This is a genomic window from Lysobacter yangpyeongensis, from assembly GCF_042655745.1.
GTDB classification, from domain to species: domain Bacteria; phylum Pseudomonadota; class Gammaproteobacteria; order Xanthomonadales; family Xanthomonadaceae; genus Agrilutibacter; species Agrilutibacter yangpyeongensis.
The window spans coordinates 56,341-278,722 of sequence record NZ_JBHSNM010000002.1 but is presented as its reverse complement, the minus strand read 5'-3'; the positions used below and the strand labels follow the sequence as shown (position 1 = coordinate 278,722).

Sequence of the window (222,382 nt, the reverse complement as noted above, 5' to 3'; positions counted from 1 at the left end):
GCCGGTGACCGTCGATTCCTGGGTGGATTCCACCGCCGTCGCGTCGCTGCGGGTGGTGTTGTCGGTGCCGGTGGCATCGGCGGCCGCCTGGCGCGCCTTGGCGCTGCGCGACTTCGCCTTCGGTCCGTCTTCCGTGCTCGCGTCGTTGCTGGTGGTCGTCGACGTCGTGGTGCTCGTCGTCGGCGGCGCGGTGGTCTGCTGCGCGGCCTCGGCCTGCGTCTGTGCCTGGGTTTCGGCCGACTGGGTGGCGGTCGTGGCCGGCGGCGCGTCCTGTGCGAAGGCCGGCGCGCTCAGGCAGGCGGCGAAAACGGCGAGGAGTCCTTTGTTCAACAGGGTCTTGTCCACGGCGACCTCCGGTTCGGGGATGACCCGGGGAACCTAGCCCCGCGCATATCAATCCCGCGTAAAACCGCGCTCGCGGGGCTGAACGCCAGGACGTACGCGCGCGCCGGCGTGGAAATCGCGTGAAGGAATCGCTCAGCGCCGTGAAGCAGGCGTTGCGAAAACGGTAATTTCCTCGCGGTCGTGGAACAGCTGCCGCGCGCGCACCTGCAGCGGTTTTTCCGCCTGCTGTTCGAACAGGGCCAGGCACAGCCGCGTTTCTTCCCAGCGCTTCTTCATCGGCAGCTTGAGGTTGAAGATCGCGTGCCGGCACCAGCCTTCGCGCAGCCACGTGGCCATGCGCTCGGCGACGCGGCGCGGCTGCTCGACCATGTCGCACACCATCCAGTCGAGCGGCGCCTTCGGCTGCCAGTGGAAACCGTCCGCGCGCAGGTGATCGACGCGGCCGCTGTCGAGCAGGTGCTGGCGCAGCGGCCCGTTGTCGATCGCGGTGACGTGCAGGCCGTTGCGCACGAGCACCCAGGTCCAGCCTCCCGGCGCCGCGCCCAGGTCGGCGCCGCGCATGCCATCGCGCAACAGGCGTGCGCGCTCGTCGTCGGTCAGCAGCGTGATCAGCGCTTCCTCGAGCTTGAGTGCGGAGCGGCTCGGCGCATCCGGGTGCATGCGCAGGCGCGGGATGCCCTGCGGCCACGGCGCGCTGTCATGCGGTTCGCTGCGCGCGAGCACGACGTGATCGCCGGCGAGGAACACCACGTGCAGGCGCGGCTTGCGCGCATCGTCCTCGCGCGCGAGCCAGCCGGCCTTGCGCAGCACCGGCCGCAGCGCGTTGCCGAAGCTGCGGGCGAGACCGGCGAGCGGCTTGCCTTCGTCCGAATCCGGGTGCTCGACCCACAGCTCCCCGTAGGGCGCGCCCTGGCTCGCGGACGCCTGCGCGTCCAACGCCGCGAGGATCGGCGCAATCCGATCCTTCGCATCGATCCCGCGCAGCTCCGCCAGCCGCAGCAGCTTCTGCCGCGCGAAGATCAGCGACTCGAACGGCAGCGCGCGCGACAGCGCTTCGGCCTCGTCGCTGATGAACTCGACGAAACCGCTGCTGCGTTGCGTGCGTGCATAACCGGCCACGTTCGCGAGCGCGGCGCGCTCGGTGAGTTCGGCGGCGAGTTCGGGCTCGAAGCCCGGCCGGCACCAGCAGAACAGCGCATCGGCCGCGTGCGCCTCAATACCGTTCGCCACCGGCCGCTCCGTAATGGCGCAGCACTTCGCGTGCGTCGTCGCGCAGGAGGTCGCGCGTCACCGCGATGCCGCGACGCTCGAGTTCGCCGGTCCAGTCCGCCGGCAGCGGGCCTTCGTCGAACTCGGTGAGTTCCTCGACATCCTCGCTGCGCGCGCCGATCAGCAGGCGGTCGATGCCCGCCCACACCGTGGCGCCGTAGCACTGGCAGCACGGCTGCGAGGAGGTCGCCAGCGTGATCGGGCCCAGCGGCTGGTCCTGCGCATCGCGGTTGAGGCGCACGCGCTGGGTGCGCTGCTGGGCGAGCATGTAGGCCATCATCTCGGCGTGCGCGACCGAGCATGCATGCGGCAGCACGCGATTGACGCCGACCGCGATCACGCGACCGTCGGGACCGAACACCGCCGCGCCGAACGGGCCGCCGCTGCGTTCCTCGACGTTGATGCGCGACAGCTCGATCGCCAGCGCGACCTTGTCCTCGTCGGTCGCATACGCGCGCGCGGTGTCGACGCTGTCGTGCACCCACGTGGGCAGGGTGAGGTGGATCTGGGCGTAGAGCATCACTGCACGACCTGGCTGGATTCGGCCTCGCAACGGCCCTGTCTGCAGCTGCACGACGCGATCTCGGGGAAGCCGCACACCGAGGCCATGCCGTCCTTCGCGCACTTCGCCTGCACCGCCTGCGGATCGGGCTTGCTGTCGACGTTGACGCAGGCGGGGTAGTAGCCGCAGCAGTTGCCGACGTTCTTCACCGTGCAGTCGGCATCGGTCCTGCAGCTCGCATCGACGTCGCCCGGATCCGCGGCCGGAGTTTCCACGCGCACGGGCGGCATCGGGCCGCCGGTGCGCACCGGGCCCTTGGTGCCCGGCGTGCGGCGCGGCGCTTCGGCGCGGGACTCGGGCGTCGCGGCGGGCGGTGCCGATGCCGGTGCCGCCGCCGTCGCGGGCGTGTCCTGCGCGGCGTCGACACCCGGCGCCGGCGCGGCGCACGCGGCCAGGGCGACGGACACGCAGGCGAACGCTCCGGCACGCAACAACCATCGCAACGGGCGGATCGCTCGCATGACGGACTCCTCAGCCCTTGGTCGACCAGGTGTCGCGCAGCGTGACGCTGCGGTTGAACACCGGCTGCTCGCTGCGATGGTCGTAGCGGTCGGCGACGAAGTAGCCGATGCGCTCGAACTGGAACGACTGCTCGGGCGCGGCCTGCGCCGCGGCCGGTTCGACGTAACCGGTGACGACGCGGCGCGAGTGGGGATTGAGGTAATCCTTGTAGCTCTTGCCGCCTTCGTCGTTGTCCGGATCGGCCACGGTGAACAGGCGGTCGTACAGGCGCACTTCGGCGGCGACGGCGTGCTTCGCGCTCACCCAGTGGATGGTGCCCTTCACCTTGCGGTTCGCGCCTTCCATGCCGGGGCGCGACTGCGGGTCGAGCGTGCAGCGCAGTTCGATCACCTTGCCATCGGCGTCCTTCACCACTTCGTCGCAACGGATGATGCCGGCGCCGCGCAGGCGCACGTCGCCGCCGACGGTGAGGCGCTTGAAGCCCGGCGGCGGCACTTCCTCGAAGTCCTCGCGCTCGATCCACAGCTCGCGCGCGAACGGCACCTGGCGCTCGCCCTGCGTCGCGTCCTTCGGGTGGTTCGAGAACGTCAGCGCTTCCTCGTGCGACTCGGGCAGATTGGTCAGGACCAGCTTCAGCGGATCGATCACCGCCATGCGCCGCGGCGCGTGCGCATCGAGGTCGTCGCGCAGGGCGCCTTCCAGGATCGAGAGGTCGAGCAGCGAGTTCTGCTTGCTGATGCCGACGCGGTCGACCATCAGGCGCAGCGCCGACGGCGTGTAGCCGCGGCGGCGGATGCCCTGCAGCGTCGGCATGCGCGGATCGTCCCAGCCGTCGACCAGGCCTTCGGTGACCAGCGCCATCAGCTTGCGCTTGCTCATCACCAGGTAGTTGAAGTTCAGGCGCGAGAACTCGATCTGGCGCGGCTTGCGCGCCTCGAACGGCAGGCCCTTGTCGGTCAGCGGCTTCACCAGTTCCGGCGAATGCGCCAGGTCGACCTTGTCCACGCACCAGTCGTACAGCGGGCGGTGGTCCTCGAACTCCAGCGTGCACAGCGAATGGGTGATGCCTTCGACCGCGTCGCTGAGCGAATGCGCGAAGTCGTACATCGGATAGATCGGCCAGGCGTTGCCGGTGTTCTGGTGCTCGACGTGCTTGATCCGGTACAGCGCCGGATCGCGCAGGTTGATGTTGCCCGAGGCCATGTCGATCTTCGCGCGCAGGGTGCGGGCGCCGTCGGGGAACTCGCCCGCGCGCATGCGGCGGAACAGGTCGAGGTTCTCTTCGACGGAACGGTCGCGGTACGGCGAATTGCGGCCCGGCTCGGTCAGCGTGCCGCGGTATTCGCGCACCTGTTCGGCGCTGAGGTCGCAGACGAAGGCGTCGCCCTGTTTGATCAGCTTCTCCGCGGCCAGGTACAGGACCTCGAAGTAGTCCGACGCATGACGCAGGTCGTGCCACTGGAAGCCGAGCCAGCGCACGTCGTCCTGGATGGCGCGGACGTACTCGGGGTCTTCCTTGGCCGGGTTGGTGTCGTCCAGGCGCAGGTTGCAGTCGCCGCCGAACTCGGCCGCGACGCCGAAGTCCAGGCAGATCGCCTTGGCGTGGCCGATGTGCAGGTAGCCGTTGGGCTCGGGCGGGAAGCGGGTGCGGATCGCCGTGTGCTTGCCGCTGGCGAGGTCCTCGCGAACGATCTGGCGGATGAAGTCGTTCTTCTCCGGCGTGGCGGGGACGGCGGTGGTGGCAGGCGTGGCGGACATGCAGGACGGCGGAGGCGTGGGAGAACGCGCAGTTTAGCCGGTGGGGACGATGGGGGCCGCAGTGGCGGCCGCCCGGCGCGGGGGCGCCGAAATGTGCGGTCGGCGCGATGGCGGAACGGCCGGGCCGCAGGTCGCCGGTGGCAATGATGGGTGGGCGGCAGTGGCGCGTGCCTGAGCGCCGGGATACTCGTGAGCGGACCGCAACACATCCTGGCGGGGACCTGGAGATGCTCGTGAGTGGACCGCAGTAGGTCCGCGAGTGGACCCGGAGGCGCTCGTGAGTCGAGCGAAGTGCGCCTGTGCGGGTACCGGAGATGCCCGTGAGTGGACCGCAGTACGTCCGTGAGTGGATCCGGCGGTGCTCGCGGATGGTCCGTTGTCGGCTGTACGCGAACCCGGCGATGCCCGCAGGGAGACCGAAGTACGTCCGTGAGTGGACCCGGAGACGCTCGCGGGTGGACCGCGGTCGACCGCAAGCGGAGCCGGCGGCACTCGTGAGTGGACCGCAGTCGGCGGTGCGCCAACCGCAAGATGCTCGTGACTGGGCCGCAGTCGACTGTGCGCGAACCCGGAGCGCGCGCGGGTGGACCGCAGTACGTCCGTGAGTGGACCCGGAGGTGCTCGCCGACCGGATCCGGCGCGGGTGCGCGCGGCGCCGACGCCGTAAGCTCGCGTCATGACCAACCTCAACCTGCTCATCCGCGACGTGCCCGACTTCCCCAAGCCCGGCGTCGTGTTCAAGGACATCGGGCCGCTGCTGGCCGATCCGACCGGCTTCGCCGCCTGCATCACCGCACTGGCGACGCCGTGGCGCGGCACGGCGATCGACGCGGTGTGCGGGATCGAGTCGCGGGGCTTCATCTTCGGCGCGGCGATGGCGCTGGAGCTGAAGACCGGCTTCGTGCCGCTGCGCAAGGTCGGCAAGCTGCCGCCGCCGATCGTCGGCATCGACTACGACCTGGAATACGGCAGCGCGCGGCTGGAGATCGGCGCGCAGGGCCTGCCCAGGGGCGCACGCGTGCTGCTGGTGGACGACGTGCTCGCCACCGGCGGCACCCTGGAAGCGGGCCGGCGCCTGCTCGAGACCATCGGTGCGGAGATCGTGGGCGCGGGCGTGGTGATCGAGATCGACGCGCTGGCGGGGCGCAGACGCTGGCCAGTCGCGGTGCCGTTGCGGGCGTTGCTGCATTGCTGAGGCGGACACGCATCCGGACCCCATAGCCAGGTAGGGCGGGCTCAAGCCCGCCATACCGCGCGACATGGCCACGACATTGCCCCACCGCGCATCGCACAAAGGCGATGGGCCGGGGCCCACCCTGCGCAGCGGCGGCCCACCCGCCGTGGGCGGCGCAGCCCGCATCCTGCCGTCAGGCGTATGCTGACTGCGCGATGCGAACGCCGGAGGTCGCGATGAAAGTCGTCTACGAAGCCGCGAACCTGATCGATGCGCACCTGGTGCGGCACGCGCTGGAAGCGGAGGAAATCCCGGTGTTCCTGCGCGGCGAGCAGCTGCTGGGCGGGATGGGCGAGCTGCCGCTGTTCGGCGTGATCGCGGTGTGCGTCCCCGACGTGGTCTGGCCGCAGGCCCGCGACATCGTGCAGGCGTTGCCGCTGGGTGAGGTTGGCGCGCAGGCCGAAGAAGAGGGCGGCGACGACTTCGGGTGGTTGCCGGCGTAAGGGGTTCAGGGAGCAACTTCCTGGCGAGGGATGAACCGCACGCCGACGCGCCTTTGACTCTCCCTTCTCCCCGCTTGCGGGGAGAAGGTGCCCGAAGAGCCTCCCCCGAATGCTTTTGATCGGGGGCGGATGAGGGGCGCTTTTGCTCTTCGCCCCGCACGCCCCGCCTACGCGACGACTCCGTTCCGCCCCCGGATCGCCACCACCTGCCCCACACGTGACAATGGGCGCCGCCCCTCGCCCGGACCCTGCCATGCCCCTGCTCGTGATCGGCAACAAGAACTACTCCTCGTGGTCGCTGCGCCCGTGGCTGCTGCTGCGGCATTTCGGCGTCGCCTTCGACGAGCTGCGCCTGAAGCTGGACACGCCGGAATTCCACGCCGAAATCGGCAACTGGTCGCCTACGCGCACCGTGCCGGTACTGCACGACGACGGCCTGGTCGTGCCCGACTCGCTGGCGATCTGCGAATACGTCAACGAGCGCTGGCTCGACGGCCGCGGCTGGCCTGTCGACCTGCGCGCGCGAGCGAAGGCGCGCGCGGCGGCGGCGGAAATGCATTCGGGTTTCCGCACGCTGCGCACGCAGATGCCGATGAATTGCCGGCGCCATCCCGACGCCTATCGCGGCGAAGCCGCTGCGCAGGCGGCGCTGCAAGCCGACGTCGACCGCGTGCAGCAGCTGTGGCGCGAACTGCGCGGTGAATTCGCCGGGCAGGGCGACTTCCTGTGCGGCGGCTTCGGCATCGTCGATGCGATGTTCGCGCCGGTGGCGATGCGCTTCGTCGGTTATGGCGTGTCGATGGACGCCAATGCGCGCGACTACGTCGACACCTTGCTCGCGCTGCCGGCGATGCGCGAGTGGCTCGCCGCGGCGGACGCCGAAGTCGAGCGCATCGAGGACACCGACCGGCTGGTGCAGGCATGAGCCACGCCTACACGCGCGGCGCGCTCGCCGCGATGGCGCTGGGCGCGGCCCTGATCAGCACCTCGGCGGTGTTCGTGAAGTGGGTCGGGATCGGTCCGACCGCCTCGGCGTTCTGGCGCATGGGGCTGGCCGCGGTGCTGCTGCTGGCGTGGCTGCTGCGCGGCGAGATGCGCCGGGCGTGGAAACCGGATGCGCGCGTGTTCGGCCTGCTGGTCGTCGCCGCGCTGTTCTTCGCCGCCGATCTGTGGATGTGGCACCGGAGCATCCTCTACGTGGGCGTGGGGCTGGCGACGCTGCTCGGCAACTTCCAGGTGTTCGCGCTCGCCGCCTATGGCAGCTTCGTGCTCGGCGAACGCGGTGGCTGGCGCTTGTGGACCGGGCTGCTGATGGCGCTGGCCGGACTCGCGCTGCTGCTCGCACCGGGCTGGGAAGGCTTCGATGCGCGCTTCCGCATCGGCATCGCCTTCGGGCTGGGTACGGCGGTGGCGTATGGCGGATTCCTGATCGCGTTCCGCGCGGGCCAGGCGCAGCGCGCGCACGTCGCCAACGAGGCGATGCTGTGGTGGCTGTGCCTGCTCACCGCGGCGCTGCTGCTGCCGATGAGCCTGCTCGGTGGCGAGGCGCTGCAACCGCAGGGCGTGCGCGACTGGAGCGCGCTGCTGGCGTACGCGCTGATCGCGCAGGTGTTCGGCTGGCTGGTGATCGGGCGGGTGATGCCGAAGCTGCCCGCCGGCGTGCTCGGCCTGTGCCTGCTGCTGCAGCCGCTGCTGTCCTACGTGTGGGATGCGCTGCTGTTCGGCACGCGGCTGGGCGTGGTGGAGCTGTTCGGCCTGGGCCTGTCGCTGGCGGGCATCTTCCTCGGTCTGGTGCGCGGGCAGACGCGGCGCGAACCGGCCACCGCCACGTCGTAGATGCGTAGGGCGGGCTCGAGCCCGCCGCTCCCGCCGCGAAGCCCTGTGTTCGCGGATTCGCGCGCATCGAAAAAATGCCGGTGGGCCAGGGCCCTCCCTACAGCCGTGTCACCGCGCAGACGTAGATCAGTTCGCACGCGCCGGCGCCGGTGTCTTCGCGACTGGTCGAGCTGCGCCAGTGCCAGCCGTCGGGCGCCTGCGCTTCCACCAGCCAGCCGTCGATGCGCACGCGTTCGCCGGCGTCCACCTTGCGCAGTTCGGCGGCGATTTCCGTGCTGCCGGGTATCAGGTGCATGTTCGCGGCGGAACGGTCGATCTCCGCCTGCGGGATCGGCGGTTCGCCGCCGTAGCGGTAGTGGTACCAGCGCGAAGACTGGGTAATCGTCAGGCGGGCGAGCACGGCGTCGTCGCGCATGCGGCCCCAGCCGAGCGCGAAATCCACCGGCGCGAGTCCGGCTTCGCGATCGGAACGGTAGTCGCGACGCGACAGCACGCGCGCGTCGATGCTGAAGCCGGCCAGCGGCGTCAGCGTGGCGGCGCGCAGGCGGAACGGCGCGAGGTTCGCCGGCACCGGCGTCTGCAACGGCGAATCGAACGGCGCCACGCGCGGCGGCAAGGCGCAGGCGACGGGTGATGCGTCGCGCGCGGCGTCGGCGGTTGCGGATTGCGTCGGCGCGGCGTCGAGGCGCTCGTAACCGTGCGGTTTGCGCGGCGACAGCGGCGAATACCACCAGCCGATCGCGACGGCGAGCAGCAACAGCAGCCAGCCACCGCGTCCCATCACGGTTTGGTGGCGCTCCGGCGCGAGCGCGCCGGCGTCGGTGCCGGCGGCTTGAGCAGGGCCTTGGGCAGGCTGCGCAATTCGTTCGCCAGCTGCTTGAGGAAATCGCCCATCGCCGAACTGCGCCGCCACACCATCGCGATCTCGCGGTGCGGCGCCTCGCCGCGGAACGGCAGCAGGCGGATGTCGGGCGAGGCCGGCACCGGCGGCTGCACCGCGAGCACCGGCAGCAGGGTGATGCCCACGCCGGCGGCGACCATCTGCCGCAGCGTTTCCAGCGAGGTGGCGCGGAAGCCGTCGCGTTCGTCGGCGCCGGCCATGCGGCACACGTCCAGCGCCTGGTCGCGCAGGCAATGGCCTTCCTCGAGCAGGAGCAGGTGCTGGTCGTCGAGGTCGCCGACCGCGAGCGAGGACTGCTTCGCGAACGCATGCTGCTGCGGCACCGCGAGCAGGAAGGGTTCGTCGAACAGCGGCTCGACGTGCAGCTGGTCGTCGTGGATCGGCAGCGCGAGCAGGCCGGCATCGAGGCGGCCGTCGCGCAGGCGCGCGAGGATCTGGTCGGTCTTCTCCTCGACCAGCAGCAGTTCCAGGCGCGGGAAGCGCTTGCGCAGGTTCGGCACCACGTGCGGCAACAGGTACGGACCGAGCGTGGGGAACAGCCCCAGCCGCACCGTGCCCGCTTCGGGGTCCTGGCTGCGGCGCGCGATCTGGGTCATCTGGTCGACGTCGGCGATGACCTTGCGCGCGCGTTCGGCGATCTCGCGCCCGACCGGCGTCAGCATCACCTTGCGCGGCGCGCGTTCGACCAGGGCGACGCCGAGTTCGTCCTCGAGCTTGCGGATCTGCGTGGACAGCGTCGGCTGGCTGACGAAGCTCGCCGCCGCGGCGCGGCCGAAATGCTTGTGGTCGGCGAGGGCGACGAGGTACTTGAGGTCGCGCAGGTTCATGCGGGCGATGGTAGCGACGATTTCCTCTCCCCGCTTGCGGGGAGAGGGTGCCCGGAGGGCGGGTGAGGGGCGCGAGCGCAGCGGGCTGCTGTTGCTGTTGCCGTTGCCGTTGGCGTTGCTTCGGAGGGAAAAGCAGCTCGCTTCGCTCGCTCCCCTCATCTGCCCCTTCGGGGCATCTTCTCCCCGCGAGCGGGGAGAAGAGGGCGCAAAGTCGTCTTCCCTCTCCCCGCTTGCGGGGAGAGGGTGCCCGGAGGGCGGGTGAGGGGCGCGAGCGCAGCGAGCTGCTGTTGCCGTTGCCGTTGCCGTTTGCCGTTGCCGTTGCTGTTGCTGTTGCTGTTGCCGTTGCCGTTGCTGTTGCTGTTGCTTGCTTCGGAGGAAAGCAGCTCGCTTCGCTCGCCCCCCCTCATCTGCCCCTTCGGGGCATCTTCTCCCCGCGAGCGGGGAGAAGAGGACGCAAAGTCGTCTTCCCTCTCCCCGCTTGCGGGGAGAGGGTGCCCGGAGGGCGGGTGAGGGGCGCGAGCGCAGCGAGCTGCTGTTGCCGTTGCCGTTGCCGTTGCCGTTGCCGTTGCTGTTGCTGTTGCTGTTGCTGTTGCCGTTGCCGTTGCTGTTGCTGTTGCTTGCTTCGGAGGAAAGCAGCTCGCTTCGCTCGCCCCCCCTCATCTGCCCCTTCGGGGCATCTTCTCCCCGCGAGCGGGGAGAAGAGGACGCAAAGTCGTCTTCCCTCTCCCCGCTTGCGGGGAGAGGGTGCCCGGAGGGCGGGTGAGGGGCGCGAGCGCAGCGAGCTGCTGTTGCTGTTGCCGTCGCCGTTTGCCGTTGCCGTTGCTGTTGGTGTTGCTTGCTTCGGGGAAAAGCAGCTCGCTTCGCTCGCTCCCCCTCATCTGCCCCTTCGGGGCATCTTCTCCCCGCGAGCGGGGAGAAGAGGACACAAAGTCGTCTTCCCTCTCCCCGCAGGCGGGGAGAAGAGGGAACGACTTCCGCTGACGGGGAGAAGAGCGGGCGACCTTTCGCAAGCGGGAGCGGCTGTGCTTCCGCGGCTGGAATTCCGTCAGGCCGCCTCTTCCATGGGCGCACTCGTCCGGATCAGATGATCGAACGCACTCAACGCCGCCGTCGAGCCCGCGCCCATCGCGATCACGATCTGCTTGTACGGCACCGTGGTGGCATCGCCCGCGGCGAACACGCCCGGCACCGAGGTCGCGCCGCGTTCATCGATCACGATCTCGCCGCGCGGCGTCAGCTCCACCGTGCCCTTGAGCCATTCGGTGTTCGGCAGCAGGCCGATCTGCACGAAGATGCCTTCCAGATCGAGCGTGTGCGAGCTGCCGTTGTTGCGGTCGGTATAGACCAGACCGGTGACCCGGCTGTCGTCGCCGCGCACTTCCGTGGTCTGCGCGCTGACCAGCACGTCCACGTTCGGCAGGCTGCGCAGCTTGCGCTGCAGGACTTCGTCCGCGCGCAGCTTGCCGTCGAACTCGATCAGGGTGACATGGGCGACGATGCCGGCCAGGTCGATTGCGGCTTCCACGCCGGAATTGCCGCCGCCGATCACCGCCACGCGCTTGCCCTTGAACAGCGGGCCGTCGCAGTGCGGGCAGAAGGTCACGCCCTTGTTGCGGTATTCCTGTTCGCCCGGCACGTTCATGTTGCGCCAGCGCGCGCCGGTCGAAAGGATCACCGACTTCGCCTGCAGCGCCGCGCCGTTTTCCAGCTGCACTTCGATCAGACCCCCCGGCGTCTTCGCCGGTACCAGTTTGCTCGCGCGCTGCAGGTTCATCACGTCGACTTCGTAATCGCGCACGTGCTGTTCCAGCGCGGTCGCCAGCTTCGGGCCTTCGGTGTAGGAGACCGAGACGAAGTTCTCGATCGCCATCGTGTCCAGCACCTGGCCGCCGAAACGCTCGGCGGCGATGCCGGTGCGGATGCCCTTGCGCGCGGTGTAGATCGCCGCGGCCGCGCCGGCGGGGCCGCCGCCGACCACGAGCACGTCGAACGGCGCCTTGTTCGCGATCTGTTGCGCCGCGCGTTCGGCCGCGCCGGTGTCGAGGCGCGCGACGATCTGCTCGACGCTCATGCGGCCCTGGTCGAAGGGCTGGCCGTTGAGGAACACGGTCGGCACCGACAGCACCTCGCGCGCCTCGACCTCGTCCTGGAACAGCGCGCCGTCGATGGCGACGTGGCTGATGTTGGGGTTGAGCGCGCTCATCAGGTTGAGCGCCTGCACGGTGTCGGGGCAGCTCTGGCAGTGCAGCGACATGAAGGTCTCGAAGCGGAACTCACCCTGCAGTTCGCGCACCTGGTGGGCGAGGGCTTCCTCGATCTTCGGTGGATGGCCGCCGACCTGCAGCAGCGCCAGCACCAGCGAGGTGAATTCGTGGCCGAGCGGGATGCCGGCGAAGCGCACTTCGATGTCGGTGCCCACGCGGGAGATCGCGAACGACGGCCGGCGCGCGTCGTCGTCGGCGCGGCGATAGCTGATCTTGTCGGACATCGCGGCGATCTCGTGCAGCAGCGCTTCCAGCTCGCGCGAAGCGTCGCCGTCGTCGAGCGAGGCGACCAGTTCGATCGGCTGCTGCACGCGGGTGAGGTAGGCCTGCAGTTGGGTCTTCAGGTCGGCGTCGAGCATGGGAACTCCGGGCGAGGGCGGCGAAACGGGAAGCCGATGGCGTCATCCCCGCAAAAGCGGGAATCCATGGGCGCTGTCTTTCACGAGTGGACGATTGCCAACGTCCATGGAGGCCCGCCTGCGCGGGCACGGCGATGGAAATGCTTGCAGGAGCGGCTGCGCCGGGCCGGGAAAGGAGCGGGGGAGGGAGCTCGCTTTTCCCTGGTGCGCTGCGGCGCGTGGGGATGTCGCCGACGCAGCCGCTGTTGCAAGCATTCCCTGTCGGTCCGCCCTTGCAAGGGCGGACCGCAGGACGTGGATCAGATCTTGCCGACGAGGTCGAGCGACGGCTTCAGGGTCTTCTCGCCCTCGTGCCACTTGGCCGGGCAGACCTCACCCGGATGCGAGGCGACGTACTGCGCGGCCTTGACCTTGCGCAGCAGCTCGGACGCGTCGCGGCCGATACCGTTGTCGTGGATCTCGCACAGCTTGATCTGGCCTTCCGGATTGATCACGAAGGTGCCGCGCAGCGCCAGGCCTTCCTCTTCGATCATCACGTCGAAGTTGCGGGTGATCGTGCCGGTCGGGTCGCCCACCAGCGGGTACTGCACCTTCTTGATCGCCTCGGAGGTGTCGTGCCACGCCTTGTGCGAGAAGTGGGTGTCGGTGGAAACGCCGTAGACCTCGACGCCCAGCTTCTGGAACTCGGCGTAATGGTCGGCCAGGTCCTCGAGTTCGGTCGGGCAGACGAAGGTGAAGTCGGCCGGGTAGAACACCACCACCGACCACTTGCCCTTGAGGCTGGCGTCGGTGACTTCGATGAACTTGCCGTTGTGGTAGGCCTGCGCCTTGAACGGCTTGATTTCGGTGTTGATCAAAGACATTGAATGTCGTCCTTGGTTGAGGGTGGGTGGGAAGACAGGTGGGGATGCTAGGCGCGGCGATCGAATTGATCAATTCGATTGATGCGATTGGTGCGATAGCAATTGTCTATGAATGGGTCCGGCGTCCGCCGGGCGTGACGGTGTACCCCAGGGGCCGTTCCGTGCGTGTATGGGACGGGTTGAAGCGCCGGTTGAAGCGGTGTGTCGAAGCGGCCGGTTGAAACGGCAGGTCGAAGCGGCAGGTCGAAGCGGCGTGTCGAAACGGCGGATCGAAACGGCGTGTCGAAACGGCGGATCGCTACCATGCGCGCCATGACCGCCCCCGCCCCCGCGCCCCGCCTCGACGTCCTGCTGCGCGACGCGCGCACGCGGATCGAGGCCGTCGATGCCGACTTCCTGCTGGCGCATGCACTGGGCCGGCCGCGCAGCTGGTTGCTGGCGCATCGCGAGGATCCTGTGCCTGCCGAGGTCGCGGCCGCGTTCGAGGCGCTGGTGCAGCGTCGCGAACAGGGCGAACCGGTCGCCTACCTCACCGGCCATCGCGGCTTCTGGCGCTTCGACCTGGCGGTGACGCCGGCCACGCTGATCCCGCGCCCGGAAACCGAGCTGCTGGTCGAGCTGGCGCTGGCGCGGCTGCCGGCCGGGCAGTCGCTGCGCATCGCCGACCTCGGCACCGGCAGCGGGGCGATCGCGCTGGCGCTCGCCGGCGAGCGGCCGCAGGCGCGGGTGATCGCCACCGATGCCAGCGCACCGGCGCTCGCGGTCGCGGAAGCCAACGCGCGCACGCTGGGCCTGGCGAACCTGGCCTTCCGCGCAGGGGACTGGTTCGCGCCGCTCGCCGGCGAACGCTTCGACCTGATTGCCAGCAATCCGCCCTACATCGCCCTCGACGATCCGCACCTGGGCGAAGGCGACCTGCGCTTCGAACCGGCGTCGGCGCTGAGCTCGGGCATCGACGGGCTCGATGCGATCCGGCGGATCGTGGCGGACGCGCCGGCGCACCTGGACGCCGGCGGCTGGCTGCTGCTGGAGCACGGCTGGGAGCAGGGCGCGGCGGTACGCGAATTGCTGCTGCGCGCGGGCTTCGTGGACGTGGCCACCGAGCGCGACCTGGAAGGGCGCGACCGGGTGACGCTGGGGCGCAAGCCGGACTAGCCGTCTTCCGACGTCGTGATCAAAGGAAGACGCCACGGGATGCCTGCGCCCCGTACGCTAGAATTTTTTCCCGCCCACGACACACGGACCGGCCGGTATGCGCACGCTTTTCCCCGAGATCCAGCCGTACGACACCGGCACGCTCCAGGTCGACGACCGCCACACGCTGTATTACGAGCAGTGCGGCAACCCGAAGGGCAAGCCGGTGGTGTTGCTGCACGGCGGTCCCGGTGCCGGCTGCAGCGACAAGATGCGGCGTTTCCACGATCCGGCGAAATACCGCATCGTGCTGTTCGACCAGCGCGGCAGCGGCCGATCGACGCCGCACGCGGATCTGGTCGACAACACCACCTGGGACCTGGTCGCCGACATCGAGAAGCTGCGCGAGAAGCTGGCGATCGAGCGCTGGCAGGTGTTCGGCGGGTCGTGGGGCTCGACACTTGCGCTCGCCTACGCGGAAACGCATCCGCAACGCGTGACCGAACTGGTGCTGCGCGGCATCTTCATGCTGCGGCGCTGGGAACTGGAGTGGTTCTACCAGGAAGGCGCCTCGCGCCTGTTCCCGGACGCGTGGGAGCACTACATCGCGGCGATCCCGCCGGTGGAGCGCCACGACCTGATTTCCGCGTTCGGCCGCCGCCTCACCTCCGACGACGAAGCCACGCGCCTGGCCGCGGCGCGCGCGTGGAGCGTGTGGGAAGGCGCGACCAGCTTCCTGCACGTGGACACCGATTTCGTTGCCGGCCACGAAGACGCCGCGTTCGCCCTGGCATTCGCGCGCATCGAGAACCACTACTTCGTCAACGGCGGCTTCTTCGAGGTCGAGGACCAGCTGCTGCGCGACGTGCACCGGATCGGCGACATCCCCGGCGTGATCGTGCACGGCCGCTACGACGTGGTGTGCCCGGCGCAGAACGCGTGGGACCTGCACAAGGCGTGGCCGAAGGCGGACCTGGTGATCACGCCGGCGTCGGGCCACTCCGCGTTCGAAGCGGAGAACATCGATGCGCTCGTGGCGGCGACGGAGCGGTTTGCCTGAGGCGCGCTTTCGTTTGGCATCCCGTTGCGGGCGGGGATCCTTGGGCCGTTGCCTTTCGCTCGGGTGAAGCAACGGCAAAAGCAAAATGGATCCCGGCTTGCGCCGGGATGACGATTCGGTAGTTGGATTCCGGCTTGCGCCGGGCGCTGCGGCGCGCGACGCTCCAGCCCTTGAACGGAGCATCCACAGGAACCGTAGCCCGGGTAAGGCCGAAGGCCGCACCCGGGTGTTCTTGATCGAGGCGAAAGGTCCCGGGTGCGCTGTGCTTACCCGGGCTACGCACTACGCACACGCGCTAGCCCTTGAACGGCGTTCCGTCCGGGTTGCGCTCCAGCATCCACAGGCCGGCCCAGAGCTTGAGATCCAGCTCGTAGCCTTCGGCCTGCTTCTGCATGAGCCAGGCCGGCGCCTGCGCGCGCGGGACTTCGTGCACGGTGATGCCTTCGCCGTCGACGCCGCCGCCTGCACCCACGCGCGTCAGCCGCGAGGCGCGGACGAAGGCGATGCGTTCGTTGCTCATGCCTGCGGACGTGGGGCCGACCAGCAAAACCTCGACCCGGGCCGGTTCCCAGCCGGTCTCCTCGACCAGTTCGCGGTGCGCGGCGGATTCGAGCGTGTCGTTGGCGTGATCGTCGCCGACCAGGCCGGCGGGCATCTCGATCGTGCGCTTGCCCAGCGGCACGCGGAACTGCTCGACGAACAGCACGCGGTCCTCGGGCGTCACCGCAATGATGATGACGGCCATGCCGTTGCCGTGGCTGCGTTCGGCGTATTCCCAATGGCCACGCCGCTTCAGGCGCAGCCATTGGCCGTCGTACAGGGTTTCGGCCGGGTGCGCTTGGGCTTCGTGCTGTTGCTGGCTCATGCCCCGATGCTACCGCGCCGCGATTGCCTACAGTTGCGATAGCACCGCGCCGCGATGACCTCCGGCCGCGATAGCACCGCAACGCGGCGCACCGCGCGGGGAATTCCGCCGTGCCTTGCCTTCAACGCACGGCGCTGCCCCCACCACCCCTACGCCGTCGCAAACTCCAGCCCGGCCGCCGCGTGCAGGCGCCGGCGCGTCATCGGGCCGAAGCGCATGGCCTCGCACAGCAGGGACAGCATCGCCGCGTCGGCGTTGCCGCGCTCGAAATGGCCGGCCTCCAGCGGGGCGTCCAGCGCGATCGTGGTCAGGCGGCGCCACAGCAGGGCCTGTTCGCGGTGTTCGCGCAGTTTCGTCGCGATGCCGGCGGCGCCGCGCACGCGCAGGAACGGCACCTCGTCGATGCGCGCGAGCAGGGCGTCGAGCGAACCGAAATGCGCCAGCAGCACCGCTGCCGTCTTCGGGCCCACCCCGGGCACGCCGGGAATGTTGTCCACGCTGTCGCCGGTAAGGGCGAGGTAGTCGGCGATCTGGTGCGCGTGCACGCCGTGGCGCGCCTTGACGCCGGACGCGCCCCAGCGCTGGTCGCGCGCGTAGTCCCACTGCTCGTCGTGTTCGCCCAGCAGCTGCGACAGGTCCTTGTCGGCCGAGACGATCACGCCGCGGAAACCGTGTGCGCGCTGACGCGCCAGCGCCGAGCCGATCAGATCGTCGGCCTCGTAGTCGTGGTGCGCCAGCACGACGAAGCCGAGCGCGATGCACAGCGCCTTGCAATGCGCGAACTGGCGCTTGAGCTCGTCGGGCGCGGCGTCGCGGTTGGCCTTGTAGGCCGGATACAGTGCATTGCGGAAACACGAATCGAGCGCCTCGTCGAAGGCGATGGCGATGTGCTGCGGGCGCGCGCGGTCGAGCAGTTCCAGCAGGAAGCGCGCGAAACCGTGCACCGCGTTCGTCGGCCAGCCGTCGGCATCGGTGAATTCCGCCGGCATCGAATGCCAGGCGCGGAACACGTACATGCTGGCGTCGACGAGGTAGAGCGCCGGCGGCGTCGGCCGGGTAGCGATTTCAGCGTTCATGGCGTCCATTCGGCGAGCAGGCTGCGCGGGTCGGGCCGCTCGCGTTCCGGTACGTCGAGCTTCGGCGTGCCGATGTGGATGAAGCCCGTGATGCGTTCGTGCGCGGCGAGGCCGAGCCAGTGCGCGACCTCTTCGTCGTAGGCCGGCCAGCCGGTCAGCCACTGCGCGCCGTACCCCGCGGCCTGCGCGGCCTGCAGCAGGGCGAAGCACACGCAGCCGGCGCTGAGCAGCCGCTCCTGTTCGGGGATCTTCTCGTCCGGCCCCAGCTGCGCGATCACCGCGACCACCAGCGGTGCGTGGGAGAAGCGCAGGCGGTCCTTCTCGACCGCGGCCTCGCCGGCCTCGGGATCGCGTACGCGGCCGCGGGCGGCCAGGCGTTCGCCCAGGGCATCGCGCGCGGCACCGCGGATGCTCAGGAACCGCCACGGAGTGCGCTTGCCGTGATCCGGGACCCGTACCGCGGATTGCAGCAGGCGCAGGAGGGTAGCCTCATCCGGCGCCGGATCGGTCAGCTGTCTGGAGGGGACCGAGCGCCGGTCGTCGAGCGTCGCCAACCGGTCGTCAAGAGTGTTGTGGGACATGGGTCACAGATCGGGATTCAGGGTCGCAAGCTGACAAATTCGGACACTATGCTGCGCAAGAACGTCGCAAAGTGCCGCCGGTATCGTCGCCCGGCGGTGGAGTAACCGGGGAAGGTGGCAACAATGTCCGATTATCCTCCTGGCATCGCCAGCACCGCACAAGGCGCTTCCCAGCGAAGCGATCCCGCGCGGGTTCTGGAAGAGATCAAGCGCATTTCGGTCGAGCTGCTGGGCGCGGTGCCGAGCGGCCTGTTCGGACCGGTCGAGTTCGCGCTGCAGGACTCGTCCTCGCGCGGCGTCCTGCGTGCCACCGAAATGCAGGCGCTGATGAAGCTGCGCCAGCAGTCCTCGGCGCTGGTGATGCGCTACCGCCAGCAGATCGGGCAGGGCTTCGACGATTTCCGTTCGCTGCGCATCCGCAACCGCGGTGATCTGCCGTTGTCGCTGGTGGCGGAAAGCCAGCTCGCGTTCCACCTCGCCGGACAACAGCTGGCGCAGGCGATCGAAACCCGCTTCGCCGCCGCGCTGGAAACGATGGGCGCGCGCCTGGACCGCCTCGCCGAAGCGCTGCAGATGCAGCCGGGCTCGAATCCGATCGGTGCCGGTCGCCTCGCCGGCGCCTTCATCGAAACCTTCCGTGACGCGCAGATGCCGCAGGATCTGCAGCCGCTGATGTTCCGCGCCTACGAGCAGGAGCTGACGCGCCTGCTGGGCGACCTCTACACCCGCATCAACCAGCTGCTCGCCTCGTCCGGCTACGGAGCGCCGGTGCAGGGCCCGCGACCGCTGCCGCCGAAGGACGTGCAGGTCGCGCGCCGCGACGAAGAGTTCGAGCTGGTGCAGCAGATCCGGCGCACGCGTCCGGTCGATCCGGCCATCGCCGCGCAGTTCGCGCAACTGCGCTCGGAACTGCACGCCTGGCGCCAGCAATTGCCGGGCCAGGCCCAGGCCGACGCGATGAACGCCTTGCCGCGTCGCGAGTTGCGTACCGAGGAAGTGGTCAGCGTGGTCTCGCTGCTGCAACCCGAATCGCCCGATCTGTTCGTGCGCGCGCTGGCCGGCCAGCCCGGACAGCTCGCCCGCGTCATCCGCGACCAGCTGGTCGATGGTGGACGGCGCCTCGGCCACAGCCCCGAGCACACGCGCATGAGCGCCGAGCAGGACGATGCGATCGACCTGGTCGGCATGCTGTTCGAATCGCTGTTCCAGAGTTACGCACTGCTCGATCATGCGCGTCGCCTGTACGGCCGCCTGGTGATGCCTTACGTCAAGGTGGCGATGAACGACAACGCGCTGTTCGTGCAGCGCGAACACCCCGCGCGCAAGCTGCTCGATGCCATCACCGAAGCCTGCGAGGGCAATGCGGCGGCCACGCCGCAGGATCGCGAACTGATCGAACGCTGCGCGGCGATCTCGCAGCGCATCGTCGCGGACTACAACGAAGACCTCGCGGTGTTCGAGCTGGCCCACGCCGAACTGGAGGCGCTGCTGGAGCAGCACCGCCGCCGCGTCGAACTGCAGGAAGCACGCGCCGCGAAGGCCACCTTCGGCCGCGAACGCCTCAGCGAGGCCCGCACGCAGGCCGACCAGGTGCTGCATCAGCTCTTCGACGAACCGATGACGGGACCGGTCGGCGAGTTCCTCGCGCAGCCGTGGCGCCATCACCTGGTGCAGACCCTGCTGCGCGACGGCGCCGGTTCGCCCAGGCACGGCGAAACACTGGCGCTCGCCAATGCGCTGCTCGAAGCCGATCGCATCGCCCGCCTGGGCAGCGAAGGCCGGCGCCTGGCCGACCGGCTGCTGGTGCTGCAGGACGCGCTCACCCAGTGCCTGGCCAGTTCCGGCCTGGACGAAGAGGCCGCGATGCAGCGCCTCGCCGACCTGATCCGCGCGCTGGCGTTGCCGGACGTGCCGCGCACCGTGCATGCGATGCCCACGCCGGCGGCCGACGAGGATGCGGCGACCGAAGATGCGTCGCTATGGCTCGGCCTGGGACTGGCGGGCGGCACTGATGCGATGCAGCCCGATCCCGAACTGGCCGCACGCATGCGCCGCCTGCTGCCGGGCGAGTGGCTGCGGTTGCTCGACCCGGCGGGCCAGGCGGTGGCGGTCAAGGTCGCCTGGATCAGCCCGATGACCGGACGCTTCCTGCTGGTGAACCGGCGCGGCCTGCGCGTGCTGGTCGCGTCCGCGGCCGAACTCGCTTCGCTGGCCCAGGCCGGCCGCCTGCAGGTCGGCGCCGAACGCGCGCCGACCGACGAGGCGATGCGTCATCTGCGCGACCGCTTGGCGCACGCCGCCTGATCCGCGCGCAATTGATTGCGTACACACCTGTGGAGCGGCTTGCCGCTCCACTTTTTTTGCGCGCCGGGAACGTATCGCACGCGCCCGGCGTGCCGGTCGTCGCACCACCACCGGCGTTTGGTTACGATGCCGCTCACTTTCCGTGTGGGGCGCAGGCATGGCGGCAGGAGCGGAGCAGGGCATCATCGTTGCAGTGGCTCGCGAGACCGCGCCAGGCGAACGCCGCGTCGCCGCTTCGCCCGAAACCTGCAAGAAGCTGACCGCGCTGGGTGCGCGCGTGCGCGTGCAGCGCGGCGCCGGCATGGCCGCAGGGTTCACCGACGACGCCTATGCGGGCGCAGGCGCGCAACTTGCCGACGATACCGTCGCCACGCTGGAAGGCGCCGATGTCGTGCTGTGCGTGCAACCGCCGGCGGCGGCCACGCTCACGACGCTGAAGACCGGCGCGGTCCTGGTCGGAATGCTCGCGCCCGAGGCCGACGCCGCGCGCAGCGATGCGATCGTGTCGCGCGGGCTGGTCGCCTTCCCGCTCGAACGCCTGCCGCGCACCACGCGCGCGCAGGCGATGGACATCCTCAGTTCGCAGGCGGGCATGGCCGGATACAAGGCCACGCTGATCGCCGCGCAGCTGGCGCCGCGCTTCTTCCCGATGCTGACGACCGCCGCCGGCACGATCCGTCCGTCGAAGGTGCTCGTCATCGGCGCGGGCGTGGCGGGCCTGCAGGCGATCGCGACGGCCAGGCGCCTGGGGGCGCAGGTGGAAGGCTTCGACGTGCGCCCGGAAACGCGCGAGCAGATCGAGTCGCTCGGCGGCAAGTTCCTCGACCTGGGCGTCAGCGCCGCGGGCGAGGGCGGTTACGCGCGCCAGCTCACCGACGAGGAGCGCGCGTTGCAGCAGCAACGCCTGGGCGAGCATCTGAAAACGGTCGACGTGATCGTGTGCACCGCCGCGGTGCCGGGAAGGCCGGCGCCGAAGATCGTCACTGCGGCGATGGTCGCCGGCATGAAGCCGGGCAGCGTGATCGTCGATCTCGCCGCGGAAACCGGCGGCAACTGCGAACTCACGCGCGCGGGCGAAACCATCGACAGCGCCAACGGCGTCACCGTCGCCGGACCGATCAACCTCGCCAGCATGGGCGCCGTGCACGCCAGCGAGATGTACGCGCGCAACCTGCTGAACTTCGTCAGTCTGTTTGTGAAGGACGGCGCGATCGCCTTCGACTGGAACGACGAACTGCTGGCGAAGACGGTGTGGCCGACCTCAGTCCAACCAAGTCCTCATGGGGCGTTTGGAAAAGGCGGGTAACGACGGATATGCTGAAGCTGCCCACAAGGTCGTGGGTTTTCAAGGATCTGAAATGAAAAAGGTATTGGGAGTAATTGCCGTGGGTTCCATGGCACTGTCGCTGGCGGCTTGCGAAAGCGTTGGCTGGTCAGTGAAGGCGAGCTGCAAGGGGGGAGCTGGCTGCTCAGCCGAAGGCGAAATTCACGGCCAGATGAAGAAGGAAATGCAGAAGGGGAATCGGAAGCCGCTGCTGCAACAAATGGCTGAATCAGGATCTGCCTTTGATGCAGCCCAGTTCGCCATAGACGTTTCCGAATCGACGGTTTCGATCCCCAACAGTGGACTGGTGTCAATCGCACTTGTGGATTCCAGTACCGGCGCCGTTCAAGCGGCCGCGACCTGGGGATGGACCAAAGTGGGAGCCGAACTGAAGTTGTCGAACCCCGACGCCGTGAATGACTGGGCGATGACTCATGGTGGCACTGCCGACTCGCTCAAATATGCGCTTCTTCCGTTCGAAACGACCGCAGGCACGTTCGCGGTGTCGGTCGAATATGAAGGAGCTGCCTATGCGACCAGTACGGCGTCGTGGAATGGTGGCGGTGGTTGCCGCGAAGTGAGATGTCACCAGCAGTGATTGCCACGCGAGCTGGAAAGGAGGGGCCGGCGCGTTGCGCGCCGGCCCTTCTTTTCGCATTCGTGCTGTTGGTGAGTGCTTGCGCCAGATTGGAGGCCAGGAAGGTGATGCCCCTGTTGTCCGATCGGGGCGCCTATCGGACCTCGGTCGTCAGTTCGCGCGGGCTGCTCAGGTATTCGCTGATGTCGATCCTGCCCGGCCGGCCTGGCGAGCTGAAGTGCAAAACAGTCGAGGATCGACTCGGGCCGACCGAGGGGCTGCATCTGCTGGTCCAGGACTGCGCAGGCCTGGCCTCGGAAACCCTCGCCGAATATGTACGGAGCTTCGGAGTAGCGGAGGTCGCCTTGCGGCACTACTTCGACGGCATGCGGGTCGAGCGTCTTGAATTGATCTTGCTGTCCCCCGGAGTCCAACATCTGGGCATCTCGAAAGGTGTGGGAAAGAGGAATGCCCTCAGGCTCTCCATGAGTTTTCGAGCGATCGACGGCGACGTGAACCTCGTGCGCGATGCGATCCGTTCGTTTGCGCACGAGGTTGCGCACCTGGGATTCAAATCGGCCGGCGACAGGGGGCTTGGCGATGACGAGGAATACGCAGCTGGGGTGGCGGAATCCTGCGTGGAGTACGACACCTTCGGCGACACGCGGGGTTACGTATTCCCGGAGGATATTGCCGAACCGCATACATCTTCCTTCGACTCCAGGCAGCGCAACTCCCTGCTTTCGTCACGAAGGGCCTATGTTGACGTTGCTGGCTTCTTCGATACCGGAAGGGCCCTGGTTCTTGAAGACCGCAGTGGAAACTTCCGGCGCTTCTGCGCAGCACAGCTGATAGGGAAGCGTTAGCAACGTCGTTTACCGCGCCGGCGCCGGATGCGACTTGAGCCAGGCCTGGCGTTCCTCCGGCGTCATCGTCTTCCACTGCGCGCGCAGCTTCTGCCGGTCTTCCGGCGACATCTTGCGCATCTCGCCGAACAGCGCCCGGGCCTGCGCGCGCTGTTCCGGCGACATGTGGCCCCAGCGCTTCACGCCACGATGCATGCGCTGGCGTTCCTCCGGCGTCATGGTCTGCCAGCGTCGGGCGTGTTCCATCATCCGCTCGCGCTGTTCCGGACTGTCGTTCCAGCGTTCGCGTACCGGCGCAACGAGCATGTCGCGCTCGGCGGCGCTCAGCTGCTCCCAGGCGGGATAGGCGCGGGCGGCAGCTGCGGGCGCGGACGCCGGCTTGCCGGCCGGCGCGGCGCCCTGCGCGAAGACCGGCGCGCTGCACAGCAGGGAAAGGACGAGGGCAAGGCGAAGCGGTTTCATCGGTTTACTCCGTAACCAGATTGGCGGTGTCGTTCGAGGCGAGCCAGAGATAGAGCTCGGGGGATTCGTCGAGGGCGGCGTAGACGTCCCCGGGTTCGCTGTCGCTGTAGGCGGGCACGGCGACGGGCGGGGTCGTGCCGGCGGCGATGCCGTCCGGCACGGCGTGCCCGGGATGGCGAAGCAGCAGGCCGCCGGCCACCAGTGCGATCGCGCACGTCGCCGCCAGCGGCCAGGCGTGCAGGCGTGGCCGCGCGGATGCGCGCGCCGCCGTGTGCTGCGCACGCAATTGGAATTGGGTGCGCGGAGATACCCGTTCGACGGCCTGTGCATGCACGGCGCGCAGGCGATCGTCGAAGCCGCGCGCAGCCGCATCGGCGCCGGGCAATTGGTGATTCCGATCATCGTGGCCGATGCTCATCGCAGGTCCTCCAGGTGGTGCTGCAAGGCCTCGCGCGCTCGCGAGAGATGGGTCTTCACCGCGCCCTCGCTGCAGCCCATGACGCGGGCGGTGGTGGCGACGTCGAGGTCTTCGAAGATGCGCAGGCTGAAGGCCTCGCGCTGGCGTCGCGGCAGGCGGCGCAGGCCTTCGACGATGCGGGTCCATGCCTGCCGGTCCTGCTGGCGATGCGAGGGATCGCCGCCGGGGTCGGCCCAGTCGACGGTGTCCTCGCCTTCCGGCTGCGGCGCGAGCCAGCGCAGCCGCAACAGTCCGCGGCGCTGCATGTCGACGATGCGGCTGCGCAGGATGCTCCAGAACAGCGGCGTCCATTCGCCGGCCGGGCGATCGCGATAGGCGAGCATGCGCGTCATCGCGTCCTGCACCGCATCGCGCGCGTCCTCGCGATGGCGCAGTCCGCCTTCGGCGAAGCGCAGCGCGCGCGTGGCGATTCCGGACAGGAATTCGTCCAGCGAGGCCACCTCGGCCGCGGGTGCGGGCGAGGCGACGAGCATGTCCACGGTGGCGGTCATGCGGTCCAGCATGCGCCCGCCTTAATGTCTGCGGTCCCAACGCCGGTCGACACGGTCACCGCGGCGGTCCCAGCGCGCCTCGGCCATTTCGCCGCGGCGATCCAGGCGGCGGTCGATGCGCTCGCCCTTGCGTTCGAGCCGGCGGGCCTTGTGATCGTGGCCCCGCGCGCCCGCAACCGCCGCACGAATCTCGAAGCGGTGTTCGATGCGATCGCCGCGACGATCGAGGCGGTGTTCGATGCGCTCGCCCTTGCGGTCGAGCCGATGGTCGACGCGATCGCCGAAATCGCCCGCGCTGGCGGCGCTGCTCGCGGCCAGCAGGCCCAGACCCAGTACCGCTCCCGGCCACGCGTGGTTGAACCATGCCTTCATGTGGATGCCCTCGGGCAGGCGGGGCGCGGAATGCGCCGGTGGGTGACGGCCTGCACGTGGGGAAACGTGTGACGCGCTCGCCGGTTGACACGGCAGCGGCTGCATTCATGGATCGTTATGATGGGGCGACGGGACCTGGGGACGCATCGCATGACCGACGGGCTGGTAGCGCTGTACATCTTCATGCTGGCGGCGATCGCCGGCCACGTGATCATCTCGCGGGTGCCGGTGATCCTGCACACGCCGTTGATGTCGGGATCCAACTTCATCCACGGCATCGTCCTGATCGGCGCGATGGTGGTGCTCGGCCACGCCGATACGACGCTGGAGAAGGCCATCGGCTTCCTCGCCGTGCTGCTCGGCGCGGGCAATGCGGCCGGCGGCTATGTCGTCACCGAACGCATGCTCGAGATGTTCAAGCCGTCGCAGAAGAAGGACGCGGACGGAGGCAAGGCATGAGCGCCTTCGCGAGCACGTCGGCGTGGATTGCCGCCGGCAGTTACTTCGTCGCCGCGACGCTGTTCCTGCTCGGCCTGCAACGCATGGCCTCGCCGCTCACCGCGCGCAGCGGCATCCGCTGGGCCGGGCTGGGCATGGTGATCGCGACGGTGGCGACCTTCCTGTTGCCCGACCTGCACAACATGGCGCTGATCGTCACCGCATTGGCGCTCGGCACGCTGCTGGCGTGGGTGTCGGGCAAGAAGGTCGCGATCACCGACATGCCGCAGATGGTCGCGTTGTACAACGGCATGGGCGGCGGTTCGGCGGCGGCGATCGGTGCGGTGGAGCTGCTGCGGTTCTCGTCGGAAGGGCGCCCGCCGTCGATGGTGACGCTGGTGCTCGGCGTGGTCGGTGCGCTGATCGGCGCGGTGTCGCTGGCGGGCTCGATCATCGCCTGGGCCAAGCTCGACGGGCGCATGGACAAGCGCTACACGTTCCCGGGCCAGCAGCTGTTCAACGCGGCGGTGGCGATCGCGGCGGTGATCCTCGGCGGCATCGTCATCCATTCGCTGGGCGTGCCGGTGATCATCGCCTTCTTCGTTGCCGCGCTCGCATTGGGCGTGCTGATGACGCTGCCGATCGGCGGCGCGGACATGCCGGTGGTGATCTCGCTGTACAACGCACTGACTGGCCTGGCCGTCGCGTTCGAAGGTTACGTGCTCGACAACCAGGCGCTGATCATCGCCGGCACCATGGTCGGCGCCGCCGGTACGCTGCTGACGCAGCTGATGGCGAAGGCGATGAACCGGCCGATCCGCGGCGTACTGTTCTCCAACTTCGGCGGCGGCGGGCAGATGCAGGAAATCGGCGGCTCGCAGAAGCCGATCGAAGCGGGCGACGTCGCCGCGATGATGGCCTTCGCCGAGCGCGTGGTGATCGTGCCGGGCTACGGCCTCGCCGTCGCGCAGGCGCAGCACAAGGTGTGGGAACTGGCGCAGAAGCTGATCGATCGTGGGGTGAAGGTGAAGTTCGCCATCCACCCGGTCGCCGGCCGCATGCCCGGGCACATGAACGTGCTGCTGGCCGAGGCCGGCGTGCCCTACGACCTGATCGCCGACATGGACGACATCAATCCCGAATTCGCCAACACCGACGTCTCACTGGTGATCGGCGCCAACGACGTGGTCAATCCGGTGGCGAAGACGGATCCGGCCTCGCCGATCTACGGCATGCCCATCCTCGACGTGGTCAATTCGAAGAACACCATCGTGATCAAGCGCGGCAAGGGCACCGGTTTCGCGGGCATCGAGAATGCGCTGTTCTACGCCGACAACACGCGCATGCTGTTCGGCGACGGCGCGAGCATGGTGGCCGCGCTGGTCAGCGAACTGAAGGCGCTGGACGGCGGCGGGCACTGAAACCCGTGGGAAGCGGAGTCGCGCGATGAAGGCGGACGTGCTGCGCACGCTGAGGCTGGTGCTCGCGACGACGCTGCTGTCGGTCTGGGCGTATGCGCAGCTGCTGCGCACGCCGTGGCTCGGCGACACGATGCTGCCGCTGGTCCTCGCGCTGGTGGTGGCGCCGGGTCCGTCCTGGCGCAACCCGCGTGAACTGCGCTTCCTGCTGGCGGCGCTCGTTGGCTTCGTTGTCTTGACCGGGTTGCTGTACTGGGTGGGTACGGATGCCGCCCTGCAGTCGTTCGCCCACAGCCCGTGGTTCGTCGTTCCGGTGTGGCTGCTGGCGTTGTTCGGCCTGGTGCGCAATGCCGTTAGTGCCGAGCGGCTGGCGGCTGCGGCGCGGGCCGCCTCCGCAACCGCGCAGGCACCGGACGCCGGCTGATCGGTCACTGCCCGCGGCCCCCGCCGGAAATGCGCGACCGAAGCCCGCCAAGCGCAAGCTCAGCGTACTTGGTGATCCCTTTGCTGCATCGGCTTTGAGCGATCAATGATCGTCAGCGTGCCCCGTGCGCCCGGCGCGCGAACCACACGCAAATGACGCCGAACAGCAGATGCATGAGCAGATTGGTGATGAAGGCCAGCATCAGCGGCTTGGCGGCGACCTGCGCCCGCGACAGTGGCACCACCACCCAGGTCATCACCACCCACAGCAGCAAGCCGTAGGGCACGCCGTACAGCACCGGGTGTTGCAGCAGCGCGCGATACCGGCCGCTGGCGAGGTAGTACGCCAGCACCATCATCGTCGCGGTGAAGTAGTGGAAGCCGGCGCCCAGCAGCGCCGTGGCGATGCCGCCTTCGAAGGCCGCCTGGCCCAGCGCGCCGGAGGCGATGTACTGCAGCAGGTACACCGGACTGACATGGCGCAGCCACGCCCAGAACGAACACGCGTAGATCAGGTCGAGGGTGGCCAGGGTGAAGCCGCCGGCGATGATCTGCGCAGCGGCGGAGCGCGGCGGTGTGGCTGTGAGCGTGGACATCGGCACTCCCTTTGGCGGGAAACGGTGCCGTTTCGCGCGTTAGCGCCCCGGCAGCGCCCGGCGGGCGGACCAGGCGCAGATCACGCCGAACACGGCGTGCATGATGATGCTGGCCACGATCCAGGGCAGGTAGACGTTTGTTGGCCGCGGCGCGTTGGACAGCGGCACGACGACATGGCTCATCAGCACGTAAAGCAGCAGGCCGTAGGCCAGCCCGTACGCGAGCGGCCGTTGCAGCAGGATCCGCACGCGCGCAGCGACCAGCGTGTAGGCCAGCACCATCGTCGTGGCGATGAAGTAGTGGCAAACCAGGCCCAGCAGCGCGCTGCCGTTGCCGCCTGCGAATGCCGCCTCGCCCTGCACGCCCGCGGCGATCGACTGGAGGATGCGCACCGGCGGCACGTCGCGCAGCACGGCCCAGAACGTGCACGCGAAGATCAGGTCCAGCGTGGCGAGGACGAAGCCGCCCAGCACGACGTGGAACCACACGGGGCGGGGAGCGGCGGCGAGCACTTGGGTCATGGTGGTTCCTGCTGCGGCACGAAGGGAGTAGGGGCGCGGGCGTCGTGCCGCGTCGCTGCGCGGAAGGACGGATGTCGGCGGGGAGGGCGGCGGTGCGGCTAGCGGCGGCGGGTTCGCAAGGCCTGTCCGGCGAAGCCGGCGGCGAGGGTGCCGAACACCGCGAAGGCCGGAAGGCTGAGCAGCATCCAGGCCAGCTGTGGATGCTTCGGTGTGGGCGCCGCCGACAACGGCACCACGATGCCGTTCATCAACAGGTACAGCAGCAGTCCGTAGGCGATGCCGAAGCGGGCGGCGTGCTCGCGCAACAGACGCACATGCATCGCCACCAGGGCGTAGGCGAGCACGAAGCCGCAGCCGATCAGCCACTGGAAACCCGCGCCCAGCAGCGCGGTGGCCGTGCCGCCGTGGAAAGCCGCGCGGCCGAGCGCGCCGGCGGCGATGCCCTGCAGCAGGCGCGCCGGCGGCACGCCCTGCGGCGACCAGTACAGGACGCAGTAGACGAAGTCGGTGAGGGCGATGGCGAGGCCTCCGCACAGCACCAGCGGCCACGCGATGGCGTGCACGCGGTGAAGGCCCGCGGGAGAAAACGAAGCGCTTGCATGCATGGCGATGTCCTCGGCGGATGCGCACGACGGGCAGTTTCCAGCCTGTCGCGGCCATCCTGCCCGGTGCAGGCGGTTGCGCGGCACACCAATTCCCCGCCGGTTCGGGGAAGCCAATTCAGGGCGTCGGCGCGGGCAGGCTCAGCGAGACAGGCTCAGCGAGACAGGCTCAGCGAGACAGGCTCAGCGAGACAGGCTCAGCGAGACAGGCTCAGCGCGAGGCGATCGCGGCCAGCAGCAGCGCCAGGGCCGCCATCGCCAGTTCGAAGCCGCCGTTGGCCAGCTGGACCACCAGCCAGGCATGGCGGAAGCCGAGGCGCAACGCGGAATCGATCGGATCGAAGCCCATCACCTCGCCCATGTGCACTGCGATGATCATCCAGTTCGCCAGCGCGACGATCGCCGCGGTGGCCACGATGCCCACCGCCGCGCGCAGCGGTCCCGGGCGCCAGCCGGACAGGCGCAGGATCCAGGCGACGTCGAGCGCGCCGAACAGCGCCATCCAGCCGCACTGGCTGCCGGTGGACCAGGCCAGCACCACCCAGATCGCGACGAAACCCGCGCACGCGCCCAGCAGCATCAACAGCCGCAGCGGCCATGCGAACCAGGACGATCGGGGGGAGGGGGGAGCGGATGCGGGGGAGGCGGGCATGAGGGGCGCAAGGATAGCCGGTGCGCGGGCGCCGCCGCGCAGGCCGATGGTTGGCCGGTTCATTTCGGCTCGCCGTGCGCGGAACGAAGCGTCGCACGCCCCTCGGGCGCGTTGCGCGGCAGCGCGGCGGCGCAACCCGTAAAATCCGCACTCTTGTGCGCGCCGCGTACGGCCCCGACCTAGTGAACATGTATTCCCGCAGCAGCGAACCCGTCCGATTCGAGCGCGATTGCGCCGCCGTCCTCGTGCCGCAGGGCGAGAAGGTCACGCTGCCGGCCGGAAGCGTCGGCTACATCACCCAGGCGCTGGGGGGCAGCTGGACGGTGTTCGTCGAAGGCAACCTGTTCCGCATCGCCGGCGTGGATGCCGACGCGATCGGCAAGGAACCGCCCGAGCCGCTCGAACTGCCGGCCGATGCCGGCGACGACGCGGTCGAGCAGATGGTGTGGCGTCAGTTGCGCACCTGCTTCGATCCGGAAATCCCGATCAACGTGGTCGACCTCGGACTCGTCTACGAAGCCAGCGTCAAGCCGCACCCGGACCGGCCGGGCGAGCGCCTCGTCGAGATCCGCATGACGTTGACCGCGCCCGCCTGCGGCATGGGCGACATCCTCGTCGCCGACGTGCGCGACAAGCTGGAGATGATTCCGACGGTGACCGAAGCCGACGTCGAACTCGTGTTCGACCCACCGTGGAACCGCAACATGATGTCGGAAGTCGCGCGCCTGGAAACCGGGATGCTGTAGGGCGGGCCTTGGCCCGCCTTCGTGTGCCTTGAGCTTTCGCGCGGCCGTTGCCGCCCACTTTCCTGCCTACCCGCGCTGCCGCGACACGAAACTCGTCTGTGCGGGTGGCGAACCGCTGCAGGTTCGCGGTGGATCCGGTACTGGTTGTGGTGGTCTGTCGCGAACCGGACGACGGGCCAAGGCCCGCCCTACGCCGCTCGGGTGGGGGCGGATGCGTCGGATGCGAGGTGGGCCTTCGCCCCCTTACCGGATCTCGCTTTGGGCGAGGATCTGGGTGTCGACCTTGGCCGGGCCCGTCAGCCAGTCCAGCGTCGCGCCGCGCAGGCCGGTGCGCGCGACCATGCTCGCGCGGCAGCGTTCGTTGCATTCGCCCAGGGTGATGCCGGCGGGGACCAGGCTCTGCAGTTCCATCTGCCCCACCACGTCGCCATGGCGCTGCGCCTCGGCATGGGCGGCGACGATGAGGTCCAGCGCGCGCTTGCCCTCGCCGCGTTGCAGGGCCGCGACCGCGCGGACGACATCCAGCCGGTAACGCACCGTCCACAGGCTCGCACCGCGCAGTTTGCGCGCGACGCTTTCGTGCTGGTCGGCGCTCTTCCAGTCGCCGCGCATCGCCGCGTTCTCGGCGAGCCCGGCTTCGGCCATCGCGCGGATCCATTCGTACCCGGTCCGCACGGCCATGGGCAGCACGCGCTGGTTCATGCGCTCGGCGGTGGCCAGATCGCCGGCGCGGGTCAGCTGCGCGGCGATCCACAGTTCGTTGAGCCAGCGGTCGGGGCCGTCTTCCTGCGATTCCACTTCCTTCTGCGCCTCGTGCAGGCTCCGCAGGCCGCTCGCTCGATCGCCGGCGAGGATGTCGACGGCGGCATTGCCGATCAGCGCCTGCAGGCGCGTCGACGGTTGCTGCAGGGCGTCGCACGCCTTCCATTGCGCGCGTGCGCGGTTCATGTCGCCGCGCGCCAGGCTGAGGTCGGCGCGCATGCAGGCGATGCGCGATGACGCGGTCGATTGCTGCTCGGCCGGATTGACCTTGCGGTCGCGCTCCTCGGCCGCGACGAGGATGGCTTCGGCGCCGCCGTAGTCGCCGCGGTTGGCGGTGAGGATGGCATCGAACTGCGCCACCACGATCGCGCCGTCGCCCTGCAGCCCGGCCTTGCGCAGGCTGGCCAGGCGGCGTTCGGCGTCTTCGTACCGGCCGCGCATGAAGTCTTCGTTCAGCAGGTACAGCTCGAGCACGTGCTGCTCGAAGGTGTCGCCGGCGGTGAGCGCCGTGGCCAGCGCCTGCTCCAGGCGCGCGCGGTACGTGGGCAGCTCGCCCAGGCTGTAGTGGCGGAACGCGTCGAGCCGCAGCATGTCGACTTCGAGGCGGCGGTAGCCGCGTTCGCGCGCCTGCACCAGCAGCGCGTCGAGGTCCGCTTCGTCGGGATGCTCCGGCTTGCTGCTTTCGGACAGGAAGCGCGCGTACAGCGCGGCCATCTCGTCGCCGGCGATTTCGAACTGGCTCGCCGCTTCCTCGTAGCCGGCGAGATCGGCCTTCTCTTCGTACTGATAGCTGTTGGCCTGCGCGATCAGCAGCAGCGCTTCGCCGTTTTCCTGTTCCCAGCCCTTGCCCGCCTCGCGCGCGATGCGCTGCGCGATGAGCGCCTGCTTGCGCGCCTGCACGGCATCGCCGAGCGACAGATAGGCCGACGAGAGATTCAGGCGCTGGCGCAGCTGCGTGCCGACCGACTGGCGGGCCCAGTGCGGCTGGTTGAGCAGCGGAATCGCCTGTTCCGGCTGCGCGGCGTTGACCAGCATGTTGGCCTGGTCTAGCGCGTACACGCTCTTCTCGGGATGCCGCGCCGCTAGCGCGCCGTAGGCCCGGGCCGCTTCGGCCGCCTTTTCCGGATCGCGCGACAACAGCTCCGCGTGCAGGACCGCGGAAACGTCCTCGGGCACCGGTTTGAGCAGTTCGATCGCGGCCGTGGTTTCCTCGATCGCCGGCGAGGCGCGCGACAGTCGCGTCAGCACGTAGCCGTACTGGAAGCGCGCCAGCCCGAACCGCGGCGCGCGCGCGGCGACCTCCTGCAGGATGCGCGCGCTGGTCACCCAGTCGCGCCGTTCCAGCGCGTCCACGCCTTCGGCATAGTGCCGCGCGGTCGCGGTGTCGACGACGAGCGCGGGCCAGCGTTCGCTTGCGCGATCGGGTACCAGCCGCGCCAGCAGTTCCTTCGACAGTTCGTCGGCCATCGCGGGCAGGCGCTCGCGCGGGCCCTTGCGCTCGATGCGCTGTTCGCGGCCGGCATCGTCGTAACGGGCGCGCAGGAATACCTGCCCGGGATCGGTGGCATCGACGCCGGAACTGAGGAACACGATCCGCGGCGAACGCCCTTCCGAATCCGCGGCGAGGTGGGCCTCGGTAAGCAGGGTGACTTCGGGGAGGCTGTCGAGCTTCCACCCCAGCCAGGCATGGAGCAGGGTCACCGGCCAGCGGGATTCGGCCGGGGCCGCCCGGTCCTCCACGTCGATCAGGGCGATCGCCAGGGCTTCGGTGCGGACGGCCGTCGCGGCCTTGCGGGCGTGCAGCCACCAGGCGCCCGAGCCCAGCAGCAGGAAGCCGAGCGCCGCGGCCGCCACCCAGCGCCAGGGGCGCGGGCGAACGGGCGCCGAAGCCGCTTCGGCCGGACGTTCGGCGGTCGAAGCGGGAGGCGCGGACGCCGCTTCGCCGGCGGGTGCCGATTCCTTATTAGTAGCGGGTGCGGCGGGCGGGGCGGTCGTTCCTTCGGCCACCGCTTCCACCGGGCCCGGGGGTTCGAACACGTAGCCGCTCTTGGCGACGGTGCGGATCCAGTGCTTGCGCGCCTCCCCCAGCGCCTTGCGCAGCATCCACACGCTCTGGGACAGGTTCGCGTCCTCGACGATCACGCCCGGCCACACGCGCGCGAACAGCTCGGCGCGGGTGTGCAGGACCTGTGGTTCGGCCAGGAAGACCAGCAGCAGGTCGAACATGCGCTGGGGCAGTTCGGCCTCCTGGTCGGGACGGATCACCCGGCGGTATCGCAGGTCGACCTGGACATCGTGCACCTGCAGGCGCCGCGTTCCTGCGGGCCAGGGGTGCTGTGTGGGATCAGTCAAGACGCGATTCTCGAGCCCGCCGGAGGCCGAATCCTACCGTTGCGGCGCGCGCTCGTTTGTTGCGTTGCAACACCTTTCCGGCCAAGAACTGCAAAAAAACGGTTTCGCAAAAGTTGGCCGTTCGGAATGCCGGAGCGCGTTTTGGCCTTTTTCGTTATGACCTCGTTAAAAAACCGCGTCATTGGTGCTGAATGGGGCGATTTGAGATTTTTTTGAGTCGAAATACGAGGTCTCAACGCCCTCCCGGCCCCTTTCATCGGGGCGTGTCGAACGGAGGCCCACCGATCGGCAACCCCGCCCCCGGACCCTGCGTCCGGGGGCCGGGGGTAGTCCCCGGCCTCCGGCGCCCCGGGCGCACCGGCCATTGAATGCGGCAGCGGGCGTCCGCCTGCGCAGCCGCTCGAGTTCATCCGAAGCGAGGGAAGTACAGGCAGGTCCACATCCCGCGGGCGGTTCCAGCGCCCGGTTTCTCTCGCCCCAGCGGGCGCATTCCGCGCCCGGCAACAGCATCGATTCAGGAGTCCGCAGCGCGGACCGAGGACTGGAAGTCCGGCACGGACGCGCGTCTCAGGACGAGACAACTACCCCGGCGCAAGCCGGGGTCTTCACAGGGGGACGGCCGCTGCGCCCGGCGCGGCGGCCGTGAGCGGTTCCGGTCCGGTGATCGCGGGCATCCATGGCGATGGGGATCGCTGCGGATGGACACACGAAGCGCCGTCGTGGCCGGCACGCAAGGCAGCAGTAGTGGTTGGGCCTCGCCAGGGACGGCGGGGACGCTTCCGGCCCGTGACGCGCCGGAGCGGGATTGCACCTTTGGAGCAACACCGTTGGAGCAATGCTGTCCGGGCAACGCCGTTCGGGCAGAGATCCATCAGTGCCCATCCCGCCCGTGGCGGCCTGGGATCCACAAACCGAGAGGGAATCACCTGATGTCCGCATCCCACCGTCGCATGCGCCTGCATGCGCTCGCTGCCGCCACGGCAGTCGCCGTGTCCACGCTCGCCGTTCCGGCCTTCGCCGCGCCGCGACTCAACCTGTCCGGCCTGGAGTCGGGCGTCCGCTACGACCGCTTCATCGTCAAGTACCGTGACGGCTCCGCCGAGCGCGCCGACACCGGCAAGGCCAAGGCCGCGCTGGTACGCGCCACGAAGGCCGGCATCGCCGGCAAGGCGCTCGCCCTGGGCCACCTGCGCCGCATGGCGCTCGGCGCCGACGTGGTGAAGGCCGGCCGCAAGCTCGATCGCGTCGAGGCCGAAGCCCTGATGCGCCAGATCGCCGCCGATCCCAACGTCGAATACGTCGAGATCGACAAGCTCAACCACGCCTACCTGACCCCGAACGACACCAGCTACAGCCAGCAGTGGGGCTACTCGGGTACCTACGGCATCAAGGCCAACCAGGCCTGGGACGTCACCAACGGCGCCGGCAGCGTCGTCGCGGTGCTCGATACCGGCATCACCAACCACAGCGACCTCAACGCCAACATCCTGCCGGGCTACGACTTCATCGGCGATACCGACGTGTCGGTCGACGGCGACGGCCGCGATGCCGACCCGAGCGACCCGGGCGACTGGTACGACAACGCGCACTGCGGTCCCTCGCCGGTGCCACCGTCGTCGAACTCGAGCTGGCACGGCACGCACGTCGCCGGCACGATCGCCGCGGTCACCAACAACGCCAAGGGCGTGGCCGGCGTCGCCTACGGCGCCAAGATCGTTCCGGCGCGCGTGCTCGGCCGCTGCGGCGGCTACGACTCCGACATCGCCGACGCGATGATCTGGGCCTCGGGCGGCACCGTCGCCGGCGTTCCGGCCAATCCGAATCCGGCCGAAGTGATCAACCTCAGCCTCGGCGGCTCCGGCGCGTGCGGCACCACCACGCAGAATGCGATCAACAGCGCGGTCAGCCGCGGCACCACGCTGGTCATTGCCGCCGGCAACGACAACACCAACGTGTCGAACGCCTCGCCGGCCAACTGCGCCAACGTCATCGCCGTCGCCTCGATCACCAGCACCGGCGCGCGTTCGAGCTTCTCCAACTACGGCACCGGCATCGACATCGCCGCGCCGGGCTCGAACATCCTGTCCACGCTCAACGCCGGCGCCACCACGCCGGGCGCGGAAACCTACGCCTCGTACAACGGCACGTCGATGGCGACGCCGCACGTCGCCGGCGTCGTGGCGCTGATCCAGTCCGTGGCCACCACGCCGAAGACGCCGGCGCAGGTCGAGGCACTGATCAAGGCCAACGTCACCGCATTCCCGTCGACGCCGTCGCAACCGATCGGCCCGGGCATCCTCAACGCCAAGGCCGTCGTCGACGCCGTCAACGGCACCACGCCGCCGCCGTCCAACGTCCTCACCAAGGGCGTGGCCGCGACCGGCCTGGCCGCGTCGACCGGTGGCTACGTGAAGTACACGATGGTGGTGCCGGCCGGCGCGACCAACCTGAGCTTCACGATGTCGGGCGGCACCGGCGACGCCGACATGTACGTGAAGTTCGGCAGCGAGCCGACCGACAGCGTGTACGACTGCCGTCCGTACAAGAGCGGCAACGCGGAGAGCTGCAGCTTCGCCACGCCGTCGGCGGGCACGTACTACATCAACGTGAAGGCGTACTCGACGTTCTCGGGCGTGAGCCTGCTGGGCGACTACAGCACCGGCGGTGGCGGCGGCACGCAGACCTACAGCAACAGCAGCGACTACAGCATCCCCGACAACAACGCGACCGGCATCAGCAGCCCGATCACCGTGTCCGGCCGCAGCGGCAATGCACCGTCGAACGCCTCGATCTCGGTGAATGTCGTGCACACCTACGTCGGCGATCTGAAGCTGGACCTGATCGCGCCGGACGGCAGCGTGTACAACCTGCGCAGCAACACCGGCGGCAGCGCCGACAACATCGTGGAGACCTACACGAAGAACCTGTCGACCGAAGCGCTCAACGGCACCTGGAAGCTGCGGGTGATCGACAACGCGGGTCAGGACACCGGCTACATCAACAGCTGGAGCATCACGTTCTGATCCTCCGCAAGGAGGCGTGAACGACATCACGCAATCGAAAACGCCCCGGCCTGCCGGGGCGTTTTCGTACGGGGCGCGGGTAGGGAGGCCATCCGCCCGCCGCGTCTACCGTTTCCGGGCGAAGCGAAAAGCAGCGTCGTGCGCGTCGCCAGCGAAGCAGCAACGAACCAGGCAACCCCGGGGCCGGGTTGCCGTCGGGTCGGACCGTGCCGCATGGCCTTGCGGCGCGGGTACGCGGTACCGCGCGGAACCGCGAATCCGGCCAGGCGTCCCGCCGCGCCAGCAGTGCTCAACCCATCAATGCACATGGAGTCGTAGCGCATGAAACGTCACGTCATGAGGTTCCTCGTCGCCGCCGGCGCGCTCGCGCTGTCCGGCGCCGCCATTGCCGGCAAACCGCTGTTCACCGGCCAGGCCACACCCAACGCGGCTGCGATGAAGGCAGCGACCGCGCTGTCCGCGCGCCAGGCCACCTACGGCATGCGCGTCGTGCATGCCGATGCCGGCGCCGTCAGCCGGGACAACCGCGAAATCGAACTCGACCTGGGCGGCCGCCGCGTCAACGCGGTGCTGGACCGCGCCCAGGTCACCAGGCTGGGCAGCCTGGTGTGGTCGGGCCACCTGAAGGAAGCCAAGGCCCGTCCGCACACGGTGCGCGAAACCGGTCGCGACGAACTGAATTCTGCGACCTTCGTGCGCCGCGGCAACGGCATCACCGGCGACGTGCGGGTCAATGGCCGCCTGTTCCGCATCCGGCCGCTGCCGGACGGCACGCATGCAGTGATCGAAGTCGATGAAAGCCGGATGCCGCCGGATCATCCGCCGTCGTTCTACCAGCGCCAGTCGGCGCCGCGTCGCGATCTCGTGGCCGGCGGACCGGGAATGCTCGCCACCAGCGCGACCGCGACTGCCGCCGGCGACACCACCATCCGCGTGATGGTCTACGCCACGCCGCAGGCGATCACGGCCTACGGCGGCGACATGCAGGCCCTGGCCGAACTCGCCGTGGCGGAGAGCAACACCGGCTACGCCAATTCGAACGTGGGCATCAACATGGTGCTCGCCGGCTACCACGTGGCGACCGGTTACACCGAGTCGAGCAACTGGGACACCAATGTCTCGCGCTGGGTCGGCAAGACCGACGGCTACCTGGACGGCGCGCATGCGCAGCGCGATGCCGATGCGGCGGACGTCAACGTGCTGCTGTTCAACCAGAGCTCGTATTGCGGCGAGGCCTCGGGCCTGCCCGCGAACGAAGCCACGGCATTCGCCGTCGTGTACTGGGATTGCGCGACCGGCTACTACAGCTTCGCTCACGAAATCGGCCACCTCGAAGGCGCGCGCCACGATCCCGCCAACGATCCGACCAACACGCCCTACGCCTACGGCCATGGTTACCAGTACAAGGGCACCGGCACGTCGTGGCGCACGATCATGGCCTACGACTGCTCGCCCTCGTGCACGCGCCTCAACTACTGGTCGAACCCGAGCGTGACCTACGGCGGCGTGGCGATGGGCACCGCCGACAAGAACGACAACGCCCGCGTGCTGCGCACGACCAAGGCGACGGTGGCAGCGTTCCGTCCGGATCCGGGCGCGAACACGCCGCCGGCGGCGAACTTCAGCTTCAGCACCTCGGGCCTGACCGCGACCTTCACCGACACGTCGACCGACAGCGACGGCAGCATCGCCTCGCGCAGCTGGGACTTCGGTGACGGCACGACGTCGACCTCGACCAATCCCAACAAGACCTACGCCAGCGCCGGGACCTACAACGTCGCGTTGACCGTCACCGACAACGGCGGCGCCACCAACACCATCACGAAGTCGGTGACGGTCACCACCACGACCGGCAACGTGCTCACCAAGGGCGTGGCCGCGACCGGCCTGGCCGCGTCGACCGGTGGCTACGTGAAGTACACGATGGTGGTGCCGGCCGGCGCGACCAACCTGAGCTTCACGATGTCTGGCGGCACCGGCGACGCCGACATGTACGTGAAGTTCGGCAGCGAGCCGACCGACAGCGTGTACGACTGCCGTCCGTACAAGAGCGGCAATGCGGAGAGCTGCAGCTTCGCCACGCCGTCGGCGGGCACGTACTACATCAACGTGAAGGCGTACTCGACGTTCTCGGGCGTGAGCCTGCTGGGCGACTACAGCACCGGCGGTGGCGGCGGCACGCAGACCTACAGCAACAGCAGCGACTACAGCATCCCCGACAACAACGCGACCGGCATCATCAGCCCGATCACCGTGTCCGGCCGCAGTGGCAATGCACCGTCGAACGCGTCGATCTCGGTGAATGTCGTGCACACCTACGTCGGCGATCTGAAGCTGGACCTGATCGCGCCGGACGGCAGCGTGTACAACCTGCGCAGCAATACCGGTGGCAGCGCCGACAACATCGTGGAGACCTACACGAAGAACCTGTCGACCGAAGCGCTCAACGGCACCTGGAAGCTGCGGGTGATCGACAACGCGGGTCAGGACACCGGCTACATCAACAGCTGGAGCATCACCTTCTGATTCGCCGCGCGAACGGATGCGACCCCACGACCCCGGCTTCGGCCGGGGTCTTTTTTTGCACACCGGCTGCTGCGATGCAGCAGGCGGGAAACCGTTTACCCGCGCCACACCGCGTTCGCGCCAACGTGCAAGCGGCCATTTCACGCGACGCGAACTTCGCCGGACCTAGCGTCGCCGGGTCGCTGACGATTGGGCCCGTCGCGATGTCCGTACCGAACACCAGCACACCGGCGTGAACGCCGGCGCGCGTGCGTCGGTCCGGTAGGCAAATGGACGTGCGGCCGCGCCGCGGCCACCTACTCACAGCTCGGGGGTAAATCGTGAACAAGCACTCAGTACGCATGAATGCGTTGGCTGTCGCCACCGTCTTGGTGCTCGCAACCGGTTCGGCCGCGGCCGCCGGCCGCGTGGACGCCAGCGGGTTGCAGTCCGCCGAACGCTTCGACCAGTTCATCGTGAAGTATCGCGAGGGCAGCGGCCCGCGCGCGAACGCCGCGACACTGCAACGCTCGCTCGATACCGCGGCGCGCGGCCTCGGCGGCAACATGGGCCTGGGACTGCGGCATCTGCGCCGGCTCGCCGTGGGCGCCGACGTCGTGCGCGCCGGCAGGAAGCTCGATCGCATCGAAGCCCAGGCGCTGATGCGCCAGCTCGCTGCCGACCCCAACGTCGAATACGTCGAAGTCGACCGCCTGCTACAGGCGGTGCTCACGCCGAACGATCCGCAGTACCCGCAGCAGTGGGGCTACCAGGATGCCGACGCGGGCATCCGCGCCAACGAGGCCTGGGACAGCGCGACCGGCAGCGGCGTGGTGGTCGCCGTGCTCGATACCGGCATCACCAGCCACAGCGAACTCAACGCGAACGTGATCGCGGGCTACGACTTCGTCAGCGACGCCACCGCCGCGCGCGACGGCAACGGCCGCGATTCCAATCCGGCCGACCAGGGCGACTGGTACAGCGCGGGCGAATGCGGTCAGATCAGCGGCGCGAATTCGAGCTGGCACGGCACGCACGTCGCCGGCACCGTCGCGGCCCTGACCAACAACGGCGTCGGCGTCGCCGGCGTGGCCTTCAATGCGAAGGTCCAGCCGGTGCGCGTGCTCGGCAAGTGCGGCGGCAGCATTTCCGACATCGCCGATGCGATCACCTGGGCGTCGGGTGGCACGGTCAGCGGCATTCCGAACAACGCCACGCCGGCGGAAGTGATCAACCTCAGCCTCGGCGGCAGCGGCTCGTGCAGCGCGACGATGCAGTCGGCGATCAACGGCGCGGTGAGCCGCGGCACCACGCTGGCGATCGCGGCGGGCAACAGCAACGCCAACACGGTCAACTTCACCCCGGCCAACTGCAACAACGTGATCGCGGTGGCCTCGGTCACCAGCACCGGGCAGCGTTCGAGCTTCTCCAACTACGGTTCGCTGATCGACATCGCCGCGCCCGGCTCCTCGATCCTGTCCACGCTCAATGCCGGCACCACCACACCCGGCGCGGAGAGCTACGCGACCTACAGCGGCACCTCGATGGCGACGCCGCACGTGGCCGGCGTGATCGCGTTGCTGCAGTCGGTGTCGCCGACGCCGAAGACGCCGGCGGAAGTCGAGAACATCATCAAGACCAACTTCCGCCCGTTCCCGGTGACGCCGACGCAGACCATCGGCCCGGGCATCCTCGATGCGAAGAAGGTGGTCGACGCGGCCGGCGGTGGCGGCGGCAATGCCGCGCCAACGGCGAACTTCAGCTTCACCACCAGCGGCCTGACCGCGAACTTCACCGACAGCTCCACCGACAGCGACGGCAGCATCGTCTCGCGCAGCTGGAACTTTGGCGACGGCGGCACCTCGACGGCGACCAATCCGAGCCACACCTATGCCGCCGCAGGCACCTACACCGTCACGCTGACCGTCACCGACGACGACGGTGCGACCAACACGCGCACGCAGTCGGTCGCGGTGAGTTCGGGCGGCAGCGTGCTGCAGAACGGCGTGCCGGTCTCCGGCATCAGCGGCGCGTCCGGGAGCCAGCAGTTCTGGACGATGAACGTGCCCGCCGGTGCGAGCGGCCTGAAGTTCACCATCGCCGGCGGCACCGGCGATGCGGACCTGTACGTGCGCTTCGGCAGCGCCCCCACCACGTCCACCTACGACTGCCGCCCGTACCTCAACGGCAACAACGAGACCTGCAACATCGCCACCGCGCAGGCCGGCACGTATCACGTGATGCTGCGCGGCTACACCGCGTACTCGGGCGTGACCCTCACCGGCAGCTACACCACCGGCGGCGGGCAGACCTACAGCAACACCACCGACTACACGATCAACGACAACGCGACGGTCGAAAGCCCGATCACGGTGTCCGGGCGCTCGGGCAACGCGCCGGCGAGTACGCCGGTGGCGGTGAACATCGTCCACACCTACATCGGCGACCTGAAGGTGGACCTGGTCGCGCCGGACGGCTCGGTCTACACGCTGCACAACCGCTCCGGCGGCAGCGCGGACAACATCAACCAGACGTACAACGTGAACCTGTCGAGCGAAGCGTTGAACGGCACCTGGAAGCTGCGCGTCAGCGACAACGCCAGTCTGGATACCGGTTACATCAACAGCTGGAGCATCACGTTCTGATGCTGCCGGTCCGGCGATGAAAAAAGACCCCGGCTTCGGCCGGGGTCTTTGATTGGTCATCCCGTCGCAAGCCGGGATCCAGTTTGACTTCGGGGCTACTTCTTGCGCCCTGAAAACCAGGCAACAACAAAATGGATCCCGGCTTGCGCCGGGATGACGAGTCGGGCGGCGCCGGAATGACGAGCCGGGGTGCGACGGAGTGACGAGCCGGGTTCGCGGGAGTTCAGTCGACCGTGTTCGACCTCAGATCGCCTCGAAGCGATTGGCCGCCACGTTCTTGCGCACCTTCGCCGGATCCCACACGCGGCCGTTCATGGCGATGTACACGCCCGGCGGCAGCGACTGCACCGCGCCGACCGCGCAACCGACGTTGAATTCCGCGTCCGAGCCCCGGAAGCGCGCCGGGCTCAGCGCGCCGGTCAGGACGATGGTCTTGTCGGTGAGCGAGGCCAGCACCTTCGCGGTTTCCACCATCGTGTCGGTGCCGTGGGTGACCAGCACGTGCTTCGCCGGCTGCGCGTGGATGGCGGCGCGGATCAGCTCGCGGTCCTCGTCGGTGATGTGCAGCGAGTCCTTGCGGATGATCGGGATCACGTTGAACTGGAATGCCACGCCGAGCTCGCGCAGGATGCTGCCGATCTGCGGCTCGCCGATCTGGTAGTCGGACTTGTCGTCGAAATAGATCTTGTCGATCGTGCCGCCGGTGGTGACGACGCAGAGCTGGTCCATGGTGGTGCGCGTGGGAAGAGGATCGGGGCGGTCATTGTAGGGCGAGTCGGCCCACGGCCGCCCCCCCAGAGTCCGGTCACACGGGGGCACCGATGCGGCTGCCTGGCCCGTTGCCACACGGCCGCGCCATCGCGGCTGCGGGCGGAGCACGCCGCCTCATGAATTTTCGCAATGGTCGAACGCGCCGATTGCGCGCGATGCGGCCGGTCTGGTCCCGTCCGGCGTCAGCCGGAACGCCTGGAAAACCGCGCCCGGATCCCGGGAAGGCTCGCGGCGAAGATCACCACCAGCGCCAGCACGATCTCGAGCCAGGCGAACAGGCGCTCCGGCGCGCGCGTCCACGCCACCATGATCCCGTGGCTGAACCAGCCCAGCGCCAGCACCGCGGCCCAGAAACCCGCCGTCCGCGCACCGCGCAGCGCCGCCATGGCCAGCACCATCGGCGGCAGCGCGAACACCAGCAGCGCGGCCCACGGCGAGGGCAGGGCGCCGAACCACAGCAGGTAGACGCCGGTAAGCACGATCAGCGCGCTGATCAGCACGCGGCGCGACAGACGACCGGAGAAGACGCTCATGCCAGTTTCCTCGCGATGGTGGCGAGACGACGGCCGAGTGCGCGCGCGAGCAGGGCCTCTTCCTCGCTGGGTTGCGGATCGTCCTGCAGGCCGGCGACGTGGCTGGCGCCGTAGGGCGTGCCGCCGCTGCGCGTGGTGTTGAGCGCGGGCTCGGTGTAGGGAATGCCGACCAGCACGCAGCCGTGGTGCAGCAGCGGGATCTGCATCGACAGCAGCGTCGCCTCGTTGCCGCCATGCATGGTCGAAGTCGAGGTAAACACCGCCGCCGCCTTGCCGACCAGCGTGCCGCTGGCCCATTCGCTGCCGAGGCCGTCGATGAAGTGCTTCATCGGCGCGGCCATGTTGCCGAAGCGCGTGGGGCTGCCGATCGCCAGGCCGATGCAGTCGACGAGGTCCTGCCGGTCCACGTACGGCGCGCCTTCATCGGGTACCGGCGGCGCAGCCTGCTGGGTGATTGCGGCGACGGGCGGCACCGAGCGCAGGCGCGCGCGCATGCCTTCCACCTCCTCGATGCCGCGCGCGACCAGCCGCGCGAGCCGCGCGACCGAACCGCCGCGGCTGTAGTAGAGGACCAGGATCTCGGGCATCGCGTTGTCCGTGTCGGAACTGCGCAAAGGGTACGCGATTCGCGCAGGCGCATCGCAGGCTCATGCGGCCTCGCCATGGCATCGGTTACCCTGCCGCCGATGGAACCCCTCGATTCCCTCAACCGCTGGACGGACCGCATGCGCGATCGCGCGCGGATCAAGGCGTTCTTCCGTTTCCTCGCCCGGCGCTTCCTCGACGACCGCCTGTTCCAGGCGGCCGGTGCGCTGTCGTACACGACCGTGTTCGCGCTGGTGCCGCTGTCGATGGTGGTGTTCGGCGTGCTGTCGGCGTTCCCCGTCTTCAGCGTGTGGAGCGACCAGCTCAGCGACTACATCTTCGCCAACTTCGTGCCCTCGGCGGCCAAGTCGGTCGAGGGCTACCTGAAGGGATTCTCGGAGAAGGCGGGCGAGTTGACCGCGACCGGCGTGATCGCGCTGATCGCGTCGCTGCTGATCACGCTCAACGGCATCGAGAGCGCCTTCAACCGCATCTGGCGCGTCAAGGCGCCGCGGCCGAAGGTGGGCCGCTTCCTGGTCTATTGGACGGTGTTCACGCTCGGCGCGCTGATGGCGGCGGGCAGCCTGGCGCTCTCGGCGCGCATCTTCGCCATGTCGGTGTTCCAGACGCAGGCCGGCAGCATGCTGCAGGCATTCCTGTTGCGCATCGCGCCGATGGCGATCGAACTGTTCGCGATCTCGGCCATCTACAAGGTGGTGCCGCACCGCACGGTGCAGTGGCGCCACGCCATCGCCGGTGCGCTGCTGGCGACCATCGCGTTCGAGACGGTGAAGTGGGGCCTGGGCATCTACCTGGGCAGCTTCGGTTCGTATTCGAAGATCTACGGCGCGCTCGCCGCCGCGCCGATCCTGCTGCTGTGGATCTACCTGAGCTGGGTGTCGGTGCTGCTGGGCGCGTCGCTGGCCTCGTCGATCTCCGCGTTCCGCTACCAGCCCGCCGCGATGCGGCTGCCGGTGGGTTACGAGATCTACGGCCTGATCCGCCTGCTCGCGCGCTTCAACGAAGCACGCAAGCGCGGCCGCGGTTTGCACAGCGACGAGATCCAGCGCCTGGAGCCGATGCTGACGGACACGCTGATCCAGCAGATGGTCGCGCAGCTGTGCGAGATCAACGTCGTGCGCCGCGCCGAGGACGGCGAATGGCTGCTAGCGCGCGACCTCGACGAACTCGCCATGGCCGAACTGTACGAAGCCTGCCAGCTGCGCATCCCGATCGCCGAAGCGCACCTGCCGTGCCGCGACGATTCGCTCGGCCATGCGGCGGTGGCGGCGATCGACGAACTGCGCATGCCGCTGCGCGACCTGCTCAAGCGGCGCGTATCCACCATTCATGCCGACCACGAGGATTGAGCGATGCGTTTGTCCCTGCCCGTACTGTTGACGGCGGCATTGCTGCTGGCGGCGTGCAAGCCCGGCCCGCAGGCGCCCGCGCGCGAAGGCGCGCAGGAATCCTCGCAGGAGCCCGCGCCGCCGGCGCCGGCCGCGCAGGAAAGCGCATCCGCGCCATCAGCGCCCGCGACCGCCGCCGGCGAGGCGGCCGATGCCGAATTCCCCACGCTGCAACTGGCCACCCTCGACGGCGCGCAGTACGACCTGGCGGCGCATCGCGGCAAGTGGGTGGTGGTGAATTTCTGGGCGACCTGGTGCAAGCCTTGCGTCAAGGAGATGCCGGAACTGTCCGCGCTCGACGCGATGCGCGGGCACATCGAGGTGATCGGCCTGGCGTACGATGATTCCGAGCCGCGCGACATCCGGGCCTTCCTCGACCAGCATCCCGTGTCCTACCCGATCGCGATCGTGGACATGTTCGATCCGCCCAAGTCCTTCGCCTCGCCACGGGGACTGCCGACGACGTACCTGATCGCGCCCGATGGGCGGGTGGCGAAGAAGTTCATGGGGCCGATCACGGCGGCGGAGATCGAGGGCGCCATCGCGGCCGCAGGCGGCCCGAAGCCGGGCGCCGGATAGGCCCGGCGGGGCCGGGAGGCGACGATGAAAACGGTGCGGTTCCTCGTGGGCGGCAAGGTGCAGGGCGTGTGGTTCCGCGCGAGCACGCGCGACCGTGCGGTCGGACTGCAGTTGCGCGGCTTTGCCCGCAACCTCGCCGACGGTCGCGTCGAAGTGCTGGCGAGCGGCGAGGACGACGCCGTCGAGACACTGGCGCAATGGCTGCACTACGGGCCGCCGCAGGCGCGCGTGGACGAACTCGAACGCATCGAGGCAGACGAGGATCCGGGCCTCGACGGCTTCGAGATCCGCTGAGGAAGCCGCCGTGGCCGTACGCATCGTCCGCCTCGGAACACCGCGCGCCCGCAACGAAGGCTTGCGCATCGGCACGGTGCGGCGTCCGCCGCGCGGCGTGCCCAAGACGAAGTTCGCGTCGGACGACTGGTACGACGTGTGGTTCCCGAACCTGGCGCCCAGCCTGGAAACGATGAAGCTGGGCCTGACGGCGGAAACGCCGGCGCAGTGGCAGGCCTTCACGCGCAAGTACCGCGCGGAGATGGCGGCGCCGGAGCACGCGCATGCCATCGCGCTGCTGGCGGCGCTGTCGCAGCACAGCAACTTCTCCGTAGGTTGCTACTGCGAGGACGAATCGCGGTGCCACCGTTCGATCCTGCGCGAATTGCTGGCAGCGCAGGGCGCGACGTTCGCCTAGTCGGGCGTAGTCGTCGCGGCGGCGGGCACGCGTCCGCGCGCCTCCAGCAGCGCGTAGGCGGCCACCGCCGCAAGCAGCGGCACCAGGTAATAGATCGCGCGATACACCAGCAGTGCCGCGAGGATCGCCGCCACCGGCATGCGGTGCGCGAACGCGGCGACGAACACGGCTTCGAGCACGCCGACGCCACCGGGCACGTGGACCATCGCCGCGGCGATCGCGGAGAACAGCAGCGTGCCCAGCACGGTCGGGTAGTCGGCTGACGCCGGCAGCAGCACCCAGACGATGGCCGCCATCAGCGACCAGTTCACCATCGACAGCACGTATTGCCCCAGCGCCTGCGGCAACGACGGCAGGCGGAAGTGATGGTGGCGCCAGTGGAACGTGCGGCCGTGCAACCGCCGGCAGGCCAGCAGGTACAGCGCCGAGGCGACCAGCATCGCCACGCCGAGCCACGGCAGCGCCTGCGCGGCGGACGCGAAGCGCGGCGGCAACACCGTGCTTCCGCTCGCGAACAGCGCGCCGGCCAGCAGCACGTAGCCGAGCCAGTTCGCGCTGGCACTGAAGGCGACGATGCGCACGATCGTGGCCACGCCCAGGCCGGCATGCGAGTACAGGCGCAGGCGCGAGCCGGTGCCGCCGATCAGCGCGCCGATGTTGAGGCCGAACGCATAGGCGATACCCGCGATCAGCATCACCCGTCGTGTCGACAACGCGTGGTGCGCGTAGCGCCGCGCGGCGACGTCGTAGGCGCCATAGACCAGGTAACTGGCCACCGTCAGCAGGGCGGCGATTGCGAGATGCGTGGCGTCGTAACCGGCCATGGCGCCGAGCACGTGCGTCCAGTCGATCGCGCGCGCCGCGCGCGCCAGCAGCACCAGGATCGCCAGCGGGGACAGCCACCAGGCGATGCGCCACAGGCGCCGCAGCAGCGGATGGCGTGGCTTCACGGCGGCGCGTCCTGGGGCGCGGCGGCTTCGGGCGGCTTCGCCAGCGCGACCTTCGGCGTGTGCGCCGGCAGCCAGCCCGCCCACGCGGGAAAGCGGCGCAGGACATGGAACAGCACCGGCCGCGTCAGCGCGTGCCAGAAGTGCCCGCGCGGCACCGTGGTCTCGTCCACGGCCTGGCAATGCTCCTGCAGCAGCGTGTCCAGCCGGCGACGCAGCTCGGCCGAGAAGGCCGGATCGCGGATGAAGACATTCGCTTCGAGGTTCAACGACAGGCTCAGCGGATCCAGGTTGCTCGAACCCACCGTCGCCCAGTCGTCGTCCACCAGCGCGACCTTGCCGTGGAAGGGGCGCTGGCAGTACTCGTGGATGCACACGCCGGCATCGAGCAGATGCCGGTACAGCGAGCGCGCCGCGGCGAGCGCGACCTGCATGTCCGGCTCGCCCTGGAAGATCAGCGACACCTTCACGCCGCGTCGCGCGGCTTCGCGCAGATCGCGCAGGAATCCCCAGCCGGGGAAGAAATACGCGTTGGCGAGCAGGATCTCGTTGCGCGCGGCGCGGAACGCGCGCCGGTATTCGCGCTCGATGCTGTCGCGGCGGTGACGGTTGTCGCGCGGCACGAACATGACATCGGCCGTTCCCGTTTCAGCTTCCGCGCTGGCATCCGCGGCCGGACGCCAGCCATCGCCCGTGCCGTCCGCCGCCAGCGCCTGACGCAGGAATCCGTGGATGTCGGCGACGACCGGGCCTTCGAGTTCGACTGCATAGTCCTGCTTCGCCTCCGGTCCGAAGTCGAGCAGATGATCGGCGGAGAAGTTGATGCCGCCGACCAGCGCGATGCGCGCATCGGCCACCAGCAGCTTGCGGTGCATGCGCCGGAACAGGTGCAGGCGCATGCCGAGCCAGCTCGGATGCGGATCGAACACCCGCAGCTTCACGCCCGCATCGGCGAAGGCGACGAGGAATTCCGGCGAGAAACGCGGCGAGCCGAAGCCGTCCACGGTGAGCTCCACGCGCACGCCGCGGTGCGCGGCGTCGACGAGGTGGCGTTGCAGTTCCAGCCCGACCTTGTCCTCGAAAAGGATGAAGGTCTCGAGCAGGATTTCGCGTTGCGCGGCGTCGATCGCGGCGAAGGCGCGCGCGAAGAAGCCCTCGCCGTTCTCCAGCAGCTGCACGCGGTTGCCGCGGCGCCAGGGAAACTCGCGGCGGCCGGTGCCTCTCACCACTCGATCCTCGCCAGCAGCGGCGCGTGGTCGGACAGGTGCGACCACGGGCGCGCGGCCAGCACGCGCGGCTCGACGCCGCGCACGCCACGCACGTAGATGCGATCCACCGGCAGCAGCGGCCAGCGCGCCGGGAAGGTCCGGGCCACGGCGCCGCGGTGCTGCTCGAACACTTCCTGCAGGCCGCAACGCGCCAGCAGGGCGTGGCCTTTGCGGCGCCAGTCGTTGAAGTCGCCGGCGACGACGAGCGGCGCGTGCGCGGGCACTTCCCGTTCGATGATCTCGCACAGCAGCGACAGCTGCTGTTGCCGGTGCGACTCGAGCAGGCCCAGGTGCACGCAGATCGTGTGCACCTCCTCCGCCGCGCCGGGCACGTCGAGCACGCAATGCAGCAGACCGCGTTCCTCGCTGCCGTGGATGGAGATGTCGCGGTTGTCGTGGCGCACGATCGGGAACTTCGACAGCAGCGCATTGCCGTGGTGCCCATGCGGATACACCGCATTGCGTCCGTAGGCGAACTGTGGCCACAGCGTGTCGGCGAGGAATTCGTACTGCGGCCCTTCCGGCCAGTTGAGGTGCTTTCGGGCGTAATGCGCGTGCTCGCCCAGCACTTCCTGCAGGAAGACCACGTCGGCCGACACCGAACGGATCGCCTCGCGCAACTCGGGCAACACGAAGCGGCGGTTGAGCAGGTTGAAGCCCATGTGGGCGTTCAGGGTCAGGACGTTGAACGCGGGCATGGGGCGGATTGTGCAAGGGCGGGGGAATGGGCAGGTGAATGTTGCCCGGTGGCGGCGCGGGGATGTGTGAGTGAGCCGCTTTTTCGGTCTTCTTCTCCACGCAAGCGGGGAGAGGGATCTTCGAGTGATCTCGCCTGCTGTCATCTTCTCCCCGCTCGCGGGGAGAAGATGACCGAATGGCAGAGCGGGGCGGCGAGCGTAGCGAGCCTTTCCTGCCCGACCGATGATCAGCCGCGCACCGGCCTCAGCACTCCGAAACGCTCCTTCTTCGGTTTGCCCGACAGTGGCTCGAAAGCGATCTTCGCCGGCGGCACGTTGGTATCGGGCACCCGCTCGAGTAGGTCTGCAATCAAGGCGAGGCGGCCGCGCTTCTGGTCGTTGAAATCCACCAGCGTCCACGGCGCATGCGCGGTGTGCGTGGCCTTGAGCATCGCCTCGCGCGCGCGGGTGTAGTCGTCGTAATGCCGGCGCGCTTCGACGTCGATCGGCGACAGCTTCCAGCGCTTGAGCGGATCCTTCAGTCGTTCGGCGAAGCGCTCCTCCTGCTTTTCCTGGTCGCAGCACAGCCAGTACTTGAACAGCAGCACGCCGTCGTCGACGAGCAGCTTCTCGAACGCCGGCGCCTGCTTCAGGAACGCCTTCACCTGCGCGTCGCTGGCGAACCCCATCACCTTCTCGACGCCCGCGCGGTTGTACCAGCTGCGATCGAACAGCACGATCTCCCCGGCCGCGGGCAGGTGCGCGACGTAGCGCTGGAAGTACCACTGCGACGCCTCGCGTTCGGTCGGCTTTGGCAACGCGACGACGCGGCACTGGCGTGGATTCATGTGGTCGGCGATGGCGTTGATCACACCGCCCTTGCCGGCGGTGTCGCGCCCTTCGAACAGCACCACGATGCGCTTGCCGGTCGCCTGCAGCCAGCGGGCCATGGCGACGAGTTCGTGCTGCAGCGGCTCCAGTTGCCGCTCGTAGTCCTTGCGCCGGAGCTTGGCCATCACTTCTTCCTGCGCGTGGCGGCCTTCGCTGGCGCGGGATGCATGCTGCGCGCGACTTCGAGCAGCGCACCCTGCTGTTTCGTGTTGAGGCCGCGGTAGGCCGCGAGCAGTTCGTGTTCGCCGCGGGTGCGCGCGGGGTCGAGCGTGCTCGCCAGCTCGGACAGCAATGCACCGGCGGGCACGCCGAAGGTGCGCGCCAGCGCGACGAGTTGTTCCTGGCCCGGCAGCTTTTCACCCTGCAGCCAGGCGCTGACGGTGGCCGCGCCCGCGCGCGGAATGGCGGTGGCGATGTCGGCGGCGCTCAGGCCGCGCGCTTTGGCGAGCAGGCGCAACGTGGTGGCCAGGGGCATGTCGATCACTCCCTACTCCTTCAGGCGCGGACGCAAGGTGGCGAGATTGCACGGGCGCGTGCGGGCATCGAGCTGGGCGCGGATGATCTTTTCCCACGCCGTGCGGCAGGCCGAGGTCGAACCCGGCAGCGCGAACAGGAAGGTGCCGTTGGCGAGTCCCGCAAACGCGCGCGATTGCAGCGTGCTGGTGCCGATCTCCTCGAAGCTCAGCGCGCGGAACAGTTCGCCGAAGCCGGGCATCTCCTTGTCCAGCAGCGGCAGCAGCGCCTCGGGGGTGGAATCGCGGCCGGTGAAGCCGGTGCCGCCGGTGACGAGGATGCCGTCGATCCTCTCGTCGGCGATCCACTGCGACACCTTGGCGCGCAACTGGTAACGGTCGTCGCGGAGCAGGGCGCGGTCGGCGAGGGCGTGGCCGGCGTCGGCCAGCGCGGCGGCGAGGTAATCGCCGGAGGTGTCTTCGGCCAGCGTGCGCGTATCGGACACGGTGAGCACGCACAGCCGGAGCGGAATGAAGTCGCGTTCTGCGGTCATGGGCGGAGTGTAGGGCGGGCGCGCCGCGATAACACCTGGCTGCCGCATCCGGACGCGCCGCAGCGCGCCAGGAGATAGGGCGCTCAGCGCTGCCTTCAGTCTTCGACCATCACGCGCACCGCCGCCACGAAATCGCGGGCGAAGCCGGCCATGTCGAACAATCCGCTGTCTTTTCGCCTGGCGGCCAGTTCGGTGCGCAGCGTCCGCAACGCCTGTGGATCGCGAGCCAGCACCACCGCGCGCGCGACGAAGGCCGCGTCGCTGTCGACGTTCATCGCCGCCATGCCGAGGTGATGGTTGAGGCTGCCCGCCACGCGCGCGGCGAAGGTTTCGCCCGGCCGCGTCAGCACCGGGCAACCGGCCCACAGCGCATCGGAGGCGGTGGTGTGCGCGTTGTACGGCCCGGTATCGAGGAAGAGGTCAGCGTGCTGCAGGCGTGCGAGGTACTCCGCGTGCGGCTGCTTGGGCATGAACACCAGCCGCTGCGGATCGACGTCCTGCGAGCGCGCGACCTCGCGCAGGCGTTCGTCGGCGCGACCCGGTCCGGACAGCAGCCACAGCACGCTGCCTGGCACCTCGCGCAACACCGACAGCGCCCGCGACACGCTCGCGGGATTGAGCTTGTAGCTGTTGTTGAAGCAGCAGAACACGATGCCGTCGTCGGGCAATCCGCACGCGGCGCGCGGTGGTGCGGGCGGAATCGCGCGCGCGGTGTCGCTGGGCTGGAAGCAGCGCGGCAGGCGCACCACGCGTTCGCTGAAGTGCGGCGCGAGCGCGTCGGGCAGCACGAACGCATCCGCCAGCACATGGTCGATCCACGGCGCGCCCGACGTGCCCGGATACGCGAGCCAGTTCACCTGCACACGCGCGGGCCGCATCGCCAGGACTTCGGGCACGCCGCCGCCGCCCCAGCCGCGCAGGTCGAAGAGGACGTCGATGCCGGCCTCGCGGATCCGGCGCGCGACGTCCGCATGCGCCAGGCCGGCGACGTCATGCAGTTGCGCCGCCGCTTCCAGACGCCTGCGGACCTGGCTGCCGTCGTCGCGGTTCAGCGCGAACAGGTGCGTGTCGAGCGTGGCGTCGGCCTGCAGCGCTTCGAACAGCGCGACGGTGAGCAATCCGGTCGGATGCGCGCCGAAGCCGTTGGACAGGAAGCCGACCCGCAGGCGCGCGCCGCCGGCACGCGCGGGCGCCGGCGCCGGCGGCAGCGGCCGCACCGCGCGCGCGATCGCGGAGGCGCGCTGTCGTGCGCAGTGCAGTTGTTCGGCCGCGCTGGAATCCTCGCTGAGGAAGGCGAAGGGTTCGACCATCGCAGCACCGCGCATCACCGCCTCGCGCACCTGCCGCGCCAGTGCGTCGAGATCGCGCCAGTCGCACAGTTTGCGGCGCCAGGCGAGCAGGTACGCGGCGATCTGCGGCTCCTCCGGCGCCAGGGCGTGCGCGCGTGCGTAGGCATCGGCGGCTTCTTCCGCGGCGCCGATGTCTTCGAGCACATGCCCCAGCCAGACGGCGATGCCGGGATGCCGTGGCGCGTTCGCGGCGGCGGCGCGCAGGCTGTCGGCGGCTTCGCGACGCTGGTCCTGCATCCACTGCGCGCGACCGAGCCGGGCCAGCGCCTCCGGGTGTCCGGGCTGCAGCGCCAGCGCGCGTCGCGCCGCGGCTTCGCCCGCGCGTGCGTCGCCGGCATCGAGCTCGGTTTCGCTCAGCACGATCCAGGCCAGCGCGTTGTGCGGCTCGCGCTGCACCAGCGCGCGGGCGCGGTCGCGTTCGCTCATTGCGGACCGGCGCCATGCGTGGCCAGCGCGAGGCTGTACCACTGCGATTCGTCCTCGTTCCATCCCGCCGCGCGATACAGCGCGCGCGCCGGGGCGTTGTCGCGCGAGGTCTCCAGCATCAGGCCGGCCGCGCCCTGTTCGCGGGCGAATTCCGCGGCGGCATCGAGCAGGGCGCGGGCGACGCCGTGGCGGCGCGCGTGCTCGTCGACGTAAAGGTCGTTGAGGATCCACAGGCGCGCGGTGCGCACCGAGGAAAACATCGGATAAAGCTGGGTGAAGCCGACCGTGCGATCGTCGAGCTGCGCCAGCAGGATTGCGGACTCGCCGTGTTGCAGGCGCTCCTGCAGGAAGGCGCGGGCGCGCGGCAGGTCGCCCGGTTGCGCGTAGAAGCGGCGATACGCATCGAACAGCGGGGCGACGAGGTCGAGATCGTGGGACGTGGCGCGGCGGATGGTGACGGGCATGAACGGCTCGCGTGCGTCGGGGACGGACATCGTACCGGCAGCGCGACTGGCATCGCTTGCCGGTTGGGCCGGCAGACGTTCGATGCTGCTGCATGCAAGGCGCTGGCAGGGTGAGCTCCAGCCCACCGGCTCTTCGATCCGCGTCCGGAACGGTGGGCTGGAGCCCACCCTGCGAGCTTCGTTCCTCGACCGGTGCGCTGGAGCCCGCCCCTACGTCAGGCGCTTTGCGTCAGGCGCGCCAGTTCATCGGCCTGGTGTTCCTGCTGCAGGCGGTCGATCAGCGCATCCAGCTGCCCTTCGATCACGTTGGGCAGGTCGTACAGCGTGAGGCCTTCGACGCGGTGGTCGGTGATGCGGCCCTGCGGGAAGTTGTAGGTGCGGATGCGCTGGCTGCGATCGCCGCTGCCGACCTGCAGCTTGCGCGTTTCCGCCTGCGCGGCGGCGGCCTTCGCGGCCTGCGCCTCGGCGATGATCGCGGACAGGCGCTTCATCGCCTTGTCGCGGTTGGCGTGCTGGCTGCGTTCGGTCTGGCTCTCCACCACGATTCCCGTCGGCACGTGAGTGATGCGGATCGCCGATTCGGTCTTGTTGACGTGCTGGCCGCCGGCGCCGCTGGACCGGAACGTGTCGACCTTGAGGTCCGCGGGATTGATCTCGACGGGCTCGCCTTCGCTTTCCACCGGAATGATTGCGACCGTCGCCGCGGAGGTGTGGATGCGCCCCTGCGATTCGGTTTCCGGCACGCGCTGGACGCGGTGCGTGCCCGATTCGAACTTCAGTTTCGAATAGGCACCGCGACCTTCCACGCGCGCGATGACTTCCTTGTAGCCGCCGTGCTCGCCGGGACTGGCCGATTCGACCTCGACCCGCCAGCCCTGCCGCTCGGCGTAGCGCGAATACATGCGGAACAGGTCGCCGGCGAAGATCGCCGCCTCGTCGCCGCCGGTGCCGGCGCGCACTTCGAGATAGATGTCGCCTTCGTCGCGCGGATCCTTCGGGATCAGGTGTGCGAGCAGTTCGGCGTCGAGTTCCTCCAGGCGCCGCGAGGCGGCGGCGATTTCCTCTTCGGCCAGTTCGCGCAGTTCCGGATCGTTGCGCATCGCCTCGGCCGAGGCGAGGTCGCGGCGTGCCTGTGCTTCGGCCTGCAGCGCGTTGGCGACCGGTTCGAGCTGGGCGAATTCGCGCGACAGCCTGCGGAACTGGTTGGCGTCGCCGATCACGCCGGGGTCGGCGAGCAGGTGTTCGAGTTCCTCGCGGCGTTCGGCGAGGGCTTCGAGTTTGCGGCGCAGGGTGGGGGTCATGGGGGCTCGGGGTTGGGGTTTCGCGCGATGCTCTTGCTTCGTCACTCCCGCGGCTTTCAACGGACGAATGTCCGGTCAGGCGGGAGTCCAGCGACTTTGCCTCGGGTGGATAGCACGCCTCGAGTGGTTTGCACGCACGAAGGCACTGGATTCCCGCCCTCGCGGGAACGACAAATCAGGGGAAGCGTCGCTAACGATGCTGGCGCTTGGGATCGGCGGCTGCGTCCTCATCGCTGCCGGTACCGGCGCCGGTGGCATTGGCTTCGAGCGCCGGAAACAATTTGTCCGCCGCGCGCGCCAACTCCGCGTTGCCGCTGATCGCCGCTTCGCGCAATGCCACCGTCGGTGCATGCAGCAGCTTGTTGGTCAGCGCATGCGCGAGGAAGTCGAGCACCGTCTGCGGATCGCCGCCGGCGGCGAGTTGCTGCCTCGCCTTCGCCAACGCCTCAGCCTTCGCGGCTTCGCCGTGCGCGCGCAGGCGCTTGAGCGGTTCGGTGCGCGTGCTCGCGCCCAGGGTCTCGATGTAGCGGGCGACCTGCAGTTCGACGATGGCTTCGGCCTCGTCCGCGGCTTCGCGACGGCTGCGGCGGTTGTCCTCGATCGCGCGTTCCAGATCGTCGACGGTGTACAGGAAGATGTCCTTGAGCTCGGCCACGTCGCCGGCGATATCGCGCGGCACGGCGAGGTCGATCAGCAGCATCGGCCGATGCCGGCGCGAGGCCAGCGCGGCGGCGACCTGCGGCTTGTGCAGGATCGGATCGCGCGCGGCAGTCGCGGAGATCACGATGTCGGCTTCGGCCAGATGCCGGTCGAGTTCGCCCAGCGCCAGCGCGTAGCCGCCGTGGCGGGTGGCGAGGTCCTGCGCGTGGGCCAGGGTGCGGTTGGCGATCAGCAGCCGGCGCGTCTTCGCCTGCACGAGGTGGCGCGCGCACAGTTCGATGGTTTCGCCGGCGCCGATCAGCAGGACGGTCGACTCCTCGAGGCGGGCGAACGATTCCTGCGCGAGGCGCACGGCGGTGGAGGCCACCGAGACCGGGTTCGCGCCGATGCGCGTGTCGGTGCGCGCGCGCTTGGCGGTGGCGAAGGCGTGCTGGAACAGGCGATCGAGCTGGTTGCCCAGGCTGCCCGCGGCGCGTGCGGTCGCCCAGGCATCCTTCACCTGGCCGAGGATCTGCGGCTCGCCCAGCACCAGCGAGTCCAGCCCGGTCGCGACGCGGAACAGGTGGCGCACGGCATCGGCATCGGCGTGGCGGTACAGGTAGGCATGCAGGTCGCCGACTTCGTCGGGATGCGTGGCGAGCCAGTCCGCCAGGCTGTCGCCGTTGTCGTCCGTGACCGCATACAACTCGGTGCGGTTGCAGGTCGACAGCAGGGCGACCTCGCGCACCGCCGGCAGTGCGCGCAGGGCATCGAGCGCCGCGGGGATCGCGTCGCCGGAAAAGGCCACCCGTTCGCGCAGACTGACCGGCGCGGTCTGATGGTTGATGCCGAGTACGTGGATGCTCATGGAGCGGGGGCCGCGGTGCACGGGGCCGTTCAGGGGCTTGCGTTAAGCTGGCTCGCGAAGGCCGCCATTCTACCGGCCGCAGCCTGCACAGGTTTTCCCTTGGCCAATCCAACGCGTTCCGTTCATGCGCTCGTGTGCGCCGCACTGCTGGCAGCCGGGGCGTCCGCGCCGGCCTGGGCCGGGCGTTCCGGCGTCGTCGCCGACGACACGGTACGCGCGCTGGAACCCGCGCTGGCCGGCGAATTCGCGCTGCAGGCCGGCAAGCTGGACGAGGCGGCCAAGGCCTATCTCGACGCGGCGCGCGCCAGCAACGATGCCGTGCTCGCCGAACGCGCGACGCGCATCGCCCTGCTGGCCAAGGACGACCGGCGCGCGGGCGAGTCGCTCGCGCTGTGGCGCAAGCTCGGCGGCGACGGGCTTGCGCAGTCGGCGGCCGACGCGACCCTGTCCCTGCGCCGCGGCGACGAACGCGCGGCGCGGCGGCAGTTGAACGCGATGCTGGAGTCGGGACAGGAAGGCGCCTGGCAGCAGGTGATCGGCGTGCTCAGCGTGGGCGCGCGCGATCCCGAGCAGGCCGCGCGGATGCTGGGGCGGCTGCTCGACGACGACCGGCTGCCCGATCAGTTGCAGGCATGGCTCGCCTTCGGCGGCCTGGCGCAGAAGCTCGATCAGGACGCGTTGTCCCAGCGCATCGTCGACGAAGTAGTGCGGCGCTTCCCTGGCGAGCCGCGCGTGGCGCTGCTGCGTGCCAGCCAGCTGCGCGAATCCGGCAAGACCGACGAAGCCCGCGGCGTGCTCGCGGCGCTCGATCCGGCGCTGCTGCTGGTGCCGGAATTCCGCATGGCCGTGGCGGCCGAGTACGACGCGCTGGGCGACTTCCAGGCCGCCTCGGCGACGCTGGCGCGCGGGCCGCAGGACGACCAGACCTATGCGCTGCGCGCCTCGCTGCTGGCGCGCGCCGAAGACAAGACCGCGCTGACCGCGCTATACGAGGAGCTGCGCCGCGGCGGCAGCAAGCCTGACCCCGCGCGCCGGCTGCTGCTGGGCCGGATCGCCGAATTCCTCAAGCGTCATCAGGAAGCCCTCGACTGGTACCGCGGCGTGCCCGGCGGCGAACCGCGCTGGCCGGCGAAGCTGCGAGCGGCCAATGTCCTGCACGAACTCGATCGCGATGCCGAGGCGTACCAGGCGCTGCATGACCTGCAGGCCGACGCCGCGGCGCCCGAAGACGCGCGCCGCGACGCGTACATCCTCGAAGCGGACCTGCACAACCGCGACAAGGACGGCGATGCCGAGCTGGACGCCTTCGCGCGCGGCCTGGCGGCGTTTCCGGACGATCCCGACATCCTCTATGCGCGCGCACTGGGCTGGGAACGCCGCGACGACATCGCGCGCGCCGAAGCCGACTTCCGCAAGATCCTCGTCGCCGATCCCGACAGCACCGCAGCCCTGAATGCACTGGGCTACACGCTCGCCGACCGCACCACCCGCTACCAGGAAGCCCTGGAACTGATCGATCGCGCGCGCGCGGCCGAGCCCGACAATGCCGCGATCATCGACAGCTACGGCTGGGTGCTCTACCGGATCGGGCGCAAGCAAGAAGCGCTGACCGAACTGCGGCGCGCGTTCTCGCTGCAGAAGGATCCCGAGATCGCCTCGCACGTGGGCGAGGTGCTGTGGGTGCTGGGTCGCAAGGACGAAGCGCGGCGCTACTTCGAGGAGGCGCGCAAGCTCGATCCGGACAACCGCGCGCTGAAACGGGCGCTGGAGAAGACCGGCGAATGAGCGGGCACCTGTTTCGTCGCGCGCTGTGGGCGGTCGTCGCGCTCTGCGCGCTTGCGGGCTGCGCTACGCGGCCGGTGGCGCCGGCCTTGCCGGACCTGACCGGCGCCGCGCGCGCGCAGGCCGAGGCGGCCCAACGGGTACGCGAGCAGGCGCTGGCAGGACACCCGCAGTGGTCGTTCAGCGGCCGGATCGCGGTGTCGGTCGGGTCGAAGGGCGGCAGCGGCCGCATCGACTGGACTCAGGACGGCACTGGTTACGAAGCGGCACTCAGTGCGCCGGTGACGCGCCAGAGCTGGCGCCTGATCGGCGACACGCATCATGAAGCCGCGCGACTGGAGGGTCTGGAAGGTGGACCGCGCGAAGGCGAATTCGCCGAGGACCTGCTGGAAGAAGCGACGGGCTGGCGGATTCCGGTCAACCAGATGCCGGACTGGGTGCGCGGCATCGCGATGCCGCTGTCCGGCGCGCCGCCGCAGACCGCGTATGGCGCGGATGGCCGCCTCCGCAGCCTGGAGCAGCTCGGGTGGAAGGTCGAGTATCAGGAGTGGATACCGGCGGCGGGCGCGCGGCCGGAATTGCCCCGGCGCATCGTCGCTCGCAGTGGGCAGGCGACCGTCCGCCTGATCATCGACGAGTGGGATCTGGCGGCGCAGTAATCCAGGCGGCTGCATCTCCCGGACTCGGGCAGGCGCGTCCTCGATCCCTTACCCTTTCCGGCCCCCCAACTGCGTACGGCCGATGACTGCGTCCGAAGTACCGTCCGGCTGGACCCGCTGGCCCGCGCCGGCCAAGCTCAACCTGTTCCTGCGCATCACCGGCCGGCGTCCCGACGGGTACCACGAACTGCAGACGGTGTTCCGGTTGCTGGACTGGGGCGACACGCTGAGGCTGCGGGTTCGGGCCGACGGCCTCGTCGTCCGCCACGGCGCCTCCGTGGCGGGGGTGGCCGAAGCCGACGATCTCACGGTGCGCGCGGCAAAATTGCTGCAATCGGCGGCCAATTGCACCCAAGGCGCGGACATCCTCATCGAAAAGCGCATTCCGGCCGGGGGCGGGTTCGGTGGCGGCTCGTCCGACGCGGCGACGGTCCTGGTGGCGCTGGACGCCCTCTGGGGTTTGCGGCTCGGTAACGGGCGCCTGGCCGAACTGGGTCTCAAGCTCGGCGCGGATGTTCCGGTATTCGTCCGCGGCCACAATGCCTGGGCCGAGGGCGTGGGCGAGCGCCTGGAGCCGATCGATCTGCCGCCTGCCTGGTATGTGCTGGCCGATCCCGGCGTCCACGCCCCGACCGCGACGCTGTTCCAAGCTCCTGATTTGACGCGGAATGCACCGCCCGCGAAAATATCCGACTTCGTTTCGGGAACTGGGCTCGGGAACGCATTCGAGCCGGTCCTGCGCGCGCGCGAACCGGCCGTGGAGGCGGTGTTCGCAGCGCTGGCGCAGATCGGCACGCCGCGATTGACCGGGTCGGGCAGCGGTTGCTTCGTCGAATTCGCCACGCGCGAATCCGCCGAGGCGGCGCTGGCAGCGTTGCCGCCGGGCATCAAGGCCTGGTTGGCGGCGGGAGCGGCAAGGTCGCCGCTGCTGGATGCGCTCGAGGCGAGGGTGGGTGGAGAGAAGTGAGAAGTGAGTAAAGGCAAGGCGTTTGCTCTCTCTCTTACTCCTCACTTCTGATCACTCACTCCTGATTTTAGGGGCGTCGCCAAGTGGTTAAGGCACCGGGTTTTGATCCCGGCATTCGTAGGTTCGAATCCTTCCGCCCCTGCCATTTCCGAAGTTGCAATCGATGTAGCGCCACACGCCCGCAGCAGTATCGCGGCTTGTCCCACCACCGCCACTTCATCCCGCTTGAAGGCCTGAGCGAAGCGGAGAGATCCACGTGCAGAACGATCGCAACCTGCTGGTTTTCAGCGGCAACGCCAACCGCCCGCTCGCCGAGGCGGTGTGCAAGGAGCTCGGCATCCGCATGGGCAAGGCCCTGGTCAGCCGTTTTTCCGACGGCGAGGTCCAGGTCGAGATCGAGGAGAACGTGCGCCGGCAGGAAGTGTTCGTCATCCAGCCGACGAACGCGCCCAGCGCCGAGAACCTGGTGGAGCTGCTGGTCCTGATCGACGCGCTCAAGCGCGCATCGGTGTCCAGCATCACCGCGGTGGTGCCGTACTTCGGTTACGCGCGCCAGGATCGTCGTCCGCGCTCGGCGCGCGTGCCGATCACGGCGAAGGTGGTGGCGAAGATGTTCGGTTCAGTCGGTGCCGACCGCGTGCTGACGGTCGACCTGCACGCCGACCAGATCCAGGGCTTCTTCGACATCCCGGTCGACAACGTGTACGCCTCGCCGCTGCTGCTCGCCGACATCTGGCGCGCGCACGGCACGGACAACCTGATCGTGGTTTCGCCGGACGTCGGCGGCGTGGTGCGCGCCCGTGCGATCGCCAAGCGCCTGGACGACGCGGATCTCGCGATCATCGACAAGCGCCGTCCGCGCGCCAACGTCGCCACGGTGATGAACATCATCGGCGACGTCGCCGGCAAGGTCTGCGTGCTGGTCGACGACATCGTCGATACCGCCGGCACCCTGTGCGCCGCCGCTGCCGCCCTCAAGGCGCAGGGCGCGCTCAAGGTCGTCGCCTACTGCACCCACCCGGTGCTTTCGGGCGCAGCGATCGACAACATCACGAAGTCGCAGCTCGACGAGCTGGTGGTGACCGACACCATCCCGCTCACCGCCGCGGCGAAGGCCTGCGGCCGTATCCGCCAGCTCAGCGTCGCCGAGCTGTTGGCGGAGACGATCCGGCGCATCGCGTTTGGCGAGTCGGTCAGTTCGTTGTACGTGGATTGAGTAACAAAGGCGGGAGTAGGGATAAGGGAATGGGGAACGACGATGTGTCGTTGCTGTTTCGGCCCGGCTCTTGCTGTTGCAAAGAGGTGGTAGTGCGGTAAGGGCAAGGTCGCGGGCATCTCCCGTTCCCTCTTCCCCATTCCCTGCTCCCGCCTTTCACCGGCTCTTCTGGTCGCGGAAGAGTCTCCAAAATCGCCGCAAGGCGATCCAACGCAATAAAAGTGAGTAACGAAAATGTCTGAACACAAGATCTCGGCCACTGGCCGCGAAGCCGCAGGGAAGGGTGCGAGCCGCCGCCTGCGTCGCGCCGCCAGCATCCCGGCCATCCTCTACGGCGGCAGCGCCGCTCCGCAGAGCATCCAGCTCGACCACGAGAAGACCTGGCTCGCCAGCCAGAACGAGTGGTTCTACTCCTCGATCCTGAGCCTCGACCTCGACGGCAAGGTGCAGAAGGTCCTGCTGCGCGACATCCAGCGCCATCCGTACAAGCAGATCATCATGCACCTGGACTTCCAGCGCGTGGACGAGAACCAGGCGCTGCGCGCCAAGGTGCCGCTGCACTTCCTCAACCAGGAGAAGTCGCCGGCCGGCAAGACCGCTGGCGTCGTGGTCACCCACGAGCTCAACGAAGTCGAAGTCAGCTGCCTGCCGAAGGACCTGCCGGAGTTCATCGAAATCGACCTGGGCGACCTGGCCGTCGGCGGCATCGTCCACCTGTCGGAACTGAAGCTGCCCAAGGGCGTGGAAATTCCGGAACTGAAGCTGGGCAAGGAACACGACGTCGCCGTCGTGATCGCCAAGCACGGCAAGGAAGAAGCGGTCGAAGCCGAGGCGCCGGAATCGGCCGAAGTGCCGGCTGCCAAGGTCGCCAAGAAGGAAGAGAAGTAATCGCGGCTGCCCGGCGCGCTTCGCGGCGCGCCGGTGCAGTGCGACTTACTCGCTTCATCGATGGCAGGCTTGCGCCTCATCGTCGGGCTGGGCAATCCCGGACCCGAACACTCCCGGACCCGGCACAACGCCGGGTTCTGGTTTGTGGACGCCCTCGCGGAGAAATTCGGCGGGCGTTTCGGCCTGGAGTCGAAGCTGTTCGGCGAGACTGCCAAGGTGGAAATCGCCGGCCAGAACGTGTGGCTGCTCAAGCCCGCCACCTTCATGAACCTCTCCGGCAAGTCGGTCACGGCCGCGCTGCGTTACTGGAAGATCGAGCCGGAAGAGGCGCTGGTCGCGCACGACGAACTCGACCTGCCCGCGGGCACGCCGCGGCTCAAGTTCGACGGCGGCGCCGGCGGCCAGAACGGCATCCGCGACATCATGCGTCTGCTGGGTCACGGCAAGTTCGCGCGGCTGCGCATCGGCATCGGCCACCCGGGCCACAAGGACCGCGTGACGCCGTGGGTGCTGGGCAAGCCCGGTCGCGACGACGAGGCGGCGATCCTGCGCGCCATCGACGATGCGATCGATGTGCTGCCGCTGGCGGTCAGCGGCGATTTCAACGAAGCGATGAAGCGGCTCAATACCGCCAAGTAGAGCGGGAATGGGGAATAGGGAATGGGGAACGCATGTTCCGCATGTCCGTCCGTTCCGCTCCGACGAGCGAAGCACGCAGCAGTCCAGTTGCTTCAGTCCGTCGTTCCCTGTTCCCCATTCCCGCTTTCATTTCCCGCTTTACGGAGTACCCCATGGGCATCAAATGCGGCATCGTCGGCCTGCCCAACGTCGGCAAGTCGACCCTGTTCAACGCGCTCACCAAGGCGGGCATCGCCGCGGCCAATTTCCCCTTCTGCACGATCGAACCGAACGTTGGCGTCGTGCCGGTGCCGGATCCGCGACTCAACGCGCTGGCCGAGATCGTCAAGCCGCAGAAGGTGTATCCGACCGCGGTGGAGTTCGTCGACATCGCCGGCCTCGTTGCCGGTGCGGCGAGCGGCGAAGGCCTGGGCAACAAATTCCTCGCGCACATCCGCGAAGTCGATGCGATCACGCACGTGGTGCGGTGCTTCGAGCATCCGGACGTCATCCACGTCGCCAACAAGGTCGATCCGATCGCCGACATCGAGACGATCGATACCGAGCTCGCGCTGGCCGATCTCGAATCGGTGGAGAAGGCGCTGCAGCGCGCCGAGCGTTCGGCGAAGACCGGCGACAAGGAGGCGAAGGCGCGCGTGGAAGTGCTGGGCCGTATCCGCACCGGGCTGGACACCGGCAAGCCGGCGCGTGCGCTGGGCCTGTCCGACGACGACCGCGCGATGGTGCGCGACCTGTTCCTGCTGACGCTCAAGCCGGTGATGTACGTGGCGAACGTGCTGGAGGACGGTTTCGAAGGCAATCCGCATCTCGACGCGGTGCGCGCACGCGCGGTGGGCGAGGGCGCCGAGGTGGTGCCGGTCTCCGCCGCGATCGAGGAAGAGCTGAGCCAGCTCGACGACGCGGACCGCGACGCCTTCCTGCACGACCTCGGCCTCGACGAGCCCGGTCTTAACCGCGTGATCCGCGCCGCCTACATGCTGCTCGGCCTGCAGACCTATTTCACCGCCGGCGTGAAGGAAGTGCGCGCATGGACGGTGAAGGCCGGTTCCACCGCGCCGCAGGCCGCCGGCGTGATCCACAGCGACTTCGAGAAGGGCTTCATCCGCGCCGAGACCATCGCGTACGACGACTTCATCAAGTACCGGGGCGAAGCCGGTGCCCGCGACGCCGGCCGCCTGCGCCTGGAAGGCAAGGAGTACCGCGTCCAGGAAGGCGACGTGCTGCATTTCCGCTTCAACGTCTGACGCCGGACTGCGTCGACCGGCCGCGTCCGCCTCGCGTCCTGACCGGGGCGCCGCGGCGGACAACGTCCGGCATTCGCGGCAGCAAGGCAGCCGGAAGTCGTCCCGCCGCGACCGCGTGAAATTTGTTGCGTGAATGCGTTGACTTCCTCCGGGCGCGTCACCAAAATAGCGGGCTCTTTGGAGGGATACCCAAGCGGCCAACGGGGGCAGACTGTAAATCTGCTGGCTTACGCCTTCGGTGGTTCGAATCCACCTCCCTCCACCATCTTCCGGTCCATCGGGAGGCGGTAGAAGTAGAATCGCAACACCCGGTCGCCTTACCAGCGCCCGGCGCTCCACAGGCGGTACGTTCCAACCCAGGTTTGCGCCAGTACGGGCATCCGGCGCGGGAGTAGTTCAATGGTAGAACTGTAGCCTTCCAAGCTACTAGCGCGGGTTCGATTCCCGTCTCCCGCTCCATTGGAACAGCTCGGTTCGTATCGCCCGCACAACCTGCTCACGTAGCTCAGTCGGTAGAGCACCTCCTTGGTAAGGAGGAGGTCGATGGTTCGATTCCATTCGTGAGCACCATCTTTTCGGGTCCGGCCTTGCGCCGGATCCTCTCCGGACCCCGCCATGCGGGGTTTTGTCACGTCCCCATCCAGCAGCACAACGAGAAGCGACAGCCATGGCAAAGGGTAAGTTCGAGCGCACCAAGCCCCACGTAAACGTCGGCACGATCGGCCACGTGGACCACGGCAAGACCACGCTGACGGCAGCGCTGACGAAGGTGGGCGCGGAACGTTTCGGCGGCGAGTTCAAGGCCTATGACGCGATCGACGCGGCGCCGGAAGAGAAGGCGCGCGGGATCACGATCTCGACGGCGCACGTCGAGTACGAAAGCCCGACCCGTCACTACGCGCACGTGGACTGCCCGGGCCACGCCGACTACGTGAAGAACATGATCACGGGTGCGGCGCAGATGGACGGCGCGATCCTGGTGTGCTCGGCCGCGGACGGCCCGATGCCGCAGACGCGCGAACACATCCTGCTGTCGCGCCAGGTGGGCGTGCCGTACATCGTCGTGTACCTGAACAAGGCCGACATGGTGGACGACGCCGAGCTGCTGGAACTGGTGGAGATGGAAGTGCGTGAACTTCTGTCGAAGTACGAGTTCCCGGGCGACGACACCCCGATCATCAAGGGCTCGGCCCGTCTGGCGCTGGAAGGCGACCAGTCGGAAATCGGCGTGCCCTCGATCATCAAGCTGGTCGAAGCGCTGGACACGTTCATTCCGGAGCCGGAGCGCGCGATCGACAAGCCGTTCCTGATGCCGGTGGAAGACGTGTTCTCGATCTCGGGCCGCGGCACCGTGGTGACCGGCCGCATCGAGCGCGGCATCATCAAGGTCGGTGACGAAATCGAAATCGTGGGCATCCGCCCGACGCAGAAGACGACGGTCACCGGCGTGGAAATGTTCCGCAAGCTGCTGGACCAGGGCCAGGCGGGCGACAACGCGGGCCTGCTGCTGCGCGGCACCAAGCGTGACGACGTGGAGCGCGGCCAGGTGCTGGCCAAGCCGGGTTCGATCACCCCGCACACCGAGTTCGAGGGCGAGGTGTACGTGCTGTCGAAGGACGAAGGCGGCCGTCACACCCCGTTCTTCAAGGGCTACCGCCCGCAGTTCTACTTCCGCACGACCGACATCACCGGTGCGGTGGAGCTGCCGGAAGGCGTGGAGATGGTCATGCCGGGCGACAACATCAAGATGAAGGTCACCCTGATCAACCCGGTGGCGATGGACGAAGGCCTGCGCTTCGCGATCCGCGAAGGCGGCCGTACGGTCGGCGCCGGCGTGGTGTCGAAGATCCTGAAGTGATGAATCGGCCCGGGGTCGCGCAAGCGGCCCCGGCTTCGCCGATTCGTCATCCCCGCGCAGGCGGGGATCCAGCGACCTGGCGTTTTGCCGTCTAGTCGCTCCCCGCGAAAGCGGGGGCGAGCAATACAGGGATTCACCCGGACCAGTCCCCAAACGACTGGTTCGAAAAGCGGTAAAAGCCCTGGCGGCGCGAGCCGCCGTTGCTTTTTCGGGCGCAGCCCAAAGACAATGTTCCAAGCCACACGCCAGTAGCTCAATTGGCAGAGCAGCGGTCTCCAAAACCGCAGGTTGGGGGTTCGAGTCCCTCCTGGCGTGCCACTCCACATCGCGGACCTCCGCGACAGCCGGCCCAGAACCGGCATCCGACAGATGACGCGGCCCCGGTCGCGCAATGGACCGAATGAACAGCAAGGTCGAACAACCCGGCTCGTCGGCTTCCGGCGGCGACATCATGAAATACGCGCTGGCGGTGCTTCTCGTCGCCGCGGGCGTGTTCGCGTTCTACTGGTTCAGCGACTGGGCGACGGTGCTGCGTGCCCTGGTGGTGTGTGCGGGCCTGATCGCCGGCGCCGTCGTATTCCTCACCACCCGCAAGGGCGCGCAGACGCGCGAATTCCTCTCGGAGTCCCGCTTCGAGCTGCGCAAGGTCGTCTGGCCGACCCGCCAGGAAGCGATGCGCACGACCTGGGTCGTGATCGTCGCTGTGGTCATCCTCAGCCTGATCCTGGCCGGCTTCGACGTCGTGATCCAGTGGGCAGTCAAGTTCCTGCTCGAGCGCTAAGGAGAGAAGTCGGTGTCCGAGAGCAACAACAAGCGCTGGTACGTCGTCCACGCCTATTCCGGCTTCGAGAAGTCGGTGGCGCAGGCGCTGCGCGATCGCATCGTCCGTCAGGAGATGCAGGACCGCTTCGGCGAAGTGCTGGTTCCGACCGAAGAGGTCGTGGAAATGCGCTCCGGCCAGAAGCGCCGTTCCGAGCGCAAGTTCTTCCCGGGCTACGTGCTGGTGCAGATCGCCACGCACGATGAGAACGGGATCCCGCGCATCGACAACGAGAGCTGGCACCTGATCAAGGAGACTCCGAAGGTCATGGGCTTCATCGGCGGCACCGCCGACCGCCCGTTGCCGATCAAGGACTCCGAAGCCGACGCCATCCTCCAGCGCGTTCAGGAAGGCGTGGAGAAGCCCAAGCCCAAGGTCCTGTTCGAGCCGGGTGAAATGGTCCGCGTCACCGACGGTCCGTTCGTCGACTTCAACGGCGTGGTCGAAGAGATCAACTACGAAAAGAGCCGCCTGCGCGTGGCCGTGCTGATCTTCGGCCGCTCGACCCCGGTCGAACTCGAGTTCGGCCAGGTCGAAAAGGCCAAGTAAGCCGGACAGGTGCCTGCGGCAGGCCGGGTATCCGGCGCCGGGTGGGGCTGTTCGGCCCCGGCAGCCTGAAAACCCTGCTATACTCGCCGGCTCGCTGCCACAGGCGCGAGCCACCCGGGAACCACAGCCGCCCCTCAAGGCGGCTGTCGGCGTCTGGAAACCATGCAACAACGTGAAGCCGGGACACGCGATCTTCCCGGTCCGATGGGGAGCCTGAGAACCAGGCGCTAGCACCCGGAGAGAAGAAAATGGCTAAGAAAGTAGTTGGCTACATCAAGCTTCAGGTCAAGGCCGGCCAGGCCAACCCGTCGCCGCCGGTGGGTCCCGCCCTCGGCCAGCGCGGCCTGAACATCATGGAGTTCTGCAAGGCGTTCAACGCAGCGACCTCCAAGCTCGAGCCGGGTCTGCCGACCCCGGTCATCATCACCGCGTACTCCGACCGTACGTTCACCTTCGTCACCAAGTCGACCCCGGCTTCGGTGCTGCTGAAGAAGGCCGCTGGCATCCAGTCCGGCTCCAAGCGCCCGAACACCGAGAAGGTCGGCAAGGTCACCCGCAAGCAGCTCGAAGACATCGCCAAGGCGAAGGAAGCCGACCTGACCGCGGCCGACCTGGACGCGGCGGTGAAGACGATTGCGGGTTCGGCCCGCTCGATGGGTCTGGTGGTGGAGGGCTAAGCACATGGCAATGAACAAGCGACAGAAGGCCATCCTGGCCGCCGTGGTTCCGGGCAAGGCCTACGCCTTCGACGAAGCCGTCAAGATCATCAAGACCGCCACCAAGGCGAAGTTCGTCGAGTCCGTCGACGTCGCCGTGCGCCTGGGCGTGGACGCGAAGAAGTCCGACCAGCAGGTCCGTGGCTCGACCGTGCTGCCGGCCGGCACCGGCAAGACCGTGCGCGTGGCCGTGTTCGCCCCGGCCGGTGCCAAGGCCGACGAAGCCCTGGCCGCTGGCGCCGACATCGTCGGCATGGACGACCTGGCCGAGAAGATGACGGCCGGCGACCTGAATTACGACGTGGTCATCGCCACCCCGGACGCCATGCGCGTCGTCGGCAAGCTGGGTCAGGTCCTGGGTCCGCGCGGTCTGATGCCGAACCCGAAGGTCGGTACCGTTTCGCCGAACCCGGCCGAAGCCGTGAAGAACGCGAAGGGCGGCCAGGTCCGTTACCGCACCGACAAGGCCGGCATCATCCACTGCACCATCGGCAAGTCGTCGTTCAACGACGCCGACCTGAAGGGCAACCTCGAAGCGCTGCTGCACGACCTGATCAAGGCCAAGCCGGCGACCTCGAAGGGCCAGTACCTGCAGAAGATCTCGATCAGCTCGACCATGGGCCCCGGCGTGACCGTGGACCAGGCGAGTCTGGCGCTGAAGTAACAGTGAAGAGTGGAGAGGAGTGAGAAACGAGTGGGAGCCACTCCTTCTTCCCTCTCCGCTGGTTTGAAGAATCTGGTGGGTGTGGTCGGGTTGTAGTGCAGCAAATAGAGAGCTCGGTTCCGCCTTCTCTCTTTTCTCACTCCTCTCCACTCCCCACTACCGTTTTTGAGGGCGCCGCCGAGGACTCGATCCGAAGCGAGCCGTCAAAGACCGCAGGCGCGGTCAGCGCGTGACGACGACGGGCAGGGAGGCTCGTACTGGCAGGGAATCGCCGTCGCCACCAGCGGGTCCGCTTAATCCTCGCGAGAGGCAAGCCTGCGTAGATGGTGCAGCCCCCTCTGGAAATTCCGGAAGGGCCACCACCGGGATGCGCAAGCATCCCCGGCGTCACGGATGGCGCCGCCCAGGACCGCGAGCGGCAGGAGCCGTGAGCGGAATTCAATTGGAGGAGTGCAATGGCTCTCAATCTGTCCCAGAAGCAAGATGTAGTCGCAGAGGTGGCCGAAATCGCCGCCAAGGCGCACTCCTTGGTCGCAGCCGAGTACGCGGGCACCACGGTCAGCCAGATGACCGCGATGCGCAAGAAGGCCCGCGAAACCGGCGTGTACTTGAAGGTTGTCAAGAACACGCTGGCATCGCGCGCCGTCGCCGGCACCGAGTTCGAGGTCGTCAAGGACGCCCTGACCGGTCCGCTGCTGTACGCGTTCTCGCTGGAAGAACCCGGCGCCGCCGGTCGTCTGATCAAGGAAGCCGCCAAGGGCAACGACAAGCTCAAGGCCAAGATCGTGTCGGTGGAAGGCAAGCTGCTGCCTGCCGCGCACGTCGAAGTCCTGGCCTCGCTGCCGACCCGCGAACAGGCGCTGTCCATGCTGGCCCGCGTCCTCGCCGAACCCGCAAGCATGTTTGCCCGCGTCGTCAAGGCCGTGGCGGACAAGCAGGGCGGTGGCGAAGCGGCCCCGGCCGAAGCTGCGGCCGAAGCCTGAGTTCGCTGAAGCGACTTTCTAACCGATTCGCAAGATCCCAAATTTTCCAGAGGTAAACACAATGTCCCTGTCCAACGAGCAGATCGTCGACGCCATCGCCGCCAAGTCGCTGATGGAAGTGATGGACCTGGTTAAGGCCATCGAAGAGAAGTTCGGCGTCACCGCCGCTGCCCCGGTCATGATGGCCGCCGGCCCGGCCGCCGCCGCTGCCCCGGCCGAAGAGCAGACCGAGTTCACCGTCGTGCTGAAGAGCGCCGGCGACAAGAAGGTCGACGTGATCAAGGCCGTCCGCGCCATCACCGGCCTGGGCCTGAAGGAAGCCAAGGACCTCACCGAGGCCGGTGGCGTCCTGAAGGAAGCCGTGTCGAAGGACGACGCCGCCAAGTTCAAGAAGGAACTGGAAGCCGCCGGCGCGACCGTCGAGGTCAAGTGACGCAACCGCGCGCTCGCGCGTCGCGCGAGCGCCTTTGCGGTTGCGTCATCCCCGCATGCTCCAAGCGGGGATCCAGCGCCTCCCGCAATTGCGTCATCCCCGCGAAAGCGGGGATCCAGTGACTTTGCTTTTGCCGGTGCACATGCATTCAAGACAAACCACAGGATTTCCGCCATCGCAGGCATGACAGGCTGGGACCGCAAGGTCCCGGCCTTTGGCCGTTATTGACGTAGCGCAAAACTGAATGCAGTACAGGCCCCGGCGACAGTGCCGGTGCCGGAAACAAGCACCACCGGAGTCCGCTTCGCTCCTCCGTTGGCCCGAGTTCCACGAGCAAGGCAGAAATCCAACCTGAGTTGGTAGTTGGAAGCAGCAGCAGAGGGCGTGCGGGTGCCGGCAATACCCGCGGCTTCCAACTGACAGTTCAATCCTTTTCACGGGATTCGAGATTAGAGATTCGGGATTCGTAAAGGCAAAAGCTGTGCTCTTGCTCGCGGATCACGAATCACCAATCACCAATCCCGGCTCTTAACAGAGGCGGCAGCTCCCCATGACGACAGCTTCCAAAACGAATTATTCGTTCACCGAAAAGAAGCGCATCCGCAAGAACTTCGGCAAGCGCCGGTCGATTCTCGAAGTTCCGTTCCTGCTCGCGATCCAGGTCGATTCCTATCGCGAATTCCTCCAGGAGCATGCCGATCCCGCCAAGCGCGAGGACAAGGGCCTGCATGCGGCGCTGAAGTCGGTGTTCCCGATCGTCAGCTACAGCGGCAACGCCGCGCTGGAATACGTCGGCTACAAGCTCGGCGAGCCGCCGTTCGACGAGCGCGAGTGCCGTAATCGCGGCCTGTCCTACGGCGCGCCGCTGCGCGTGACCGTGCGCCTGGTGATCTACGACCGCGAGTCGTCGACCAAGGCGATCAAGTACGTGAAGGAGCAGGAAGTCTACATGGGCGAAATCCCGCTCATGACCGGCAACGGCACCTTCATCGTCAACGGCACCGAGCGCGTCATCGTCTCGCAACTGCACCGCTCGCCGGGCGTGTTCTTCGATCACGATCGCGGCAAGACGCACAGCTCGGGCAAGCTGCTGTACAGCGCCCGCATCATTCCTTACCGCGGCTCCTGGCTGGACTTCGAGTTCGACCCGAAGGACGCGCTGTTCACCCGTATCGACCGTCGCCGCAAGCTGCCGGTGACCGTGCTGCTGCGCGCCCTCGGCTACAACAACGAGGAAATGCTGCGCGAGTTCTTCGAGATCAACACCTTCCACATCGATCCGAAGGAAGGTGTCCAGCTCGAACTGGTCCCGGAACGCCTGCGCGGCGAAACCCTCGACTTCGACCTCGCCGATGGCGACAAGGTCATCGTCGAAGCCGGCCGCCGCATCACCGCGCGCCACGTCAAGCAGCTCGAACAGTCGGGCATCGCCGCGCTGTCCGTGCCGGACAGCTACCTCGTCGGCCGCATCCTCGCGCATGACGTGGTCGATCCGAACACCGGCGAACTGCTTGCCCTGGCCAACGACGAGATCAACGACGACCACCTGGCCAAGTTCCGCAAGGCCGGCGTGGTCGCCGTCGGCACGCTGTGGGTCAACGACCTCGACCGCGGCGCGTACATCTCGAATACCCTGCGCATCGATGCGAGCAAGACCCAGCTCGAAGCGCTGGTCGAGATCTACCGCATGATGCGTCCGGGCGAACCGCCGACCAAGGATGCGGCGCAGAACCTGTTCCACAACCTGTTCTTCACCTTCGAGCGCTACGACCTGTCGGGCGTGGGCCGGATGAAGTTCAACCGCCGCCTGGGCCGCAAGGAAGTCACCGGCGCATCGGTGCTGTACGACGCGAAGTACTTCGCCGATCGCAAGGACGAAGAGTCCGTGCGTCTGCGCGAAGCGTGTGGCGGCATGTCCGACATCCTCGACGCGATCCGCGTGCTTACCGAGATCCGCAACGGTCGCGGCGTGGTCGACGATATCGACCACCTGGGCAACCGTCGCGTGCGTTCCGTCGGCGAAATGGCCGAGAACGTGTTCCGCGTCGGTCTGGTCCGCGTCGAGCGCGCCGTGAAGGAGCGCCTGTCGATGGCCGAGTCCGAAGGCCTGACGCCGCAGGAGCTGATCAACGCTAAGCCGGTGGCCGCCGCGATCAAGGAATTCTTCGGTTCCTCGCAGCTGTCGCAGTTCATGGACCAGAACAACCCGCTGTCGGAAGTGACGCACAAGCGTCGCGTCTCCGCGCTGGGCCCGGGCGGCCTGACCCGCGAGCGCGCCGGCTTCGAAGTGCGCGACGTGCATCCGACCCACTACGGCCGCGTCTGCACCATCGAAACGCCGGAAGGTCCGAACATCGGCCTGATCAACTCGCTGGCCGTGTTCGCCCGCACCAACCGCTACGGCTTCCTCGAGACGCCGTACCGCAAGGTCGTGGACGGCCGCGTCACCGACGACGTCGAGTACCTGTCGGCGATCGAGGAGAACGAGTACGTCATCGCCCAGGCCAACGCGCCGCGCGACGAGAAGGGCAACATCACCGCCCAGTTCGTCGACTGCCGCTACCAGGGCGAGTCGCTGCTGAAGCCGCCGGCCGAGATCCACTTCATGGACGTCTCGCCGATGCAGACCGTGTCGGTCGCGGCCGCGCTGGTGCCGTTCCTCGAGCACGACGACGCCAACCGCGCGCTGATGGGCGCGAACATGCAGCGCCAGGCCGTGCCGACGCTGAAGGCGCAGAAGCCGCTGGTCGGTACCGGCATCGAGCGCGCCGTGGCGCGCGACTCGGGCGTGACCGTGAATGCCCTGCGCGGCGGCGTGATCGAGCAGATCGACGCGGCCCGCATCGTGGTCAAGGTCAACGAGAGCGAGATCTCCGGCGAGCATGATGCCGGCGTCGACATCTACAACCTGATCAAGTACACGCGTTCGAACCAGAACACCTGCATCAACCAGTCGCCGCTGGTGAAGGTGGGCGACGTGGTCGCGCGCGGCGACGTGCTGGCCGACGGTCCCTCGACCGACATCGGTGAGCTTGCGCTCGGCCAGAACATGCTGGTCGCGTTCATGCCGTGGAACGGCTACAACTTCGAGGACTCGATCCTGCTCTCCGAGCGCGTGGTCGAGGAGGATCGCTACACCACGATCCACATCGAAGAACTCACCGTCCAGGCGCGTGACACCAAGCTGGGTCCGGAGGAAATCTCCGCCGACATCCCGAACGTCTCCGAGCAGGCGCTGAACCGCCTCGACGAGTCGGGCGTGGTGTACATCGGTGCGGAAGTGCGTGCCGGCGACATCCTGGTCGGCAAGGTCACGCCGAAGGGCGAGAGCCAGCTGACGCCGGAAGAGAAGCTGCTGCGCGCGATCTTCGGCGAGAAGGCGTCCGACGTGAAGGACAGCTCGCTGCGCGTGCCGCCGGGCATGGACGGCGTCGTCATCGACGTGCAGGTCTTCACCCGCGACGGCATCGAGAAGGACAAGCGTGCCCGCCAGATCGAAGAGTCCGAAATCAAGCGCGTCAAGAAGGACTTCGACGACCAGTTCCGCATCCTCGAAGCGGCCATCTACGATCGCCTGCGTTCGCAGCTGATCGGCAAGGTCGCCAATGGCGGCGCCGGCCTGAAGAAGGGCGACACGGTCACTTCGCTGGTGCTCGACAGCCTGCCGAAGAAGGACTGGTTCACCCTGCGCATGAAGGACGACGAGGCCGTCGAAGCCATCGAGCGCGCGCAGAAGCAGATCGAAGCGCACGAGAAGGAATTCGAGCGCCGCTTCGCCGACAAGCGCGCCAAGATCACCCAGGGTGACGACCTCGCTCCGGGCGTGCTGAAGATGGTCAAGGTGTTCCTGGCCGTGAAGCGCCGCATCCAGCCGGGCGACAAGATGGCCGGCCGCCACGGCAACAAGGGTGTCGTGTCGACGATCGTGCCGGTCGAAGACATGCCGTACATGGCGAACGGCGAGACCGTCGACATCGTGCTGAACCCGCTGGGCGTGCCGTCGCGTATGAACATCGGCCAGGTGCTGGAAGTGCACCTGGGCTGGGCCGCGAAGGGACTGGGCAAGAAGATCGACCAGATGCTGCAGGCGCAGGCCAGGGTGGCCGACCTGCGCAAGTTCCTGGACGAGATCTACAACCACGACCGCACCACGCACGAGCAACGCGTCGACCTCACGCAGTTCTCCGACCAGGAGCTGCTGACGCTGGCGAAGAACCTCGTCGACGGCGTGCCGATGGCGACCCCGGTGTTCGACGGCGCGGCCGAGACCGAGATCAAGAAGATGCTCGAGCTCGCCGACCTGCCGCTGAGCGGCCAGACCACGCTGTTCGACGGTCGCACCGGCGAGGCGTTCGAGCGTCCGGTCACGGTCGGCTACATGCACATGCTGAAGCTGAACCACCTGGTCGACGACAAGATGCACGCGCGTTCGACCGGTCCGTACTCGCTCGTCACCCAGCAGCCGCTGGGCGGCAAGGCACAGTTCGGCGGCCAGCGTTTCGGCGAAATGGAAGTCTGGGCGCTGGAAGCCTACGGCGCGGCCTACACCCTGCAGGAGATGCTGACGGTGAAGTCCGACGACGTGCAGGGCCGCAACCAGATGTACAAGAACATCGTCGACGGCGAGTACGAGATGGTCGCCGGCATGCCGGAGTCCTTCAACGTGCTGGTGAAGGAAATCCGCAGCCTGGCCATCAACATGGAGTTGGAAGAGAACTGAGGCGGGAAAAGGGAATAGGGAAGAGGGAACGAGAGTGCATCGCGACCGCGCGAACCATCGTTCCCCATTCCCCCTTCCCGCTCCTCATTCCCGCTTTTCTTCCACCCGAATTCCTCCTTCCGGAGAAAACAAATGAAAGACCTGCTCAACCTCTTCAACCAGCAGCGCACGACGATCGACTTCGATGCGATCAAGATCGCGCTGGCTTCGCCGGACCTGATCCGTTCGTGGTCCTACGGCGAAGTGAAGAAGCCGGAAACCATCAACTACCGCACCTTCAAGCCGGAACGCGACGGCCTGTTCTGCGCCGCCATCTTCGGCCCGATCAAGGACTACGAGTGCCTGTGCGGCAAGTACAAGCGCATGAAGCACCGCGGCGTGGTCTGCGAGAAGTGCGGCACCGAAGTGACGCTGGCCAAGGTGCGCCGCGAGCGCATGGGCCACATCGACCTGGCCTCGCCGGTCGCGCACATCTGGTTCCTCAAGTCGCTGCCGTCGCGCATCGGCCTGATGCTGGACATGACCCTGCGCGACATCGAGCGCATCCTGTACTTCGAAGCCTACGTGGTGACGGAGCCGGGCCTGACCCCGATGGAACGCGGCATGCTGCTCAATGAAGAGCAGTACATGCAGGCGCGCCAGGAACACGGCGACGACTTCGAGGCCGCGATGGGCGCAGAGGCCGTCTACGACCTGCTGCGCACGATCGACCTGCAGGCCGAGATGCTGCAGCTCAAGGAAGACATCGCTTCCACCGGCTCGGAAACCAAGCTCAAGCGCCTCACCAAGCGCATCAAGCTGGTCGAAGCCTTCCTCGAGTCCGGCAACCGTCCGGAGTGGATGGTCATGACCGTGCTGCCGGTGCTGCCGCCGGATCTGCGCCCGCTGGTGCCGCTGGACGGCGGCCGCTTCGCGACGTCGGACCTCAACGACCTGTACCGCCGCGTCATCAACCGCAACAACCGCCTGCGCCGCCTGCTCGAACTCAACGCGCCCGACATCATCGTGCGCAACGAGAAGCGCATGCTGCAGGAATCGGTCGACGCGCTGATGGACAACGGCCGCCGCGGCCGCGCCATCACCGGCACCAACAAGCGCCCGCTCAAGTCGCTCGCCGACATGATCAAGGGCAAGCAGGGCCGCTTCCGCCAGAACCTGCTCGGCAAGCGCGTCGACTACTCCGGCCGTTCGGTCATCGTGGTCGGGCCGTACCTCAAGCTGCACCAGTGCGGCCTGCCGAAGAAGATGGCGCTCGAGCTGTTCAAGCCCTTCATCTTCGCCAAGCTGCAGCGCCGTGGCCTGGCCACGACGATCAAGGCTGCCAAGAAGCTGGTCGAGCGCGAAGAGCCGATGGTGTGGGACATCCTCGAAGAGGTGATCCGCGAACATCCGGTTCTGCTCAACCGCGCCCCGACCCTGCACCGCCTCGGCATCCAGGCGTTCGAACCGGTCCTCATCGAAGGCAAGGCGATCCAGCTGCATCCGCTCGTGTGTACCGCGTTCAACGCGGACTTCGACGGTGACCAGATGGCCGTGCACGTGCCGCTGTCGCTGGAAGCCCAGCTGGAAGCGCGCGCCCTGATGATGTCGTCGAACAACATCCTGTCGCCGGCCAACGGCGAGCCGATCATCGTGCCGTCGCAGGACGTCGTGCTCGGCCTGTACTACATGAGCCGCGCCCTGGAGAACAAGAAGGGCGAAGGCATGGCGTTCGCGAACGTCGCCGAAGTCAAGCGCGCGTACGACAACCGCCAGGTCGAACTGCACGCCAAGTGCAAGGTTCGCATCACCGAGACCGTGGTCGCCGAAGATGGCTCGCGCTCGCAGAAGACCTCGATCGTCGACACGACCGTGGGTCGCGCCCTGCTGCGCGAGATCCTGCCGGAAGGCCTGCCGTTTGCGCTGGCCAACGTCGAGCTGACCAAGAAGAACATCAGCCGCCTGATCAACTCGTGCTACCGCATGCTGGGCCTGAAGGACACCGTGGTGTTCGCCGACCAGCTGATGTACACCGGCTTCAGCTACGCCACCCGCGCGGGCGTGTCGATCGGCATCGACGACATGAAGATCCCGGCCGAGAAGAAGGGCATCCTGGACGAGGCCGAGCAGGAAGTCCTGGACATCCAGCAGCAGTACCAGTCGGGCCTGGTCACCGCCGGCGAGCGCTACAACAAGGTCGTCGACATCTGGTCGCGCACCAACGAGCGCGTGGCCAAGGCGATGATGGACACGATCGGCACCGACTCGGTGACCAACGCCAAGGGCGAGCAGGTCCCGCAGAAGTCGATGAACTCGATCTACATCATGGCCGACTCGGGCGCGCGTGGTTCGCAGGCGCAGATCCGTCAGCTCGCCGGTATGCGCGGCCTGATGGCCAAGCCGGACGGTTCGATCATCGAAACGCCGATCACCGCGAACTTCCGCGAAGGCCTGAACGTTCTGCAGTACTTCATCTCGACCCACGGTGCCCGTAAGGGCCTGGCGGATACCGCGTTGAAGACGGCGAACTCGGGTTACCTGACCCGTCGCCTGGTCGACGTGGCGCAGGACGTGGTGATCACGGAAACCGATTGCGGCACGCTCGACGGCCTGACCATGACGCCGATCGTGGAAGGCGGCGACGTCGTCGAACCGCTGCGCGACCGCGTGCTGGGTCGCGTCGTGGCCGAGGACGTGTTCCTGCCGGGCAACGACGAGGATCCGATCGTCACCCGCAACACGCTGCTCGACGAGCAGTGGGTGGCCCGCCTCGAAGACGCCGGCGTGCAGTCGATCAAGGTCCGCTCGACCATCACCTGCGAAAGCTCGTTCGGCGTGTGCTCGCACTGCTACGGTCGCGACCTCGGCCGCGGCCACCTGGTCAACCACGGCGAAGCGGTCGGCGTCGTTGCCGCGCAGTCGATCGGCGAGCCGGGTACGCAGCTGACCATGCGTACGTTCCACATCGGTGGTGCGGCGTCGCGTGCGGCGGCCATCGACAACGTGACGGTCAAGACCACCGGTACGCTGAAGTACAACAACCTCAAGTTCGTCGAGCACAGCCAGGGTCATCGCGTGGCCGTGTCGCGTTCGGGCGAACTGTCGGTCCTCGACAGCCACGGCCGCGAGCGCGAGCGCTACAAGCTGCCGTACGGCGCGACGATCTCGGTCAAGGACGGCGCGGAAATCAAGGCCGGCCAGCAGGTCGCGAACTGGGATCCGCACAACCACCCGATCGTGTCGGAAGTGGCTGGCTTCATCCGCTTCATCGACTTCGTCGACGGCGTCACCGTCATCGAGAAGACCGACGAACTGACCGGCCTGGCTTCGCGCGAGATCACCGATCCGAAGCGCCGCGGCTCGCAGGGCAAGGACCTGCGCCCGATCGTCCGCATCGTCGACAAGAACGGCAAGGACCTGTCGATCCCGGGTACCGACCTGCCGGCGCAGTACCTGCTGCCGCCGCGCTCGATCGTGAACCTGCAGGACGGCGCGCCGGTCGGCGTGGGCGACGTGGTTGCGAAGATTCCGCAGGAAGCGTCCAAGACCCGCGACATCACCGGCGGTCTGCCGCGCGTGGCCGACCTGTTCGAAGCGCGCAAGCCGAAGGATCCGGCGATCCTGGCCGAGCGTTCGGGCATCGTCTCGTTCGGCAAGGACACCAAGGGCAAGCAGCGCCTGATCATCAAGGACACCGACGGCAACGAGCACGAAGAGCTGATTCCGAAGTACCGCCAGATCATCGTGTTCGAGGGCGAACACGTGGAGAAGGGCGAGACCGTGGTGGACGGCGAGCCCAGCCCGCAGGACATCCTGCGCCTGCTCGGCGTCGAGCCGCTGGCCGTGTACCTGACCAAGGAAATCCAGGACGTCTACCGCCTGCAGGGCGTGAAGATCAACGACAAGCACATCGAGGTGATCGTTCGCCAGATGCTGCGCAAGGTCGAGATCACCGACGCCGGCGACAGCAAGTTCCTCAATGGCGAGCAGGTCGAGCGCCAGCGTTTCGTCGAGGAAAATGCCCGCCTGCAGGCCAAGGGCGAAATCCTGGCCAAGGCCGATCCGGTCCTGCTGGGTATCACCAAGGCTTCGCTGGCGACCGAGTCGTTCATCTCGGCGGCGTCGTTCCAGGAAACCACCCGCGTCCTCACCGAGGCGGCGGTCCGCGGTACCCGCGACGGCCTGCGCGGCCTGAAGGAGAACGTGATCGTCGGTCGCCTGATCCCGGCCGGTACCGGCCTGGCCTACCACACGGCGCGTCGCCGTTCGGCCACGGGCCTGACCGAGTCCGAGCTGGAGACCCTGGCCGGTGGTCCGTCCGTCGAGGCTTCGGCCCTGGCGGAAGGCGCCGAAACCGAGGCTTCGACCGAGGAATAAGCGGCACCGCATCCCCTGCCGCTCAGGCAGGGGGCGCTTCGCCCGCCCGGTTTGTCGGGGCGGGCAAAGGTGGCCGGGTGGCCAAGGCGGCCCCCGGCTACAAATCCGGAAAGAAGCACGCTATACTTGCGCGCTTTCCGACGGGCAGTCCGCCTTCATTGGCGGGGCTGGTGCCGTCCAGATCACCAAAAGAGGCGCACGGAGCGCCTCGTGTTGGGCCCAGGGCAGGGCGGGATCGCTGAGTTTCCCGGGCGCGTGCGCGTTCGGGCGGATAGTCCGCGCTGGCGACGAAACGCCAGGCGCGGGCTATGTGTTTTCGTCTCGGCGGTCCGGAGCATTCCGGGCTGCCGATCGTTTTTTCAGAAGTTTTATCCCAGGCTCCGGCCTTCACTCAAAGAGTCACAGATGGCGACGATCAATCAGCTGGTGCGCAAGCCGCGCAGCCCTGAAACCTACAAGAGCGCCTCGCCGGCGCTGGCGAACTGCCCGCAGCGTCGTGGCGTTTGCACCCGCGTCTACACCACCACCCCGAAGAAGCCGAACTCGGCGCTTCGCAAGGTAGCCAAGGTGCGCCTGACCAATGGTTACGAAGTCATTTCGTACATCGGCGGCGAAGGCCACAACCTGCAGGAACACTCGGTCGTGCTGATCCGCGGCGGCCGCGTCAAGGACCTGCCGGGCGTGCGCTACCACACCGTGCGCGGCTCGCTCGACGCCGCCGGCGTGACCAAGCGTCGCCAGAGCCGTTCGAAGTACGGCGCCAAGCGTCCGAAGTCCTGATCCCGGGCCCGAAAGATTTCGCACCGTTGCTCCGCAGCGGTTTCGTCAAAAGATTTAGCTAAAGGTACGCACCATGTCGCGTAAAGGTTCCACCCCGCAGCGTTCGGTCCTGCCCGATCCCAAGCACGGCAGCGAGACGATCGCGCGCTTCATCAACATGGTCATGCAGAGCGGCAAGAAGTCGATCGCCGAAAAAATCGTCTATGGCGCCATGGACGTGATCGGCGAGAAGAATCCCAATGCCCTCGAACTGATCGAGAAGGCCCTCGGCAACGTCGCTCCGGCGGTCGAGGTCAAGTCCCGCCGCGTCGGCGGTGCGACCTACCAGGTCCCGGTCGAAGTGCGCGCTTCGCGCCGCATAGCGCTGGCGATGCGCTGGCTGATCGATTCGGCCCGCAAGCGCGGCGAAAACAGCATGCCGCGCAAGCTGGCCGCCGAGCTCCTCGACGCTTCCGAAAACCGCGGTGGCGCGATCAAGAAGCGCGAAGAAACCCACCGCATGGCGGAAGCGAACAAGGCGTTCGCGCACTACCGCTGGTAATCCCGCGGCCGCGTCAGCGGCCCGTCCGGAACCAGCGTTGCAGCCGCGGCGACGGCATCGTCGCCCGGCAAACCGGAGGCCGCCGCTGGGCGGCGTCCGGCCATCTGCAGATCACCGGCCCTGGTCGGCGCGTCTCAGCAACCAGATCGCAAACAAAGAGAGTGTCCCGTGGCTCGCACCACTCCCCTCGAGCGTTACCGCAACTTCGGCATCATGGCCCACATCGATGCCGGCAAGACCACCACGTCTGAACGCATCCTGTTCTACACCGGCGTCAGCCACAAGATCGGCGAAGTGCACGAAGGTGCCGCGACGATGGACTGGATGGAGCAGGAGCAGGAGCGCGGCATCACCATCACGTCCGCCGCGACGACCGCGTTCTGGAAGGGCATGGACAAGACCCTGCCGGAACATCGCTTCAACATCATCGACACCCCCGGCCACGTCGACTTCACCATCGAAGTCGAGCGTTCGCTGCGCGTGCTCGACGGCGCGGTGTTCGTGCTGTGCGCCGTGGGCGGCGTGCAGCCGCAGTCCGAGACCGTGTGGCGCCAGGCCAACAAGTACTCGGTGCCGCGCATGGCGTTCGTCAACAAGATGGACCGCACCGGCGCCAATTTCGACAAGGTCGTCGAGCAGCTGAAGTCGCGCCTGGGCGCCTACGCCGTGCCGATGCAGGTGCCGATCGGCGCCGAAGACGGCTTCGAGGGCGTGGTCGATCTGCTCAAGATGAAGGCCATCCACTGGGATGTCGCCTCGCAGGGCACCAAGTTCGAATACCGCGACATTCCGGCCGACCTCCAGGCCAAGGCCGAGGAAGCGCGCAGCTTCATGATCGAAGCGGCTGCCGAAGCGTCCGAAGAGCTGATGGAAAAGTACCTCGGCGGCGAAGAGCTGACCGAAGCCGAAATCATCGAAGGCCTGCGCGCGCGCACGCTGAAGGTCGAGATCGTGCCCGTCTTCTGCGGCTCCGCGTTCAAGAACAAGGGCGTGCAGGCCATGCTCGACGGCGTGATCAACCTGCTGCCGTCGCCGGCCGATCGTCCGCCGGTGCAGGGCATCAACGAAGACGACAAGGAAGACAGCCGCAAGGCGTCGGATTCCGAGCCGTTCTCAGCGCTCGCGTTCAAGATCATGACCGACCCGTTCGTCGGCGCGCTGACGTTCTTCCGCGTCTATTCGGGTGTGCTGAATTCGGGCGACCAGGTGTACAACCCGGTCAAGTCGAAGAAGGAACGCATCGGCCGCATCCTGCAGATGCACGCCAATCAGCGCGACGAAATCAAGGAAGTCCGCGCGGGCGACATCGCTGCCGCCGTGGGCCTGAAGGACGTGACCACCGGCGACACGCTGTGCTCGCAGGATCACATCATCACGCTCGAGCGCATGACCTTCCCGGAGCCCGTCATCTCGATGGCGGTCGAGCCGAAGACCAAGTCGGACCAGGAAAAGATGGGCATGGCCCTGTCGCGTCTCGCGCAGGAAGATCCTTCGTTCCGCGTTCGCACGGACGAGGAATCGGGCCAGACCATCATCGCCGGCATGGGCGAGCTGCACCTGGACATCATCGTCGACCGCATGCGTCGCGAGTTCAACGTGGAAGCCAACGTCGGCAAGCCGCAGGTGGCCTACCGCGAGACGATCCGCAAGTCGGACGTGAAGTCGGACTACAAGCACGCCAAGCAGTCGGGCGGTAAGGGCCAGTACGGCCACGTCGTGATCGAACTGTCGCCGATGACCGAGGCCGACAAGGCCAATCCGGACGTCGAGAACGATTTCCTGTTCATCAACGACATCACCGGCGGCGTGATTCCGAAGGAATTCATCCCGGCGGTGGAGAAGGGCCTGCGCGAGACCATCACCAGCGGTCCGCTGGCCGGCTTCCCGGTCGTGGGCGTCAAGGTCAAGCTCGTGTTCGGCTCGTACCACGACGTCGACTCGTCGGAAATGGCGTTCAAGCTCGCCGCGTCGATGGCGTTCAAGGAAGGCTTCCGCAAGGCCGATCCGGTCCTGCTCGAGCCGATGATGAAGGTCGAAGTGGTGACGCCGGAAGACTATGTCGGCGACGTCATGGGCGACGTGAGCCGTCGTCGCGGTCTGCTGTCCGGCCAGGACGACAGTCCGTCGGGCAAGATCATCAACGCGATGGTGCCGCTGGGCGAAATGTTCGGCTACGCCACCACGCTGCGTTCGATGTCGCAGGGTCGTGCGACCTTCACGATGGAATTCGATCACTACGCCGAAGCGCCGGCCAACATCGCCGACGCGGTAATGAAGAAATCGTGATTCGTGATTCGGGATTCGAGAGAAACGCGAATCCCGCTTCATGCGAATCACAAATCACCACTCACGAATCACGTAACAAGAAGAGAGACATACCATGGCTAAGGGTAAGTTCGAGCGCACCAAGCCCCACGTAAACGTCGGCACGATCGGCCACGTGGACCACGGCAAGACCACGCTGACGGCAGCGCTGACGAAGGTGGGCGCGGAACGTTTCGGCGGCGAGTTCAAGGCCTATGACGCGATCGACGCGGCGCCGGAAGAGAAGGCGCGCGGGATCACGATCTCGACGGCGCACGTCGAGTACGAAAGCCCGACCCGTCACTACGCGCACGTGGACTGCCCGGGCCACGCCGACTACGTGAAGAACATGATCACGGGTGCGGCGCAGATGGACGGCGCGATCCTGGTGTGCTCGGCCGCGGACGGCCCGATGCCGCAGACGCGCGAGCACATCCTGCTGTCGCGCCAGGTGGGCGTGCCGTACATCGTCGTGTACCTGAACAAGGCCGACATGGTGGACGACGCCGAGCTGCTGGAACTGGTGGAGATGGAAGTGCGTGAACTTCTGTCGAAGTACGAGTTCCCGGGCGACGACACCCCGATCATCAAGGGCTCGGCCCGTCTGGCGCTGGAAGGCGACCAGTCGGAAATCGGCGTGCCCTCGATCATCAAGCTGGTCGAAGCGCTGGACACGTTCATTCCGGAGCCGGAGCGCGCGATCGACAAGCCGTTCCTGATGCCGGTGGAAGACGTGTTCTCGATCTCGGGCCGCGGCACCGTGGTGACCGGCCGCATCGAGCGCGGCATCATCAAGGTCGGTGACGAAATCGAAATCGTCGGCATCCGCCCGACGCAGAAGACGACGGTCACCGGCGTGGAAATGTTCCGCAAGCTGCTGGACCAGGGCCAGGCGGGCGACAACGCGGGCCTGCTGCTGCGCGGCACCAAGCGTGACGACGTGGAGCGCGGCCAGGTGCTGGCCAAGCCGGGTTCGATCACCCCGCACACCGAGTTCGAGGGCGAGGTGTACGTGCTGTCGAAGGACGAAGGCGGCCGTCACACCCCGTTCTTCAAGGGCTACCGCCCGCAGTTCTACTTCCGCACGACCGACATCACCGGTGCGGTGGAGCTGCCGGAAGGCGTGGAGATGGTCATGCCGGGCGACAACATCAAGATGAAGGTCACCCTGATCAACCCGGTGGCGATGGACGAAGGCCTGCGCTTCGCGATCCGCGAAGGCGGCCGTACGGTCGGCGCCGGCGTGGTGTCGAAGATCCTGAAGTGATGAATCGGCCGGGGTCGCGCAAGCGGCCCCGGCTTCGCCAATTCGTCATCCCCGCGTAGGCGGGGATCCAGCGACCTGGCCTTTGTCACCGGCTGCAACCCAGCCTCTGGAGCCATTCCGGGCTTGCAAAGCCCCGTGGATACCCTCTAGAATGCAAGACCCTCGCGGCCGCCCGTCCAACGGTGGCCGCGAACCAGCGAAATGAGGTGCAGGAAGCGCTTCGTTTTCGCCAGACATGGAAATGTCGCGCGGCAGCGCTCCGTCCGTCCCGAAAAATAGTTCGGGGCACCAGTGACGGGGCCGTTCGCGCGTTCATGACTTCCAGTCTGGGCGGATCGGGCAACCGGTCTGCCTTTGTTTTTGAGGATTTCCCGGGGTGTGGTGCGGTTCCGGGGAGTAGAAGCACCGAAATCCAGGGGTCCGGTACACCCAGTTATCGGACCTGTCGCTCTTTAACGAAGGAGTTTCCGCCATGGCGGACCAAAAGATCCGGATCCGGCTCAAAGCGTACGATCATCGCCTGATCGATCGCTCGGCCAGCGAGATCGTCGAGACGGCCAAGCGCACCGGCGCCCAGGTCAAGGGCCCGATCCCGCTGCCCACCAAGATCGAACGCTACACCGTGCTGGTGTCGCCGCACGTCGACAAGGACGCGCGCGACCAGTACGAAACCCGCACGCACAAGCGCGTGCTCGACATCGTCGACCCCAACGACAAGACCGTGGACGCGCTGATGAAGCTCGAGCTCGCGGCTGGCGTCGACGTGCAGATCAAGCTGACCTGAGGACGACCGAGATGAGCGCGAAGAAGTATTCGCTCGGCATCGTCGGTCGCAAGGCCGGCATGAGCCGTTTCTTCACCGCCGACGGCAAGTCGGTTCCGGTGACCCTGATCGAAGCCACCCCGAACCGCATCACCCAGATCAAGACGGTCGAAACCGACGGCTACAGCGCCGTGCAGGTGACCGCTGGCGTGAAGCGCGCCTCGCTGCTGACCAAGCCCGAAGCCGGCCACCTGGCCAAGGCCAAGGTCGAAGCCGGTCGCGGCCTGTGGGAGCTGCGCGTCGAAGCCGACCAGATCGGTGGCTTCGAAGTCGGCGGCGAGATCAAGGCCGACATTTTCGAAGCCGGCCAGATCGTCGACGTCCAGGGCGTCACGAAGGGCAAGGGCTTCCAGGGCACCATCAAGCGCTGGAACTTCACCATGGGTGACGCCACCCACGGTAACTCGCTGTCGCACCGCTCGCCGGGCTCCATCGGTCAGCGCCAGACGCCGGGTCGCGTGTTCCCGGGCAAGAAGATGTCCGGCCACATGGGTGACGTGCAGCAGACGACGCAGGGCCTGGAAGTGGTCAAGGTCGACGCCGAGCGCGGCCTGATCGCGATCAAGGGCGCGGTTCCGGGTGCTCCGGGCGGCGACGTGATCGTGCGTCCGTCGAGCAAGGGAGTCTGATGATGGAACTCACCATTACCAATAGCAGCAAGACGCTCTCGGTCTCCGACGCGATCTTCGGCCGCGAATTCAGCGAAGACCTGGTCCACCAAGTGATCGTTGCCTATCGCAACGCCGGTCGCGCCGGCACCAAGGCGCAGAAGACCCGCGCCGAAGTCAACGGCACGACCAAGAAGTCGAAGAAGCAGAAGGGTGGCGGTGCCCGTCACGGCGCCCTGACCGCTCCGATCTTCGTCGGCGGTGGCGTGACCTTCGCGGCCAAGCCGCGCAGCTTCGCGCAGAAGGTCAACCGCAAGATGTACCGCGCCGCGATCGCCGCGATCCTGTCGGAGCTGAACCGTCAGGGCCGCATCAAGGTCGTCGAGTCGTTCGACATCGAAGCGCCGAAGACCTCGGGCCTCGTCGCCAAGCTCAAGGGCCTGGAAGTCGGCAAGCGTCCGCTGATCGTTACCGAAGACGCCACCGAGAACCTGTACCTCTCGGCGCGCAACCTGCCGTACGTCGAAGTGCGTGACGTCCAGGGCCTGGATCCGGTTGCCCTCGTCGGCGCCGACTCGGTCGTGGTCACCGCCGACGCGGTCAAGAAGATCGAGGAGTGGCTGGCATGAACGACGCCAAGCTCTACAGCATCATCCGTGCGCCGCGCGTGTCCGAAAAGACCGCGCGCCTGCAGGAAGTTTCGAACCAGTACGTCTTCGAAGTCGCGAACGACGCTACCAAGGCCGACATCAAGGTCGCCGTGGAAAAGCTGTTCGCCGTCAAGGTCGAAGCGGTCAACGTCGTGAACGTGAAGGGCAAGAACAAGGCCTTCAAGTTCCGCATGGGCCGTCGCGGCGATTGGCGCAAGGCGTACGTGACGCTGGCCGAAGGCCAGTCGATCGACGTGATGGCCACGGCCTGAGGACAGATTCATGGCATTGATGACTTTCAAGCCCACCTCCGCCGGTCGCCGCAGCGCGGTCCGCGTGGTGACGCCGGGCCTGCACAAGGGCGCGCCGCACGCGGCGCTGGTCGAGAAGCAGGGCAAGACCGGTGGCCGTAACCACCACGGCCGCATCACCACCCGCCACATCGGCGGTGGCCACAAGCAGCACTACCGCATCATCGACTTCAAGCGCGACAAGGTCGGCATTCCCGCCCGCGTCGAGCGCATCGAGTACGACCCCAACCGCACCGCGCACATCGCGCTGCTGTGCTATGTCGACGGCGAGCGTCGCTACATCATTGCGCCCAAGGGCCTGAAGGATGGCGACCAGGTGATCTCGGGCCGCGAAGCCCCGATCCGCGTCGGCAACACGCTGCCGCTGAGCAACATCCCGGTCGGCACCACCGTGTGCTGCGTCGAGATGAAGCCGGGCAAGGGCGCCCAGCTGGCCCGCGCGGCCGGCGCCAGCGTCTACCTGGTCGCGCGCGAACAGGGTTACGCCACGCTGCGTCTCCGCTCCGGCGAGATGCGCAAGGTGCCGGTCGATTGCGCCGCCACCATCGGTGAAGTCGGCAACGACGAACACAACCTCGAGAAGCTCGGCAAGGCCGGCGCCAAGCGTTGGCGCGGTATCAAGCCGACCGTCCGCGGTGCGGCCATGAACCCGGTCGACCACCCGCACGGCGGTGGTGAAGCCAAGGCCGGCCAGGGTAATCCGCATCCGGTCACCCCGTGGGGTGTTCCGACCAAGGGTTACAAGACCCGCAAGAACAAGCGCACCACGCAGTTCATCGTGCGCGATCGTAGGAGCTAATCGGCCATGGCACGTTCACTGAAGAAGGGCCCGTTCGTCGACCATCACCTGATCAAGAAGGTGGAGACCGCGGGCAACAACAAGAAGCCGATCAAGACCTGGTCGCGTCGTTCGACGGTCCTGCCGGAGTTCGTGGGTTTCACCATTGCCGTGCACAACGGCAAGAACCACATCCCGGTGCTGGTCAACGAGCAGATGGTTGGCCACAAGCTCGGCGAGTTCGCCCTGACCCGTACGTTCAAGGGTCATGGCGGCGACAAGAAGGCCGGGAAGTAAGGAGATGACCATGGAAGCGAAAGCCATCCTGCGCACTGCGCGCATCTCCCCGCAGAAGGCCCGCCTGGTCGCCGACCAGGTGCGTGGCCTGCCCGTCGCCCGTGCGCTGGACCTGCTGAAGTTCTCCGACAAGAAGGCCGCCGGCATGATCTACAAGATCGTGTATTCGGCTGCCTCCAACGCCGAAAACAACTTCGGCGCCGACGCGGACGAACTGAAGGTCAAGACCATCATGGTTGACGAAGGTCCCGCACTGAAGCGCTTCATGGCGCGTGCGAAGGGCCGCGGCACCCGCATCCTCAAGCGCACCAGCCACATCACTGTGGTCGTGGGCGCGGGCAAGTAAGGCGGAGCATAGATATGGGTCACAAAGTACATCCGACCGGCATCCGCCTGGGCATCTCCAAGGACTGGACGTCGAAGTGGTTCGCCAACAAGAAGCAGTACGCCGGTTTCCTGGCGGCTGACCTCAAGGTTCGCGAGATGCTGCGCAAGAAGCTTGCACAGGCCGGTATCTCCAAGATCCTGATCGAGCGTCCGGCCAACAACGCGCGCGTCACGATCCACACCGCCCGTCCGGGCGTGGTGATCGGCAAGCGCGGCGAGGACATCGAGAAGCTGCGCAAGGACGTCAGTGACGTGATGGGCGTCCCGGCGCACATCAACGTCACCGAAGTCCGCAAGCCCGAACTGGACGCGCAGCTGGTCGCCGAGTCGATCGCGCAACAGCTGGAGCGCCGCATCATGTTCCGCCGCGCGATGAAGCGTGCGGTCGGTAACGCGATGCGCCTGGGCGCGCTGGGCATCAAGGTGAACGTCGCCGGCCGTCTCAACGGCGCCGAAATCGCGCGTTCGGAGTGGTACCGCGAAGGTCGCGTGCCGCTGCACACGCTGCGTGCCGACATCGACTACGGCTTCGCTGAAGCCAAGACGACCTACGGCATCATCGGCATCAAGGTATGGGTCTACAAGGGCGAGATCTTCGATTTCTCCCAGGTCGGCCAGGAAAAGCAGGACGATTCCGCGGCTCCGCGCGCCGAGCGTGGTGACCGTCCGGACCGTGGCGACCGCAAGGATCGCAACGACCGTCCCGGCCGTGGCCGTCCGGCCCGCGAAGCGAGGTAATTGACCATGTTGCAACCCAAGCGAACCAAGTATCGCAAGATGCACAAGGGCCGCAACGATGGCCTGAGCTGGAGCGCCAACGCTGTCAGCTTCGGCGAGTACGGCCTGAAGGCGACGGCGACCGGTCAGCTGACCGCGCGCCAGATCGAGGCCGCGCGTCGTTCCATCAGCCGCTACGTCAAGCGCGGCGGCAAGATGTGGATCCGCGTGTTCCCCGACAAGCCGATCACCAAGAAGCCGATCGAAGTCCGAATGGGCTCCGGTAAGGGCAACGTGGAGTACTGGGTCGCCCAGATCCAGCCCGGCCGCATGATCTACGAGATCGAAGGCGTTGACGAAGCCACGGCGCGCGAAGCGTTCCGTCTGGCGGCTGCCAAGCTCTCGGTCACCACCCAATTCGTGACCCGTACGGTGCGCTAATGGAACTGAAAGAACTCCGCGCGAAGTCGGCCGACGAGCTGAAGGCCCATCTGGCCGAGCTGCAGAAGGAGACGTTCGCGCTCCGCATGCAGAAGGCTACCGGCCAGCTCGCCAAGACCCACGAAGCCCGCCGCGTGCGCCGCGAGATCGCTCGCGTCAACACGCTGCTCGGGCAGAAGAAGTAAGGACCCGCAACCATGACCGACAACAAAACAGAGAAGGCGCTGCGCACGGTTGAAGGCCGGGTCGTGAGCAACAAGATGGACAAGACCGTGACGGTCCTGGTCGAACGCCAGGTCAAGCACGCTCTGTACGGCAAGTACATCCGTCGCTCGACCAAGCTGCACGCCCACGACGCCGACAACGCCTGCAACGAGGGCGACATCGTCCGCGTGGCCGAGTGCGCGCCGCTGTCCAAGACCAAGAACTGGCGCGTGGTGACGATCGTTACCCGTGCGGCCGAATAAGAGGAGGGCTGAATCATGATCCAGATGCAGAGCTACCTCGACGTGGCTGACAACTCCGGTGCCAAGGAAGTGATGTGCATCAAGGTGCTGGGCGGCTCCAAGCGCCGTTACGCCGGCATCGGCGACATCATCAAGGTCACCGTGAAGGACGCGATCCCGCGCGGCAAGGTCAAGAAGGGCGACGTCTACGACGCCGTCGTCGTGCGCACCCGCAAGGGCGTGCGTCGTCCGGACGGTTCGCTGATCCGCTTCGACGGCAACGCGGCCGTGCTCCTGAACAACAAGCAGGAACCGATCGGTACCCGCATCTTCGGGCCAGTGACCCGCGAGCTGCGCACCGAGAAGTTCATGAAGATCGTCTCGCTGGCACCTGAAGTGCTCTGAGCGGAGGAATTGAGATGAACCGTATCCGCAAGGGCGACCAGGTTGTCGTCATCGCCGGCAAGGACAAGGGCAAGAAGGGCGACGTGATCCGCGTGGCCGGCGACAAGGTCGTCGTGTCCAACATCAACGTCATCAAGCGCCACACCAAGCCGAACCCGCAGGCCGGCCAGCCCGGCGGCGTGATCGAGCGTGAGGCGCCGATCCACATTTCCAACGTGATGCTGTTCAACCCGGCCACCGGCAAGGGCGAACGCGTTGCTTTCAAGGTCCTGGAGGATGGACGCAAATTGCGTGTGTTCCGCTCCAGCGGCGAGGCTATCTGACATGACCACCCGTCTCGAAAAGTTCTACAAGGACGAAGTCGTCCCGGCCCTGACCAAGAAGTTCGGTTACACGAACCCGATGGAAGTGCCGCGCCTGACGAAGATCACGATCAACATGGGCGTGGGCGAAGCCGCCACGAACAAGAAGATCCTGGAAAACGCCGTTGCCGACCTGACCAAGATCGCCGGCCAGAAGCCGATCGTGACGAAGAGCCGCGTGTCGGTCGCGTCGTTCAAGATCCGTGACGGCTGGCCGATCGGCTGCAAGGTCACGCTGCGCCGCGCGCACATGTTCGAGTTCCTCGATCGCCTGATCAACGTCTCGCTGCCGCGCGTCCGCGACTTCCGCGGCGTGTCGGGCCGTTCGTTCGACGGTCGTGGCAACTACAACATGGGCGTGAAGGAACAGATCATCTTCCCGGAAATCGACTTCGACGCCGTCGACGCTATCCGCGGCATGGACATCGCCATCACGACCACCGCCAAGACCGACGCCGAAGCCAAGGCGCTGCTCGAAGCGTTCCGCTTCCCGTTCCGCAACTGATTCCAGGACACAGATCATGGCAAAGACCTCGATGATCAACCGCGAAATCAAGCGGAAGAAGCTCAACAAGCAGCACGGCGCCAAGCGCGACGCGCTCAAGAAGATCATCTCCAGCACGACCGCGTCGTACGAGGAGAAGATGGAAGCGGCGGTCAAGCTGCAGAAGCTGCCGCGCGATTCGTCGGCCAGCCGTCAGCGCAACCGCTGCGAGCTGTCGGGTCGCTCGCGCGGCGTCTACCGCAAGTTCGGCCTCGGCCGCAACATGCTGCGCAAGGCGACGATGAACGGCGACGTCCCGGGCCTGCGCAAGGCGTCCTGGTAAGCATCAAGGCCGGCAAGTCTGCTAGACTTGCCGGCTGCTTTACCCGCCGGATCGGCTCCCGCCGCGCTCCGGCGGCACAACTGAAGAACACTGCTGAAAACCGCAATCCCGCGGATATCGGTGCTACTCATAGGTGACTTTTCATGAGCATGACTGATCCCATCGCCGACATGCTGGTCCGCATCAAGAATGCGGCGGCTGTCCGGAAGCCGACGGTGAAGATGCCGTCGTCCAAGATCAAGACCGCGATCGCCGGCGTCCTGAAGGACGAGGGCTACATCGCTGATTTTCGCGTGACCCAGAACGGCGCCAAGGCCGAGCTGGAAGTCGTGCTGAAGTACTACGAAGGCAAGCCGGTGATCGAGCGCCTCGAGCGCTATTCGCGTTCGGGCCTGCGCCAGTACCGCGGCAAGGACGCGCTGCCGAAGGTCCTCGGTGGCCTGGGCGTCGCCATCATCTCCACCTCCAAGGGCATCATGACCGATGCGCAGGCGCGCCAGCAGGGCGTCGGCGGTGAAGTCCTGTGCTTCGTGGCCTAAGCGAGGAGCCTAGAACCATGTCCCGTGTAGCCAAGAAGCCGATCGCCCTGCCGAAGGGCGTCGATATCAACGTCGCCAACGACACCATCACCGCCAAGGGCCCGAAGGGCACCCTGAGCGTGGCCAAGCCGGCCGGCATCGAACTGAAGGTCGACGGCGGCAACGCCGTGTTTTCGACCGAAAGCGCCGAGCAGATCGCCCTGACCGGCACCCTGCGCGCCATCCTCGCCAACATGGTGAAGGGCGTGTCCGAAGGCTTCGAGCGCAAGCTCGAGCTGGTCGGCGTCGGTTACCGCGCCGCCATGCAGGGCAAGGACCTGAACCTGTCGCTGGGTTACTCGCATCCGATCCTGTTCAAGGCGCCGGAAGGCATCACCATCGCCACGCCGACCCAGACCGAAGTCGTGGTCTCGGGCGCGGACAAGCAGCGCGTCGGTGAAGTCGCCGCCAAGATCCGCGGTTTCCGTCCGCCGGAGCCGTACAAGGGCAAGGGCGTGAAGTACGCCGGCGAAGTCATCATCCGTAAGGAAGCGAAGAAGGCCTAACCGGGTCTTCGGCTTCGAGGAATCAGATCATGAGCATCAAGAACAACGCCCGCCTGCGTCGCGCCAAGTCGACCCGCGCGCATATCCGCGAACTCGGCGTGCCGCGCCTGACCGTGCTGCGCACGGGCCAGCACCTGTACGCCCAGGTCTTCACCGCCGACGGCTCGAAGGTCCTGGCTGCCGCCTCGACCACCCAGGCCGAGGTCAAGGCTGGCCTGTCGAGCGGCAAGAACGTTGAAGCCGCCGCCAAGGTCGGTCGCGCCATCGCCGAGAAGGCCAAGGCCGCCGGTGTCGAGAAGGTCGCGTTCGACCGTTCGGGCTACCGCTTCCACGGCCGCATCAAGGCCCTGGCCGACGCAGCGCGCGAAGGCGGCCTGCAGTTCTGATCCACGCGGCGGAGCAATCCGCCCGAACCGCACGAAAGGCGAGACGGACCGAGGTCCGTCTTCGCTTGAAAGCCTGGAGGTTCGCCTCCACGCAGTGCCAACCCGCCGGCGTGGGCTACGTCGGGCACGGAGTCGGGTTCCCGTCTTCGCGAAACACCCGCAGCAGCCAACAACGATAAGCGGCCACGCCGCAAATCCCTCAACTACAGAGCTATCGAAATGGCAGAAGAACAACGTGCACCTCGTGGCCGCGACCGTGATCGCGCGCCCCGCGAGGAAAAGATCGATGACGGCATGATCGAGAAGCTGATTGCGGTCAACCGCGTCAGCAAGACCGTCAAGGGCGGCCGCCAGTTCACCTTCACCGCGCTGACGGTGGTGGGCGACGGCAACGGCAAGGTCGGTTTCGGTTACGGCAAGGCGCGCGAAGTGCCGGTCGCCATCCAGAAGTCGATGGAATACGCCCGCAAGAGCTTCGTGAATGTCGACCTGAACAACGGCACCCTGTGGCACTCGGTGAAGTCCGGCCACGGCGCGGCGCGCGTGTTCATGCAGCCGGCTTCGGAAGGTACCGGCGTGATCGCCGGCGGCGCGATGCGCGCCGTGCTCGAAGCGGTCGGCGTGAAGAACGTGCTGGCCAAGGCCACCGGTTCGCGCAACCCCATCAACCTGGTCCGCGCCACCATGAAGGGCCTGGAAGAAATGCATTCGCCGGCCAAGATCGCGGCCAAGCGCGGCAAGAAGGTGGAGGACCTGCTCAATGGCTAAGAAGGAAACCACCGGCGGCACCGTCAAGGTGCGCCTGGTCAAGGGTCTTCGTGGCACCCAGGCCCGTCACCGTCTGTCGGTGAAGGCGCTGGGCCTGAACAAGCTCAACGATGTGCGTGAACTGAAGGACAGTCCGTCTGTGCGCGGTCTGATCAATCAGCTCCACTACCTCGTTCGCGTCGAGGAGTAATCAACATGCGTCTCAATACTCTGCAGCCCGCCGACGGCGCCCGTACCGAACGCAAGCGCGTCGGTCGCGGTATCGGTTCCGGCCTGGGCAAGACTGCCGGTCGCGGCCACAAGGGTTCGTTCGCTCGCGCCGGCAAGGGCAAGATCAAGGCGGGCTTCGAAGGCGGCCAGATGCCGATGCAGCGTCGTCTGCCGAAGATCGGCTTCCGTTCGCTGATCAAGAAGGACACCGCCGAGGTCCTGCTGTACGCGCTGGACAAGCTCGACGCCGGTGATATCGACCTGGCCGCCCTCAAGGCTGCCAAGCTGGTGCCGCCGAACGCCAAGCAGGCCAAGATCGTGAAGAAGGGCGAGCTGACCAAGAAGTTCGCGCTGAAGGGCGTGATGGCCACGGCCGGTGCCAAGGCCGCCATCGAAGCGGCTGGCGGCTCGGTTGCCTAAGCAGTAAAAAGCCGCTCGCCGGCAACGGCGAGCGGCGATTTCGTTTGCAGGAAGGGATGCCTCGCGCATCCAGCAAGATTCGCAACGCACTGATCATTCGGAGCAGGCTCAAGATGGCGAAAAGCAGCAACGCAATGGCCGGCATCGGCGGCGGACTCGGTAAATTCACCGAGCTGCGGCAGCGCCTGCTGTTCGTCGTCGGTGCACTGATCGTCTACCGCATCGGCTGCTACATCCCGGTGCCGGGCGTGAACCCGGACGCGATGCTCGAGCTGATGAAGACCCAGCAGGGCACCATCGTGGACATGTTCAACATGTTCTCGGGTGGCGCGCTGCATCGCTTCAGCCTGTTTGCCCTGAACGTGATGCCGTACATCTCGGCGTCGATCATCGTGCAGTTGCTCACGCAGATCGTGCCGAGCCTGAAGGCCATCCAGAAGGAAGGCGAATCGGGTCGTCGCAAGATCAACCAGTGGTCGCGCATGGGCGCGATCCCGCTGGCGGTATTCCAGGCCTGGGGCATTGCGACGGCGCTGCAGAGCGGTGGCGCGGCCCAGGGCATCCCGGTCGTGTACAACCCCGGCCCGGGCTTCATCCTGACGGCCGTGATCGCGCTGACCGCCGGCACCATGTTCCTGATGTGGCTGGGCGAACAGGTGACCGAGCGCGGCATCGGCAACGGCGTTTCGCTGATCATCTTCTCGGGCATCGTCGCCGGTTTGCCGGCTGCGGTGATCGGCATGTTCGAGCAGATCCGCAACGGCGACATGAATGCCATCGCGGCGATCGTCATCGTCGCGCTCGTGCTCGGCTTCACCTATCTCGTTGTGTTCGTCGAGCGGGGCCAGCGGCGGATCACGGTGAATTACGCGCGGCGCCAGGGTGGCCGCAGCGCGTACATGAACCAGTCCTCGTTCCTGCCGCTGAAGCTCAACATGTCCGGCGTGATCCCGCCGATCTTTGCCTCGAGCATCGTGATGTTCCCGGCGACCGCGGCTGCGTGGTTCAGCCAGGGCAGTTCGGCGACGTGGCTGCAGAAGCTGGCGCAGATGCTCAACTCCGGCCAGCCGCTGCACATGATCCTGTATGCATCGCTGATCATCGGCTTCGCGTTCTTCTACACCGCGCTGGTGTTCAACTCGCAGGAAACCGCCGACAACCTGAAGAAGTCGGGCGCGCTGATCCCGGGCATCCGTCCCGGCAAGGCCACCGCCGACTACGTCGACGGCGTGCTGACCCGACTGACCGCGGCCGGTGCGATCTACCTGGTGGTCGTCTGCCTGCTGCCGGAAATCATGCGCACGCAGCTGAATACCTCATTCTACTTCGGCGGCACCTCGCTGCTGATCGTGGTGGTGGTGGTGATGGACTTCATCGCGCAGATCCAGGCGCACCTGATGTCCCACCAGTACGAAAGCCTGTTGAAGAAGGCGAACCTCAAGGGACGCGGCGGCGCGCGCTGAGCGCGGCCGGACTGCGTCGCTGAACGCCCGGGCAGGAGCCCGGGCCAGGCTCTCCGGAGCCTGCAAATTGCGCCAGGGAATGGCGACGAATACCACGCCGGCTCCGACATCCAGCTCGGAGCGGCAAGTAGGGCGACCCGGGCGGCGTCTCGCGCACGGGTGGTTCAGGGCCTTTCGCGCACCAGAGTAGTGCGCGGGGCCGGGCAGGGCAGGTCTCCCGCGAGGAGGCCAAGCCGGCTCCGGCCAGTCCGGATCCGTCGCCGGAGCATGGGCACACTCCCCATGCCGGGTATTGGGACCTCGGTCCCGATGCTTCCAAGTAACCCGAGACGCTGTTAAAATCTCTTGTTCACTCCGCCGGGTTCACAGCCCGGCTGTCAAACCAGTTGGAGAATCGCGTCATGGCGCGTATTGCTGGCGTCAACCTGCCTGCCCAGAAGCACGTCTGGGTCGGGCTGCAAAGCATCTACGGCATCGGCCGTACCCGTTCGAAGCAGGTCTGCGACGCCGCCGGCGTCACCCGGACCACCAAGATCCGCGACCTGTCGGAACCGGAAGTCGAGAAGCTTCGCGCCGAGATCGCCAAGTTCGTGGTCGAGGGCGATCTGCGCCGCGAGATCGGCATCTCGATCAAGCGTCTGATGGACCTGGGCTGCTACCGCGGCCTGCGTCACCGCCGCGGCCTGCCGCTGCGTGGTCAGCGCACCCGTACCAATGCTCGTACCCGCAAGGGTCCGCGCAAGGCCATCAAGAAGTAAGGGGTAGACAACCATGGCCAAGCCGGCTGCTGCTGCCAAGACCAAGAAGAAGATCAAGCGCGTCGTCACCGACGGCATCGCGCATGTCCACGCTTCTTTCAACAACACCATCATCACGATCACCGACCGCCAGGGCAACGCGCTGTCGTGGGCGACTTCGGGCGGCGCGGGTTTCCGCGGTTCGCGCAAGTCGACCCCGTTCGCAGCCCAGGTCGCCGCCGAAAAGGCCGGCCGTGCTGCGCTCGACTACGGCGTCAAGTCGCTGGAAGTGCGCATCAAGGGCCCGGGCCCGGGTCGCGAATCCGCCGTTCGTTCGCTGAACAACGTCGGCTACAAGATCGTCAACATCATCGACGTCACGCCGATCCCGCACAACGGCTGCCGTCCGCCCAAAAAGCGTCGCGTCTGAGGAGCTGAAGACACATGGCTCGTTATATTGGTCCCAAGTGCAAGCTCTCCCGTCGTGAAGGCGCCGACCTCTCGCTGAAGTCGCCCGTCCGCGCGCTCGACAGCAAGTGCAAGCTCGAACAGAAGCCCGGCCAGCACGGCCCGACCGCCCGCAAGGGCAAGCTGTCGGACTACGCGACCCAGCTGCGCGAGAAGCAGAAGGTCAAGCGCATCTACGGTCTGCTGGAGCGTCAGTTCCGCAACTACTACAAGAAGGCCTCGAACAAGAAGGGCAACACGGGTGAAAACCTGCTGCAGCTCCTCGAGACCCGTCTTGACAACGTCATCTACCGCATGGGCTTCGCCGTGACCCGTCCGGCCGCTCGCCAGCTGGTCTCGCACCGCGGCGTCACGGTCAACGGCAAGTCGGTCAACCTGCCGTCGTACCAGGTCAAGGCCGGCGACGCGATCGCCCTGTCCGAACGCGCCCAGAAGCAGCTGCGCGTGCAGGAATCGCTGGGCGTCGCCGCCCAGATGGACCTGTCGCCGTCGTGGGTCGAAGTGGATGCGAAGAAGTTCGCTGGTGTGTTCAAGGCTGTGCCGGATCGTTCCGACCTGCCGAGCGACATCAACGAAGCGCTGATCGTCGAGTTGTACTCGAAGTAAGGACGAGCGCGGCCTGAAAAGGCCGCCTTCGCCAAAACCCCAGGCTGGTGTGCCCCGCGCGCACCGGCCTCTCCCTCGAAGAGAGGGAGCTCCAAAAGCCTCAGCCTGTCGTCGTTACCCCCACAACGCACGAAGGCACTGCAGGAGAACGCAACAACATGACGGTTACCGCCAACCAGGTACTGCGCCCCCGTGGTCCCCAGATCGAACGCATCTCCGGCCATCGCGCCAAGGTCGTGATCGAGCCGCTGGAGCGCGGCTACGGCCACACCCTCGGCAATGCGCTGCGTCGCGTGCTGCTGTCCTCGATCCCCGGCTTCGCGATCACCGAAGTCGACATCGATGGCGTGCTGCACGAGTACACCACGGTCGAAGGCCTCGAAGAGGACGTGCTGGAAGTCCTGCTGAACCTCAAGGACGTCGCCATCCGCATGCACACCGGCGACAGCTCGATGCTCTCGCTGAGCAAGCAGGGCCCGGGCATCGTCACTGCGGCCGACATCAAGACCGACCACAACGTGGAGATCCTCAACCCGGACCACGTGATCGCGCACCTGACCAAGGACACTGCGCTGAACATGCGTCTGAAGATCGAGCGCGGCTTCGGCTACCAGCCGGCTGCTGCCCGTCGTCGTCCGGATGAAGAAACCCGCGCGATCGGCCGCCTGATGCTGGACGCCTCGTTCTCGCCGGTCCGCCGCGTCGCCTACGCCGTGGAAGCCGCGCGCGTCGAGCAGCGCACCGACCTCGACAAGCTGGTCCTGGACATCGAAACCAACGGCACGATCGACGCCGAGGAAGCCGTGCGCACCGCCGCCGACATCCTCAGCGACCAGCTGTCGGTGTTCGGCGACTTCACCCACCGCGACCGCGGCGCTGCCAAGCCGCAGACCGGCGGCGTGGATCCGATCCTGCTGCGTCCGATCGACGACCTCGAACTGACCGTGCGTTCGGCCAACTGCCTCAAGGCCGAGAGCATCTACTACGTCGGCGATCTGATCCAGAAGACCGAAGTCGAGCTGCTCAAGACGCCGAACCTCGGCAAGAAGTCGCTCACCGAGATCAAGGAAGTCCTAGCCCAGCGCGGTCTTTCGCTCGGCATGAAGCTGGAAAACTGGCCGCCGGCGGGCATCGCCTCGCACGGGATGATGGGGTGAGCCCAGGCCGCCTGCGCGGCACTGCCGCGCGCTCGGGCGAACGCCCGGCGCGCTGCGCCGGGCAGGGGCAAACGTAGGGCGGGTCTCGACCCGCCTTAGGTGTGGAACGGCGGGTCGAGCCCCGCCCTACGACAAACCGATACTTGCGATCAGCGATGTCGGGAGACGCAACACCCAGTCGACGGACCCAAGTCCGCGACACGCCGACCAGGGAACGGGTCGGTCCGGACCATCCGCAGTCCATGTTTCAACGCCACGAAGGCGACAGCGAAATCCAATAGTTCCAACATTCATCAGGAATCCAGACCATGCGCCACCAGAAATCCGGTCGTGCCCTCAGCCGCACCACCGCGCATCGCGAAGCGATGTTCAGCAACATGGCCGCCTCGCTGATCAAGCACGGCCTCATCCGCACCACCCTGCCGAAGGCCAAGGAGCTGCGTCGCGTCGCCGAGCCGCTCATCACCCTGGCCAAGAAGGATGGCGTCGCCAACCGTCGTCTCGCCTTCTCGCGTCTGCGCGACAAGGAAGCCGTGGGCACGCTGTTCACCACCCTCGGCCCGCGCTACGCGAACCGTCCGGGCGGCTACCTGCGCATCCTCAAGTGCGGTTTCCGCGCTGGCGACAACGCGCCGATGGCGTACGTCGAACTGGTCGACCGTCCAGAAGCCGCGCAGTAAGCGCTCGCTCCGAACGCACCAGCTTCATCCGAAAGCCCTGGCCCTGGCCGGGGCTTTCGCTTTTCCGCGGCAGGCATCGCCGCTGGCTTGCGCGCATGCACCGTTCGTACGGCCGGGCGGAACCCGCTTCCCCCCGCCCTTGTCTTTGCACGCATCCGGCCAGCCGTTAAGGTAACGACATGATCAATCCCTTCCGTGCCTCGTTCCGCATCCAGTTCCTGCTCGGCTTCCTCGCCTGCGCGGCATTGCTGGGCTATGCGTTCCACACGCAGTTCCGCGATGTGAACCCGCTGGAGCCGTGCCCGCTGTGCATTTTCCAGCGGATCGCGTTCTTCGCGCTGGGCATCGTGTTCCTGTTGGGCGCGCTGCACGGGCCGGTGAAGGCCGGCTGGCGCCGTGTGTACGGCGTGCTCGCGCTGATCGCCGGAGGTGCCGGCATCGCGGTGGCGTCGCGCCATGTCTGGATCACGCTGCAACCGCCGGGCTCGGTGCCCAGCTGCGGTGCGCCGTTCGAATTCATGCGCCAGACCATGGGTCCGCTGAAGCTGATCCAGAAGGTCATGACGGGGTCGGGCGAATGCGCGAAGGTCGACTGGACCTTCCTCGGCATGTCGATGCCGGCATGGAGCCTGGTCTGCCTGGTCCTTCTCACGGTCTGGGGCGCGTACGCCGCCTTTCGCAGGCGCTGATTTCACATCGGGTTGCCACGCGCACCCGTATTCCAAAGCGCCATCAGCGGTTGCCGCTGCAACCGTTGCAGCGCCCGCGGTTCCGGCGGATGATGGAAATTCGCTGCATCGCAGCATCTTCTTCCGAACGACCATGCCTGCATCCGATCGCAACCTGCGCGCCGTCCACATGCCCACCGAATGGACTCCGGCGAGCTGGCGCGGGTATCCGGCGCTGCAGATGCCGGCCTATCCCGACGCGGGCGCGCTCGAAGGCGTGCTGCAGGAAATGCATGCGCTGCCGCCGCTGGTGACGTCGTGGGAGATCCTGACGCTGCAGAAGCAGATTGCCGAGGCGCAGGAGGGCAGGCGTTTCCTGCTGCAGGGCGGCGATTGCGCGGAGGTATTCGAAGGCTGCACGCCGGAAGTGATCTCCAACCGGCTCAAGGTGCTGCTGCAGATGAGCCTGGTGCTCGTGCACGGACTGCGACTGCCGGTGGTGCGCGTGGGCCGCTTCGCCGGGCAGTACGCGAAGCCGCGTTCGGCCGATACCGAAACGCGCGACGGCGTGACCTTGCCGAGCTACCGCGGCGACATCATCAACGGCCCGGATTTCACCGAGGAGGCGCGCATCCCCGATCCGCGCCGCATGGTCAAGGCGCATGCGCGTTCGGCGATGACGATGAACTTCATCCGTTCGCTGATCGATGGCGGTTTCGCCGACCTGCATCACCCCGAATACTGGAACCTCAGCTGGGTCGGCCATTCGCCGCTGGCCGACGAATACCAGCGCATGGTCGATGGCGTCGGCGATGCAGTGCGCTTCATGGAGACGCTGTCCGGCAGCGAAGTCCATAACCTCAATCGCGTCGACTTCTACACCTCGCACGAAGCGCTGCTGCTGCCGTACGAAGAGTCGCAGACGCGGCAGGTGCCGCGGCAGTGGGGCTGGTTCAACCTCAGCACGCACTTCCCGTGGATCGGCATGCGCACCGCGCAGCTGGATGGCGCGCACGTCGAGTACTTCCGCGGGATCCGCAATCCGATCGGCCTCAAGGTCGGTCCGTCGGCGACGCCGGACCAGCTGTTGCGCGTCATCGACGTGCTCAACCCGAACGAGGAGCCCGGTCGCCTCACCCTCATCCATCGCATGGGCGCGACGCAGGTCGCGGAAAAGCTGCCGCCGCTGCTGGACGCGGTGAAGCGCGAGGGCCGTCGCGTGCTGTGGATCTGCGATCCGATGCACGGCAATACCGAGAGCACCACCAACGGCTACAAGACGCGTCGCTTCCGCAACATCCGCAGCGAACTCGAACTCGCGTTCGAATTGCACGCGGCCGCCGGAACGCGGCTCGGCGGCGTGCACCTCGAATTGACCGGCGAAGACGTCACCGAATGCCTGGGCGGCGCGCGCGAACTCACCGAGAGCGACCTCGAGCGCGCCTATCGCTCCACCGTCGACCCGCGGCTGAATTACGAGCAGGCGCTGGAAATCGCCATGCTCATCGTGCGCAAGCAGGCGCAGCTCGCGCGACCGGAATAGTTCGCGACTACGTCGCTACTTTGCGGCGCTGGCCTGCGTCCCTGCATCGGGAAGCGATGCCAGGAATTGCGGGGCCTTGCGCGCCCGGGTCGCCTGCTCGAAGGCATAGCCCAGTTCGAGCAGGCGCGGCTCGCTCCACGCGGTGCCCATGAACACCAGTCCCAGCGGCAGTCCGCGCGCGTCGCCCATCGGCACGGTGAGGCTGGGATAACCCGCCACCGCCGCCGCGCCGTAGCCCGCGGGCACGTGGGGATCGCCGTTGGTCATGTCGGCTTTCCATGCCGCGCGGGTCGTCGGTGCGATCAGCGCATCCAGATGCTGAGCCTGCAGTGCCGCATCGATGCCTTCGGTACCCGCGAGCCGACGGATGAGGCTGCGCGTGTCCAGGTAGGCGGGATCGTTCAACGGGCCCTTCGCATCGGCCTGTTCCAGCAGGTCCTGGCCGAAGTAGCTCAGTTCCTCGCCCGCGCGCCGGCGGTTGAATTCGATCAGCTGCGCAAGCGTGCGCACGGGCGCATGGCGACTCTGCAGGTAATGCTCCAGCCCGGCCTTGAATTCCCAGGTGAGCACGTCGAGCTCGCCGGATTCCCACTGACCCTCGGTGGGAATCTGCGCGTCGACCACGGTCGCGCCGGCGCGCCGCATCGCCGCGATCGAGGCTTCCATCGCGGCATCGACATCCGCATCCACGCCCATCTTGCTGCGCAGCACGCCGATGCGCGCACCGCGCAATCCATCGGCCTTCAGGCGCAGCGGATAGTCGAATACCGCGCGGCCGACGCTGTTGGCGGTGACCGCGTCGTTCTCGTCGCGACCCACCATCGCGGCGAGCAGGTAGGCCGCATCGGCGACGCTGCGCGCCATCGGGCCGGCCGTGTCCTGGCTGCTGGAAATCGGAATGATGCCGTTGCGGCTGACGAGGCCCACGGTCGGCTTCAGGCCCACGAGGCCGGTGACCGAGGCGGGACACAGGATGCTGCCGTCGGTTTCGGTGCCCACGCCGACCACGGCCAGATCGGCGGCGATCGCGCTGGCCGTGCCCGAACTCGAGCCGCAGGCGCTGCGATCGAGCACGTAAGGATTGCGGGTCAGGCCGCCGCGTGCGCTCCAGCCGGACGTCGAATGGACCGAGCGGAAATTGGCCCATTCGCTGAGGTTGGTCTTGCCGAGGATCACCGCGCCGGCGGCGCGCAGGCGCTCGACGACAAACGCATCGCGCGCGGGCCGGTGGTCGGCGAGTGCCAGCGAGCCGGCGGAATTCACCATCGGCGTCGCGTCGATGTTGTCCTTGAGCAGCACCGGAATGCCGTGGAGCGGACTGCGCACGCGACCGGCGCGGCGTTCGGCGTCGCGCGCATCCGCTTCGGCCAGCGCCTGGGGATTGAGCTCGATCACCGCATTGAGCGTGGGGCCGGCATCGTCGATCGCGGCGATGCGGCCGAGGTAGGCCTGCGTGAGGGTGTGGCTGTCCAGTTCGCCCCGCGCCATGCGCGCGGACAGCTCGCCGACACCGAGGCCGGCGTACGCGAAGTGGTCTGCGGTCGCCCTGGCCGCTTCCTGAGGCGCGGAATCCGGGTTGCGGTTGCGCTCGCACGCGACCAGCGCGGTGGCGACGGCCATGGCCAGCAAGGTTGCGGGCACAACGCGCCCGCCGCGGATCCGGCTCAGCACAGACATGCATTCCCCCTTGGTCGCGGCGTGGCGCGAACCCGTTCAGCATCCCAAGCGGATGCGCGCGGGACAAGGGCGGGGAGGGGGCAAAGACGTGCCGCCGGTCACGTTGCCGGCATGGCGGACGACGCGCGCCGGTGATGGAGCGCTTGGAAGTCTTGAATGTGTGGTCGGGAGCGGGACTGCGACCGGCTGTATCAGTGCCGGCGCTTGAACAAGTCGCGTGCGAGCACCCAGACCACGACCAGGTTGACCAGGAAGACGGACAACGACAACCAGCCCGGATGCTGGAACAACTCGTTGATCTCGAGCGGCAGATACACCGCCGCGCCGATGCAGCCCAACCACGAGGCCCAGCTGCGCACCTGCCACAGGCCCCAGGCCTCGACGAAACGCAGCAGCGCATAGGCCAGCCCGATCGCGGCCGCCAGATGCACCGAGCCCGGATTGATCGTGCTCGAGATCCATGCGATCGCACCGTGGTGCGGATCGAGCTGGAACCGGTTGATCAGCTCGTGCAGCCAGCGCTGCAGCGGCACGGGGCCGAGGATTTCGAGCCCGCTGGCGGCGATGAGCGCCAGCAGGCCCTTGGCCGCCTCGAAGATCGCGATGACATGCAGGCCCGGATGCGCGTGCGGATCCGGGTTGTAGTGGTGTTCCTCGTGAGAGACACCCGGCACCGTCTCGCGAAGGCCGTTATCCACGTAGCCGCCGTCGTCCAATGCGGCGATCAGGCGGCGCGCGAGGCGCGCTTGCGGTCGCTTTCGGTCAGGAACTTCTTGCGCAGGCGGATTTCCTTCGGCGTGACTTCCACCAGTTCATCGTCCTCGATGAAGTCCAGCGCCTGTTCCAGCGTGTACTTGATCGCGGGCGTCAGCTTGATCGCGTCGTCCTTGCCCGAAGCGCGCATGTTGGTCAGCGGCTTGGTCTTGATCGCGTTGACGGTGAGGTCGTTGTCCTTCGAATGGATGCCGATCAGCTGGCCTTCGTACACCTGGTCGCCTTCGGCGGCGAACAGGCGGCCGCGCTCTTCCAGCGGGCCCAGCGCGTAGGCGGGCGTGGCGCCGGCGGCGTTGGCGATCATCACGCCGTTGGGGCGCTTGGCGATCGTGCCGGTTTCCTTCGGACCGTAATGGTCGAACACGTGGAACAGCAGGCCCGAGCCCTGGGTGAGGGTGCGGAACTCGTTCTGGAAGCCGATCAGGCCACGCGCCGGGATCATGTAGTCCAGGCGCACGCGACCCTTGCCGTCGGGCTCCATGTTCTTGAGCTGGGCCTTGCGGATGCCGAGCTTTTCCATCACGCCGCCCTGGTGCTGCTCCTCGATGTCGACGACGAGCTGCTCGATCGGCTCCATCAGCTGGCCGTCGATTTCCTTGATGATCACTTCGGGGCGCGACACGGCCAGCTCGAAGCCCTCGCGACGCATGTTCTCGATCAGCACCGACAGGTGCAGTTCGCCGCGACCGGAGACCAGGAACTTGTCGGGGTCGGAACCTTCCTCGACCTTCAGCGCGACGTTGTGCAGCGTCTCGCGCTCCAGGCGCTCGCGCAGCTGGCGGCTGGTGAGGAACTTGCCGCCGCTGTATTCCTTGTGGCCGGCGAACGGCGAGTTGTTCACCTGGAAGGTCATGCTGATGGTGGGCTCGTCCACGGTCAGCGCGGGCAGGGCTTCGGGGAAATCCAGCGCGCAGACGGTGTCGGAGATCGACAGGTCGGTGACGCCCGCGATCGCGACGATGTCGCCGGCACCGGCTTCCTCGGTCTCGATGCGCTCCAGGCCCATGAAGCCCAGCACCTGCACGATCTTGCCCTGGCGTTTCCTGCCTTCGCGGTCGATCACGCTGACCGGCATGTTCTTCTTCACCTTGCCGCGCTGGATGCGGCCGATGCCGATCAGGCCGACGAAGTTGCTGTAGTCCAGCTGGCTGATGCGCATCTGGAACGGGCCTTCCTCGTCGACCTGCGGCGGCGCGACGTGCTTCATGATCGCTTCGTACAGCGGGGTCATGTCGCCGTCGCGCGCGGCGTCGTCGAGGCTGGCGTAGCCGTGCAGCGCCGAGGCGTACACGATCGGGAAGTCGAGCTGCTCGTTGGTGGCGCCGAGCTTGTCGAACAGGTCGAACACCTGGTCGATGACCCAGTCCGGACGCGCGCCCGGACGGTCGATCTTGTTGACCACGACGATCGGCTTGAAGCCCATCGCGAAGGCCTTCTGCGTCACGAAGCGCGTCTGCGGCATCGGGCCGTCCATCGCGTCGACCAGGATCAGCACCGAGTCGACCATCGACAGCACGCGCTCGACCTCGCCGCCGAAGTCGGCGTGGCCGGGGGTGTCGACGATGTTGATGCGGTTGCCCTGCCAGGTGATGGCGGTGTTCTTGGCCAGGATCGTGATGCCACGTTCCTTTTCCTGATCGTTGCTGTCCATCGCGCGTTCGGCCAGCACCGTGCGTTCGGACAGGGTGCCCGACTGCTTGAGCAGGCAGTCGACGAGGGTGGTCTTGCCGTGGTCGACGTGGGCGACGATGGCGATGTTGCGCAGGCGTTCGATGGACATGCGAAGGGGGCGCCGGTGCGGCGCCAGAGCAGCGGAAGGAAGCCGGAAATTATAGCCCGGCTTGCGAGCCCGCGTCCTGTTCAGGCTCGATGCCTGGGCTATTCTTGTGGGTCCCGCCGACGGACCCCATATCCCGGGGCCTGTTCCCACTTCAAGACCCCTCCAGGAGCCGCCCCATGAGCCTGACCGCCAATTTCGACACCGACCGCGGCACCATCCGCATCGAACTGGCCGCCGACAAGGCCCCGCTGACCGTCGCCAATTTCGTGAACCTGGCCCAGCGCGGCTTCTACGACGGTCTCAAGTTCCACCGCGTCATCAACGACTTCATGGTCCAGGGCGGCTGCCCGCTCGGTACCGGCACCGGCGGCCCGGGCTACAAGTTCGAGGACGAGGCCAACAACGGCCTGCGCCACGAGCGCGGCGTGCTGTCGATGGCCAACGCCGGCCCGAACACCAACGGCAGCCAGTTCTTCATCACCCACGTGCCCTGCGGCTGGCTGGACGGCAAGCACACCGTCTTCGGCAAGGTGCTCGAGGGGCAGGACGTGGTCGATGCGATCAAGCAGGGCGACCTGATCAAGTCGGTGAAGATCGAAGGCGATGCCGCGGCGGCATTGGCGGCCAAGGCCGATCGCGTCGCCGAGTGGAACCGGATCCTCGCCGCCTGATCGGCGGGGGCCTGCGGGACGGGGATGCACACAGCGTCCCCGCTTCGTTTTCGGGTCTGGAAAACTGCGTGGCTGCGACGCAACAACAGCGTGGCTACAATATGCAGCTTCCTCCCCACAGGTCCCGCCCCATGCCCCAGCTTGCCCGGCGCATCGGTCGCGCCAAGCCCAGCGCGATCATGCAGGTGGCCGAAAAGGCCAAGCGCCTCAAGGCCGAAGGTCGCGACATCATCAGCTTCTCGATCGGTGTCCCCAACTTCCTTCCCGCCGAGCATGTCTATGCCGCCGCGCGCAACGCGCTGGACAAGGACAGCGGACAGTACGGCAGCAATCGCGGTTCCGATGCGCTGCTGGATGCATTCCTGGCGCACATCCACAAGATCGGCCTGGACGGCTATGGCAAGGTCAACGTCGCCACCGGCATCGGTGCCAAGCACGTGATCTACAACCTGGCCGAGGCGCTGCTCGACGAAGGCGACACCATCGCGTTCCCCACGCCCTACTGGACCAGCTATCTCGACATCGCCGAGATCGTCGACGCGAAGATCGACCTGCTGCCGTGCCCGCCTTCGCAGGATTACAAGGTCACGCCCGCGCAGCTCGACGCGGCGCTGGCGAAGAAGCCGAAGGTGTTCCTGTTCAACAATCCTTCGAATCCGACCGGCATGGTCTACACGAAGGAAGAAATCAGCGCGCTCGCCGACGTCGTCGCGAAGTATCCGGACACCTGGATCATCACCGACGACATCTACAACCGCATGGTGTTCGACGGCGTGGGCTACCACAACTTCGTGCACGCGCGCCCCGAGCTGCGCGATCGCGTGATCTTCATCGACTCGCTGTCGAAGACCTACGGCATGCCGGGCTGGCGCGTCGGCTTCATGGCCGGTCCCGAAGTGGTCGCGCAGGCGGTGGTGACGATGAACTCCAACCACATCACCAACCTGCCGGAAGTCACCACGGCGGCCGCCGTCGCCGCGCTGACCGGCCCGCAGGAAGTGCCGGCACAGAAGTGCGCCGAATTCCAGGCCAAGCGCGACCAGGTGATGGCCGTGATGAACTCGCTGCCCGGCGTGGTGTGCCCGCGTCCGCAGGGTGCGTTCTATGTATTCCCGGACATCAGCGTCGCCTTCGGCAGGACGCATGCTCCCAGCGGCAGGAAGATCGAGAACGATGTCGACTTCTGCAACGCACTGCTCGACGCCAAGGGTGTCGCGTGCGTGCCGGGTTCCGCCTTTGGCGAGCCGCGCGCGCTGCGCATCAGCTACACCTGCCCGACGCCGCAACTGGCGCCGGGGCTGCAGCGTTTCGCCGAGTTTTTCAACGAGTTGAGTTAAGGCGGGAATCGAGAGGCGGGAATAGGGAAGAGGGAACGAAGCGCATGCAGCGCTTGACGTGCCCGGAGCTCCCGACGCCATAGACCTTCGTTCCCTACTCCCTGTTCCCCATTCCCGCATTTTTTGGAGTTTCACCCCATGAAGACCCCCGTCCGCGTTGCCGTCACCGGTGCTGCCGGCCAGATCGGTTATGCCCTGCTGTTCCGCATCGCTTCCGGCGAAATGCTCGGCAAGGACCAGCCCGTCATCCTGCAGATGCTGGAACTGCCGATGGAAAAGGCACAGGCCGCGCTGAAGGGCGTGATGATGGAGCTCGAGGACTGCGCGTTCCCACTGCTCGCCGGCATGGTCGGCACCGATGATCCGAAGGTCGCGTTCAAGGACGCCGACTACGCCCTGCTGGTCGGCGCGATGCCGCGCGGCCCTGGCATGGAGCGCAAGGACCTGCTGCTGAAGAACGCCGAGATCTTCACCGTGCAGGGCAAGGCGCTGAACGACGTCGCTTCGCGCAACGTGAAGGTGCTCGTGGTCGGCAACCCGGCCAACACCAACGCCTACATCGCCATGAAGTCGGCGCCCGACCTGCCGGCGAAGAACTTCACCGCGATGCTGCGCCTCGACCACAACCGCGCGCTGTCGCAGCTGGCCAACAAGGCCGGCGTCGCCGTGAAGGACATCAAGAAGATGGTGGTGTGGGGCAACCACAGCCCGACCATGTACCCGGACTACCGCTTCGCGACCGTCAACGGCGAATCGCTGAAGGACCGGATCAACGACGCCGACTGGAACGCCAACACCTTCATCCCGGTCGTGGGCAAGCGCGGCGCGGCGATCATCGAAGCGCGCGGTCTGTCGTCGGCCGCATCTGCCGCCAACGCCGCCATCGACCACATGCGCGACTGGGCACTGGGCACCAACGGCGAATGGGTCACGATGGGCGTGCCGTCCGACGGCAGCTACGGAATTCCCGAAGGCGTGATGTACGGCGTGCCGGTGACCTGCGCCAATGGCGAATACACCCGCGTCGAAGGCCTGCCGATCGACGACTTCAGCCGCGCGGCGATGGACAAGACCCTCGCCGAGCTCGAGGAAGAACGCGCCGGCGTGGCGCATCTGCTGTAAGCAACAGATACGAAGGCGACTCCGGTCGCCTTCGTCGCTTTGGTTCATCGAGGTATGCAAATGTCGCAACTTTCCGCCGGAGCGCGCTTCCGCGCCGCCGTCAAAGAAGAATCCCCACTGCAGGTCATGGGCGCGATCACCGCCTACGCCGGCCTGATGGCCAAGCGCGTCGGTTACAAGGCGCTGTACCTGTCCGGTGGTGGCGTCGCCGCGAATTCGCTCGGCATGCCGGACCTGGGCATCAGCACGATGGAAGACGTGCTGACCGACGCGCGCCGCATTGTCGATGCCACGCAGATGCCGCTGCTGGTCGACATCGATACAGGCTGGGGCGGGGCTTTCAACATCGCGCGCACCATCCGCTCCTTCATCAACGTCGGCGTCGCCGCGGTGCACATGGAAGACCAGGTCGGCCAGAAGCGTTGCGGCCACCGCCCCGGCAAGGAAGTGGTGAGCAGGGAAGAGATGGTCGATCGCGTCAAGGCCGCCGTCGATGCGCGCACCGACGACAGCTTCGTGATCATGGCGCGCACCGATGCGGCGGCGACCGAAGGCATCGAGTCGGCGATCGAACGCGCAGTCGCCTACGTCGAGGCCGGCGCGGACATGATCTTCCCGGAAGCGATGAAGTCGCTCGACGATTACCGCCGCTTCAAGGCGGCGGTGAACGTGCCGATCCTCGCCAACCTCACCGAGTTCGGCAGCACCCCGTTCTTCACCACCGACGAGTTGCGCGACGCCAACGTCGACATCGCGCTGTATTGCTGCGGCGCGTATCGGGCCATGAACAAGGCGGCGCTCAATTTCTACGAGACGGTGCGCCGGGAAGGTACGCAGAAGAACATCATCGACACGCTGCAGACGCGTGCCGAACTGTACGACTTCCTCGGTTATCACGCGTACGAAGACAAGCTCGACGCGTTGTTCGCGCGCGGGAAGTGAACCGCGGTCGGCCGACGGGGTGGAACCGGTTCACGCCGTGCGTGCCCCCCGTAACCACCCCCGCCGGCGCGTTCGTTCCGCCCGGCGACCGCGACGAGCGCGATAGTGGCTCGCCACGGTCGTTCGCGACATGCCAGTCGCATTAGAGCGTCAACCGCATTTGCCTTGTACAACGTTCCGCCCCGGCACGATCGGACACAGTTCGCAGAATCGATCGCGGCCCTACCAGGAGAGAAAACCCATGACAGACCCCGCCCAGGTTCTTCCCAAGGCCAAGAAATCGGTAGCCCTGAGCGGCACGGCTGCCGGTAATACCGCGCTTTGCACCGTTGGTCGCAGCGGCAACGACCTGCATTACCGCGGCTACGACATCCACGACCTCGCCACGAAGTCGACCTTCGAGGAAGTCGCGCACCTGCTCGTGCATGGCGTGCTGCCGACCGCCTCGCAGCTGAAGGCCTACAAGGCCAAGCTCAAGCGCCTGCGCGGGCTGCCGGCGATCGTCCAGGAAGCGCTCGAACTCGTTCCCGCCAACGCGCATCCGATGGATGTGCTGCGTACCGGCTGCTCGGTTCTCGGAACCGTCCTGCCCGAACGCGAGGCGCATCCGGCGTCCGAAGCGCGCGACATAGCCGACAAGCTGATCGCCAGCTTCGGTTCGATGCTGCTGTACTGGTGGCATTTCACCCGCAACGGCCGTCGCATCGACGTCGAAACCGACGACGACAGCGTCGCCGCGCATTTCCTGCACCTGCTGCATGGCGAAGAGCCGTCGCAGCTGCATGCCGATTCGCTCGACAAGTCCCTGATCCTGTACGCCGAGCACGAGTTCAACGCCTCGACTTTCACCGCGCGCGTGATCGCGGGCACCGCTTCGGACCTGCATTCGTGCATCACCGGCGCGATCGGTGCACTGCGTGGTCCCAAGCACGGCGGCGCCAACGAAGTGGCGATGGACATCATCAGCCGTTACGGCTCGGCGGACGAAGCGGAAGCCGACATCCGCGCGCGCATGGAGCGCAAGGAAATCATCATCGGCTTCGGCCACCCGGTCTACACGATCGGCGATCCGCGCAATCCGATCATCAAGGGACTCTCGCGCAAGCTGTGCAGGGACGGCGGCAACCAGACGCTTTTCGACGTGTCCGAGCGCATCGAGAACCTGATGATGGACACCAAGAAGATGTTCCCGAACCTCGACTGGTACAGCGCGAGCGCGTACCACATGATGGGCATCCCGACGCCGATGTTCACCCCGCTGTTCGTGATCGCGCGCACCACCGGCTGGAGCGCGCACGTGATCGAGCAGCGCGAGGACGGCAAGATCATCCGCCCGAGCGCGAACTACATCGGTCCGGAAGATCGCGAATACGTGCCGATCGAAAAGCGCTGATAGCGCGCATCGGATCCAAAAACGAAGGCCGCGCATTGCGCGGCCTTCGTCATTTCGAAGCGGTGATTCGGTCAACCCAGACCTTCCGCCCGCAACGCCGCCTGCACGCCGGGATCCGCATCCATGCGCTGTTTGAACGATGCGAGGTTGTCGAGGCCGGTCAGGTCGATGCCGCAGCTATCCGCCCAGCGCAGGGTGATGTAGAGGTACGGGTCCGCATAGCTGCGAAAACCCGCGAGCCACTGCCGGCCTTCCAGTTGCGCGTTCGCCCGTTCGAACTGCACGCGCACGTTCTTTCGCGCCTGTGCCTTCACCGCATCGTGGTGGATCTCGTCGGCGAGATAACGCGCAGGACCGAAGATCGGCTTGAACGCCGGATGCAGGTCCGAATTGACGAAGGCGAGCCAGCGATTGGCCTCGGCCCGCTCGCGCGCGCTGCCGTCGCCGGCCAGTCGCGCCTGCGGCCACGTATCGGCGATGTAGCCGAGGATCGCGGCGTTCTGGGTGAGGACATAGTCGCCATGGCGCAATGCCGGCACGGCACCGGCCGGATTGATCGCCAGGTACTCGGGCGACTGGCGCCGCTCGCGCGATACGAGTTCGACTTCGAACTCGCCGCCCGTCCACTGCAGCACGATGTGGTCCGCCGTCGAGCATGCGCCAGGCGAGGAATAAAGCTTCATGGTGCCCCTGCGGGTCTGGAAAGAAGCGGCGACTATCGCCCGTGGCGACGTCGGGCCTCAATCGCGCCCGCGCAACATTGCGTTACGTGCGGGCAAAAAAAGATCCGCGCGAGGCGGATCCGGAAGGCGAAGCGGGCTTCGCTCTTCGAAACTTCAGGAATCGTGCCTGCGCGGCTCGAGCGACTGCACCTTATAGAAGGTGTGGTCGCCGATCGTCGCGACCTGGTAGGCGTTGCGCCAGGACGGACTGGCGATGCCCAGGGCGGCGAAATGGCTCGCGCCCGGCACGATTTCCTTGCGCTGGCCGGCGGGCAGGGCCCAGTTGTTCTCGGCTTCCAGCGCCACCGTCACCGCGCGGGCCCAGGCCTCGGGGTTGGCGACCCGGGTGGAAGGCGGGACGAGGCTCGGCGCGAACTGCTTGTTCGCGGTCACCACGTCGCAGAGGGTGTCGCCCCACAGGCCGCTGTCGCGGCGGCGCAGGGCGACCTCGGCGACCGCCTGCTGGCCCCGGACCGACTGGTCGCGGGCTTCCAAGTACACGGTGGTGCTGAGGCACAGCGAATCGGCGGATTGCGGCGGCAGCACGGAGGCCAACCACAGGATCCAGGCGAGTTTCATGTCGTACTCCTTGCTCCGTTGGCCGGGCCGCACTTCGGCGTCGTCTCCTTGCGGAGGCGGGCGCCTGGGGCGAAATCCGGTATGGCGTTCTAGGGAGGGCGGCGCGCTCTCTGGCGTGCTTTGCCCGGGCATCGGGACCACGCAATTGGCGTGGGCGCTGCGACGGTGCCGCCGGGGGCGGCTGAAAAGTTGGCGCAAGGTAGCGGCGGGTTTCCTAACGGCGGCTGAATAGGAGACCCCGGTCACGGATTGTGCGCCGGGCCCCTTCGGTGCTAGGCGGAGGCCGTCTCCGGTGCCCGTTCAGCCGAATGCAAACGCGTCGAGCGCCAGTGTTCCGAGCTCATGCGAACGGTGCAGGACCCGCACCTCGGTCGGCCCACCGGCGGCGCCGAGTGCCACGAACAGCGGCATCAGATGCTCGGTAGTGGGGTGGGCGCGACCCGCGTGGGGCGCCAGTTCGCGCCACTCGAGCAGGGCGGCCAGGTCGCCGGCGGCGAGCCGTTCGTGCATCCAGCCAGAAAATTCGCCGGCCCACGGCGCCAGGGGCGCGTCCCGGTGCCGCCAGTCGAGATCGCCCAGGTTATGGACGAAGCCGCCGGACCCGATCACCAGCACGCCTTCCTCGCGCAGTCCGGCCAGCGCGCGCCCGAGCGCGTAGTGCCAGGCGGCGTCCGCCGTCGGATTCACCGACAGCGGTACCACCGGGATATCCGCCAGCGGGTACATCCGCCGAAGCGGAACCCAGACGCCGTGATCGAGACCGTGTCCCGGGCGAATCTGTCCCGAGAGCCCCGACTGCGCCAGGCGCGCGACGACGGTTTCGGCCAGTTCGGGTTGCCCGGGGGCGGGGTAGCGGATCGCGTACAGCGGTTCGGGAAAACCGCCGAAGTCATGCACGGTGTGCGGCCGGTCGTGGCCGCCCGCCGTCGGACGGTCCGCCGTGAAGTGCGCCGAGGCGACCAGGATGGCGCGCGGCCGCGGCAGCGTCGTGCCCAGCCTGTCCAGGAAGCGTCCCGCCGGGGAATCCTCGACCGCGAGCATCGGCGAGCCATGGGAGAGGAAGAGGGCGGGCAACCGGGTCGTGACGTTCATGCCGTCAACATGGCGTGCCGGCGCAGGGATTCCAATTGCCGGCCTGCGCAGATGTGTTCCCGCCTGGCGACAATCGCCCATCGGATCCGCGCCGCCCACGCCAGCCACCACGGAGCAGGCCATGAGTACCCGCGATCTTCGCTCCAGTGTCCGCCCGCCGCCGGATCCGCCGATGGTCGCCGTCGCCGACTACGTGATCGACTACCGCATCACGTCGGAAGAAGCATTCGATACCGCGCGCTACGTGCTGCTCGATTCGCTGGCGTGCGCGGCATTGGCGATGGATCACGCCGCATGCGTGAAGCACCTCGGGCCGCTCGTTCCGGGTGCCGACATGCGCGACGGCGCGCGCGTCCCGTTCACGCGCCATGCGCTGGATCCCGCGCAGGCCGCCTACAACATCGGGACGCAGATCCGCTGGCTGGATTTCAACGACACCTGGCTGGCCGCCGAGTGGGGGCATCCGTCGGACAACCTCGGCGCGATCCTCGCCGTCGCCGACTATCTCGGCCGAAAGGCCGGTGCGAATGGCGCAAACGGACCGACCGTGCGCGACGTGCTCGGGTACGCGATCAAGGCGCACGAAATCCAGGGCTGCTACGCATTGAAGAACGCGTTCAATCGCGTCGGCCTGGACCACGTGATCCTGGTACGTCTCGCGTCCGCCGCGGTGGTCACGCGGATGCTGGGCGGCGGCCGGGACGAAGTGATCGCTGCGGTGTCGCACAGCTGGATGGACAACGGCGCGCTGCGCACGTATCGGCATGCGCCGAACACCGGGCCGCGCAAGAGCTGGGCGGCGGGCGATGCCTGCCGGCGAGCGGTGGTCCTCGCCCTGAATGCGCGGAAAGGCGCGGACACGTGCCCGGGTGCACTGAGTACGCCGGTCTGGGGCTTCTACGACGTCGCGTTCGAGGGCAAGCCCTTCGAGTTCGAGCGCCCCTTCGGCAGCTACGTCATGGAGAACGTCCTGTTCAAGATCGCCTTCCCCGCCGAATTCCATGCGCAGACCGCGGTGGAATGCGCGCTGCGACTGCATCCCGAGGCAGTTGGCCGGCTCGATGCCATCGAGCGGATCGTCCTGGAAACGCAGGAAGCGGCCCTGCGCATCATCGACAAGACCGGACCGCTCGCGAATCCGGCCGATCGCGATCACTGCCTCCAGTACATGGTCGCCGTGCCGCTCATCTTCGGACGCCTCACCGCCGACGATTACGACGATGCCGTCGCTGCCGACCCGCGCATCGATGCGCTGCGGATAAAGATGGTGGTCGCGGAAAACCCCGCCTTCACCCGGGATTACCACGATCCGGACAAGCGCAGCATCGGCAACTCGATGCAGGTGATCTTCAAGGACGGGACATCGACCGAGCGGATTTCCATCGATTACCCACTGGGTCATCGCCGTCGGCGGACCGAGGCGGTGCCGCTGCTGATGGCCAAGTTCGAAGCCGCCATGCGGGCACGACTCGCGCCGGCGCAGGTCGACGACCTGCTTGAACTGGTGGCGACGCCGGCGACGCTGGATGCGCTTCCGCTCACCGGATTCATGGCCCGATTGACACGCGTGTGACGGTGCGCGGAAGCCGCTGCCGATCCTCGCGAAAGGCAAGCAATTTGCGGTTTTTTTAACGTGGTCTTCACTGCGGCGCCCATAGCCTGCGCCGTGGTGGCGTTGCCGTTCAGCAACCCGTCGAATTCAGGATCCGCCCGCTCGTGGTTCCCCATATTCAAGGAGCAGAAAAATGAAAAAGAATCTTCTCTGCGCCGCCCTGCTGGGTGGTTTGAGCGTTGCCCACATCGCGCATGCCCAGGACTTCGACGATCGCTGGTACCTGACGGGCTCGGTTGGCTTCAACATCCAGGACAACGACCGCGACACCCGAAACGCGCCCTTCGGCGCGATCGGCTTCGGAAAGTTCCTCTCGCCCAACTGGTCGCTGGACGGTGAACTCAACTACCAGAAGCCGGTGTGGGATTCGAACCAGGACCTCAACTGGAGCCAGTACGGCATTTCCTTCGACCTGCGTCGTCACTTCATCGCCGAAGGCCGCAACTGGAATCCCTACATCGTGATGGGGCTGGGCTATCAGCGCGAGGAAATCGAATCGGACAACTTCCCGAATCCCGATTCGCCGTTCGAGGAAGAAGAGGGCGCCGTCGCCGGCAAGTTCGGTATCGGCATGCAGGGCGACATGGGGCGTTATGGCATCCGCGCCGAACTGGCGTATCGCGCCGTCGCGATCAACGACACCCGCGCGCAACTGCTGCTCGATGATCCGCCGCCGGAGCGCAACGACGGCGAAGACTGGTATGGCGATGTGCTGGCGTCGATCGGCATCGTCGTGCCGCTCGGCCCCGAGCCCGCCCCGGCCGCGCCGCCGCCGCCGCCGGCTCCGAGCTGCGCCGACGGCGACGACGACGGCGACGGCGTGAACAACTGCGACGACAAGTGCCCGGGTTCGCAGGCGGGCCAGACGATCGGTCCGGACGGCTGCCCGGTGCCGGTGTCGATCGACCTGAAGGGCGTGAACTTCGACTTCGACAAGTCGACGCTGCGTCCGGATGCGGTGCAGATCCTCAACGAGGCCGTCGAGATCTTCAAGCGCTATCCGGAGCTGAAGGCGGAAGTGGCCGGCCACACCGACCAGTGCGGTACCGACGCGTACAACCAGTCGCTGTCGGAGCGTCGTTCGCGCGCCGTGTACGACTACCTGACCAGCAACGGCATCGACGCTGCGCGTCTGACCGGTCCGAACGGCTACGGCGAGAGCCGTCCGCTGGAAGACATGGGCCAGACCATGCCGGGCTGCAAGAGCGAGCGTAACCGCCGCACCGAGCTGAACGTCCAGAACTGAGCGGACGCCAGCGGGACACCGAAGCCCGGCCTCGTGCCGGGCTTCGTTTTGGGGCGTGGGAAGCTGAACGGAGGGTTACGTCAGGTCCTTCAAGCACAACGTTAAGCGATGTTAACAATCGCGCCCGAAGGTGTATGATCCGCCGGCCAGAGATCGTGAATGGGGGTCACGCTTGCTGGGCCGATCCCGGTCACAGTTTCAGTGCCGTGAGTTGTTTCCCGACATTTCTAAGGAGTCAGAAATATGAAGATCCGCTTGTTGAGCACAGCGCTGCTCGCTGGCCTGGCGTTTGCGCAGACCGCCAACGCGCAGGATTTCGATGATCGCTGGTACCTGACGGGTTCCGCCGGCATCAACGTTCAGGACAACGACCGCGGTACGCGCAATGCCCCGTTCGTGGGCCTGGGCGTCGGCAAGTTCATCAGCGACAACTGGTCGCTGGACGGCGAGCTGAACTACCAGAATCCGCACAACGACGCGAACCAGGACCTCAACTGGAGCCAGTACGGCATCTCGCTGGATCTGCGTCGCCACTTCATCGCCGAAGGCCGCAACTGGAATCCCTACGTGCTGATGGGCCTGGGCTACCAGCGTTCGGAAGAAGAGTTCGATGCCTTCCCGAACCCGGACTCGCCGGGCGAGCGTGAAGACGGCAACCTGGCCGCCAAGGTCGGTATCGGCATGCAGGGCGACATGGGCAGCTACGGCATCCGTACCGAGCTGGCCTACCGCGCCGACTTCGACGACCAGAGCGTTGGCGGTGCCGCCGATGAAGACTGGTTCGGCGACGTGCTGGCTTCGGTCGGCGTGATCGTGCCGCTGGGCGCTGCCCCGGCTCCGGCCCCGGCTCCGGCTCCGGCCGCCCCGAGCTGCTCGGACGGCGACGACGACGGCGACGGCGTGAACAACTGCGACGACAAGTGCCCGGGTTCGCAGGCGGGCCAGACGATCGGTCCGGACGGCTGCCCGGTGCCGGTGTCGATCGACCTGAAGGGCGTGAACTTCGACTTCGACAAGTCGACGCTGCGTCCGGATGCGGTGCAGATCCTCAACGAGGCCGTCGAGATCTTCAAGCGCTATCCGGAGCTGAAGGCGGAAGTGGCCGGCCACACCGACCAGTGCGGTACCGACGCGTACAACCAGTCGCTGTCGGAGCGTCGTTCGCGCGCCGTGTACGACTACCTGACCAGCAACGGCATCGACGCTGCGCGTCTGACCGGTCCGAACGGCTACGGCGAGAGCCGCCCGCTGGAAGACATGGGCCAGACCATGCCGGGCTGCAAGAGCGAGCGTAACCGCCGCACCGAGCTGAACGTCCAGAACTGAGCGGACGCCAGCGGAAACACCGAAGCCCGGCCTCGTGCCGGGCTTCGTTTTTTGCGGGCCAAAAGCTGCCGGCGAGCCTCATCGACCTGGCTGCGTTTCCGCGGATCGAAATTCGCTGCAGCCGAAGCAAATTGCCGAGCTGCGATGCGTTCGCCTGCACGCGCCTGCACGCGCCTGCACGGAGCATCGCATCCGTCCGCGCTACACTCCCGGCACGACGACTCGCGGAGACGATACCGATGCAACGCCTACTGACCGGTTTGTTCTGCTTCGGGCTCGCGGGCGTCGTCCAGGCACAGGCCGGCGCGTCCTGCGTTGCGTCGGCGGGTTCCGGATTGCCGGTGCAACCCACGCTGGTCGCGCCGCTGTCGCCGGAGCTGACTGCGCCGACGCACCAGCTCGGCGCGCCTACCGGCGTGCTGGCCCAGGCATTCGACGAGACCTTGTCCGTCGATAACGTCCTGCTCCGCCTGCGACTGGAAAGCTGTCTCGCGGTCGCCAAGGCCACTCCGGCCACGGCGCCGGCGTTGCCGCCATCATCCAGCCCGGCCGCGTACCAGCCCAAGACGCAGTACGACAACACGCCGTGGCGCTTCGACATGAGCCAGAACGGCAAGCGCATGACGGCCGAGGAGTTCGATGCGTGGATGAAGGCGCGCGGGGTGCGCGTGGCGAAGGGCGCGCCTCCGGCCGCCGTGCCCGCGGAAGCGCCGAAGCCATCCGAAAAGAACGAAAAGAAGAAGTAAGCCGGATATCCGCATGGCCATGAGGCAGGACGCACCGCGCCACGGCCTGGCCCGGGTGTTGTCCAAGCGCGGCATCTGCTCGCGCAGCGAAGCCGAACGCTGGGTCGCCGCCGGCCGTGTCAGCGTGGACGGACGGATCGTCCGCGATCCGCAATTCCCGATCGCCGGCGACGGACGTCAGCGCATCGCAGTGGATGGACAGCCGCTCGATGCAATCCGCCCGCTTTACGTGATGCTCAACAAGCCGCGCGGCCTGGTCACGACGGCGCGCGACGAGCGTGGCCGCGACACGGTCTACCGCTGCTTCGAAGGCGCACAGGTCGACGGGCGTCCGTTGCCCTGGCTGGCGCCCGTCGGTCGTCTCGATCAGGCGAGCGAGGGCCTGCTGCTGTTCTGCAACGACCCGGCATGGGCGGCGCGCATCACCGATCCGCAGACCGGGCCCGACAAGACCTATCACGTCCAGGTGAACGCGATTCCCGATGCGTCGCTGCTCGAAGCGTTCACGCAGGGCACCGTCGACGACGGCGAAATGCTTCGCGCGAAGTCGGCGCGCCTGCTGCGCGCGGGCGAGCGCAATGCCTGGCTCGAAGTGAGCCTCGACGAAGGCCGCAACCGGCACATCCGCCGTCTGCTTGCCGCGTTCGACATCGAGGTGCTGCGCCTGGTGCGCGTCGCGATCGGCCCGCTCGAGCTGGGCGATCTCGCCAAGGGGCAGTGGCGCATGCTGGAAGCGCCGGAAGTCGCCGCCCTCTCCTGAATGCGTACTGCGCCGTTCCCGGCGCAACGCAAATGTGCCACGCCGCACGCTATCCGCAGCGGGCCTGCCCTGCGTCGCGGCCGCTTTCGTGAAACTGTGGCTGTTCGCACCCTTTTTTTCCGGGCGGGCGTGGTTTCTTACGCACCGCACCCGGCGAACGGGGATTTTGGGGAACTCCACATGCGCAAGATTCTGGTGGCACTGCCGTGCCTGCTTTTCAGCGGAACCCTCCTGGCCAGCCAGGCGCCCGCGTTCGACACCCACCGCGGCGCCGACAGCATCCTCATGGCGACGGCGCTCGATGCCAGCCACGCCGGGAATGCGCCGGTCATCCGCATGGACGGCACGCTCGAAGCGGCCAAGGGCAAGAAGAAGACTGCCAAGGCAGCGTCGAAGCCTGCCGCCGCTCCGGCCACGCTGGCGCCCGACAGCAAGCGCTTCAACATGACGCAGGACGGGAAGAAGATGACTGCCGACGACTTCGATGCGTGGATGAAGAAGAACGGCTACCGCGTCGCCACCGGCGCCCCGGCGACGCCGAAGGAAGAAGAGCCGAAGAAGGGCTCGAAGTAACCTCTCCAAGCGGAACGCCTCGCACCGGCCCTGGGGGGGAGCCGGTCGAGGCGTTTTTGTTTGCGCTGTCGCTGGAGTCCTGCATCAGGAATCCGCGACGCAGGCGACTCGCGCAGCGCACCGCTGCGCGAACCGAAAATCAACCCTTGATGACGCCCAGCTCGCGGCCGATCTTCACGAAGGCGGCGATTGCGCGATCCAGGTGATCGCGCGTGTGCGCCGCCGACATCTGCGTGCGGATGCGCGCCTGGCCCTGCGGCACGACGGGGAAGAAGAAGCCGATCGCGTAGATCCCTTCCTCCAGCAGGCGCGCCGCGAACTTCTGCGCCAGCGGCGCGTCGTACAGCATCACCGGCGAGATCGGATGCACGCCCGGCTTCACGTCGAAGCCGGCAGCGGTCATCTGCTCGCGGAAGTAGGCGGTGTTCTCCGCCAGCTTCTCGCGCAGGTCGCCCGCGGCGGCCAGCATTTCGAACGCCTTGATCCCCGCGGCCACCACGTGCGGCGGCAGCGAGTTGGAGAATAGGTAGGGACGCGAGCGCTGACGCAGCAGTTCGATCACTTCGCGCTTCGCCGTGGTGAAGCCGCCCAGGGCGCCGCCCATCGCCTTGCCCAGCGTGCCGGTGAAGATGTCGATCTTGTCCATCACGCCCTTCACTTCGGCGGAACCGCGACCGGTCTTGCCGAGGAAGCCGGTGGCGTGGCATTCGTCGATGTGCACGAGGGCGCCGTACTTCTTCGCCAGCGCGGTGATTTCGTCCAGCGGCGCGATGAAGCCGTCCATCGAGAACACGCCGTCGCTGGTGATCATGATCGTGCGCGCGCCGTCGGCCTTGGCCTGCTGCAGTTGTTTCTCCAGATCCGCCATGTCGCAGTTGGCGTAACGGTAGCGCCTGGCCTTGCACAGGCGCACGCCGTCGATGATCGAGGCGTGGTTGAGCGCGTCGGAGATGATCGCGTCCTTCTCGTCCAGCAGCGGCTCGAACAGGCCGCCGTTGGCGTCGAAGCAGGCGGCGTAGAGGATGGTGTCCTCGGTGCCGAAGAAGTCCGCGATCGTCTGCTCCAGCTGCTTGTGCAGATCCTGCGTACCGCAGATGAAGCGCACCGAGGCCATGCCGAAGCCGTGCGTGTCGAGCGCTTCCTTCGCCGCCGCGATCACGTCGGGATGATCGGCCAGGCCGAGGTAGTTGTTGGCGCAGAAGTTCAGCACCGTGCGGCCGTCTTCGAGCGTGATCTCGGCGGACTGCGGCGAGGTGATGATGCGCTCGGACTTGAACAGGCCGGCGGCGCGGATTTCGTCGAGGGTGTCGGCGTAGCGTTGGGTGAGAGTCATAGGGGAGAGTGAAGAGGAGTCAGGAAAGAGTGGGGGAAACGCGATTGGGGGTTCGGGGGAGTGACTTCTACTCGTTTCTCACTCCTCACCACTCTCCACTCGCCTTCAGTTCCAGCTCAGCACGACCTTGCCGGCCTTGCCCGATTCCATCAGTTCGAAACCCTGCTGGAACTCGTCGATCGGCAGCTGGTGCGTCAGCACCTTGCCGAGGGGGAAACCGCCCTGCACGAGCTGCGTCATCTTGTACCAGGTCTCGTACATGCGACGGCCGTAGATGCCCTGCAGGGTGAGGCCCTTGAAGATCACCTTGTCCCAGTCGGCGCCGGCGCCCTTGGGCATGATGCCGAGCATCGCGATCTTGCCGCCGTGGTACATGCAGTCGAGCATGTCGTTGAAGGCGCGCGGATTGCCGCTCATTTCCAGGCCCACGTCGAAGCCTTCCATGTGCAGGTCCTTCATCACGTCCTTCAGCGACGTGTTGGTGACGTTGACCACGCGCGTGGCGCCCATGTCGGCGGCGAGCTTGAGGCGGTAGTCGTTGACGTCGGTGACCACCACGTTGCGCGCGCCGATGTGCTTGCAGATGCCCGCGGCGATGATGCCGATCGGGCCGGCGCCGGTGATCAGCACGTCCTCGCCGACGACGTCGAATTCCAGCGCGCAGTGCGCGGCGTTGCCGTAGGGATCGAAGAACGCCGCCAGCTCGCTCGGGATCTGATCGGGGATCGGCCACAGGTTCGAGGCCGGCATCACGATGTATTCGGCGAACGCGCCGTCGCGGGTCACGCCGATGCCGACGGTGTTCGGGCACAGGTGCTGGCGACCGGCGCGGCAGTTGCGGCAGTGGCCGCAGACGATGTGGCCTTCGGCCGACACGCGCTGGTTGATCTTGTAGCCGGTGACGCCGGGGCCCATGTCGACGATGCGGCCGACGAATTCATGGCCGATCACCAGGCCGGGCTTGATCGTGCGCTGGCTCCACTCGTCCCACAGGTAGATGTGCAGGTCGGTGCCGCAGATCGCGGTCTTCTCCAGCTTGATCAGCACTTCGTTCGGGCCGGGCGCCGGCACCGGCACCTGTTCCATCCAGATGCCCTTGGTGGCTTCGCGCTTGACCAGCGCCTTCATCGTTTGCGACATGGGGTTGCCTTGCGTGGGAGCCGCGCGGGGCACGGCGAGAGGAGCGAAATTATACGCCCGGCCCGCGTCGCGGCCGGGCGAGCGCTTTGCCGGACGTGCCGTCGCAGCGGATTTGCGGGAGATTGCTGCCGGATGGTTTGCCGCATGCGCCAGGCTTCGCCTATCGTCGCCCGCTCCTCATGCCGCCGCGATCTCGAATGACCACCATGCGCCGCCGTTTGTTGCCTCTGGCCCTGTCGTTGCTCCTGGCCAACGCCGCCCATGCCGACGAGGGCATGTGGATGCCGTCGCAACTGCCCGGCATCGCCCAGCAGATGAAGGCGGCGGGGTTCAAGGGCAATCCGCGCGAACTCTCCGAACTCGCCAGGGCGCCGATGAACGCCATCGTGAAGGTCGGCGGCGCCAGCGGCGCGTTCGTCTCCGACCAGGGCCTGGTGCTGACCAACCACCATGTCGCTTTCGGGGTCATCCAGTACAACAGCAAGCCCGGGCGCGACCTGATCCGCGACGGCTACATCGCCGCCGATCGCAGCGCGGAGCTGCCGGCGAATCCCGATTACCGCGTGCTCGTCACCACCGGCTTCGACCGCGTGACCGACCGCATCCTCGCCGATGCGAAGGGCAAGCGGGGGCGCGCGTACTACGACGCCGTGGACGGCGCGACCAAGGCCGTCGTCGCCGAATGCGAACGCGAGGCCGGCTATCGCTGCAGCGTCGCCAACATGTACTACGGCACCGACTTCTACCTGGTGCGTCAGCTCGAGCTGCGCGACGTGCGCCTGGTCTACGCGCCGCCGAACGCGATCGGCAACTACGGCGGCGAAGTCGACAACTTCATGTGGCCGCGCCACGCCGGCGACTTCACCCTGCTGCGCGCCTACGTCGGCAAGGACGGCAAGCCCGCGGACTATTCGCCGGACAACGTGCCGTTCGTGCCGCCCTCGCACCTGCAGGTGTCGACGCAGGACTTCAGGGAAGGCGACTACGCGATGCTCGCCGGCTATCCGGGCGTCACCTTCCGTCATCGCATGGCCTCGGAATTTGCCAACCAGGTGGAATGGCAGCTGCCGTCGCGCGTCGCGTTGTACCATCGGATGATCGACACGATCGAAGGCACGGCGGCGAAGGACGAAGCCGCGCGCGTCGCCTACGCTTCGCAGCTGCGCAGCCTGAAGAACAGTCTCAAGCGTGCGCAGGGCGAACTCGACGGCCTGCGGCGCAGCGATGCGGTGCGCGTGCGTCGCGAGGACGAGCAGGCGATGTATGCGTGGCTCGACCAGCAACCCGATGCCGCCACGACGCGCGCCGATATCTCCGCAGCACAGGCCGTGCTCGACCGCGCCACGGCGGTGCGCGAACGCGACCAGCTGCTGGGCGCGATCGTCGCGCAGACGCAGCTGCTGAAGTCGGCGGTGACCCTGCAGCGCCTGGCCCACGAGCGCAGCAGGCCCGACGCGGAACGCGAACGCGGCTACCAGCAGCGCGATGAAACGCTGATTGCCGGCCAGCTGCGGCAGGTGCAGCGCCGCTACGCGCCGCACGTCGAAAAGGCGCTGCTGGCCGAGCTGGTCGGCCAATACCAGGCCCTGCCGGCGCCGCAACACGTGGCGGAATTCGATGCGGTGTTCGGCGCGGCGTCGCAGCTGCAGCAGAAGCTGGATGCGTTGTACGCCGGTACGAAACTCGACGCCGAAAGCGAGCGACTGAACGCGATGCAGGCCGACCGCGCGACGCTGGCGGCGTCGGGCGATACGCTGCTGCAGGCCGCGGCGACGCTGTTGCCGGCGATCCTGCGTCTGGAAGACGAGAACAAGGCCAGCAGTGGCGAACTGCTGCGCCTGCGCCCCGCCTACATGCGTGCGTTGATCGGCTTCCGCAAGTCGCAGGGGCGTGCGGTCTATCCGGATGCGAATTCGACCCTGCGCGTGAGCTACGGCCGCGTGAGCGCGCTGGATCCCCGCGATGGCGTGCACTACACGCCGCTGACCACCGTGCAGGGCATCGTCGAGAAGCACACCGGCACCGATCCATTCGATGCACCGCAGACGCTGCGCGACGCGATCGCGAAGAGCGATTTCGGCAACACCGCCGAGCCCAGCCTGGGCACGCAGACCGTGGACTTCCTCACCAACCTGGACACGACCGGCGGAAACTCCGGTTCGGCGGTGATGGACGCGCGCGGCCGCCTGATCGGCCTGAACTTCGACAGCAACTGGGAAGCGGTGAGCGCGAGCTGGATGTTCGATCCGCGCTACAAGCGCGCGATCCATGTCGACCTGCGTTACCTGCGCTGGCTGCTTGCCAAGGTGTACCCGGCGCCGCACCTGCTGAAGGAAATGAATCTGCCGGCGGAGTGAATCCGTCAGCGAATAGGGTGTCTCCGGAGGAACGATCTGGCGTCCCTCTCCCCGCTTGCGGGGAGAGGGGGCCCAACGGGCGGGTGAGGGGAGCGAGCGCAGCGAGCTGCTGTTGCTGTTGCATATCGAAATCAACAGCAACTCGCTACGCTCGCTCCCCCTCATCTGCCCCCCGATTAAAGCATTCGGGGGCAGGCTCTTCGGGCATCTTCTCCCCGCAGGCGGGGGGAAGAAAATTCTTCAGGTAACGCGCCTCAATCGATCGCGTAATCGAACGTATAGAAGTGCGCGCCGTCCTGCGCGATATCGATCTGCATGCGCCCATGCAGTCCGGTCAGTTCATCCGTGCCCGAATCGGGCACCACCGTGAGCGTCAGCGAAGCCTCCCCGCGATTCATCACGCCGTTGTGCTGCATCATGAAGCGGCCCTTGCGGCCCTGCAGCGTGCCGACGAGATGTTCGACCGCCACGTAGCCGGCGGAGCCCGTCGCGGGATTGCCCGCGCTGAGCATCTCCACCACGCTGGTCGCGTCCAGGTCGCCGTGGAAGCGCTTCTCGAAGCGGATGCGGCCGAAGCTGGCATCGCCGCCGGCATCGACGGTCTCCATGGCGGTGCGCTTCACGTCGAAGCTGCCCTTCACCTGTTGGGTCGTCACCTGCTGGTTCATGCGTCGCGTCCTCGAGCGGGGGAGGGCGCATCGTACGCGCCTGCTGCATGCGATTTCATAAGCAACGGTTGCGAATCCGCCCCGGACCTCTGCTAGGCTGTGCCCGTCGCGGATTCCCATGCCAGCCGGCCCCGTCTCCCGACCCGTGAGTAACACCGCGTCCACGCCCCGTGCGACGCATGCGTTCCGCAACCGCTGCATCCGTTGCCCGACGCCACAGGTCCACGCAGTGCCGGCTACGCAGGCTTTCCGCGCTCCCCTCACTACAGGAGCTTGCGATGAAAGTACTGGCCTGCGATGGCATCCACGAAGACGGTCTGGCCCTGTTCCGCGATGCGGGCTGGGACGTCCTCGTCGCCAACGAACCGATCAAGGACCCCCAAGTCCTCGCCCTGGCGCTCGCCGACGTCGATGCGGTGCTGGTGCGCTCGGCCACCAAGGTGCCCGCCGAAGCGCTGGTTAACGTGCCCAACCTCAAGGTGATCGGCCGCGCCGGTGCCGGCGTCGACACCATCGATGTCGAAGCCGCCACGGCCAAGGGCATCGCGGTCATGAATGCGCCCGACGGCAACACGCTCGCGGCGGCCGAACACGCGATCTCGCTACTGTTCGCACTGGCCCGCCACATTCCGCGCGCCGACGCGGGCATGAAGGCCGGCGAATGGCCCAAGGCCGGCCTCACCGGCTTCGAACTGGAAGGCAAGAAGCTCGGCGTGATCGGTCTGGGCCGCATCGGCGGCACCGTCGCGCGCAAGGCACAGGGCATCGGCATGGAAGTGGCCGCATACGATCCGTTCCTGCCGGCCGCCGCGGCGGGCAAGGGCAGCGTGCCGCTGAAGACGCTCGACGAACTGCTCGCATGGGCTGACATCGTCACCCTGCACATCCCGCGCACCAGGGACACGACCAACCTGCTGTCGGAAGAGCGCATGCGCGCGATGAAGCAGGGCGCGTACATCATCAACGCCGCACGCGGCGGCCTGGTCGACGAAGCCGCGCTGCTGCGTCTGCTCGACGAAGGCCAGATCGCCGGCGCCGCACTCGACACCTTCGCCACGGAACCGCTGCAGGCCGAATCGCCGTTGCGCAAGCATCCCAAGCTGATCCTTACCCCGCACCTGGGCGCGTCGACGAGCGAGGCGCAGCAGGCGGTGAGTACGATCCTTGCGCGTCAGATCATTGATTTCGTCGCCACCGGAGCCGTTGCCGGCTGCGTCAACCTGCCGCCGCTCACCGCCGAAGCCGCGCGCGAAGTCGGTCCGTGGATGCCGCTGATGACCGCGCTGGGCAAGCTCGCCGCGCGCCTGGTCGACGCACCGACGAAGCTCACCATCACCTATGCCGGCCGCACCGAGGCGCTCGACACGCGTCCGCTGACGCGGCTGCTGGTGGCGGCGTTGCTCGGCACGCATTCGGGCCGCGTCACGCCCGTCAATGCGTTGCAGGAAGCCGCGGGCCGTGGCCTGGTCGTCGCCGAAACCGTGGGCGGCGACGGCGACGGTTTCGATCGCCTGCTGCGTATCCGCGTCGAAGGCGGCAAGAAACCGCGCGAGATCGAGGCGACACTGCATCGCGGCCCGCGCGTGGTGCGTCTGGACGGCGTGGAGATCGAATTCGATCCGCAGGCCAGCGTGCTGCTCATGCGCAACGAGGACCGGCCCGGCATGATCGGCACGGTGGGTTCGCTGCTGGGTTCGGCGGGCATCAACATCGTCAACTTCGCGCTCGGCGCGGCCGGCGATGGCCAGGCGCGCGCGGCGATCACCGTCGACCAGCCGCTGAGCGACCAGCAGCTCGACACCTTGCGCGCGACGCCGGGCGTGCTGTCGTTGCAGCAGGTCTGAGGGCGAGGGGAGAGGGGAGAGGAGTGAGAAACGAGTAAAGGCGAGTTCAGCCGTTTCTTCACTCACTTCTACCTTCGGTTTCCCCTCGGTTCCTGCGACGAAGAAAATCAGTGCCTGTTCTTCGCGTGCAGTTCCCCTCCCGCTTTCCCTGCTTCTTGATGTCACTCGTTTCTCACTCCTCTCCACTCTCTTCTCGCTCCTGCCATGAAAATCCTCCTCGCCCGCCACGGCGAAACCCCCTGGAACGCCGAAGGCCGCTACCAGGGCCAGGAAGACATCCCGCTCTCGCCGATCGGCGAAGTGCAGGCGCGCGCGCTGGGCGAACGCCTCGCCGACGTGCGCATCGACCGCGCCGTCGCTTCGCCCCTGGTACGCGCGGCACGCACCGCGCAGCTCGCCTTGGGCGACGAACGCGCGGCGATGCTCACGCTCGATGCGGGGCTGAAGGAAATCGCGCACGGCACCTGGGAAGGATTGTTGGCGGAGGAAATCCGCCAGCGCGATCCCGAGCTGATGCACGCGTGGCGGCATGCACCGCATGAAGTACTGATGCCGCAGGGCGAATCGCTGCAGCACGTGCTCGATCGCGCCTGGCCCGCCTTCGCTCACGCATGCGCCGGCATGGGCGCGCACGAGACGCTGCTGGTGGTCGCGCACGATGCGGTCAACCGCGTGTTGCTGTGCCGCATCCTCGGCATGCCCTTGTCGAAGCTGTGGTCGTTCCGGCAGGCGCCGACGACGCTCAACCTGCTCGAAGGTCCCGATGTGGATCACCTCGACGTGGTGCGGTTGAACGATTGCAGCCACCACACGGCGTTGTTCGGGGAGGCGGTGCATCGGGCGTTGTAGGCTCGACTTTTCCAGTCGACGCGCCACGTCCTCTCACCCTGCGTTGATTCGCAATGCTGTCCCTCGCTCTGCCCCGGCCCTTGCGCGTAGCGCAAGGGCGTTCAGTCGGACATGCGCCCGTGGCGCATAAGCGTCCGCCTTCACCCCGCAAGCGGGAAGAGGGGCGTGTAAAGCAGGCGAAAAACTTTCCCTTCTCGCCGCAAAGCGGGGAGAAGATGCCCCGAAGGGGCGGATGACGGGCGCTTTTGGCGTTGAGCGTTGCACGCGAAACCCCCAAGGCGGGCCAGGGCCCGCCCTACAATTTCCCCATGCCGCAAACGCTCGCCGACTGGCTCGATTACATCGAGCGCCAACACCCAAAATCCATCGACATGGGCCTGGAGCGCGTGCGCGAAGTCGTAGCGCGCATGCAGTTGCCGAAACCGGCGAAGAAGGTCATCACCGTCGCCGGCACCAACGGCAAGGGCTCGACCGTCGCCTTCATCGAGGCCATCGCGCGCGCCGCGGGCTGGAAGGTCGGCGCCTATACCTCGCCTCATCTGCTCGCCTACAACGAGCGCGTCCGCATCGGCGGCGCCGATGCCGCCGACGCGGACCTGGTCGCCGCCTTCGCAGCCGTCGAAGCCGCGCGCCTGAGCCCCGCGCCCTCCGGCGCAGCGCTTTCAAGCCCCTCTTCCCCCGGGAGAGGGGTTGGGGTGAGGGTCCGGCGAAGCGACGCTGCTTCAGACACCCTTCGCACCTCCCACCCCTCATCCGCCGCTGCGCGCCACCTTCCCCCTGTCATGGAAGGGAAGGGCGAGATCCCACTCACCTACTTCGAATACGGCACGCTCGCCGCGCTCTGGCTGTTCGCGCGCAGCGGCCTGGACCTGGCCATCCTCGAAGTCGGCCTCGGCGGCCGCCTGGACGCTACCAACCTCGTCGACGCTGACGTCGCCGTAATCACCACGGTCGACCTCGACCACCAGGACTACCTCGGCGACGACCGCGAAGCGATCGGTTTCGAGAAGGCCGGCATCGCCCGTGCGTGGAAGCCGCTGGTGCTGGGCGAGGACGATCCGCCGGCGAGCGTGCTGCGCCACGCCTACGCGATCGGCGCCAACACGCTGCGCGCCGGTTGCGACTTCTTCTTCGTCGGGCCGCAGGGGCAGGGCAACCGCTTCATGCCCACCGACATGACGCTGCCCGCCGCGGACCACTGGACCTGGCGCGAGACCCGCCGCGCGCTGGACAACCTGCCGCTGCCGCAACTGGCCGCACCGGCGCAACTGCGCAATGCCGCGGCGGCCATCGCGGCCCTGCACGCGCTCGGCAAAAAGCTGCCGGCTGCGGCGGTCGCCCAGGGCGTGGCGCAGGCCCAGGTGCGTGGGCGGCTGCAACGCTTCGCCTGCGATGGTGTGGAGGTCGTCGTCGACGTCGCGCACAACCCGCAGGCCGCGCGCGAGCTGGCCGACTGGCTTGGCCTGGATCCACCGGTCGGGCGGACGCAGGCGGTGTTCGCCGCGCTCGGCGACAAGGACGTGCGCGGCGTGGTGGAAGCGCTGGCCGACCGCATCGACACCTGGCACCTGGCCGGGCTGGCCGACAGCGGCCCGCGCGGGCTGGACGTGGCGGCCTTCGCCGCGCGGCTGGACGGCACGGCCGCGGACGGCGGCATGCGTCACGCCGACGTGGCCACGGCGCTGGAAGCGGCCGTCACCCAGGCGGGCCCGGGCGATCGCGTCCTCGTCTTCGGCTCGTTCCATACCGTCGGTGCCGCATTGCGCTGGCTGGAGATGCGCGCGTAGGCCCGTCGCGCAACCATCTCCCCACCGCCGCGTGCCGTGGCCTCCCTTCAGGCCCGACTCCGGCGGCACGGCTATAATTCGCGCGCCCCAACCCCCGAGGCCCCCGATTCGATGGAACCCGCCCTGAAGCAGCGAGTGGTCGGTGCAGTTGTGCTGGTGGCGTTGGCGGTGATCTTCCTGCCGATGCTGGTCAAGGGACCGGCGCCGGAAAGCGGCGTTTCCGACGTGCCGCTCAAACTCCCCGACGCGCCGCCCGGCGACGGGACGATGCAGACCCGCGAGTTGCCGCTGGTCACGCCCGGCGCGGCGCCGACCACCGGCGTCGTCGGGATGGACGCCACCCAGGCCGACGACACCGACGCTGCGGCCTCGACGACGATGCTGCCGGCCGCCACCGCGGGCGGCGATTACGCCGTGACCTTCGGTCGCTATGCGACGGCCGCCGACGCCGACAAGGTCGTCGCCGCCCTGAAGAATTCGCAGTTGCCGGGTTACCAGGAAACGACGACCGACAACGGCCGCACGCTCTACAGCGTCCGCATCGGCCCTTACGCCACGCAGGCCGACGCGGAAGCCGCCCGCCTGCGCGCCGCGCATGTGCGCGACGACGTGGGCGCACGCGTCATCACGCTGAATGCGGACGCGGCAGCGGCGACGGAAACGGCCGCGACCGCGACCGCGACGGCACCGTCCGCTGCGCCAACGGCCCCCGCCGCCAGCACGACGAGCGCGAAACCCGAACCGGCCCCTGAAACGCGGGCGGCCGCAACGAAGCCCGCCGAACCCGCACCCAAACCGGCGACGCCGAAATCCCCGGCGCCCAAGCCCGCCGAACCGGTGGCCACCGCCACCAGGCCTGCGGCGCCCGCGGCCGCCGATACCGGATTCGCGGTGCAGTTGGGTGCCTTCGCGAGCGCCGAGGAGGCCAACAAGCTGCGCGACCGTGCGCGCGCCGCCGGTCTGCGCGCCTTCGTCGAATCGGTGCGCACCGACAAGGGCGTGCTCAGCCGCGTCCGCGTCGGACCGGTGCTGACGCGCGCGGAAGCCGACCAGCTCAAGGCGCAGGTCGCGCTGAAGCTCGGCATCGGCGACGCGATCGTCAAACCGCATCCATGAGGTTGCGGTGCTCCCCATCCCTTGCCCCGCTGGCGGAGCGAGGGACCGCTTCGCGGAGCGAAGCAGGGTGAGGGGCCATGACGTGCAGGCAGACAGGAGCAACACGCCATGACGGCGCTGGACTGGGTACTGCTGCTGATCGTCGGCGTGTCGGGCCTGCTCGGCCTGCTGCGCGGGATGATCGGCGTGGTGATGTCGCTGGTGGCCTGGCTGCTGGCCGGACTGGCCGCGTATGTCTTCGGCGGCGACGTGGGTCGCAGCCTGGTGACGGACGGACAGCTGGGCTGGGGCGAGTACCTCGGCGGTTACGCGCTGAGCTTTGCCGCCGTGTGGATCGCGGTGGCGCTGGTCGGACTGGTCGTGCGGCGCATCGCGCACGAAGCGGGACTGTCGGGCGTGGACCGCCTGTTCGGCTTCGGTCTCGGCGTGGTGCGCGGGCTGTTCTTCGCCTGCGTGCTGGTGCTGCTGCTCGGGCTGACCAGCGTTCCCGGCACGCGCGCGTGGCATGCCTCCAACGGCGTCGCGCTGCTGCTGCCGGTGGCGCAGTGGATGCGCGCCGCGATGCCGCCCTGGATGGCGCAACGCGTGGATCTGGAAGGCCGCGGCACCTCGCTGCAGGCGCAGGTCCAGGCCCAGGCCAGACAACTCGAGCGGGCCATGCCGGAAGGACTGCCCGCGTCGCTTCCCGAGGCGCTGACGAGTGGCGCGCTGCCGGAAGCGATTCCTGAAATCCTCCCGTCGGTGACACCTGGCAAGCAGGCGCCACCGGCGGATCCGAAACTGGTCACCCCGGATCCGCCCGCGCCCGGTTCAGCACCGGACGAAAAGCGGGTCCACTGAAGAAAGAAGGTTCACTGCTATGTGCGGCATTCTCGGAATCGTCGGCCACACGGATGTCGCCGCCCAGCTCTACGACGGCCTGACGGTGCTGCAGCACCGCGGCCAGGACGCGGCGGGCATCGCCACCGCCGACGGCGGCAAGCTGCGCGTGCACAAGGGCAACGGCCTGGTCAGCGACGTCTTCGACGAGGACTCGATGCAGCTGCTGCAGGGCAAGTTCGGCATCGCCCACTGCCGCTACCCGACCGCGGGTTCGGAAGGCTCCGACGAGGCGCAGCCGTTCTACGTCAACTCGCCCTACGGCATCGCGCTGGCGCACAACGGCAACCTGATCAACACCGAGAAGCTCCGTCGCGAGGTCTTCGAGCAGGATCGCCGCAACGTCAACACCGAGTCGGATTCGGAAGTGCTGCTCAACGTGTTCGCGCACGAACTCGACACGCAGAAGGCGCTGACGCCCGAGGCCGTGTTCCGCGCCATCGAAGGCGTGAACCGCCGCTGCGTCGGCGGCTACGCCGTGGTCGTGTCGGTGCTGGGCCTGGGCCTGGTCGCGTTCCGCGATCCGCACGGCATCCGCCCGCTGGTGCTGGGCAAGCGCACCGGCAAGGGCGGCGACGAATACGCGGTGGCTTCCGAATCGGTCGCCCTGGACCTGCTCGGCTTCGAGCGCCTGCGCGACGTCGCCCCGGGCGAGTGCGTGGTGATCACCGCGCGCGGCGAGCTGTTCACGAAGCAGACCGCGCCCGCGCAGGAGCACACGCCGTGCATCTTCGAGTACGTGTACTTCGCCCGCCCCGACTCGATGATGGACAACATCTCGGTGCACAAGGCGCGCATGCGCATGGGCCAGAAGCTCGGCGAGAAGATCCTGCGCCTGATGCCAGACCACGACATCGACACCGTGATCCCGATCCCGGACACCTCGCGCGACGCGGCGCTGGAAATCGCCAACGTGCTGGGCGTGAAGTACCGCGAGGGCTTCATCAAAAACCGCTACGTCGGCCGCACCTTCATCATGCCGGGGCAGGGGCAGCGCTCGAAATCGGTGCGCCGCAAGCTCAACCCGATCCCGCTGGAATTCCGCAACCGAGTGGTGCTGCTGGTCGACGACTCGATCGTGCGCGGCACCACCTCGCAGCAGATCGTGCAGATGGCGCGCGACGCCGGCGCGCGCAAGGTGTATCTCGCCTCCGCCGCGCCGCCGGTGCGCTATCCGAACATCTATGGCATCGACATGCCGTCGGCCGAGGAACTCGTCGCGCACGGTCGCAGCGAGGAAGACGTGCAGAAGCTGCTCGGCTGCGACTGGCTGATCTACCAGGACCTCAGCGACCTCGAGGACGCCGTGTCCGGGCCGAAGCAGCACCTGGAGCACTTCGATTCGTCGTGCTTCAACGGCCACTACGTGACCGGCATCGAGGAAGGCTATTTCGAGCGCATCAAGCAGCTGCGTTCGGACGAGGCCAAGAAGACAAGGCGGGCTTCGTAGGCGCGCGTTGTTATGCCGTCGCTCGTATGTATCCGCGAAGGTGAGTGCTTCAGCTCGTCATCCTGCACCAGTGATGCCCCAGTTGGTGTGGGGTTTTAGTCGTCATTCCCGCGAAAGCGGGAATCCAGTGACTTTGCCTTTACCGACTGCATCACTGCCGCGGAATTACCGACATTGGCCGCCGCGCGACGGCGAAAGACACTGGATTCCCGCTTTCGCGGGAATGACGAGCTGAAGCATGACCGACCTCTTCACCGCCGCCCGCACCTGCCTCGAGGCTTCCACGCCCGAGGAAAAGCTCGCGCGCACCTTCGAGGCGGCCGAAGCCTTCGCGTGCGGCGAACTGGCGATTCCCGCGGACGCCCCCGCGCCCGAACCGATCCGCATGCCCGGGCGTCCCGCCCGCCCGAAGCTCGTGCATCCGCGCGAACTGCCGCGCCGCGGTTTCGGCACGAAGGAAGGCCTCGCCGCCTTCATCCACGCCGTCGCCCACATCGAGTTCAACGCGATCGACCTCGCCTGGGATGCCGCGTACCGCTTCCGCGACCTGCCGGCGGATTTCTACGGCGATTGGGTGCGTGTCGCGCATGACGAGGCGCGCCATTTCGCCATGCTGCGCGAACGACTGCAGCAGCTGGGCCACGACTACGGCGACTTCGACGCGCACAACGGCCTGTGGGAAATGGCGGAGAAGACCGCGCACGACGGTCTCGCGCGCATGGCGCTGGTGCCGCGCGTGCTGGAGGCGCGCGGGCTGGACGTGACGCCGGGGATGATCGTGAAGCTGCGCTCGCTCGGCGATGCAGCGACCGCGGACATCCTGGAGGTGATCCTGCGCGAGGAAGTTGCTCACGTCGCCGCCGGATCGCGCTGGTACCGCTGGTACTGCGAGCGCGCCGGCGTCGAGCCGCGCGCTGGCTTCCGCGAGCTGCTGCGCGAGTACGCCAGCGGCGTGTTGCATGGACCGTTCAACATCGAGGCGCGGCTGGCGGCGGGATTCGACGCGGACGAGCTCGGCAGCCTGCAGGCCGAAGCGGCGGCGAGCCTCACTGCCCGCTAACATCGGCGCGACTAGCGTGCGCGTCCCGCGCATCCCGATGGAGCTCCGCATGCGTACGTGGTCCCCGATCCTGTTGTTGCCGCTCGTGCTGGCGCTGGCGGGATGCCCGCGCGACACGTCGCCGGTTGCGGCGAACGACCCTTCCGCAGCAGAGGCACCTGCCATGCACGATCCCGATCCTGCCGCGCCCGCCCCCGACGATGCGCCCAAAGGCAAGCGTGCCCCGGGCCAGGAAAATGAGCCGCTGATGGCGTGGCGCGCCTTCGGCACCGAGCCGTTCTGGCAGGCGCGCGTGGATGGCGACGACCTGTACTTCTCGACGCCGGAAGACCAGGACGGCCGGCTGATGCACGGCCGTCGCGTGCCGTCGCTGGTTGGCTTCGTCTATATCGGCAAGGACGGCGACACCGACTTCCACCTCGACATCAGTCCGGGCGAATGCAGCGACGGCATGTCGGACAACCGCTACGAGTTTCGCGCGACGTTCATCTACGGCGAGACGACGTACAAGGGTTGCGGCGAGGCGGCGAAGTAGGCGGTGCCCTCGGTAGGGTGGGCTCAAGCCCGCCTGAGGCTGATGTCGTCGCGGGCGCAGCTCGCTGCGCTCGCTTCCCCTCCTCCGGCGCTGCGCGCCACCTTCTCCCCGCAGGCGGGGAGAAGGGAATGCATGACGCGCTTCATCCGCGCGGGCAGGAAATGCACGATCGCGCTTCGCCAGCGCGAGAACCGGATTGCGCGTTGTTCCTTCAGCGGTGGAGACAAGACACGTGCTCGCCATCAGCCGAGGATTCATGCGGGGACGAGCGATCGCTGTCCCTCTTCCCGCCTGCGGGGAGAGGGTCGAAGCGGCGTCAGCCGCTGAGGGAAGGGCGGGTGAGGGGCGGCGAGCGAAGCGAGTTGCTCTTGCTGTTCCAGAGGAAAGCCAGCCCGCAGCATCCCCACAACGCTTCCAGCTTCACGCTGCCAGCCTTGACGCGCAGCACTGAGCCTTGGTCGCACAGCGCTCAACGCGCCAGCGCGCGGAGAAGCCTGGACTACAACGTTTCCAGCTTCACGTCGCCGGGGCTTACCCGCAGCACGGACCCCTGGTCGTACCAATCCCCCAGCACGATCCGCTGACACGCACGCTCACCGATCTCGAGCTCATGGATCGCCGGCCGATGCGTATGCCCATGGATCATCCGCGTGATGCCGAAACGCAGGAGCGTTGCTTCCACCGTGGCGGGCGCCACATCGGTGATGCTTTCCATCGCGCCCTTGTCCTGCAGCCCCGCCTGGTGCGCCTTGCTCGCCGCGCGCGCCTGTTGCGCGAACGCGACGCGTGCCGCCAGCGGCTGCGACAGGAACTGCTGCTGCCAGGCCGGATTGCGCACCTGCGCGCGGAACTGCTGGTAGGCGACGTCGTCCGTGCACAGCGTGTCGCCGTGCAGGATCAGCGTCGGCTCGCCGTAGAGCATGACCACCGCCGGATCGGGCAGGATCGTCATGCCGGCCCGGCGCGCGAAGGCGTCGCCAACGAGGAAATCGCGGTTGCCGCGGATGAAATGCACCGGCACGCCGGCATCGGCCAGCGTGCGCAATTCGCGCGCGACGAAGGCACCGGTGTCGGAGGGATCGTCGTCGCCCACCCAGGCTTCGAACAGGTCGCCGAGGATGTACAGCGCGTCGGCGCCGCGGGCTTCTTCACGCAGGAAACGGCCGAACAGGGCGGTGACCTGCGGACGCTCGGCATCGAGGTGCAGGTCGGAGATGAAGAGGGTGGTCATGGGGGAATTGTACGGCGTGGCTCAAGCCCCTCTCCCCGCGGGAGAGGGGGTGAGGAGGAGCGATTGCGCGCCACTGGCGCGCGCTCCGACGAACGCCCGTCGGCTATGCCGATGGGCCTGGGTAAGGGTCGGCGAAGCGGTGGACTGCCGCCAAGAGTGCTGACTGATGTCGATGCTTCGATCTGGTGCTCCATCCCTCCGTCGCCCCTCATCCGGCGCTGCGCGCCACCTTCTCCCGGAGGGAGAAGGAAACATCGGGCGAGCGTCACGACTGATCAGTCGATGCTTCGATTGGGCACTTTCCCCTCCGCCGCCCCTCATCCGGCGCTGCGCGCCACCTTCTCCCGGAGGGAGAAGGAAACATCGGGCGAGCGTGACGACTGATCAGTCGATGCTCCGATTGGGCACTTTCCCCTTCCGCCGCACCCTCATCCGGCGCTGCGCGCCACCTTCTCCCGGAGGGAGAAGGGAGATCAGCCCCGGCGTGCCGCGCCGCCTGCCTGTGTAGGAAAGGGAACACCCGCGTCCGGTAAAATTCCCGCTTTCCGCCGTACCTCGAGCCCCACGATGACCCGCACCCGCTTCGCCCCCAGTCCCACCGGCTACCTGCATATCGGCGGCGCGCGCACCGCGCTGTACTGCTGGCTGGAGGCGCGCCGACACGGCGGGCAGTTCATCCTGCGCATCGAGGACACCGACCAGGAACGCAGCACGCAGGCGGCGATCGACGCGATCCTCGATGCGATGCAGTGGCTGGGCCTCGATTACGACGAAGGTCCGATCTACCAGACCCACCGCCTCGAGCGTTATCGCGAGGTCGCCGAGCAGCTCGTCGCCTCCGGCAACGCGTACTACGCCTACGAGACCAAGGAAGAGCTCGAAGCCATGCGCGAAGCGGCGATGGCGAAGAACGAGAAGCCCCGCTACAACGGCGCCTATCGCGACCGGAACGCTGGCTTCCGCGACGATCCCAACCGCGTCATCCGCTTCCGCAATCCGCTCGACGGGGTGGTCGCGTGGGATGACAAGGTCAAGGGCCGCATCGAGATCAGCAACACCGAGCTCGACGACCTAGTGATCTTCCGCAGCGACGGTTACCCGACCTACAACTTCGCCGTCGTCGTCGACGACATCGACATGCGCATCACCGACGTGGTGCGCGGCGACGACCACGTCAACAACACGCCGCGCCAGATCAACATCTACCAGGCGCTGGGCGCGCCGGTGCCGCATTTCGCGCACCTGCCGATGATCCTCGACGAGCACGGCGCCAAGCTGTCCAAGCGCACCGGCGCGGCCGACGTGATGCAGTATCGCGATGCCGGCTACCTGCCGCACGCGCTGCTGAACTACCTGGTGCGGCTGGGCTGGTCGCACGGCGACCAGGAAATCTTCTCGATCGCGGAGATGACTTCGCTGTTCGACCTGAAGGACGTCAACGCGAAGGCCTCGCGCCTGGATCCGGCCAAGCTCGGCTGGCTCAACCAGCAGTACCTCAAGAGCGACGATCCCGACGCCGTGGCGAAGCATCTGGAATGGCACCTGCGCCACCACGGCTATGACCTGGCGAAGGGCCCCAGGCCCGCCGACATCGTGATCGCCCTGCGCGATCGCGTGCAGACGCTGAAGGACATGGCCGAACGCGCCGCGGTGTGGTTCCGGCCGCTCACGCAGTACGACGATGCCGCGGTCGCCAAACACCTCACCGCCGCCGCGCGCGCGCCGCTGGCCGATGCGCGCGAGCGTCTGGCGAAGCTGGCGTCGTGGACGGCGGAATCGGTGTCCGCCGCGCTGCACGAGACCGCCGAGGCGCTGGGCATCGGCATGGGCAAGGTCGCCCAGCCCATGCGCGTGGCGATCACCGGCACCCAGGTCAGCCCCGATATCTCGCACACCGTCTATCTGGCGGGGCAGGGCGAGGCGGTGAAGCGCATCGACGCGGCCCTGGAGCGGATTTCCGCCCACGGAGCGTAGGGCGGGTCTCGCCCCGCCATCGACACCGCAAGTTGCCCGCGGCGGGTCACGACCCGCCCTACGCTGCCTTGTGTTGGCGACTCGCCGGCACCATCCTTTGTCCATGGCCCATTCGCACGCCTGCACTGACCCCAAGCACCACGTCCACGACGGCGATGCCTTCGTGCGCGAGGTCGAGCGTGCGTGCGAGGAGCGCGGCCTGCGGCTGACGCCGATCCGCGCCAATGCGCTGCGGCTGATCGCCGACGCCGGCCGCCCGATCAAGGCCTACGACCTGCTCGACCAGATGAAGGCCACGCACGACGCCGCCGCGCCGCCGACGGTGTATCGCGCGCTGGACTTCCTGCTCGAGCACGGCTTCGTCCACAAGCTCGCGTCGATCAATGCCTACGTCGGTTGCCATCATCCCGGCGGCGAATCGCATGCGGTGCCGTTTCTGATCTGCGACGGCTGCCAGTCGGCGACGGAACTGGAAGACGCGGAGATCGTCGATTCGCTCGACGCCAGCGCGCGTTCGCTCGGCTTCGTGCCGCAGGCGCAGACGCTGGAAGTGCACGGCCTGTGCGCCGCCTGCGCGAAACAGGCCGCGGCGGAAGGCTGAGCGTAAACCCTGGCGTCTGCGACGCCGCGATCGCAAACCCGTGAGCTGCTTATGCATCGTTCTCGCTTATGCGCGTTGCTGATCGACTGCAATACGCCCGACATCGACGCGGCCGCCGACTTCTGGGCGCAGGCATTGGGCCGTGCGGTGGATCCGGATCATCCCGGCACACGCGGCAACTACCGCATGCTCGAAACGCCGCCGGACGAGCCCATCGTGCAGATCCAGCGGGTCGCACACGAAAGCCGCGTGCACATCGACATCGAAACCGATGACATTCCCGCCGAGGTGGCGCGACTGGAAGGACTCGGCGCCACGGTCGTCGACCCCTGGAACGCTGGGTGGTCATGCAGGCCCCCAGCGGACAGCGGTTCTGCATCGTGCGGGTGCAACGGCCGGGATTTCCGAAGAACGCGAATCAGTGGCCCTGATCGGGAAGTCGCGCGCGCCGTAGCGATGTCGCGCGTGCGGCGGACTCAGGCCGGGGCGGCCTGCAGCGCCGGGCGGGTTTCGCGGATCGGCAGGTTCGCGGCGGCGGCCAGCAGGGCCAGCACGATGTCGGCGTACCACATCCACGTGTAACCGCCGAAACGTTCGACCACCAACCCGCCGACCCACGCGCCGAGGAAGCCGCCGATCTGGTGCGACAGCAGCGTCAGGCCGAACAGCGTGCCCAGGTAGCGCGGACCGAACAGCTTGCCGACCAGTCCGGCGGTGGGCGGTACCGTGGCGAGCCAGGTGAGTCCGAGGCCGGCGGCGAACAGGAAGAACGTCATCGGCGTCGGCGGCGAAACCAGGTAGACCGCGATCAACGCGGCTCGGCTCGCGTACATCAGCGCTAGCAGCGATTTCATGCGGTAGCGCTGCCCCAGCCAGCCGATGCCCAGACTGCCGCCGATGTTGAACAGCCCGATCAGCGCGAGGCTGATCGCCGACACCTGCGGCGACAGGCCACACATCGCAATCTCGGTCGGCAGATGAGTGACGAGGAAGGCGATGTGCACGCCGCAGGTGAAGAAGCCGACGTGCAGCATCCAGTAGCTGCGATCGCGCAGTGCGATGCGCAGTTGCCCGCGCAGTGTCATCCCGCCGTGCATCGCGGAACCTGCCGCGGTCGCGGCGTGGGCCGACGCGCGCCGGCGCAACGGAAATGCCAGCGGCAACGTCGACAACGCGGCGATCGCCAGCGTCCACATCGCCGCCGCCCAGCCGAATGCGCTGATCACGGCCTGGGTGAAGGGCGCGAACACGAATTGCCCGAGCGAACCGCCGGCGTTGATGACGCCGCCGCTCATCGAGCGTTTCGTCGCCGGCACGTGCTGCGCGGTCGCGCCGATCAGCACCGAGAAACTGCCGGCGCCAGCACCGGCCGCGGTCAGCACGCCCAGGGTCAGCATCAGCCCCCATTGCGAATCGAAGAAGGGCACCAGCGCCGTCCCGGCAACGAGCAGCAATCCGCCCAGCACGAGGACGCGTCCCGGACCCTTCTGGTCTGCCACCGCACCGAACACCGGCTGCACCACGCCCCACACGAACTGACCGATCGCCAGCGCGAAACTGATCTGCGCGATGCCCAGCCCCGTCGCCTTGCCGATAGGACTGACGAACAGGCCCATCGACTGGCGGATGCCCATCGTCACCATCAGCGTCGCCGTCGCGGCGAGCACCAGCGGCCAATAGTGCAGGGAAGACGCGGCGTTCGATCGGATCGTGGTCATGGGAGCGGCTGCCGTGGGCTGCATGGCGGGTGCGGTGGCGGCGCCCGGGGCGCGTGGCCACCGGTCGACGACGCCGAAGCGTCCTGCGCCGCAGCGAGGCGGCAGTATCGATCCGGGCGAAACCGGCAGCGGCGACGTGGGTGCAACGCAGGCGTTGCGTCGGTGGCGTCTTGCCGGGAGCAGCCAGCCGACGAAGTTGCCGTCCGTTCGGGCGCGGCCGAGTCCCGCGGCCCGGTTTGCCCGATCGGGCGAACCGCCAGGCGCCCGCCCGGCATGACCGCTGTCCTATTGACCGTTGGATTCGAGTGTTATGTTATTACATCCGACAATCGACCCGACCCAGAAGAGTCCCCGGACCCATGCGGAAATCCCTGCTGACCCTGTGCATCGCGAGTGTTCTCGGCGCCTCTCCGGCCTTCGCCGCCGATGCCGCCACCGACCGCCGGATCGAGGCGCTCGAAGCCCAGGTCAAGGCCCTGCAGGCGGAACTGCAGGCGCTGAAATCCCAGTCCACGGCCACCGCGACCCCGCCGCCCACTCCGGCCAGCAGCGAGGAAGCAGAAATCGACGCCCTCGCCGCCACGCCGGAAGCAACGCCCGACGTCGCGGCCCCGGCCGATGCGACCGCCGGGGTTCAGGCCACCGCGGGCGCGCCCAGCGCCAGCGGCGCCAACGGCAACGCATTCAACCCGGCGATCAGCATCATCCTCAACGGCAGCTACTCGCATCATTCGCTCGATCCCGACCGTTACGCGCGCGCGGGCTTCCCGCTGGCGGGCGAGGGCGGTCCCAGCGCGAATGGCTTCTCGCTCGGCGAGAGCGAGGTGTCCTTCGCCGCCAACATCGACGACAAGTTCTACGGCCAGCTCACCGTCGCCATGGAGAGCGAGGACGGCCAGGACGAGCTCGGCGTCGAGGAGGCCTACATCGACACCACGGCCTTGCCCGCGGGTTTCAACCTGCGCCTGGGCCGCTTCTTCTCCAACATCGGCTACCTCAACAGCCACCACGCGCACACCGACGCGTTCTTCGATCGTCCGCTGGCGTACCAGGCCTTCCTCGGCGGCCAATACGGGGACGACGGCGTGCAGCTGCGCTGGGTCGCGCCGACCAGTCTGCTGTTCGAAGTCGGCGGCGAAGTGCTGCGCGGCCAGAACTATCCCAGCGGCGGCGCGCAGGACGGCGGCCTCGGCACGCGCACGCTCTTCGCGCATCTCGGCGGCGATGTCGGCGCCGAGAACGAATGGCTCGCCGGCGTGTCGATGCTGCGGACGAAGACCGAAGGCGGCGAGGACGGTTTCAACGGCGACGCGAAGGTCTATGTCGCCGACGCGACATGGAAGTGGGCGCCGCAGGGCAACTTCAAGGACGGCGGGATCACCCTGCGCGGCGAGTATTTCCTCGACGACCGCGATGGCGTGTTCGTCGATCCCGCCGACGACACCATTACCGCCGCGTGGAATGGCCAGCGTCGCGGCGGCTATGTCGAGGCGCTGTACCGCCTCAACCGCGTGTGGGATGTCGGCTACCGCTACGACCGGCTGTGGGCGGATGCGGACGGCCCGTTCGCGAGCGACTTCGATCCGTATCGCCACACCGCCGAACTCACCTGGCGCAACAGCGAATTCAGCCTGTTCCGCCTGCAGCTGAGCCGCGACAAGCCCAACGCCGACGACAGCGACAACGCGGTCACCCTGCAGTACCAGACCAGTCTCGGCGCGCACGGCGCCCACAAGTTCTAGGTTCGAGGACATCCATCGATGAAGGCATTTGCTCTCCCCGTGGTGCTGCTTGCCGCGCTGGCATCGGCGCCGGCGCAGGCCAAATTGAAAGTGTTCGCCTGCGAACCCGAATGGGCCTCGCTGGTGCAGGAACTGGCCGGCGACAAGGTCGACGTCGACGTCGCCACCTCCGCGCTACAGGATGTGCACCAGATCGAAGCCAAGCCCAGCCTCATCGCCAAGGTCCGCAGCGCCGACCTGCTGGTGTGCACGGGCGCGGAACTCGAAGTGGGTTGGCTGCCGCAGCTCATCCGCCAGTCGGGCAATGCGAAGGTCGCCTCGGGCGCGGGCAACTTCATGGCGGCCATGCAGGTGAAGACGCTGGAGAAGCCGACCGCGCTCGATCGCGCCTACGGCGACGTGCATCCCGACGGCAATCCGCACGTGCAGATGGATCCGCGCCGCGTGCTGGTGATCGCGCGCGCGCTCGATGCGCGGCTGGTGCAGCTGGATCCCGCCAACGCCACGACCTACCAGCAACGCCTGGCCGACTTCAGCCAGCGCTGGCTCGCGGCGATGGTGAAGTGGAAAGCGCAGGCCGCGCCGCTCAAGGGCCGCAATGTCGTCGTCCATCACATCAGCTGGGTGTACCTGTGGGACTGGCTGGGCATGAACCAGATCGGCGCGCTCGAACCCAAGCCCGGCGTGCCGCCGACCAGCGCGCACCTGGCGAGCCTGATCGCGACGACGAAGAACGGCCACACCCTCGCGATCGTGCGCGCCGCCTACCAGGACGGGAAGCCGTCGGAATGGCTGTCCGATCGCACCGGCGTGCCGGCGGTGTCGCTGCCGTTCACCGTCGGCGGTGATGCGCAGTCGAAGGATCTGTTCGGCCTGTTCGACTCCACTCTTGCCAAGCTGCTCGGAGCTGCGAAATGACGCTCAACTGGGAAGGCCTCGACATGAGCATCCTGGGCCCGGCCTGTGTCGCCGGCCTGGTGGTGCTGTCCACGCACGTGCCGCTGGGCAAGCAGGTGTTGTCGCGCGGCATCATCTTCATCGACCTGGCGATCGCGCAGATCGCCGGCCTCGGCGTGATCCTCGCGCAGTACCTGGGCATCGACGAGCACGGCCTCGGCGTGCAGGCCGCCGCCGCCGCCGCGGCGCTGGCCGGCGCTGGCCTGCTGTCGTGGACCGACCGGCGCTGGCCGGAATACCAGGAGCCCCTGATCGGCACGCTGTTTGCGCTGGCCGCGACCGGCGGCCTGCTCCTGCTCGCGGACAACCCGCAGGGCGGGGAACACCTCAAGGACCTGCTGGTAGGGCAGATCCTGTGGGTGAGTTATTCGCAGCTGATTCCGGCGGCGGTGCTGTCGGTGGTCCTGCTGGCCTTCATGTGGCTGCGCGGCGGCAAGTTGGCCGGGCTGCTGTTCTATGCGCTGTTCGCGCTGGCGATCACCGCCTCGGTGCAGCTGGTCGGCGTGTACCTGGTCTTCGCCAGCCTGATCGTGCCGGCGCTGGCGACGGCGGGCATGAAGGGCCGCGGCCGGCTCGTCGCGGCCTACGTGATCGGTGCGCTGGGCTACGTTCTCGGGCTCGGCCTGTCCGCGGTTTTCGACCTGCCCAGCGGCGCCATGATCGTGTGGACCCTGGCCGGCTGCGCGCTGCTGGCCCAGCTGGTGCCCGCGGTCCGGCGTTCGCATCCCGCGCATGCAACGCAACAGGCCGTTTTCGACGCCGCGTCGTGACGGTGCATTGGCGTGCGACTGTTACAATGTAACGAGATGAGCGGCTTTCCCTTCCGTCCCCGCACGCACCTCCTGGACCGCCTCGGCGCGGCCGGTTCGCTGCTGTGCGCGATGCACTGCGCGCTGCTGCCGCTGCTGATCGCGGTGTTGCCTTCGCTGGGCGTGGCGGCGTGGCTTGGAGATGACTTCGAGCGCGGTTTCGTCGTGTTCGCCACGCTGCTCGGCCTGTTCAGCATGGTCTGGGGCTACCGCCGCCATGGCGCGGTCCGGGCGCTGGGCCTGTTGCTGCCGGGCCTGGCCATCCTCTGGATCGGCGTCCTCTACGACCCGTTGCACCATGCCCTGGTGCCGCACGCCCTGGCGATGACCTTCGGCGGCACCCTGGTGGGTCTGGCGCACCTGGCCAACCTGCGGCTCGGCCACATTCACGACGCTTCCTGCGTGCATTGAATCGGGGCTTCGCGCTGGTTGATGCCAGGGCTTGGTCCACAAACCGTCGACGCCGCTGCGCGCCTGCCTCTCCCGTCACTTCGTTGCGCCCTTGCCAAAGGCCTCCGCTTCGGCGGATTCCCGGCGCCAGGGGGGCCGGCCCGGCGTGCTAGACTTCGCGGCCTCGCGCGCGACGCGATTTCTCGTAACCCCCGCACTGCGTGCGGATTTTTGACAGCTTCAGGAGCACGAACATGGGCAAGGGCGACCGCAAGACCGCCAAGGGCAAGCGCTACAACTCCAGCTACGGCAACGCCCGCAGCGCCAAGGCCGTGACCAGGGCCGCCGGCACCGCTACCGCGCCGGTGGCGAAGAAGGCCGCGACCAAGAGCGTTGCCAAGGCGCCGGCCAAGAAGGCCGTGGCGAAGAAGTCCGCCGCCTGAGGCGACTGACCCGGAAACGAAAAAGCCCCGCATCGCGGGGCTTTTTTCTTGCGCGCGCGAATGGTTCAGGGCGTCGCGGCGCGCTCGGCGGCCGTCCACACGCGCAGGAGATTGCCGCCGAGGATCTTGCGGATATCGCCATCGCTGTAGCCGCGTTGCTGCAGGCCGGCGACCAGTACCGGATAGTCGGCGACCGAATGCAGTTCGGCGGCGAGGTGACCGCTGACGCCATCGAAGTCCGAACCGATGCCGACGTGATCGATGCCGGCGAGTTTCACCACGCGGTCGATGTTGTCGAGCACGGCGGCGAGCGCGGTGGGCTGCAGCGTCGGCATTTGCGGTTCCGTGCCGGTAGCAGTTTTTCCCGCGGCAATCGCCGCCTGCTGGGCCATGCGGAACGCCTCGCGCTCGCGCAGGTACGTCGAATAGGTCTGCGCCGCGCCGGCATCGATGAAGATGCTGCCGAACGGCACCTGCACCACGCCGCCCTTGGCCGCGATGGCCTTGACGTTCGCGTCGCTGATGTTGCGCTGGAAGTCGGGTGTGAAATGGCGCAGCGCCGAATGGCTGGCAATGACCGGCACGCTGCTGGCTTCCACCGCTTGCCGGATCGCGTCTTCGGACAGATGCGAGACGTCGACCATGATGCCGAGGCGGTTCATCTCCTTCACCACCTCGCGGCCGAACGGGCTCAACCCGTGCCAGCGCGGCGCGGTATCCGTCGCCGAATCGCTGATGCGGTTGTTGCGGCCGTGCGCGAGGGTGATGTAGCGCACGCCACGCGCATGGAATGCCGCCAGCTGCTTCAGGTCGTCGCCGATCGGCGCGCCGTTCTCCATGCCCAGCGCCAGCAGCACCTTGCCGCCCTTCTGCAGCCGGGCAAGGTCGCGCGGCGAACGCAGCAGCGCGAACCGGTCCGGATGGCGCTGCACCAGTGCTTCCACCGCATCGATCTGCGTGTGGGCCGATTGCCAGGCCGTGCCCGCGTCGTCCTCTTCGGCCGAGGTGTAGATCGACATGAAGGCGACGTCCAGGCCGCCTTCGCGCGCCCTGGGATAGTCGAATTCGCGCGACGGCGTGGCTTCGCCGAGGTCGTACCAGTGATCGATCAACTCGCTGGGTGCGTCGATATGCGTATCGACCACGATCGCGTCATGCGCGAGGCGACGCGCGGCGTCGGTGGCCTGCGCGTGGGCGAGGGACAGCGGCAGCGATACGAGCAAGGCGGCAACGACGAGTCTCATGCGTTCTCCCCAATGGGCCGCGAAGCGCGCGGCGGCGACGAAAATCAGAGCGTGCGTCCTCCGGCAACCACCTGCCGCGCGAGCCGCCCGTCGAGCCAGTAGCACAGTTCGGAGGGGTGGCGGATATCCCAGTGCACGAAATCGGCGCGCATGCCGACGCGCAGTACGCCGCGATCGCGCAATCCCAGCGCGCGCGCCGCGTGCACGGTCGTGCCGCGCAGGGCTTCCTCCGGCGTCAGGCGGAAATGCGTGCTGGCCAGCTGCATCGCCTGGCGCAGCGACAGCAGCGGCGAGGTGCCTGGATTGCAGTCGGTCGCCACGGCCATCGGCACGCCGTGTTCGCGGAAGGCCTGCAGCGGCGGCAGCTTCGTCTCGCGCAGGACGTGGAAGGCGCCCGGCAACAGCACCGCAACCGTGCCGTGCTGCGCCATCGCGCGCACGCCGTCGTCCGAGGTGTGCTCGACATGGTCGGCGGACAGGCCGTCGAATTCGGCCGCAAGCGCGGCGCTGCCGAGATCGCTGAGCTGGTCCGCGTGCAGCTTCACCGGCAATCCGAGTGCGCGCGCCGTCTCGAATACACGCCGCGTCTGCGCCGGGCTGAAGCCGATGCCTTCGCAGAACGCGTCGACCGCATCGACGAGGCCTTCCCGGTGCAGCGGCGGCAGCCATTCGCACACCGCAGCGATGTAGTCGTCGGCGCGATCCCTGAACTCGGGCGGCAGCGCGTGCGCCGCCAGATACGTCGTTCGCACGGTGATACCCAGCGCTTCGCCGAGCTGCCGCGCGACACGCAGCATCTTGCGTTCGTTGGCGAAGTCCAGGCCGTAACCGGACTTGATCTCCAGCGTGGTCGCGCCATCGGCGAGCAGGGCGCGCGCGCGCGGCAGCGATTGCCGCAGCAGTTCGGTCTCGTCGGCCTCGCGGGTGGCGCGCACGGTGGAGACGATGCCACCGCCGGCGCGCGCGATCTCCTCGTACGTCGCGCCCTGCAGCCGCAGTTCGAATTCGCGCGCGCGGTCGCCGGCGAACACCAGGTGCGTGTGGCAGTCGACGAGGCCCGGTGTGATCCAGCCGTCCGCATCGATGACTTCGCGCGCCAGCGCACGGGCGTCATCCGGCAACTGCGAACGCGGGCCGACGAAGGCCAGCACGCCATCGCGCCAGGCCAGTGCCCCGTCGTTGACTTCGCCGTAACCGCTGGCCGCATCGAGCGTGGCCAGGCTGGCGCCGAGGATGAGTCCGTCGAAGGGGGCGGTGGCTGCGCTCATGGTCGGCGATTCTAAACGCCTGTCCGAACACGGGCCGAATGCGGGCCGGGAAGTTGCCGGAAACCCACATGCGCGCGCGCTTGCAGGCGATGGGGGAGAATGGCGTCCATGAAGACTCTCGACGCCGCCATGCTATGGACCCCGGCCGGATGGCAGGCCGATGCGGGATTCGACCTCGATGCGCGCGGCCGCGTCGCGCGCCGCCGCAGTGCCGAACCCAGCGCAAGCGACGGCTGGATCGTGCCCGGCATCGCCAACCTGCATTCGCATGCGTTCCAGCGCGCCATGGCCGGCATGGCCGAACGCCAGACCAATCCCAGCGATTCGTTCTGGACCTGGCGCGAGACGATGTACCGCTTCGCCGCGCGCTTCGACCCGGAATCGCTGCATGCCGTTGCCGCCCAGCTGTACGCGGAAATGCTCGAAGCCGGCTACACCACCGTCTGCGAATTCCATTACCTGCACCACGCCCCCGACGGCCGTCCGTATGACGATCCCGCGGCGATGTCGCGCGCGCTGGTGGCCGCCGCGCGCGACACCGGCATCCGCCTGACCCTGCTGCCGGTGCTGTACATGACCGGCGGCTTCGACGGGCGCGCGCTCGGCGAGCGGCAACGACGCTTCGGCCATGATGTCGAAGCCTACCTGCGTCTGCTCGATACGCTGCGCAGTGACGAAGGCGATTCGCTGCGCATCGGCTGCGCGCTGCACAGTCTGCGTGCGGTGCCGGTTGACGCGATGCGCGACGTGCTGGCGGCGCTGCCGTCCGACAGCCGCGTCCATATCCACATCGCCGAACAGATCGGCGAGGTGCAGGATTGCCTGGCGCTGCGTGGCGCGCGTCCGGTGGAGTGGCTGCTGGCGAATGTCGACGTCGACGCGCGATGGACGCTGGTCCACGCGACCCATCTCACCGAAGCCGAAACGCGTGGCATCGCGGGCAGCGGTGCCACGGTGGCGATCTGCACCACGACCGAAGGCAACCTCGGCGACGGCCTGTTCCCGCTGCGCGCGTATCTCGATGCCGGCGGCGCCTGGGGCGTGGGCTCGGATTCGCACATCTCGGTGTCGCCCATCGAGGAACTGCGCTGGCTCGAATACGGCCAGCGCCTGGTGACGCGCCACCGCAACATCGCGGTGCGGCCGGATTCCCCCAGCGTCGGCGAGACGCTGCTGTGCGGCGCGATGGCGAGCGCGACGCGATCGAGCGGTCACGCCATCGGCATGCTGGCCGAGGACGAGCACGCGGACTTCATCGTGCTCGATACCGATGCGCCGCAGTTCGCCGGCGTGCAGCAGGGCGATGCGATCGACCGCTGGATCTTCAGCGGCAACCGCAACCTTGTGCGCGATGTGTACGTGGGCGGGCAGCGCGTGGTGGCGAATGGCGCGCATCGCGATCGCGACGCGACCGCGGTGCGCTACGGACAGGCAATGCGGAAGCTGCTCGCGGATTGATCGCACCCCCACCGCGACGTCCTGCGCAGGAGCGCCCCATGGGCGCGAACGGCTTCGATACCACCGGCAACCGACATGGGGCGGCGATCGCGAGTGCATCGCGTCTACGCACCTCACGGCGATAGCGCCCATGGGGCGCTCCTACGCGAACAGATCGATTTCCCGCGGCAGCGCGCCTTCCAGCTGCAACAGATACTGCTTGGTGGGCAGTCCGCCGCCGAAGCCGGTGAGGCTGCCGTCCGCGCCGATCACGCGATGACACGGCAGCACGATCGGGAGCGGATTGCGGCCGTTGGCCGCGCCCACCGCGCGCGTCGCGCTCGGCTTGCCGAGGCGCTGGGCGAGCTCGGCATAGCTGATCGTGCCGCCGAACGGGATGTTGGCCAGCTCCCACCACACCTGCCGCTGGAACTCCGTGCCCTGTGGCGCGAGCGGCAGGTCGAAGCGGCGACGTCGGCCGGTGAAATATTCCGCCAGTTGCCCTTGCGCGTCGCGCAACACGGCGTGATCGCCTTCGCGCCAGTCCGCGCCGCGCGCGACCGGATGCCGCGGGGCATGGAATTCGATCGCGCGCAGGCCGGTATCGTCGCCGGCGATCAGCAGCGGTCCGACCGGACTGTCGATGCGGCGGTAGATCACGTTCATGCCGCGGCCTTCGCCTTGGGCAGGTTCATCGAATCCTTCCACAGCTGGATCACCGAATACGCGCGCCACGGCCGCCACGCTTCCGAACGCGCGCTCAGCGCCTTCGCGCTCATGCGCGATCCGTCGGCGGGCACCGCGCGTTGCAGCACCAGGTCGTCGGCGGGAAACGCATCGGGATGGCCGAGCGCGCGCAGGGCGATGTAGTGCGCGGTCCACGGGCCGATGCCCGGCAACGCGATCCAGCGCGCGGTGAAGTCGTCGAGCGTGCGTTCGGGTTTGAAGTCGACGCGTCCGTCGAGCAAGGCACGCGCCACGGTCCGCACGGTATCGGCGCGGGCGCGGGTCAGGCCGATCGCGCCGAGGTCCGCATCGGCGAGCGCTTCGGGCGTGGGGAACAGGTGGTCGAGCCCCGTCGCGAACGATGCAGGCAACGCTTGTCCGAAGCGCTGCGACAGCCGTGCCGCCAAGGTGCGCGCGCCGGCCACGCTGATCTGCTGGCCGATGATCGCGCGCACCGCGATTTCGAAACCGTCCCAGCCGCTGGGCACGCGCAGGCCAGGGCGACGTTTCAGCAGCGGACGCAGTCGCGCGTCCTGCGAGAGCGCTGCGCCGATCGCGTGCGGGTCCGCGTCGAGATCGAACATGCGCCGCAGCCGGTTCACGATCTCCAGCATCTGCGAAGGCCGCGCGCCGTGCAGTTCCAGCTTCAGCGCGTGCTCGTCCGTATGCCGGCTCACGGTCGGCCATTGCGACACGCGCAGCCAGCCGGGTGCGTCGATCGGCCCGATCACCCGTGAGTAGCTGTCGGCATCGACGACTTCCACGCCGGGCAGCGCGCGCCCGCGCAGGAAGTCGAGCATCGCCGCGAAGTCGTACGGCGGGCGATAACCGAGGCGCAAGGTCAGCGTTTCGCCGGGCGCCTCCACGCGCTGCTTGCGCAGGTCGCGTGGCGCCATGCGATAGGCCTCGAGGAACGCGGCATTGAAGCGGCGCAGGCTGCCGAAACCGGCGGCGAGTGCGACTTCGGTGATCGGCAACGCCGTTTCGGTCAGCAACTGCTTGGCGAACAGCAGGCGTCGCGTGCCCTGCACGCCGATCGGCGGCACGCCCAGACGCTCGACGAACAGGCGGCGCAACTGGCGTTCGCCGATATCGACGCGCGCGGCGAGCGCCGACAGCGGCGCTTCGTCGAGCACGCCCTGGTCGATCAGCTTCAAGGCACGCGCCACGACCGCATCGCCGCGTCGCCAGGCGCCATCGCCGGGCGAAAGCTCGGGCCGGCACCGCAGGCAGGGACGGTAGCCCGCGGCTTCCGCGGCGGCCGCGCTGGCGTAATAGACGACCCGCTTGGCCATCGGCGCGGGGCACACCGGCCGGCAATAGATCTTGGTGCTCAGCACCGCGGTGAAGAACAGGCCGTCGAACCGCGGGTCGCGGCTGCGCCGGGCCTGCTCGCAGGTCTGCGGATCGGGAATGGCGGTAGCGGCGACGGGGTTCGGCATGGGCGCAGGCTAGCACCGTCCCGTGGCCGGGACTGGCCGGATTCGGACATCGATGTGGGGGAACAACAACAGCCTGTTCGGCTGCGTGTTCACGCGTGCTGCGGCGCGTTGGACTTACTGCGCGTCGCAGTGGCTCGCGGCGCATTTCAATGCCGGCAGCAACGGCGCGATGTCGCCGTCATTGGGGCGTGGCGCGATGCCGAGCAGTTTCGCCAGCAGCGGATAGACATCGACGTTGTCGAACGGAGCCAGTTCCACGCCGGACCGGAACGCCGGCCCCTGCGCGATGAACAGCGCGCGCATGGTCGGATCGGCCGGATCGAATCCGTGCGCGCCGCGCGTGCTGCCGGGCTTGCGCCGCGCCAGGCGCGTCGGCGTTTCCGCGTCCCAGCCGACATCCATCTGGCAGACGATCGGCGGGATCCGCGCATGCGTGCCGTAATGCCAGCGCGCGGGCAGTTCACCCTTGCGCCAGCATTCGTGATGCGGATGGCGGCCGAGCAGCTGCTGTTCCGCGGCGGCTTCGTGTCCCGGTCGCGGAACGAAGCCGAGCACTTCGCCATACGTCACGTACGTCGCATCGCGCGGATCCACCAGCGTTTCGATGCCGAGCGCCTGCGAGGCCGGCACCGCCGCCATGCCGTGGTCGGACACCACGACGATGTTGACGCGATCGCGCAGGCCGCGTTTGCGCAGGCCGTCGAGCAGGCGGCCGATCGCGGCATCGACCCGCGCGATCGTCGCATCGGTCTGCGGCGCATCCGGCCCGAAGTCGTGCGCGGTGTGGTCGAGCGCGCCGAAATACAGCGTCGTCAGCCGCGGTCGCTGCTCCTGCGGTCGCGACAGCCAGCCGAGCACGATGTCGACGCGCCGCGCCATCGGCAGTTCGTCGTCGTACGCCAGCCATTGCGTCGGCCAGGTGCCGTTGATCGGCGCTTCGCTGCCGGGCCAGAACAGCGTCGCGGTGCGCAGTCCGTCCTTCTCGGCCGTCACCCACAAGGGTTCGCCGCCCCACCACGCCGGATTGCGCACCGCGGCTTCGTTCGAATTGCTGAAATCGCCCAGCGCCGCATCGCGCATCGTGTTGTGCACGATCCCGTGGTGGTCGGGCCGCAGCCCGGTCACCAGCGTGTAATGGTTGGGAAAAGTCAGCGACGGGTAGGACGGATTCATCCAGCGCGCGCGCACGCCTTGCTGCGCCAGCCGTGACAGATTGGGGGTGAGGCCGCGATCCAGATAATCCGGACGGAAGCTGTCGATCGAGACCAGCACCACCGGTGCGGGGGCGTCCGCAGGAGGCGTCGAGGCGCAGGCGGCGAGGGCGAGCAGGGCGGCAAGGGCCGCGAAGCGGATCGGGCGCATGCCCGCGATGATAGCCAGCGACCCACGCGACAAGTATTGCAGGACGGGAACCTTGCCGATGCTGGCAAGATGCGCGGGCTTCCTACCCCGTGTCCGGATTGCCATGCGCCTGATCGTCCCCGCCTGCCTGTGCCTCCTGTTCGCCCCGGTCGCGGCGCTCGCCGCCGATGCCGTGCCTGCGCCCGCGGCCGCGCCCACGCTTCCCGAGCTCAGCGCGGAGGAATGCGCGGTATGGCAACGCGAACTGAGCTTCGCCCGTTCCGTTGCCGAACACGATGCGGTGGCATTCGCCAGCCATGTCGGCGAGCGCGCCGCGTTCGGTGCCAGCCGGCGCGAACCCACGCGTGGCCGTGACGCCATCTCGCAGCGCTGGGCGGGCCTGATCGAAGGCAGACGGATGGCGCTGCTGTGGTATCCCACGCGCGTGACCATGGTGCCCGGCATCGCCGATACGGCCTGGTCCAGCGGGCCGAGCCTGCTCGAAGTGCTAGAGCCCGCGGCGGCCGGCGAGGGCGCGACGCCCGAGGAACGCTTCCACATCGGCGCCTTCCATTCGGTGTGGCACCGGGACGCCGACGGCGTGTGGCGGGTGCTCTTCGACGACGGCGTGGAACCGCGACCGGCGACCGAAGCGGAGGTCGCGGCGTTCAGGGCGGGCCGCATGGAGTGCAACCCGAACCGCAGCTGACGCGACGCGCTGCCGCCATGTCCGGCACAGGCCGGGGGGCGTATGGTGACCCGGCGAACACCACGACGGAGTTCCCTCATGAAAACCCTGACGATCTCCCTGGGCGCATTGCTGGTCGCGGCCTCAGCGCAGGCCGCACCACCGCAGCCGGCGCCTGCTCCCCAGCCCGCCGCCGAAACAGCCACTCAGCAGGACGAGGCGCGCAAGCAGGACATCAACGATCATCTGTGCCTGCGCCACACCGGCACGCGCATCAGCCAGCGCAGCGACACGCGCAAGCAGCGCACCTGTAGCAACGGTGCCATCGGCCGTGCCTACACCCGCGAGGACATGCAGCGCACGGGCGAAGTCGATATCGCCGACGCGCTGCGCAAGCTGGATCCTTCGATCCACTGATTGGGCGAGCGGCCCATACGAAAACGCCCGGCAATGCCGGGCGTTTTTTCGTTGCGTCGCTCCAGGCGTCAGTCGAGGTACGCGGGCGCCTTGGGCAGCGCTTCGAAGTCGCGCGGATCGTGCTGGATCACCAGTCGTCCGCCGTTGCGGGCGAGGATGCGGCGGATGCGGTCCATCGAACCCAGCGTTTCGCCACGCGCGTAGTTGAAGACCGGCATGCGGTTGAGCTCGTAGTTCTCGCGCGTGTGCACCGCATCGCCCGACAGGATCACGACGCCGGCGTGCGGCAGTTTCAGTTGCAGCACCTGGTGCCCGGCGGTGTGGCCGTTGGCGCGCAGGATCTTCACCGTGCCGTCGCCGAACACATCGCGGTCGAGGTCGATCAGCTCGACCTTCGCCTGCTTGCGGCCGCTCAGGTCGTCGGGATTGACGTTGACCGGCGTGGGCGTTCCTTCGAGCGCTTCCACTTCGCGCCGGCTGAGCAGCCAGGTCGAGTGCACGAACACGTTGGCATTGCCGGTGTGGTCGCGATGGAAGTGGGAGAAGGACAGGTATTCGATGTCGGCGGGCGCGACGCCTATCGCCTGCAGCTGCTTCAGCAGTGGCGTATCGACGATGTAGCGCACGCCGGGCCGCACTTCCACGCCGCCGGGCGTGGCCGCGAAACGATCGCCCAGGCCGGTGTCCCAGAGCAGGTCGCCTTTCGGATGGCGGATCAGGAAGCACGGTTCGGACAGCGTACCCGCGACGCCGTCGTACTCACCGGTGTCGGAAAAGATGCCCAGGTCCTTGAATTCGAGGCGACCGCAATCGAACGCATAGACACGCACGGATTCGACCGGCGCGGCGGCATGAACCGTGGGCAGCCATAGTGCGAGGACGACTGCGGCGAGAATGGCGAAACGACGCATGGAACACTCCTTGTGGTTCGTTGTGAGGTTTCGCTGCGTTGGCCACCGCGAGCGATGCGCAATTATCGTGAGTTGCCGGCGGCGCGCCGCGGAAACTGAATCCAGCCGCTGGGACAATCGCAGGCCGGCGCTGTCAGGCCATCAGTCCGTGCAGCAGGCGCTGCAGCGAAGCCTCGTAGAAGCGCCGGAACTGCGCCTCGTCGTAACTGAAGCGACCCGCGCGATACAGCGCGACCAGTCCGTGCGTGTGCGCCCACAGCGTCATCGCGACGTCCCATTCGTCGTCGCCGCGCAGCAACCCCGCCTGCATGGCTTCGGCGACCGCTTCGGCAGCCACGGTGAGCGTCGGCGAACGTCCGGCGCGGAAGTCCTCCGGGTACTGTCGGGCACCGGCGCGCCGTGCGGAAAACGCGTGGTCGAACAGGTGCGGATGCGACAGCGCGTAGTCCAGGTAGATGCGTTGCAGGCCGATCACCCGCGCCAGCACGTCGCCGCCGCGGTTGCGTGCGATCCAGTGCCGTGCGATCTCGTCGAAGCTGTCGTCGCTGATGCGGCGGAGCAGCGCTTCGCGATTGGGAAAGTGGCGGTAGATCGCCATCGGCGTCAGCCCGACCGCATCGGCGACCCGGCGCATGCTCACCGCCTGCGCGCCGCCACGCTCGAACAGGACGCGGGCGGCGCGCAGGATGCGTTCGGACGTCGGGAGCGGGGCGGTCATGTATACAGCGTATACAAAAACCGCTGCGAGGCCGGAAATCGGGTGGTTTCCGGCATGTCCCGGACGATTGCGGCGCTGCCCGCCGTGGAGGCTGCCGGGCACGCGGCGCGATAATTTTCCCGGAGAGCACAGGCAGTCGTCGTCTGAGCAAGCCGATGACGCTGCCGGGCTCGACGTCCATGGCTACCCGCGTTCGCGGGAATGACAACAACCAGGAACCGACCATGTCCACCCGTCGCGACACTTCCCGCCAGATCCGCGCGCCGCGCGGCAACACGCTCACCTGCAAGTCGTGGCTCACCGAAGCCCCGTACCGCATGCTGCAGAACAACCTCGACGCGGAAGTGGCGGAGAACCCCGCCGAACTCGTGGTGTACGGCGGCATCGGCCGCGCCGCGCGCGACTGGGAATCCTTCGACGCGATCCTCAAGTCGCTGCGCGAACTCAACGACGACGAGACGCTGCTGGTGCAGTCGGGCAAGCCGGTCGGCATCTTCCCCACGCATCCGGACGCGCCGCGCGTGCTGCTGGCCAACTCCAACCTGGTGCCGCACTGGGCGACGTGGGAGCACTTCAACGAGCTCGATAAGAAAGGCCTGATGATGTACGGCCAGATGACGGCCGGCTCGTGGATTTACATCGGCTCGCAGGGCATCGTGCAGGGCACGTACGAGACCTTCGTCGAAATGGGTCGCCAGCATTACGGCGGCAGCCTCAAGGGCAAGTGGATCCTCACCGCCGGCCTGGGCGGCATGGGCGGCGCGCAGCCGCTGGCCGCGTCGCTCGCGGGCGCGTCCTCGCTCACCATCGAATGCCGCCAGAGCAGCATCGACTTCCGCCTGCGCACGCGCTACGTCGACGAACAGGCGCACGACCTCGACGACGCGCTCGCCCGCATCGCGAAGTACACCGCGGCCGGCGAGGCCAAGTCGATCGCGCTGCTCGGCAACGCCGCCGAGATCCTGCCGGAACTGGTGAAGCGCGGCGTGCGCCCGGACTGCGTCACCGACCAGACCTCCGCGCACGATCCGGTGCACGGCTATCTGCCGATCGGCTGGAGCGTCGAGCAGTGGCTGGACGAACAGAAGGCGAATCCGACCAAGGTGCGCGACGCCGCCAAGAAGTCGATGCGCGTGCACGTCGAAGCGATGCTCGCCTTCCACGCGCAGGGCATCCCGACCGTCGACTACGGCAACAACATCCGCCAGATGGCGAAGGACGAGGGCTGCACGAATGCCTTCGACTTCCCCGGTTTCGTGCCGGCCTACGTGCGCCCGCTGTTCTGCCGCGGCGTCGGCCCGTTCCGCTGGGTCGCGCTCTCGGGTGATCCCGAAGACATCTACAAGACCGATGCGAAGGTGAAGGAAATCATCGCGGACGATCCGCACCTGCACCGGTGGCTCGACATGGCCAAGGAGCGCATCAGCTTCCAGGGCCTGCCGGCGCGCATCTGCTGGGTCGGCCTGGGCCTGCGCCACAAGCTCGGGCTCGCCTTCAACGAGATGGTGCGCAAGGGCGAACTCAAGGCGCCGGTCGTGATCGGTCGCGATCACCTCGACAGCGGCTCGGTCGCTTCGCCCAACCGCGAAACCGAAGCGATGCGCGACGGTTCCGACGCGGTTTCGGACTGGCCGCTGCTCAACGCCATGCTCAACGTGGCGGGCGGCGCGACGTGGGTGTCGCTGCACCACGGCGGCGGTGTCGGCATGGGCTACTCGCAGCATTCGGGCGTCGTGATCGTCTGCGACGGCAGCGAAGCCGCCGACCGGCGCATCGCTCGCGTGCTGTGGAACGACCCGGGCACCGGCGTGATGCGCCATGCCGATGCCGGCTACGACATCGCCAAGCAGTGCGCGAAGGAGCAGGGCCTCAAGCTGCCGATGGTGCAGGGATGAGCGCCTCGGCCGCGCCGGTGGCACTGCGCATCGACTTCGTCTCGGATGTCGTCTGCCCCTGGTGCGCGATCGGACTGGCCTCGCTCGAGCAGGCGCTCGCGCGAGTGGCCGGGGAGGTACGGGCGGAAATCCATTTCCGCCCGTTCGAACTGAACCCGCAGATGGGACCGGAAGGCGAAGACATCGCCGAACACCTGCAGACGAAGTACGGCATGTCGGCGGAGCAACTGGCGCAGAGCCAGGAAGCGATCCGCCAGCGCGGTGCGGCGCTGGGCTTCCGCTTCGACATGGAACGGCGCACGCGCACGTACAACACCTTCGACGCGCACCGCCTGCTGCACTGGGCTGCGCTCGAGGGCAAACAGGCGGCGCTCAAGCACGCCCTGCTGCGCGCCTACTTCAGCGAAGGGCAGAACGTGTCGGATCACGCGACGCTGGTGCGCATCGCAGCCGGCGTCGGCCTGCCGGCGGAGCGCGCGCAGGCGATCCTCGCCGGCGACGAATACGCCGATGCCGTGCGGATCGAAGAGCGGTTCTTCCTCGAGCGCGGCATCCAGGCCGTGCCGGCCATCATCATCGAGCAGCGGTACCTGATCTCCGGCGGACAGCCGGTCGAGGTGTTCGAGCAGGCGCTGCGGCAGATCGCGGCCGCGAAGCAGCGCTGAGCCGGCAGCTCCTGCACCGCACGCAGGCATGCGGCCAAGATTGTGAAGCCGCAATTGCGTAGCCTGTCCGCTCCTCATGCCGGGAGCACGCGATGAAGGGCTGGATGCTGGCACTGCTGTTTGTCCTCCCCGCGATGGCAGCGCAAGCCCGCGACGCCGCGCAGGACGAACGCGAGATCCGGCGCGTCGAAGCGGCCATCTGCCATGCCTTCGAAGTGGGCGACACCGCGTACCTGCGCACCGCGCTGGACCCGCGCTTCACGCTGGTGGATTCGCGTGGCGCGGTGACCGACCTCGCGCAGAACCTCGCCGAAGTGACCGCGCGCGAACCGCGTTATCAGGAATTCCGCAACCACGACCAGTCCGTCCGCCTGTACGGCGACGCGGCGATCGTCACCGGCATCACCAGCATCAAGGGCACGGCGGGAGGTGAAGCCTTCGCGGCGGATTTCCGCTTCACCGATACCTGGCTGTATCGCGAGGGACGCTGGCTCCTGGCCGCGAGCCACGCCTCGCGGCTGCCGGCACGCTGAGGGGCAACAGCAAATGGATCCCAGCTTGCGCCGGGATGACGAGCGACCGCCGGGATGATGCGTGACCGCCGGGATGACGAGCGACCACCGGCATGACGACCGACGACGTCGACGCCTGTCGATTCCGCGTCATCTGATTCGTCGTCTTCCTGAACCGGTACGCCAGGCCTGCCTGACCTACCATGCCCTTGATCCGGAAGCGATGGACTCCGAATGAATAGCGAACCGCAATCCGTGCTCGACGCTGAATCCGACACGCCTTCGACGGGCGAGCACCGCCCGCTCTGGTCCGAACTGCGCGAAGCCATCCGCGGCACCGGTGCCGATTACACGAAGATTCCCTTGCGCCGGGCGGTATTCCTGCTCGCCGTGCCGATGGTGCTCGAGCTGGTGCTGGAGTCGACCTTCGCCGTGGTCGACATCTTCTTCGTCGCCAAGCTCGGGCCCTCGGCCGTGGCGACGGTGGGGCTGACCGAAAGCTACCTGTTCCTGCTGTACGCGCTCGCGATGGGCCTGGCGATGGCGGTGACCGCCGTGGTCGCGCGGCGCGTCGGCGAAGGCAAGCGCGAGGAAGCGGCGATCACGGCAGTGCAGGCGATCTTCATCGCGCTGCTGGTATCGATACCGTCGGCCGTGGCCGGGATCCTGTTCGCGCCGGACCTGCTGCGCCTGATGGGCGGCGATGCGTGGACGATCGAACATGGCTACCGCTATACGCAATGGATGCTCGGCGGCAATGCGGTGATCATGCTGCTGTTCGTGATCAATGCGATCTACCGCGGCGCGGGTGACGCGGCGATCGCGATGCGCGTGCTGTGGCTGTCCAACGGCCTGAACATCCTGCTGTGCCCGCTGCTGATCTTCGGCCTGGGGCCGGTGCCGGCGCTGGGCATCGAAGGCGCGGGCCTGGCCACCAATATCGGCCGCGGCGTGGGTGTGCTGTTCCAGCTGTGGGTGCTGTTCCATGGCGGCAAGCACATCCGCGTGGCGGCATCGCAGCTGTCCGTGCATGGCGCGATCCTCTGGAACATCGTGCGCACCTCGCTGGGCGGGATCGGCCAGATGATCGTGGCGATGACGTCGTGGATCTTCCTGATGCGCATCCTCGCCAGCATCGGCAGCGAAGCCGTCGCCGGCGCGACGATCGCGATCCGCATCATGATGTTCACGCTGATGCCGGCGTGGGGCATGTCGAACGCGGCGGCCACGCTGGTCGGGCAGAACCTCGGTGCGCAGCAGGCCGAACGCGCCGAAGCGTCGGTGTGGCGCATCGGCTGGTACAACATGGCCTTCACGCTGGCGATCTCGGTGCTGTTCTACCTGCTGCCGACGCAGCTGATCGCGATCTTCACTGCCGATCCCCAGGTCATCGCGATCGGCGGCGAATGGCTGAAGATCCTCTCCTATTCTTACTTCATCTACGGCTGGTGGATGGTGTCGGTGCAGGCCTTCAACGGTGCCGGCGACACGATGACGCCGACCCGCATCAACATCGTGTTCTTCTGGCTGATCCAGATCCCGCTCGCGTACTGGCTCGCCGTGCATCTGGACTGGCGGCACACCGGCGTGTTCTGGGCGGTGTTCTTCTCGGAAACCTCGGTGGGCCTGTTCACCCTGTGGCTGTTCTCGCGGGGGCGTTGGAAGACAGTCCACGTATAACGCGGAGCCGGTCACGCTTTACGTGCCAGGCGGGATGGCGCAAGCTTTCCCGCGGGTAGCGATGCCCGGGGAAAGGCACAGATCCGCCATGCGATTTCAGGCGATCGCCGCGTCGCACGCATGGCGCCAACTGCGGTTCAAAGGGGAACAACCATGAAACGTTTCAACAGGCTCGTGGCGCTGCTGCTGGTCGCTGCCTTCGCGTCCGGCTTCAGCACGGGCGCTTTTGCCCAGGCCACACGCACTTGGGTCTCGGGCGTTGGCGACGACGCCAATCCGTGCAGCCGCACGGCACCTTGCAAGACGTTCGCCGGTGCCATTTCCAAGACGGCCGCCGGCGGCATGATCAACGTCCTGGACCCGGGTGGGTTCGGCGCCGTCACGATCACCAAGGCAATCACCATCGATGGCGGCGGTGTCGATCACGGTGGCGTCCTGGCGGCTGGAACGAATGGCATCATCGTCAATGCCGGCGCAGCGGACACCGTCGTGATCCGTAATCTCTCCATCGATGGCGTGAAGAGCGGCCTGAACGGCATTCGCTTCCTCGCCGGGCGCAGCCTCCATGTCGAGAATGTCGAGATCAGCGGCTTCACGTCGCGCGGCATCGATTTCGAGCCGAGCGGCGCCAGCCAGCTGTTCGTGAGCAACAGCGACATCCACAACAATGACAGTGCTTCGTCCGGAACCGGCGGCATCTACGTGTCGCCTACCGGAACGGGTATCGCGACCGTCTCCGTATCCAGCACGCGCCTGCACGAAAACGGCTTCGGCCTTCGCGCGAACAATCGCAGCATCGTTGCCGTCAGCGACTCCGTCGCCTCGGGCAACGTCAACTTCGGCATCGCATCGGTCAGCAGCGGCGATTTCTCCGATATCACGGTGCAGAATTGCCAGATCGCCAACAACGGTTACGGCCCGTCCGTGGGAGCCGGTCTGCTGGCAGATGGCGCGGCCGCGAACCTGCGCATCTCGGACAACGTGGTAACCAACAATGACAATGGATTGCGCGCCATCAACGGGGGCAACATCCGTTCTTTCGGCAACAACCGCGTGACCGACAACGTCTCCGACGGCAGTCCCACGGCGACGATCCTCCAGAAGTAGGACCGATGCGGCGGCGCGCTGTCCTCCGGGCAGCGCGCCCTGGCCGGGATGACCGATCGCGGAATGGTGTATAGGCTTGTCCATGACGCTGCTCGACCGGCTCGGCATTTCCATACCGATCATCCAGGCGCCGATGGCGGGCGTGCAGCATCACGCGCTTGCCGCGGCCGTGAGCAGTGCCGGAGGCCTGGGTTCGCTGCCTTGCGCCATGCTTGGCGCCGATGCACTACGCGCAGAACTGGCGGCTCTCCGCTCCGCCACTGGCGCCCCGTTCAACGTCAACTTCTTCTGCCACGTTCCGCCGGTACCGGATCCGGAAGGTAATGCACGCTGGCGCGCGCTGCTGGCGCCGTACTACGAGGAACTGGGCATCGATGCGGAGGTGGTATCTACCGCGCCGGCCCGACAACCTTTCGATGATGCGGCGGCCGACGTGCTGGAGGAATTCCGGCCATCCGTCGTGAGCTTCCATTTCGGACTGCCCGCGCCCCGGTTGCTGGCGAGGGTACGTGGCTGGGGTGCGGTCATGCTCGCAACGGCGACGTCCATCGAGGAGGCGCGGTGGCTGGAAGCGCGCGGCGTCGATGCGATCGTTGCGCAGGGCGTGGAGGCAGGCGGCCACCGCGGCTGGTTCCTGACGCCTTCGCTGGAGCGCGCGGCCGACACCCTGTCGCTGGTGCGGCAATTGACGCAGGTGATGAGCGTGCCCGTCATTGCGGCAGGCGGCATCGCCGATCGATGCCAGGTAGAAAATGCGATCGCGCACGGCGCGGCCGCCGTGCAGGTTGGCACCGCATACCTGCTGTGCGACGAGGCGACGACGGGTCCGGTACATCGCGCTGCCCTGCAGGGCGATGGGGCCGGCAATACCGCCTTCACCAATCTGTTCAGCGGACGGATCGCGCGCGGGATCGTCAATCGCGTGATGCGCGAACTCGGGCCCATCCATCCGCGCGCCCCGGAATTTCCCCTCGCCGCCGCCGCGATGGCGCCGCTACGCGCGGCCGCGGAACGCCAGGGCCGCAGTGATTTCTCGCCCTTGTGGGCGGGCGAGAGTGCACGCGCGTGCCGGGCCGTTCCCGCCGCCCGCCTCACCCGCGAACTGGGCGGACGATCGCAGTGACGCAGGGCCTGAGCGGCCGCCGCCGGTCAAGTGATGCAGGCGGGCGGCCGAGGAACGCAGCAAGTTCGCCGGCTGCGTGAAGCAGCGCAGTAGCGACGGGACGTCAGTGCGACCGCAGCTCCACCACCGGCGCGAACCCGCCGTAGATCAGCCGCTTGCCGTCGAACGGCATCGGATTGTTTTCGGGACTCACGCGCGGATCCTTCATCACCTTCTCCATGCCGGCGTCGCGCGTGGCCTTGTCGGGCCATTCGATCCACGAAAAGACCACGGTTTCGTCGTCCTTCGCCTGCACGGCACGACGGAAATCGGTGAGCTTGCCGTCCGGGACGTCGTCGCCCCAGCACTCCAGAACGCGGGTGGCGCCGTTCTCCATGAAGACGGAATCGCCGCTGTTGGCGTGCCGGATGAACTGGTCCTTGTTGGCCGTCGGAACGGCCATCACGAAGCCATCGATGTAGGACATGGGACCTCCTCGGAGCGGAAGGGGAGAGGGCGTTGTAGCGCCTCATCCGTTACGACGATTCGAAGGGCTGCGGATCGACTGCCGCGGCGGCAATCCCGCGACTCGAGGCCCGATTTTTGCGTTTGCCCTCGCTCCGTCGGCCCGGTCCCCAGTCCTGTGCACGCACACGCCGGGCCTTCACGACCCCGAAGCGGCCGCAGGAGGACGCTCTCCCGCGTCACGGAAACGGGAGGCGTCCGATGGCCAGGTCCGCACCAGTACATCCGCTGGCCGCATCGTTGCTGGCGATGACGCTCGCTGCCTGCGGCGGGGGCGGTGGGGGAGGCCGCGTGCCGCCGCCATTGAACCGCGCACCGGTATTCACCTCGACGGCGTCGGTCACGGTCGCGGAGAACACGGCGGACGCGTTCCATACCGTGACCGCCACCGACGCCGACGGCGATGCGCTGACGTTCTCGATCAGCGGGGGCGTCGACGGCGATCGCTTCCGCATCACTTCCGCCGGCGCGCTGTCGTTCGTCTCTCCGCCGGATTTCGAAGCTCCGGGCGACAACAACGGCGACAACGTCTATCAACTCGAACTGACCGTCAGCGACGGGCACGCGAACGTCGCCCGCTCCATGTCGGTCACCGTGACCGACGTGGCCGAGGCGCCCGCCTACCAGGTGCGTCGCGTGGTGGCGGGGTTGAACGAGTCGGCCTTCCTGGCGCCGGTGCCCGACGGCAGCGGACGGGTGTTCGTGACCGAACTGGGCGGCCGCATCCTGGTTCTGTCGCCCGATACCGGCGCGATCGCACCGACGCCGTTCCTCGATCTGACGGGACAACTATCGACCGATGGCGAACGCGGTCTGCTGGGGTTCGCCACCGCGCCCGATTTCATGACGAGCGGGACGTTCTACGTGTTCGTGACGGTGCCCGACGGCACCATCGAGGTCCGCCGCTACGGCACGATGGCGGGCAATCGCGAGCAGGCCGATCCCGCGAGCGGCGACGCGATCCTGCGCGTGCCTCACCCGCGCAGCAACCACAACGGCGGCTGGATCGGATTCGGACCCGACGACTTCCTCTACATCGCGATCGGCGACGGCGGCGGCTCGGGCGATCCCGACAACAACGGCCAGAATCCGGCCACGCTGCTGGGCAAGATCCTGCGCATCGATCCCGGCCGCGACGGATTCCCGGCCGATGACGCGCGCGATTACGCGATACCGGCGGACAATCCGTTCGCGAACGGCGGCGGCGCGCCGGAAGTGTTCGCATACGGACTGCGTAATCCGTTCCGCAACAGCTTCGATCCCGCCACCGGCAACCTGTGGATCGGCGATGTCGGACAGAACGCGGTGGAGGAAGTCGACCTGCTGCGGCCCGGCGACGGCGGCGCGAACTTCGGCTGGCCGATCATGGAAGGCACCTCGCCATACCGTGGCGGGTCGACGGCGGGACTCACGCCGCCGGTTGCCGAATACGTGCACGGCGCAGGAACGCGCCAGGGCAACACCGTCATCGGCGGTTACGTGTACCGGGGCAACGTGCAGTCCCTGCAGGGCCTGTACGTGTTCGCCGATTTCATCCGGCCCAACGTCTGGACGTTACCGGTGTCGAGCGTGTCGGTGGGCATGACGTTGCCGTCCAGCGAGTTCACCGTGCGCAATGCGGACTTCGCGCCGAATGCCGGCGCCATCACCAACATCGCCAGCTTCGGCGTGGACGAGGACGGAAACCTGTATCTGGTCGATCTCGATGGCGAGATCTTCGTGATCGAGCCCCTGGCTTCCCCCATGCCCGGCACGCGGATGCGTGCGCAGACGCCGCGGTGGCGCGAGCGCTGGCCGGACCGCTAGCGGGAATGCCGCGACGGTTGCCAGCAACGCGGTCATCGAACGAACATGCCTGCGCAGGCGGATGGCCGCCTGGCAGGCAATCGCGATGACCGAACACGATCTCGACAATCCCTTCTGGAATTCGCTGTGCACGCGGCATCGCGCGATCGCGCTGCGCAACGGCGATGCCGCGTGCTATCCCGCACCGTTCGCTCCCTTTCTCGGCGTCGCCCACGCCGGGGTCGATGTCGACGATACCGTCGCGCCCCTGGTCGCGCCGGGCGAGAGCGTCTACCTCATCGGTGTCGTGCCCTCGGTTCCCGCGGGCTGGAAGCTGGAGGCCTATCGCCCGCTGGCGCAGATGATCAGCCATGACCCGCTCGAGGTGATCGACGGCCCGGAGATCATCCCGCTGTCGGAGGCGCATCGCGCCGACGTGCTCGCGCTCACCGCGCTGGTGTATCCGCATTACTTCCGCGAACGCACGATGGAGATGGGGCGCTACTTCGGCATCTACCAGGAGGAGCGGCTCGCCGCCATCATCGGCGAGCGTCTGGGCACCGATGCGTACACGGAGATGAGTGCGATCTGCACGCATCCGGATTTCCTCGGCCGTGGCTACGCGCGCCGGCTCACGGCGATGCTCACGAACGACACACTGGAACGCGGACGGATTCCCTTCCTCCACGTCAGCCACGAGAACACGCGCGCCAAGCAGCTGTACGAGCAGATCGGCTTCCGCCATCGCCGCGATGTCGGCTTCTGGTCGCTGACGCGGCTGGCAGGCTGAGCCGCACGACGACCAGAACTTCCGTTGCGCGGCGTGTGTGCGCCCGCACTCAGGCGTGGCCGCTCCACGCGCGGATGAACGGCGCCAGTTGCGGCAGGAGGTCGACCATGCCGTGCAGCGGGACGATCAGCCACAGCGAGCGCGTGCGTGCCCACAGCACGCCGAAGGCGATGCCGGCGGGCGCGATCATCACGATGGAATAGGCGATCGCCCACGCCGGCGTGGCGTGCGCCACGCCTTCCATCAGATGCCCGCCGCGCAGCCATAGCCCCGGCGCGTGCGCCAGGCCGAACAGCAGCGAGGCCCACGCCACCGCGGCGACCTGCGAGCCGCCGGCGATCGCGAGCTTCTCCTGCAGCACGCGGCGGAACAGCACTTCCTCGCACAGGCCGGCTTCGATCGTCTGCCACCCGAAACACGCGGGGATCGCCCACGCCAGGGTCGCGGCCGACGGCGCGAGTTCGCGCAGCGTCACCAGGCCGCGCCCGAACACCGACTGCATCGCCAGGTAGGCCAGCGACATCACCACGAAGGTCAGCAGCAGGCGTTGCCACGGCAGCGTCGGTTTCGCGCCGAACTTCCAGCCGAGGAACAGCACCGCCGGCAGCAGCACCATCGTCACCAGCTTCACCACCAGTTGCACGATCGACTGCGCCGGCTCGTCGGGGAAATGCGCGTTGATCGACGAGAAGCCCCAGCCCAGCACTACCAGCGCGAATGCGGCCAGGTACAGCACTACGCGCGGCAGTTGCCGCGGCTCCGGCAGCGGTGTGGCCGGTCGTTGGGGTTTCAGCGTGCACAGCCAGGCCAGGAGCGGGAACACCACGCCGAGCATCGCGAACAGGAACAGCGGTTCGACGATGCCGAAATCCGGATCGCGGGCCAGCACGGACAGCGCGATCGCGTACGCAGTCGCGGCGACGACGAGGGCCAGCGCGGCGGCGCGGCCAGGACTTGGGGAGCGGAAGGTCGGCATGGGGCCAGCATGCCCGGCCGGCGCGGGGGCCGCCTTGCCCGTTGGTCGCCCAACGATCGGCACAGGCGAGGCCACTCCGTTGGTTCGTGCCGTTCCATACGCCCCGGTGTGGACGTCGTCGGGCGCAGCGGGCAGACTCGCCCGGCCCGCCACGACCCGACCACGGAAGGCCCGCGATGGAGAAATGGATATTGCTCGGCATGGCGCCGGTGTTCCTGGCGCTGATCGCCCTGGAGGCCTGGTACTGGCGCCGGCGCCGGCCCGGGATGTACAGCCTGGTCGATACCCTCTCCAACGCCGCGCTGGCGTTGATGCACCAGGCCGCCGATGCGGTCGCGTGGCTGCTGGTGATAGGCCTGTACTACGCCGTTTACGCGCATCGCCTGTTCGACCTGCCGGCCTCGGCGTGGACGATCGCGGCATTGTTCGTGGCCCAGGACTTCTTCTATTACTGGTTCCACCGCGCGAGCCACCGCATCCGCTGGCTGTGGGCGTCGCACGTCACGCACCACTCGTCCGAACGCCTCAACCTGTCCACCGCGTTCCGCCAGAGCCTCACGTATCCGGTCTCGGGGATGTGGCTGTTCTGGCTGCCGCTGGCGTGGCTGGGTTTCGAGCCCGCGCATATCGTTGCGGTCGTCGCGATCAACCTGGGCTTCCAGTTCTTCGTGCACACGCAGGCCGTCGGCCGGCTGGGCTGGCTCGAACACGTGTTCAACACGCCTTCGCACCACCGCGTGCATCACGCGCGCAACGCGAAGTACATCGACCGCAATTACGCGGGCGTGCTGATCGTGTGGGACAAGCTGTTCGGCAGCTTCGTCGAAGAGGATCCGGCCGTGCCGTGCGAATACGGCATCGTCGGGCAGATCCACAGCCACAACCCGGTCCGCCTGACCTTCCACGAGTGGATCGCGATGTTCCGCGATGCGGCGCGCGCACGCGGCTGGCGCGGCACGATCGGACAACTGCTGGGGCCGCCGGAACGCGCGCTGGCGCATCGCCAGGCGTTGTCCGGCGACTGATCCTCAGCGTCGCTTCGGCTTGCCGGGCACGGGCGGGACGGTGCGCAGGTAGGCCCACACGGCGCGCAATTCGGTGTCGTCCATGCGGTCGTAGGCCGGCCACGGCATCAACGGATCCACCGCCGTGCCATCCGGGCGGCGCCCGGTGTGCATCAGGCGGAGGAAGTCGGCTTCCTGCCAGGCCGCCAGGCCATCGGCGTGCGGGGTGAGGTTCGCCGACTTCGGCTTGCCGGGGATCACGACGGTGTTGCCGGCCAGGCCTGGGCCATGGCAACCCGTGCACGATTGCGCGACGTAGCGGCCGTATTCGGGCGTGATTGCCGCGACGGGCGCCTGTCGCGCGCGTGGCGCATGGTCGATGCGTTCGGCGGAAAACAGCGGCAGCTTGCCGAGCGTGTACAGCACGCGACCCACCGGACGCACGGAGCTGGTTCCCGGGGCGTTGTCGCTGGCGGGCAGCGAGCGCATGTAGGCGACGAGCGCGGCGACGTCGCGATCCTCGAAGTCGGCGAATTCGCCCGACGGCATGATCAGCAACGGGGTTCCGTCGGGACGGATCCCGTGGCGGATCGCGGCGCCCAGGGCATCGTCGGTGTACGCCGGATCGCGAACGCTGCGGCTGAGGTTGGAGGGAACGATGCGACCAAGCACCGGATCGTCGATCAGCACGCGTCCGGCGCCCTGTGGTCCGTGGCAATCGCCGCAACCGCGCGTGTCGAACAGGTGGCGGCCGCGCGCCAGCGCCTCGGCCGTCGTTTCCACGCGCAACGGCGGATCGCTGACCGCATACGTGCGGGACATCGCCTTGCCGGTGACCGCCCAGGACACCGCAAACAGCGCCGTCACGCCCAGCAACACGATCGCCAGCCCGATCGCCGACCACTTCGCCACACGCCGCATCACACCCGCTCCACGCGAATACCTTGCCCGTCATACGCGGGAAGGACACGCGACAGGACAGGCACGGAGCGATCGGTGGCGCCGGGCGATTCGCGGGCCCGGCTGAAAGGCCTGCCTCACGCGGCTGCGAATGGGTGACGGCAGCGACCTGGCTGCCTGAATGCGCGAACCGGCGCGTCAGCCGCCGGCGACCTTGATCTCGACCTCGCCGAGCGTCACCCGCTGGCCCGCGTGGATCTTGCAGGTCTTGCGCAGTTCGACCGCGCCGTCCACGCGCACCGCGCCGCTGGCGACCAGCTGCTTGCCGGCACCGCCGCTGTCGCACAGGCCGGTTAGCTTGAGGAGCTGGTTGAGCTCGACGTAATCCCGGTCGAGCTCGAAAACGATGCGCTGCATGTGCGGAACCTGTCCTGCCGTCTGTCGGAAGCTGGCGGCAGCGTCGCAGCCGTGCGGCCCTCGCGCAAGCGGAATGTGACCGCGCGCGCACTCGTAGCGAGACCATACGCCAGCGTCGTTTGCGGTGGTGCCGGCGGGACCGGACAATGGCGCGCCTTCCGGGAGAATGCCTTGAACACCGCTGTATCGCACGCCGCGCCTGCCGCCTCCACCGTTTCATCCCCCAACCTGCGCAAGCTCTGCGCGCAATTCGCCACGCCCCATCTCGGCCGCGCCGTGTGGCAGCTGATCAACACGCTGGTGCCGTTCGCGGTGCTGTGGGCATTGATGGCCTGGAGCGTGGTAGGCCAGTGGGGTTACGGCTGGACGCTGCTGCTGTCGATTCCCGCCGCCGGCCTGTACGTGCGCACCTTCATCATCCAGCACGACTGCGGGCACGGTTCCTTCTTCGCCAATGCGCGTGCCAACGACACGGTCGGTCGCGTGCTCGGCGTGGTCACGCTGTTCCCTTACGGCTACTGGAAGAAGACGCATGCGATCCACCACGGCACCTCGGGCAACCTCGATCGCCGCGAGATGGGCGACATCGAAACCCTGACCGTCGCCGAATACCGCGCGCGCTCGTGGTTCGGCCGCCTGAGCTACCGCTTCTACCGCAGCACGCCGGTGCTGCTGGGCGTCGGGCCGCTGTACCAGTTCGTGCTGAAGCACCGCTTCCCGTTCGACCTGCCCTTCACCTGGAAGAAGGAGTGGGCGAGCGTGCTGCTCAACAACCTCGTGCTGCTCGTCGCCGGCGGAGCGCTGGCGTGGGTGCTGGGCTGGCAGACCGTGCTGATGGTGCACCTGCCGATCGTGCTGATCGCCGGCGCCGCGGGCGTGTGGCTGTTCTACGTGCAGCACACCTTCGAGGACGCGTACTGGACGCGCAAGGACGAGTGGGATTCGAGCCAGGCGGCGATCGCCGGCAGTTCCTACTACGACCTGCCGCGCGTGGTGCACTGGTTCACCGGCAACATCGGATACCACCACATCCACCACCTCGCCAGCCGTATTCCCAACTACCGCCTGCGCGAAGCCTTCGAATCCAGCCCGCTGCTGCAGGCCGCGCCGCGCATCACCCTGTGGACGAGCCTGAAGAGCGCGCGCCTGAAGCTGTGGTGCGAGGAAACGCGGCGGATGGTCGGATTCCCGCGCCACGCGGCGGCGTGATGGCCGCGTTGAAGCGATGAAGAAAGCGGGCCTGGTGCCCGCTTTTTTTTGGCCTCATTCGCGCTCGAAGCGCAGCAGCTCGTCCAGCTGTGCCTGGGCGCGGCGCAGGCTGGCGCCGGTGAGGGCATCGTCGAGTGCGCGTGCCAGGTGCGGACGCGCGGGATTGCGCGACCAGCGATGCACGCCCCACATGGCGAGCAGTCCGAGCACGCCCACGCCCAGCCCGCTCCACACCATGAGCGGCGACGTCGCCGGCAGGTCGATGCCGGCCAGGCCTGCCAGCACCACCAGAACCACGAACCAGAGGAACCACCACGGCAGTCCGGCGACCATGCCGCTGCGGATGTACAGCGTGCGAACGCGCGCCAGCTGCTTCTGGATCGCGATCACCGGTGCCGCTGGATCGATCCGGCCCATCTGGCTCAGCACGACGGCGGCGGCAATGATCGTCGCCACGCCGTAGACGTGCACCAGCACGCCGGCCGCGATCACCGCGCCGCCATGCGGCTGCGAGGCCCAGAGCGACATGGCCAGCGCGATGAACAGCAGGCCAAACGCGATCTGCGCGATCTGGCCCCAGAACAGCGGACGCAGGCCGGCCTTCAGGCGATCGAGCCGGTCCTGGCGGAAGACGTGCAGGTCCAGCTCGTGCTGCTGCTGCAATTGCCGGTCCAGGCGCTGCCAGGCGGCCTTGAGTTCGTCGAGTTCCATGGTGCCTCCTTCAGGCGAATTCGTTGCGGAGCCGCTGCTTGAGGCGGCTGATCTTCGTGGCGACGTTGGCCTCGCTGATGCCGAGGACGTCGGCGATTTCGCGGTGGCTGCGCTCGTCGAGGTAGAGCAGCAGCAGGGCGCGGTGGAGCGGATCCTGTCGCGCGATGAAGTCGTGCAGCAGCCGCAGGTGCTCGTCGCCCTCGTGATCGTCGCCGTCGCCGGCGAGCAGGGCCTCATCGTCCAGCGGCACCGAATGCCGGCCGCGCAGGCTGCTGCTGCGCACGTGCGAGATCGCCACGTTCAGCGCGATGCGGTACATCCACGTGGAGAAGCTGGCGCGTGCGGCGTCGTAACCGGGGAACGCGCGCCACAGCTGAGCCGCGATGTCCTGTGCGAGGTCGGCGCGATCGTCCGGATGCCGGCAGTACGAATGGGCGACCTTGAGCACGATGCCGCGATGGCGTTCAAGCAGTCCGGCGAAACGCTGTCGCGCGTTGTCCTGCATGGCGGCGGCGATTTCCATGGTGTCCCGCTGGATTCTAGGTGGAGTCACGGTGCCCCGCCGGCGTCGGCGGCGCGGTTGTCGGGGAAGTGATTCGCCGCGGTGGCCGATTCCTTACAGCGCCGCTGCATGCGTCGTTGACGCGGCCTGGGGCAGGGTGGGGGCCACCGTCCATCGGGAGGCCTGCCGTGCGCCGCAAGACATTGAGGTTCGGCAAGGGATTCCGCGTGGCCTTCGACGTGCGCAGGGCGCAGGCGGCGGAAATGGTGATCGCGCCCGGCGACAGCGAAGGCGGGCCGGACAACCGCCATCGCGGTGCGGACCAGTGGTTGTTCGTGGTCTCGGGCTCCGGTATGGCGACGGTGGAGGGCCGCCGCGTGCCGCTCAAAGCCGGGACGCTGCTGGTGATCGAGAAGGGCGAGCGGCATGAAGTGCGCAACACCGGCCGCACGCTGCTGAAGACGCTCAACTTCTACTATCCGCCCGCGTTCGATGCGGACGGCGATCCGATCGGTCCCGGGCGCGACTGAAACTTCGCGAAGCGATCCGCGCAAGCGGGTTGCGTCAACGGATCGGCAGGCGGATCTTCCGGCCGCGCCACTCCAGCAGCACGCTGTCGGGCTGGATCGCTTCCACCATCGCATCGCCGATGCGATCGCCTTCGTTGGCGCGGGCGCCGTCGATGATGACGAAGCGGTGCGCGGCGTCGGGCGCCCACATGTGCATGCTGAGTTTCAGCGGCGGCAACTGCCGGCGTTCTTCCGAAGACAGGTCGGACAGTCGCAGCGGCAACTGGGGGCTGGTGAAGGCGATCGGCGGTGGCGCCGGCTCGGCGGCCGCGGACGACGGCAACGATGGTGCCGTGGGTGGCGAACTGCTTTCCGTCGCGGGGCGCGTCGTTGCAGCCGCGACGGTTGCGGGCGATGCCGTTGACGCTGCGGTCGACGGTTTGTCGTCTGGTGACGGGGCCACCGGACGCGGCGACGGCGGCGTCGCGATCCGCGGCGAAGCGGGCGGCTGCAGACTCCGCGGAGGCGGTTGCAGCGAGGGTGTCGTCACGGTCGCCATGTCACCGGCTTCATCCGCCGCTTCGCGGGTGTCGATGCGCGCTGCGCCGGCCTCGGTGGGCACGGGCGCCGGCGCGCGCATCCAGGCGATGGCGAGCGCGGCCACGATCAAGGCCGCCGCTGCCGCGCTGCCCGCAACGCGCCAATCGCGTGCGCGCGTCGGCGTCGTCGGGAACACGGGCACGGTTTCGGTAAGCAGGTCGGGCGTCTGGCCGCGGCGACGCTCGGCTTCGGACTTGCGCAGGGCTTCGAGGATCAACGACATGGTTATTCCAGCCCTCTGAGCAGGCGTGGGCCGGTTTCTCCCCGAGCGGCCAGCGCCATCAGCGTTTCCGGACCGATCACGCCGTCGCTGACCAGTCCGCTGTCGTCCTGGAAGCGGCGCACGGCTGCCTGCATGTCGGCATCGAGCTGCGCGACCGCATCGATCGGCAGGTAATGCGGTGTGAGTCGGTCGCGCACCCACCTGAGCGTCGGCGTGCCGTTCGTCACCGGCCACGCGATGCCGGAGGGGCCGCGCCACAGGGCGGCGTAGTCGCCGTTCCAGTAGCGCGCCAGGGCAATGCGGTCGATGTCGAAGGTCTTGCCGTCGAGCGACAGGCGCGCGCGACGCGCGTCGGCGCCTAGCAATACCGCCCAGGCTTCGTGTCCCGCATCGGCGAGATGCAGCAGCACGGGACGATCCTGCGTGGCGATGCGGTCGAGCGCGCCGCGCGCGTGCAGGCAGTAGGCATCGGTGGAAATCGCGAAGGGACAACTCGCCGCGATACCGATGCTGAGATCGTCCGAGGGCAGCTGCCACAGCTGCAGCAATTGCTTCCACGCCAGCGGCGAGGCGGGCGCGGCACCGGCGATGCGCGCGGCCAGACCCTCGGCGTCGATCGCCGGAACGGCGGGCTTGTTCGGCGCGGCCTGCGTCGTGGCTGGCGCTGTCGCGGTACGTGCAGGCACGACAACGGAGGCGGGCGTAGGCCTCGTCGGCACGCGCCACGCATACACGCCCGCGATGAGCGCGAGCGCCGCCACGCCGAGCCCGGCCGGCACCAGCCAGCGCGGAATGCGTCCCGCCGCACGCGGCGCCAGCGTTTCCCGCGCGGCCCGGTCGACGGTGCGCGCATCGATGCGGGTGTCGTCGTGCGCGTAACCGCCAAGCAGGGCGCGTTCGGCGATCACGTTGATCAGGCGCGGCACGCCGCCCGAATGCGCGTGGATGCGCCGGATCGCCGCCGCATCGAAGGGCAGGTGCAGGCCGCCGGCAACGCGGTAACGGTGGCGCAGGTAGGCCGTGGTTTCGTTCGCGTCGAGTGGCGTGAGGTGATAACGCGCGGTGATGCGCTGCGCGAGCTGGCGCAACTCGGGACGCGCCAGCATGTCGCGCAGTTCCGGCTGGCCGAGCAGGATGATCTGCAGCAACTTCTGCGTATCGGTCTCGAGATTGGTAAGCAGCCGCACCTGTTCGAGCGCTTCGACCGACAGGTTCTGCGCCTCGTCGATGACCAGCACCACGCGCAGTCCCTGCGCGTAGGCTTCCAGCAGGTAGGCATTGAGCGTGTCGGTGAGCGCCTTGGCGCTGCCGCGACGGCCCTCGATGTCGAGACGGAGCTCTTCGCAGATCGTCTCCAGCAACTCGGCCGGCGACAGGCGCGGATTCAGCACCAGCGCGACGCGCGTGGGCACGCTGTTTTCGAGTTGCGGGATCTGTTCGAGCAGGAGCCGGCTGAGCGTGGTCTTGCCGGTGCCGACCTCGCCGGTCAGCTGCACGAAGCCGCCCCCGCCCCCCTGGCCGATGCCGAACAGCAGGTGCGCGAGCGCGTCCCGGTGGCGCTCGCTGAGGAACACGAAACGCGGATCGGGCGTGATCGAGAACGGCGGTTCTTTCAGGCCGTAGTGCTCGAGGTACATGCGGTGTCGATCGGCGGGGACTCGGACCCGTCATTAGCTGCCAGCGGGGGGGATGGGTCAAGTCTGGTCGCTGCGCTTGCCCCCCTCATCTGCCCCTCCGGGGCATCTTCTCCCCGCGAGCGGGGAGAAGGGGGTGATCGGTGCTGTTGCCGTTGTCGTTGTCGTTGTCGTTGTCGTTGCCGCTGCCCTGCCGCTGCCAAAAGCAACTCGCTGCGCTCGTTCCCTTTGCGGGAAAGAGGGGCATGGAATCCCTCTCCCCGCCTGCGGGGAGAGGGTGCCCGCAGGGCGGGTGAGGGGAGGCGAGCGCAGCGAGCTGCTGTTGCTTTTGCTGCTACTGAAAGAAGAGCAACTCGCTGCGCTCGCTCCCCTCATCTGCCCCTCCGGGGCATCTTCTCCGCAAGCCGGGAGAAGAGGTTGATGCTGCGGCGGATCGAATACCGCTACGCCTTCGCCATCGTCTTCAAAAACGCCTGCGCTGCATTGCGCCCGCACGCACCGCTGATGCCGCCGCCGCCGTGCCCGCCGCTGCCGCACAGGTGCAGGCCGTCCACCGGCGTGCGGTGGTCGGACCAGCCCGGCAGCGGGCGCATGAAGAACATCTGGTCGAGGATCAGCTGCCCGTGGTTGGGATCGCCTTCGGTCAGGCCGAACATCTTTTCCAGATCGACCGGCATCAACGAACGCGTCTGCTGGATCGACGCCTTCAACTTGGGGAAGTGCGCGGCCAGCGTGTCGATCGCACGCTGTTCGACCATCGCGCGCGCACTGGTCCAGTCCTGTTGCCGCAGCGCGTACGGCGCAGACTGGAAATGGATGGAGACCACCGTGCCCGCGCTCGTGACCTCCAGGTACGGCTGCGTGGAAATCTCGCCATACTTGGCGGCGTCGAAGGCGCGTTCGAGGTACTTGAGCGTGGGCGCCACGGCGAGCGTGCCCGACGGAAGGCCATGCGTGCCATCGGTCAGCAGATGCACCTTGGCGATCGCGCCACGCATCTTGATCGACTGCACCTGCCAGACGAATTCCGGCGGCAGTTCCGGTGCGCCGACGAGATCGAGCAGGGTGTGGCGCGGATCGGCCGCGGAGAACACCGCGCGCGCGGCGATCGTCTCGCCGGTATCGAGCACCACGCCCGTCGCGCGCTGCTGGTCGACGACGATGCGCTGCACGTTGGCGTTCGCGCGCATTTCGCCGCCGTGCGCGGTGAGCGCCGCCACCAGCGCGTCGGCGATGCGCACGCTGCCGCCGGCGACCGGACGCTGCGCGAGGCCACCGCGGTTGAGCCAGTTGTGCATCAGCGTGTAGCCGGTGCCCGCGGACATCGAGCCCAGTGTGTGGCCATGGATGCCGACCGCCGCGATCGCCGCCTTGAGCTCTTCGGACTCGAACCATTCCTCGGTGAATTCCACCGTCGACATCGACAGCGAGCGGATCACCCGGAACATGTCGCGGCCGCCGAGGCGGCGCAGTGTCCACGCGAGTTTCGCCAGCGGCCAGCCTTCGCTGAAGCCGACGTGCAGCAGGCGCGGCATCGGCGTGCGATACGCGGCATCGAGGAAGGCCGCCGCGCGATCCATGAAGGCGACGAACTCGGGCCACTTCGCGGCATCGGCCGGCGAGAACTGGCGGATCGATTCGAGTGTCGCCTTGTCGCCTGCCGTGGTGGACAGCTGCAGACGGCGACCATCCGGCAACAGCGAGATGTACGCCAGCGCAGGCCCGTTCGCAGCGGTCAGGCCATGTCGTGCCAGTGCCAGATCGCTCACGATGTCCGGTCGCAGCTGCGCACCCGCATGCAGCGGATCGAAGCGGATGCCTTCGTCGAACGCGCGCTGGGCGAGTTGTCCGCCTGCGCGTTCCAGCCGATCCAGCACCAGCACCTGCTTCCCGGCCTTCGCCAGGTAGGTCGCCGCGACCAGGCCGTTGTGGCCGGCGCCGACGACGATGACGTCGTATTTCGATTTGTTCATGGCTTCCTGGTTTCGCTTAGATCGTCATCCCAGCTTCCGCTGGAATGACGGAATGGGGCCGGGCAGCACCCAGCACTCACTTCCAATCCTTCAACACTTCCTGCGCCGCCAGCTTGCCCGCCGCCCCCATCACGCCGCCGCCCGGATGCGCGCCGGACGCGCCGAAGTAGTAGCCCGGCAACGGCGTGCGGAAGTCGGCCCATTGCGGCGCGGGCCGCAGGAAGAACAGCTGGTGCAGCAGCAGTTCGCCGTGGAAGATGTTGCCCCCCGTGATCCCGGCGATGTTCTCGATGTCCTTCGGCGTGATCACCTGCTTGCCGACGATCGCGCGGCGGATGTTCGGTGCGTAGCGTTCGATCGTGGAGATCACGGTCTCGCCGAACGCGTCGCGCTTGGCGTCGTCCCAGCCGCCCTCGATGTCGTAGGGCGCGTACTGCACGAAGCACGACATCACGTGGTGGCCCGGCGGCGCCATGTCGCGGTCGATCATCGAGGGGATGATCATGTCGATGTACGGGTTCCTGGCGAACTGGCCGTACTTGGCCTCGTCGTAGGCGCGCTCGATGTACTCCATGCTCGGGCTGATCGAGATCGCGCCGCGGTGCATCGGGCCTTCGCCCGGCAGGCAGGTGAAGTCGGGCAGTTCGCTCAGCGCGATGTTCACCTTGCCCGACGAACCGCGCACGCGGAAGTTGCGGATCTGCTGCACGAACTCGCCGGGCAGGTGCTTCTCCTCGACGAACTGCAGGAAGCTGCGCTTGGGATCGGCCGCGGAGATCACCACCTTCGCCTGCAGCTCGTCGCCGTTCTGCAGGGCCACGCCCGCGGCGCGGCCGCCCTTGACGATCACCTGCTGCACGGCGGCGTTGGTGCGGATGTCGACGCCGAGCGCGCGCGCGGAACTGGCGATCGCCTGGGTCACGCCACCGTTGCCGTTCTTGCAGAAGCCCCAGGCGCGGAAGGCGCCGTCGATCTCGCCCATGTAGTGGTGCAGCAGCACGTACGCGGTGCCGGGCGAATGCGGGCCAAGGAAGGTGCCGATGATGCCGCTGGCCGACTTGGTGCCCTTGAGCGGGTCGAATTCGAACCAGTCGTTGAGCAGGTCCGCCGCCGACTGCGTGAGCAGCTTGGCGATCTGGTACAGCTCCTTCTCCGACAGGCTCTTCGCGTACTGGCCGACCTTCAGCAGGCCGAGCATGTCGCGCAGGCTCAGCGAGGAGGGATCGGGCGGCACCAGGCCGAGGATCGGCTTGATCGCCTTGGCCGCGCGGGCCATCACCCGGCCGTATTCGTCGGAGGCCTCCGCATCGCGCGGCGAATGCCGGTACAGCTCCTTGCGGGTGAGGTCGTGGTCGTCCCACGCGGCGAGGTAGTCGCCGTTGTCGAGCGGCGTGACGGTGCTGGGCAGCGGCAGGATCTTGAGGCCGTGCTTCGGCAATTCCAGGTCGCGGATGATCTCCGGGCGCAGCAGGCTCACCACGTAGGAGAACTGGCTGAAGCGGTAGCCGGGGAACGGCTCGGACGTGACGGCGGCGCCGCCGACGACGTCGCGGCGTTCGAGCACGGCGACCTTCTTGCCGGCGCGCGCGAGGTACGCCGCGGCGATCAGGCCGTTGTGGCCGGCGCCGATGACGACGGCGTCGTATTGGTTTGAGGTCATAGGGTTCTGCTCTTGCTCGTCATCCCGGCGCAAGCCGGGATCCATGTTGCTGTTGTTCTGGTTTGCGAAGACGAAAGGCGAAATCAAGATGGATCCCAGCTTGCGCCGGGATGACGACTGAGGGGCTTGCGACTGACGGAACGACCGACGGGACGACTGACGGTTCGGGAAGCGACGGGTCTCATTTCTTCTTCCACTCCGGCTCGTAGAACGGCAGCTTCACCACCTTGCCCGGCGCATGCAGCCGCTTGTGTTCGACCGTGACCTCCAGCGACAGCCGCGTGCCCGGTGCGTAATACGGCCGCTGCACATGCACCAGCGCGATGTACTTCTTCAGCACCGGCGACCAGGTGCTCGTGGACGCGTAGCCGACCTGCTTGCCCTCGTGCATCAGCGGCAGGCTGCCGCGCACCGCCATCGCCGGTACCTGCGGCGGCAGGCCGACGGGCGCGAACAGCGCCTCCATCCCTTCCCAGTCGACTTCGAAGCCCATCAGCTTCCACGCCGAGCCTTCGCGGTGCTCGCGCTCGAGCGCGCGGCGGCCGACGAAGTAGCCGGGCTTGTCGAGCGCGACCGCCCAGTCCAGGCCCATCTCCAGCGGCGAGGACTTCTGCCCCTCGATCCAGGCGTGGTTGGCGGCGGTGTAATCGACGTCGATCATGAACAGGCCGGCTTCCACGCGCGCCATGTCCATCGCGAGGATGCCGCAGGGCACGATGCCGTAATCGTGGCCCGCCGCCATCAGTGCGTCCCACACGTGCAGCGCATCGCCGGCGTCCATCCAGATCTCGTAACCGAGGTCGCCGGTGTAACCGGTGCGCGAGATCGTCACCGGCTTGCCGGCCAGCTTGTTCTGCATCACGCGGAAGTACTTGAGCTTGTCCAGCGTCTTGTCGCACACCAGGTTCAGCACCGTGCGCGACTTCGGCCCCTGCAGGCTCAGCGCCGCGACCTGTTCGGTGACTTCGGTGATCGTCACGTCCATGCCGACCGCGTTCATCGACAGCCAGCGCAGCGAGGGTTCGGCGGACGTGAGGCGGAACAGGTTTTCGCCAAGACGCGAAATCGTGCCGTCGTCGAGCAGCTTGCCCTCGTCGTCGCACCAGCCGGTGTAGCCGACCTGGCCCACGGCCATTTTTTTCACGTCGCGCGGCGTCATCTTGTGCAGCAGGCGCGCGGCGTCGGGGCCCGCGATCATGTACTTCATCAGCGGCGACACGTCGATCATCGCGACGCCGTCGCGGATCGCCCAGTACTCGCGGTCCAGATGCAGGTCGTAGGAGCCGAGCACGATGTGCCCGGCCCAGCGGCGCCAGTTCTGCGGCACGCTCAGTTTCGAGGTGCGCTCGTGGAAGGGGGTGTGTTTGAGTTTGAACATGGGGCGTTGGGAGGCGGGAATAGGGAAGAGGGAATGGGGAACGGGAGAATTGAGGAGACTTCAGGTGTGTGGGGCGAGTCAGGAACAGGAAGCCACGGCTTCCTTCCGTTCCCTATTCCCCATTCCCCGTTCCCGCCTTTTCGACCTTTCCAACCATCTCGCACGAACTTACCCGATGCGCCCGCACCGTCGGCGGCACGACGCTGAAGTCGCCCGCGAGCGCGTGCAGGTACCAGTCGAGGAAGCGCTTGGGCGTGTCCTCGAATTCCGGATGCTGCGGGCCCGGCTCGAAGAACTGCGAATTCACCCCGGCGGCATTGAGCGTCATGATCCGCTTGTCCTCCAGCGTGGTGACGTGCCACAGCCAGATGAGTTCCTCGCGGTCGTAGTCGACGCCTTCGCGCGCATCGCCGGCGACGAACCAGACGATCTCCATGTCCGTCCGGTCGATGCCGCGCGGCACGTAGCGGAACAGGATGCAGTGGTCCGGGTAGTTGAGCATGTAGGTCAGCGGACCGAACTGGTAGTCGCCCGCGCCGCCGTCGTAGCCCTTGAAGTCGCCCATCAGTGGCGCCAGCGGCGCGCCGTCGCGGCTGCCGGTCTTGCAGCCGTCGAAGAGCGCGTAGCGGCTGGTGTAGACGCAGGCGCCGAAGCCGGGTGCTTCGCGGAACATGCGGTACAGCGCCTTCTCGATGTCGGGGATGCCGGTTTCGCGCTCCGCCCGCGCCCACATCGCGCGGTTGAGCGGCGCGGCGACGTGCTCGCGTTCCTTGAACGTGTGGATCTTCGAGTACGCGCGGTGCGCGGTGTCGCAGTGGTAGCACTCCAGGTAATTGCCCAGCGCGATCTTCCAGTTGGCGTCGACCGGATAGGTCTCGCGGTGCGCGATCTTCGCCTGGTCGAGGTGATAGGGCGCCATCTGCGCATCGACCTGCTTGAGGCTCTCGTTGAAGTCGTAAGCGTCGGGATCGAAGTTGATGAAGATCAGGCCGAAGCGCACGGCCACGCGCGCCTGCTTCAGGCCGTGATCCTCGCGGCGGAATTCCGGCATCGCCTCCATGTGGCGCGCGGCGCGCAGGCTGCCGTCGGCGTTGTAGACCCAGCCGTGGTACGGGCAGACGAAGGTGCGGCAATGGCCGGAGCTTGCTTCGCAGACGCGCGAGCCGCGGTGCCGGCAGGAATTGATCAGCGCGCGGACGGTGTCGTCCTCGCCGCGCACGACGATCACCGATTCCTCGGCGATCTCGTAGAGGAAATAGTCGCCCTTGTCGGGGATCTGGCTGACATGGCCGGCGTACAGCCAGCTCCTGAAGAAGACGTTGTTCAGTTCCTGCTGGTAGGTCACCTCCGACCGGTAGAAATAGCGCGGCAGCCCCGCATCGGGCTGCTGCAGCTGCGCCGACACGGCGCGCTGCAACTGCTGCTGGCTGTCTTCCACGTCGGGAACGAAGGCGGTCATGCAATCACGTCCGGCTGGCTGGCGGGGCGCGCGTCCATGCGCCGAATGCGGCAAATCCCGATCTTAGTCGGTCAGGCCCGTCCCGCGGCGAACGACCGCCAGCGCATCAGCGCATACAGCGGCACGCCGGCGACGGCGAGCAGCAGTCCCAGCTGGAACGGCTCGCGGCCCAGGCCGACGAAGGCGAACAGCACGTACGCCGCCCCCAGCAATCCGACCGCCAGCATCCCGCGTGCGGCGCTGCGGCCGCCGCGATGCCACAGCACCGCCAGCGCCAGCGAGCAGCACAGGTACAGCGGCAGGTTCGCCGCGGTCACCACCTTGCTGAGGAAGGTGAAGCCGTCGACCAGCGACTTGCTGTAGCTCATCAGCACCATGGCGGAGGCGAACACGCCGGTGACCAGCAGCGCCAGCGCCGGCGCGCCGCGGCGGTTGTTGCGCGCCAGCGCCGCGGGCATCACGCCGTTGAGTGCCATCGTGCGGGTGAGTTCGCCCACGAGTAGCGTCCAGCCGTTGAGCGCGCCCAGGCCGCTGACCACGACGAACAGCGCCAGCCAGCGGCCGAATCCGGCGCCGGCGTGGCGGTCCATCAGCGTGGCGAACGGCGCGCTCGCGCTGGCCAGTTCCTGCTGCGGGATCAGCAGCATCGGCACGGTGGACACGATGATGTAGACGATCGCGGTCAGGATCGTGCCGGCCATGGTCGCGCGCGGGATGGTGCGCGAGGGATCCTCGACGCGGCCCGCGGGCACCGTCGCCGATTCCAGGCCGAGCATCGCGAACAGCGCGATGGTGGAAGCCGCCATCACGTCGCCCAGTTTCAGCGGCGAGGTCGGCGGGTGTTCGGTGTACGTCGCTGGCGAGGTGAGCAGCAGCCATGCGCCCAGCACGGCCACGGCGATCATCGGCACCAGCTTCAATGCGGTGGTCGCGACCTGCACGCGTCCGCCGGTACGCACGCCGAGCATGTTGACGATCGCGAACAGCCACAGCAGGCCCAGCGCCAGCACCGCCGGCTGGACGCCCGACAGGGCGGGGAATACCGCGTCGAGGTAGCCGACGACGCCGGTGGCGAGCGCGGCGTTGGTGATCCATAGCGAGACCCAGTAGCACCAGATCGACAGGAAGGCGGGAATGTCGCCGAGCGTCTCGCGGATGTAACCGTAGGGGCCGTCGGCCTGCGGCAGTTCGCGTGGCAGGCGCGCGAACACGCGGGCGAGGGCGAGGCAACCCAGCACCGTAACCAGCCAGCCCAGCGTCGCGTTGAAGCCGTACGGCGCCAGCGAGGCCGGCAGCAGGAAGATGCCCATGCCGATGGTGTTGCCGACCACCAGCGCGGTGCACATCCAGAAACCGAGCTTGCGTTGCGAGTCGTGTCCGCCTTGCCCTTGCTGCATGTCGCGCCCCTGTTGGTGCCGCTGCCAGCGGCCAGCCTGCCACAGCCATTGCATTCCGCCGACCCGCGAACGGGGCGGCGGAATGCCGTCGTTATCGCCCATCATTGCCGCACTGGGCAATGTCCGCGCATACCACCGTCCCGTTCCTGATCACGGCCTGCACGCGACGGAGTACCTCGATGTCGGCCAGCGGATCGCCGGCCACGGCGATCAGGTCGGCCGCCATGCCCGGCGCCACGGAGCCGAGCTTGTCTTCACGCCCGAGGAGGCGTGCGGAGTTGATCGTCGCCGCCTGGATCGCCTGCATCGGCGTCAGGCCGTAGCGGACCATGTAGGCGAACTGACGCGCGTTGTCGCCGTGCGGGTAGACGCCGCTGTCGGTGCCGTAGGCGATGTTCAGGCCGGCCTTCACCGCCTTGCGAAAGCCCTGTCGCTGCACGTCGGTGGTTTCCAGGTTCTTGCGCAGCTTCTCGGCCGACCAGTGCTCCTCGCGGCCGACGGTGTCGATGTAGTCGCCGTTGTAGATGTCCGCGACCAGCCAGGTGCCGTGCTGCTTCATCAGCGCGATGCCTTCGTCGTCGAGATACGAGGCGTGCTCGATCGAACGCACGCCCGCGCGCACCGCGCGCTTGATGCCTTCCGCGCCATGCGCGTGCGCGGCGACGAAGCTGTGGTGTTTGCCGGCTTCCTCCACCGCGGCGCGGATCTCCGCCTCGCTGTATTCGGACTCGCCAGGCTCGGTGCCGTCGGTGAGCACCGCGCCGGTCGCGATCACCTTGATGAAATCGGCGCCGTGGGCGAAGAGATCGTTGACCTTCTGCCGCACTTCGGCCTCGCCCTTCGACACGCCGCGGCGGAATTCCTCCGGCACCACGGTGCCCGCCGGCAGTCCGGTGATCTCGCCGCCACCGCCCGGCACCGTGATGTAGGCCCCGGCCACGAACATGCGCGGGCCCGGCACGTAGCCGGCGTTGATCGCATCGCGCAGCGCCACGTCGGCGAAGCCGCGGTAGACGCCGACGTCGCGCACGGTGGTGAAGCCCGCATACAGCGTGGCGCGCGCGTTCATCGCGCCGATGAAGGCATCGCGCACGGCGGTGCTCTTGAGCGGGCCCGCCGGGTCGGCCTCCTGGCCCTCGTCGGCGAGATGCGTGTGCATGTCCATCAGGCCGGGGAGCACGGTGTAACGCGACCAGTCGACGAGCGTCGCGCCGTTCGCCGCATCGGCGGACCACGGCGCCACCGCGACGATGGTGTCGTTCTCGATGCGTACGGCCTGGTCGGCGAGCACGGTGCCCTGGTCGACGTCGATCAGGTGGCCGGCGTGGACGACGACAGTGCCGGCGTGGGAAGTCCCTGCGAAACAGGCCAGGGCGAGCGCGAGCGGGGCGAGTCGGGTCATGGGGATCCTGTGGCAACGAGTATGGAAAACAGTACCTGCACGTTCTTCATGCTGGCGGACTCCTTCTGCATGTCGAGCAGAGGACTCTTCTTCTCCCCGCTTGCGGGGAGAAGATGCCCGGAGAGCCTGCCCTCGAATGCTTTAATCGGGGGGCAGATGAGGGGAAGCGAGCGCAGCGAGCTGCCTTTGCTCTTCGACGTAAAGCAACTGCAAAAGCAAAAGCAGCTCGCTGCGCTCGCGCCCCTCACCCGCCTTCGGCACCCTCTCCCCGCAAGCGGGGAGAGGGAGAGTGCCATTACTTTCCACGCGGTCGATAGCGGTTGTAGCGCTTGAGCAACCGCACCAGCGCCGCATGATCGATCGCCTTCGCATACCGCCCGCCTTCACCGGTCATGTCGCGCGCGGCGACCATCGCGTTGACGATGGCTTCCTCCGTGGCCTGCACGGTCGCTTCGAACAGCCCGTCGAGATGATCGTTGCCGACGAAGTCCGCCTGACCCAGCGGCGCGCCAGCGGCGGCACCGGCGTTCGCAGTCGAGAAGGCGATGAAGATGTCGCCCGAGCCATTGCCGGCGTAGCTGCCCATGCGCGCCAGGCCCATGCCCGCGCGCTTGGCCACGCGCTTGAGCTGGTGCGGCAGCAGCGGCGCATCGGTGGCGATCACGACGATGATCGAGCCGGTGTCGCCGGTGATCGCCGCGCCGGTGTACACGCGATCGTTGCGCAGGTGCTGGCCAACCGGCACGCCGGCGATGCGCAGGGTGTCGCGCACGCCGTAGTTCGCCTGCACCAGCGCGCCGACCGTGTAGTCGTGCCCGTCCTGCGCGATGCGTCGCGACGCCGTGCCGATGCCGCACTTGAACTCGTGGCAGACCATGCCGGTGCCGCCGCCGACGTTGCCTTCTTCGACGGCGCCGCCTTGCGCCTCGCGCAGCGCCTGCGCGACGTGTTCCGGCTTCACGTGGAAGCCGTTGATGTCGTTGAGGTGGCCGTCCCAGGTCTCGGCCACGATGGGCAGCGACCACCAGTAGCCGCTGGCATCGGCGCCGCCGGCCTGGATGCGCTCAGCGATCACCGCATCGCGCACGACGCCGACGCTGTGCGTGTTGGTCAGCATCACCGGACCTTCGAGCTGGCCCGATTCGTCGAGCCAGGCGGTGCCGGTCATCTCGCCGTTGCCATTGAGCGCGAACCAGCCGCCGAACACCCATTTGTCCAGGCTGTCGCGGCCGCGCGGCAGGATCGCGGTGACACCGGTGCGGACCTTGTGGCCGTCGGGTTTGTCTTCGATCAGCGTGACCTGCCCGACGGTGACGCCGGCGACGTCGGTGATCGCATCGAGCGGGCCGGGCGTGCCGTCGAAGGGGATGCCCAGGTCGCGTGCGCGTGGCTCCGCGGCATGCACGACGCCCGCCACGGCGAGCAGCAGCGCAGCGACGTAGCCCGGGTAAGCGAAGCGCATCCGGAGGAATGCGGGACGTTCCAAAAGCTCGCGGGTGCGGCCTGCGGCCTTACCCGGGCTACGGTCAGGCAAATTCACGGCGCCTCCTTCAGGTAACGGTCGTACCAGCGCAGGTTGCGCTGCATCCGGTCGCGCAGGTAGCTGGGCACGCTGAGCTGGTGGTTCTCGCCCGGATACAGCACCAGCTGCGTGGGCACGTCGCGCGCCCGCAGCGCCTGGTACATCTGCTCGGCGCCGAGGCATGGCACGTTGAAGTCTTCCTGCGCGCACTGGAACAGCGTCGGCGTCGTGATGCGATCGGCATGCAGGAACGGCCAGCTGGCGCGGTCGTACTGCTCGCGATCGCTCCAGGGCGCTCCCAGTTCGAGCGTGTATTCGCGCACGTACTGGTCGTGGCCGTACATCGCGTACATGTTCGAGGCGCCGGCGCCGCTGATCGCGGCCTTGAAGCGCGCATCGCGCGCGATCACCGCGTTGGTCAGGATCGCGCCGTAGCTCCAGCCGCCGATGCCCAGGCGCTGCGGATCGGCAATGCCGTTCGTCACCACGAAGTCGACGCCGGCCAGCACGTCCTGCGCGTCCAGGTGGCCCCAGTCGGCGTAGATCGCCTTCGCGAAGTCGAAGCCGCGCCCGGAACTGCCGCGCGGATTCACCGCCAGCACCGCGTAGCCGTTGGCCGCGTAGACCTGCCAGTCCAGCATGAATTCGTGACTGAACTGGTACACCGGGCCGCCGTGCACGCGCAGGATCGTCGGATAGCGCTTGCCCGGTTGGTAATCGACGGGCTTCACCAGCAGCCCTTCGATCGGCGTGCCGTCGGCGCTGCGGAAGGCGATGTCCTCGGCCGGCACGAGCGTGCGGTCGGCGAGGAATTCGTTGTGGTCGGCGAGCACGCGTAGCCCGCCGTCTTCCACGGCCGCGATGCGGTACGGATGCCGGTCGCCTTCGCCGAGCACGACGACGCGGTCGGGCGCACCTGGCGGATGCGCGACGGCGAGGTCGTAGTCGAAGCGGTTGCCGTGGGTGAGTTCGGTCACCCGGCCGTCGATGAGGTCGATGCGCGACAGATGAGTGACGCGGCTCTGCTCGATCAATGCATAGACGCTGCGGCCGTCGGCCGACCAGCGCGGCTTGTAGAAGCAGCGGTCGATCGGCGCCGGAACGGTTTCCTGCCCGGTGGCGATATCGACGATGGCGAGCTGCCACGGCGCGTAGTAGATCCACTTGTCCTCGCCGCTGCGCAGGTAGGCGATGCGTGTGCTGTCGGGACTCCACGCCGGTCGCGTTTCCCAGTACGGATCGAGGTCGGAGCCGGCGAATGTCGTCAGCTGGCGTTCGGTCGCGCCCGCGCGCGGCTCGACCAGGTAGATGTCGTAATTGAGGTGGCGATCGGGATCGTCGCCGCGCTTGGTGACGTAGGCGATGTGCTTGCCATCCGGCGACCACGCCGGCAGCAGTTCGTCGTGCGCACCGGAGGTGATCTGCTCGGTCTTGCCGCTCGCGATGTCGACCACGTAGAGATGCGTGCGGCGTGCGTCGAGATAGCCGGTGCCGTCTTCCTTGAACTGGTAGCGCGTGGTGACGATCGGCGGCGGGTTCTTCGGCTTCGGTGCCCCGGCCGGGCGTTCGGGATCGCGCACGATCACCGCGATGCGCTGGCCGTCGGGCGCCCAGACGAAATCGTCGACGCCGCTGGCAAAGGCGGTGATGCGCCGCGCGCTGCCGCCCTGCGCCGGCATCAGCCAGACCTGGCTGGTCGCGTCGTCGTCGTCCTCGTCGCCGCCCTTGCCGGGTGCCGCTTTTTCCGGTGCCGGCCCGTCGGACAGGAACGCGATCGCATGACCGTCCGGCGACCACTGCGGCCGCGATTCGCCGTGCTTCGGCGTGTGCGTGAGTTGCACGCGCTCACTGCCGTCGTAGCCGACACGCCACAGGTCGGTCTGCGCGAGGTCTTCCTCGGTGTTGACCGTGCTGACGCTGTAGACCAGCGCGCTGCCGTCGGGCGAGAGGTCGGGTTCGGCGAGATCGGCCAGGCGTGCCATGTCGTCGATGCCGAAGCGGGCCGGTGCCGCGTACGCGGGGGCCAGGAGCAGCAGCGTGGTGATCGCCGCGAGACAGTGTATTGCCGACGGTCGCATCGCTCAGTTCCCCTCCGCCTTGCCCTGGTAGATCGTGCGCGCCGCGCGCAGGTAGTCGAGCGTGTCGCGCTTTTCCTGCGCGGTGTTGTAGTCGTCGCGCGCATCGGCCGCGGCGATCAGCCGGTCCAGCCAGGCCACGAAGTACGCCGCATCGTCGCGCGCCGGTCGCGTTGCGCCCGGCAGTTCGATCCATACCGGATTGGTCGTCGCGTACGGGTACAGATCCAGCAGTTGCGGATCGGCGCCGTCGTTCCACGCGCGCAGCAGGATCCAGCCGCCTTCGCTGAGGTCGAGTCCGCCCTGCGCATCGAACGTGCGGCGATCGCCGGCCAGGTCGAAGCTGCGCAGCACGCGGCCGTTCTGCACGAGTTCGAGATGATCGACCGCGACCGGCGAGCGCAAGGCGATGCGATAGGACTGCCGGCCGGCCGATGACAGCGCCAGCGTATCGCCAGGCCTGCGTCCGCCGATCAGCAGGCCCAGCAGCGGGCCGTTGCTGACAAACGCGTGACCGCCTTTCAGCGGAGCGAGGATATTCGTCGGATCGGGCGTGTCCACCGCGGCATCTCCCAGATCGACGAACACGCGGTTCATCCCGACCGGTCCGCGCAGCGACGCGTAGTTCGCCATCGCATCGGTCCCGGCGCCGGCGGCGAGGCGATAGCCAAGGTTGAGCAGGCGATACCACACCGCCGCCGTGGCCTTGTGATCGGCGAAGCCGACGACTTCCAGATAATCGACCTTGGCGTGCGCCACGTCGGCCGGCAGCTGGTGCGTGAGCACCGCGTCCTGCGCCGGATCGGGCACGGTGTCGAACGGATGCACGTAGCCGACCACGCCGCCCTGCGCGTGCGCGAGATCGGCGATCACGCCGTTGTGCGGCCACGGACTGGCCAGCGCGGTGTGGCGGTAGGCGGCGAAATCGGGCGTGACCAGGTGGTCATGCAGGCCCAGCAGGCCCAGATGGCCCCAGTAGCTGGTGTGGAATTCCTGCGTGTGCGCGATGTTGCGCGGTGCGCCGGGGGCGCGGTCCGCGCCGAAGTACGCGATGTCGGGAACGCGTTCTTCCTTGTTGACGATCAGGTTCTCGACCACGTCGAGATCTTCTGCGCGCGCCTGCCAGGCGAGGTGTTCCGGCGTGTTGCGATAATGGCCGCCGTAGTTCATGTGCACGTGCAGGTCGGCGCTGGCGAAGCGGCCGAATTCCGGCGGCAATGCCTGCGACTGCAGGGCGACACGGACAGGTTGCGTCGCGCCCGGCTTCGCCTGCACGTCCTGCTGCCAGATCGCGTGGGCGAAGCCGTGCTGCACGGTGATCGTCGTGGTCCCGGCCGGTACATCCAGCGCGCAGCGGGCCTCGCAGTGGAAGTAATGCGTCTCCGTCGCCTGCTTCGCGCGATCGAAGCCGTCGTCGGCGTGCATCCAGGCGGACGCCGGGGCGTAGGCACGGTGATCGCTGCCTTGCACCGTCACGCGCGCCGGAACGGGCTGGCCGGTGCCGTCGGTGATCGTCAGTTCGATGCGCGTTGTCGGGTCGAGCGTGCGCCTTTGCTTTGCAACCACGAAACGACGTGCGCCGCCGATCACCTCGATCACTTCCAGCGCGGTGTTGCCGTCCGCGCCACCGTTGCCGATGTAGGCGATGCGTTGCCCGTCGGGCGACCAGCGCGCATTGCGGCGCTCGCTGTCGCCGAAGGTGAGCGGCAACGGCGCGGCGCCATCCAGCGTGGTGAGCCACAGCTGGTGCGCCTGCCGGCCGTGGTAGCTGGAAAACAGCACGCGCCTGCCGTCCGGCGCGAGTTCGGGACGCGCGCTCCAGCTGGTTTCCTCGCTGTGGATCCTGCGGCGCTGCATCGGGTCGCGCAGCGACACGCTCCAGATATCGCCGCTGCCCCAGGCCGTTTCCGGGTTGCCGACGAAGAGCAGGCGCTGCCCGTCGGGCGACCACGAGGGATTGATCGCGTGATCGACGGCCGAGTAGTAGTAGCGGTCCAGCGTGCTCCGACGCTCGCCGAGCACCGGGCGCGCGTTGTGCAGGCCGCTGGCGTCGATATCGGCGACGAACAGGTTGAAGTGGCCGGCCTTGATGCCGTGCGCTTCCTGCGTCGAGACCCAGGCGATGCGCTTTCCATCGGGTGACAGTCGTGGCTCGACGTTGACCGCGCCGTTCGCGGTGAGTTGTGTCGCGCGGCCGTCGGCGAGATCGAGCCACCACAGTTCCATCGCGTTGCCGTCGTAGCGGGTGAACACCACGCTGCGGCCGTCGCGCGCGACGTCGGGCTGGTAGTCGTATGCGCCCTTCGGGTGGGTCAGCTCAACCGCCTCGTCGTCGTCGATGCGCTGCCGCCACAGCGAGCCGGCCATGCTGTACACGAGCGATTCGCCATCCGGCAGGAAGCTCGCCGACGACGGTCCGGTGGTGAGCTGCGGCAGGTACAGCTCGCGCCAGTAGTAGCTGTGCGGCAGATCGACCTGCTTGAGCACGGGTTCGCGGCCGGCGGCGTGCGCAGTCGCTGCGCCCAGGCAGAACGCGAACACGCACGCGGCATGACGCAGCCCGGACAAGGCCGCAGGCCGCATCCGGGGATTTGCGCGGTCAGCGTTCATTTGCTTCTCCGCATGGTGTAGTTCAACGCGCGCTGCGGCGCGATGTGCGCCATTGTCGTGCCTACCTGGTCGCGGCGCGGTGCGCTTCGCTTACCCGGGCTACGACACCGGCGAGCGCTTCGTCGAGGCTGAGCCGCAGCAGTGCGACGCCTTCGTCGATCTCGTCGCGGGTGACGTTGAGCGGCGTCATGAAGCGCAGCGTGCTGGCCCCGCACGGCAACAGCAGCAGGCCGTTGTGGAACGCGCGGGTGATCACGCGGTCGCACAGCTCGCGGGCCGGCGTGCGTGCGGCGTCGGCTTCGACCAGTTCCATGCCGATCATCAGGCCCTTGCCGCGCACCTCGCCGATGCAGCCGTAGTCGCGGGCGAGTTCCTGCAGGCGCGCGACGAAGTGCGCACCGACCGCGGCGGCATTCGCGGCCATGCCGCCTTCGACCAGCTCCAGCGTCGCGTTGGCCGCCGCGCAGGCCAGCGGATTGCCGCCGTAGGTGTTGCCGTGCGCGCCGCGCTTCCACTGCGCCATCAGGCGGCGCTTCGCGACCATCGCGCCGATGGGCAGGCCCGAGCCCAGGCCTTTGGCAAGCGTCATGATGTCCGGGTGCACGCCCCAGTGCTCGCTGGCGAACAGGCGGCCGGTGCGGCCCACGCCCGATTGCACCTCGTCGAAGATCAGCAGGATGCCGTGCTCGTCGCACAGCGCGCGCAGCCCGGCAAGGAAGCCGTCGGGCGGCACCACGTAACCGCCTTCGCCCTGGATCGGTTCCACCAGGATCGCGGCAACCTCCGACGCGGGCACGTTGCGCTCGAACAGCATGCGGATGTAGTCGAGCACGGCCTCGCCCTGGTCCGCACCGGCGAACAGCGGCCGGTACGGATTGGGATAGGGCACGTGGGTCACGCCCGGCATCGTCGCGAAGAAGCCCTGCTGCTGCGTGTACTTGCTCGAGGTGAAGGCGAGCGAGCCCATCGTGCGGCCGTGGAAACCGCCGAGGAAGCCGATGAAGCGCGGGCGCCCGGTGACGTGGCGCGCGAGCTTGAGCGCGGCTTCCACCGCCTCGGTGCCGGACTGGCAGAAGAAGCTCATCGCCGGCTCGCCCATCGGCGCCAGCCGTGCGAGGCGCTCGCCGAGTGCGGTCATCTCCTCGTGCCAGTAGTCGCTGGAGATATGCAGGAAGCGGTCGGCCGCGTCCTTCACCGCCTGCACCACGCGCGGATGCGCATGACCGGTGCTGCACACGGCGATGCCGGCGGCGAAATCGAGGAAGCGGTTGCCGTCGACGTCCCACACTTGCGTGCCGCGGCCGTGCGACATCACGAACGGGTAGTCGCGCGGGTACGAGGGCGAGATCACGTCGGCATCGCGCGCGAGCATGGCGCGCGCCCTGGGGCCGGGCAGTTCGGTACGGATATGCGTGCGGGGCGAGACGGCGGCCATCAGGAGCGCTCGGTGGCGAGGTCGGTAACGGGTGTCCAGGCGGGCAGGCGGACCGGACGGGCATGGGCCTCGCGCGTGCGCGCCTTGAGCGCGCGCAGCGTGTCCAGTTCGAGCGCGGTCGGCGCGGCCAGGAGGTCGATGTCGTCGGCGAGCCGCAACGGCCAGCCGATGGCGGCGCGCGCTTCGTCGGCCGACGCGTCGGCGAACAGTGCGCTCAGCTGCAACTCCTCGGTGTCCGGATGCGGCGTGAGCACGCCAAAGTCGGTGATCACGGCGCGCGGCCCTGTACCGCGCAAACCGCTGCGCGCTCGCGCGCCGTGACCCTCGACGAAACCGGTGGTGGTGCGGAAATCCAGGCGCTCGACGCAACTGCGCGGCGAGGCCTTGAGCATGACGAAGGTCTGCTTCGCATGCGCGGCGATCTCGGGCGCGCCGCCCGCGCCGGGCAGGCGTGTCATCGGCAGTTCGTACGGGCCGATGACGGTGCTGTTGAGATTGCCGAAACGATCGATCTGCGCCGCGCCGAGGAAACCGACATCGACGCGTCCGGCCTGCAGGTAATACGCGAATACGTCCGGCAGCGACACGACGCAGGCGGCGGTATCGGCCAGTTCGCCGTCGCCGATCGACAGCGGCAGCACGTCGGGGCGCGTGCCGATCGTGCCCGACTCGTAGACCAGGACGATGTCCGGCGCGTGCGTCAGCCGCGCCAGGTTGCAGGCGGCGCTGGGCAGGCCGATGCCGACGAAGCAGACGCAGCGGTTCCACAGCATGCGTGCCGCGGTCACGGTCATCCATTCGTCGCGCGTGGCCACCGTGGCGAAGGCGCTGCTCATGCGGCCTTCTCCTGCAGGCTGGCGAGGAATCCGCGGTGGTCGGCGGTCTGCAGCACGTGCCGGTCCATCCAGGCGAGGAAGCCGGCGCGGTCGCGCGAGATCGCATCCCAGGCGCGATAGAAGGCGTTGTCGCGCGTGTAATGCCCGTGCGCGTACGAGGGATACGCGCCGCCGGGGCAGTGCGATACCGCGGTCACGATCCAGTGCGGCAGCACGATCGCATTCATCATCGGCGGCAGCCGGTCGACGATCTCCTCGACGGTCACCAGCAGCGTGCGCGCGGCGAGCGCGGCTTCGCGCTGCGCGCCGACGATGCCGTGCAGGGCGACGTTGCCTTCGCGGTCGGCGCGCTGCGCGTGCAGGATTGTCACATCGGGCCGCAGCGCGGGCACCGCGGCGAGCGTTTCGCCGGTGAACGGGCACGTCACCGTGCGGATGCGCGGATTCGCCTTCGCCAGGTCGTTGCCGAGATAGCCGCGCAGCGTGCCGAACGGCAGGTTGGCCGCGCCGGCGCAGTAGGCCGCGGCGATGCCGGCGTGGCTGTGTTCGTCCAGTTCCAGGGGCTGCGGCCACTGCTGCTCGACCGCATCGCGCAGGCGGTGCAGCGATCCGACGCCGGGATTGCCGCCCCACGAGAATGTCAGCTTGCGCGCGCAACCCATGCCGATCAGCTGGTCGTAGACCAGGTCGGGCGTGAGCCGGATCAGGTGCAGCTCGCGGCGATGCTGGCGGATCAGTTCATGGCCCGCTGCGAAGGGAATCAGGTGCGTGAAGCCTTCCAGCGCGACGCTCGCGCCGTCGGGGACGTGCGTCCGGATCGCCTCCGCGAGCGGCAGGAACTGCATCCTTACTCCACCACCGTGCGCGATTGCTCGCGCAGGTACTGCTGCAGGTAATAGAACGACGCGATCGCCTTGCCCGTCGAACCCGATCCCTTCCAGCCGCCGAAGGGCTGGTAACCCGGCCACGCGCCGGTGGTCGCGCCCTGCGGACGGTTGGCGTAGGTGACGCCCGCTTCGATGTGGTCCTGGAACCACGGCACTTCGTCCGGTGCGCCGTAGAAGCCGGCGGTGAGGCCCATGTCGGTGTCGTTGGCCCAGCGCATCGCCTCGCCGCGGTCGCGGTAACGGTGCAGCATCACGATCGGCAGGAACATCTCGTGCTTCCACAGCGGATGATCCAGGTCCGCTTCGGCCAGCACGGGCTCGACGTAGTAGCCGCGCGCGGCGTCGCCTTCGCGCAACTGTTTGCCGCCGCGCAGGAGTTTCGCCCCGCCGGCATTGAGGTTGGTCACGTAGCGCGCGTAGTTGTCGTAGGCCGCGGCGTTCACCACCGGACCGAGCCAGTGCTCGCGGCGGCGCGCGTCGCCGATGTTGATCGCGTCGATCTGTGCGTTGAGTTTTTCGATCAGCGCGTCGGCGACGGCTTCGTGCACGTACAGCCGCGACAGCGCCGAACACTTCTGCCCGCCCATGCCGAAGGCCGAGCGCGCGATGCCGGCGGCGGCGCGATCGAGGTCGGCGTGCTCGGTGACGATGCACGGATTCTTGCCGCCCATCTCGGCTATGCACGGACGCGGATAGGCACCGCCCGCCATCTGCTGCAGCAGGTTGCGGCCGACCGGCACCGAGCCGGTGAAGGTGATGCCGGCGGTGAGCGGGTGCCTGGCCAGCGCTTCGCCGGCTTCGCGGCCCGCGCCGGAGAGGTAGTTGAACGTGCCTCTCGGGAAGCCCGCATCGCGCAGCACCTCGGCGAGCAGACGCCCCGACCACGGCGTGTCGGTCGCCGACTTGAACACCACGGTGTTGCCGGTGACCAGCGCTGCGGCGACGGGGCCGCCGGCGAGCGCGAACGGGAAGTTGAACGGCGCGATCACCACCCACGCGCCGTAGGGACGCATCACGCTGCGATTGCGCGAGACCACACCGTCGATCGGATCGTTCGGCAGCGGGTGGTCGAAGCCATGGTGCTGCTCGAAGTCGTCGGCGTAGTGGTGGAAGAAGTCGACCGTTTCCTGCGCCTCGCCCAGCGCTTCCATCCGGTTCTTGCCGACTTCCAGGGTCAGCGCCGCGGCGATTTCGTACACGCGCTGCTGCATCAGGTCGCCGGCCTTGCGCAGCAGCGCCGCGCGTTCGGCGACGGGCATGGCGCGCCAGGCGGGAAATGCGGCGTGTGCGGCGCGCATCGCGGCGTCGACGTCCTGCGCATCGGCGAGCGGGAATTCGCCGAGCACGAGATCCGTATCGATCGGAGTGCGCTTTTCGCCCCACGCGGCGGGTTCGCGATCGGCGCCGTCGACGAACAGCGGATGGCGCTGGCCGAACGTCGCCTCGAGCTTCGCCAGCGCCGCCTCGAACTGCGTGTGCATCTCCGGCGGCGGGTTGAACATCGTGGCGTAGGTCAGGCGGAAGGTCATCGCATGCCTCCATTCATCGCGGTGGGTTCATTCGGAAAGAAGCGGGTCAGCAGCCGGTCGAGCAGGGCGAGCGCGTCGGACAGTTCGCGCTCGCCGATCACCAGCGGCGGCGCCAGCAGGATCAGGTTGCCGCGCACGGCCAGCGACACGCCTTCGGCCATCGCCGCGTCGACCAGCGCGCGCAGCGGCGCCGGCGTCTGCGGCCAGGGCGCGTGCGCGGCGCGCGTCACGGGATCGGCGACCAGTTCGAGCACGGCGAACAGGCCGTGGCCGCCGCGCACGTCGCCGAGCACCCGATGGCGTTGCTGCAGTTGCAGGAGCTGCGCGTGCAGCGCGGAACCAAGCGCACGCGAGCGCTCGATCAGGTTTTCGTCGGCATACGCCTGCAACGCCGCCACGCCCGCCGCGCAGGCGAGCGGATGGCCGCAGTAGGTCAGGCCGGCGTAGAGCATTTCGTGCTCGATGCGTTCGGCGACGTCGCGGCTCAGCACCACGGCGCCGAGCGGGACTGCGGCGCCGGTCAGGCCCTTCGCCAGCGTCATCAGGTCGGGACGACCGGCCTCGCCGTGGCGCTGCCACGCGAACCATTCGCCGCAGCGGCCGAACGCGCTCATCACCTCGTCCGCGATCAGCCACACGCCGCGGTCGGCGGTGTGGCGGCGCAGCGCCGGCCAGTAGCTGTCCGGCGGGACGATGCCGTTGGTACCGGCGTTGGGTTCCATCAACACCGCGGCGACGTTGTCCGCGCCGAGGCGGTCGATGTGGTCGGACACCGCATCGGCGGCGCGCCTGCCGCATTCGTCCGCATCGCGGCTGCCGAACGGGCAGCGGTACGCGTACGGCGGCGGGACGTGATGGACGCCGAACGCGGCCGGATCCACCTGCGCGCGCGTGCGGGTGTCGCCCGACAGCGCCATCGCCAGGTGCGTGGCGCCGTGGTACGAGCGATCGCGCGCGATGATCGCGCCGTGCGGCTTGCCCGCGGCCTGGCGCGCGATCTTCACCGCATTCTCGCTGGCGTCGGCGCCGCCCGTGGTGAAGAACACGCGCCCGCCTTCGAAGCCGGAGCGTTCCAGCAGCCGCTGGGCGAGGTCCGCGCGCGGCTGCGCGCCCCAGGCATTGGTGACGAAGCAAAGCTGCTCCGCCTGTGCGCGGATCGCGGCGACCAGACGCGGATGCTGGTGACCGAGGTTGCTGCACTCGGCGAGGCTGCTCAGATCGAGGATGCGGCGGCCATCGGCCAGGTGCAGCCACGCGCCTTCGCCGCCGGTCACGGTGGGGGCATTCCAGTCGGCCTGGACCGACCAGCTGTGCAGGACGCCATCGCGTTCCGACAGCGGCGCCTCCGTCGCCAGCATGACCGTGTCCCCCGATCGTCCCATGGCTGCTCCCTGTGCCTGGTTCCTGCGAACCGGCGGCTCGGCTACCGAAATGTGCGCATTGCGCACATCGTGTGCGTATTGCGCACCATGCTATGAACGCCTACTCTCGCCGTCAACTCGCATCGCCGTGCGTTCCCGCTGCACGCGCCGATGCCATCGGGGAACAACAGAAACGGCAGCAGACCGGCACGCATGGCAAAGAGATCAGCGGACAGCGCACGCTTCGAAGACAGCCGCGACTACGTGCAATCCATGGCGCGGGGCCTGGCGGTGCTGACCGCCTTCGATCGCGACCACGTCCGCCTCACCCTGGGCGAGATCGCCAGCCGCGCGAACCTGTCGCGGGCCGCGGCGCGCCGGCTGATCCTCACGCTGCAGCACCTGGGCTACGTGCGCGAAGCCGGGCGCAGCTACGTGCTGGGCCCGCGCGTGCTCGAACTCGGCTTCGGCTATCTCGGCTCGCTGAACCTCACCGACCTCGCGCAGCCGCTGATGGAAGACCTCGCGCGGCAGGTGCGGCAGAGCAGTTCGATGGCGGTGCTCGACGGCCAGTCGATCGTCTACGTGCTGCGCGTGCCCGGGCAGCGGGTGATGAGCGTGACGCTCGGCGTGGGTGCGCGGTTGCCGGCGTTCTGCGCGGCGATGGGGCGCGTGCTGCTGTCGGGGCTGACCCCGGCGGAATTCGACACCTGGCTCGGGGCCTGCGAGCCCCGGCGCCTGACGCCGCATACGGTGACCGAACCGGAACGCTTGCGCCGCATCGTCGACGACGTGCGCAACCAGGGTTACGCCTACGTGGAACAGGAGCTGGAACTGGGCCTGTGCTCGATCGCCGTGCCGATCCGCAACGCCGAAGGCCGGGTCGCCACCGCGATCAACGTCAGCATGCCGTACCAGCCGGATGTCGCGCGGCATGCGCTGGGCACGATCCTGCCGCCGCTGCAGCAGACCGCGGCGGCGATCGAGAGCTGCCTGCCGACCGGACGACTGGTGCCGGTCACCGCATGAACCACGGCGCCCGGCCGGTGTATCTCTGCGACGGGATACGCACGCCGTTCGGGCGCTATCGCGGTGGGCTGGCGGAGGTGCGGACGGACGATCTGGCCGCGCTGCCGTTGCGTCGCCTGCTCGAACGCAATCCGCAACTCGATCCAGGCGCCGTCGACGAAGCGATCCTCGGCTGCGCCAACCAGGCCGGCGAGGACAACCGCAATGTCGCGCGCATGGCCGTGCTGCTCGCCGGATTGCCGGTGTCGGTGCCCGCGCTGACCGTGAACCGCCTGTGCGCGTCGGGACTGGAAGCGGTCGGGCAGGGCGCGCGCGCGATCGCGCTGGGGGAAGCCGACGTCGTGCTCGCCGGCGGCGTGGAGAGCATGTCGCGTGCACCGTACGTGATGGGCAAGGCGGCGACGCCGTTCGATCGCGCGCAACAACTCGAAGACACCACGCTGGGCTGGCGCTTCGTCAATCCGCGCCTGCAGGCGGAGTACGGTGTGGATTCGATGAGTCAGACCGCGGAGCACCTCGCCTGCGAGCACGGCATCGCGCGCGCCGACCAGGATGCGTTCGCGCTGCGTTCGCAGCAGCGCGCCGCCGCGGCTATCGCCAGCGGGCGCTTCGCCACCGAGATCATGCCCGCGGGCACGCTCACCGCCGACGAGCAGCCGCGCGGCGATACCACCGCGCAGAAGCTGGCCGCGCTGCAACCGATCCTCGGCGAGGGCACCAGCATCACCGCGGGCAACGCGTCCGGACTCAACGACGGCGCCTGCGCGCTGCTGCTCGCCAGCGAGGACGCCATCGCGCGCTGGCGACTGACCCCGCGTGCGCGCGTGCTCGGTCTGGCCGCGGCCGGCGTGCCGCCGCGCACCATGGGCATCGGCCCGGTGCCCGCGATCGGCCTGCTGCTCGCGCGCCTGCAGCTCGCGCTGGACGACTTCGACGCGATCGAGATCAACGAGGCCTTCGCCGCGCAGGTGCTCGCCGTGACGCGCAGCCTCGGCCTTGCTGACGATGCCCGGCATGTCAACCGCAACGGCGGCGCGATCGCGCTGGGGCATCCGCTCGGCGCCAGCGGCGCGCGGCTCGCGTTGACGGCGATGCACGAGCTCGCTGCCGGCGCGAAGCAGCGCGCGCTGCTCGCGATGTGCGTGGGCGTCGGCCAGGGCGCGGCGCTGGCGCTGGAGGCGGTCCGGTGACGCGCGCGCTCCCGCCGCGGACGCCCGGCGAACGGCGCTGGCGGGGCTGCGCCGGATTTGGGATGCTTCGGGACAGATTCGGCAAACTGCGCTGGCGCAGCCCGTCTCGGTCCTGAGCCAGGAGGTTGGATGTCGACGAGCCCGCAGCCCCAGCCGAGTGCGTCCCTCGAAGAGGCGCTGGCGCACGCGTCGCGGCTGCTGGAGGTCGACCCCGCGCTCGCGGCACGGCAGGCGGAGGAGATCCTGCGCGCGGTCCCCGGACATACGATCGCCCAGCTGCTGCTGGCCACCGCGCACAACGCGCAGGGCAACCCGCGCGAAGCGGCCGACATCCTGCAGACGCTGGCCGTGGCGCAGCCCGGATCGGCGCGCACGCAGCTCGAACTCGGCATCGCGCTGGGCCGGCTCGCCCGCGGCGATGAGGCCCTGGCCGCGCTGCGACGTGCGGTCGCGCTGAAGCCGGACCTGCACACCGCCTGGCTTGCGCTCGGCGATCACCTCACCGCCATCGGCGACACGGAAGGCGCCGATGCGGCGTACGCGAACCACGTGCGGCATTCGGTGCGCGATCCGGCGCTGCTGCAGGCGGCGTCCGCACTGGCCGGCGGTCGCCTTCCCGAAGCCGAGCACCTGCTGCGCGAGCACCTGAAGAAGTTGCCGACCGACGTGGCGGCGATCCGCATGTTCGCCGAACTCGCCGCGCGCCTCGGGCGCAACGAGGATGCCGAGGCGCTGCTGGCCCGTTGCCTGGAACTGGCGCCGGGTTTCCATGCCGCGCGACAGAACTACGCACTGGTGCTGCAGCGGGCCAACAAGCCCGAAGCCGCGCTCGCGGAGATCGAGCGGCTGCTGGCGATCGACGCCGCCCATCCCGGCTACCGCAATCTCAAGGCGGTGATCCTGTGCCGCATCGGCGACTACGCCACGGCGATCGACCTCTACCAGGAATTGCTGGCGCAATACCCGCGAAGCCCCCGGGTGTGGATGAGCTTCGGCCACGCGCTCAAGACCGCGGGCCGCACCGCGGAAGCCATCGCGGCCTACCGCCGTTGCACGGACGTGGATCCGGCGCTGGGCGAAGCCTGGTGGAGCCTGGCCAACCTCAAGACCTTCCGCTTCAGCGCCGCCGACGTCGAGGCGATGCAGCGGCAGCTCACCCGTACGGACCTGGCGGACGAACACCGGCTGCATCTCGAATTCGCGCTCGGCAAGGCGCGGGAGGATGCCGGCGAGTACGCGGCCTCGTTCGGTCATTACGAACGCGGCAACGCGCTCCGCCGTGGCCAGCTGCGCTACAGCGCCGACGAGATGTCGGCGCGGGTCCGGCATATCCGCGGGCAGTACACGCGTGAGTTCTTCGCGCAACGCGCGGGCGCCGGCACGGCGGAACGCGATCCGATCTTCATCGTCGGCCTGCCGCGATCGGGTTCGACCCTGCTCGAGCAGATCCTGTCGAGCCACAGCCAGGTCGAAGGCACGATGGAACTGCCCGAGATCATCTCGATCACGCGCGCGCTGCGCGCGCAGGGCGGCGACGGCGCGATGCCGTATCACGATGCCGTGGCCTCGCTCGACCGCGACGGCCTGAAGGCCCTGGGCGAGCAGTACCTCGCGCATACGCGGATCCAGCGCAAGAGCGATGCGCCGTTGTTCATCGACAAGATGCCCAATAACTTCATGCACGTCGGCCTGATCCAGCTGATGCTGCCCAACGCGCGGATCATCGATGCACGGCGGCATCCGCTGGCGTGCTGCTTCTCCGGCTTCAAGCAGCACTTCGCGCGCGGCCAGGCCTTCAGCTACAGCCTGGACGACATCGGGCGCTACTACCGCGACTACGTGCAGCTGATGGCGCATTTCGACGACGTCCTGCCGGGCCGGATCCATCGCGTGATCTACGAACGCATGGTCGAGGACACCGAAGGCGAAGTGCGCCGCCTGCTCGACTATTGCGGCCTGCCGTTCGAGGCGCAGTGCCTGCGCTTCTTCGAGAACGCTCGGCCCGTGCGCACCGCCAGTTCGGAGCAGGTGCGACAACCGATCTATCGGGACGGCGTCGACCACTGGCGCCATTTCGAACCCTGGCTGGAGCCGCTCAGGCGCGCGCTCGGGCCGGTGCTCGATGCGTATCCGGACGTACCGGCGTTTGCAGTGCCCGGAATCGGAATGCCGGAGGTTGCTGTCCATTCGCAGTGAAATCGCAGTTCGAACTCATAACCAGAACGGGGAGGGATGTCGATGTACCGATCGAGAAAACCCGGAGCGCCGGGAACGCGCCGCGCCTTGAGCCGCCTGCCGTTGGCCGCGGCGATCTGCCTGGCGGTCAGTGGCGTGGCCTACGCGCAGGACGCCGCACCGCCGGCGACTGCCGACCAGCAACCCGAACCGGCCCAGCAGGCGGCGCCGCCCGCACCGGGCAAGACCGCGACGCTCGAGACGATCACGGTCACCGCGCAGAAGCGCTCGGAAAACCTGCAGAAGGTGCCGATCAGCCTGGAGGTGCTGGGCGAGGAAAAGCTGGACGAACTGAACGTCACCAGGTTCGACGACTATGTGAAGTTCCTGCCCAGCGTCTCGTACCAGACTTTCGGTCCGGGTTTTGCGCAGATCTACATGCGCGGCGTTGCCAGCGGCGGCGACGGCAACCACTCCGGTTCGCTGCCCAGCGTGGGCGTGTACCTGGACGAGCAGCCGGTCACGACGATCCAGGGGCCGCTCGACCTGCACATCTACGACGTCGCTCGCGTGGAGTCGCTGTCCGGTCCGCAGGGCACGCTGTACGGCGCCAGCGCGCAGGCCGGTGCCTTGCGCATCATCACCAACAAGCCTGATTCGAGCGGATTCGCGGCCGGCTACGCGGTCGAAGTGAACAGCGTCAGCCACGGCGGCATCGGCCACGTGGAAGAGGGCTTCGTCAACCTGCCGATGGGCGAATCGGCCGCGATCCGCCTGGTCGGCTGGAACCAGCACGACGCCGGCTACATCGACAACAAGCCGGGCGATCGCCAGTTCCCGGTGCGTATCGCCGACGGCGGCACGCCGGCCGACCCGAGCGATGACGTTCCCGACAGCTGGGGCGGCGTCCTCACCAACCGCAAGTGCACCTCCACCGACCAGCTGGTCTGCACCGGCCGCGCCAAGGACGACTACAACGACGTCGATACCACCGGCGCGCGCCTGGCGTTGCGGGTGAACCTCAACGACAACTGGACCATCACGCCGACGATCATGGGCCAGCACGCGATCGCCAACGGCAACTTCGCTTTCGACGAGGAAGTCGGCGATCTCGCCATCAACCACTTCTACAAGGAACGCTCGGAAGACAACTGGTGGCAGGCCGCGCTGACCGTGGAAGGCAAGATCGGCAACTTCGATCTCACCTATGCGTATGCGCACCTCAAGCGCGACGACGACGTCGAATCCGACTACAACGACTACGGTTTCTGGTACGACACGCTCTATTACTACAACGCCTACAACGACAACGACGAGTTCATCAATCCGTCGCAGTACATCCAGGGCAAGGACCGCTACAAGAAGGACAGCCACGAGTTGCGGCTGAGCACGCCCGCCGAGAACCGGCTGCGCCTGGTCGCCGGCTTGTTCTGGCAGGACCAGAAGCACGACATCCAGCAGCGCTACAAGATCGACGGTTTCGGCGCGCAGTACTCCATCCACAACTGGCCCGACACCATCTGGCTCACCAAGCAGGAGCGCGAGGACCACGACGAAGCCGTCTTCGGCGAACTGTCCTACGACTTCATCCCCGACGTGCTCACCGGCACCATCGGCGGACGCCACTTCCGTTCGGACAACAGCCTGAAGGGCTTCTTCGGCTTCAGTCTCGGCTGGTTCCCGGGGTCGAGCTACGGCGAGCAGGTGTGCGCCGACCAGTACGGCGACGATCCGGCGAACTGGGTGCCGTTCAACGGCGCGCCCTGCGAGGTGTTCGACAAGAACGTCAAGGAGAGCGGCAACCTCGGCAAGGCCAACCTGACCTGGCAGATCACGCCGAACAAGATGGTCTATGCCACCTGGTCGGAAGGCTACCGTCCCGGCGGCATCAACCGTCGCGGCACGCTGCCGCCGTACCTGTCGGATTACCTGACCAACTACGAGTTCGGCTGGAAGACCAGCTGGGGCGAGAACCGCTTCACCTTCAACGGTTCGGTGTTCCACCAGGAGTGGAAGGACTTCCAGTTCAGCATCCTGGGCGCGAACGGCCTCACCGAGATCAAGAACGCCAACCAGGCCAGCATCGACGGCCTGGAGCTGGACGTGAACTGGGCCGCCACCTACAACCTGCAGATCGGCGCCGGCGCCGCGTTCTACGACGCCAAGCTGACCGACAACTTCTGCGGCTGGACCGACGAGAACGGCAAGTCGGTCACCGTCTGCCCGGCCGGCACGATCAATCCGAACGGCACCTTCGACGATCCCACGGACGACTTCGCCGTGGATGGTCCGGAAGCGCCCGACGGCACGCAGCTGCCGGTCACGCCGAAGTTCAAGGGCAACCTGATCGCGCGCTACAACTTCCAGCTGGGCAGCCTGGATGCGTTCGTGCAGGGCGCAGCCGTGTACGTCGGCAAGCGCACCTCGGACCTGCGCCTGCTCGAGCGCGACATCCTCGGGGACCTGGATGCCTACTCGACCATGGACCTGTCCGCGGGCGTGAGCAGGAACAACTGGACCGTCAGCGTGTATGTCAACAACGTGTTCGACGAACGTGCGGAGATCTCGCGGTTCACCAACTGCGCCGAATCGGTCTGCGGTGCCTCGGGCGTGGTGCCCGAGTACCCGAACGGTCAGGTGTACACGGTCACCAACCAGCCGCGCACGTTCGGTATCCGCTTCTCGCAGGAGTTCTGATCGACCCGGCGACGGCCCGCTGGGTCGTCGACCTTGTGCAAGGGGCCGGCTACTCGCCGGCCCCTTTGTTTTCCGCGGTACCGAGCAATTCGGGTTGCAGCGCATGCGGCTGGCCCAGCAGCGGATGGATGAAGACCGCGGCCAGGATGATCGCGACACCGAGGTAGAACTGCGTCGTGAGTTCGCGCTGTTCGCCCAGCAGCAGCACGGCGAGCACGATGGCGTAGACCGGCTCCAGGTTCACCGCCAGCTGCTGCGCGAACGCGCTCATGTGGCGCAGCGCGACGAGCGAGAGGCTGAAGGGCAGCAGCGTGCAGGCCAGCGACAGGGCCAGCAGGAGCAGGACGTCGCGCGTGCCGGGAACGACCAGCAGATCGCCGGCGAACGCCGGAAACAGCAGGGGCATGACCGGCGCCAGCACGGTCAGCACGATCGCGCCGGCGCCGAGTTCGAGCGCGGTGACGGTGAGCGGATCGCCGTGTTCGACCAGCCGCTTGTTGAGCGAGCCGAAGATCGCGACCAGGAACGCCGACAGCGCGCCCACCGCGATGCCCGCGCGCATGCCGTGCGGCACGCCGCCCACGACCAGCACCACGCCGGGCAGCACGAGCACGCCGAGGGCGAGTTCGCGCTTGGAGAAACGGGTGCCGGTGAGCCACGGCTCGATCATCGCGACGAACACGGTCCCCAGCGCGATGCAGGTCGCGCCGACGGAGGCGTTGGACAGCTTGATCGCGCCGTAGAAGGTGAGCCAGTGCAGCGCGACGAGTGCCCCGATGCCGGCGTAGGCGAGCATCAGCCGCGGCCGCATCGCGCGCAGCCCGCGCCAGACCCGCGGCACCAGCGCCAGCGCGGCGACCACGATGAGCAGGCGCCACCACACCAGCGGCAGCGCGGGCAGGGAGATCATCTTGCCGAGGATCGCGGTGAAGCCCCACAGCGCCACGCAGAAATGGATCTGCAGGAAGGCCTTGCGGGTATCGGACATCGCCATGGGTTGCAGGAGGGGAATGCGGAGGAATGCGCTAGTTTTGCAGAGTCGTGGGGCGCGCGGCAGCACGGCAGCGGTGGCAGGAGCGGGCCATGCCCGCGAAGCGTGCGGTGGCGGATCGGTCGTGCCCGTGGGGCGCTCCTGCGAGCGGACGGTGCAGGAGGGGGCCATGCCCGCGCTGTACCTGCGGGTGCAGGAGCGGGAAGATGCCGCCATCCGCGAATGCCTGCCGCCTGGTTCGCGCGGCCGTGACGGAGCTGCCATGACCTCGTCCATCCAGCAACGCGGTGCCCCACTACGATGAGCGAAGCCCTGATCGAACACCTGCGCGACCTGTTCGAACCGCTGGGGAAGATCTCCGCGCGGGCGATGTTCGGCGGCTATGGCGTCTATCTCGACGGAATCATCATCGGCGTGATCCTCGACGAGGCCCTGTATCTCAAGACCGACGAACAGACCCGCGCGGACTTCAAAGCGGCGGGCTGCGCGCCGGCCGTCTACGAGATGCGCGGCAAGCCGCTGCCGATGAGCTACTGGTCGGTGCCCGAGGAAGCGATGGACTCGCCGCAGGCGATGCGGCCGTGGGCGGAGCGCGCCATCGCCGCCGCGCGGCGCAAACCGGCAGCGAAGCCGCGCGGCAAGCGCGCGAAGTAGGCGCGGCGCGCGCTCACGCGTCGTCCTGCGGCAGCCCCAGCAGCCAGTCGACGAAGGCGCGCGCCGCGGGCTTCAGGCGTTTGTGCGCGGGGTAGACGATGTAATAGCCCCAGCGCGCCTTCAGCGCGGGGCCCGGCAGCCGGATCAACACACCGCCGGCGAGATACGGCGCCACGATCTTGTCGCGCGCAAGCGTCGCGCCCAGGCCATGCACGGCGGCATTGAGCGCGGCGGTGCTGTCGCTGAAACGGTAGTGTTCCTCCACCGCGGCGCCGTGCACGTCGGCGGCGCGCAGCCAGTCGTGCCAGCCCTGGCGCGCGAGATCGGACACCAGCGGCAGGCGGGTGATGTCGGCCGGCGTGCGTACGGCATCGAGGCCCGGCAGGGTGGGCGAGGCGACCGGGAACAGATGGTCGTCCATCAGATGGTGCGCAGTGAGACCCGGCCAGTGGCCGGCGCCGTGGCGGATGCCCAGATCCGGCCCGCCCTCGTCGAAGCGGGTGAGCGCGACTTCGGTGTCCACCGTCAGCCTCACGTTCGGATGCAGCGCCGCGAATTGTGGCAACCGCGGCTGCAGCCAGGTGTAGGTGAGCGAATGCAGCGTGGTGATGTGCACGCGGTCCTGTTCGGTGCGCGCGATGCGCAGGCTGCGCACGACGCTCTCCATGTCGGCCATCGCGCTGCCCGCGGCGTCGGCGAGCTGGCGGCCTTCGGCGGTGAGCGAGACACCGCGCGCGTGGCGCTGGAAGAGCGTGACGCCAAGGCGCGATTCCAGTTTGCGCACGTGATGGCTGACCGCGCTCGCGGTGAGGTGCAGCTCCTCCGCGGCGTGGGCGAAGTTCTGGTGACGGGCGGCGGATTCGAACGCCGCCAGGGCAGGGAGCAGGTCCGCGCGCAGGGCCATTTCGAGCCTCAAATCTGGCTTGTGTCTGTCGGCGAAAGTATGCGCTTGTGCGGCTTCCGCGTCTCCCCAAAATGGATCGCAGCCGACAGCCTGGCTCAAGACGGCAGCGCGTCGTGCTTCCTCCCCCACGGGCGCTGCGCGCCCATCGCAACGGAACTGATTCCATGGGCCGACTCGATGCGATTTCCGTTTCCACCATGCAGGCTTCGCTGATCGACGACGTGCCGGCGATCCGCATCGGCGCCGGCTGCACGCGCCGCGACCTGTCCTCCGACGGCAGCGTGCGTGTGTGGGTGGTCGACATGGAGCCGGGCAGCACCTGGCCCTACGTCGACGACCACGACACCGGCGAGCATTACTACGTGATCGAAGGCGAAGTCATCGAAGGTCGCACGCGCTTCGGCGCCGGCACCTACGTGCGTTTCCTGCCGGGCACCAGCCACCGCCCGCGCACCGAAAGCGGCGTACGCCTGATCGGCTTCAACCTCGATCCGGCGGCGATGACCGCGGCGCGCGAGGCGGCCAGCCGCGCCCACCGCTTCAACTACAGCCAGGGTTGAGCGTCGCGTCACCGCGACGCCCACTTCCCTCAAGGAACCGAAGTACCGATGAACACGATCGCATCCAATCCGCCGTTGTCCGGCCTGCGCTCGGGCGCCTGGCTCACGCCCGTCGAACTGGGATTGCTCGGCGCCATCTGGGGCGCCTCGTTCCTGTTCATGCGCGTGGCCGCCAACGACTTCGGCCCGTTGCCCCTGGTCGAAGTGCGCCTGGCCCTGGGTTCGCTGGTGCTGCTGCCGTTCCTGTGGCGCGCCCGTTCGCAGTTCGCATCGAAGCAGCTGTGGGGCAAGCTCGCGCTGATCGGTGCGATCAATTCCGCCGTTCCCTTCATGCTGTTCGCCTGGGCCGCGCAGCGCGCACCGGCGGGCGTGGGCGCGATCGCCAACGCGATGACGGTGCTGTTCACCGCGCTGGTCGGCTTCCTGTTCTTCGGCGAGAAGATCGGCGCCAAACGCGCGGTCGCGCTGTTCACCGGGTTCGCCGGCGTCGTGGTGCTCGCCAGCGGCAAGGTGGCGGGCGCGAGCATCGGCTGGGCGGTAGTTGCAGGCGCGACGGCGTCGTTCCTGTACGGCATCGGCATCAACCTGGTACGTCGCCACCTCACCGGATTGCCGCCCGCGGCGGTCGCCTCGGCGACGCTGGGTACCTCGGCACTGCTGACCCTGCCGTTCGCCATTGCCAGCTGGCCGCAGCACGCGATCCCGCTGAAGTCGTGGCTGTCGGCGGGCATGCTGGGCGTGCTGTGCACCGGCATCGCCTTCGTCATGTATTACCGGCTGATCGCGCGCATCGGCGCCAGCCGCGCCTCGACCGTGACCTACCTGATCCCGGTGTTCGGCGTGGCCTGGGCCTGGCTGCTGCTTGGCGAGGCCTTAACCTGGACGATGGCAATCTCGGCCGCGCTCATCCTCGGCAGCGTGGCCATGAGCCAGCAACCGTCGCGCTGATCCGCGACCGCCTACGGAAGCAACGGCCATGATCGCCCGACTCTGGCACGGCACCACCCGTCTCGATCGCGCCGACGCGTATGCGGCGTTCCTCGGCGACCGCGCGATGCCCGACTACCGCGGCACGCCCGGCAATCTCGGCGCGCAGGTCCTGCGTCGCGACGAGGGCGAGGTCGCGCACTTCGTCACGGTGAGCTACTGGGAAGACGAAAACGCGATCCGCGCCTTCGCCGGCGACGACCTGCTGAAGGCGAAGTACTACCCGGAAGACGAAGGCTTCCTGCTCGAGTTCGAGCCGCAGGTGGTGCATTACGAGGTGCGCTCGGCCGGGTGACGCGCGGCCGTTGCAGGTTGCGCTGAAGGAGCGCGCTCGCGCTCGGAGTGTCTCAGCGACCGGTGTCGACGCGCCTGACCTTGGCGCCGACGCTGATGCCTTCGATGCGCAGGTACCAGCTGCTGAGTGCGCCGGGGCGTACCGTCGCCTTCGGATGCGCCAGCGGCGTGGACGAGAAATACTCGCCGTCGACGACGCGCCAGCGCTGTCCGTTGTCCAGTTCGAACACGGTGCCCTTTTCCCAGCCGCGCACGTCGCCGCGAATCGCGCTTTCGATGGGGCCTTCGGGCTCATGTGCGCTCGCGGCCACCGCGGCGTCCTGTTCTTCCTGCAGCAGGCGGTTGAGCAGGGCGAGCTGTTCGCGGCTCAACTGGTCCAGGCCGGTCGCGTGCAGCTGATCGGAGCTCAGCCGTTGCTCGATGGCGACGTACGCGCGCCCGGCGGCAGCTGGCCCGCACGCGAGCGTGGCGACGAGGGCGATCGCGAGAGTGGTCGCTCGCATGTTCACTTCACCCTCCGCACGCTGGCGCGCGTGTTGTAGCCCTCGACCTGCATGTACCAGTTGTTGCCGACCAGGCTGGGCGTGATCTTCACCTGCGGATCGGTCTTGCGCACGCCGGCGAGCGAGGCGGCGTCCATCTGCTCCCACACCTGGCCGTTGTCGAGCGTCCAGCTGCGGCCGCGGGCGAAGCCGCGGAATTCGCCGGTGATCCGGGCGACGATCGGATCGCTCTTGCCGAAGCTGAGGAAGCCGCGGTTCTCCGATTCCACCTTGTCCTTGGCCAGCTTCGCCGCCCTGGTGGTTTCCACTTCCAGCGTGTTGTTGAGCCAGGCGTTGAGGTTGGCCAGTTCCTGTGGCGAGAGTTTGTCCAGGCCCGCGGCCTTGAACTGCTCGGGCGTCATCTGCTGCTCGATCGGCGGCTGCGCATGCGCGGCGGGCACGAGCGCCAGCAGGGCCAGCAGCATGAGCGCATTCCAGAACGGATGCAGACGGATCGTGGGCATGGCTGTTCCTCCGGGCAGTTGGGGGCTAGTGTAGACCGCCGCCACGTTTCGACCGCAATGCGCGCCATGTCTTCCGTTTCCCTGCGCCTCGACGAGCTGCTATCGCTGCCTGAGACCTCCCAGGCGGCCGGCGCGATCGCGCCGCCGCTGCGCGATGCGCTGCGTTCGGCATACGGCGAAGGCGCGCTGGCCTTGCGCGATGCGCCGGCGATCGTCGCCACCACGCTGGACCTGCTGGCGAAGCTCGGCGCCGATGGGGAAACCATCGCGGCCGCGGTTTTGCACGATGCGCCGCCGGCCGCGGGCGCATCGCAGCTGGACAAGGCCTTTCCCGCCGTCGCGGCGCTGATCGACGGCCAGAATGCCGCCGCGCAGGTGTGGTCGCTGCATGCCGAGCGTGGATCGCATGCGAGCAACGAGGGCCTGCGCCGCTTGCTGCTGGCCATCGTCCGCGATTTGCGCGTGGTGCCGATCCTGCTCGCACGGCAGCTCGCGCGCCTGCGCAGCGCGGCGACGCTGCCGCCCGAACAGCAACGCGCGCTCGCCGAGCTCACCCGCGACATCCACGCGCCGCTGGCCAACCGGCTGGGCATCTGGCAGCTGAAGTGGGAACTGGAAGACCTCGCATTCCGTTATCTCGAACCCGACACCTACCGGCAGATCGCGCGCCTGCTCGACGAGAAGCGCGGCGATCGCGAGCGCTACATCGAGTCGGTCAAGCGCACGCTGCAGCAGGCGATGGAAGCGCAGGGCATCCGCGCCGACGTCGCCGGCCGGCCCAAGCACATCTACAGCATCTGGAAGAAGATGCGGCGCAAGGACGTGCCGATCAGCGAGCTGTACGACCTGCGCGCGGTACGCGTGCTCGTCGACGACATCGCCGCGTGCTACGGCGCGCTGGGCGTCGTGCACTCGACCTGGGTGCCGATCCCGAGCGAGTTCGACGACTACATCGCGCGTCCCAAGCGCAACGACTACCGCTCGCTGCACACCGCGGTGATCGGCCCGGAAGGCAAGACCCTGGAAGTGCAGATCCGCACCTTCGAGATGCATCGCCAGGCCGAGCTGGGCGTCGCGGCGCACTGGAAATACAAGGAAGTCGGCAGCCACAGCGCCGACGCCGCGTTCGACCGCAAGATCGCCTGGATGCGCAAGCTGCTGGAAGCGCACGGCGAAGGCGAGGGCGCGCTCAGCGGTGAACTCGACAGCGAACTGGTCGAGGACCGCGTCTACGTCCTCACCCCCAAGGGCGAGGTGATGGACCTACCTGCCGGCGCGACCCCGCTGGACTTCGCCTACCACGTGCACACGCAGGTCGGTCACCGCTGCCGTGGCGCCAAAGTCGACGGGCGCATCGTGCCGCTCGACTACAAGCTCCGCACCGGCGACCGCGTGGAGATCCTCACCGGAAAGACCGAGGCGCCGCGGCGCGACTGGCTGGTGCCGTCGAACGGTTTCCTCGCCAGCGGCCGCTCGCGCGAAAAGGTGCGCACCTGGTTCCACAAGCTCGATCGCGCGCGCAACGAGCAGGAAGGCAAGGAACTGCTGGACAAGGAGCTGCGCCGGCTCGGGCTGCTCGGCGCCGATCTCGCGCCCGTGCACACGCGCTTCAACGTCGACAGCGACGGCGACCTGCACGTGCTGGTCGCGCTGGGCGACGTCGGGCCGCACCAGGTCGCGCGCGCGCTGATGGAACTGGAGCGCGCGGCGACGTCCGAGGAAGCCGCGCCGGCGGTGTCGCCATCGCGGGCGCCGCGGAAACCGCCCCGGCAGTCGACGGAATTCACCGTGGAGGGCGTCGGCAACCTGCTGGTGCAACTGGCGCGTTGCTGCCAGCCGGTGGCCGGGGAACCGATCGTCGGCTACCTCACCCGCGGGCGCGGCGTCACCGTGCACCGGCCCGACTGCCCCGCGTACCTGCGCCTGGCGGCCGCGCAGCCGCAACGCGTGCTGCCGGTGGAATGGGGGCGCAAGGGCGGCGGTTACGAAGTCGACGTCGAGGTGCTGGCGCTCGACCGACGCTGGCTGCTGAAGGAAGTCAGCAACGTCATCGCCCAGGCCAATGCGCACGTGCTCAGCATCAGCAGCCAGCTGGAGCGCAGCGGCGCGCAGGTGCGGCTGCGGGCGCGCTTGCGCGTGAACGACTACGGCCAGTTGTCGGCCCTGCTGGGCAAGCTGTCGTCGCTGCCCGGCGTCGAGCACGCACAGCGCGGCTGAGGCCCGCCGCGTTGCACGCAGCCGCGCACGGCCCGGTCATCGGGCAGGCGCTATCCTCCCGCGGATGACAGCGCACGATCCCGGTCCGGAACCGAACGGCGGCAGGCGCGAGCCTCCGCTGGGACGTTTCGACGAATTGCAGTTCCGCCCGCCGCGCGCACGCGTTCGGCTGACGCGGACGCGCGCGTTCGCCGAACGCGTCAGCGCTTGGGACTGGCGCTGGATCCTGGCGCTGGTCCTGTTCGTGGTGGCGCTGCTGTTCGTGCTGCGGCAACCGCTCGCGGACTGGCTGTGGCCGCAGACGCGCGCCCAGCGTCTGCATGAGCGCGCCGAACAGGCGCTCGCCGCAGGCCGGCTCACGTCTCCAGATGGCACCGGCGCGCGCGAACTCTATGCCGCCGCGCTCGCGCTCGATCCGGACCGCGCCGACGCGCGCGTGGGACTCGACCGCGTCGGCAAGGCCGCGCTGGCGCAGGCGCGCGCGGCGATCGCGCGGCGACAGTTCGCGCAGGCGCACGACGCGCTCGACCTCGCCGAGGCATTGTCCGTTCCGCGCGCGGAAACGACGGCATTGCGCGAACAGCTCCGGCGCAACGAAGCCGCTTCGGTCGGCATCGACGAACTGCTGCAACAGGCCGCCGCTGCGCGTGCGGCCGGGCAGCTGGACGGCAAGGGCGGCGCGCTGCCCCTGTACCAGCGCGTACTCGAACTCGCGCCGGACCGCACCGAGGCGCTGGAAGGCCGCGAAGACACCCTGTCCGACCTGTTGCAGCAGGCGCGCGCGAACCTGCAGGAAGGCAACCTGGTGGCCGCCACCGTCATCGTGCGCGGCGTGCAGGCGGCCGATGCAGGGCATGTGGAATTGCCCGACATGCTGGCCGAACTCACCCGCGCCTCCGAACAGAAACGTCGTCAGGCCGCGCGCGAATTGCGCTCGGGCGACCTGGAACACGCGTTGCAGGACTACGGCGCCGCGCTGCTGGTGAATCCCGAGGATGCCGAGGCGATGCGCGGCGTGCAGGCGGTGGCGTCGGCGCATGCGCGCCGCAGCGACCGCCTGGCCGCGGACTACCGTTTCGACGAAGCGGAGGCCGAACTGCAGCAGGCGCAGACCGTCGCCGGCACGGGTGCCGCGCAGAATCCCGCGATCGCCGAAGCCCGCCAGCATCTCGCGCGTGCGCGACAGGCGCAGCGGCAGGCCACGCGGACGGCGCCGACGGCGGCGCAGCGGCGTCGCGTCACCCAGTTGCTCGCCGAAGCGGCGCAGGCGCAGGCGCGCGGCGACCTGCTCACGCCGCCCGGCGACAGCGCCTTCGACAAGCTGCGCGCGGCGCAGGCGCTGGCGCCGCAGGACGCGCAGGTGAAGGCCGCGTCCGCGCGCCTGCTGCCGGCGGCGGTGGCGTGCTTCAACGATGCGCTGCGCGAAAACCGCCTGGTTCGCGCCGGGGGCTGCCTGGATGCGCGGCGCGCGCTCGAAGGCGAATCCGCCGGCGTGCTCGCAGGCCGCAGCGAACTGGCGCAGCGCTGGATCGCACTCGGCGACCAGCGACTCAGTGCCGGCGAGATCGGTGGCGCGCAGTCCGCACTGGACGCGGCGCGCGCGCTGGATCCCGGTGCGGAAGGGCTGGCGGCGCTAGCCCAGCGCCTGCGCACCGCGGCACCGGAGCGGCGCTAGCGGGCGCGGCTTCAGGCCAGCAGCACCCGGCGCACCACGTCGCGACCCGCATCCAGCGAGAAGTGACGTTCGACGTTGGCAAGGCCATTGGCGGCCAGGCGCGCCCACAGCACCGGATCGGTGTACGCGCGCACGACGGCATCGGCGAAACCCGCCGCATCGTCCGCCACCAGCACGTCCTCGCCCGCGCGTAGGTGCATGCCTTCCACCGCGCACGCGGTCGCGACCACCGGTTGTCCGTGCGCCATGCTCAGGTTGACCTTGCCCTTGACGCCCGCGCCGTAGCGCAGCGGCGCGACGGCAAGCCGCGCACCGTCCATGTACGGCGCGATGTCGGCCACGTAGCCGTGCACGGTGACACCGGCCCGCGAGGCCAGCGCGGCGATCGCGTCGGGAACGTCGCCGCCGATGCAATGGAAGCGCACGTCCGGCAGGCGTTCGCGGACCCGCGGGAATACCGCGTCGACGAACCACGTCACCGCATCGACATTGGGCGGATGGCGGAAACCGCCGACGAAGACCAGGTCGTGCCGCGCCGCGAACGGCAGGCCCGGGCCGGCGACATCGTGCAGGTTCGACAGGATCTCGACCTGCGCTCCCGGCGCGTCGGTGGCGAGCAGGTCGCGTTCCGCTGCACTCACGACCAGGGTCACGTCGCTGCGCGCGATCACCTCGAGTTCGCGCGCGCGGGTGCGTTCGGCGGCACGCAGCAGGGCGGCGTTGCCGTCCACTTCGGCGCCGCGCCGTTCGCGCAGGTAGTGCAGGTCGACCGTGTCGAAGACGATCTTCGCCCGTGGTGCGTGGCGTCGCAGCAGCGGCAACAGTTCGCGCGCGACGTAATGGCGCGACACCACCACCGTGTCGAAGCGATGGCCGTTCCGACGCAGCCAGTCGGGCGAATTCTTCGACCACGGGCGGTGCCAGGCTTCGACGCCCAGTTGCTGCAGATCGCGCGTGTAGCGGCCTTCGTAACCGTGATCGGCGGGCAGGAAGACGACGTGCGCGCCTTCGTCGCGGAGCAGGCGCATCAGGTTGAACAGGCGCAGCGATCCCGAATCGCGATCGGGTTGCGGCGTCAGCGCATCGACGACCAGAACGGTCCTGCGGTAATGGCGATCGCCGCTCGACACCGGATCGTCGGAATGACGCGGATGCGTGCCCAGCACCGCCTGCCAGCGTTCGGCGAAGCGCTGCCGGTTGCGCGGCTGGTGCGCCTTCACGCCGCGGCGTTCGTCGGTGCCGGTGGTCACGCCTTCCAGATGCACGACCCACGACGCCGGCTGCACCAGCACGTGCAGCCCCCTGGCGCGCACGCGCATCGCGAGGTCGGTGTCCTCGTAGAAGGCGGGCGCATATGCGGGATCGAATCCGCCCATTTCGACGCACAGCGCGCGCGGCATCGCGAGCGCCGCGCCGGACACGTAGTCGACGCGGCGGACGTGATTGAACGCCGGTTCGTCGGCCGCATGCAGACGGGCGAGCTTGTCGGCCGAGCCGTCGTTCCAGACGATGCCGCCCGATTCCTGCAGGCGCCCGTCCGGATACAGCAGCTGCGCACCGACGATGCCCGTGCCGGGGTGCTCCGCAAACGTGCGCAGCAACACGTCGAGCCATCCCGGCTGCGGCACGGTGTCGTTGTTGAGGAACACCACGTAGTCGCCGCGTGCCAGCGCCAGACCGTCGTTGCAGGCGGCGATGAAGCCACCGTTCGCGGCGCGGCGGCGGTAGCGCAGTCCTTCGATCTGCGGCAGCACCGTCTGCGTCCCGTCGGAGGAGCCGTCGTCGACGACGATGATCTCGACCGCGACGCCCGGCGGATGCGCGGCCAGTGCGCGCAGGCATACCAGCGTGTGCGCGAGATGGTTGAACACGGGGATGACGATGCTGGCCGCGGGCATCGCCGCGGCCGCCGTCGACGGCACCGCGAACGGGGCGAAGGCGGCGGGTTCGAGGAGGTACAGCGCGGGACGCTGCGCCTCGGGGACGCGGCGGAACTGCTTCTTCACCCGTCGCCAGGTGGACGCGAGTCCGCGCGTCCGCAGGCTGCCCAGCCCGCGCGCGAGCAGGCCGGTGACGCGATCCACGCGGAACCGCAAATCGGTCCAGTTCATGCCGAAGGTGCCTGTTGCATTCGCCGTTCTCGTTCTTGCCCAATCCAGCGTGAATCGGCCACAGGAATCCCGGTCCGCCTGACCCGCCTGCGCTAGACTCGCCCGGTTCGGGCGCGCAGCCCCTCTATTCTGGCATCCAGTGGCGATCGATTACGACGAAGACGAAGACGGCGGACAGGACGGAGGCAGCGGCAGCGGGCAGTGGAAGCGACGTGTGGTCACCTGGACGCTGGCCGCGATCGCCCTGGGCCTGGGCTTCCTGATCCCCTACACGCTCTACCTCAACCACCAGGTCACCGAACGCTTCGGTCGCCTGAAGTGGCAGATCCCCACGCGCGTATATGCGCGCCCGCTCGAACTGCGGCCCGGCCTGGCGCTGGATACGCGCACCCTGAAGACGGAACTGGACGCGGCCGGCTATCACGAAGGCGACGGCCTCCGCGCGGGCAGCTACGCGCAGGACGGCGGGCACTGGAAGATTTCCAGCCGCGGCTTCAACGATGTCGACGGCGTCGTGCCGGCGCGGCGCATCGAGGTCGTCGTGTCCGGCGGACACGTTGCGAGCGTGCGCGAGGCCAAGGCACCGATCAAGGTCGCGCGGCTGGATCCGGCGCGCATCGCCACGCTGTACGGGCAGAAGCAGGAAGAACGCCGCCTGGTGCGCATCGAGGAAGTCCCCGAACTGCTGGTCACCGGCCTGCAGGCGGTCGAGGACCGCGACTTCAACCACCACATCGGCATCGACTTCAGCGGCATGCTGCGCGCCGCGTTCAAGACCGCGACCGGCCGCAAGCAGGGCGCGAGCACGCTGACCCAGCAGCTCGCGCGCAGCGGCCTGCTCGGCATCGGCAAGGAACAGACCTGGACCCGCAAGGGCAAGGAAATCCTCTACGCGCTGATCATCGATGCGCGTTATGAGAAACGCGACATCCTCGAGGCCTACCTCAACCAGGTCTACCTCGGGCAGCGCGGATCGCAGGCCATCCACGGCGTCGCGGCCGCTTCCGAATTCTGGTTCGGCCGCGACCTGCGCGACCTGAGCACGGAGCAGATCGCGCTGCTGGTGGGCATCGTGCGCGGCCCGTCGTGGTACGACCCGCGGCGCAATCCGCAACGCGCGCTGGAACGGCGCAACTTCGCGCTCGGCGAATTCCGCGAAACCAACCTCATCGACGAGAAGGAATACCAGCGCGCGCTGAAGGCGCCGCTCGGCGTCACGCCGACCGCGGGCACGATGGCGCCGAACCGTTTCCCCGCCTACGTCGACCTCGTCCGCCGCCAGCTCGCGCGCGATTACCCGGCCGACCAGCTCGCCGGCGCCGGCCTGAGCGTGATGACCGGCATGTCGCCTTCTGCGCAGGCCTTCGCCGAAGGCGCAGTGACGCGCACGCTGAAGAGTCTGGAAAGCAAGCGACGTCCGCCGCTGCAGGCCGGCCTCGTCGTGACCGACGTGCACAGCGGCCAGGTGCTCGCCGTGGTCGGCAGCCGCGAACACACCGAGCACGGCTTCAACCGCGCAGTGGAAGCGCAGCGGCCGGTGGGCTCGCTGCTCAAGCCGTTCGTGTACCTGCTCGCGCTGGCGACGCCGGACCAGTACTCGCTCGCGAGCTGGGTCGACGACTCACCGGTAACCGTCGACCTGGGCCGCGGCAAGCAGTGGACGCCGGGCAATTCCGACGGCCGCAGCCACGGCACCGTGCGCCTGCTCGATGCGCTGGCGATGTCGTACAACCAGGCCACCGTGCGGGTCGGCATGAAGGTCGCACCGGAACGCATCGCCGACCTGATCCGCACGCTCGCCGGCATCCATGCCGAGCCACGTCCGTCGCTGATCCTCGGCGCGATGGACCAGAGTCCGTATGCGATGGCGCAGCTGTACCAGTTCCTCGCCAGCGGTGGGCAGATCCAGCCGCTGCATGCGGTGCGCGGCGTGCTCGACGCGAACGGGCGCGCGCTCAAGCGTTACGACACCAAGCCGGCGCCGGCGCAGGAAGGCGACGCGATCGCCGCGCGCCTGATCACCATCGCCGGGCAGCACACCGTTACCAGCGGCACCGCCGCGCAACTGGTCCGCGACGGCCTCGGCCGCCTCAATGCCGCGGGCAAGACCGGTACCAGCAACGACGGCCGCGACAGCTGGTTCGCGGGCTGGACCGGCGATCACCTCGCGGTGATCTGGGTCGGCAACGACCAGAACAAGGAAACGGGCCTGTACGGCGCCACCGGCGCGATGCGCGTGTGGTCGGCGATCTTCTCGCGCCTGCCGAGCGCGCCGCTGCAGGTGGGCAGCAAGGGCATCGACTGGCAGTGGGTGATCGGCAGCAACACCACCGATGCCGATTGCGCCGGCGCTCGCCGCTTCGCCTTCGTCGCCGGATTCGCGCCGCAGTACGCGCCGTGCCCGATGCCGGAACCGATCGAAGAGGAAAGCGAAGGCGGTGGCTGGCGCGAATGGTTCGGCCTGGGGCGGCGCGACAAGGACGAACAGGAAGCGCGCGAGGTCCCGCCTCTGCCCGACCAGCAGCAATGAGCAGGATGCACGGAATGGGTAAGCACGGGATGGGCGCGTCGAGGATCTGCGCAGGCGTCGGCGCGCTGCTGCTCGCGGCCTGCGCCACGCAGGCGCCGCCGGCGCCGGCGTACGACGCGGCGGCGATCGTGCGGGCGATCCGCGCGGCCGGCGCGGCGAGCGGCAGCGAACTCGAAGTCCAGCCCCTGCGCGATCCGCAGCTGGAAGACCTGCGCCAGGAAGCGGCGCAACTCGAGGAAAAACACATGTACCGCGGCGCCGCCGAGCGGCTCGATCGCGCGCTGGCGCTCAATGCCGGCGATCCCGCGCTGCTGCAGGAGCGCGCCGAACTCGCCTTCCTGCTGCGCGAGCCGGATCAGGCGCAGGAATTCGCGAAGCAGGCGATCGACCTGGGCTCCACCACCGGCCCGCTGTGCCGGCGCCACTGGGAAACCCGGCTGCAGGCCGCCCTGTTGCGTGCCAACGACCGCGTGATCCGCCGCGACGAAAGCGAAACGCAGGCAACCGCGCGCGTGCAGGCCGCCGCGGCCGAGGTGCGCGCCGCGCGCACGCAACGCGACGCGTGCACCGTCGCCGCGCCCAACCGCTACTGATGTCGGGACGTCTCGCCGAAGCCAGCCGCGCGGCATTGAGCGAAGGCGGTGAACTCGCGTCGAAGATCGATGCGTTCGCGCCGCGCGCCGCGCAGCAGGATCTTTCCGCCGCGATTGCCGATGCGTTCGAAACGCGCGGCACGCTGATCGCCGAAGCCGGCACCGGCACCGGCAAGACCTTCGCCTACCTGGTGCCCGCGCTGCTGTCGGGCATGAAGACGATCGTCTCCACCGGCACGCGCGCACTGCAGGACCAGCTCTACCACCGCGATCTGCCGCGCGTGCGCGATGCGCTCGGAAAGGGACTGAAGACCGCGTTGCTCAAGGGCCGCGCGAACTACCTGTGCCTGTACCGGCTCAACCAGGCCAAGGGCGAGCCGAAATTCTCCAACCGCGAACAGGTCGCGCAGTTCCAGCGCATCGTCGCCTGGAGCGGCCGCACGCGCATGGGCGATCTGGCCGAGCTGGAGGCGCTGCCCGAGGATTCGCCGCTGCTGCCGAAGGTGACGTCGACCGCGGACAACTGCCTGGGCAGCGAATGCCCCTTCTTCGGCGACTGTTTCGTCGTGCAGGCGCGCCAGCGCGCGCAGGCGGCGGACGTCGTGGTGGTCAACCACCACCTGCTGCTCGCCGACCTTGCCCTGAAACAGGAAGGCTTCGGCGAAATCCTGCCCGGTGCGCAGGCCTTCGTCGTCGACGAGGCGCACCAGTTGCCGGATCTCGCCTCGCAGTTCTTCGGCGAAGCGCTGAGCGCGCGGCCGCTGGTCGAACTGGCCCGCGACGCGATCGCCGAGTGCAAGGACGTGCCCGGTTCGCTGGCGACGGTGCAGGGACCGGCGCGCGAGCTCGACCACGCGGTGCGTGCATTGCGCGCGGCCATGGACGAGTTGCCCGTGCGCGGCACGCGGCGGCGGGCGGGCGAATTGCCGGCAGTCGAGCAGGCCTTCGATGCGCTCGCTGCCGCGCTCGACCACATGCATGCGGTGCTGGAGCCGCTGCGCCAGTCCGCGCCGGGTTTCGATGGTTGCGCGGCGCGGGCGCGGGAATTCCTCGCGCGGCTGCGGCGCTGGCGCGGCGAACCCGCCGCGGACGCGGAACCCGCGGACGAATTCGAGGCCATCCCGTTCGACGAGGCCGCAGCGCCGGGTGACGATGAGGCCGGCGCGCGCGCGGACCAGCGCGAAGGCGGCGGCGTCCACTGGTACGAACTGACCGCGCGCGGCTTCCGCATCAGCCGTACGCCGCTCGACGTGGCCGGTCCGCTCGCGCAGCACCGCGAGCGCTCGCACGCGGCCTGGGTCTTCACTTCGGCCACGCTCGCCGTCGGTGGCCGCTTCGATCACTACGCCGCGAAGCTCGGCCTGGACGATCCGCGCACGCTGCTCGCGCCCAGCCCGTTCGACTGGCCGCGGCAGGCGCTGTGTTACCTGCCCACCGGCTTGCCCGATCCGGTCGTGCGCCACTACAGCGACAGCCTGGTCGACAAGCTGCGCCCCGTGCTCGAAGCCTCGCGCGGCCGTGCGTTCGTGCTGTTCGCCTCGCATCGCGCACTGCGCGAAGCGGCGGAACTCCTGCGCGACGGACCGTGGCCGCTGTTCGTGCAGGGCGAGGCGCCCCGGCCGGTGCTGCTGGAACGCTTCCGCGCCTCGGGCAACGGCGTGCTGCTGGGCGCGGCGAGTTTCCGCGAAGGCGTCGACGTCGCCGGTGAAGCGCTCAGCGTGGTGGTCATCGACAAGCTGCCGTTCGCCGCGCCCGACGATCCGGTGTTCGAAGCGCGGCTCGAAGCGATCCGCCGCAGCGGCGGCAATCCGTTCCGCGACGAGCAGCTGCCGCAGGCGGTGATCGCGCTGAAGCAGGGCGCGGGCCGCCTGATCCGCAGCGAGAGCGACCGCGGCGTGCTGGTGCTGTGCGATCCGCGCATCACCTCGAAGACCTACGGCAAGGTGTTCCTCGATTCGCTGCCGCCCCTGCCGCGGACGCGGCTGATCGAGGATGTCGCGGCGTTTTTTGCGCCAGAATCCGTGGCCGCCGATACCGCAACCGATCCCTCGTGAAACTGCTCGCTCTGGAAACCGCCACCGAAGCCTGTTCCGTCGCCCTCTGGCTCGATGGCGAGGTGCACGAACGTTTCGAACTCGCGCCACGCCGCCACGCCGAACTCACCCTGCCGTGGGCGGAGCAGTTGCTGGTCGAGGCCGGCGTGGTGAAGTCGCAACTCGATGCGATCGCGATCGGGCGCGGTCCGGGCGCGTTCACCGGCGTGCGGCTGGCGATCGCGATCGGGCAGGGCATCGCCCTCGCGCTCGATCGCCCCGTGGTTCCGGTTTCGACCCTGGCCGCATTGGCCTTGCAGGGGCCTGGTCCGCACGTGCTCGCCGCGATCGACGCCCGCATGGGCGAGGTGTATGCCGCGGCATTCGCCCTGCGCGACGGCGATGCGATCGCCCTCGATGCCGAGCGCGTGACGGCGCCGGACGCCGTCGCGCTGCCAACCGGCGACGAGCGCTGGCATGGCCGTGGCACCGGATTCGGCGCACAGGAAGGCGCACTCGCACGGCGGCTGGCACCCCGGCTCGCCAGCGTGGATGCGACCGCGCTGCCGCATGCCGCCGATGTCGCGCGCCTGGCGGCGCTGGCCTTCGCCCGCGGCGAAGCGGTGGCGCCGGAATTCGCCGAGCCCGCCTACCTGCGCGACAACGTCGCCCTGACCATCGCGGAGCAGCAGGCGCTGCGCGATTCGCGCTAGGGAACCGCGGACGGTGGCGCGGGTCAGTACTCCAGTTCCAGGAGGAAAGCACATGACCGAACACGCGAAACCCCCCAGCCGACGCAGCCGCATCATCGGCGAGGCCAGGTCCATTGCCCTGATGCTGGCGCTGCTGGCGGTGGCGCGGACCTCGTTCGCCAACCACTACACGGTGCCGAGCGGTTCGATGGAGAACACGCTGAAGCCGGGCGACCACGTCATCGTCGACATGTCGGCCTACGGGCTGCGCGTGCCGTTCACCGACATCGTCCTGGTGGAGCGCGGCCATCCGCAGCGCGGCGACATCGCCGTTTTCCGCTCGCCGGTGGACGGCACCCGGCTGATCAAGCGCGTGGTGGCCGTGGGCGGCGACCGGGTGAGCGTGACCGCGGGGCACCTGCGCATCAACGGCACGCCCATGGCATCGATGGCGGCTCCCGATGTCGAGCGCTTCGGCGAGCACCGCGCGGACCTCAACCTCGATCGCGGCGGCGGGCCGGACGTGGTGGCCGCGACCATTCCCGTCGGCCAGGTGCTGGTGATGGGCGACCACCGCGGCGACAGCTTCGATGGCCGCTATTTCGGCCTGGTGCCGGCCCGTTCGCTCTACGCCAAGGCGCGCTACGTGTACTGGCGCAGCGGGGAAGGACCGGTCTGGAAGCCGCTCTGAGCGCGCCAGGGCTGCATCGGCGGCTCAGTCGTCGATCAGCTCGCCGCCGGGCATGAACAGCCACGTGCGGGTGACATGCAGGATGTCCGGGTCTTCCTCCGTCTTGGGCAACGGCGCGTACGGCTCGGCGAGCTGCGCGATCCGCAGGGCGGAGGAATCCAGCAGCGGAATCCCGCTCGACTGGATCACCTGCGCCCGTTCGACCGTGCCGTTGCGGCGGATCGCGACCGTGATGACGACCTTGCCGGCCAGGTGGCGGCGACGGGCTTCATCGGGATAGTTGAGGTTGCCCACGCGCTCGACGCGCTTGACCCATTCGCTCAGGTAGGTCGCCCAGGCGTATTCGGTGGTGCTGGCCGACACGAACTTGCGCTTGGGGCGCTTGGCGTAGCGCTCCGAGCGCAGGTGGATCTCGGCGGCCAGCCGGGCCATGGCGATGTCGCGCGCGATCTTCTCGCGGCCGCGCGGCAGCACCTGCTCGTCCGGCGGCGGCGTGGCCTGGGCCTTGGCGATCTCGGCTTCGCCATGCAGGCTGCTGACCACCCGGTCCTGCGGCGCCGGCTGCGGTGCCGGCGACTGCGCCCGCAGGGGACGCGGGGCGATGCCGGGCTCGGGTTGCGGCGCCAGGCCGGACTGGGTTTCGCGCGGGCGGGTGGTCTTGTCGTGCTCGCCGCCGCCCTGGTTGCTGGCCTGGGCCAGGAAGTCGGCCTGCTTCTGCGTCAGCGGCGAGGTCGTCTCGGTCAGGATCACGTCCAGCGTGGGCATCACCGGCGCCGCGCTTTCGACCGCCCAGCCCACGCCCAGCAGCAGGATGGCGTGGACCAGGACCGACAGCACCATGGTGGCGCTGATGCGGCGGTTCTCGCCCACGGCGTACTCGCCGGGGTGCGGCGGGACTCGGGCGGCGACCGTGCTCATGCGGACAGTTTCTGCTCGATGCAGTCGAAGAGCGTGCCGGCGATGTTCAGGCCGAACTGCGCATCCAGCTCCCGGATGCAGGTCGGGCTGGTGACGTTGACCTCGGTCAGGTAGTCCCCGATCACGTCCAGGCCGACGAAGATCATGCCGCGGCGGCGCAGTTCCGGGCCGACCCGGGTGGCGATCCAGCGGTCGCGTTCGCTGAGCGGCTGGCCGCGGCCCTTGCCGCCCGCGGCAAGATTGCCGCGGAACTCGTCGCCCTGCGGGATCCGCGCCAGGCAGTAGTCGATGGGCACGCCATCGACCAGCAGGATCCGCTTGTCGCCCTCGGTGATCTCCGGCAGGTAGCGCTGGGCCATCGCCAGTTCGCGCCCTCCGGCGGTCAGGGTCTCCAGGATCACGTTGGTGTTGGGATCGCCGGCGCGGACCCGGAAGATCGACCGACCGCCCATGCCGTCGAGCGGCTTGAGCACGGCGTCGCCATGTTCGGCCAGGAAGGCCTTGAGCACCGCGGCCTCGCGGCTCACCACGGTGGGGGGGATGCACTGCGGGAATTCCAGCGCGGCCAGCTTCTCGTTCATGTCGCGCAGGCCCTGCGGGTCGTTCACGACCAGCGCTCCCGCCCGCTGCGCCAATCCCAAGATGTGGGTGTCGTTGAGGTAGGCGGTATCGACCGGTGGGTCCTTGCGCATCAGTACGATCTGGCCCGGAGCGAACGTCCAGCGGGTCCAGTCGCCCAGTTCGTACCAGCCGGCCGGATCGTCCTTCACCACCAGCGGGGCGACGGTCGCCTGCGCCCGGCCATCCGCGACCGCCAGACCGCCCGGACGTACGTACCATAGGCGGTGGCCTCGACGCTGGCCCTCGAGCAGCATGGCGAACGTGGAGTCCTTGGCGATCTTGATGGACCCGATCGGATCCATCACCACGACGATGTCGGCACCCGGTTGCGAGGGCATGTTGGCAGCGCTGAAAACGATGCGCGCGATGGTAGCAGGCGGGGTCGCCGGCGCGGCCGGGCGTGCCCCAAAACGTCATGTTCCGGACGCTCCGGTGCAATCCGGGTCGCGATTGTGCGACCCCGCACATTCAGGGATGGGCGTTCCCCCGATCTCGCTTGACAGTCCGCGCTATGCTTGAAATAAAGGCACTTCGCGACGTGCGGGGTTCGCCGTGATCGCACAGGGGATTCAAAGCATGCAAGACGGTCGCAACGGCAATCTCGAAGGCCTGAAGGTCATGGTGATCGATGATTCCAAGACCATTCGCCGGACCGCGGAGACTTTGCTGAAGCGCGAAGGCTGCGACGTCGTGACCGCGACCGATGGCTTCGAGGCCCTGGCGAAGATCGCCGACCAGCAGCCGCAGATCATCTTCGTCGACATCATGATGCCGCGACTCGACGGCTATCAGACCTGCGCGCTGATCAAGAACAACCATCTGTTCAAGAACACGCCGGTCATCATGCTGTCGTCCAAGGATGGCCTGTTCGACAAGGCCCGCGGCCGCATCGTGGGCTCCGAGCAGTATCTGACCAAGCCGTTCACGCGCGAGGAGCTCCTCGACGCGATCCGCAATCATGTACACGCCTGACCGGGGGGTAGGGCATCAATGGCACGTATTCTGCTGATCGAGGATTCGCCGACCGATACGGCGGTTCTCACCCAGCTGCTGGAGCGCAACGGACATCAGGTCCTCACGTCCGGTAGCGCCGAAGACGGTATCGCGGTCGCGCAGCGCGAGCTGCCCGACCTCGTCATCATGGATGTGGTCCTGCCCGGCATGAACGGCTTCCAGGCCACCCGCGCGCTGTCGCGCGACGCCGCGACCAGCGCCATTCCGGTGCTGATCGTCAGCACCAAGAGCATGGACACCGACAAGGCCTGGGGCATGCGCCAGGGCGCTCGCGACTACATCGTCAAGCCGCCGAGCGAAGCCGAGCTGATCGCCCGCATCAATGCAGTGCTGGGTCACTGACCGGGTCGCCACGTGAGTCGCAAAGCCTCCCCGCTCAGCCCGTTCGAGCTGCTGGCCGACTATGAGCGCCGCAGCCTGGAACACGTCGCCGGCCTGCCCGAGCAGCTCGACGCGCCGGGCCTGTGGCGCGGCGTGGGCTATCGTGTCGGCGCGAATCGCCTGGCCTCCGGTTTCGACGAGGTTCGCGAAATCCTGCCGCTGCCGCCCATCACCCAGGTGCCCGGCTCCCAGCCGTGGATGCTCGGCGTGGCCAACGTGCGCGGCAACCTGCTGCCGATCGTCGACCTCAAGCAGTTCCTCGAAGGCGAGCGCACCGTCGTGCACGAAAGCCA

General features: G+C 67.9%; 211 protein-coding genes, 5 tRNA genes and 4 pseudogenes (2 of these 220 running past the window's edge). 139 read left to right on the top strand and 81 right to left on the bottom strand.

Annotated features, from left to right (window positions below; translation table 11 throughout):
• The 5 genes from ACFPN1_RS08100 to ACFPN1_RS08080 form a co-directional block, all read right to left on the bottom strand.
• Positions 1-330, bottom strand: the 5' end (the start) of a protein-coding gene (locus ACFPN1_RS08100) for an EF-hand domain-containing protein (RefSeq protein ID WP_386754347.1). Its footprint begins 477 nt before the window's first position; 330 of the gene's 807 nt are visible here — the first part of the coding sequence; it begins with the start codon at positions 328-330; the stop codon falls past the left edge of the window.
• 147 nt (positions 331-477) lie between these two features.
• Positions 478-1,539: a 23S rRNA (cytidine(2498)-2'-O)-methyltransferase RlmM gene (rlmM, locus tag ACFPN1_RS08095; RefSeq protein WP_386754844.1), complete on the bottom strand. Its 1,062-nt coding sequence runs from the start codon at positions 1,537-1,539 to the stop codon at positions 478-480.
• A gap of 19 nt (positions 1,540-1,558) precedes the next feature.
• Positions 1,559-2,134 (bottom strand): nucleoside deaminase, encoded by a 576-nt coding sequence (locus ACFPN1_RS08090; RefSeq protein WP_386754346.1) that lies wholly within the window; start codon positions 2,132-2,134, stop codon positions 1,559-1,561.
• Complete coding sequence (locus ACFPN1_RS08085; RefSeq protein ID WP_386754344.1) at positions 2,134-2,637, bottom strand: hypothetical protein; 504 nt, start codon at positions 2,635-2,637, stop codon at positions 2,134-2,136. Before ACFPN1_RS08085 ends, ACFPN1_RS08090 begins: the two co-directional genes overlap by 1 nt.
• Before the next feature lie 10 nt (positions 2,638-2,647).
• The gene (locus tag ACFPN1_RS08080; RefSeq protein WP_386754343.1) at positions 2,648-4,396 is read right to left on the bottom strand and encodes a glutamine--tRNA ligase/YqeY domain fusion protein; all 1,749 of its coding nucleotides are present in this window, start codon (positions 4,394-4,396) and stop codon (positions 2,648-2,650) included.
• Between the two features lie 676 nt (positions 4,397-5,072).
• Between ACFPN1_RS08080 and ACFPN1_RS08075 the strand changes: the two genes are divergently transcribed.
• The 4 genes and pseudogenes from ACFPN1_RS08075 (at position 5,073) to ACFPN1_RS08060 (ending at position 7,909) form a co-directional block, all read left to right on the top strand.
• The gene (locus ACFPN1_RS08075) at positions 5,073-5,591 is read left to right on the top strand and encodes an adenine phosphoribosyltransferase (protein ID WP_386754342.1); all 519 of its coding nucleotides are present in this window, start codon (positions 5,073-5,075) and stop codon (positions 5,589-5,591) included.
• A 215-nt stretch (positions 5,592-5,806) separates the two neighbouring features.
• Positions 5,807-6,073, top strand: coding sequence for a putative signal transducing protein (locus ACFPN1_RS08070; protein ID WP_386754341.1), 267 nt, complete (start codon positions 5,807-5,809; stop codon positions 6,071-6,073).
• A 253-nt stretch (positions 6,074-6,326) separates the two neighbouring features.
• Positions 6,327-6,973, top strand: a pseudogene (locus tag ACFPN1_RS08065) (glutathione S-transferase family protein); the annotation flags it as partial.
• Between the two features lie 21 nt (positions 6,974-6,994).
• On the top strand, positions 6,995-7,909 hold the full coding sequence (locus ACFPN1_RS08060) for a DMT family transporter (RefSeq protein WP_386754842.1): 915 nt from the start codon (positions 6,995-6,997) through the stop codon (positions 7,907-7,909).
• A 97-nt stretch (positions 7,910-8,006) separates the two neighbouring features.
• Here the strand turns inward: ACFPN1_RS08060 and ACFPN1_RS08055 are convergent, their stop codons facing one another.
• From ACFPN1_RS08055 to ahpC, 4 genes are all read right to left on the bottom strand, one after another.
• Positions 8,007-8,693, bottom strand: coding sequence for a hypothetical protein (locus tag ACFPN1_RS08055; RefSeq protein ID WP_386754340.1), 687 nt, complete (start codon positions 8,691-8,693; stop codon positions 8,007-8,009).
• Positions 8,690-9,637 carry a DNA-binding transcriptional regulator OxyR gene (gene oxyR, locus ACFPN1_RS08050; RefSeq protein WP_386754338.1) on the bottom strand — a complete coding sequence of 316 codons (948 nt, stop codon included), beginning with the start codon at positions 9,635-9,637 and terminating at the stop codon, positions 8,690-8,692. Before oxyR ends, ACFPN1_RS08055 begins: the two co-directional genes overlap by 4 nt.
• 1,045 nt (positions 9,638-10,682) lie before the next feature.
• Entirely contained in the window at positions 10,683-12,260 is a 1,578-nt protein-coding gene (gene ahpF / locus ACFPN1_RS08045; RefSeq protein WP_386754337.1) for an alkyl hydroperoxide reductase subunit F, read from the bottom strand.
• A gap of 299 nt (positions 12,261-12,559) precedes the next feature.
• Positions 12,560-13,123 (bottom strand): alkyl hydroperoxide reductase subunit C, encoded by a 564-nt coding sequence (gene ahpC / locus ACFPN1_RS08040; RefSeq protein WP_386754336.1) that lies wholly within the window; start codon positions 13,121-13,123, stop codon positions 12,560-12,562.
• Between the two features lie 312 nt (positions 13,124-13,435).
• On the opposite strand from ahpC, the gene prmC reads away from it, so the two are divergent.
• Both prmC and pip read left to right on the top strand, forming a co-directional pair.
• A complete protein-coding gene (gene prmC / locus ACFPN1_RS08035; protein ID WP_386754335.1) occupies positions 13,436-14,278 on the top strand; it encodes a peptide chain release factor N(5)-glutamine methyltransferase in 843 nt (280 codons plus the stop codon).
• Between the two features lie 97 nt (positions 14,279-14,375).
• Positions 14,376-15,317, top strand: a complete 942-nt coding sequence (gene pip / locus ACFPN1_RS08030) for a prolyl aminopeptidase (protein ID WP_386754333.1) — start codon at positions 14,376-14,378, stop codon at positions 15,315-15,317.
• A gap of 295 nt (positions 15,318-15,612) precedes the next feature.
• On the opposite strand, the gene ACFPN1_RS08025 is transcribed toward pip, so the two are convergent.
• From ACFPN1_RS08025 to ACFPN1_RS08015, 3 genes are all read right to left on the bottom strand, one after another.
• A complete protein-coding gene (locus ACFPN1_RS08025) occupies positions 15,613-16,182 on the bottom strand; it encodes an NUDIX hydrolase (RefSeq protein ID WP_386754332.1) in 570 nt (189 codons plus the stop codon).
• 149 nt (positions 16,183-16,331) lie between these two features.
• Positions 16,332-17,258 carry a 5'-3' exonuclease gene (locus ACFPN1_RS08020; protein WP_386754331.1) on the bottom strand — a complete coding sequence of 309 codons (927 nt, stop codon included), beginning with the start codon at positions 17,256-17,258 and terminating at the stop codon, positions 16,332-16,334.
• Positions 17,255-17,839 carry a nitroreductase family protein gene (locus ACFPN1_RS08015; RefSeq protein WP_386754330.1) on the bottom strand — a complete coding sequence of 195 codons (585 nt, stop codon included), beginning with the start codon at positions 17,837-17,839 and terminating at the stop codon, positions 17,255-17,257. The genes ACFPN1_RS08020 and ACFPN1_RS08015 overlap by 4 nt, the downstream gene beginning before the upstream one ends.
• A gap of 123 nt (positions 17,840-17,962) precedes the next feature.
• Between ACFPN1_RS08015 and ACFPN1_RS08010 the strand changes: the two genes are divergently transcribed.
• From ACFPN1_RS08010 to ACFPN1_RS07995, 4 genes are all read left to right on the top strand, one after another.
• On the top strand, positions 17,963-20,143 hold the full coding sequence (locus tag ACFPN1_RS08010) for a DUF1631 family protein (protein WP_386754329.1): 2,181 nt from the start codon (positions 17,963-17,965) through the stop codon (positions 20,141-20,143).
• A gap of 157 nt (positions 20,144-20,300) precedes the next feature.
• Complete coding sequence (locus ACFPN1_RS08005; RefSeq protein ID WP_386754328.1) at positions 20,301-21,449, top strand: NAD(P) transhydrogenase subunit alpha; 1,149 nt, start codon at positions 20,301-20,303, stop codon at positions 21,447-21,449.
• Between the two features lie 52 nt (positions 21,450-21,501).
• Positions 21,502-22,065, top strand: a complete 564-nt coding sequence (locus ACFPN1_RS08000; RefSeq protein WP_386754327.1) for a hypothetical protein — start codon at positions 21,502-21,504, stop codon at positions 22,063-22,065.
• 182 nt (positions 22,066-22,247) lie between these two features.
• A complete protein-coding gene (locus ACFPN1_RS07995; RefSeq protein WP_386754325.1) occupies positions 22,248-22,910 on the top strand; it encodes a hypothetical protein in 663 nt (220 codons plus the stop codon).
• Between the two features lie 9 nt (positions 22,911-22,919).
• On the opposite strand, the gene ACFPN1_RS07990 is transcribed toward ACFPN1_RS07995, so the two are convergent.
• The 4 genes from ACFPN1_RS07990 to ACFPN1_RS07975 are packed head-to-tail and all read right to left on the bottom strand — an operon-like array spanning position 22,920 to position 24,713.
• Positions 22,920-23,372, bottom strand: a complete 453-nt coding sequence (locus tag ACFPN1_RS07990; protein ID WP_386754324.1) for a DUF3106 domain-containing protein — start codon at positions 23,370-23,372, stop codon at positions 22,920-22,922.
• Between the two features lie 4 nt (positions 23,373-23,376).
• The gene (locus ACFPN1_RS07985) at positions 23,377-23,790 is read right to left on the bottom strand and encodes a hypothetical protein (RefSeq protein WP_386754323.1); all 414 of its coding nucleotides are present in this window, start codon (positions 23,788-23,790) and stop codon (positions 23,377-23,379) included.
• On the bottom strand, positions 23,787-24,323 hold the full coding sequence (locus ACFPN1_RS07980) for an RNA polymerase sigma factor (protein ID WP_386754841.1): 537 nt from the start codon (positions 24,321-24,323) through the stop codon (positions 23,787-23,789). Before ACFPN1_RS07980 ends, ACFPN1_RS07985 begins: the two co-directional genes overlap by 4 nt.
• Before the next feature lie 39 nt (positions 24,324-24,362).
• A complete protein-coding gene (locus ACFPN1_RS07975; RefSeq protein ID WP_386754322.1) occupies positions 24,363-24,713 on the bottom strand; it encodes a hypothetical protein in 351 nt (116 codons plus the stop codon).
• Between the two features lie 150 nt (positions 24,714-24,863).
• Between ACFPN1_RS07975 and ACFPN1_RS07970 the strand changes: the two genes are divergently transcribed.
• The 3 genes from ACFPN1_RS07970 to ACFPN1_RS07960 are packed head-to-tail and all read left to right on the top strand — an operon-like array spanning position 24,864 to position 26,993.
• Complete coding sequence (locus ACFPN1_RS07970; RefSeq protein WP_386754321.1) at positions 24,864-25,172, top strand: NAD(P) transhydrogenase subunit alpha part 2; 309 nt, start codon at positions 24,864-24,866, stop codon at positions 25,170-25,172.
• Positions 25,169-26,572: an NAD(P)(+) transhydrogenase (Re/Si-specific) subunit beta gene (locus ACFPN1_RS07965; protein ID WP_386754319.1), complete on the top strand. Its 1,404-nt coding sequence runs from the start codon at positions 25,169-25,171 to the stop codon at positions 26,570-26,572. Before ACFPN1_RS07970 ends, ACFPN1_RS07965 begins: the two co-directional genes overlap by 4 nt.
• Positions 26,573-26,597: 25 nt before the next feature.
• The gene (locus ACFPN1_RS07960; RefSeq protein WP_386754318.1) at positions 26,598-26,993 is read left to right on the top strand and encodes a hypothetical protein; all 396 of its coding nucleotides are present in this window, start codon (positions 26,598-26,600) and stop codon (positions 26,991-26,993) included.
• A gap of 112 nt (positions 26,994-27,105) precedes the next feature.
• On the opposite strand, the gene ACFPN1_RS07955 is transcribed toward ACFPN1_RS07960, so the two are convergent.
• The 4 genes from ACFPN1_RS07955 to ACFPN1_RS07940 form a co-directional block, all read right to left on the bottom strand.
• The gene (locus ACFPN1_RS07955; protein ID WP_386754317.1) at positions 27,106-27,588 is read right to left on the bottom strand and encodes a hypothetical protein; all 483 of its coding nucleotides are present in this window, start codon (positions 27,586-27,588) and stop codon (positions 27,106-27,108) included.
• A 39-nt stretch (positions 27,589-27,627) separates the two neighbouring features.
• Positions 27,628-28,110, bottom strand: coding sequence for a hypothetical protein (locus tag ACFPN1_RS07950; RefSeq protein WP_386754315.1), 483 nt, complete (start codon positions 28,108-28,110; stop codon positions 27,628-27,630).
• Positions 28,111-28,208: 98 nt separating this feature from the next.
• The gene (locus ACFPN1_RS07945; RefSeq protein ID WP_386754314.1) at positions 28,209-28,715 is read right to left on the bottom strand and encodes a hypothetical protein; all 507 of its coding nucleotides are present in this window, start codon (positions 28,713-28,715) and stop codon (positions 28,209-28,211) included.
• 208 nt (positions 28,716-28,923) lie between these two features.
• Entirely contained in the window at positions 28,924-29,292 is a 369-nt protein-coding gene (locus tag ACFPN1_RS07940; protein WP_386754313.1) for a hypothetical protein, read from the bottom strand.
• A 260-nt stretch (positions 29,293-29,552) separates the two neighbouring features.
• On the opposite strand from ACFPN1_RS07940, the gene sufT reads away from it, so the two are divergent.
• Entirely contained in the window at positions 29,553-30,110 is a 558-nt protein-coding gene (sufT, locus tag ACFPN1_RS07935; protein ID WP_386754312.1) for a putative Fe-S cluster assembly protein SufT, read from the top strand.
• A 243-nt stretch (positions 30,111-30,353) separates the two neighbouring features.
• Here the strand turns inward: sufT and ACFPN1_RS07930 are convergent, their stop codons facing one another.
• Positions 30,354-33,224: a winged helix-turn-helix domain-containing protein gene (locus tag ACFPN1_RS07930; RefSeq protein ID WP_386754310.1), complete on the bottom strand. Its 2,871-nt coding sequence runs from the start codon at positions 33,222-33,224 to the stop codon at positions 30,354-30,356.
• Positions 33,225-34,153: 929 nt separating this feature from the next.
• Here ACFPN1_RS07930 and ACFPN1_RS07925 point away from each other — a divergent pair.
• The 6 genes and pseudogenes from ACFPN1_RS07925 to ACFPN1_RS16275 form a co-directional block, all read left to right on the top strand.
• A pseudogene (locus tag ACFPN1_RS07925) lies at positions 34,154-35,878 on the top strand (S8 family peptidase); the annotation flags it as partial.
• Complete coding sequence (locus tag ACFPN1_RS07920; RefSeq protein WP_386754840.1) at positions 35,858-36,247, top strand: proprotein convertase P-domain-containing protein; 390 nt, start codon at positions 35,858-35,860, stop codon at positions 36,245-36,247. The pseudogene ACFPN1_RS07925 and the gene ACFPN1_RS07920, both read left to right, overlap by 21 nt.
• Positions 36,248-36,568: 321 nt before the next feature.
• Positions 36,569-37,831 (top strand): annotated as a pseudogene (locus ACFPN1_RS07915) (M12 family metallo-peptidase); the annotation flags it as partial.
• On the top strand, positions 37,817-38,773 hold the full coding sequence (locus ACFPN1_RS07910; protein ID WP_386754839.1) for a pre-peptidase C-terminal domain-containing protein: 957 nt from the start codon (positions 37,817-37,819) through the stop codon (positions 38,771-38,773). The pseudogene ACFPN1_RS07915 and the gene ACFPN1_RS07910, both read left to right, overlap by 15 nt.
• A 341-nt stretch (positions 38,774-39,114) precedes the next feature.
• Positions 39,115-40,713 (top strand): annotated as a pseudogene (locus ACFPN1_RS07905) (S8 family serine peptidase); the annotation flags it as partial.
• Positions 40,714-40,809: 96 nt separating this feature from the next.
• A complete protein-coding gene (locus ACFPN1_RS16275) occupies positions 40,810-41,397 on the top strand; it encodes a proprotein convertase P-domain-containing protein (protein WP_417498523.1) in 588 nt (195 codons plus the stop codon).
• 243 nt (positions 41,398-41,640) lie between these two features.
• On the opposite strand, the gene ACFPN1_RS07895 is transcribed toward ACFPN1_RS16275, so the two are convergent.
• From ACFPN1_RS07895 to wrbA, 3 genes are all read right to left on the bottom strand, one after another.
• The gene (locus tag ACFPN1_RS07895) at positions 41,641-42,126 is read right to left on the bottom strand and encodes an asparaginase domain-containing protein (RefSeq protein ID WP_386754309.1); all 486 of its coding nucleotides are present in this window, start codon (positions 42,124-42,126) and stop codon (positions 41,641-41,643) included.
• A gap of 224 nt (positions 42,127-42,350) precedes the next feature.
• Positions 42,351-42,701, bottom strand: coding sequence for a DUF2069 domain-containing protein (locus ACFPN1_RS07890; RefSeq protein WP_386754308.1), 351 nt, complete (start codon positions 42,699-42,701; stop codon positions 42,351-42,353).
• Entirely contained in the window at positions 42,698-43,288 is a 591-nt protein-coding gene (gene wrbA / locus ACFPN1_RS07885) for an NAD(P)H:quinone oxidoreductase (RefSeq protein WP_386754307.1), read from the bottom strand. The genes ACFPN1_RS07890 and wrbA overlap by 4 nt, the downstream gene beginning before the upstream one ends.
• 99 nt (positions 43,289-43,387) lie before the next feature.
• Between wrbA and ACFPN1_RS07880 the strand changes: the two genes are divergently transcribed.
• The 4 genes from ACFPN1_RS07880 to ACFPN1_RS07865 are packed head-to-tail and all read left to right on the top strand — an operon-like array spanning position 43,388 to position 45,965.
• A complete protein-coding gene (locus ACFPN1_RS07880; RefSeq protein ID WP_386754837.1) occupies positions 43,388-44,656 on the top strand; it encodes a YihY family inner membrane protein in 1,269 nt (422 codons plus the stop codon).
• 3 nt (positions 44,657-44,659) lie between these two features.
• A complete protein-coding gene (locus ACFPN1_RS07875) occupies positions 44,660-45,274 on the top strand; it encodes a TlpA family protein disulfide reductase (RefSeq protein WP_386754305.1) in 615 nt (204 codons plus the stop codon).
• 24 nt (positions 45,275-45,298) lie between these two features.
• On the top strand, positions 45,299-45,568 hold the full coding sequence (locus ACFPN1_RS07870) for an acylphosphatase (protein ID WP_386754304.1): 270 nt from the start codon (positions 45,299-45,301) through the stop codon (positions 45,566-45,568).
• A gap of 10 nt (positions 45,569-45,578) precedes the next feature.
• The gene (locus ACFPN1_RS07865) at positions 45,579-45,965 is read left to right on the top strand and encodes a DUF488 domain-containing protein (protein WP_386754303.1); all 387 of its coding nucleotides are present in this window, start codon (positions 45,579-45,581) and stop codon (positions 45,963-45,965) included.
• Here ACFPN1_RS07865 and ACFPN1_RS07860 read toward each other — a convergent pair.
• The 10 genes from ACFPN1_RS07860 to hemA form a co-directional block, all read right to left on the bottom strand.
• A complete protein-coding gene (locus ACFPN1_RS07860; protein WP_386754301.1) occupies positions 45,962-46,915 on the bottom strand; it encodes a lysylphosphatidylglycerol synthase transmembrane domain-containing protein in 954 nt (317 codons plus the stop codon). The two genes, ACFPN1_RS07865 and ACFPN1_RS07860, sit on opposite strands and share 4 nt — an antisense overlap.
• Positions 46,912-48,138, bottom strand: coding sequence for a cardiolipin synthase ClsB (gene clsB / locus ACFPN1_RS07855; RefSeq protein WP_386754300.1), 1,227 nt, complete (start codon positions 48,136-48,138; stop codon positions 46,912-46,914). The genes ACFPN1_RS07860 and clsB overlap by 4 nt, the downstream gene beginning before the upstream one ends.
• A complete protein-coding gene (locus ACFPN1_RS07850) occupies positions 48,135-48,878 on the bottom strand; it encodes an endonuclease/exonuclease/phosphatase family protein (RefSeq protein ID WP_386754299.1) in 744 nt (247 codons plus the stop codon). The genes clsB and ACFPN1_RS07850 overlap by 4 nt, the downstream gene beginning before the upstream one ends.
• 227 nt (positions 48,879-49,105) lie before the next feature.
• Positions 49,106-49,873, bottom strand: a complete 768-nt coding sequence (gene ppk2 / locus ACFPN1_RS07845; protein ID WP_386754298.1) for a polyphosphate kinase 2 — start codon at positions 49,871-49,873, stop codon at positions 49,106-49,108.
• Positions 49,873-50,223 (bottom strand): helix-turn-helix domain-containing protein, encoded by a 351-nt coding sequence (locus tag ACFPN1_RS07840; RefSeq protein ID WP_386754835.1) that lies wholly within the window; start codon positions 50,221-50,223, stop codon positions 49,873-49,875. The genes ppk2 and ACFPN1_RS07840 overlap by 1 nt, the downstream gene beginning before the upstream one ends.
• A gap of 12 nt (positions 50,224-50,235) precedes the next feature.
• Positions 50,236-50,754, bottom strand: coding sequence for a molybdenum cofactor biosynthesis protein B (moaB, locus tag ACFPN1_RS07835; protein WP_386754296.1), 519 nt, complete (start codon positions 50,752-50,754; stop codon positions 50,236-50,238).
• Between the two features lie 95 nt (positions 50,755-50,849).
• Complete coding sequence (locus ACFPN1_RS07830) at positions 50,850-52,529, bottom strand: O-linked N-acetylglucosamine transferase, SPINDLY family protein (RefSeq protein ID WP_386754295.1); 1,680 nt, start codon at positions 52,527-52,529, stop codon at positions 50,850-50,852.
• On the bottom strand, positions 52,526-52,993 hold the full coding sequence (locus ACFPN1_RS07825) for a GNAT family N-acetyltransferase (RefSeq protein WP_386754294.1): 468 nt from the start codon (positions 52,991-52,993) through the stop codon (positions 52,526-52,528). Before ACFPN1_RS07825 ends, ACFPN1_RS07830 begins: the two co-directional genes overlap by 4 nt.
• Positions 52,994-53,208: 215 nt before the next feature.
• Positions 53,209-54,294: a peptide chain release factor 1 gene (gene prfA, locus ACFPN1_RS07820; protein WP_386754292.1), complete on the bottom strand. Its 1,086-nt coding sequence runs from the start codon at positions 54,292-54,294 to the stop codon at positions 53,209-53,211.
• A gap of 190 nt (positions 54,295-54,484) precedes the next feature.
• Positions 54,485-55,801 (bottom strand): glutamyl-tRNA reductase, encoded by a 1,317-nt coding sequence (gene hemA / locus ACFPN1_RS07815; protein WP_386754291.1) that lies wholly within the window; start codon positions 55,799-55,801, stop codon positions 54,485-54,487.
• 132 nt (positions 55,802-55,933) lie between these two features.
• Here hemA and ACFPN1_RS07810 point away from each other — a divergent pair, with 132 nt between their 5' ends.
• The 54 genes from ACFPN1_RS07810 (at position 55,934) to ACFPN1_RS07545 (ending at position 100,429) form a co-directional block, all read left to right on the top strand.
• Complete coding sequence (locus ACFPN1_RS07810) at positions 55,934-57,586, top strand: tetratricopeptide repeat protein (RefSeq protein WP_386754834.1); 1,653 nt, start codon at positions 55,934-55,936, stop codon at positions 57,584-57,586.
• On the top strand, positions 57,583-58,242 hold the full coding sequence (gene lolB / locus ACFPN1_RS07805) for a lipoprotein insertase outer membrane protein LolB (RefSeq protein ID WP_386754290.1): 660 nt from the start codon (positions 57,583-57,585) through the stop codon (positions 58,240-58,242). The genes ACFPN1_RS07810 and lolB overlap by 4 nt, the downstream gene beginning before the upstream one ends.
• 82 nt (positions 58,243-58,324) lie before the next feature.
• A complete protein-coding gene (gene ispE, locus ACFPN1_RS07800; RefSeq protein ID WP_386754289.1) occupies positions 58,325-59,209 on the top strand; it encodes a 4-(cytidine 5'-diphospho)-2-C-methyl-D-erythritol kinase in 885 nt (294 codons plus the stop codon).
• Positions 59,210-59,278: 69 nt separating this feature from the next.
• A tRNA-Gln gene (locus ACFPN1_RS07795) sits at positions 59,279-59,354 on the top strand.
• Between the two features lie 111 nt (positions 59,355-59,465).
• On the top strand, positions 59,466-60,425 hold the full coding sequence (locus ACFPN1_RS07790; RefSeq protein ID WP_386754288.1) for a ribose-phosphate diphosphokinase: 960 nt from the start codon (positions 59,466-59,468) through the stop codon (positions 60,423-60,425).
• Positions 60,426-60,659: 234 nt separating this feature from the next.
• Entirely contained in the window at positions 60,660-61,313 is a 654-nt protein-coding gene (locus ACFPN1_RS07785; protein ID WP_386754287.1) for a 50S ribosomal protein L25/general stress protein Ctc, read from the top strand.
• 60 nt (positions 61,314-61,373) lie between these two features.
• A complete protein-coding gene (pth, locus tag ACFPN1_RS07780) occupies positions 61,374-61,952 on the top strand; it encodes an aminoacyl-tRNA hydrolase (protein ID WP_386754286.1) in 579 nt (192 codons plus the stop codon).
• Positions 61,953-62,104: 152 nt separating this feature from the next.
• Positions 62,105-63,196, top strand: coding sequence for a redox-regulated ATPase YchF (gene ychF, locus ACFPN1_RS07775; RefSeq protein ID WP_386754285.1), 1,092 nt, complete (start codon positions 62,105-62,107; stop codon positions 63,194-63,196).
• A 179-nt stretch (positions 63,197-63,375) separates the two neighbouring features.
• Positions 63,376-63,461 (top strand) — tRNA-Tyr (locus tag ACFPN1_RS07770).
• A gap of 120 nt (positions 63,462-63,581) precedes the next feature.
• A tRNA-Gly gene (locus tag ACFPN1_RS07765) sits at positions 63,582-63,655 on the top strand.
• A 35-nt stretch (positions 63,656-63,690) separates the two neighbouring features.
• A tRNA-Thr gene (locus ACFPN1_RS07760) sits at positions 63,691-63,766 on the top strand.
• 97 nt (positions 63,767-63,863) lie between these two features.
• Positions 63,864-65,054 (top strand): elongation factor Tu, encoded by a 1,191-nt coding sequence (gene tuf / locus ACFPN1_RS07755; RefSeq protein ID WP_386754273.1) that lies wholly within the window; start codon positions 63,864-63,866, stop codon positions 65,052-65,054.
• 242 nt (positions 65,055-65,296) lie between these two features.
• Positions 65,297-65,372: transfer RNA gene (locus tag ACFPN1_RS07750), tRNA-Trp, on the top strand.
• Positions 65,373-65,454: 82 nt separating this feature from the next.
• The gene (gene secE, locus ACFPN1_RS07745; RefSeq protein ID WP_386754283.1) at positions 65,455-65,835 is read left to right on the top strand and encodes a preprotein translocase subunit SecE; all 381 of its coding nucleotides are present in this window, start codon (positions 65,455-65,457) and stop codon (positions 65,833-65,835) included.
• Positions 65,836-65,847: 12 nt separating this feature from the next.
• Entirely contained in the window at positions 65,848-66,423 is a 576-nt protein-coding gene (nusG, locus tag ACFPN1_RS07740) for a transcription termination/antitermination protein NusG (protein ID WP_386754282.1), read from the top strand.
• A 248-nt stretch (positions 66,424-66,671) separates the two neighbouring features.
• A complete protein-coding gene (rplK, locus tag ACFPN1_RS07735; protein WP_310056322.1) occupies positions 66,672-67,100 on the top strand; it encodes a 50S ribosomal protein L11 in 429 nt (142 codons plus the stop codon).
• A gap of 4 nt (positions 67,101-67,104) precedes the next feature.
• Positions 67,105-67,803: a 50S ribosomal protein L1 gene (gene rplA / locus ACFPN1_RS07730; RefSeq protein ID WP_386754281.1), complete on the top strand. Its 699-nt coding sequence runs from the start codon at positions 67,105-67,107 to the stop codon at positions 67,801-67,803.
• Between the two features lie 455 nt (positions 67,804-68,258).
• Positions 68,259-68,786 carry a 50S ribosomal protein L10 gene (gene rplJ / locus ACFPN1_RS07725; protein WP_386754280.1) on the top strand — a complete coding sequence of 176 codons (528 nt, stop codon included), beginning with the start codon at positions 68,259-68,261 and terminating at the stop codon, positions 68,784-68,786.
• 61 nt (positions 68,787-68,847) lie between these two features.
• Positions 68,848-69,219 (top strand): 50S ribosomal protein L7/L12, encoded by a 372-nt coding sequence (gene rplL, locus ACFPN1_RS07720; protein ID WP_386754279.1) that lies wholly within the window; start codon positions 68,848-68,850, stop codon positions 69,217-69,219.
• 550 nt (positions 69,220-69,769) lie between these two features.
• Positions 69,770-73,939: a DNA-directed RNA polymerase subunit beta gene (rpoB, locus tag ACFPN1_RS07715; RefSeq protein WP_386754278.1), complete on the top strand. Its 4,170-nt coding sequence runs from the start codon at positions 69,770-69,772 to the stop codon at positions 73,937-73,939.
• Between the two features lie 132 nt (positions 73,940-74,071).
• Positions 74,072-78,295: a DNA-directed RNA polymerase subunit beta' gene (rpoC, locus tag ACFPN1_RS07710; RefSeq protein WP_386754276.1), complete on the top strand. Its 4,224-nt coding sequence runs from the start codon at positions 74,072-74,074 to the stop codon at positions 78,293-78,295.
• A gap of 405 nt (positions 78,296-78,700) precedes the next feature.
• Complete coding sequence (gene rpsL / locus ACFPN1_RS07705) at positions 78,701-79,075, top strand: 30S ribosomal protein S12 (protein WP_187711356.1); 375 nt, start codon at positions 78,701-78,703, stop codon at positions 79,073-79,075.
• Between the two features lie 73 nt (positions 79,076-79,148).
• On the top strand, positions 79,149-79,616 hold the full coding sequence (rpsG, locus tag ACFPN1_RS07700; RefSeq protein WP_386754275.1) for a 30S ribosomal protein S7: 468 nt from the start codon (positions 79,149-79,151) through the stop codon (positions 79,614-79,616).
• A gap of 168 nt (positions 79,617-79,784) precedes the next feature.
• Positions 79,785-81,902 carry an elongation factor G gene (gene fusA, locus ACFPN1_RS07695; protein ID WP_386754274.1) on the top strand — a complete coding sequence of 706 codons (2,118 nt, stop codon included), beginning with the start codon at positions 79,785-79,787 and terminating at the stop codon, positions 81,900-81,902.
• Between the two features lie 94 nt (positions 81,903-81,996).
• Positions 81,997-83,187, top strand: coding sequence for an elongation factor Tu (gene tuf / locus ACFPN1_RS07690; RefSeq protein ID WP_386754273.1), 1,191 nt, complete (start codon positions 81,997-81,999; stop codon positions 83,185-83,187).
• Between the two features lie 472 nt (positions 83,188-83,659).
• Positions 83,660-83,971: a 30S ribosomal protein S10 gene (gene rpsJ / locus ACFPN1_RS07685; RefSeq protein WP_187711359.1), complete on the top strand. Its 312-nt coding sequence runs from the start codon at positions 83,660-83,662 to the stop codon at positions 83,969-83,971.
• Between the two features lie 11 nt (positions 83,972-83,982).
• Positions 83,983-84,639: a 50S ribosomal protein L3 gene (rplC, locus tag ACFPN1_RS07680; RefSeq protein WP_386754272.1), complete on the top strand. Its 657-nt coding sequence runs from the start codon at positions 83,983-83,985 to the stop codon at positions 84,637-84,639.
• Between the two features lie 2 nt (positions 84,640-84,641).
• Positions 84,642-85,247 carry a 50S ribosomal protein L4 gene (gene rplD, locus ACFPN1_RS07675; protein WP_386754270.1) on the top strand — a complete coding sequence of 202 codons (606 nt, stop codon included), beginning with the start codon at positions 84,642-84,644 and terminating at the stop codon, positions 85,245-85,247.
• Positions 85,244-85,540, top strand: coding sequence for a 50S ribosomal protein L23 (rplW, locus tag ACFPN1_RS07670; protein WP_386754269.1), 297 nt, complete (start codon positions 85,244-85,246; stop codon positions 85,538-85,540). The genes rplD and rplW overlap by 4 nt, the downstream gene beginning before the upstream one ends.
• Before the next feature lie 10 nt (positions 85,541-85,550).
• Positions 85,551-86,378 (top strand): 50S ribosomal protein L2, encoded by an 828-nt coding sequence (gene rplB / locus ACFPN1_RS07665; protein WP_386754268.1) that lies wholly within the window; start codon positions 85,551-85,553, stop codon positions 86,376-86,378.
• 6 nt (positions 86,379-86,384) lie between these two features.
• On the top strand, positions 86,385-86,654 hold the full coding sequence (rpsS, locus tag ACFPN1_RS07660) for a 30S ribosomal protein S19 (RefSeq protein WP_386754267.1): 270 nt from the start codon (positions 86,385-86,387) through the stop codon (positions 86,652-86,654).
• 10 nt (positions 86,655-86,664) lie between these two features.
• On the top strand, positions 86,665-87,000 hold the full coding sequence (gene rplV, locus ACFPN1_RS07655) for a 50S ribosomal protein L22 (RefSeq protein ID WP_386754266.1): 336 nt from the start codon (positions 86,665-86,667) through the stop codon (positions 86,998-87,000).
• Positions 87,001-87,014: 14 nt separating this feature from the next.
• A complete protein-coding gene (gene rpsC, locus ACFPN1_RS07650) occupies positions 87,015-87,779 on the top strand; it encodes a 30S ribosomal protein S3 (RefSeq protein WP_386754264.1) in 765 nt (254 codons plus the stop codon).
• Positions 87,780-87,785: 6 nt separating this feature from the next.
• Positions 87,786-88,199, top strand: coding sequence for a 50S ribosomal protein L16 (rplP, locus tag ACFPN1_RS07645; protein WP_386754263.1), 414 nt, complete (start codon positions 87,786-87,788; stop codon positions 88,197-88,199).
• Positions 88,199-88,384 carry a 50S ribosomal protein L29 gene (gene rpmC / locus ACFPN1_RS07640; protein WP_386754262.1) on the top strand — a complete coding sequence of 62 codons (186 nt, stop codon included), beginning with the start codon at positions 88,199-88,201 and terminating at the stop codon, positions 88,382-88,384. Before rplP ends, rpmC begins: the two co-directional genes overlap by 1 nt.
• Before the next feature lie 12 nt (positions 88,385-88,396).
• Positions 88,397-88,666, top strand: coding sequence for a 30S ribosomal protein S17 (gene rpsQ / locus ACFPN1_RS07635; RefSeq protein WP_386754261.1), 270 nt, complete (start codon positions 88,397-88,399; stop codon positions 88,664-88,666).
• A gap of 15 nt (positions 88,667-88,681) precedes the next feature.
• Positions 88,682-89,050, top strand: coding sequence for a 50S ribosomal protein L14 (rplN, locus tag ACFPN1_RS07630; protein ID WP_056136003.1), 369 nt, complete (start codon positions 88,682-88,684; stop codon positions 89,048-89,050).
• A gap of 14 nt (positions 89,051-89,064) precedes the next feature.
• Positions 89,065-89,373: a 50S ribosomal protein L24 gene (gene rplX, locus ACFPN1_RS07625; RefSeq protein ID WP_386754259.1), complete on the top strand. Its 309-nt coding sequence runs from the start codon at positions 89,065-89,067 to the stop codon at positions 89,371-89,373.
• Position 89,374: 1 nt separating this feature from the next.
• Positions 89,375-89,917, top strand: coding sequence for a 50S ribosomal protein L5 (gene rplE / locus ACFPN1_RS07620; protein WP_386754258.1), 543 nt, complete (start codon positions 89,375-89,377; stop codon positions 89,915-89,917).
• A gap of 16 nt (positions 89,918-89,933) precedes the next feature.
• Positions 89,934-90,239: a 30S ribosomal protein S14 gene (gene rpsN / locus ACFPN1_RS07615; RefSeq protein ID WP_386754257.1), complete on the top strand. Its 306-nt coding sequence runs from the start codon at positions 89,934-89,936 to the stop codon at positions 90,237-90,239.
• 143 nt (positions 90,240-90,382) lie between these two features.
• The gene (gene rpsH, locus ACFPN1_RS07610; RefSeq protein WP_386754256.1) at positions 90,383-90,778 is read left to right on the top strand and encodes a 30S ribosomal protein S8; all 396 of its coding nucleotides are present in this window, start codon (positions 90,383-90,385) and stop codon (positions 90,776-90,778) included.
• Between the two features lie 17 nt (positions 90,779-90,795).
• Positions 90,796-91,323: a 50S ribosomal protein L6 gene (gene rplF / locus ACFPN1_RS07605; protein ID WP_386754255.1), complete on the top strand. Its 528-nt coding sequence runs from the start codon at positions 90,796-90,798 to the stop codon at positions 91,321-91,323.
• A 29-nt stretch (positions 91,324-91,352) separates the two neighbouring features.
• The gene (gene rplR, locus ACFPN1_RS07600; RefSeq protein WP_386754254.1) at positions 91,353-91,709 is read left to right on the top strand and encodes a 50S ribosomal protein L18; all 357 of its coding nucleotides are present in this window, start codon (positions 91,353-91,355) and stop codon (positions 91,707-91,709) included.
• Between the two features lie 219 nt (positions 91,710-91,928).
• Entirely contained in the window at positions 91,929-92,477 is a 549-nt protein-coding gene (gene rpsE, locus ACFPN1_RS07595) for a 30S ribosomal protein S5 (protein WP_386754252.1), read from the top strand.
• The gene (gene rpmD, locus ACFPN1_RS07590) at positions 92,470-92,667 is read left to right on the top strand and encodes a 50S ribosomal protein L30 (RefSeq protein ID WP_386754251.1); all 198 of its coding nucleotides are present in this window, start codon (positions 92,470-92,472) and stop codon (positions 92,665-92,667) included. Before rpsE ends, rpmD begins: the two co-directional genes overlap by 8 nt.
• The gene (gene rplO, locus ACFPN1_RS07585; RefSeq protein ID WP_386754832.1) at positions 92,667-93,107 is read left to right on the top strand and encodes a 50S ribosomal protein L15; all 441 of its coding nucleotides are present in this window, start codon (positions 92,667-92,669) and stop codon (positions 93,105-93,107) included. Before rpmD ends, rplO begins: the two co-directional genes overlap by 1 nt.
• Before the next feature lie 113 nt (positions 93,108-93,220).
• A complete protein-coding gene (gene secY / locus ACFPN1_RS07580; protein ID WP_386754250.1) occupies positions 93,221-94,570 on the top strand; it encodes a preprotein translocase subunit SecY in 1,350 nt (449 codons plus the stop codon).
• A 401-nt stretch (positions 94,571-94,971) separates the two neighbouring features.
• A complete protein-coding gene (gene rpsM / locus ACFPN1_RS07575; RefSeq protein WP_386754248.1) occupies positions 94,972-95,328 on the top strand; it encodes a 30S ribosomal protein S13 in 357 nt (118 codons plus the stop codon).
• Between the two features lie 13 nt (positions 95,329-95,341).
• A complete protein-coding gene (gene rpsK, locus ACFPN1_RS07570) occupies positions 95,342-95,737 on the top strand; it encodes a 30S ribosomal protein S11 (RefSeq protein ID WP_056135964.1) in 396 nt (131 codons plus the stop codon).
• Positions 95,738-95,751: 14 nt separating this feature from the next.
• Positions 95,752-96,381 (top strand): 30S ribosomal protein S4, encoded by a 630-nt coding sequence (gene rpsD, locus ACFPN1_RS07565; RefSeq protein ID WP_310053760.1) that lies wholly within the window; start codon positions 95,752-95,754, stop codon positions 96,379-96,381.
• 158 nt (positions 96,382-96,539) lie between these two features.
• Positions 96,540-97,538, top strand: a complete 999-nt coding sequence (locus tag ACFPN1_RS07560) for a DNA-directed RNA polymerase subunit alpha (protein WP_386754247.1) — start codon at positions 96,540-96,542, stop codon at positions 97,536-97,538.
• A 308-nt stretch (positions 97,539-97,846) separates the two neighbouring features.
• Positions 97,847-98,218, top strand: coding sequence for a 50S ribosomal protein L17 (rplQ, locus tag ACFPN1_RS07555; protein ID WP_386754246.1), 372 nt, complete (start codon positions 97,847-97,849; stop codon positions 98,216-98,218).
• 182 nt (positions 98,219-98,400) lie between these two features.
• Positions 98,401-98,907: a disulfide bond formation protein B gene (locus ACFPN1_RS07550; protein ID WP_386754831.1), complete on the top strand. Its 507-nt coding sequence runs from the start codon at positions 98,401-98,403 to the stop codon at positions 98,905-98,907.
• Positions 98,908-99,040: 133 nt separating this feature from the next.
• Positions 99,041-100,429 carry a class II 3-deoxy-7-phosphoheptulonate synthase gene (locus ACFPN1_RS07545; RefSeq protein ID WP_386754245.1) on the top strand — a complete coding sequence of 463 codons (1,389 nt, stop codon included), beginning with the start codon at positions 99,041-99,043 and terminating at the stop codon, positions 100,427-100,429.
• Between the two features lie 15 nt (positions 100,430-100,444).
• Here ACFPN1_RS07545 and ACFPN1_RS07540 read toward each other — a convergent pair whose 3' ends face one another.
• From ACFPN1_RS07540 to typA, 3 genes are all read right to left on the bottom strand, one after another.
• Positions 100,445-102,055, bottom strand: a complete 1,611-nt coding sequence (locus ACFPN1_RS07540) for an amidase (protein WP_386754830.1) — start codon at positions 102,053-102,055, stop codon at positions 100,445-100,447.
• A gap of 242 nt (positions 102,056-102,297) precedes the next feature.
• Entirely contained in the window at positions 102,298-102,804 is a 507-nt protein-coding gene (locus ACFPN1_RS07535) for a DUF2127 domain-containing protein (RefSeq protein WP_386754244.1), read from the bottom strand.
• Positions 102,805-102,830: 26 nt separating this feature from the next.
• Entirely contained in the window at positions 102,831-104,660 is a 1,830-nt protein-coding gene (gene typA / locus ACFPN1_RS07530; RefSeq protein ID WP_386754243.1) for a translational GTPase TypA, read from the bottom strand.
• Between the two features lie 176 nt (positions 104,661-104,836).
• On the opposite strand from typA, the gene ACFPN1_RS07525 reads away from it, so the two are divergent.
• The 5 genes from ACFPN1_RS07525 (at position 104,837) to prpC (ending at position 110,125) form a co-directional block, all read left to right on the top strand.
• On the top strand, positions 104,837-105,331 hold the full coding sequence (locus ACFPN1_RS07525) for a peptidylprolyl isomerase (protein ID WP_386754242.1): 495 nt from the start codon (positions 104,837-104,839) through the stop codon (positions 105,329-105,331).
• A gap of 131 nt (positions 105,332-105,462) precedes the next feature.
• A complete protein-coding gene (locus tag ACFPN1_RS07520; protein WP_386754241.1) occupies positions 105,463-106,668 on the top strand; it encodes a pyridoxal phosphate-dependent aminotransferase in 1,206 nt (401 codons plus the stop codon).
• A 138-nt stretch (positions 106,669-106,806) separates the two neighbouring features.
• A complete protein-coding gene (locus tag ACFPN1_RS07515; protein ID WP_386754240.1) occupies positions 106,807-107,790 on the top strand; it encodes a malate dehydrogenase in 984 nt (327 codons plus the stop codon).
• Positions 107,791-107,850: 60 nt separating this feature from the next.
• Positions 107,851-108,732, top strand: a complete 882-nt coding sequence (gene prpB / locus ACFPN1_RS07510; protein WP_386754239.1) for a methylisocitrate lyase — start codon at positions 107,851-107,853, stop codon at positions 108,730-108,732.
• A 241-nt stretch (positions 108,733-108,973) separates the two neighbouring features.
• The gene (prpC, locus tag ACFPN1_RS07505) at positions 108,974-110,125 is read left to right on the top strand and encodes a bifunctional 2-methylcitrate synthase/citrate synthase (protein WP_386754238.1); all 1,152 of its coding nucleotides are present in this window, start codon (positions 108,974-108,976) and stop codon (positions 110,123-110,125) included.
• 71 nt (positions 110,126-110,196) lie between these two features.
• Here the strand turns inward: prpC and ACFPN1_RS07500 are convergent, their stop codons facing one another.
• The 3 genes from ACFPN1_RS07500 to ACFPN1_RS07490 all read right to left on the bottom strand — a co-directional run bounded on the left by ACFPN1_RS07500 (position 110,197) and on the right by ACFPN1_RS07490 (position 112,518).
• Complete coding sequence (locus tag ACFPN1_RS07500; protein ID WP_386754237.1) at positions 110,197-110,808, bottom strand: glutathione S-transferase N-terminal domain-containing protein; 612 nt, start codon at positions 110,806-110,808, stop codon at positions 110,197-110,199.
• A gap of 153 nt (positions 110,809-110,961) precedes the next feature.
• On the bottom strand, positions 110,962-111,426 hold the full coding sequence (locus tag ACFPN1_RS07495) for a cell wall hydrolase (RefSeq protein ID WP_386754235.1): 465 nt from the start codon (positions 111,424-111,426) through the stop codon (positions 110,962-110,964).
• 300 nt (positions 111,427-111,726) lie between these two features.
• Entirely contained in the window at positions 111,727-112,518 is a 792-nt protein-coding gene (locus ACFPN1_RS07490) for a DODA-type extradiol aromatic ring-opening family dioxygenase (protein ID WP_386754234.1), read from the bottom strand.
• Between the two features lie 121 nt (positions 112,519-112,639).
• Between ACFPN1_RS07490 and ACFPN1_RS07485 the strand changes: the two genes are divergently transcribed.
• The 6 genes from ACFPN1_RS07485 to ACFPN1_RS07460 all read left to right on the top strand — a co-directional run bounded on the left by ACFPN1_RS07485 (position 112,640) and on the right by ACFPN1_RS07460 (position 118,781).
• Positions 112,640-114,091, top strand: a complete 1,452-nt coding sequence (locus ACFPN1_RS07485; protein ID WP_386754233.1) for a bifunctional 2-methylcitrate dehydratase/aconitate hydratase — start codon at positions 112,640-112,642, stop codon at positions 114,089-114,091.
• A 172-nt stretch (positions 114,092-114,263) separates the two neighbouring features.
• Positions 114,264-115,376, top strand: a complete 1,113-nt coding sequence (locus ACFPN1_RS07480) for an OmpA family protein (RefSeq protein ID WP_386754231.1) — start codon at positions 114,264-114,266, stop codon at positions 115,374-115,376.
• A gap of 243 nt (positions 115,377-115,619) precedes the next feature.
• Positions 115,620-116,702, top strand: a complete 1,083-nt coding sequence (locus ACFPN1_RS07475; protein WP_386754230.1) for an OmpA family protein — start codon at positions 115,620-115,622, stop codon at positions 116,700-116,702.
• 239 nt (positions 116,703-116,941) lie between these two features.
• Positions 116,942-117,448: a hypothetical protein gene (locus ACFPN1_RS07470; RefSeq protein ID WP_386754229.1), complete on the top strand. Its 507-nt coding sequence runs from the start codon at positions 116,942-116,944 to the stop codon at positions 117,446-117,448.
• A gap of 13 nt (positions 117,449-117,461) precedes the next feature.
• A complete protein-coding gene (locus ACFPN1_RS07465; RefSeq protein ID WP_386754227.1) occupies positions 117,462-118,208 on the top strand; it encodes a pseudouridine synthase in 747 nt (248 codons plus the stop codon).
• Positions 118,209-118,388: 180 nt separating this feature from the next.
• Entirely contained in the window at positions 118,389-118,781 is a 393-nt protein-coding gene (locus ACFPN1_RS07460; RefSeq protein ID WP_386754226.1) for a hypothetical protein, read from the top strand.
• 139 nt (positions 118,782-118,920) lie between these two features.
• Here the strand turns inward: ACFPN1_RS07460 and kbl are convergent, their stop codons facing one another.
• Both kbl and tdh read right to left on the bottom strand, forming a co-directional pair.
• Positions 118,921-120,114 carry a glycine C-acetyltransferase gene (gene kbl, locus ACFPN1_RS07455; RefSeq protein ID WP_386754225.1) on the bottom strand — a complete coding sequence of 398 codons (1,194 nt, stop codon included), beginning with the start codon at positions 120,112-120,114 and terminating at the stop codon, positions 118,921-118,923.
• Between the two features lie 105 nt (positions 120,115-120,219).
• Complete coding sequence (gene tdh, locus ACFPN1_RS07450) at positions 120,220-121,254, bottom strand: L-threonine 3-dehydrogenase (protein ID WP_386754224.1); 1,035 nt, start codon at positions 121,252-121,254, stop codon at positions 120,220-120,222.
• 206 nt (positions 121,255-121,460) lie between these two features.
• On the opposite strand from tdh, the gene ACFPN1_RS07445 reads away from it, so the two are divergent.
• Entirely contained in the window at positions 121,461-123,611 is a 2,151-nt protein-coding gene (locus ACFPN1_RS07445; protein ID WP_386754222.1) for a S46 family peptidase, read from the top strand.
• A 254-nt stretch (positions 123,612-123,865) separates the two neighbouring features.
• Here the strand turns inward: ACFPN1_RS07445 and ACFPN1_RS07440 are convergent, their stop codons facing one another.
• Positions 123,866-124,279, bottom strand: coding sequence for a DUF3224 domain-containing protein (locus ACFPN1_RS07440; RefSeq protein ID WP_386754221.1), 414 nt, complete (start codon positions 124,277-124,279; stop codon positions 123,866-123,868).
• A 278-nt stretch (positions 124,280-124,557) separates the two neighbouring features.
• On the opposite strand from ACFPN1_RS07440, the gene serA reads away from it, so the two are divergent.
• The 8 genes from serA (at position 124,558) to ACFPN1_RS07400 (ending at position 133,799) form a co-directional block, all read left to right on the top strand.
• Positions 124,558-126,123 (top strand): phosphoglycerate dehydrogenase, encoded by a 1,566-nt coding sequence (serA, locus tag ACFPN1_RS07435; RefSeq protein WP_386754220.1) that lies wholly within the window; start codon positions 124,558-124,560, stop codon positions 126,121-126,123.
• Positions 126,124-126,327: 204 nt separating this feature from the next.
• Positions 126,328-126,972, top strand: coding sequence for a histidine phosphatase family protein (locus ACFPN1_RS07430; protein ID WP_386754219.1), 645 nt, complete (start codon positions 126,328-126,330; stop codon positions 126,970-126,972).
• A gap of 308 nt (positions 126,973-127,280) precedes the next feature.
• Positions 127,281-128,759 carry a bifunctional folylpolyglutamate synthase/dihydrofolate synthase gene (locus tag ACFPN1_RS07425; RefSeq protein WP_386754218.1) on the top strand — a complete coding sequence of 493 codons (1,479 nt, stop codon included), beginning with the start codon at positions 127,281-127,283 and terminating at the stop codon, positions 128,757-128,759.
• A gap of 111 nt (positions 128,760-128,870) precedes the next feature.
• The gene (locus tag ACFPN1_RS07420; RefSeq protein ID WP_386754217.1) at positions 128,871-129,875 is read left to right on the top strand and encodes an SPOR domain-containing protein; all 1,005 of its coding nucleotides are present in this window, start codon (positions 128,871-128,873) and stop codon (positions 129,873-129,875) included.
• A gap of 108 nt (positions 129,876-129,983) precedes the next feature.
• Positions 129,984-130,715 carry a CvpA family protein gene (locus ACFPN1_RS07415; RefSeq protein ID WP_386754216.1) on the top strand — a complete coding sequence of 244 codons (732 nt, stop codon included), beginning with the start codon at positions 129,984-129,986 and terminating at the stop codon, positions 130,713-130,715.
• Positions 130,716-130,734: 19 nt separating this feature from the next.
• A complete protein-coding gene (purF, locus tag ACFPN1_RS07410) occupies positions 130,735-132,204 on the top strand; it encodes an amidophosphoribosyltransferase (RefSeq protein WP_386754215.1) in 1,470 nt (489 codons plus the stop codon).
• Positions 132,205-132,442: 238 nt separating this feature from the next.
• A complete protein-coding gene (locus ACFPN1_RS07405) occupies positions 132,443-133,264 on the top strand; it encodes a ferritin-like domain-containing protein (RefSeq protein ID WP_386754214.1) in 822 nt (273 codons plus the stop codon).
• 49 nt (positions 133,265-133,313) lie between these two features.
• Entirely contained in the window at positions 133,314-133,799 is a 486-nt protein-coding gene (locus ACFPN1_RS07400; protein WP_386754212.1) for a COG3650 family protein, read from the top strand.
• Between the two features lie 499 nt (positions 133,800-134,298).
• Here the strand turns inward: ACFPN1_RS07400 and lpxH are convergent, their stop codons facing one another.
• The gene (lpxH, locus tag ACFPN1_RS07395; protein WP_386754211.1) at positions 134,299-135,030 is read right to left on the bottom strand and encodes a UDP-2,3-diacylglucosamine diphosphatase; all 732 of its coding nucleotides are present in this window, start codon (positions 135,028-135,030) and stop codon (positions 134,299-134,301) included.
• A gap of 567 nt (positions 135,031-135,597) precedes the next feature.
• On the opposite strand from lpxH, the gene gltX reads away from it, so the two are divergent.
• The 3 genes from gltX (at position 135,598) to ACFPN1_RS07380 (ending at position 138,187) form a co-directional block, all read left to right on the top strand.
• The gene (gltX, locus tag ACFPN1_RS07390) at positions 135,598-137,004 is read left to right on the top strand and encodes a glutamate--tRNA ligase (RefSeq protein WP_386754210.1); all 1,407 of its coding nucleotides are present in this window, start codon (positions 135,598-135,600) and stop codon (positions 137,002-137,004) included.
• A 103-nt stretch (positions 137,005-137,107) separates the two neighbouring features.
• Positions 137,108-137,605, top strand: coding sequence for a transcriptional repressor (locus ACFPN1_RS07385; protein WP_386754208.1), 498 nt, complete (start codon positions 137,108-137,110; stop codon positions 137,603-137,605).
• Between the two features lie 51 nt (positions 137,606-137,656).
• Entirely contained in the window at positions 137,657-138,187 is a 531-nt protein-coding gene (locus ACFPN1_RS07380; protein ID WP_386754207.1) for a VOC family protein, read from the top strand.
• Here the strand turns inward: ACFPN1_RS07380 and ACFPN1_RS07375 are convergent.
• Entirely contained in the window at positions 138,082-139,323 is a 1,242-nt protein-coding gene (locus tag ACFPN1_RS07375; RefSeq protein WP_386754206.1) for an MFS transporter, read from the bottom strand. The genes ACFPN1_RS07380 and ACFPN1_RS07375 overlap by 106 nt on opposite strands.
• Before the next feature lie 359 nt (positions 139,324-139,682).
• Between ACFPN1_RS07375 and ACFPN1_RS07370 the strand changes: the two genes are divergently transcribed.
• The 5 genes from ACFPN1_RS07370 (at position 139,683) to ACFPN1_RS07350 (ending at position 143,664) form a co-directional block, all read left to right on the top strand.
• On the top strand, positions 139,683-141,065 hold the full coding sequence (locus ACFPN1_RS07370; protein WP_386754204.1) for a hypothetical protein: 1,383 nt from the start codon (positions 139,683-139,685) through the stop codon (positions 141,063-141,065).
• 18 nt (positions 141,066-141,083) lie between these two features.
• The gene (locus ACFPN1_RS07365) at positions 141,084-141,983 is read left to right on the top strand and encodes a metal ABC transporter substrate-binding protein (protein ID WP_386754203.1); all 900 of its coding nucleotides are present in this window, start codon (positions 141,084-141,086) and stop codon (positions 141,981-141,983) included.
• Positions 141,980-142,792 carry a metal ABC transporter permease gene (locus ACFPN1_RS07360; protein ID WP_386754202.1) on the top strand — a complete coding sequence of 271 codons (813 nt, stop codon included), beginning with the start codon at positions 141,980-141,982 and terminating at the stop codon, positions 142,790-142,792. The genes ACFPN1_RS07365 and ACFPN1_RS07360 overlap by 4 nt, the downstream gene beginning before the upstream one ends.
• 36 nt (positions 142,793-142,828) lie before the next feature.
• The gene (locus ACFPN1_RS07355) at positions 142,829-143,242 is read left to right on the top strand and encodes a MerC domain-containing protein (protein WP_386754200.1); all 414 of its coding nucleotides are present in this window, start codon (positions 142,829-142,831) and stop codon (positions 143,240-143,242) included.
• Between the two features lie 233 nt (positions 143,243-143,475).
• Positions 143,476-143,664 carry a 30S ribosomal protein THX gene (locus ACFPN1_RS07350; RefSeq protein WP_386754199.1) on the top strand — a complete coding sequence of 63 codons (189 nt, stop codon included), beginning with the start codon at positions 143,476-143,478 and terminating at the stop codon, positions 143,662-143,664.
• Between the two features lie 65 nt (positions 143,665-143,729).
• On the opposite strand, the gene ACFPN1_RS07345 is transcribed toward ACFPN1_RS07350, so the two are convergent.
• Both ACFPN1_RS07345 and hutI read right to left on the bottom strand, forming a co-directional pair.
• Positions 143,730-144,908, bottom strand: coding sequence for a dipeptidase (locus ACFPN1_RS07345; protein WP_386754197.1), 1,179 nt, complete (start codon positions 144,906-144,908; stop codon positions 143,730-143,732).
• 44 nt (positions 144,909-144,952) lie between these two features.
• Positions 144,953-146,176 carry an imidazolonepropionase gene (gene hutI, locus ACFPN1_RS07340; protein ID WP_386754196.1) on the bottom strand — a complete coding sequence of 408 codons (1,224 nt, stop codon included), beginning with the start codon at positions 146,174-146,176 and terminating at the stop codon, positions 144,953-144,955.
• Positions 146,177-146,284: 108 nt separating this feature from the next.
• Here hutI and ACFPN1_RS07335 point away from each other — a divergent pair, with 108 nt between their 5' ends.
• A complete protein-coding gene (locus tag ACFPN1_RS07335; RefSeq protein ID WP_386754195.1) occupies positions 146,285-147,634 on the top strand; it encodes a formimidoylglutamate deiminase in 1,350 nt (449 codons plus the stop codon).
• Positions 147,635-147,775: 141 nt separating this feature from the next.
• On the opposite strand, the gene ACFPN1_RS07330 is transcribed toward ACFPN1_RS07335, so the two are convergent.
• The 3 genes from ACFPN1_RS07330 to ACFPN1_RS07320 form a co-directional block, all read right to left on the bottom strand.
• Positions 147,776-148,279 (bottom strand): methylated-DNA--[protein]-cysteine S-methyltransferase, encoded by a 504-nt coding sequence (locus ACFPN1_RS07330; protein WP_386754194.1) that lies wholly within the window; start codon positions 148,277-148,279, stop codon positions 147,776-147,778.
• The gene (locus ACFPN1_RS07325) at positions 148,276-149,781 is read right to left on the bottom strand and encodes a DNA-3-methyladenine glycosylase 2 family protein (RefSeq protein ID WP_386754193.1); all 1,506 of its coding nucleotides are present in this window, start codon (positions 149,779-149,781) and stop codon (positions 148,276-148,278) included. The genes ACFPN1_RS07330 and ACFPN1_RS07325 overlap by 4 nt, the downstream gene beginning before the upstream one ends.
• Positions 149,782-149,895: 114 nt before the next feature.
• Positions 149,896-151,143, bottom strand: coding sequence for an alkaline phosphatase family protein (locus ACFPN1_RS07320; protein ID WP_386754192.1), 1,248 nt, complete (start codon positions 151,141-151,143; stop codon positions 149,896-149,898).
• A gap of 103 nt (positions 151,144-151,246) precedes the next feature.
• Between ACFPN1_RS07320 and ACFPN1_RS07315 the strand changes: the two genes are divergently transcribed.
• Both ACFPN1_RS07315 and ACFPN1_RS07310 read left to right on the top strand, forming a co-directional pair.
• Complete coding sequence (locus ACFPN1_RS07315; RefSeq protein WP_386754191.1) at positions 151,247-151,831, top strand: YybH family protein; 585 nt, start codon at positions 151,247-151,249, stop codon at positions 151,829-151,831.
• A 78-nt stretch (positions 151,832-151,909) separates the two neighbouring features.
• On the top strand, positions 151,910-152,227 hold the full coding sequence (locus ACFPN1_RS07310; protein ID WP_386754190.1) for a hypothetical protein: 318 nt from the start codon (positions 151,910-151,912) through the stop codon (positions 152,225-152,227).
• Positions 152,228-152,295: 68 nt separating this feature from the next.
• On the opposite strand, the gene ACFPN1_RS07305 is transcribed toward ACFPN1_RS07310, so the two are convergent.
• Together ACFPN1_RS07305 and ACFPN1_RS07300 are read right to left on the bottom strand one after the other, a co-directional pair.
• The gene (locus ACFPN1_RS07305; RefSeq protein ID WP_386754189.1) at positions 152,296-153,138 is read right to left on the bottom strand and encodes an N-acyl homoserine lactonase family protein; all 843 of its coding nucleotides are present in this window, start codon (positions 153,136-153,138) and stop codon (positions 152,296-152,298) included.
• A gap of 133 nt (positions 153,139-153,271) precedes the next feature.
• Positions 153,272-153,856: a TetR/AcrR family transcriptional regulator gene (locus ACFPN1_RS07300; protein WP_386754188.1), complete on the bottom strand. Its 585-nt coding sequence runs from the start codon at positions 153,854-153,856 to the stop codon at positions 153,272-153,274.
• A gap of 224 nt (positions 153,857-154,080) precedes the next feature.
• Between ACFPN1_RS07300 and hutU the strand changes: the two genes are divergently transcribed.
• The 6 genes from hutU (at position 154,081) to ACFPN1_RS07270 (ending at position 160,838) form a co-directional block, all read left to right on the top strand.
• The gene (hutU, locus tag ACFPN1_RS07295; RefSeq protein ID WP_386754187.1) at positions 154,081-155,751 is read left to right on the top strand and encodes a urocanate hydratase; all 1,671 of its coding nucleotides are present in this window, start codon (positions 154,081-154,083) and stop codon (positions 155,749-155,751) included.
• Entirely contained in the window at positions 155,748-156,416 is a 669-nt protein-coding gene (locus ACFPN1_RS07290; RefSeq protein ID WP_386754186.1) for a DsbA family oxidoreductase, read from the top strand. Before hutU ends, ACFPN1_RS07290 begins: the two co-directional genes overlap by 4 nt.
• A gap of 92 nt (positions 156,417-156,508) precedes the next feature.
• The gene (locus ACFPN1_RS07285) at positions 156,509-156,949 is read left to right on the top strand and encodes a nuclear transport factor 2 family protein (RefSeq protein ID WP_386754184.1); all 441 of its coding nucleotides are present in this window, start codon (positions 156,509-156,511) and stop codon (positions 156,947-156,949) included.
• A 213-nt stretch (positions 156,950-157,162) separates the two neighbouring features.
• Entirely contained in the window at positions 157,163-158,608 is a 1,446-nt protein-coding gene (locus ACFPN1_RS07280; RefSeq protein ID WP_386754183.1) for an MATE family efflux transporter, read from the top strand.
• Positions 158,609-158,761: 153 nt separating this feature from the next.
• Entirely contained in the window at positions 158,762-159,715 is a 954-nt protein-coding gene (locus ACFPN1_RS07275; RefSeq protein WP_386754182.1) for a right-handed parallel beta-helix repeat-containing protein, read from the top strand.
• Positions 159,716-159,797: 82 nt separating this feature from the next.
• Complete coding sequence (locus ACFPN1_RS07270) at positions 159,798-160,838, top strand: NAD(P)H-dependent flavin oxidoreductase (RefSeq protein WP_386754181.1); 1,041 nt, start codon at positions 159,798-159,800, stop codon at positions 160,836-160,838.
• A gap of 103 nt (positions 160,839-160,941) precedes the next feature.
• Here ACFPN1_RS07270 and ACFPN1_RS07265 read toward each other — a convergent pair whose 3' ends face one another.
• Complete coding sequence (locus ACFPN1_RS07265) at positions 160,942-161,304, bottom strand: DUF1428 domain-containing protein (protein ID WP_386754180.1); 363 nt, start codon at positions 161,302-161,304, stop codon at positions 160,942-160,944.
• Between the two features lie 239 nt (positions 161,305-161,543).
• Here ACFPN1_RS07265 and ACFPN1_RS07260 point away from each other — a divergent pair, with 239 nt between their 5' ends.
• Positions 161,544-163,148 (top strand): PQQ-dependent sugar dehydrogenase, encoded by a 1,605-nt coding sequence (locus ACFPN1_RS07260; protein WP_386754179.1) that lies wholly within the window; start codon positions 161,544-161,546, stop codon positions 163,146-163,148.
• Positions 163,149-163,233: 85 nt separating this feature from the next.
• Entirely contained in the window at positions 163,234-163,917 is a 684-nt protein-coding gene (locus ACFPN1_RS07255) for a GNAT family N-acetyltransferase (protein ID WP_386754178.1), read from the top strand.
• A gap of 49 nt (positions 163,918-163,966) precedes the next feature.
• Here the strand turns inward: ACFPN1_RS07255 and ACFPN1_RS07250 are convergent, their stop codons facing one another.
• Positions 163,967-164,893: a CPBP family intramembrane glutamic endopeptidase gene (locus ACFPN1_RS07250; protein ID WP_386754177.1), complete on the bottom strand. Its 927-nt coding sequence runs from the start codon at positions 164,891-164,893 to the stop codon at positions 163,967-163,969.
• Between the two features lie 176 nt (positions 164,894-165,069).
• Here ACFPN1_RS07250 and ACFPN1_RS07245 point away from each other — a divergent pair, with 176 nt between their 5' ends.
• Positions 165,070-165,918 carry a sterol desaturase family protein gene (locus ACFPN1_RS07245; RefSeq protein ID WP_386754176.1) on the top strand — a complete coding sequence of 283 codons (849 nt, stop codon included), beginning with the start codon at positions 165,070-165,072 and terminating at the stop codon, positions 165,916-165,918.
• A gap of 3 nt (positions 165,919-165,921) precedes the next feature.
• Here the strand turns inward: ACFPN1_RS07245 and ACFPN1_RS07240 are convergent, their stop codons facing one another.
• Both ACFPN1_RS07240 and ACFPN1_RS07235 read right to left on the bottom strand, forming a co-directional pair.
• Positions 165,922-166,818 (bottom strand): c-type cytochrome, encoded by an 897-nt coding sequence (locus ACFPN1_RS07240; protein WP_386754175.1) that lies wholly within the window; start codon positions 166,816-166,818, stop codon positions 165,922-165,924.
• A gap of 177 nt (positions 166,819-166,995) precedes the next feature.
• Complete coding sequence (locus tag ACFPN1_RS07235; RefSeq protein WP_386754174.1) at positions 166,996-167,214, bottom strand: RNA-binding S4 domain-containing protein; 219 nt, start codon at positions 167,212-167,214, stop codon at positions 166,996-166,998.
• A gap of 171 nt (positions 167,215-167,385) precedes the next feature.
• On the opposite strand from ACFPN1_RS07235, the gene ACFPN1_RS07230 reads away from it, so the two are divergent.
• Complete coding sequence (locus ACFPN1_RS07230) at positions 167,386-168,423, top strand: fatty acid desaturase (protein WP_386754173.1); 1,038 nt, start codon at positions 167,386-167,388, stop codon at positions 168,421-168,423.
• Between the two features lie 54 nt (positions 168,424-168,477).
• Here ACFPN1_RS07230 and ACFPN1_RS07225 read toward each other — a convergent pair whose 3' ends face one another.
• Together ACFPN1_RS07225 and ACFPN1_RS07220 are read right to left on the bottom strand one after the other, a co-directional pair.
• The gene (locus tag ACFPN1_RS07225) at positions 168,478-169,134 is read right to left on the bottom strand and encodes a serine/threonine protein kinase (protein WP_386754172.1); all 657 of its coding nucleotides are present in this window, start codon (positions 169,132-169,134) and stop codon (positions 168,478-168,480) included.
• Positions 169,135-169,144: 10 nt separating this feature from the next.
• The gene (locus ACFPN1_RS07220; protein ID WP_386754828.1) at positions 169,145-169,639 is read right to left on the bottom strand and encodes an RNA polymerase sigma factor; all 495 of its coding nucleotides are present in this window, start codon (positions 169,637-169,639) and stop codon (positions 169,145-169,147) included.
• A gap of 185 nt (positions 169,640-169,824) precedes the next feature.
• On the opposite strand from ACFPN1_RS07220, the gene ACFPN1_RS07215 reads away from it, so the two are divergent.
• Positions 169,825-170,166 (top strand): cupin domain-containing protein, encoded by a 342-nt coding sequence (locus ACFPN1_RS07215; protein WP_386754171.1) that lies wholly within the window; start codon positions 169,825-169,827, stop codon positions 170,164-170,166.
• Between the two features lie 34 nt (positions 170,167-170,200).
• Here ACFPN1_RS07215 and ACFPN1_RS07210 read toward each other — a convergent pair whose 3' ends face one another.
• The 16 genes from ACFPN1_RS07210 to ACFPN1_RS07135 form a co-directional block, all read right to left on the bottom strand.
• Entirely contained in the window at positions 170,201-170,968 is a 768-nt protein-coding gene (locus ACFPN1_RS07210; RefSeq protein WP_386754170.1) for a general secretion pathway protein GspB, read from the bottom strand.
• Positions 170,969-170,970: 2 nt separating this feature from the next.
• Positions 170,971-172,605: an ExeA family protein gene (locus ACFPN1_RS07205; protein ID WP_386754169.1), complete on the bottom strand. Its 1,635-nt coding sequence runs from the start codon at positions 172,603-172,605 to the stop codon at positions 170,971-170,973.
• A gap of 440 nt (positions 172,606-173,045) precedes the next feature.
• Entirely contained in the window at positions 173,046-174,575 is a 1,530-nt protein-coding gene (locus tag ACFPN1_RS07200; protein ID WP_386754168.1) for a phytoene desaturase family protein, read from the bottom strand.
• 76 nt (positions 174,576-174,651) lie between these two features.
• A complete protein-coding gene (locus ACFPN1_RS07195; protein WP_386754167.1) occupies positions 174,652-176,235 on the bottom strand; it encodes a phytoene desaturase family protein in 1,584 nt (527 codons plus the stop codon).
• 181 nt (positions 176,236-176,416) lie between these two features.
• On the bottom strand, positions 176,417-177,613 hold the full coding sequence (locus ACFPN1_RS07190; RefSeq protein WP_386754165.1) for an aminomethyl transferase family protein: 1,197 nt from the start codon (positions 177,611-177,613) through the stop codon (positions 176,417-176,419).
• A gap of 112 nt (positions 177,614-177,725) precedes the next feature.
• Positions 177,726-179,072 (bottom strand): aromatic ring-hydroxylating oxygenase subunit alpha, encoded by a 1,347-nt coding sequence (locus ACFPN1_RS07185; protein WP_386754164.1) that lies wholly within the window; start codon positions 179,070-179,072, stop codon positions 177,726-177,728.
• A gap of 71 nt (positions 179,073-179,143) precedes the next feature.
• Positions 179,144-180,469, bottom strand: a complete 1,326-nt coding sequence (locus ACFPN1_RS07180; protein WP_386754163.1) for an amino acid permease — start codon at positions 180,467-180,469, stop codon at positions 179,144-179,146.
• 91 nt (positions 180,470-180,560) lie between these two features.
• On the bottom strand, positions 180,561-181,871 hold the full coding sequence (locus ACFPN1_RS07175) for a Xaa-Pro dipeptidase (RefSeq protein WP_386754161.1): 1,311 nt from the start codon (positions 181,869-181,871) through the stop codon (positions 180,561-180,563).
• Between the two features lie 295 nt (positions 181,872-182,166).
• Positions 182,167-183,333 (bottom strand): DmpA family aminopeptidase, encoded by a 1,167-nt coding sequence (locus tag ACFPN1_RS07170; protein ID WP_386754160.1) that lies wholly within the window; start codon positions 183,331-183,333, stop codon positions 182,167-182,169.
• Between the two features lie 74 nt (positions 183,334-183,407).
• Complete coding sequence (locus ACFPN1_RS07165; protein WP_386754159.1) at positions 183,408-185,471, bottom strand: S9 family peptidase; 2,064 nt, start codon at positions 185,469-185,471, stop codon at positions 183,408-183,410.
• A gap of 3 nt (positions 185,472-185,474) precedes the next feature.
• On the bottom strand, positions 185,475-188,078 hold the full coding sequence (locus tag ACFPN1_RS07160) for a CehA/McbA family metallohydrolase (protein WP_386754158.1): 2,604 nt from the start codon (positions 188,076-188,078) through the stop codon (positions 185,475-185,477).
• A 61-nt stretch (positions 188,079-188,139) separates the two neighbouring features.
• Positions 188,140-189,513, bottom strand: coding sequence for an acetyl ornithine aminotransferase family protein (locus ACFPN1_RS07155; RefSeq protein WP_386754157.1), 1,374 nt, complete (start codon positions 189,511-189,513; stop codon positions 188,140-188,142).
• On the bottom strand, positions 189,513-190,349 hold the full coding sequence (locus ACFPN1_RS07150) for a CoA-transferase subunit beta (protein WP_386754156.1): 837 nt from the start codon (positions 190,347-190,349) through the stop codon (positions 189,513-189,515). The genes ACFPN1_RS07155 and ACFPN1_RS07150 overlap by 1 nt, the downstream gene beginning before the upstream one ends.
• Complete coding sequence (locus ACFPN1_RS07145; protein ID WP_386754155.1) at positions 190,346-191,194, bottom strand: CoA transferase subunit A; 849 nt, start codon at positions 191,192-191,194, stop codon at positions 190,346-190,348. The genes ACFPN1_RS07150 and ACFPN1_RS07145 overlap by 4 nt, the downstream gene beginning before the upstream one ends.
• Before the next feature lie 2 nt (positions 191,195-191,196).
• Positions 191,197-192,765 carry an aldehyde dehydrogenase family protein gene (locus ACFPN1_RS07140; protein WP_386754154.1) on the bottom strand — a complete coding sequence of 523 codons (1,569 nt, stop codon included), beginning with the start codon at positions 192,763-192,765 and terminating at the stop codon, positions 191,197-191,199.
• On the bottom strand, positions 192,762-194,147 hold the full coding sequence (locus ACFPN1_RS07135; protein WP_386754153.1) for an aminotransferase family protein: 1,386 nt from the start codon (positions 194,145-194,147) through the stop codon (positions 192,762-192,764). The genes ACFPN1_RS07140 and ACFPN1_RS07135 overlap by 4 nt, the downstream gene beginning before the upstream one ends.
• Before the next feature lie 192 nt (positions 194,148-194,339).
• On the opposite strand from ACFPN1_RS07135, the gene ACFPN1_RS07130 reads away from it, so the two are divergent.
• The 4 genes from ACFPN1_RS07130 to ACFPN1_RS07115 all read left to right on the top strand — a co-directional run bounded on the left by ACFPN1_RS07130 (position 194,340) and on the right by ACFPN1_RS07115 (position 201,217).
• Complete coding sequence (locus ACFPN1_RS07130; protein WP_386754152.1) at positions 194,340-195,155, top strand: IclR family transcriptional regulator domain-containing protein; 816 nt, start codon at positions 194,340-194,342, stop codon at positions 195,153-195,155.
• The gene (pcaF, locus tag ACFPN1_RS07125; RefSeq protein ID WP_386754151.1) at positions 195,152-196,345 is read left to right on the top strand and encodes a 3-oxoadipyl-CoA thiolase; all 1,194 of its coding nucleotides are present in this window, start codon (positions 195,152-195,154) and stop codon (positions 196,343-196,345) included. Before ACFPN1_RS07130 ends, pcaF begins: the two co-directional genes overlap by 4 nt.
• 129 nt (positions 196,346-196,474) lie before the next feature.
• Complete coding sequence (locus ACFPN1_RS07120) at positions 196,475-198,541, top strand: sulfotransferase (RefSeq protein ID WP_386754150.1); 2,067 nt, start codon at positions 196,475-196,477, stop codon at positions 198,539-198,541.
• Between the two features lie 42 nt (positions 198,542-198,583).
• Positions 198,584-201,217, top strand: coding sequence for a TonB-dependent receptor (locus ACFPN1_RS07115; RefSeq protein WP_386754149.1), 2,634 nt, complete (start codon positions 198,584-198,586; stop codon positions 201,215-201,217).
• A gap of 49 nt (positions 201,218-201,266) precedes the next feature.
• Here ACFPN1_RS07115 and ACFPN1_RS07110 read toward each other — a convergent pair whose 3' ends face one another.
• Positions 201,267-202,211 (bottom strand): DMT family transporter, encoded by a 945-nt coding sequence (locus ACFPN1_RS07110; RefSeq protein WP_386754148.1) that lies wholly within the window; start codon positions 202,209-202,211, stop codon positions 201,267-201,269.
• Between the two features lie 166 nt (positions 202,212-202,377).
• Between ACFPN1_RS07110 and ACFPN1_RS07105 the strand changes: the two genes are divergently transcribed.
• Together ACFPN1_RS07105 and ACFPN1_RS07100 are read left to right on the top strand one after the other, a co-directional pair.
• Entirely contained in the window at positions 202,378-202,512 is a 135-nt protein-coding gene (locus ACFPN1_RS07105; RefSeq protein ID WP_386754147.1) for a hypothetical protein, read from the top strand.
• Entirely contained in the window at positions 202,509-202,862 is a 354-nt protein-coding gene (locus tag ACFPN1_RS07100; protein ID WP_386754145.1) for a TfoX/Sxy family protein, read from the top strand. The genes ACFPN1_RS07105 and ACFPN1_RS07100 overlap by 4 nt, the downstream gene beginning before the upstream one ends.
• Positions 202,863-202,875: 13 nt before the next feature.
• On the opposite strand, the gene ACFPN1_RS07095 is transcribed toward ACFPN1_RS07100, so the two are convergent.
• Complete coding sequence (locus tag ACFPN1_RS07095) at positions 202,876-203,766, bottom strand: LysR substrate-binding domain-containing protein (RefSeq protein ID WP_386754144.1); 891 nt, start codon at positions 203,764-203,766, stop codon at positions 202,876-202,878.
• Between the two features lie 164 nt (positions 203,767-203,930).
• Here ACFPN1_RS07095 and ACFPN1_RS07090 point away from each other — a divergent pair, with 164 nt between their 5' ends.
• The 3 genes from ACFPN1_RS07090 to ACFPN1_RS07080 are packed head-to-tail and all read left to right on the top strand — an operon-like array spanning position 203,931 to position 205,608.
• A complete protein-coding gene (locus ACFPN1_RS07090; protein WP_386754143.1) occupies positions 203,931-204,326 on the top strand; it encodes a cupin domain-containing protein in 396 nt (131 codons plus the stop codon).
• Between the two features lie 48 nt (positions 204,327-204,374).
• Positions 204,375-205,274 carry a DMT family transporter gene (locus tag ACFPN1_RS07085; protein ID WP_386754142.1) on the top strand — a complete coding sequence of 300 codons (900 nt, stop codon included), beginning with the start codon at positions 204,375-204,377 and terminating at the stop codon, positions 205,272-205,274.
• Positions 205,275-205,302: 28 nt separating this feature from the next.
• Positions 205,303-205,608 carry an antibiotic biosynthesis monooxygenase family protein gene (locus ACFPN1_RS07080; protein ID WP_386754141.1) on the top strand — a complete coding sequence of 102 codons (306 nt, stop codon included), beginning with the start codon at positions 205,303-205,305 and terminating at the stop codon, positions 205,606-205,608.
• A gap of 52 nt (positions 205,609-205,660) precedes the next feature.
• Here the strand turns inward: ACFPN1_RS07080 and ACFPN1_RS07075 are convergent, their stop codons facing one another.
• Positions 205,661-206,110 carry a hypothetical protein gene (locus tag ACFPN1_RS07075; RefSeq protein ID WP_386754140.1) on the bottom strand — a complete coding sequence of 150 codons (450 nt, stop codon included), beginning with the start codon at positions 206,108-206,110 and terminating at the stop codon, positions 205,661-205,663.
• Positions 206,111-206,112: 2 nt separating this feature from the next.
• Positions 206,113-206,613, bottom strand: a complete 501-nt coding sequence (locus ACFPN1_RS07070; RefSeq protein ID WP_386754139.1) for a hypothetical protein — start codon at positions 206,611-206,613, stop codon at positions 206,113-206,115.
• Between the two features lie 66 nt (positions 206,614-206,679).
• Here ACFPN1_RS07070 and ACFPN1_RS07065 point away from each other — a divergent pair, with 66 nt between their 5' ends.
• Both ACFPN1_RS07065 and ACFPN1_RS07060 read left to right on the top strand, forming a co-directional pair.
• Positions 206,680-208,830 carry a RelA/SpoT family protein gene (locus tag ACFPN1_RS07065; RefSeq protein ID WP_386754138.1) on the top strand — a complete coding sequence of 717 codons (2,151 nt, stop codon included), beginning with the start codon at positions 206,680-206,682 and terminating at the stop codon, positions 208,828-208,830.
• A 64-nt stretch (positions 208,831-208,894) separates the two neighbouring features.
• Positions 208,895-210,505, top strand: coding sequence for a hypothetical protein (locus tag ACFPN1_RS07060; protein ID WP_386754137.1), 1,611 nt, complete (start codon positions 208,895-208,897; stop codon positions 210,503-210,505).
• An 11-nt stretch (positions 210,506-210,516) separates the two neighbouring features.
• Here the strand turns inward: ACFPN1_RS07060 and ACFPN1_RS07055 are convergent, their stop codons facing one another.
• Complete coding sequence (locus tag ACFPN1_RS07055) at positions 210,517-212,616, bottom strand: glycosyltransferase (RefSeq protein ID WP_386754136.1); 2,100 nt, start codon at positions 212,614-212,616, stop codon at positions 210,517-210,519.
• A 139-nt stretch (positions 212,617-212,755) separates the two neighbouring features.
• Between ACFPN1_RS07055 and mrcB the strand changes: the two genes are divergently transcribed.
• Genes mrcB through lepB form a run of 5 tightly spaced genes read left to right on the top strand, consistent with a single transcriptional unit; the run spans position 212,756 to position 219,155 of the window.
• On the top strand, positions 212,756-215,146 hold the full coding sequence (gene mrcB, locus ACFPN1_RS07050; RefSeq protein ID WP_386754134.1) for a penicillin-binding protein 1B: 2,391 nt from the start codon (positions 212,756-212,758) through the stop codon (positions 215,144-215,146).
• Positions 215,147-215,160: 14 nt separating this feature from the next.
• The gene (locus ACFPN1_RS07045; protein ID WP_386754133.1) at positions 215,161-215,739 is read left to right on the top strand and encodes a hypothetical protein; all 579 of its coding nucleotides are present in this window, start codon (positions 215,161-215,163) and stop codon (positions 215,737-215,739) included.
• Entirely contained in the window at positions 215,739-217,793 is a 2,055-nt protein-coding gene (locus ACFPN1_RS07040; RefSeq protein ID WP_386754132.1) for an ATP-dependent DNA helicase, read from the top strand. The genes ACFPN1_RS07045 and ACFPN1_RS07040 overlap by 1 nt, the downstream gene beginning before the upstream one ends.
• Positions 217,790-218,485 carry a tRNA (adenosine(37)-N6)-threonylcarbamoyltransferase complex dimerization subunit type 1 TsaB gene (tsaB, locus tag ACFPN1_RS07035; RefSeq protein ID WP_386754131.1) on the top strand — a complete coding sequence of 232 codons (696 nt, stop codon included), beginning with the start codon at positions 217,790-217,792 and terminating at the stop codon, positions 218,483-218,485. The genes ACFPN1_RS07040 and tsaB overlap by 4 nt, the downstream gene beginning before the upstream one ends.
• A 52-nt stretch (positions 218,486-218,537) precedes the next feature.
• The gene (lepB, locus tag ACFPN1_RS07030; protein WP_386754130.1) at positions 218,538-219,155 is read left to right on the top strand and encodes a signal peptidase I; all 618 of its coding nucleotides are present in this window, start codon (positions 218,538-218,540) and stop codon (positions 219,153-219,155) included.
• A gap of 24 nt (positions 219,156-219,179) precedes the next feature.
• Here the strand turns inward: lepB and ACFPN1_RS07025 are convergent, their stop codons facing one another.
• Both ACFPN1_RS07025 and gshB read right to left on the bottom strand, forming a co-directional pair.
• On the bottom strand, positions 219,180-220,073 hold the full coding sequence (locus ACFPN1_RS07025) for an energy transducer TonB (RefSeq protein WP_386754129.1): 894 nt from the start codon (positions 220,071-220,073) through the stop codon (positions 219,180-219,182).
• Complete coding sequence (gene gshB / locus ACFPN1_RS07020) at positions 220,070-221,032, bottom strand: glutathione synthase (protein ID WP_386754128.1); 963 nt, start codon at positions 221,030-221,032, stop codon at positions 220,070-220,072. The genes ACFPN1_RS07025 and gshB overlap by 4 nt, the downstream gene beginning before the upstream one ends.
• A 238-nt stretch (positions 221,033-221,270) precedes the next feature.
• Here gshB and pilG point away from each other — a divergent pair, with 238 nt between their 5' ends.
• The 3 genes in view from pilG to ACFPN1_RS07005 are tightly spaced (at most 18 nt apart) and all read left to right on the top strand, a layout consistent with a single transcriptional unit that may run on beyond the window.
• Positions 221,271-221,666, top strand: a complete 396-nt coding sequence (pilG, locus tag ACFPN1_RS07015) for a twitching motility response regulator PilG (protein ID WP_386754127.1) — start codon at positions 221,271-221,273, stop codon at positions 221,664-221,666.
• A gap of 18 nt (positions 221,667-221,684) precedes the next feature.
• Positions 221,685-222,050, top strand: a complete 366-nt coding sequence (locus tag ACFPN1_RS07010; protein ID WP_386754126.1) for a response regulator transcription factor — start codon at positions 221,685-221,687, stop codon at positions 222,048-222,050.
• A gap of 12 nt (positions 222,051-222,062) precedes the next feature.
• Positions 222,063-222,382: the 5' portion of a chemotaxis protein CheW gene (locus ACFPN1_RS07005; RefSeq protein WP_386754124.1), read on the top strand. Its footprint extends 244 nt past the window's final position; only the first 320 of its 564 coding nucleotides appear in the window; it begins with the start codon at positions 222,063-222,065; its stop codon lies off the right edge, out of view.

Excerpts from the sequence above, each read along its gene's own strand:
- ACFPN1_RS07270 (WP_386754181.1), top strand. The coding sequence starts at position 159,798 with ATGACGCTGCTCGACCGGCTCGGCATTTCCATACCGATCATCCAGGCG.
- ACFPN1_RS07895 (WP_386754309.1), bottom strand. The coding sequence starts at position 42,126 with ATGGACCAGCTCTGCGTCGTCACCACCGGCGGCACGATCGACAAGATC.
- ACFPN1_RS07085 (WP_386754142.1), top strand. The coding sequence starts at position 204,375 with ATGAACACGATCGCATCCAATCCGCCGTTGTCCGGCCTGCGCTCGGGC.
- ACFPN1_RS07330 (WP_386754194.1), bottom strand. The coding sequence starts at position 148,279 with ATGAACGTGATCTACCGCCGCATCGACAGTCCGGTCGGACCGCTGCTG.
- ACFPN1_RS07175 (WP_386754161.1), bottom strand. The coding sequence starts at position 181,871 with ATGACCCGACTCGCCCCGCTCGCGCTCGCCCTGGCCTGTTTCGCAGGG.
- ACFPN1_RS07995 (WP_386754325.1), top strand. The coding sequence starts at position 22,248 with ATGTCGATCCTGCCCGGCCGGCCTGGCGAGCTGAAGTGCAAAACAGTC.
- ACFPN1_RS07890 (WP_386754308.1), bottom strand. The coding sequence starts at position 42,701 with ATGAGCGTCTTCTCCGGTCGTCTGTCGCGCCGCGTGCTGATCAGCGCG.
- ACFPN1_RS07485 (WP_386754233.1), top strand. The coding sequence starts at position 112,640 with ATGAGTACCCGCGATCTTCGCTCCAGTGTCCGCCCGCCGCCGGATCCG.
- ACFPN1_RS07080 (WP_386754141.1), top strand. The coding sequence starts at position 205,303 with ATGATCGCCCGACTCTGGCACGGCACCACCCGTCTCGATCGCGCCGAC.
- ACFPN1_RS07365 (WP_386754203.1), top strand. The coding sequence starts at position 141,084 with ATGAAGGCATTTGCTCTCCCCGTGGTGCTGCTTGCCGCGCTGGCATCG.
- ahpF (WP_386754337.1), bottom strand. The coding sequence starts at position 12,260 with ATGCTCGACGCCGACCTGAAGACCCAACTGCAGGCCTACCTCACCCGC.
- ACFPN1_RS07465 (WP_386754227.1), top strand. The coding sequence starts at position 117,462 with ATGGCCATGAGGCAGGACGCACCGCGCCACGGCCTGGCCCGGGTGTTG.
- ACFPN1_RS08010 (WP_386754329.1), top strand. The coding sequence starts at position 17,963 with ATGTCCGATTATCCTCCTGGCATCGCCAGCACCGCACAAGGCGCTTCC.
- ACFPN1_RS07195 (WP_386754167.1), bottom strand. The coding sequence starts at position 176,235 with ATGACCTCAAACCAATACGACGCCGTCGTCATCGGCGCCGGCCACAAC.
- ACFPN1_RS08075 (WP_386754342.1), top strand. The coding sequence starts at position 5,073 with ATGACCAACCTCAACCTGCTCATCCGCGACGTGCCCGACTTCCCCAAG.
- tuf (WP_386754273.1), top strand. The coding sequence starts at position 63,864 with ATGGCAAAGGGTAAGTTCGAGCGCACCAAGCCCCACGTAAACGTCGGC.
- ACFPN1_RS07290 (WP_386754186.1), top strand. The coding sequence starts at position 155,748 with ATGAGCGCCTCGGCCGCGCCGGTGGCACTGCGCATCGACTTCGTCTCG.
- ACFPN1_RS07185 (WP_386754164.1), bottom strand. The coding sequence starts at position 179,072 with ATGACCGCCTTCGTTCCCGACGTGGAAGACAGCCAGCAGCAGTTGCAG.
- rpsK (WP_056135964.1), top strand. The coding sequence starts at position 95,342 with ATGGCCAAGCCGGCTGCTGCTGCCAAGACCAAGAAGAAGATCAAGCGC.
- ACFPN1_RS07470 (WP_386754229.1), top strand. The coding sequence starts at position 116,942 with ATGCAACGCCTACTGACCGGTTTGTTCTGCTTCGGGCTCGCGGGCGTC.
- ahpC (WP_386754336.1), bottom strand. The coding sequence starts at position 13,123 with ATGTCTTTGATCAACACCGAAATCAAGCCGTTCAAGGCGCAGGCCTAC.
- ACFPN1_RS07545 (WP_386754245.1), top strand. The coding sequence starts at position 99,041 with ATGCCTGCATCCGATCGCAACCTGCGCGCCGTCCACATGCCCACCGAA.
- ACFPN1_RS16275 (WP_417498523.1), top strand. The coding sequence starts at position 40,810 with ATGAACGTGCCCGCCGGTGCGAGCGGCCTGAAGTTCACCATCGCCGGC.
- rpmC (WP_386754262.1), top strand. The coding sequence starts at position 88,199 with ATGGAACTGAAAGAACTCCGCGCGAAGTCGGCCGACGAGCTGAAGGCC.
- ACFPN1_RS07210 (WP_386754170.1), bottom strand. The coding sequence starts at position 170,968 with ATGTCGTTGATCCTCGAAGCCCTGCGCAAGTCCGAAGCCGAGCGTCGC.
- ACFPN1_RS08080 (WP_386754343.1), bottom strand. The coding sequence starts at position 4,396 with ATGTCCGCCACGCCTGCCACCACCGCCGTCCCCGCCACGCCGGAGAAG.
- ACFPN1_RS07985 (WP_386754323.1), bottom strand. The coding sequence starts at position 23,790 with ATGAGCATCGGCCACGATGATCGGAATCACCAATTGCCCGGCGCCGAT.
- ACFPN1_RS07190 (WP_386754165.1), bottom strand. The coding sequence starts at position 177,613 with ATGTTCAAACTCAAACACACCCCCTTCCACGAGCGCACCTCGAAACTG.
- ispE (WP_386754289.1), top strand. The coding sequence starts at position 58,325 with ATGACTGCGTCCGAAGTACCGTCCGGCTGGACCCGCTGGCCCGCGCCG.
- ACFPN1_RS07275 (WP_386754182.1), top strand. The coding sequence starts at position 158,762 with ATGAAACGTTTCAACAGGCTCGTGGCGCTGCTGCTGGTCGCTGCCTTC.
- ACFPN1_RS07955 (WP_386754317.1), bottom strand. The coding sequence starts at position 27,588 with ATGTCCACGCTCACAGCCACACCGCCGCGCTCCGCCGCTGCGCAGATC.
- rplC (WP_386754272.1), top strand. The coding sequence starts at position 83,983 with ATGAGCGCGAAGAAGTATTCGCTCGGCATCGTCGGTCGCAAGGCCGGC.
- rplJ (WP_386754280.1), top strand. The coding sequence starts at position 68,259 with ATGGCTCTCAATCTGTCCCAGAAGCAAGATGTAGTCGCAGAGGTGGCC.
- ACFPN1_RS07045 (WP_386754133.1), top strand. The coding sequence starts at position 215,161 with ATGGGTAAGCACGGGATGGGCGCGTCGAGGATCTGCGCAGGCGTCGGC.
- ACFPN1_RS07305 (WP_386754189.1), bottom strand. The coding sequence starts at position 153,138 with ATGCGTCGTTTCGCCATTCTCGCCGCAGTCGTCCTCGCACTATGGCTG.
- ACFPN1_RS07415 (WP_386754216.1), top strand. The coding sequence starts at position 129,984 with ATGACGGCGCTGGACTGGGTACTGCTGCTGATCGTCGGCGTGTCGGGC.
- ACFPN1_RS07490 (WP_386754234.1), bottom strand. The coding sequence starts at position 112,518 with ATGAACGTCACGACCCGGTTGCCCGCCCTCTTCCTCTCCCATGGCTCG.
- pth (WP_386754286.1), top strand. The coding sequence starts at position 61,374 with ATGGCAGGCTTGCGCCTCATCGTCGGGCTGGGCAATCCCGGACCCGAA.
- ACFPN1_RS07480 (WP_386754231.1), top strand. The coding sequence starts at position 114,264 with ATGAAAAAGAATCTTCTCTGCGCCGCCCTGCTGGGTGGTTTGAGCGTT.
- oxyR (WP_386754338.1), bottom strand. The coding sequence starts at position 9,637 with ATGAACCTGCGCGACCTCAAGTACCTCGTCGCCCTCGCCGACCACAAG.
- ACFPN1_RS07220 (WP_386754828.1), bottom strand. The coding sequence starts at position 169,639 with ATGCAGGACAACGCGCGACAGCGTTTCGCCGGACTGCTTGAACGCCAT.
- ACFPN1_RS07225 (WP_386754172.1), bottom strand. The coding sequence starts at position 169,134 with ATGGAACTCGACGAACTCAAGGCCGCCTGGCAGCGCCTGGACCGGCAA.
- ACFPN1_RS07100 (WP_386754145.1), top strand. The coding sequence starts at position 202,509 with ATGAGCGAAGCCCTGATCGAACACCTGCGCGACCTGTTCGAACCGCTG.
- ACFPN1_RS07830 (WP_386754295.1), bottom strand. The coding sequence starts at position 52,529 with ATGAGCGAACGCGACCGCGCCCGCGCGCTGGTGCAGCGCGAGCCGCAC.
- ACFPN1_RS07010 (WP_386754126.1), top strand. The coding sequence starts at position 221,685 with ATGGCACGTATTCTGCTGATCGAGGATTCGCCGACCGATACGGCGGTT.
- kbl (WP_386754225.1), bottom strand. The coding sequence starts at position 120,114 with ATGACTCTCACCCAACGCTACGCCGACACCCTCGACGAAATCCGCGCC.
- prpB (WP_386754239.1), top strand. The coding sequence starts at position 107,851 with ATGTCGCAACTTTCCGCCGGAGCGCGCTTCCGCGCCGCCGTCAAAGAA.
- ACFPN1_RS07975 (WP_386754322.1), bottom strand. The coding sequence starts at position 24,713 with ATGAAGGCATGGTTCAACCACGCGTGGCCGGGAGCGGTACTGGGTCTG.
- ACFPN1_RS07250 (WP_386754177.1), bottom strand. The coding sequence starts at position 164,893 with ATGCCGACCTTCCGCTCCCCAAGTCCTGGCCGCGCCGCCGCGCTGGCC.
- rpsQ (WP_386754261.1), top strand. The coding sequence starts at position 88,397 with ATGACCGACAACAAAACAGAGAAGGCGCTGCGCACGGTTGAAGGCCGG.
- hutI (WP_386754196.1), bottom strand. The coding sequence starts at position 146,176 with ATGAGCGCAGCCACCGCCCCCTTCGACGGACTCATCCTCGGCGCCAGC.
- sufT (WP_386754312.1), top strand. The coding sequence starts at position 29,553 with ATGTATTCCCGCAGCAGCGAACCCGTCCGATTCGAGCGCGATTGCGCC.
- ychF (WP_386754285.1), top strand. The coding sequence starts at position 62,105 with ATGGGCATCAAATGCGGCATCGTCGGCCTGCCCAACGTCGGCAAGTCG.
- ACFPN1_RS07945 (WP_386754314.1), bottom strand. The coding sequence starts at position 28,715 with ATGCATGCAAGCGCTTCGTTTTCTCCCGCGGGCCTTCACCGCGTGCAC.
- rplR (WP_386754254.1), top strand. The coding sequence starts at position 91,353 with ATGAGCATCAAGAACAACGCCCGCCTGCGTCGCGCCAAGTCGACCCGC.
- ACFPN1_RS07990 (WP_386754324.1), bottom strand. The coding sequence starts at position 23,372 with ATGAAACCGCTTCGCCTTGCCCTCGTCCTTTCCCTGCTGTGCAGCGCG.
- ACFPN1_RS07145 (WP_386754155.1), bottom strand. The coding sequence starts at position 191,194 with ATGCAGTTCCTGCCGCTCGCGGAGGCGATCCGGACGCACGTCCCCGAC.
- ACFPN1_RS07245 (WP_386754176.1), top strand. The coding sequence starts at position 165,070 with ATGGAGAAATGGATATTGCTCGGCATGGCGCCGGTGTTCCTGGCGCTG.
- rplF (WP_386754255.1), top strand. The coding sequence starts at position 90,796 with ATGTCCCGTGTAGCCAAGAAGCCGATCGCCCTGCCGAAGGGCGTCGAT.
- pilG (WP_386754127.1), top strand. The coding sequence starts at position 221,271 with ATGCAAGACGGTCGCAACGGCAATCTCGAAGGCCTGAAGGTCATGGTG.
- ACFPN1_RS07445 (WP_386754222.1), top strand. The coding sequence starts at position 121,461 with ATGCGCCGCCGTTTGTTGCCTCTGGCCCTGTCGTTGCTCCTGGCCAAC.
- ACFPN1_RS07040 (WP_386754132.1), top strand. The coding sequence starts at position 215,739 with ATGTCGGGACGTCTCGCCGAAGCCAGCCGCGCGGCATTGAGCGAAGGC.
- rplE (WP_386754258.1), top strand. The coding sequence starts at position 89,375 with ATGACCACCCGTCTCGAAAAGTTCTACAAGGACGAAGTCGTCCCGGCC.
- ACFPN1_RS07965 (WP_386754319.1), top strand. The coding sequence starts at position 25,169 with ATGAGCGCCTTCGCGAGCACGTCGGCGTGGATTGCCGCCGGCAGTTAC.
- rplK (WP_310056322.1), top strand. The coding sequence starts at position 66,672 with ATGGCTAAGAAAGTAGTTGGCTACATCAAGCTTCAGGTCAAGGCCGGC.
- ACFPN1_RS07155 (WP_386754157.1), bottom strand. The coding sequence starts at position 189,513 with ATGGCCGCCGTCTCGCCCCGCACGCATATCCGTACCGAACTGCCCGGC.
- ACFPN1_RS08070 (WP_386754341.1), top strand. The coding sequence starts at position 5,807 with ATGAAAGTCGTCTACGAAGCCGCGAACCTGATCGATGCGCACCTGGTG.
- ACFPN1_RS08090 (WP_386754346.1), bottom strand. The coding sequence starts at position 2,134 with ATGCTCTACGCCCAGATCCACCTCACCCTGCCCACGTGGGTGCACGAC.
- ACFPN1_RS07840 (WP_386754835.1), bottom strand. The coding sequence starts at position 50,223 with ATGCCCCTGGCCACCACGTTGCGCCTGCTCGCCAAAGCGCGCGGCCTG.
- ACFPN1_RS07980 (WP_386754841.1), bottom strand. The coding sequence starts at position 24,323 with ATGCTCGTCGCCTCGCCCGCACCCGCGGCCGAGGTGGCCTCGCTGGAC.
- ACFPN1_RS07060 (WP_386754137.1), top strand. The coding sequence starts at position 208,895 with ATGACAGCGCACGATCCCGGTCCGGAACCGAACGGCGGCAGGCGCGAG.
- rpsN (WP_386754257.1), top strand. The coding sequence starts at position 89,934 with ATGGCAAAGACCTCGATGATCAACCGCGAAATCAAGCGGAAGAAGCTC.
- ACFPN1_RS07350 (WP_386754199.1), top strand. The coding sequence starts at position 143,476 with ATGGGCAAGGGCGACCGCAAGACCGCCAAGGGCAAGCGCTACAACTCC.
- rpsL (WP_187711356.1), top strand. The coding sequence starts at position 78,701 with ATGGCGACGATCAATCAGCTGGTGCGCAAGCCGCGCAGCCCTGAAACC.
- ACFPN1_RS08020 (WP_386754331.1), bottom strand. The coding sequence starts at position 17,258 with ATGAACGCTGAAATCGCTACCCGGCCGACGCCGCCGGCGCTCTACCTC.
- lolB (WP_386754290.1), top strand. The coding sequence starts at position 57,583 with ATGAGCGGGCACCTGTTTCGTCGCGCGCTGTGGGCGGTCGTCGCGCTC.
- ACFPN1_RS07425 (WP_386754218.1), top strand. The coding sequence starts at position 127,281 with ATGCCGCAAACGCTCGCCGACTGGCTCGATTACATCGAGCGCCAACAC.
- gltX (WP_386754210.1), top strand. The coding sequence starts at position 135,598 with ATGACCCGCACCCGCTTCGCCCCCAGTCCCACCGGCTACCTGCATATC.
- ACFPN1_RS07165 (WP_386754159.1), bottom strand. The coding sequence starts at position 185,471 with ATGCGACCGTCGGCAATACACTGTCTCGCGGCGATCACCACGCTGCTG.
- ACFPN1_RS07150 (WP_386754156.1), bottom strand. The coding sequence starts at position 190,349 with ATGAGCAGCGCCTTCGCCACGGTGGCCACGCGCGACGAATGGATGACC.
- ACFPN1_RS07200 (WP_386754168.1), bottom strand. The coding sequence starts at position 174,575 with ATGAACAAATCGAAATACGACGTCATCGTCGTCGGCGCCGGCCACAAC.
- rplN (WP_056136003.1), top strand. The coding sequence starts at position 88,682 with ATGATCCAGATGCAGAGCTACCTCGACGTGGCTGACAACTCCGGTGCC.
- tuf (WP_386754273.1), top strand. The coding sequence starts at position 81,997 with ATGGCTAAGGGTAAGTTCGAGCGCACCAAGCCCCACGTAAACGTCGGC.
- ACFPN1_RS07520 (WP_386754241.1), top strand. The coding sequence starts at position 105,463 with ATGCCCCAGCTTGCCCGGCGCATCGGTCGCGCCAAGCCCAGCGCGATC.
- ACFPN1_RS07070 (WP_386754139.1), bottom strand. The coding sequence starts at position 206,613 with ATGCCCACGATCCGTCTGCATCCGTTCTGGAATGCGCTCATGCTGCTG.
- rpsS (WP_386754267.1), top strand. The coding sequence starts at position 86,385 with ATGGCACGTTCACTGAAGAAGGGCCCGTTCGTCGACCATCACCTGATC.
- secE (WP_386754283.1), top strand. The coding sequence starts at position 65,455 with ATGAACAGCAAGGTCGAACAACCCGGCTCGTCGGCTTCCGGCGGCGAC.
- rpsE (WP_386754252.1), top strand. The coding sequence starts at position 91,929 with ATGGCAGAAGAACAACGTGCACCTCGTGGCCGCGACCGTGATCGCGCG.
- lepB (WP_386754130.1), top strand. The coding sequence starts at position 218,538 with ATGACCGAACACGCGAAACCCCCCAGCCGACGCAGCCGCATCATCGGC.
- ACFPN1_RS07130 (WP_386754152.1), top strand. The coding sequence starts at position 194,340 with ATGGCAAAGAGATCAGCGGACAGCGCACGCTTCGAAGACAGCCGCGAC.
- pcaF (WP_386754151.1), top strand. The coding sequence starts at position 195,152 with ATGAACCACGGCGCCCGGCCGGTGTATCTCTGCGACGGGATACGCACG.
- ACFPN1_RS07385 (WP_386754208.1), top strand. The coding sequence starts at position 137,108 with ATGGCCCATTCGCACGCCTGCACTGACCCCAAGCACCACGTCCACGAC.
- rpoB (WP_386754278.1), top strand. The coding sequence starts at position 69,770 with ATGACGACAGCTTCCAAAACGAATTATTCGTTCACCGAAAAGAAGCGC.
- ACFPN1_RS07345 (WP_386754197.1), bottom strand. The coding sequence starts at position 144,908 with ATGAGACTCGTCGTTGCCGCCTTGCTCGTATCGCTGCCGCTGTCCCTC.
- ACFPN1_RS08015 (WP_386754330.1), bottom strand. The coding sequence starts at position 17,839 with ATGTCCCACAACACTCTTGACGACCGGTTGGCGACGCTCGACGACCGG.
- ACFPN1_RS07960 (WP_386754318.1), top strand. The coding sequence starts at position 26,598 with ATGAAGGCGGACGTGCTGCGCACGCTGAGGCTGGTGCTCGCGACGACG.
- ACFPN1_RS07310 (WP_386754190.1), top strand. The coding sequence starts at position 151,910 with ATGAAAACCCTGACGATCTCCCTGGGCGCATTGCTGGTCGCGGCCTCA.
- rpsG (WP_386754275.1), top strand. The coding sequence starts at position 79,149 with ATGTCGCGTAAAGGTTCCACCCCGCAGCGTTCGGTCCTGCCCGATCCC.
- prfA (WP_386754292.1), bottom strand. The coding sequence starts at position 54,294 with ATGACCCCCACCCTGCGCCGCAAACTCGAAGCCCTCGCCGAACGCCGC.
- purF (WP_386754215.1), top strand. The coding sequence starts at position 130,735 with ATGTGCGGCATTCTCGGAATCGTCGGCCACACGGATGTCGCCGCCCAG.
- ACFPN1_RS07560 (WP_386754247.1), top strand. The coding sequence starts at position 96,540 with ATGACGGTTACCGCCAACCAGGTACTGCGCCCCCGTGGTCCCCAGATC.
- prmC (WP_386754335.1), top strand. The coding sequence starts at position 13,436 with ATGACCGCCCCCGCCCCCGCGCCCCGCCTCGACGTCCTGCTGCGCGAC.
- rplQ (WP_386754246.1), top strand. The coding sequence starts at position 97,847 with ATGCGCCACCAGAAATCCGGTCGTGCCCTCAGCCGCACCACCGCGCAT.
- ACFPN1_RS07095 (WP_386754144.1), bottom strand. The coding sequence starts at position 203,766 with ATGGCCCTGCGCGCGGACCTGCTCCCTGCCCTGGCGGCGTTCGAATCC.
- tdh (WP_386754224.1), bottom strand. The coding sequence starts at position 121,254 with ATGTCGCAAACGATGAAGGCGCTGGTCAAGCGCGAAGCCACCAAGGGC.
- ACFPN1_RS07500 (WP_386754237.1), bottom strand. The coding sequence starts at position 110,808 with ATGAAGCTTTATTCCTCGCCTGGCGCATGCTCGACGGCGGACCACATC.
- ACFPN1_RS07970 (WP_386754321.1), top strand. The coding sequence starts at position 24,864 with ATGACCGACGGGCTGGTAGCGCTGTACATCTTCATGCTGGCGGCGATC.
- ACFPN1_RS07260 (WP_386754179.1), top strand. The coding sequence starts at position 161,544 with ATGGCCAGGTCCGCACCAGTACATCCGCTGGCCGCATCGTTGCTGGCG.
- gshB (WP_386754128.1), bottom strand. The coding sequence starts at position 221,032 with ATGCCCTCGCAACCGGGTGCCGACATCGTCGTGGTGATGGATCCGATC.
- hutU (WP_386754187.1), top strand. The coding sequence starts at position 154,081 with ATGTCCACCCGTCGCGACACTTCCCGCCAGATCCGCGCGCCGCGCGGC.
- rplL (WP_386754279.1), top strand. The coding sequence starts at position 68,848 with ATGTCCCTGTCCAACGAGCAGATCGTCGACGCCATCGCCGCCAAGTCG.
- ACFPN1_RS07255 (WP_386754178.1), top strand. The coding sequence starts at position 163,234 with ATGACCGAACACGATCTCGACAATCCCTTCTGGAATTCGCTGTGCACG.
- ACFPN1_RS07375 (WP_386754206.1), bottom strand. The coding sequence starts at position 139,323 with ATGACCACGATCCGATCGAACGCCGCGTCTTCCCTGCACTATTGGCCG.
- ACFPN1_RS07870 (WP_386754304.1), top strand. The coding sequence starts at position 45,299 with ATGAAAACGGTGCGGTTCCTCGTGGGCGGCAAGGTGCAGGGCGTGTGG.
- ACFPN1_RS07240 (WP_386754175.1), bottom strand. The coding sequence starts at position 166,818 with ATGCGGCGTGTGGCGAAGTGGTCGGCGATCGGGCTGGCGATCGTGTTG.
- ACFPN1_RS07355 (WP_386754200.1), top strand. The coding sequence starts at position 142,829 with ATGAGCGGCTTTCCCTTCCGTCCCCGCACGCACCTCCTGGACCGCCTC.
- ACFPN1_RS07300 (WP_386754188.1), bottom strand. The coding sequence starts at position 153,856 with ATGACCGCCCCGCTCCCGACGTCCGAACGCATCCTGCGCGCCGCCCGC.
- ACFPN1_RS07280 (WP_386754183.1), top strand. The coding sequence starts at position 157,163 with ATGAATAGCGAACCGCAATCCGTGCTCGACGCTGAATCCGACACGCCT.
- ACFPN1_RS07055 (WP_386754136.1), bottom strand. The coding sequence starts at position 212,616 with ATGAACTGGACCGATTTGCGGTTCCGCGTGGATCGCGTCACCGGCCTG.
- ACFPN1_RS07370 (WP_386754204.1), top strand. The coding sequence starts at position 139,683 with ATGCGGAAATCCCTGCTGACCCTGTGCATCGCGAGTGTTCTCGGCGCC.
- rplD (WP_386754270.1), top strand. The coding sequence starts at position 84,642 with ATGGAACTCACCATTACCAATAGCAGCAAGACGCTCTCGGTCTCCGAC.
- ACFPN1_RS07160 (WP_386754158.1), bottom strand. The coding sequence starts at position 188,078 with ATGAACGCTGACCGCGCAAATCCCCGGATGCGGCCTGCGGCCTTGTCC.
- ACFPN1_RS07515 (WP_386754240.1), top strand. The coding sequence starts at position 106,807 with ATGAAGACCCCCGTCCGCGTTGCCGTCACCGGTGCTGCCGGCCAGATC.
- rplV (WP_386754266.1), top strand. The coding sequence starts at position 86,665 with ATGGAAGCGAAAGCCATCCTGCGCACTGCGCGCATCTCCCCGCAGAAG.
- ACFPN1_RS07785 (WP_386754287.1), top strand. The coding sequence starts at position 60,660 with ATGTCTGAACACAAGATCTCGGCCACTGGCCGCGAAGCCGCAGGGAAG.
- ACFPN1_RS07525 (WP_386754242.1), top strand. The coding sequence starts at position 104,837 with ATGAGCCTGACCGCCAATTTCGACACCGACCGCGGCACCATCCGCATC.
- ACFPN1_RS07430 (WP_386754219.1), top strand. The coding sequence starts at position 126,328 with ATGAAAATCCTCCTCGCCCGCCACGGCGAAACCCCCTGGAACGCCGAA.
- ACFPN1_RS07400 (WP_386754212.1), top strand. The coding sequence starts at position 133,314 with ATGCGTACGTGGTCCCCGATCCTGTTGTTGCCGCTCGTGCTGGCGCTG.
- rpmD (WP_386754251.1), top strand. The coding sequence starts at position 92,470 with ATGGCTAAGAAGGAAACCACCGGCGGCACCGTCAAGGTGCGCCTGGTC.
- ACFPN1_RS07405 (WP_386754214.1), top strand. The coding sequence starts at position 132,443 with ATGACCGACCTCTTCACCGCCGCCCGCACCTGCCTCGAGGCTTCCACG.
- ACFPN1_RS07875 (WP_386754305.1), top strand. The coding sequence starts at position 44,660 with ATGCGTTTGTCCCTGCCCGTACTGTTGACGGCGGCATTGCTGCTGGCG.
- serA (WP_386754220.1), top strand. The coding sequence starts at position 124,558 with ATGAAAGTACTGGCCTGCGATGGCATCCACGAAGACGGTCTGGCCCTG.
- moaB (WP_386754296.1), bottom strand. The coding sequence starts at position 50,754 with ATGACCGCAGAACGCGACTTCATTCCGCTCCGGCTGTGCGTGCTCACC.
- rplB (WP_386754268.1), top strand. The coding sequence starts at position 85,551 with ATGGCATTGATGACTTTCAAGCCCACCTCCGCCGGTCGCCGCAGCGCG.
- ppk2 (WP_386754298.1), bottom strand. The coding sequence starts at position 49,873 with ATGGCCAAGCTCCGGCGCAAGGACTACGAGCGGCAACTGGAGCCGCTG.
- ACFPN1_RS07420 (WP_386754217.1), top strand. The coding sequence starts at position 128,871 with ATGGAACCCGCCCTGAAGCAGCGAGTGGTCGGTGCAGTTGTGCTGGTG.
- ACFPN1_RS07850 (WP_386754299.1), bottom strand. The coding sequence starts at position 48,878 with ATGCCCGCGTTCAACGTCCTGACCCTGAACGCCCACATGGGCTTCAAC.
- rpsM (WP_386754248.1), top strand. The coding sequence starts at position 94,972 with ATGGCGCGTATTGCTGGCGTCAACCTGCCTGCCCAGAAGCACGTCTGG.
- ACFPN1_RS07950 (WP_386754315.1), bottom strand. The coding sequence starts at position 28,110 with ATGACCCAAGTGCTCGCCGCCGCTCCCCGCCCCGTGTGGTTCCACGTC.
- ACFPN1_RS08025 (WP_386754332.1), bottom strand. The coding sequence starts at position 16,182 with ATGAGCCAGCAACAGCACGAAGCCCAAGCGCACCCGGCCGAAACCCTG.
- ACFPN1_RS07315 (WP_386754191.1), top strand. The coding sequence starts at position 151,247 with ATGCGCCTGATCGTCCCCGCCTGCCTGTGCCTCCTGTTCGCCCCGGTC.
- ACFPN1_RS07140 (WP_386754154.1), bottom strand. The coding sequence starts at position 192,765 with ATGACCTTCCGCCTGACCTACGCCACGATGTTCAACCCGCCGCCGGAG.
- ACFPN1_RS08000 (WP_386754327.1), top strand. The coding sequence starts at position 21,502 with ATGAAAAAGGTATTGGGAGTAATTGCCGTGGGTTCCATGGCACTGTCG.
- ACFPN1_RS07360 (WP_386754202.1), top strand. The coding sequence starts at position 141,980 with ATGACGCTCAACTGGGAAGGCCTCGACATGAGCATCCTGGGCCCGGCC.
- ACFPN1_RS07120 (WP_386754150.1), top strand. The coding sequence starts at position 196,475 with ATGTCGACGAGCCCGCAGCCCCAGCCGAGTGCGTCCCTCGAAGAGGCG.
- ACFPN1_RS07235 (WP_386754174.1), bottom strand. The coding sequence starts at position 167,214 with ATGCAGCGCATCGTTTTCGAGCTCGACCGGGATTACGTCGAGCTCAAC.
- ACFPN1_RS07440 (WP_386754221.1), bottom strand. The coding sequence starts at position 124,279 with ATGAACCAGCAGGTGACGACCCAACAGGTGAAGGGCAGCTTCGACGTG.
- secY (WP_386754250.1), top strand. The coding sequence starts at position 93,221 with ATGGCGAAAAGCAGCAACGCAATGGCCGGCATCGGCGGCGGACTCGGT.
- rplX (WP_386754259.1), top strand. The coding sequence starts at position 89,065 with ATGAACCGTATCCGCAAGGGCGACCAGGTTGTCGTCATCGCCGGCAAG.
- prpC (WP_386754238.1), top strand. The coding sequence starts at position 108,974 with ATGACAGACCCCGCCCAGGTTCTTCCCAAGGCCAAGAAATCGGTAGCC.
- rplW (WP_386754269.1), top strand. The coding sequence starts at position 85,244 with ATGAACGACGCCAAGCTCTACAGCATCATCCGTGCGCCGCGCGTGTCC.
- ACFPN1_RS07025 (WP_386754129.1), bottom strand. The coding sequence starts at position 220,073 with ATGAGCACGGTCGCCGCCCGAGTCCCGCCGCACCCCGGCGAGTACGCC.
- ACFPN1_RS08085 (WP_386754344.1), bottom strand. The coding sequence starts at position 2,637 with ATGCGAGCGATCCGCCCGTTGCGATGGTTGTTGCGTGCCGGAGCGTTC.
- lpxH (WP_386754211.1), bottom strand. The coding sequence starts at position 135,030 with ATGACCACCCTCTTCATCTCCGACCTGCACCTCGATGCCGAGCGTCCG.
- ACFPN1_RS07180 (WP_386754163.1), bottom strand. The coding sequence starts at position 180,469 with ATGCAGCAAGGGCAAGGCGGACACGACTCGCAACGCAAGCTCGGTTTC.
- rpsC (WP_386754264.1), top strand. The coding sequence starts at position 87,015 with ATGGGTCACAAAGTACATCCGACCGGCATCCGCCTGGGCATCTCCAAG.
- wrbA (WP_386754307.1), bottom strand. The coding sequence starts at position 43,288 with ATGCCCGAGATCCTGGTCCTCTACTACAGCCGCGGCGGTTCGGTCGCG.
- rpsJ (WP_187711359.1), top strand. The coding sequence starts at position 83,660 with ATGGCGGACCAAAAGATCCGGATCCGGCTCAAAGCGTACGATCATCGC.
- ACFPN1_RS07285 (WP_386754184.1), top strand. The coding sequence starts at position 156,509 with ATGAAGGGCTGGATGCTGGCACTGCTGTTTGTCCTCCCCGCGATGGCA.
- ACFPN1_RS08060 (WP_386754842.1), top strand. The coding sequence starts at position 6,995 with ATGAGCCACGCCTACACGCGCGGCGCGCTCGCCGCGATGGCGCTGGGC.
- hemA (WP_386754291.1), bottom strand. The coding sequence starts at position 55,801 with ATGAGCATCCACGTACTCGGCATCAACCATCAGACCGCGCCGGTCAGT.
- ACFPN1_RS07880 (WP_386754837.1), top strand. The coding sequence starts at position 43,388 with ATGGAACCCCTCGATTCCCTCAACCGCTGGACGGACCGCATGCGCGAT.
- ACFPN1_RS07075 (WP_386754140.1), bottom strand. The coding sequence starts at position 206,110 with ATGCGAGCGACCACTCTCGCGATCGCCCTCGTCGCCACGCTCGCGTGC.
- rplP (WP_386754263.1), top strand. The coding sequence starts at position 87,786 with ATGTTGCAACCCAAGCGAACCAAGTATCGCAAGATGCACAAGGGCCGC.
- ACFPN1_RS07105 (WP_386754147.1), top strand. The coding sequence starts at position 202,378 with ATGCCCGCGCTGTACCTGCGGGTGCAGGAGCGGGAAGATGCCGCCATC.
- ACFPN1_RS07325 (WP_386754193.1), bottom strand. The coding sequence starts at position 149,781 with ATGCCGAACCCCGTCGCCGCTACCGCCATTCCCGATCCGCAGACCTGC.
- ACFPN1_RS07320 (WP_386754192.1), bottom strand. The coding sequence starts at position 151,143 with ATGCGCCCGATCCGCTTCGCGGCCCTTGCCGCCCTGCTCGCCCTCGCC.
- ACFPN1_RS07065 (WP_386754138.1), top strand. The coding sequence starts at position 206,680 with ATGTCTTCCGTTTCCCTGCGCCTCGACGAGCTGCTATCGCTGCCTGAG.
- ACFPN1_RS07825 (WP_386754294.1), bottom strand. The coding sequence starts at position 52,993 with ATGCCCGTCACCATCCGCCGCGCCACGTCCCACGATCTCGACCTCGTC.
- rpoC (WP_386754276.1), top strand. The coding sequence starts at position 74,072 with ATGAAAGACCTGCTCAACCTCTTCAACCAGCAGCGCACGACGATCGAC.
- typA (WP_386754243.1), bottom strand. The coding sequence starts at position 104,660 with ATGTCCATCGAACGCCTGCGCAACATCGCCATCGTCGCCCACGTCGAC.
- ACFPN1_RS07110 (WP_386754148.1), bottom strand. The coding sequence starts at position 202,211 with ATGGCGATGTCCGATACCCGCAAGGCCTTCCTGCAGATCCATTTCTGC.
- ACFPN1_RS07380 (WP_386754207.1), top strand. The coding sequence starts at position 137,657 with ATGCATCGTTCTCGCTTATGCGCGTTGCTGATCGACTGCAATACGCCC.
- ACFPN1_RS08005 (WP_386754328.1), top strand. The coding sequence starts at position 20,301 with ATGGCGGCAGGAGCGGAGCAGGGCATCATCGTTGCAGTGGCTCGCGAG.
- ACFPN1_RS07940 (WP_386754313.1), bottom strand. The coding sequence starts at position 29,292 with ATGCTGCTGGGCGCGTGCGCGGGTTTCGTCGCGATCTGGGTGGTGCTG.
- rplA (WP_386754281.1), top strand. The coding sequence starts at position 67,105 with ATGGCAATGAACAAGCGACAGAAGGCCATCCTGGCCGCCGTGGTTCCG.
- ACFPN1_RS07205 (WP_386754169.1), bottom strand. The coding sequence starts at position 172,605 with ATGTACCTCGAGCACTACGGCCTGAAAGAACCGCCGTTCTCGATCACG.
- ACFPN1_RS07495 (WP_386754235.1), bottom strand. The coding sequence starts at position 111,426 with ATGAAACTCGCCTGGATCCTGTGGTTGGCCTCCGTGCTGCCGCCGCAA.
- ACFPN1_RS07265 (WP_386754180.1), bottom strand. The coding sequence starts at position 161,304 with ATGTCCTACATCGATGGCTTCGTGATGGCCGTTCCGACGGCCAACAAG.
- ACFPN1_RS07170 (WP_386754160.1), bottom strand. The coding sequence starts at position 183,333 with ATGCGCTTCGCTTACCCGGGCTACGTCGCTGCGCTGCTGCTCGCCGTG.
- rpsD (WP_310053760.1), top strand. The coding sequence starts at position 95,752 with ATGGCTCGTTATATTGGTCCCAAGTGCAAGCTCTCCCGTCGTGAAGGC.
- ACFPN1_RS07115 (WP_386754149.1), top strand. The coding sequence starts at position 198,584 with ATGTACCGATCGAGAAAACCCGGAGCGCCGGGAACGCGCCGCGCCTTG.
- rpsH (WP_386754256.1), top strand. The coding sequence starts at position 90,383 with ATGAGCATGACTGATCCCATCGCCGACATGCTGGTCCGCATCAAGAAT.
- ACFPN1_RS07475 (WP_386754230.1), top strand. The coding sequence starts at position 115,620 with ATGAAGATCCGCTTGTTGAGCACAGCGCTGCTCGCTGGCCTGGCGTTT.
- ACFPN1_RS07335 (WP_386754195.1), top strand. The coding sequence starts at position 146,285 with ATGAAGACTCTCGACGCCGCCATGCTATGGACCCCGGCCGGATGGCAG.
- ACFPN1_RS07135 (WP_386754153.1), bottom strand. The coding sequence starts at position 194,147 with ATGGGACGATCGGGGGACACGGTCATGCTGGCGACGGAGGCGCCGCTG.
- pip (WP_386754333.1), top strand. The coding sequence starts at position 14,376 with ATGCGCACGCTTTTCCCCGAGATCCAGCCGTACGACACCGGCACGCTC.
- ACFPN1_RS07090 (WP_386754143.1), top strand. The coding sequence starts at position 203,931 with ATGGGCCGACTCGATGCGATTTCCGTTTCCACCATGCAGGCTTCGCTG.
- ACFPN1_RS07460 (WP_386754226.1), top strand. The coding sequence starts at position 118,389 with ATGCGCAAGATTCTGGTGGCACTGCCGTGCCTGCTTTTCAGCGGAACC.